This is a genomic window from Labrys okinawensis (assembly GCF_002982075.1).
In the GTDB taxonomy this organism is placed as follows: Bacteria; Pseudomonadota; Alphaproteobacteria; order Rhizobiales; family Labraceae; genus Labrys; species Labrys okinawensis_A.
The window spans coordinates 111605-312867 of record NZ_PUEJ01000008.1; the positions used below are offsets into that span (position 1 = coordinate 111605).

Here is a 201263-nt window from a genome sequence, read left to right on the forward strand (position 1 = left end):
TGTCATTATCGTTGGCGTCGAGCCTGACATTTCCTGTGCCTTGCTGTTCGAGCATCGTTAGTTTCTCAAGCACTCGATCCCAAGGGGGATTGCGAATGGAACGATGACCATATTGGTCGTCATCCAAATGCCAGCTAAGGCTTAGATGTTTGCGCAGTATTTCTGGCATCTTCAATCTCCGTCCGATGCGGTGAATTTTGGATCTCCGCTCTTCCAGTATAGTGTCTTGCCGCTAGTTTGTTCGTAGATCGTCCATTCCTTCAATCCGGCTTTCTCGGCGGCTGCGGGAAGGTGCTCACGGCAGGAGGGGCATAGATCGCGTCCTGACACGACCATCCTCAAGCTCCTGCCTTGTGTGCGGCCTTGGTCGTAAAGCTGCTGCAAAACATATAGCTCAGCATGCGCATCATACATTGTCTCATTCGGCCTTGTACCGTCGCGAGAGGGTGGTCTGTTCTCTCTTCGTACGGAGTCTGCAGCCAGTGAGTCTTTATTCTTATCGCCTCGATCAGGCCTGGATCCCGGATTGACGGAGTAGATCGGAGGGCCATCAGTCTGACCGATAGTAAATACGTCTGGCTGTGGCAGTGTTCTGTTGTTGTTTTTTTGATAATGGAGAGCTTTGGTTGCCCAATCTTCCTTAACGCCTGCTAGTTTCTCAAGAAAATCTTTGACCCAATCGGTTTCCGGTGTCACCCTTCGCGGTGGCGGTGACTGGCCGCCACCGCTGGCGCTAAAGCTTCCCCCTGAGCTGGGATTATCCGTCCGAGTTCGATAGGCGGCTTTGGCGACCTCCAAAGCAAGTGCCGAGTTACCTGTTCGTTTTAGCTCGGAGTCATAAGTGACCTCGTCATAGGGATTGTCCTTGGTCCAGACAGGGCGATGGATCGCTGGCTCTTTGGCTGGCGAGGCATTGGGGATGCCTGGTGTGCCGATTGGGATCGGATCCGATTGCGGCGCATCGGCCTCCCATAAAGGCTTGGGCGGCGTCCCCCACCATGCTCCGGGCATCGGGTCTTTTTGGCCGATTGCCTGCTGAACCCAGTTGGTCAACCGCCCACGCGGGCGTATGGCTGTGACCGTGACCGTGCCGTCTGCTTCTTTCTCCGGTGCAAAGGCGATGTCGTAGCTGAGGCCGTCCCAGCTGGTCGCCGTATAGTAGGGCTGCGGATCTCCCTGACGTTCGGCACGCATGAGCTGGAACCGGGCGTCCTGTATCGCGGAGTTCACATTGCCGATTTCGATGGAGAGGGAACGCTCCTTGAATTCCGCCGGAAGATCGGGAGCAAAATCCTTTTGGCCGTCCAGAAAGAGGCGCGTTATCGCGGGCGGTACAAGAACCTTGCCGAGCGGATCGACCGGGACGTAGTAGCTTTTGGGAATTGAGGTATCGGGATAATTTTCGGAGCCTTCCTCGGGTTGAGGCCAGATGCTGTTGCTGATCTCGCCGCCAATTATGCCCAGGAGCCCTGCTCCGAGCCCCTTTCCAATCTTGGATTTCCCTCCCGGGAGCGGAGCTGGCATTCGGCTTGCGCCATCGCTTTGAGTCGCACCAGGAAAGGCTGGATTGTTCTCGGTGTTCTGGAAGGCCAACTGCGTACCGGCGCCGGCCATGGGTGCCCGCATGAACATCCCCGGCGCCCAGCCATCCCCTTGCAGGCTGGCAAGATCCCGGTCGGTCTGGGCAATGGCGGCGGGGCGGTCGCCGCCATTGCTGCGCATGGCGTCTTCGATCATGCGGGTCCGAACGGTTTCGGCGCGGCTGGCCCGCTCGTCGCCGGTGAGGCTGGAGCCGAGGGCCTGGGCGGCGGCGGGGCCGAGATCAATGGCGGGGCCGGAGAGGGAGCGCATCGGGGCCGGGCCAGCGGGGGCGTTGGCTGCGGCGGCCGGGCTGGCGAAGGAGGCATCCGCCGGGTCGCCCGTCGTCTTGTCGCCGGCGTCGAGGCTACGGAGCGCGGCCGTGGCAAAGCGTTCTGCCAAAGGCGCGTCGCCCTTGGCATAGGCGATGGCGGCATATTCCAGCGCCGGCGGCAGGCCCGCCGATACCATCTGGCCGAAGATCGCTTGCTGCGCCCCGGGATCGGCGCCGGCGACGATCGCAGCACGCAAGGGCGCCAGCCGCTCGGCCATCGGCTTGCTGCGATCGCCGAAGGCGGCGAGCGCCTGGTCGACCATCGCCTTGGGTATGAGGCGGCGCTCTTCCACCGGCATGCCCAGCCTGTCCATGGCGGCATTGGTGGCCGACAGGGCCGCCTTCAACCGTTCGGGCGAATTGCCTGCCTCTTGCCAAAGCCGGTCGATCCGGGGATTGAGCGCCCTGACATAGGCATTGGGGTCCTTCGACCGGAAGGCGAGATTGAGGGCGATGGCCTGCCGGGCCCTGGCGTAGCGATCCCGTGCGCCATCCGGATCGGGGCCATCGCCCTGGGGGGTGAAGCGGGCGAGCCAGGCGCTCTGCTCGGCCGGCGTCATTGCCTTAATGGCATCGATATCGGCGCCGAGGCTGACGATGCGCTGGAAGTCGGCATAGCGCTGTGCGCCCGCCTGCGGGCCATAGGCCTTGGTGAAATCGGCGATGCCGGGCAGCGGGCCGTCATGGCGGCCGATGGTGGTCAGGTCCAGCGTGGCATCCCGTACGCCGGATTCGAGGGCGCCGCGCGACAGCGATTCGCCCTCCCTCCTGCGGGCGGCAGCCTGGTTGAGCAGCCGGTCCTGTTCCCGTGGCGGGATGTCGGCAAAGGCAGGATCGGCCGGGGCGTCGGCATAGCCGGGACCGGCGGAATAGATGGGCTGGCCGGCATCGGCGCCGAACATAGCGGTCTGGCGCCGATAGACCTCGGCGAGCGAGCGGGCGCCGCCGCTGTTGTGGTCGTAGAACACCCCCTTGTTGCTGGCGGCCGCCGCCGGGAACAGCTCGGCGGCCGATTGCTCCGGGTTTTCCCGCAAGGCCTGCAGGAATTTCACAGCGCCGGTAGCGCCGAGGAAATGCGCCATATAGGTGTTGGCGCCGGTGATCGGCAGCCCAGCCTTGGCAAGAGCGGCCTGGTTGTCGGCCGTCAGGGCCCGCATTGCCCTTTCCTGCTGGTCGGGATCGCCGCGGCCATCGGCGGAGAGCTCGAGGCCGGGATGTTTTTGCGCCAGCGCTGCCCAGGTTCCGGCGGTGAACTGATAGCGGCCCACGGCGACGGTCTGCCCGTCCGGGCCCCGGCTTGCCGCCTGGTCGTTGCCGCCGCTCTCGTGCTGGCGCACCAGACCGAAATAATCGAGGGCGCCGGGCGAGGCCGCGACCGGGGTCTCGCCGAAGGCGGGAAGCGGCAGGGTGCCCACCGGTTCGCCATAGAGCCTCTGCAGTGTCGGCCTGGCCCAGGCCGGGGCCTTGGCGAGCGTGGCCTCGATGTCGGGCGTGCCGTCCGGCTTCTTCAGGCCGCGATAGGCATCGGCCTCATCGAGCCCCCACACGGTGGGCGCCTGGCGGGTATCGACATGCAGGGACCTGCCGCCGGCATAAAGGCCGATGCCGCGGGCGCCGCTGGCGACGGCGGCCGCCAGGATGGCAGCCTTCTCAGCGTCCGACTTGCCGGCGATGTCGATGTCGAGCGCATTGCCGGCAAGATGCTGCGAGCCCCTGGCACCGCCCGCGGCGGCATTGGCGGCCTGGTCGCGCCGGCCGGACTTGACCTTGAGCTCGGGCACGACGCCGGCCGCCACCATGCCGTCGAGCAGGGCCTTCGTGGCGGGGCTGAGTCCGTCGATATCCGTCCCGGCGCCGCTGACCAGCCGGGTCTGGAATCGTCCCGTCGGTACCGGGCCGCGGCCGAAGGCGGCGGCGCCGGCTTCGGGATCCTCCCCATAGCGGGCATTCCAGGCCGTGGCGGCGAAGCCCTGCCGACCTGTTTTTGCGCCAGGGGCAGGCCGGAGCGATCGATCTGCTCGAAATAGCGGCGCTGCTCATCGGCGCGCGCGGCAGGATTGCGGGAGATGGCCTGTTCGGCCTCGGCACGCGAGCCCTCGATTTCCTGGGCCTCGTAGCCGGCGCGGTATTGCTGCTCGTAGATGGCCGCCTTCTCGGCGTCGAGCTCGCGCTGGGCGGAGAGCCTGGCGGCGAAGGCGGGGCGATTGCCCGGCGAAGTCTTCGCGATCAGCGCGCTGTCGCCTTTCTGTGTGGCTTGCAGATAGCGAGCGGCAAAGCCGCCGCCGCCCGGAGGCATGTTTCGGGTCGCCGCCTCGAATTCGGCCTGGCGTTCCCGGTTGCGCTGGGCGAAGCGCGCTTCGTCGTCGAAGGCGTTCTCGCGCGCGGCTTTGGCCTGGTAGGCCGCAAGACCCTCGCCAGCGGCGGTGAGGCCGCTGCCGAGGGCCTGCAGGCCCTGGCCGATCGCCTCGGCGCCGGTGCGCACCTGAGGCGTGGAGCCGGGGTTGAGGCCGATCTCGGCTCGATAGTCGGGAAAACGAGGCATGGCGGGATCCATCGGGGCAAAAGAAAAGCCCCGCCTGGAGGGGCGGGGCTGGGGATGAAGATGCGTGAAAAGAGCGTGGAGGCGCGTCGTTGGGGGCCTGTTCTCTTTCCAGGGGGCTTGCGGAAGCCTCTAGAAGCTGCTCAGAGCAGCACGTTTCCAGCTATTGGGAGCCACGCAGACATAAACATAGTTGGCATCGGCTTGCTGCGTACCCGCGGTGCAGGGAGCGCTCGATGAGGCTGGTGTAGCAAGCTGAGCGGTCAAGTGACCCGTAAAAGTTGCGTTGCCATCATCATCAAGTGTGAACGGCACCTTCTGGCCGGCGGTGTAAGCCAGCGCGCCTTTGCCAACCCAGGTCGAATAACGCAGCGTGTGTTGATTGATGGTCGATGCATCCGGGTTGTCTTTGAGACTCGCTCGACTTGTAAAATCAATCGTCTGATCAGGAGCTAAGCGAATGGCCGCTGCTTTGGAATCGAGCTTAAATCCCGAGGTGTCCAAAACGGCATTGCCAATTCTTGAATTGCCGCCAAACACGGTGGCGGCTTTTACATCTCCGTTGAAAAAGAAAGCATGGCTTACTTCGAGGTCGAAAGTGTTGCCAAATGACCAGATTACGTCGTTGTCTGGAATCTGCGGTGCAGCAAACATGCCGCCGGACTTGGAGTTACCGCCAGTATTATTCAAAGTATAAGTGCCAATTCCTCCGGTTGTACCGGAAGTCTGCGCCACTATCTTCAGAGGAATGGTAAAGCCAGGCGCGGAAATGTAGCTATCAGCCGCGAGAGAACCCGCCACGAGAGAAGTCACTTCGAGCTGGTCGCCTGTAATCTTTCCAACGAATCTTGCCGGTTCGGGCCAGTGTGGCTGCGTCACTCCCGTTGTGCCGCCTTTCGTGCAATACCAAGTGTAGGTATTGCCGTCCGCGGCCGTTATTTTCACGACGCTCGCGCCCTTCCTTGTATCTGGGCTCGAGGTTTCGTCAAGCGAATGGACGGGCTTGTTCGAAAACCAGCGCCAGTTCCCTTCATTGGTTGGATCTGCTGGATTCCACAGATCCATTGGCATGAAACTCAGATAAAATCCGACCCGGCCGCCGGCGACCCCAGCGTTATAATATTTGGAATCCCAAGGCATCCAGTCATATCCATTTGCCTTGATGTTCCCCTCTTCCATCCAGTTGGAAAAAGCTTGAGGCAACCGACCGGTGAAATCGTAGCTCTGGTTAACGAAACCCCAGGTCGAATTCTGGCCATAGCGGTTGGTTTCAAGCATGGCCGTCACATCGTACGCAGCAGACGGGTGTTGTCCGAAAGAGTCCAATTTGCCGTATATTGCGCTGGTGTTGCCCGTAGACGTCGGGCCTGTGACTGCAACGCTGTTGGACGCCGAATATTGCTGGTAATTTCCTGACCATGGGCCAAGAAAGTTTTTATCCATGTTCCAAAGAAAAAAACTCGCTGGGTAGTTGAATTTCTTCGTATTAATAAGACTTTTTGCTGCGTAAAAAGAGGCATTATTATAACTTAGCGTTAGGTCGCCATCTCCTACAGGGGGCGGGTAGGCGCCCGGCTGAGTTCCATTGAAAATCCAAGTTTCTATTTTATTCGGATCCGTTGCGATGATTGTGCCGTTCCATAGGCTGGTGTGAGGCACCTGGATAACGGAACCCGAGGGCAGGACATTGTCGTAGATATTTTGGACCGTGATCTGATCACTGGCGGAGCCGTCGAGTTTGGCGCCGAGCTTGGAGAGATTGACCATGTCCTCCGGCAAGTTTGCCCGCGGGACGCGAGCCGACCCGTCGAGGGGCGCTACGCCGTTTGCCGCGCCAACGGATGATTGTGGCACATATTGCGCGAGTGCGGGCGTGCTCAAAAGCGTCGTAAGTAGCAATATGAACCTTGCCGCGCTCGCGCGGCTGGCAGGATAAAGACAGCGGAGTTTTGGGTTATAGGTCATGCTTCAGGGCTCCTCTGAAAAGGTGAGCGTTGAGATGTCGGGGGATGCGTTCCAGGAAACACGGGGCTGGCCAAAAAAGGGGGGCGAGAGCGAGCGTGTTACGCAGGAAAGGAGGCGCTATCCCAGGGGAGGGGTGCGGAGGAAAAGGGGAGACGCGGCTCTCCTCACCTCTACCACTCAATAACTCAGCGGGTCGTAAGGCTGCGGTTCCGGGCGCATCAGGTCCAGGGCGGCCGGGTTCATTGTCGCAAACCTCAACATCATGATCAGGTACCGCGTGGCGCTCATCAGGTCGTCGCGCTCCTTCACCACCTTGCCGTCTTTGCGGTGATAGAGGCGGAACTCCTCCCACCACTCGTGGAGGTGGCGCGAGACCTTCAGGCGGCCGGTGCGCATGCGGTCGAGCAGCAGCATCAGCCCGGCCTCGACGCCGTTGGAGCCGTCCTCGAAGCGGGCGTGCTCGGGAAGCATCGCGAGGCCCTGGCGGCGATATTGCTCGGCGAGCTGTTCGCCCGAGCCCTTGTCGTGCTGCAACCCGTCATGCGGCCAGGCCCAGGGCAGCCAGTCGCCCCAGGCCCTGAGCGCCCCGGCATGCAGGAGCGGTGTCTGCTCGCGCGCCCGGAAGGCCCGGGTGAGATAGACCACGTCGGCGTCGCGGTCGTGATAGCCCATCACCGCGGCGAAGGGGTGGTCCCAGCCGAAATCCATGGCGCCGAGCGCCGGCCAGAACGGCTCGGGCCGGATCTGGTCGACGGCGATCATCGCCTCCTCCACCGGGAAGATGCGGCCCGAGCCGAGGATGGGAATGCCCTTGGCCCGGGCCTCGCGCTCGTGGACGGGATAGGCGGCGACGATGCGAGCCCGCATTTCGGGGGAATAATGGCCGGCATCGTCGATCGTCATGGTGGTGACGCTGCGGTCCCGGCTCGCCTCCGAGAGGAAGCGCCGCACCACCTCGGACATGCCGAGCAGCGGCGTGAAGGTCATCCAGGCGATGCCGCCGGTGGCGTTGGTGCGGGTGAGGCCCTCGGTATAGATGTCCTCGGGCGGCTCCTCGTCGAACCACAGCCAGTCGAGCGTCTCCCCCTGCCATTTCTCGCGGCCCTGCTCGTAGGATTTGAGCCCGATGGTGGAGGTGCCGCCGCTGACGTGGCGGACGCGGATGGAATCGATCAGCCCGGGCGTCGAGCGCGCCGAGACCAGGCCGACGATGTCGGCCCCGGGGATGGTGCCCGTGCCCACGGCCTCGGCGCGCCCCACCAGCATGCGCTGCACGGTGTCCCGCGTGGCGAGGCCGGTGACGCCGGCGGCCCAGGCAATCGTCGGCTTGTCGAAGCGCCGGCCCTGCCACCAGGGCGGATATTTTCCGGTGGCATGCATCGCCGCCTCGGCGCCGCCCGAATAGGTCTTGCCGAGCTGGTTGCCCGCCATGAACAGGCGTTCGCGATGCCCGGCGCCGGCCTGGTGGAAATCGGCCTGGCGCGGATAAGGCCGGTAGCGGGGCAGCCAGTCCGTGTCGAAGCGGCGCTTCTTCTCAGCGAGCAGCCTGAGCAGTTCCGATTTCAAGGCCGGCGCTCTGGCATTGGCGGAGGATTTCGCCGATGCGCCTGTCGAGTTCTTCATCGCTCAATCCGCGCTCGTCGAGGGGGGAGGCGACGTCCTTGGGCAGCAGGGCGTCGCATAGCTTGATGTAGGCGGTGGGGTTGTCGAGGCGCACGCGCTCGATCGCCCCGGCGCCGTGAGCGAGGAAATCGGCATGGAGGGCGGCGAGAAAGGCTTCGCCCAGGCCCGTGCTGGCCGATTTGGGCGCCGTGCCCGGCCTGCGCCGGGGGCTGCGTGGCCTTCCGGACGGGTTGCCATCAGCGTCGGTCATCGCCGCGGTCCCGGGCCGGTTCGGCCGTCCTGGCGATGAGCTGCCAATGCTCATAGCTCACGCGCTGGGGTCCCGGCCCGAACAGGGCTTCGGGCACCCCGGCGAGGAGATCGGCGAGGGCGGGATCCTCGGCCCGCTCGCGTTCCAGCCAGGCCTTGGCAAGGGCGAGTTCATGGTTCTCGGGCATCGATATACCTCCAATGAAAAACCCGCCGCGGCGGAGCCGGGCGGGCGGGGTGGGAATGGATGGGGCGTTTGCTCTATGAGTCCAGGTGTGGCAGATTTCGGCCTTGGCTATCGACGATTTCCCCGGCTGCACGGACGTCTCGTCCGTTCTTGGAAACGACGCCTTTGAAGGAAAGGCCGGCGTGGAGCAGATGGCTCTCGGAAAGGGCCACGAAGAAAACATTCGGCCTTTTAGACCGGACGCAATGTCTCAGGTTCACAATATGCCGGGAGACGATGTCTGTCAGTCGTATAACCGGCAAAAGACATTCGATCGGCGGTGCGGGTCGTTGAACTTGAAGTTGCAACGGTTCCTTGTCCAACTCCCAGTCCAGCCAACCCTCGCGATGCCCGAGTGTTCGTGAGCTAGGCTGGGCGGTCCATACTGGGTTCTGATTAATCTGCTATCGGCATGACCAAGTCGCGCGCTCGATTACAAAAAATTCCATTGCAATTGCGCAATCCTGTCAACTCTCAGGCAGTTTCAATTGCTTGCGCCATTCACCCAGCAGCACGTCGGACAAAAGCTCCGAGACGACTCCACTGGAAATGTCGCCGATATCCTCGCCATCGAGCGTGAACTCGATTTCGGCGGAATATCGGAAAGACTCATCGGTCAGGAAGTCGATGATGCTCTTGACATCATGGTAGCTTCTGATGTCGTCGTCCCTGTCGACGTTGCCTTTCAAGGTATCGAATATCTTTAGTTCCCCGCCAATAATAAAAGGACCTTCTTCTTCGCCTTCGTCGCCGTCTTCTCTCTGGAACAGGATTGGAGGATTGATGGCCCAGCTTCGGCTTTCCGTGAATGCCTCGAATTTTTCAGAAAAAGCCTCGACAAAATTCTCGAAGATCTCTCCAAAAACAAAAAACGAAAAGAAGCAAAATTTTGTTTTCTTGAAGGAAGGTTTCATATCACCTCCGTTGACATGAAGTGACCCGTGGGGAGTTCATAGACCGATAATAGATAAAATCGGATTGTGGAGATGTGATCGTTGCTTCGCCACCCTATGGATCATCTCTAGGAAAAACCTGATCTTCCGGGTCTAATTCCACACCGTCACGATAAACAGTGGCGATGCTATTTGGCCATGCATGCACCATTACGTATTTTCCTGCGTATTGAATTTCAAAGTTGTCACCAGGTTCGCCGCCGACACCCGTAATTGTTAAGTGTTCATCTGGCTCCAATGTAAAAAATTCAGCAAATGGTTCTAGTATGACGAGAAGATTGTGTTTTGCGCTATTAACGATGTGAAGATCTGTTTTGTATTCCATTTCATTAATCCTCCCAGTAATTTAAGATCGTCTGCATCAATTTCATTCTTGTGGGGGCGACGTAGTTGTTGTTGTTTCTCGAGAAATCATTCTGATATATATTAAACCAATATTCAATCATGGACTTTGTTGTACCTGCTGCTTTCATGCGTTCGATCTCGGAAGCGTTGATTTCAGACTTTCGCCTAAGTATTTCATCAGGGGAGCCTCTCCATTTCAGCACTTTATCCCCGAAATCAGTTCTGCTCATTCCTGGTGGGTGCGGGCGGTCCTTCAGTTTTGGAATCTGGGGGCTTGTGACACCTTTGCCCCGCTTGGTTGGCCTATCCTGGTCAGCTGAGAAATTTGATGTGCCTTCCTCGTTTCCAGGCGAAATACTGGGAAAGATGCCCCGCTTTCTTTGTTGGAAAGCTCCTTTGAGGCCTCATATGCAACTTCGCCTGAATGGCCTTCCCTGGTGAGGCGATCATAGTCGCGGCGATCATAAGGCTCGTCCGTAGAAGATGGCGGAGGTTGAAAGTCTGGGTTATTTAATGTTCTTGTTTTGTTCTTGTCAAGATTGCTGTTTGTGTCATTCACATTGAAGATTTCGGAGCCACCGTCGTGATTGCGATAATTATTGATTGCCGTCGCTAGGGCCTGCCGTCTGTTAAGTCCTGCCTTTCGGGCAGCATAGTAATCGCCGGGATCGAAAGGCTGATCCGGGCTTGAGGCGGGAAGCGGCTCGACGAGAGGCTCGGAGCCGTTTTCGCCGTCATCGCCGCCTGCGGGTGAGCTCAGGTCCGGAGGCTGCGCGGTGGCAGGGAATATGCCGAAGGTACCGAGAGAGGAGGCTCGCGGTTGCTCCGGCGGGGGCTTTCCAATTCTGGCCAGGGCTGGATCGCCCTCGGGGATGAACCAGCGCGTTTCCCAAGCAGCCTGACGTCCTTCCTGTCCTTCCGGAGTCGGTTTGGCTTGGGCCCCTTGCTGGACCGCCTGCATGGTGCGGGCAATGGAGTAGGCATAGGCCGGATTGCCGCCGGGGATGTGTACAGGCTGTCATAGACCGCCTGGTCATAAGGTGCCGCGGCGGTCTGGGGAGGGCGAGGTATCGGACCCGCCTGTCCGCCATCGAAGGATGGCCACACATCCGGTTCTCCGGACGTCGGCGTCCGGCGCGCCATGACGATCCGCGCTGGCTCACCTGGTTTGGCGCCCGGCGAGAGGATAAAAGTCTACTCAGGCAGTCCGCATCCGATGGAAGGCGCCAGTCGGAGTATCATCGGAGCACGTCGGCTATGGTACCGCTCATCTCACGGGTAGAGCCGTGGTGAGACGACGTTTAGAGTGTCGAAAAACTGCTTGAACACGTCATAGACCAAATCGTAGTCGGTAAAGATGATACGAGCATCCCAATCGGCGCCTTGCATTTCGTATTCGCTCCATGGGATATTTTCGTCGAACGATACACGGCGAAATGGTTCGCCATTCTCTCGATCATTGAAGACGATAAAGAAATGATCGTTCTGCGCATAGGCACTTAAGGATTTTCTATATTCCCGTTTTCCATTATCATATTTTAACGTTACCGAGCCGTCCTCATGATGTAAGGATTCCAATTTACTCAGTACTAAGTTCCAATCACAATTTGACTGACCACCTCCACCCTCTGGACGAGGAATGTCACGAATGAACCAACTAATATAGAAACCATTCTTGATCATTGGGAGTTTTCCTCTGCTTGCATAATTTCTTCCATATCGGGATGCCAATATTTGGTATGCCCTGTCGCCGTTTCATAGATGATCACACCTTTGAGCTTTGCAGCGCTTGCGGCCCTAGGGATGTCGCGCTCACACCATCCGCAAACATCGCGTCCGTTGACGACCAAGTAGAGAAGTTTACCTTCAGTTTGACCTGCCTCGTGAAGTTTCTGGATTACGACGATTTCTCCGTGACTGTTTTTCAGTGCCTCATTCGTCATCGGCCTGCCGCCGAATTTATCTCGTCTTGCCTTATCGAGCCGAACTTCATCCGCAGCAAGACTGTCTTGGTCAGCAGCATTGTAGTCGAAACGAGCCTTTTGACTCATGCTGAAGACTGGCGCACCGTCAGTGACGCCGGCGACTGTAACGTCAGGTTGTCTTTGTTGGATACCGGTTTCGATTTGCTGTTGGCGTTCTCTAACCGTCCAGTCGGCATAGCCCTGAATGATTGCTGCCCGGAGAAAACGGACCCAGGATGTTTCGTCATTGGCTGGCTTTGGCGCTTCTCCGTCGAGCGGATAGTCGGCTACCGTTGGCGCCGCCCCGCCCTGACTGGCATCCTTGATCCGTTTTTGCAAATCGGCTTTGGCAGCCTCCAAGGCATCAGCCGTATTCATTTTCGCGTCCCGATGGTAGCTGTAATCCGCCATGTCGATATGTTCGCCCGGACCAAGAACAGGTGGGGGATATGACGGGCTTTTCGGTGACTTGTTAGAAACAGTTGGGACGGGAAGGCCATCTGTGCCTTTATTTGGAGGTGCGGAGCGATAGGCATTCCTGGCCGCTTTGAGGGCTGCTCGGGGACTGCCGGTTAATATCAATTCGCTGTCATACTTCTTCTCATCATAAGGATCGCTTGGATCTTGAGGAGGGCGAGGTGGCACAGTCGGAGGTGAGGCGCCGCCCTTGTAGGTTTCGAACCCACTTCCCTTGTTGCGATAGTTACTGATCGCGGTGTCTAGAGCCTGTTGTCTAGTCAGACCCGCCTTACGGGCGGCATAGTAGTCGCTAGGGAAGAAGGGCTGATCCGGGGGCGAGGGCGGAAGCGGCTCGACGAGAGGCTCTGGGCCGTTTTCGCCATCTTCGCCGCCGGCAGGTGAGTTCAGGATCGGAGGCTGCGCGGGAGTGGGGAATATCCCGAAGGCGCCGAGAGGGGAATTTCGCTGTTGCTCCGACTGGGGGATCTTGGGTATTCTTTGCGAGCCAAGTGGTACCGTCCCTAGCTTCGGTTCCGTGGCCGGAGCGGGCTCTATCTCCGGCGCTGGCGTGCCGGACCACGGACCGGCTGGGGCACCTTCGTCGTGGACGAACCACCCGGAAAACCAGGCAGCTTCACGCTTGGATTTCCGCACTGCGACGACTGTTGCTTCGCTATCGGCGTTAGGCCCACGAGCGAAGGAGAAGTCGTAGTCACCGACCGTGTAGTACGGTCGGTAGCTGCCGTCGACCTGATCGGCAAACAGGTCTCTTCGTGCTGCAACGAGCGCGGTGTTGAAGTCGCCGAACTCTGCGGACTTCGCATGCGCATCCATCCCCACATCATCCCGGCGCGGAAGTGCCTCGACCTGGCGCTGTATGAAGCCCGTTATGGCGGGTCCGATGCGTGTCCCACCGAAGGGAGAAAGCGAATAACTCGATGGTACCGGCGAGTCGGGATAGGGTGCCGAGGCGTCTTGGGGCCGCTTGGCTTCATCGAACAGCAGCAAGCCCAAGGGATCTGCTCCGCGGCTACCCGGATTTCGTCGGAGCATTTCATTCGCTGACGGGGGCAGGGAACGCGGCTGCGTGGAGCGCTGACGATCTGGGTTTGCTGGGCGAGGCTGCGGAGGCAGTGTCTTGAGCGCGTTGTCATTCACTGGCTTGGCGGTTGTGGCGCCTGGCCTTTGGATGACCGCCTTGCCGGCATTGTCGACGGTGGCGCCGGGCGATGCGGGTATTGCAGGGGCGGTATTGACATTGGCCGGCTTGCCCGACCCCTCGGGGATCTCGAAGGGCGGATTGGCAGGCTTATTCGGGGTCGACCCCGTTACGCGGGCACCGCCATTGTCCTGAGCCATGCCGACGCCCGGCTGTACGTCGGTGACGGTCCTTGGCTGGGCAGCGGCATAGAGCGAGGGGCTGGCCCGGCGGATGGCCTGGCTGGCCCGGGCAACGGCGTCGTAGGGGTCGCCACCGTTCAGGGACAGGGTGTTCTGGACTATATTATCAAATAATTTGGCTGTGAGGGGATCGAGACCATTCCTGCCGGCTGCTTGCAGCCTCGCCAGTTCGCTGGCCATGGCGGGGCCGAGATCGATGGCGGTGTCGGTGCGCACCGGCTGCCAGGCGGCACGGGTGCCGGCAGCACCCGCTCCGCCGCGCAGGGCGAGCGGGCTCGTCGGCGCGGTGGAGGCGGCCGAGTCGGCGGGCTGGGCGAGCTTCGCGCCGGCGGCCGGCTGTGGGTGCCGGTTGCCGAAGGCGGTATTGGTGCCGAAGGCCGCGAGGAGCAGGCGAGCGGCGTTGTCGTCGTCGCCCCTGCCATAGGCGGCGAGCGCCGGCGCGGCGAGGCGCGGCAGGCCGAGTCGCATGGCCTGGGCGAACAAGCCGGCCTGCTGGGCGGGATCGTCGGGCGCGGTGATCAGGGCGCGGAAGGGAGCGATGCGTTCGGAGAGCGGCCTGGCGGTGTCGCCGAAGCGCATCAGCGCCTTGTCGATCATCGCCTTGGGCAGCACGGCGCGGCCCTGGGCGGGCAGGCCCAGCCCGTCCATGGCGGCGTTGGTGGCCGCCAGCGCTGCCTTCAGCCTGTCAGGCGAATTCTCCGCCTCGGTCCAGAGCTTGTCGATGGCGGGATAGACGGCCCTGACATAGGCGTTGGGGTTCTTGTTGCGCGCAGCCAGGTTGAGGGCGATGGCCTGCGCGGCTCGTGCATGGCGCTCCCGTCCCTCCACGAAATCGGGGCCGTTGCCGGTGAACTCGAACGCCTTGGGCCCGAGGCGGGCGAGCCAGGCTGTCTGCTCGGCCGGCGTCATCGTCTTGATGGCGTCGACATCAGCACCGAGCTTGACGATGCGCTGGAACTCGGCGTGGCGGCGAGGACCGTCCTCGCGGCCATAGGCCGCGACGAAGCGGGCCTCGTCCGGCAGGACGCCGTCATAGCGGCCTACGCTGGTCAGCGCCGTCTCGGCATCGCGTAGCGTCGGTTCGAGCGCGCCGCGGGCAAGGGCCTGGTTCTGGTCGCGCCGGAGGAAGGCATCGCCGATCAGCTGGTCGTGCTCCGCCTTGGGGATTGCGGCGAAGGCCGGGTCATTTCGGTCGAGGGCGGCGGCGCCACCCTCCGGATCATCGGCGAAGCGGGTGCGCCAGGCCGCCATGGCAAGGCCGCGCTCGGCATCCTGGCGGCGCTGGGCCTTCTGGGCCGGCGTCTGCCCGGAACTGTCGACCAGGCCGAAATAGGCTTGCCGGGCGGTCGCCAGCAGCGAGGGATCGCGGGCCACGTCCTGCTCATGGGCGGCAAAGGCGTTATCGAGTTCCCCGGCCTCGTAGCGCGCGCGCCCCTGCCGCTCGATCGCCGCCGCCTGACCGAGCAGGGCCTCGCGTTCGGCGGCCAATCTCGCGGCAAAGGCAGGGCGATTGGCCGGCGAAACAGCCGCCAGCAGCGCGCTGTCGCCCTTCTGCGTGCTCTGCATGATGCCGGCCGCAAAGCCGGTAGCGGCGGGGGGCATGGTGCGCGCGGCTTCGTCGAGCTCGGCCTGGCGTTGTTGCCGGCGCTGGTTGAACCGCTCCTCGTCGTCGAAGGCGTTTTGGCGATCGACCCTGGCCTGATAGGCGGCGGCCTCGGCAGGGACCTGGCTGGGAGCAGCAACGGGGAATTGCAGGCCCTGGCCACTCTCCGGGTCATAGTCTGGAAAACGGGGCATGGGGGTCCATCGGGCAAAAAAACCCCCGCCGAAGGCGGGGGTGGGGGATGGGACATGTTCAAGGATGGGGGGCGGGTTTCCGGCGAGGACCCGGAACCATTGCATTCGCCGGAAGCGGAATGGTCTCGCGACAGGCTCGCATGTGGCTGCGATCGGCGTGCCCGCAGGGAGTTGGTGTCGCACCTTCGAGCGTGGCGTAAGGACGCCGGGGGGCGGCGGCCCCGGGAAGGGGCCGACAGTCTCTGGCGTGTGGTCAGTGGGTCACAGTGTTGCAGGACCGGGCGGGTCGGCTCCGGTTGCGATGCTTGGAAGGCAGGCTGGAGCGCCGGCCAAGCCCGGCAATGAGAAGGGCTGGGCCGATTTGATGCGTGTTATCGACGAAGGAGTTCCTAGGGGATGGTCGCCAAGCTTCTTCGCCAAAGCGAGCGCAGAGCACAAAAAAACGCCCAGACCTTTCGGCCGGGCGCTTTTCCTCATAGTCTCAATTTGCCATATTGGCTGATTGGCGTCAACCCCATAGTCGGCAAAGAATATTCAATCCGCAGCGCAAATCACCGAGTTCGGCGTGCTGGTTCTGCAGGATGCAGGTCTTGAGAGCTCGGAGATAGCGCTTGCCGTCAGGCGCGTCGTTAAGGGCGGTGAACATGTCCTCATAGCGCCGGCGCGCCTGGGCAATCGCCTCGGCATCGCCAGCCTCCTCGCCATGACCGCCGCCGCCCAGCATCAGCATATCGAGCGAGCGCGGATTGAGCGAGGCAAAGCCCATGACCTTGGCGTAACGAACCACGGTGACGCCGAAGCGGCAGCCCGCCTCATATTGCCGGGCATTGATCTCTTGTTGCAGGCAGAGTCGTCCGAACACGGAACCGGCGAGCTGGCTGCGTGCGTCCCCGGGCCGGACGCCCACGCGAATACGGTTCCGGGTGGCCGTGGCGGTGATTTCGGCGACGCTCTCGCGCTGGAGCCGGCCCGACGGTTCGCGTTGACGGATCTTCAAGAAAGGAGAGGGGCGCATTCGGGGCGTCCTCCTGATGAGAGAAAGGATTGAGGGGAAAAGCAAAAAAGAGGCGAACATCGCGCATTGCGGCCGGTGAAGTTATTAAGCTGGCTTATAAATTTAATCACTCCTCAGTGCGGATGAGGTGTCACCCCAGCTGATCGCATTGAGGGGGGAGGGGTCCAGGACCACCCGGCAGTGGCGCTCGACCCCTGGATTGTCTTCCCCGCCGCTTTGCCCGCACCGGGAATGACGGCGTTGCAGATCACGGTTGCTTCAGCGCTCCAGAAAGCCGGCACACATCTCGGCGGGCGAGCCGATGGGAGAAAAGTCGAGGGCACGCCAGCTGTCGAGGGGCATCGCCGTCTCCGACCGCAGGGCGTAGCTTTCCCAGCGCTTGTCGAAGCCGTGTTCGCGCCGGATGTCGTAGAGATGCTGCAGTGCTGCCCGGCGATAGGCCTGCGCCTGGCGATCCTGCTCGCTCGTCTCCTCGCTCTCGCCTTGGGAAGGACCGAGCTGGGCCAGGAGGGCGACCACGGCACGATGATTGCGACCGAGGGCTCGGGCGATCTGACGCAGATTGGCCCCTTTGGCGCGCAGGGCACGCGCGGTTTCGAGCTGGTCCGCCGCGCAATAGTGCCGGGGCTTGCTATTCGGCATCGCCATGTGGATCTCCGATGAAAGGGATGGGGGAAAAGGGGAGCCGGAGGGCGGGCGCTCATCGCAGCCAGGCAGCGACCAGGCTGACTGTTGCGGCCAGGAGTCCGCCGGAGAGAGCGCACAGGGCGAGGGCAAGCAGCCGGCTGCCACCGTCGGGAGCTGCATCCGGCCGTGCGTCGGCTGCGATGTCGTGGTGGGCAATGCCCGGATCGTCCGGCTGCTGCATGAGGCGGCCTCCTTCTTCTGTCGTCGGGCCACGGTCCGCCACGGCGCCGCGGGACGCCTCCGGATTTCCGGGAGACGATGCGGGGCGCGCAAGGCGCTTGCCTAATCTGTTTTTTCGCACTGCCTGCCGGGAGATACCGCCTCCTCGAGGTCACTAGTCCTGAGCCGGTTGGGCGAGCGATGGCTATGACTCGAATGTACCCAATATGGGTACATAAGGCAAGAGGGATGTTCCCAAAAATAATGCTAGTCACACTGTAATTTTTGAGGCATTGTGCCCGTATGGGGAACAATCTCAAAACATTGCGCACCGCCAAAGGCCTGTCGCAGGAAGCGTTGGCCCGGGAAATGGGTACAACCCGGACCCAACTCGTGAAGCTGGAGCGGGGCGAGCGGCGCCTTTCGGACATATGGATCGTGCGGGCCGCCGCGGCGCTGAAAGTCGATCCCGGCGATCTGATGTCGAACCGCCTGCAACTCACCTCCTTCGATCCCGACGAGCACCAGCCCGACGGCTTCTTCGAGCCGGAGGCGCCCGAGCCGCTCGATCCCGATGCGCCGCCGCGCATTCCCAGCAATGGCATCGTCGAGGTCGACGCCCGCGCCGGCATGGGGGGCGGCGGGCAGGTGGCGCATGCCTATTACCGCGACGGCGACAAGATCGAGACGCGGGACGCGGTCAAGCCTGATGCGTGGGTGTTCCCGCCCTGGTTCCTGCGGGGAATCGGCGCCAAGCCGGGGGAGTTGCTGATCATCGAGGCCAAGGGCGATTCCATGCGCCCGACCATCGCACCGGGCACACCGCTGATCATCGATACCCGCCACCGCATCCCCTCGCCCGACGGCATCTATGCCATCCGCGACCGCTGGGGCGACATCCAGGCCAAGCGTATCGAAACCTCCAAGATCCTCGGCGACAACACCATCCGGGTGATCAGCGACAATGGTGGCCATGTCCAGATCGCCCGCAGCGAGGATGAACTGCAGATCGTCGGCAAGGTCGTCGCCGGCTGGCATTTTTTCTGATTTCGTCACAGCTTGGGTTGACAAGATGTACCCATATTGGGAACATTGTTCCCATGAGCCACGGGGCTTGCCCGTAATGGGAGATGTCAGCCATGTCCGACTATACCCTGGCTTTCGAGGAGCTTCATCTCGTGCAGATCGGCGGCCTGCTTGCCGGGCCTCTCGATGGCGCCGCTCACATCGGCTTCGGTCTCTCCCGCACCGCGATGCGCTTCGACAGCATAAAGCTCAACGTCTGGAATCCCAGGGAGCGCAAGGCATCCTTTACGACGCTGAGGGAGGGCGATCCCTGGTTTGACGAAATCTGCAACGCCCTCGTCATCGACGCCGTCTATGGGGCCCTGATCGCCGAGGCCGTGGAAGGGCATTGGCGCCAGAAGCCGAGTGCCTATGACCGCGCCCGTGATCGCCGGGAGGCGGCGTGAGGCCGGCGCAAGCGGAACCAATTTGGGGTGAGGCGATTTCCAATCGAACTATCTGTCGACTATTCCAGAAAATGCGCCAGGGTTGGGTCTCGATGTGAGCGGCGCAGCGGAAAGCCCTGGGTGGACGGGCTCATCGTCAAGACCGCCGGCTCCGGTGGATGGGGCAGCAACGGAGCGTTCATTCCGTTGTTCGATCGCATAGTACGGGTCGGCACCGACAGCCCGCCCGGCTATGGCTGGTATTCAGACCTTGCCACACGGATCGCCGAATTTCTCGGTTGGGAAGCGATGGAAGATGGCGAGAACCAACTGATTCACCCGAAGAGGGACTATCCGGCGTGAGTCTGCGTCTGCTGGCCCTGCAAAATACTATCGTCCTGGATCGCCGCCAGCGGCAGCATCCCCTAACTAGGCGCCCACGGCGTCGAGGCGCGCCTTGAGGTCGGCAACCTGCTCTTCCAGGGCGCGCACGCGCTCCTCGAGTTCTGCGATGGCCGATGTGGACGCTGCGGCGGGGCGCGGAGCAGGGGCAGCGAGCATGGAGACCTCGACATCGCCCGACAGCAGATGGGCGAAGCGGTCCTCGCGCTGGCCCGGCGCCCGCCCGATTTCCTTGACCAGCGGCGGGCGGGCACTGGCGAGCAGATCGAGCTCCTGCCTGATCTCGTCGGCCGAGCCGAAGCTTGCCATGCGATCGGTCCGGGTCTGCAACTCGTTCAGGGTCTGGGGGCCGCGCAGCAGCATCACCGCCAGCAGGGCCGATTGCTGCTTGGTCAGGTTGAAGCGCTGGCCGGCGAGATGTTCATAGCGCTCGACGCGCGAGCCGAAGGCGCGGCGCACCAGCCCCTGTTGTTCCAGCGTCGCGAGCGTGTGGCCGATCTCGCCCGGCTCCAGGGCCATGACCGGCTCGCGCGACGTCTTCTGATTGGCTGCGGCCTGCAGTGCGTTCAGCGTCAGCGGATAGGCGTCCGGCGTCAGCAACTGCTTTTCGATCAGGCAGCCGAAGACGCGGGCTTCCATGGCATTGAGAAAGGGCGGTTCCTGGGACATGCGAAGGCAGCCTGTTTGCGCAAGGGGGATCGGCTTCGAGTGCTAACCGCTCACCGATCATAACTCAACTGGCGAGCAGGCATTCCTTCTGCGGCTTGCGGGGGCGTGTGCTCTGATCCATACCGGAGGCACAAGTTGGCTGCCTCTTCGATGAGGGATGCCGGCAGAGGGAGGCGGCATGAACGGCAGGGGCTTGAGTAGCAAGACGGCGCTCATCACGGGCATGACGGGCCAGGACGGCTATTACCTCACCAGGCTGCTGCTGGAGAAAGGCTATCAGGTCCACGGCATCAAGCGGCCGTCCTCTTCCTTCAATACGGCGAGGCTCGATGCGATCTACCAGGACCCGCATGTCGAGGGACGGCGCCTGCATATCCATTATGCCGACATGCAGGATGGACAGAGCCTGGTACGGGTGGTCGATGCCGTGCGGCCCGACGAGATCTACAATCTGGCGGCACAGAGCCATGTGCGCGTCAGCTTCGACATGCCCGAATATACCGCCGACATCGATGCGGTTGGGCCTCTGCGCCTGCTGCAGGCGATCCGCACTCTCAAGCTGGAAGGGCGCTGCCGCTTCTATCAGGCCTCCACCTCCGAGCTTTATGGCGGCCGGAGCGATCAGCCGCAGGACGAGAGCTCGCCCTTCAATCCGCGCAGCCCCTATGCCATTGCCAAGCTCTATGCCCATTGGACCACGGTGAACCATCGCGAGGCCTATGGCCTGCACGCCTCGAACGGCATCCTGTTCAATCACGAAAGTCCGCTGCGTGGCGAGACCTTCGTCAGCCGCAAGATCACCCGGGCGGTGGCGGCGATCGAGGCCGGCCGGCAGGACAGGCTCTATCTCGGCAATCTTGAAGCCCGGCGCGACTGGGGCCATGCCCGCGACTATGTGGAGGGCATGTGGCGCATGCTGCAGCAGGACAAACCCGATGATTACGTGCTCGCGACGGGCCGAGCCCATTCGGTGCGCGATTTCGTCGAGCGGGCCTTCGCTCATGTCGGCCGCTCTCTCGATTGGATCGGCGCCGGCCTGGAGGAGAGGGGGGTCGACCGGGCCAGCGGGCGCGAACTCGTCAGCATCGATCCGCGTTATTTCCGCCCCACCGAAGTCGACCATCTCGTCGGCAATGCCGCCAAGGCGCGAAGCATGTTAGGGTGGCAACATCATACGAGTTTCGAGGCGCTGGTCACGGAGATGATGACCGCCGATCTCGAAGCCGAGCGCGGCAATAATAGGGCTGGATGAGACGGCCGAGAAAGCTATAGCGTTTTGCGATTAGACGGAGTCACCTAGAATCGCAAAGACGCGTCAGAACAATGAGTTAGAGCAAATTAGCCTCACGCTTGAACGCGCTTTGCTCTAGGGCGCCGCAGACCTATCTCTGCTCTCCTCGGCAAGGTACCAGGCATAGGTCTCGGCGAGGCCTTCCTCGAGTCCGATGCGAGGGCGCCAGCCAAGCGCGGCGATACGCGATGAATCCATCAGCTTGCGCGGCGTGCCGTCCGGCTTGCTGCGATCATGCCTGGTGCCACCAGCATAGCCGACGACGCGTTTCACCACTTCCAGCAGGTCCAGGATCGTGATGTCCTGTCCGGCTCCGATATTGATCGGCTTCTCGTCGGAATAGGTCTTGGCGAGGCGCACCAAAGCGTCGGCGCAGTCGTCGACATGCAGGAATTCGCGCCGGGGCGTGCCGCTGCCCCAGATCTCGATGGAGGGTGCCTCCTGCAGTTTGGCTTCGTGCACCCGCCGGATGAAGGCGGCCAGGACATGGCTCGACGCCAGATCGAAATTGTCGTGCGGGCCATAGAGATTGCAAGGCATGGCGGCAATGAAGTCGCAGCCATGCTGGCGCCGATAAGCCTGGGCCAGTTTGACTCCGGCGATCTTGGCGATCGCATACCACTCATTGGTCGGCTCGAGCGGGCCTGACAGGAGCTGGTCTTCATCGATCGGCTGGGCGGCTTCGCGGGGATAGATGCAGCTCGATCCGAGCATCACCAGTTTGCGGATCCCCGCTCGCGCGGCCGCATGCACGACATTGGTTTCGATGGCGAGGTTGTCGTAGAGGAAATCGGCAGGGAGGCTGGCATTGGCGAGGATGCCGCCGACCTTGGCTGCGGCGAGGAAGATCACCTCGGGTTGCGTCCGCTCGATCCAGGCCTCGGTCTCGGCCTGCCGCCTGAGGTCGAGCTCGGCCCGGCCGGCCGTCAGCAGGGTGCACCCCTCGTTTTGCAGCCGCCGCATCAGGGCGGCCCCGACCATGCCGCGATGGCCGGCGACCCAGACCCTTTTGCCTTCCAGCGACATCATGGAGATCACACCCCGTTTCGGTTTCGGCTGCCTCCTCTATAGCAGGACCCCAAAAACAAAAACCCGGCATAAGCCGGGTTCCCGTCGAAATCCGTTTGACCGGATCAGAACTTGTAGCTGACGCCGACCGTCGCGGTCGTCTGGGTCCAGCCGGCCTTGACGCTTGGATCAGTGACCACATAGCGCTTCTTCTGGAAGTCGGTGTAGCGCACTTCCACGCGCCCGATCCAGTTCTGGGTGAAGGCATATTCGGCGCCGGCGCCAATGGTCCAGCCCACATGTGTGTTGGTGTCGCTGGTACCATAGGCGTTGCCGAACAGCTGCCCCCGATCCGACAGCTTGCCTTGCGCAAACGCGACGCCGCCGGTGGCATAAAGCAGGATGTTGTCGAAGGCATAGCCGGCGCGCAGGCGAACCGAACCCTGCCATTCGCTCTTCATCTGCAGACGGCCAGTCCAGGAACCACCAGCATAGTTGTAGCGATGGCTGCCCTTGACGTCGGCGTAGTCGATATCGGCTTCGGCACCGACGACGAACTGATTGATCTGGTAATTGTAGCCGGCATGGGCACCGCCGACGAAGCCGTTCATGTCGAAATGATCGGCTGCGACACTGGTCGGCTGGATGGGGGGCAAAATCGGGCCATTCTCGGAAGAATGATTGTCGCTTTCACGACCCCAGCCATAACCGGCGTGCAGGCCGATATAGGGACCGGACCAGTCAAAGGGCGTGTAGGCTGGAGCAACTGGCTCAACGGCCTGGGGCGCCAGGTCGGCAGCGTTGACGGCACCCGCAAAGAGGGCCACGGCCACCACGGTCGGTGCGAAAACTGCCTTGAACATGATGCCCCCCGTTCTCGCCCGGTACCGAGTTTCGTCCGACACCGAAACATTCCTATGTACGAAGCTATGGGAGAGCCGTGATTCCAAGTCAAAGGAATTGCCCGGCGTGTCGGGTGTCCGCCACATTTTCGCCACGAGATGTGGCGGATGGGTTACAGTATTCCGGTACCGACAACCCAATGCTACCTCTCGCGGCCCAAAAGGGCTCGAAATAATGGTTCGAGACGCATTTCTGGTGGTGATTCGCGAGGAAAACAAAGGATCTCTGTCGGTGCAGCCTGATTGACAGCCCCCGATCTCCTACCTACAGCTGAACTATCGGTTTCCTGAATGGCGCACTGCTCAATTCCGAGCCTCCGGTGACGGACAATGTCGCATCGGAGGCTTTGTTTTATCCAGGACGTTGGACTTGTCATGATGCACGGCCGGGTGACCATATCGGCGGCGATGATCGTGAAGAACGAGGCCCGCTTCCTGCCGGGATGTCTGGATTCGCTGGCAGGCAGGGTCGATGAGATCGTCGTGGTCGATACCGGTTCGACCGACGGAACGATCGAAATCGCCGAGCAGGCGGGCGTGCACCTTCTGCACCAGGCCTGGCGAGGCGACTTCGCCGGCCCCCGCAATTTCGGCCTCGATCATGTTCGAACCGGCTGGGTGCTCTATATCGATGCCGATGAGCGCCTCGGCTTGCCGCGTGGCGGCCGCCTTGCGGACTATATCGACCCCGTGGCCGTCGCCGGTTTCGTCCGTTTCCGGCCCAAGACCAATTTCACCCGCTATCGCGAATGGCGCTTGTTCCGGGCCGATCGGCGTATCCGCTTCGCAGGCATGATCCACGAGACGGCGGTACCTGCCATCAAGGCGGTGGGCCGGCTGGAGGGCTGGCCGGTGGTGCAGACCGATGTCGAGATCGATCATCTGGGCTATGACGGCGACATCTCGCACAAACATCCGCGCAATCTGGCTTTGCTGGAGCAGGCCCTGCCGGGCGATCCGGACCGGCTGTTCTACTGGCATCATCTGGCCGAAACCTATGCCGGGCTCGGCCGGTGGGAAGAGGCGGAGAAGGCCGCCCGGCAAGGCCTCGAACGGACCGAGGGACAGGACGACGACAATCGCAGCGCGACCGCGAGCCTTCTTCATCAATTTCTGGTGCGGTCCGAACTGCGGCAGGGACGCGATCCCACCGGCCTGATCGCTTCGGCGCTGGCGCGCGAACCCGACGACTATGCCCTGCATTTCCTCAAGGGCCATGCTCTCCTTGCGATCGGCCAGGCGGAGGAGGCCCTCGAGGTCGCGCAACTCCTGCGGGGCATCGATCCGGACCGGCTACCCGACGGCTGGCTCGCCTTCGACCGGGCCCTGTTCGCGGACAAAGCTTGCGAATTGGCGGCGCTGGCCTGTCTCGATCTTGGCCGGCATACCGAGGCGGGCGGGTATTTCGCCGAAGCCTCGCGCCTCGCGCCCGGCGTGCTGGCCTATCGCGTCAAAGCTGCGGCCTTTGGCGGCATCGTGCCTGTGGACCAGTGAGGGCCATTTCGGATGGAACCGACCCGCAATCTCGTGCTGGTGCATAGCCAGGGCTGGCAAAGCGTCGCCGATTTCGAGGCCATCAAGGGCTTCGTCCAGGAGATGGCGCCGGACATCGAGGTGTTCATCGCTTCCAACGATGCCCCGTCTTCCTATACGCGCAAGAAGGCTGCGGCGCGGCCTGCCCTGATCTTCTCGCCGATACGGCTGCAGCGCTTCAAGCCGGACAGGGGCAGGATCTATCAGGGCCAGCCGATGTCGAAACTCGCCGAGGTGCAGCGGTTGGCGGCGGCCGGCGTGCCGGTACCGCCTTTCGAGGAGATCCGCCCCGACACGGTGCTCTCGCCCGAGACCTACGGTCCCCTGGTCGTGGTCAAGCCATCCTACCCCTTCGCATCCTGGGGCCAGGGGGTCGAACTCCAGCACAGGGGCAAGGTGCGCTACCGGCCACCGGAGGACTATCCGCCCGACCATCCCGGGCGGCAGGGACCGATGATCGCGCAGAAATTCATCGATTGCGGGCATGCCATGACTTGCCGCGTCCTGACCCTGTTCGGCGAGACCATCTTCACCTTCGGGCGTGAATCCACCAGGCCGCTGGCGCTCGACCTAGGCAGGGAGACCTATGACGTGGCCGATTTCATGCCGGCACCGCCGGACAATTTCGTCTACGCCACCCATGAGCCCGACATCCTCGCCCTGGCGGCGCAGGCCTACCGGGCCATGCCGGAAGTGGCGCTGCAGGCCTGCGACATCCTGCGGGCGCAGACCGGCGAGCTCTACATCATCGAGGTCAATCCGGGTGGAGGCACCTGGATGTTTTCCAGCAAGCTGGCCGATCGCTATCGCGAACGCCTCGGAGTCGAAGACCTGACGGCGGAATTCGATGCCTTTCGCACCTGTGCCCGCCTGCTGGTGGAACGCACCCGGGCCGAGGCGGAATAGGCAAAGTCATGCTCGATGGTGAAGGCGTTATGCCTCCCTTTCGCCGAGGGTGGACCGCACGCGCAGCCAATGCAGCAGCAGGGCCGCGCCGAGGAAGGCGGTTCCACCGAGATCGGCCCAGGCATCGGCAGCCAGCAGCAGGGCGCCGCCGATGGTGGCCAGGATGCGTTCGAACGCATTGGCATGGCGCAGGGCATAGCCGGTGGCGCCCATGGCGAGGCCGACAAGCGCGAGGCAGGAGGTGGCGGTGGTCAGCAGCACCTGCAGCCATTCAGCGAGATCGGCGGGCCAGCCGCCGCCGGGGGCGAGCATGAGCAGCCGCAGGCCGTCTGGCGTCAGGCAGAACATGAAGGGGACCAGAAAGGCCGGCAGCGTGTATTTCCAGGCCTGGATCATGGTGCGGAAGGGCGTGCCGCCGGTGATCGCTGCCGCGGCGAAGGGCGCCAGTGCCGTCGGCGGAGAGACGTCCGCCAGCACCGCGTAGTAGAACATGAACATATGGGCGGCCGGCTCCGGCACGCCGACGCCGGTCAGCGCCGGCACCAGCATCACGGCCGCAATGATGTAGCTCGCCGTCACCGGCACGGCAGTACCGAGGATCCACATGGCGATGGCGGCGAGGATGATCACCACCACCCGTTCGCCTCCGCCGAGCGTGACGATGATCGAGGAGATGGTCAGGCCAAGACCCGTGAGATTGACGACGGAGACGATGATGCCGGCGCAGGCGCAGATCGAGGCGATGCCGAGTACCGAGCGCGAACCGTCGATCAGGGCCTCGATCATGCGCGTGGCGGCAGGATCCGGTGCGCGCCCGGCGCGCAGGGCCAGCCAGGCTTCGAGGCCGGAGGCGAGCGTGGCCGCTGCCATGCCCCAGAAGACGCATACAGAGATGCGCCCGTCGAAGAGATTGACCAGGCCGAACCGAGCCGACAGGCCGGACACGCCGAAACCATAGGCGGCGAGGCCCGCGATCACGCCGATGGCGAAGGCGCGCGGTGTCACCAACCGGCTGTGCTCGCGGATCATCGACAGGCCGAAGGCGATGGCGATCGACCAGAACACCGCCAGGAAGGAGGTGAAGCCGAGGATGAGGAAGACGGCGATCGCGCCGAGCGAGAGGAAGTGATAGCCCTCGCTCACCGTCAACTGCCACAGCGAAGCGTCGGAGGTCTTCACCGGCGTGACCTTGAGGCGGCGGGCGTCGGCCTCCGTCATCAGCCAGCATGAGAGGTAATATAGTAAGGTCGGAATGATGGCGTAGATCAGGATGTCGAGATAGTCGACATTGAGATATTCGGCGATGATGAAGGCCGCAGCCCCGAGCGTCGGCGGCGACAGGGTGGCACCGATCCCGGCCGCCGAAAGCATGCCGCCGGCGACGTTGGGCGTATAGCCCGAGCGCCGCAGCATCGGCCAGGCGAGCGAGGCGATGGTCACCGTGGTGGCGACGCCCGAGCCCGACACCGTACCGAGCAGGAAGCCCGAGGTCACGACGGCGCGGCCGGGGGCGGAGGGCGAGGGCTTCTTGCCGAACAGGGCGAAGGCCCAGTCGATGAAGAATTTACCGGCGCCGCCTCGTTCCAGCACCGCACCATAGATGGTGAACAGGATGATGAAGGTCGCGGCCACGTCGAGCGGCGTCGAGAACAGGCCCTCCAGCGTCAGGGCGTTCTGGCCGATGATGCGCTGCAGGGAGAAACCGCGATGGTCGAAGGGCTCCGGGATATAGGGCCCGAAATAGCAGTAGATCAGGAAGAAGATGGCGATGGCCGGCAGGATCCAACCTACGGTGCGGCGGGTCGCTTCCAGGACCAGCAGGATCAGCGCCCCGCCGAGTACCAGTTCTTCCGGCGTCGGGCGGGTCGGGCGGGCCTTGTAGTCCTCGATGGTAAGGCACAGCACCAGCGCCGTGCCGATACAGAGCGCGACCAGGATCCAGTCGAGCACGCGGGTGTCGATCAGCAGCCGGCTGCGTGTCGCCAACGGCATCAGGGCGAAACACAGGCCGATCACGAGGAGCTGCAACGCCGCCGGCAGGCTGCGGGCGAAGATGCCGCTCTGCGTTGCCAAAGCGAGGCAGGCGAGAGCGCCGATGAGCCCGGCGAGCCATTCCTCGATCGAGGCGGGGCGCGGCGTGCGGTCACGCACCAGCGGAAAGAGAGCGAAGACCAGTGCCAGTACGATGGCCAGGAAGCTGACGCGGTAGATCGTGGTGTTGACGGCGAATTGCGTCCAGTAGAGCACATAGGCCGAGAGGCCGAAGAGCGAAAGGCCGGTCACCCGCCCGAGCCAGCCGGACAGATGCGCCGCCGGGCCGCCCTCATTGTCGGAGGAGAGCCGCTCGAATTCCTCTTCGGTCAGCTCGACCCTGGTTTCGGTTTCACGCATGGAGCCTGATTGACTTTGCTGGGGAATCTTTCCGGGATCGCAGGCTTCCAGCCCCCTTTGGAAACCGCCGCGTTCGCAAGTGAAAGAGCCGAAGGGATGCCGGCGATCCCAGGGACTACTTCAGCACGCCCTTGGCCTTGTAGTAAGCCTCCGCCGCCGGATGGAAGGGCACGGCCGTCTTGGTCGCGGCGGTGGCAAGCGAGAGCTTGCGGGCTTCGGGATGCACCTTGTGGACCTCGTCGAGATTGTTGAAGAGGCCGTCCAGCATGGTGGTGATCAGGCTGTCCTCGGCCTTGGCCGAGACGATCAGGACATTGGCGATGCCGAGGCCCGCGACATCGCCGCTCAAGCCGGCATAGGCATCCTTCTTGAGGAGGAAGGGGCGGTAGAGGCCGGGATATTTCTTCTCGACCACGGCGAGTTCCGCATCGGCCGGGATGAAGGAGATCGGCGGCTGGCCGGTGGTCGCGAGGTCGCGCACCGCCGAGGTCGGTACGCCGCCGATCCAGAAGAAGGCGGCGACCTTGCCGTCCTTCAGCGCGCCGACCGATTCGGCCACGCCGAGATTGTCGCGTGTCACGTCGGTCTTGGGATCGAGCCCGGCCGCGGCCAGGACGCGGTCCGCGATCGATTCGGTAGAAGAGCCGGCCGAGCCGATGGAAACGCGCTTGCCTTTGAGATCGGCGATGCGGTTGATGCCGGCATCCTTGCTCGCCACCACATGCAGGAAGGAATCGTAGAGCACGGCGAGCACCGCGACATCCTGCTTGCCGTCCTGCTCATAGGCACCCAGACCGTTGATCGCGTCATAGGTGGAATCGAGGGTGGAAAAACCAAGCTCCGCCTCGCCGGCATGCAGCAGCTTGGCATTATCGACCGAACCGCCGGTGACTTGGGCCGTTGCCTGCAGATTGGGGACTTTCTCGGAGAAGATTTTGGCGAGGCCGCCGCCATAGGGATAGAAAACCCCGCCAGTGCCGCCGGTGGCGACCACCATGCGAACACGCTTTTGGGCCCTTGCAGGCGCCGAGAGGGCCGTCAAAACAAGTCCGGCGCCGGCGGAAAGCAGGCCGCGACGGTTGAGGAGCATGGCGGACATGTGGTTCTCCCTGAATGATGTTCGTTATGGTTGAGGCAGATCATAGGGAGCAATCGCCGATCTGCAAGCATGCTCCGCCGGCCTGCCGAAACGCTACGGCAATCGGCGGGCATTTCATGGGAGGGATGGCAGGCCCGGCGGATCTTCCTCACGAAGGCCGGCCGCCCTCCCTGGCGATTGATTCGTGATTGCGCAGCACGAGCTGGCCGAGGCCGTGCTTGGCGGACAGGCGGCCGAGATTGGCCTGGCGGGCGGCGAGATTGACGGCGGCCGAGACGCTGTCGTCCCTGGCCGAGATGCGCACGGCATTACCCTGGGGGCCGGAGAATGGCACGCCGGCGGCGAACAGGCGCAGATACCAGTCCCAATCCCAGTAATAGGGCAGCTTGTCGTCGAACGGGCCGAGATTCTGGTGCAGGCTGCGCGGATAGATCACGCCTGACACCAACAGGCGGTTGTCGCGGCGGATGGCTTCGGCATCGGCATGGGCCTCGAAGGCGAGTTCGCTGCCGGCATCGGCACGCTGGCCCTCGGCAACGATGCGGCCGGAGGCATAGAGGAGGCCACGGCTGTCGGACTTGGCGAGCATACGCTCGAGATGGTCAGGTTCTGCCCACCAGTCGTCGTCATCGAGGAAGGCGATGCGCCGGCCTCGCGCTGCGGCCACGCCGAGATTGCGGGCCGGAACCTGGCCGCTGCCCCCGCTGAGCAGGGCCTGCAGGTGATCGAGGCCGAGGTCCTCCGCCAGCCGCGCCCCTCTGCCGTCGCCGTCATCCACCACGACGAGCTCGAAATCCCGGAAGGATTGAGCCTGTGCCGAGGCCAGCGCCCGCTGCAGGAGTTCAGGCCGGTCTTTGGTGGGGATGATGATGCTGAGTTCAGGCTGGGACATGTCGGTTTTGGTGCGAGGTGCCACCGGAGATCGAAAAGCCTTCCCCGACGCGCGGAGAAGGCGCCTCCTCAGCGGCTGGGCTTGCCCTTGATCAGATGCGGCAGCATGCCCTTGCGCTTGGCCTCGTAATAGTAGCCGCTGGAATAGAGCCGCACCGCCCGCTCCGGGCTGCCGCCCGAGACGCGCCAGGCATTGGCGAGATAGGCGGCGCCATAGGTGAGGTTGGTATCGGCGTCGAACAGGCCGGCGGCGCCGCCCTGATATCCCATGCCGCGGGCGGTATCGAGCCGCATCTGCATCAGGCCGAGATAGGGGCCGTTGCGCGCGCCGGGATTGAAGCCGCTTTCACGCTTGACCACCCGGCGCAACAGGCTCTCGGGCACGTTGTAGCGGGCGGCATGCTTGGTGATGAGGGAATCGACATCGCCGATGGGTTTGAGATTCAAAGGCTCGGCGGCGGCTTTCTGCACGGCTGCCGGTGCTGCCGTCGGGATGCTGGCAGTCTGGATCTCGGCTTCGGGCGCGGGGGGAACCGCCAGGCTGGCCCCCGCTATGTCGCGCGGGCGGGTGGGCGGCAGGGGGATGGCGGCAAGCGTGGTTTCGCCCGCTTTCACCGCTTCGGGAGCGGCGGCAACGGCCGCGGCCGTGGTGCCGGTACGCCTGGCGCGCTTTTCGAGCTTGGCCTTGGCCTTGAGGACCGGGCCGGGCGCTGCAACCGCCACGGCCTGCGAGGGGGCTTGTTGGACCTGTGTCTGCGCCTGTGCCAGACCGGGGAAGGTGAGGAAGCCGATTGTCACACAGCCGGCCAGCGCAAATTCAAGGTTTCTCAAGCGTCTCGTCTCCGCCATCCTCAAGGGCTCGTCCCTCCGTCGTCGACATCGAATTTCACGCCCTGCGCCAGCGGCAGGGTCCGGCCGTAATTGATGGCGCTGGTCTGGCGCCGCATATAGGCCTTCCAGGCATCCGAGCCGCTCTCGCGGCCGCCGCCGGTTTCCTTCTCGCCGCCAAAAGCGCCGCCGATCTCGGCGCCCGACGGGCCCATATTGACATTGGCAATGCCGCAATCGGAGCCCTGGGCGGAGACGAAGCGCTCGACCTCGCGCATGTCGGTGGCGAAGATCGAGGAAGACAGGCCCTGCGGCACACCGTTCTGCAGCGCCAGGGCCTCGTCGAACTCGCTATATTTCAGCACATAGAGAATCGGGGCGAAGGTTTCGTTAACGACGGGGCCGACCTGTTCCGGCATCTCGACCAGGGCCGGACGGGCGTAATAAGCCTCCTGCGGGCCGGCTTCCGTGACACGGGCGCCGCCATGCACGGTGCCGCCGGCCTTGCGGGCCTCCTCAAGCGCCTTCTGCATGCCGTCGAAGGCGGCCTTGTCGATCAGCGGACCGACCAGCGATTCGGTGGTGAGGGGATTGCCGACGCTGATGGAAGCGTAGACCTTCTTCAGCTTGCCGACGAGTTCGTCATAGACGCTGTCATGCACGATCAGGCGGCGCAGCGAGGTGCAGCGCTGGCCGGCCGTGCCCATGGCGGCGAAGGCGATGGCGCGCAAGGCAAGATCGAGATCGGCCGAGGGCGTGACGATCGAGGCATTGTTGCCGCCAAGCTCGAGGATCGAGCGGCCGAAACGGCGGGCGACGCGCTCGCCGACGATGCGGCCCATGGCGGTGGAGCCGGTGGCGGAGACGACCGGCACGCGCGGATCCTCCACCAGCGCCTCGCCGACCTCGCGGGCGCCGAGGATGAGGGTGAACAGGCCGTCGGGTACGCCGCCGAAGCGCTTGGCGGCGCGGCTGAAGATGGCTTCCACGGCCAGTGCCGTGAGCGGGGTCTTCTCGGAGGGCTTCCACACCACGCTGTCGCCGCAGACGAAGGCCAGCGCCGCGTTCCAGCTCCACACCGCGACGGGGAAGTTGAAGGCCGAGATCACGCCGACCACGCCGGCGGGATGCCATTGCTCCATCATGCGGTGGTCGCCGCGCTCGGTGGCGATGGTGAGGCCGTAGAGCTGGCGCGACAGGCCGGTGGCGAAGTCGCAGATGTCGATCATCTCCTGCACTTCGCCCAGGCCCTCGGAGGCGATCTTGCCGACTTCGAGGCTGACCAGGCGGCCGAGCTCGGTCTTGGCGGCGCGCAGTTCCTCGCCGAGCAGGCGCACCAGTTCGCCGCGCTGCGGTGCCGGCACCTTGCGCCAAGCTTCGAAAGCGGCCTGTGCCTTGCCGATGGCGGCCTTGGCTCCGGCTGGGCTGTCGTCCTTGACGGCGCCGATGGCCTCGCCGGTGAGAGGGGTGCGAACGGTGCGGGAGCCGCCGGTAAAGCGGCTGGCCGGAACCCCGAGAGCCTCGAGAAGCTGGCGGGTTTCGGCGGCAGGACTGGTCATGATGACTCGCTCAATTCAACGCGATGTGGCGACGCTCATACCTTTTTTGGTGGCCCTGGGGAACCCCCGGGGCGCCGCGCGGATTCTCAGCTTCTTTCCACGGCGGCGCAGAGCCTGGAAAAATCCGGTTTTTCGAGGTCGTTTTCGTGCTGGAGACGCTGCAGATAGGCGGCATCCCGAATGCCGTGGGCCATGCGGGAATCGATGGTGAGCGAATGGCGCGAGCCGCGCGCCGGGGAGGGCAGGGGTGAGGGGAACCCTCGCGTTTAACTTGACCTGCCCTTTCCCGACCCGGGAGAGGGGCTTGCCAGCCCGTCGAGGAAGGCCCTGATCCTGTCGCGGTCTTCCAGAGTCGGGTTGTAGACCAGCATGCTCAGATCGGGGCGGCCGTCGACGGCAAAGGCCGAATATTCCAGCGTGATCGGGCCGAGCACAGGGTGGCGCAGGCGCTTGACGCCGTCGCCATGGGCACGGACATCGTTGTCGCGCCACATGGCCTCGAATTCGGGGCTGAGCCGGCAGAGCTCCTCGATGAGGGGCTCCACTTCTGCCGCAGCTCCCGCGCGCGCCGTGTCGGCCCTGAACGTCGCCACCACGAAGCGGGCCACGCTCTCCCAGTCATATTGGGCGGCACGCACGCGCGGGTCGAGGAACATGAAGCGCAGGACGTTGCGCTGCTGCGGCGGCAGCGCGCCATAATCGGTCAGAATCGCGGCCGCCGCCTTGTTCCAGGCCACGATGTCCCAGGTCGCGGTCTTGACCAGGGCCAGGCTCGGGTGGAGAGCGTCGAGCACGCGTTGCAGCCGCGGCGTGACGTCCTCGCCCTTGCGGTAGCGCACTTCGGGCGGGCGTCCCAGGCCGAGCAGGAAGAGATGTTCGCGCTCGACCTCGGTCAGCAGGAGCGCACGGGCGATGCGGTCGAGCACATCGGCCGAGGGCGCGCCGCCGCGCCCCTGTTCGAGCCAGGTGTACCAGGTCGGGCTGATATTGGCCCGCTGGGCGACCTCTTCCCGGCGCAGGCCAGGCGTGCGGCGGCGCGCCGGACCGAAGCCGAAGGCGGCCGGGTCGAGCTTGGCGCGGCGATCCCTCAAATAGGTGCCGAGCCGGATCTCCTGCGTGGTCTGTCCGCTCATCCTGTTAGCCATTATAATACGATAAAGTCACTACTTTACCAGGATAATCCAAAGCCCGATGCTTGTCTCCTATCTTGCTGGGAGACTTGCTTATGCGCGTATTCGTGACCGGCGCGACCGGATTCATCGGCTCGGCCGTCGTAAAGGAGTTGATCGGGGCGGGCCATCAGGTGCTCGGCCTCGTCCGTTCCGAGGAGAAGGTAGCGGCCCTGACCGCGGCGGGTGCCGAAGCCCATCGCGGCTCGCTGGAGGATCTCGACAGCCTCAAGGCCGGCGCTGCCCGTTCGGACGGCGTCATCCACCTCGCCTTCAACCATGATTTCTCGACCTTCGCCGCCAATTGCGAGGATGACCGCCGCGTGATCGCGGCGCTCGGCTCCGCGCTCGCCGGCTCCGACAAACCCCTGATCGTGACTTCGGGCACGGCCATGGCCAGCACGGTGCCCGGCGAACTGGCCAGGGAGGATGGCCCGGTGATCAGTTCGAAAGTAAACCCCCGCGCGGCCTCCGAAGAGGCCGCCGCGGCAGTGGCCGCTGAGGGCGGAAACGTTTCGGTGGTGCGCCTTCCCCAGGTTCACGACACCGTCAGGCAGGGCCTCGTCACCTATGCGATCGCTTTGGCTCGCGAAAAGGGCGTGTCGGCCTATGTCGAGGAGGGCCGGAACCGCTGGGCGGCGGCCCCCATCCTCGATGTCGCCCGCCTCTACCGCCTCGTACTCGAGAAGGCCGAGCCGGGTTCGAAATATCATGCGGTGGCGGAAGAAGGCGTGACGCAGCGGGAAATCGCCGAAGTAATCGGCCGCGGCTTGAAAGTGCCGGTCAAATCCATCGCTACCGGCGAGGCCGGAGCTCATTTCGGCTGGCTCGGCCTGTTTGTCGGCCACGACATGCCGGCCTCCAGCGAGCAGACCCGCCGCAAGCTGGGGTGGCAGCCCGTCGGGCCTGGCCTGATCGCCGATCTCGAGGCGATGGATTACGGCGTATAAGGGGCAATTCCCCTCTCCCCTCCCGCCTCGGAGAGGGGAGCCTCATGCAAAGCTCATCGGGTCGATGTCGATATCGACCGCGAGCTGGCCCGTCACCTTCGGCCCGGCGGCGAGCCAGGCGCGGATATAGTCCTGCAGCGCGAAGTCGCGCGGGGCCTGCAGGATCAGGCGCATGCGGTGGCGCCCGCGGATCACCGCGATCGGCGCCTCGGCTGGGCCGAGCACGCGCAAAGCGGCATCGAAGGGCGCCAATTTGGCGAGTTGGCGGGCGAAGCCCTCCGCCTTGCCGCGGTCCTCATCGGAAATGGTCAGCGCGGCCATCCGGCCATAGGGCGGCAGGCCGGCCTTGGCGCGCACGGCGATCTCGCGCGCATAGAAGCTTTCCTTGTCGCCGGAGACCAACGCCTGCATCACCGGATGCGAGGGATCGTAGCTCTGCAGCAGGGCCCGCCCCGGTCGTTCGCCGCGCCCGGCCCGGCCGGTGACCTGGCCGAGGAGCTGGAAGGTGCGCTCGGCCGCGCGCGGGTCGCCGGTACCGAGGCCGAGATCGGCATCGACCACGCCCACCAGCGTCAGATGCGGGAAATTGTGCCCCTTGGCAACGAGCTGCGTGCCGATCACGAGATTGGCCTCGCCCCTGGCGACGCTGTCGAGTTCCTGGCGCAGGCGCTCGGCGCTGCCATGGATGTCGGAGGAGAGGATCACGGTGTGGGCGTCGGGAAAGAGGCCCGAGACCTCCTCCGCGATACGCTCCACCCCCGGGCCGCAAGGGGTGAGTGTGTCCTCGCCCTCGCAGCTCGGGCAATGCCGCGGCACCGGCGCGGTATGGCCGCAATGGTGGCAGACCAGGCTCTTGCGGAAACGGTGCTCAACCAGCCAGGCCGTGCAGTTGGGGCATTGGAAGCGGTGCCCGCATTTGCGGCAGAGGGTCAGCGGGGCATAGCCGCGCCGGTTGAGGAAGAGCAGGGCCTGTTCCCCGGCCGCGAGCGTTTCCCTGACGGCCGAGACCAGGCTAGGCGCGATGAACTTGCCGCGCTCGGGTCCGCCTTCGCGCATGTCGACCGTGGCGATGGCCGGCAGCGCCCGCCCGCCGAAGCGCTGGGGCAGGGTGATATGGCCGTAGCGACCACGATCGGCATTGACGCGGGACTCGATCGAGGGTGTGGCCGAAGCCAGCACCACCGGCGCATCGATCAGCCGGGCTCGCACCACCGCCATGTCGCGGGCATTGTAGCGCGGCCCGTCCTCCTGCTTGTAGGCGCTGTCATGTTCCTCGTCGACGATGATGAGGCGCAGGTCGACGAAAGGCAGGAACAGGGCCGAGCGTGCGCCGGCCACCACCGCAACCTCGCCCTTGGCGATGCCGTGCCAGAGCCTGGCCCGTTTGTTGGCCGATACGCCCGAATGCCATTCGGCCGGGCGCACGCCGAAGCGTTCAGCGAAGCGATCGAGGAACTGGTTGGTCAGCGCGATCTCGGGCAGCATGATCAGCGCCTGTCCACCCTGCCTGACGGCCTCGGCCACCGCCTCGAAATAGACCTCTGTCTTGCCCGAGCCGGTGACGCCTTCGAGCAGGGTCGCCGAGAAGCGCCGGGCCGCCACGGCCTGGCAGAGGCTGGCGGCGGCCAGCGCCTGGGCTTCGTTCAGGCTGGCGCTGCCGAAGGCGAGATCCGGGGTGCCGGCAACCGGCTCCGGCGGCAGGGCCAGGGGCTCGACCACGCCCGCATCGACCAGGCCGTCGACCACGCTCGGCGACACACCGGTGGCCTCGATCAACGCACGCTTTTCATGCACGAAGCCGTCGGACAGATGGTCGAGCACGCGCCGGCGTGCCGCCGTGAGCCGCTCGGGCTCGTGCTTGCCCAGGCGGTAGCCGAGCCTCTGCTTCTCCGGCGGCAATTCCGGTGCGCGCAGGGCCATGCGCATGATCATGCCGCGCGGCGTCAGCGTCCAATTCGCCACCCATTCGATGAAGCGGCGCATCTCGGCCCCGAGCGGGGGGATGTCGAGGCGTTCCTCGACATATTTCAGCCGGTTGGAGGAGGCGGGCAGCACGCCGTCGCCATCCCAGACCACGCCGACCACCTCGCGCGGGCCGAGGGTGACCCGCACCACATCGCCCGGCATCAGCGTATTGCCGAAGGGCACGCGGTAGCTGTAGGTGCGCTCCAGCGCCACCGGCAGCAGCACCTCGACGACTTCGCCCGGATTAGCCATGGGCCCCCGCGCTCCGGGAGGCCTGCCTCGATGGGATATGCGCCACGATCATCCCCGACAGGTCGGGGAGGGGGCTGAGTCTGTCAAGGGCGGCTCACGCCGACCAAGCCGCTTGCTCCCGCTAGTTCGTCTTGAACAGCAGGATCGCCTGCACGCCGTCGCCGGCGCTGGTATCGAAGCGGGCCGTGATGCCGCCGGGCAGATGGTAGAGATAGGCGAGGGTGTCGAGCCCTGTTCCCGGGAAGGGCTCCCCCACCGGTTCTCCCATCAGACGCTTGAGGGTGATCAGGCTATCGCCGATCCTGACTCCGCCGACCTTGCCTTCGAAAGGAGCGTCGAGGCGGATGGTCTCGACCTTTTTGTCGTCCGAGAGATAGAGGGCGAAGCCTTTGCCCGGATAGAGCGCCAGCCGTTCGCCGCCGGCGCTGGTGTAGGGCTGGGGCGGGCTGGTGGTGCCGAAGGCGCGCTGGGCTTCCTCCATGCTGGCATCCACGGTGACAGGCACGCCTTCGATGGCGGGAGGCGTGGCGGGGACTATCTGAGCCGCCGGTGCGGTGCCGAAGCGGCCCTCGTAAGCGGCGACCAGGAACGCCAGGATGTCCGCGTCGTGCGAATAAGCCTCGGAAAGTTTGGTGATGTAGAGGCGGGTATTGTTCGGCGTGCAGGGGGATGCCGGTTCGGACGCCAGGCTGCGCACTCTCTCGGCGATCTGGCTGCGGCCAGCCTCGCCGAGCATGCCGGGCAGGGCCGTTTCCGCCATTTGCCATTGCCCCCGGTAGCATGCCGTCGCATAGGCATTGTGCCGGCTGCGTGCCTCGGTCATGCGCAGCAAGGTGCTGACGATGTCGTCATGCAGGTGGCCCTGGTCCTGCGTCTTGGATCGTTCGGCGACGCTCTTCTTCACGTCGGGAGCCAGCCCGGCATAGTCAGGCGGCGGTGGGGCCGGGCGCCCGAAGACGGCGATCTCGATGTCCTTGAAGCTGTAGAAGCCGATGGAATAGCCGAGCTGGAACAGGGCCAGAGGAATGGCTGCAATCACCACCAGGGTGCGCGGCCACCAGCGCTGCGGCTGGCCGGGAGAGCCGTCGCGGCGCAGCATGGTGAAGGCGAGGCCCAGGGCGATGATCGCCATCCCGACGCCCAGCAGGTTCAGGTCGGATTCGAACACCACCTCGCCATTGACCTTACGCCTCTCGGAAGCGCCCAGGAAAAGCCAGAAGGGCAGCACGCCGAGAAGAATGGCGACCAGGGGGCGCTTCAGATTGCGCCAGAGATCTTGCGTAGGCTCGTTCACGAACAGGCTCCCTATCGTCACCGTGCCGACGGACGCGATTCGCGCGCAATCTGGGGCAGGCCCGGGGGAAAGGTCGAGTCTCCTGGGGAACAGCGCCGTCCGGGGATGGCAGGGCGCCTCCTCGCTTGCACCTTCCCCCCTGCTCGTCTAATCAGCCGGCATTCCAATCAAAGGTGACAGGTCATGGCGACGCAAAAGCTCCTCCTTCTTCCTGGCGACGGCATCGGTGTCGAGGTGATGGCGGAGGTCAAACGCCTGATCGCCTTCCTCAACAAGACCGGCCTCGCCTCCTTCGAGACGGAAGAGGATCTGGTCGGCGGCGCCGCCTATGACGCTCATGGCAAGGCGATCTCCGAGGACGCCATGAAGCGGGCCGATCAGGCCGACGCGGTGATGTTCGGCGCGGTCGGTGGTCCGAAATGGGCCGACGTCCCCTATGAGGCGCGTCCCGAGGCGGGCCTGCTGCGCCTGCGCAAGGATCTCGGCCTCTTCGCCAATCTGCGTCCCGCCGTATGCTATCCGGCGCTCGCCGAAGCTTCCTCGCTCAAGCGCGAACTGGTCGAAGGCCTCGACATCATGATCGTGCGCGAGCTCACCGGCGGCGTTTATTTTGGCGAGCCCAAGGAGATCGTCACGCTGGAAAACGGCGAGAAGCGCGCCGTCGACACGCAGGTCTACACCACCCATGAGATCGAGCGCATCGCGCGCGTCGCCTTCGACCTCGCCAAGGTGCGCCGCGGCCTGGTGCATTCCTCCGAAAAGCACAATGTCATGAAGTCCGGCGTGTTGTGGAAGCAGGTCGTCAGCGAAGTCCACAAGGCCGAATATGCCGACGTCAAGCTCGAGCACATCCTGGCCGACAATTGCGGCATGCAGCTGGTGCGCACGCCCAAGCAGTTCGACGTCATCGTCTGCGACAACCTGTTCGGCGACATGCTCTCCGACGTCGCCGCCATGCTGACCGGCTCGCTCGGCATGCTGCCTTCGGCCGCGCTCGGCGCCGAGGACGCCAAGACCGGCAAGCGCAAGGCGATGTATGAGCCGGTGCATGGCTCGGCCCCCGACATTGCCGGCAAGGGCCTTGCCAATCCGATCGCCACGCTCGCCTCCTTCGGCATGGCGCTGCGCTATTCCTTCGGGCTTTCGGAGGCCGCCGATCGCCTCGACGCCGCTATTTCCACGGTGCTCAGCGAGGGTCTGCGCACCAAGGATATCGCCAGCGCCGGCCAGAATGCCGTCTCGACCAGCGAGATGGGCGCGGCCGTGATCAAGGCAATGGGGTAAGGCGTCGTCCGGAAATAACTGAAGCGCCATCTTTGTCATGCCCGGACTGACCCGCCCATCCAGGAGCACCCCGCCTTCGACTTATGGGGTGGAGACTGGATTGCAGGGTCAGGCCCGGCAATGACAAACGTCGAGCCAATTCGGTTCGTTCGGTGATGGACGAACCCGGAGCAAAGCGCGTTCAGGCGTGAACGCTTGTTTGCTCTGGCTCCTTGGTTTGGCGCGTCTTTGCGTTTCTTGGCGATTCCGCCAAATGGCAAAACGCTTTAGCGTCGCCACAGGCCTTCGCGTTCGAGGTCGTCCATCGTCCGCGAAATGCCCTCGCACAGGATGGCGGCCATGTCGTCAATCTGGGCGCGGGTGATGGTCAGCGGCGGCGACATCACGCACATGTTGACGATCGGACGCACCAGCAGGCCGAGTTCCTGGCAATGGCCGTCGATGCGCTTGCCGATGGTCTCGTCGAGCGCACCGCTCTCCGCGCCGGCAGGTCCTGCGATACATTCGATGCCCGCCATCATGCCGACGCCCCGCACCTCGCCGACCAAGGGCAGGTCCGCGAGGCTGTGGAGCCGGGCCTGGAAATAGGGCACGACCTCGCGCACATGGTCGAGGACACCGCCTTCCAGGATATCGAGATTCTTCAGGGCGACCGCGCAACCGATGGGATGGCTGGTGTTGGTCAGGCCGTGGGCAAACATCGCCTCGGGGTGGTTGGAGCGCCTGAGGTCTTCGAGGAGGTGTTCGGAAATCACCACGCCGCCCAGCGGAAAATAGCCCGAAGTGACGCCCTTGGCGAAGGTGATCATGTCCGGATCGAGCCCGAACACCTCTCTCGAAGCGAAGACATGGCCGAGCCGGCCGAAGGCCGTCACCACCTCGTCGGAGATATAGAGGATGTCGTTGGCCCTGCAGATCTCGCGGATGCGCGGGAGATAGCCATCCGGCGGCACGATGACGCCGCCCGAGGCCTGGATGGGCTCAGCGACGAAGGCCCCGATCCGCCCGGCCCCGACCCGGGCGACGGTGTCGCGGAACTCGTCGACCAGGAAGTCGGCGAATTCGGCTACCGTTGTGCCGCGGGGGCGGCGGAACGGGTTCGGCGCCGAAAGCTTGACCACGAGATCGCCGGCGCTGTCCATCCAGTCATTGTCGCGCGGGCGGGCATTGAGCGAGGCGGACAGATAGGTCGAGCCGTGATAAGCGCTGCCGCGGCTGAGGATCAGTTTCTTGTCCGGCCGGCCGCGCACATTGTTGTAGAATTGCATGAAACGCAGCGCCGTCTCCACGGCCGAGGACCCCCCGGTGGTGAGGAAGACGTGGTTGAGGTCGCCCGGCGCATGGGCGGCGATCCGCTCGGCCAGCGCGACGGAGGGCGGGTTCGTGGTGTACCAGGGCGAGTTGTAGGACAGCGCCATCGCCTGTTCATGCATGACGTCGGCAAGTTCCCGCCGACGATGGCCGATATTGGTGCACCACATACCGGCGGGGCCGTCGATCAGACGCTTGCCCGCGGCATCGGTGATGTAGATGCCCTCGCCCTCGCCGATCAGCGGGCGGGCCTCGTCGCCCACGGTTTCCGCCACCGGCCAAGGCTGGATCAGATGACGCTTGGCGCGCTCTGCGACATTCTTCTCCACCGCCGCCATCATCACTGCCGTCGAGCCGATCGTCGTCATCGTCGTCACCTCGTCTTTTTCAGCCGCGACATGACCAAAGGCAGGTCCATCAACGGCCTTTTCGCCGAAAACCACTTCTCTAATTGCTATACGTTCGTTCAGTTAAAGGCAATATACTGAACGAACGTATAGCAAAAAACAGCATTGACAATCCTGCCGTTCTCGCCAAGCATGCCGCAAATACGCCGCGCTTGGATTGCGCGGCGAGACAGGATGGTCGCACTAGGATGAGTACTGCTACAGGGACAAGCCGCGCGCGGATCAACCGGGCCGAGCGCCGAAGCGAGTTGATCGACGCGACGATCGATTGCCTGGCCCGCTACGGCTATGAAGGCACCACGATCGGTGTCGTCGCCGAGACGGTCGGCATGTCCCGCGGCATCGTGAACTTCCATTTCGAGACCAAGGAACAACTGCTGCTGGAGACGTTGCGTTTCCTATCGGACGAATATCGCGATCATTGGCGTGCTGCGCTTGCGCAGGCCGGCCCATCGGCTCCGGAAAAGCTCTGGGCCATGGTCTTGGCTGATTTCGACCGCAGCATCTGCACGCCCCGCAAACTGGCGGCCTGGTGCGCTTTTCGCGGCGAGGCGAAGGCGCGCCCGACCTATCGCAGCATGTGCAACGCGACCGACCAGGAGAATCTGGACGTCGTCGCCGAGCTCTGTGCCGAACTGGTGCCCGCCGGCGTCGATGCTCGCAAGCTGGCACGCGCGATCGTATGCATGCTCGAAGGCCTGTGGCTGCATCTGTTGATCGCGCCCAAGAACCTGTCGCGGGAAGAAGCGCGCGATGTCGCGGCGTCGCATCTTGCCATCGTGCTGCCCGACCATTTCACGCCGTCGGGACCTGTTCCGACGGAGCGAGCATCCCGGGGCTGATCCGTGCCGGAAGCCCAACCGTCCTGAGCGAGCGGGAAGGAGGAAACGCTTATTGCCAGTGGGGAGACAAAAATACCCGAGAGCAGGCTGGGTGGCTTGCTCCAGGCAATAGCCTGATCGAATTCGTCACTCGGGCTGCTGGTGCGGAAGCGTCGAAGCGCGCTCGCTTAGCCTGTCCGGACTTCTGAGCCGCGCCGAGCAAGTTTTCTCGGCGCGAGCGGTCGCGCCCGCATTTGACGCAGCGAGATCGCCCGACATCCGTCACCGCAATCGTGGTCCTTCGTGCGGGACCGCACCCCATCCGTCCGCGTATGGCGCCGGCGGCAATGATGACGCACGTCCAGAGGAGATATCCATGCCGTTTCGCCCCATCCAGATACAAAAACAGCTTTCCCGCCGAAGTCGCTTCCGTCCGTTCCAATGTTTGGTAGTGGCCGGTGCGGCCCTGACGGCCATGCTGTCGTCCAGTCTTGCCATGGCAGGCGACAGAGTCGTCAACGTCTATAGCTGGGCCGATTACATTGATCCCGCTACCCTGGAATCCTTCACCAGGGAGACCGGCATCAAGGTCGTCTATGACACCATGGATTCCAACGAGGTGCTGGAGACCAAGCTCTATGCCGGCCATTCAGGCTATGACGTGGTCGATCCCACCGGTCCCAACCTGAAGCGCGAGATCGCGGCCGGCGTGTTCCAGCCGCTGGACAAGGTCAGGATCCCCAATCTCAAACATGGCTGGGACGAGGTGTTCCAGCGCCTGGCCTTCTACGATCCGGGCAACCGATACGCCGTAAACTATATGTGGGGCACCACCGGCATCGGCTACAATGTCGAGATGGCCAGGAAACGCCTGGGCGATATGCCGATCGACAGCTGGAGCATCGTGTTCAAGCCGGAGAACCTCGCCAAATTCGCCGATTGCGGCGTCAGCATCCTCGATACTCCCGACGAACTGATCCCACCCGCTCTGAAATATCTCGGCCTCGACCCCGATTCCAAGAATCCCGAGGACATTGCCAAGGCGGGGGATCTGCTCAAGGCCATCCGGCCCTATGTCCGCACCTTCAGTTCCTCGGGCTATCTCAGTGCGCTCTCCGCCGGTGATCTCTGCCTGGTCGTCGGTTGGGCCGGCGATGTCATTCAGGCGCGCAACCGCGCCATCGAGGCCCACGCCAAGTCGCCTGCCAGCACCCTGGTCGACATCCGCTATGTCGTGCCCAGGGAAGGCGCCCTGATCTGGGTCGACGGCTGGGCCATCCCCAGGGATGCCCAGCATGTCGAGGAAGCCCATGCCTTCATCGACTACATGATGCGCCCTGAGATTGCCGCGAGAAACACGGAGTTCATCTCCTACGCCACCGGCAACCTCGCCGCGCAAAAGTTCATCAAGCCCGAGATCCTCAAGGATCCCGCCATCTTCCCCGACGAGGCCACCATGGCACGCCTGTTCACCACCACTGCGCCGGACGCCAAGATCCAGAAGCTGTGGACGCGGACCTGGACCAACATCAAGACCAACGAATAGGGTCTCGGCCAGCAGGCACGGCAGGGCTTGCCGCGCCCGGGCCGGGCTCCGCTTATTTCGCCTTGCCGGCCGAAACGTCCATGATCAGCCGCGCCAGCAGATAGAGGCGCGGCACCACCGAATCGAGCTCGACATATTCGGCGTCGTTGGAATGGGCGCCGAAGCCGCGCAGGCCGAGGCCTTCCAGCACCGGTCCCCTGGCCTTCAGCCCTGCGAAGGCGGCGTCCGTGCCGCCGCCGCCGGCCTTGTCGATCACCGTCAGTTTCTGGCCGATCTCGCCATAGATGGTGCCGGCCCGGGCCGCCAAGGCGCGCCCGGCGTCGCTGGGCTGCAGGGGCGGGCGGCGGCGCTCGAACACCGCCTCGATCTTGCTGTCGGGCAGGAGCTTTTTGGCGATGCGTTCCTTCACCGTCTTCTCGATGCGATCGAAATCGGCCATGCGCTGCATGCGCACATCGGCCTGGGCGGTCGCTTCGGCCGGGATGACGTTGCGGTTGGTGCCGGCCTTGGCCACCGTCCAGTTCAGCTTGAGGCCGATCTTGGGATCGGAGAGGTCGCGCATCTGCAGGATCTGGTGCGCCAGTTCATAAAGCGCGTTGACGCCGCGCTCGGGTGCGGCCCCGGCATGGGAGGCTTTGCCCTCGACCTTGAGGGCGACGGCGCCGATGCCGGCCGTGGCGAGGGTGATCTTGTCCGTGCCCGTGCCCCCGCCTTCCAGGGAGAACACGGCGTCCTGCTCGGCGCCGATTTCGGTGAGGAGCGCGCGCGAACCGGGCGAAGAGATCTCCTCGTCGCCGTTGATCATCACCGTCAGCGTGCCGTAGTCCCTGAAATTCAATTCCTTCAGCAGCGCGACGGTGGTGAGGGCGAGGGCGACGCCATGCTTGTCATCGGCGATGCCGAGGCCATAGGCCTTGTCGCCGTCGATGCGGAAGGGCTGCTGGGCCAGCATGCCCTCGAGATAGACCGTGTCCATATGGGCGATCAGCAGGATTTTCTTGGTGCCCGTGCCGGTGAAGCGGGCAAGCACGACCTTGCCGAGCTTCTCGGGCGTATCCTGCATGCGGTAGACGTCCTTCGGCTCGATCTGCTGCACCTCTCCGCCCAGGGCCTTGAGGCGGTCCGCGATCAGCGCGGCGATCTCAGCCAGGCCATCGGGGTCCTTGCTGCCCGATTCGATGGAGACCAGCGCCTTCATGGTATCGATCAAGGACTGGCGCTGCGCTTCGGCCTGCTTGAGCACGGCCTCCTGTGGGGCGGCCAAGGCGGGGCTGGTCTCGGCGATGATGGCCAGGGCCGGCAGGGCGGCCATGACGACGGCAAGGGCAGCGGCGCGAGATCGCGAGCAACGGTGCATCTGGTTCCTCTCGGACTGCGATCACCCTCCAATGACCTGGGCAGATGATGCATAAATGCCGCGCATTATCAAAATAGTATGCGGGATGACGGTAAATAGCCTGCGCTAACGGCTCTGCTCGCTGTCCGACCTTTATTCCCGCTGCTACTCGCCTTACATTGGTGTTGCCGTCACGCGACTTGCATCGGCATGCGATACGGGGCGCGAGATGATCATACCGCTTTATGACGACAACCCGCACCGGCGTATCACCCGGGCTTACGTGAATTGGGGGCTGATCGCCACCAATGTGCTGGTGTTCGTGTTCTTCCAGTCGGGCTATGTGCCCGGTACCTTCGTGGCGGATACGGCTGGCTTCACTTATTCCTACGGCATGATTCCGGTGGTGCTGTTCCAGAAGATGCAGCTGCCCCCCGAATATATCAGGGTGCCGGAATGGCTGACGCCGATCACCTCCTCCTTCGTGCACGGCTCATGGATGCATCTGACCGGCAACATGCTGTTCCTGTGGGTGTTCGGCGACAATGTCGAGGATGACCTCGGACGCTGGCGCTATTTGTTCTTCTATCTGGCCTGCGCCGTGCTGGCTTCTTTCGCCTATGCCTTGACCGCGCAGGATTCCACCAGTCCGCTGATCGGAGCGTCCGGGGCGATCTCGGGGGTGGTGGCCGCCTATGTGCTGCTGCATCCCAAGGTGAAGATCTGGGTACTCCTGTTCTTCCGCATTCCGCTGAAGCTGCCGGCCTATTGGGCGATCGGGGCCTGGATCCTCTATCAGGCCTATTTCGCGCTCTACGCCTATTTCGTCACCTCGACCGACGACATCGCCTGGTTCGCCCATCTTGGCGGGCTGGTCGCCGGTGCCATCCTGGTGCTGCCGCTCAAGCGGGCCGACGCACCCTTGTTCGACAACGCGCCGCCCCAGGCGCAGAACGACTGGCGCGACACGTTCGATTGAGGGCCGGCGCAACCGATGCCGGCGAAGCCTTATCTCTCGTTATGTCGCGAGAGCCTTATGCGCCATCAGTTCGATGCGGCGGGCTCGGGTTTGCTGTGCCGGGGCTTGCCAGCATGTGGCTTGGCCGGTTGGGGCTGGGCCGCCGGTTCGGGCTGGATGGCAGCCGGACCGGGAACCGGGGCAGCCGAACGCGCGGTCCGTACATAGGCCCCCAGCAGCTTGGTGCCGTAGAATTTTTCGAGCACGGAACTGCTGGCAGCACTGACAAGCCGGCTTTCGACCAGGGAGCGGTCCTGCGCTGCCGCCTGCACCGCGCCTATCACTCCCTGCACCTGATAGGCATCCTGGACATAGAGCGGCACGGCCTTGGGCGGGGCAGTGGAGCCGACATCGCTTACCAGCATGGTGCCGCCCATGTGGTTTTGGTCGCCAATCAACAGCGACAGCGCCGGATTTTTAAGATGATAGGATTCGATCACGATAGCGACGCGCTTGGGCGCGCCGGTCTGCGGAAAGCGGCTTGCCTCGTTGACCACGGTGGCTTGAAGGCGGGTTTCCGCGCCGGGCGGCGCCGGGCTGCGGGAGGGCGACGCGGTAACGCTGACTTCCTTGATATAGGCTTGTCCCGGCTGGGGGAACATGCCCGCCGTTTCGCAGCTCGCAAGGGCGGCTGCCAGGAGGAGGGCGCCGGAGAATTTCACACTCGTCTTGAACATTCAGAACCTGCTTTCCGTTCAGGCGTTGGCTGGAGATCTTCATTCTTGTTCGTGCTCCATGCCTCGGCCGCGCAAAGCCGCGGCCAAAACGCTTGGCTGCGTCAGTAGCGCGCAGGTTTAGGGAGTAGCGAGCAAACCTATGTTGGAAATCAACCGAGAGACCATGCTTCGACAAGGCGATCTTTTTGCCGAAGGTGGTTTTCAACAGCTTGTTCTCACGAATTGTTCTGTATGATGAATTCTGTCCCGAAGCATTCCGGCAGTAAATTTCAAAAAGGTAGTAGCTGGGTACCAAGTTTTGTTTGCGAGCCTGCCTGTACAGTCGCTCATCGTGACCTCGTCATAGTTGACGCGAGGGTGGCGGGATGAGGCGAATGTCTCGGCCAGCTTGGCCAACCGGCGGCATGCCGCGCGGATGCCTTGGCTAGCCGGAGTCACGCAAATGTCGCGTTGACACAAAAAGCCGCGCCCTTTAGCTGACTTGCGTCATCTAGTTCAAGCGGCGGCGGTCTTGCCGCGACGTGACGTGTCGGTTCGCCGATAGCGCGGAAGGGGCAAGGCCATTATGCGGTCGTTTCATATCGCTCATCGTTCCGGTTCCCCGTCTGGAGAAGCCCCATGAAAGTGCTCGTGCCCGTCAAGCGGGTCGTCGATTACAATGTGAAGATCCGCGTCAAGGCCGATGGCACGGGTGTCGATCTCAACAATGTGAAGATGTCGATGAACCCGTTCGACGAGATCGGCGTGGAGGAAGCTCTGCGTCTGAAGGAGGCGGGCAAGGCGAGCGAGGTGGTCGTCGTGTCGATCGGACCGGCCCAGGCTGCCGAGACGCTGCGTTCAGGCCTTGCCATGGGCGCCGACCGCGGCATCCTGGTCAAGACCGACGCCACGGTCGAGCCGCTGGCGGTCGCCAAGTTGCTCAAGGCTGTGATCGGCAACGAGAATCCGGGCCTGGTCATCCTCGGCAAGCAGGCGATCGACGACGACATGAACGCCACCGGCCAGATGCTGGCGGCGCTGCTGGGCTGGCCGCAGGGTACCTTCGCTTCCAAGCTCGAAGTCGGCGGCGACAAGATCGATGTTGTCAGAGAAGTCGATGGCGGGTTGCAGACCGTCTCGCTCAACCTGCCGGCGATCATCACCACGGACCTGCGCCTCAACGAGCCGCGCTATGCTTCGCTGCCCAACATCATGAAGGCCAAGAAGAAGCCGATCGACGAGACCAGCCCCGAGGCGCTCGGCGTCGACATCGCGCCGCGCCTGACCGTGGTGAAGACGGTGGAGCCGCCGGCACGCCAGGCCGGCAAGAAGGTCGGCTCGGTGGCCGAGCTGGTCGACAAGCTCAAGAACGAAGCCGGCGTCATCTGAGCCGAGAAGGAAACCTCTATCATGACCACTCTTCTCATCGCTGAAATCGACGCCACCGGCATCAAGGACGTCACCAACCGTGCCCTCACCGCCGCCAAGGAACTCGGCGGGCCGGTACATGTGCTGGTGGCCGGCGCGAATGCCCAGGCCGCGGCCCAGGAAGCCGCCAAGCTCCAGGGCGTCGAGAAGGTGCTGGTGGCCGACGCCGCCTATGAGCACCGCCTGGCCGAGCCGACGGCCGCTTTGATCGTTTCGCTGGCCGGCGGCTACGACGCCATCGTGGCGCCTTCGACCGCCGCCTGGAAGAACGTGCTGCCGCGCGTTGCAGCCCTGCTCGACGTCATGCAGATCTCCGACATCGTCAAGGTCGTCTCGGCGGACACTTTCGAGCGGCCGATCTATGCCGGCAATGCCATCCAGACCGTGACCTCGGCCGACGCCAAGAAGGTGATCACCGTGCGCACCGCCTCCTTCGCCGCCACCGGCGAGGGCGGTTCGGCGCCGGTGGAGCCGGCGGCGGCCGCCGCCGATCCCGGCCTCTCCACCTTCAAGGGCGAGGAACTGGCCAAGTCGGACCGTCCGGAACTGGCCTCGGCCAAGATCATCATCTCGGGCGGCCGTGCCATGGCCAACCGCGAGAACTTCGCCACCTATATCGAGCCGGTGGCCGACAAGCTCGGCGCTGCCATGGGCGCCTCGCGCGCCGCGGTGGACGCGGGCTATGCTCCCAACGACTGGCAGGTCGGCCAGACCGGCAAGGTGGTCGCCCCCGACCTCTATATCGCCGTCGGCATCTCCGGCGCCATCCAGCATCTGGCCGGGATGAAGGACAGCAAGGTCATCGTCGCCATCAACAAGGACGAAGAGGCCCCGATCTTCCAGGTCGCCGACTATGGCCTGGTCGCCGATCTCTACACCGCCCTGCCGGAACTCAAGGACGAGCTTGCCAAGATCGGCAAGTAGGGAGAACGGGCGGCATCCGCCCGCTCGTGCTATTTGTTTCCAATGTGCCGGCCCTTACGGGCCGGCACATTGTCTTTGGAGTCATGCCCGAAGCGTATCCGAGATGACGGAAATCGTTGCTGTGGGTATGATGGGGCGATCACATGATGAAGTGTAGTGCGAAATGGCAGGCATGAAGCAGCCGGCGAGGCCAATCAACGCAACAGTATACTCTATACAGGCGTGACTTCTAATCTGTCCGAGCGGGTTTATCAACATAGGAAAGGCCTAATTAGAGGATTTACCTCGCGCTATGGCTGCACATTGCTTGTTTACTATGAGTTCTATGAGGAAATGGTCCCCGCAATCTTGAGAGAAAAACAGATCAAAGCAGGGTCTCGTCGTAAGAAATTGGAACTGATCGAGAGCCTGAATCCGACGTGGCGCGACCTCTACCTAGACTTCTAAGCCGTCCCGCAGCCTCGTCATTGCGAGCGCAGCGAAGCAATCCAGCAGCCGCACTCGATGCGTTCTCTGGGCACTGGATTGCTTCGCTGCGCTCGCAAGGACGTTTGTATGAAGTGGCCGTCGATCCCACCCTTACTTGTTCCCTCCGCTCTTGCCTTCCCTATCGGCTCGTGGCGAATTGCGTTTCCTGTGCCGCCGCTGGAAATCCGGTCCGTGTCGAAATTCCTTATCTTCGTCGCCGCCCTGGCTGCGACGCTCTATCTGGCGGCCTTCGCGGCTCTGGCCTTTGCCCAGCGCTCCTTCGTCTTCCAGCCAGGGGGCGAGCTACTCCCGCCAGCCATCGCCGGTGCCGAGGTCGTGAAGCTGCGCACCGAGGATGGCGAAACGCTGATCGCCTGGCATGTCGCGCCCGCGCCGGGGAAACCCCTTCTGCTCTATTTTCATGGCAATGGCGGCAATCTGACCTTGCAGACCGAGTTGCTGCGGGCCTTGGTCGCCGGCGGCAACGGCCTGATGGCGGTGGAATATCGCGGCTATCCCGGCTCCACCGGCTCGCCCTCCGAGCGGGGGCTGCTGCTCGATGCGGAAGCAGCCTATGCCAAGGCGCTGGCCCTCGGCGCCGCGCCCGAGCGGATCGTGGTGGTGGGCCAGTCGCTCGGGTCCGGCGTGGCGGTCGCCCTGGCGGCGCGCCACAAGGTGGGCGCGGTGGTGCTCGATTCACCCTTCACCTCGGCTCTCGCCGTGGCCTCCCGCCTCTATGGCCTGTTCCCGGTGCGCTGGGTGATGCTGGACCCCTTCCCCTCCGACGAGCGTATCGCCGCGGTGAAGGCGCCGCTGCTCGTCGTGCACGGCACCGCCGATGGCGTCATTCCCTTCGAGTTCGGCAAAGCCCTGTTCGAACAGGCCAACCAGCCCAAGACCTTCGTACCGATTGAAGGGGCCGGCCATCTCAGCCTCGGCTATGTCCTGCCCGAAGTACGGGCATGGATCGACGGCGTGATGGCGCGCTGATCGATTTCTTCAGCTGGAGAGAGCAGGCTACCCCTAGTGGCATCGGCGAGATGGGCCCAGGTCAAGGCTTCGAGGAACGTCCAGGACCATGCCGGGCCTGATCGGCCCGGCACCGCTCGGGAGAGCACCAGGATGATCAGGTGGTCGGCGCACGCTTCGGCAGCACGAGATCCCCGACGGTGTAGGTGTGGAACTCGCTCCTGGAAACCTCCACGCTTTCGGAGGGGGCCGCCAGGACGTAGAACGGGTCAGGCTTCCTCGGGGATGCGGGCGATGACCTTGATCTCGAAGTCGAAGCCAGCCAGCCAGTTCACGCCGATGGCCGTCCAGTTCGGATAGGGCGGCCGATCGAAGATCCGGTTCTTCACCGCCATGATGGTCTCGAACTGGTTTTCGGGATCGGTATGGAAGCTGGTTACATCGACGATGTCGTCGAAACCGCAGCCTGCCGCCTTCAGCGTTGCCTTCAGATTGTCGAAGGCCAGTTGCACCTGGCGCTCGAAGTCGGGCTCCGGCGAGCCGTCCGGACGGCTGCCGACCTGCCCTGAAACGAACAGGAGGTCCCCCGACCGGATCGCCGCCGAATAGCCATGCGCCTCGTAAAGCGCATGCCGGTCGGTCGGGAAAACTGCTTCACGCCGTGCCATGTCTTCAACCCTTTCTTGGTGATGCGGCGATGTGCGGATCTCGAGCGATACCGCGAGGGCTTCACATGCCCCCGTCGCATTTGATATACGTTTCGTATCTAAAATTATGGACATACGTGCCGTATGTCAATCCAGATACGATGCGTATGTGAAGGGGAGTTGCAATGGCTGCCAGACGCCGGGCCGAGACGATGGAGGAGAACCGCGCCAAGCTGATTGCCGCCGCGCGCAGGGCGTTTGCGCAAACCGGTTACGCCGCCGCCTCGATGGACGAGCTGACAGCCGATGCCGGGCTGACGCGGGGCGCGCTTTACCACAATTTCGGTGACAAGCGTGGGCTTCTGGCCGCCGTGGTCAACCAGATCGACGCCGAGATGGCGGAGCGTGCGCATCAGGCGGCCGCCCAGGCCCGGGACGAATGGGAAGGCCTCTTGATCGAGGGCGTGGCCTATATCGAAATGGCGCTCGATCCGGAGGTGCAACGCATCGTTCTGCTGGACGGGCCGGCGGTCCTCGGTGATCCCTCGCAATGGCCAAGCCAGGACAATTGCCTGCAGGTGACGAAACGAACGGTCGAACGCCTGATCGGGCAGGGCATCATGAAACCGCTGGATGCCGAGGCCGCGGCCCGGCTCTTGAGCGCGGCCGCGCTCAACGCCGCCCTGTGGATCGCCGCGAGCGAGGATCCGGAGAAGGTCTTGCCCAAGGCCGTGGAGGCTTTTCGCGCCTTGGCGACGGGCCTGCGCCAAGCTTAGACCTGTTCCCTCGTCCCGGAATGTCGCCGGATTTGTTACTCCCGTCCTCCCGGCTGCCAATGGCAGAGTTGCGGTCGCGGGCCGAGACGAAGCTCGGCCAAAGAGGAGGCTTGCAACCACGATTTCGGCCGGAAACGGGGCACGGCAGGAAGAGGCTGACGAGGTCTGTCCTCGCCCGCCATGCCGAGTTTCAGCGGAGCGAATTGTCTGATAGCGCTATGCAACCAGAATAAATTTGCAACCGCATGTCGGGTCGACGGCTGCTCGTGCGTCCTTGAGGTATCGCCGCGACAGGCCTGAGGCAGAACGCGCTCGGATGTGGAGCGTTTCCGGCTCCCAAAGCCTGTACCGTCACGTCGTTGCGTTTCTGTCCTCTCAGGCAGAGCGCGAGACGCGATGCAGCCCGCGGCACAGGAACGGGTGGACCATGATGGACAAGAATTCCTATCGCTGGGTGATCGTCGCCGCTGGCGGCTTGCTTGGATGCGTTGCCATCGGCGCGATGTTTTCGCTGCCGGTTTTCCTCAAACCCATGTCGGCGGCGACCGGCTGGTCGGTGACCGGCATTTCCACCGCCATGACCTTCGGCTTCCTGGCGATGGCGCTGGCCAGCATGGTCTGGGGCAATCTGTCCGATCGCTTTGGCCCGCGCCCGGTGGTGCTGGCCGGCGCTATCCTGCTCTCCGCCAGCCTGGCCCTGGCCAGCCAGGTCGGATCGCTGGTCGAGTTCCAGCTCGTCTTCGGTGTGCTGGTGGGCGTGGCGGTGGCGGCCATGTTCGCGCCGATGATGGCCTGCGTCACCGGCTGGTTCGATACCCAGCGCAGCCTTGCCGTCTCGCTGGTCTCGGCCGGCATGGGCATGGCGCCGATGACCATGGCGCCGCTTGCCGCCTGGCTGGTCACCGTCCATGATTGGCGGACGTCGATGCTGATCATCGCAGCCATCGCCGCCGTTACCATGATTCCGACCTCTCTGCTGCTGCGCCGGCCGCCCGCTTTGGAGCAGGGAAACGAAGCGGCACTGGCCGACGAGCCGCAATCGGAGATGACCACCCGTCAGGCGGTGCGCTCGCCGCAGTTCATCGTGCTGATGCTGGCCAATTTCTTCTGCTGCGCCACGCATTCGGGGCCGATCTTCCACACGGTGAGCTACGCCGTGACCTGCGGCATCCCGATGATCGCCGCCGTCACCATCTACAGCGTCGAGGGGCTGGCTGGCATGTTCGGGCGCATCGGCTTCGGTCTGATGGGCGATCGCTTCGGCGCTCAGCGCATGCTGGTGATCGGCCTGTTCGGACAATCTTTCGGCGTGTTGTTCTACGTCTTCGCCAGCCAGCTCGGCCAGTTCTATGCGGTGGCGGTGCTGGTGGGCTTCATCTATGCCGGCGTGATGCCACTCTACGCCGTGATCGTGCGCGAGAATTTCCCGCTCAAGATGATGGGCACCATCATCGGCGGCACTGCGATGGCCGGCAGCCTGGGCATGGCAATGGGACCGCTGCTGGGCGGCGTAATCTACGATCACTTCAACAGCTATCTGTGGCTCTATGTCGGCTCCTGGGGCATGGGCATTGCGGCCACGCTGATCGCCCTGACCTTCCGGCCTTTCGCCAGGTCGCGGGAGCAATTGGCACCGGCCGGGTGAGGGCTTCTACGCCGCGCGGGCGCCGAGGGTTTCTTGCGCCCTCGGCGCCCGGTACGAAAGGCGTCCTTGATTTGGGGCGGAGGAAGCGTACGAATCCGGTTGATGGAGAAAACCAGAATCGGAGGCCGTCTCCATGCCGTTACTCAGGAAGTGGAAGACACCCCTTCTCGTGACGGTGGCTGCGATCGCCTTTCTGGCGTCGTGGATCGTTCTCTCGCCCTACAGATCCGCCTGCACCACCGAGGTCGTGGAGGCGGAACAGGCCATGCGGGCTTCAGACCGGGAACTGAGGGCTGTCAGTGCGACCGACAAGGCCGCGATCTGCTTGGTCTATCGGCGGCGTGTCGAGACGCTGAAAACGGCGGCCCCCGTCATGCGGCGATGCGGGACGGCCCAACTGAATCCCGATGCCGACCGGTCGGCGAGGGTGACCGAACTCGGCTTCTATCAAGGGCTGGTGGCGCAGCAATGCAGCTGAGTTCCTCCGGCCTTCATGATCAAGGCCGGAGGGCTTTCGCTAGCCTCTTTGCAAGGCGAGGTGGACGCCCATGCCGACCAGGATCGCCCCGCCGATGCGGCGCATCAGCCGCTGCACGCCGGAGGAGCGCTTGAGCCGGCCGATGATCACGGCGGCCAGCATCACGACCGCGATGTCGACGAGGCCGAACAGGACATTGGCGACCGTGCCGAGGATGGCAAATTGCAGCCAGAGCGGAAAAGGAGCGGCGCCATCGACGAATTGCGGCAGGAAGGCAAGGAAGAACAGCGCTGTCTTTGGATTGAGCACCTCGACGGTGATGCTTTGCACGAAGGCCTGGCGGGCCGAGCGGCCGCTGCTGCCGATCGCCCCGGCATCGGCGCCCTGCCGCGCCCGGAACAGGCTGATGCCGAGCCAGATCAGGTAGAGGGCGCCAGCGAGCTTGACGCCGGCATAGACGATGGGCACCGCAAGGAACAGCACCGACAGGCCGGCGGCCGCGGCGGCGACATGGACATAGGCGCCCAGATGCAGGCCGAGCGCCGCCATCAGCCCGGCCTGGCGCCCGCCCGCCATGGTCCTGGCTGCGGCATAGAGCATGGAGGGGCCCGGCAGCACGGAAAACAGCGCCGTCGTGACGATGAAGGCGAGCAACACGTCATAGGGGGGCATGGTGGCGGCTTCCATCGGCTGCGGGATCGGAGTGGCGACCATAGCACCGGATTTTCAGCCTGTCGCAGACCGGGGCGCGGCGCCACGGCATGTTCCCGCCCCTTGCGCGAGCTGGTCGTCAGCGACCCAGCTGGGCCTCGATCGCGGCCTTGTCGATGATCGACCATACCGAGGCGATCTTCTCCGCCTTGAAGGCATAGAACACGTTCTCCGTGAACGCGACCTTGCGCCCATCGAGCTTCAGGCCGAGGAAGCCGGGTTTCGGCGTGCAGTCGAAGGCAAGGCGGGCCGCCACCCGGGGCGGTTCGCAAACGAGGAGGTCGATATGGAAGGCAAGATCGGGAATGTCCTCGAAATCCTTGACGAGCATGCCGCGGTAGCCTGACAGGCCCAGCCGCCGGCCATTATGTTCGACCCCTTCATCGACATAGCGCCCGAGCTCGTTCCAGTCCTGCCGGTTGAGGCAGGCGATATAGGCCCGGTAGAGGTCGGCGAGAGTTGTGGCTTCCATCGGCCTGGCTCCTCATCTCTTTCGGATGGCATCACGCCGGCAGCGTGAGGACGAGCGGCCCGGTGCGGGTCGCCACCACCGTATGCTCATACTGCACGGTCGGGGCGCGGGGCTCGCTGAACAGCGTCCAGGGGTCCTCGCCATCCGCCGCCCATTCGGCGCCCAGGGAAAGGAACGGCTCCACCGTGAACACCAGGCCCTCCTTCATCTTGCGGCGTTCCGAACGGTCCGGCCAGGTCGCGAGTTCCTTGGGCTCTTCATGCAGCGACCGGCCGACGCCGTGGCTGGCGAGGTTGCGCACCAGCGTATAGCGGTTCTTGCGGGCGAACTCGCCGATGGCATTGCCGATGTTGGCGAGTGGCAGGCCGGCGCCCACCTGGCGGATGCCCGTCCACATTGCCCGCTTGCCGTCCCTGAGGAGACGCTGCGTGGCCTTGGAGACCGGCTCCACGGCAAAGGACGCACCGGTATCGCCGAAAAAGCCGTCCTTCTCGGCGGAGACGTCGATATTGACGAGGTCGCCCGGCTCGATCCGGCGCTGGCCGGGGATGCCGTGCGCTATTTCCTCGTTGACGCTGATGCAGGTCGCGCCGGGAAAGCCGTAGCAAAGCTCGGGCGCAGAGCGGGCGCCCTCCTGTTCGAGGAGCCTGCGGCCGATCGCGTCGAGCTCGGCCGTGGTCATGCCCGGCTCGAGCGCCGCTCCCATCGCCGCCAGCGTATTGGCGACGATGCGGCCGACCTCCTTGAGCTTCAGCAATTCGTCTTCGTTCGAAACCGTCATGATATGCCGTGCGTTCTCAAAGAAATTGGAGAAAAGGAAAGGGGTCCGTCGTTCCGGCTCCCCGTATCGGAAGACAAGGAAGCGGCCGAAACCTCCTGGTTTCCTGTCTGGCCGCTCGCTTCGCGCGCATCGCCGCTTCGAGATCCTGCTGCCCTAAATAGGGCACGCCGAGCCTCTGCTGCAAGGCCTGGGGGCGTGGTCAAGCCGGCGGCGGAGCCATCTCCGCAAACAACCAGTCGCGAAAGGCCTTCACCTTGCGCTGGCGGATGGCGTCGGGCGGATAAACGACATAGAAGCTGGAGAGGGATTTGAGGGCGTGCTCAAAGGGGCGCACCAGGCGCCCGGCTCTGAGATCGGCTGCGACCAGCATGGTGCGGCCCAGCACCACTCCCTCACCTTGCGCGGCGGATTCGACGGCAAAGGAATAGGAGTCGAAGGTGAGCCCGCCATGCGGGTCCACGCCCCCGACCCCGGCGCTGGCAAGCCAGCCGGCCCAATTGATCGGAAAACCATCATGGATCAGGGTGTGATGCCTGAGATCCTCGGGCCGGCGCAGTGGATGCTCCCCCTCCAGCAGCCTGGGGCTGCAGACGGGAAACACCTCTTCGTCGGCGAGGAATTCGGAGACGAGGCCCGGATAGCTGCCGCTGCCATAGCGGATGGCGATGTCGATGCCGTCGCCCAGGAAGTTGGTCAGCCTGCCGGTGGTCGAAACCCGCACGTCGATGTCGCCATGTGCGCGATGGAAACGATAGAGGCGCGGCACCAGCCATCGCCCCGCAAACCCATCGGAGGTGCTGACGTTCAGGGTCGAGCCCGACTGGTGGGCCGTCGCCGCGGCGGTGGCGGCCCCCAATTGGTCGAGCATGTCGCGAACCGCCCGTGCATAGGGTTCGCCGACAGTGGTCAGGCGCACCGTGCGGCTCGTGCGTTCGAACAGGAGGACGCCGAGCTGGTCCTCCAGATTCTTGATCGCCCGGCTGACGGCGCCATGGGTGACGTTGAGCTCTTGCGCCGCCCTGGAGAAACTCAGATGCCGGGCGGCAGCCTCGAAACTCGGCAGGGCGTGAAGGGGAGGAAGTTTGCGGGGCATGATATCTGTGAGTCTTTATCACAGAAATATGCCGAATTTTGGTTTGTCTGTCGAGAATCTCCTGCTCACTATGGCCAGGATTTGTGATGAATCCTCACGAGGGCAGCATGGCGACCATCCACCCCTTTCTCTGGTTCAACCTGAATGCCAGGGAAGCCCGGGACTTCTATCTGTCGGTCTTCAAGAACGCCAAGGCGCTCGGCGAAACCGAATTTACCGACTGGGTCTCCGGAACGAACAGGACGGTTCCGCATGCCACCTTCGACTTCGAACTCGAAGGGCTGCGCCTGACGGCGCTGAATGCCGGCTCCATGCCTGCCTTCAATGAAAGGCTCTCTCTTTATATCGAGACCTCCGACCAGGCCGAGACCGACTATTACTACCAGGCGCTCACGGCCGATGGCGGCTCCGAAAAGCCCTGCGGCTGGCTGACGGACAAATATGGCGTCTATTGGCAGGTCATTCCGGAGGTCACGCTGCGGTTGATGGGCGACCCTGACCGCGAGAAGGCGGATCGGGTGCGGCAGGCCATGTACGGAATGACCAAGATCATCGTGGCCGATCTCGAAGCGGCCTATGCCGGCAACGCTTGAATCATCCCCATGATCGCAGACAGCAGGAAACCTCCCATGGTAGGGCTCGCGGGCCAGAAGATCATCGTCGTCGGCGGCAGTTCCGGCATCGGCCTCGGCGTCGCCAAGGCGTCACTCGAGAGCGGCGCGGAAGTGGTGATCGTCGGCCGCTCGCCCGACAAGCTGCGGGCCGCAGAGCAAAGCCTCGATGCCGGCCCGCAGGTGCGATCCGTCGTGGCCGACATGACCGAGGAGGCCGATCTTGCCCGGCTTTTCAGCGAAGCCGGCGCCTTCGATCACCTGGTGTCGACGGCTGGAACACCGCCGCCGGGGGATCCCATCGAACGCACCGACATGGCGATGGTCCGCCGCTTCGTCGACAACAAGCTGATCGGCGCCGTCATGCTGGCCAAGCATGCCGTGACCTCCCTGAGGCGCGGCGGTTCCATGACCTTCACCTCCGGCATCAACAAAGACCGGCCGCCGGTTCCCGGAGGTGCGGTCGTTTCGGCGATTGCCGGCTCCTTCAGCTTCTTCGCCCGCGCCCTGGCACTGGAACTGGCGCCGACGCGCGTGAACATCGTCTCGCCGGGCTGGGTGGATACGCCGATGTGGGACGAGATCGTCGGGGCGGCCAAATCGGATTTCTTCGCCGGCATGGCGGGCCGCCTGCCGGCGGGCAGGATCGCGGCGCCCGCGGATATCGCTCCCGCCTATCTCTACCTGATGTCGAGCGCCTTCACGACGGGCGAGACCATCCATATCGATGGCGGGCACGGCCTGATCTAGGGAAAATAGCGGTTTCATCGAGCCGCGTTTTTCCAGGCACCCCGTTTCGTGTTATTCTCCCATCGGTCGGGCCGCATGGGAACGCGTTCCTGCTCGCGAGCACAAGCTCCGAATGCGACCATTTCGACCGGCAGGCCTGCAGGAAAGCTGCGACTGCGGTCTTCCCACGCGCCGATTGCCTCGATAAGATCGAGCAAATGGCAGGGAACTGGAAATGACGGTGGATATCAGGACGGTCGGGATCGTGGGCGCCGGGCAAATGGGCAGCGGCATCGCGCATGTCGCCGCCCTGGCCGGGTTGAACGTGGTGCTCAACGACGTGTCGGAAGAGCGGGTCAACAATGGCCTGGCCACCGTCAACGGTAATCTCAAGCGTCAGGTTTCCAAGGGCGTCATCACCCAGGCCCAGAACGACGAAGCGCTCTCCCGCATCAAGGCCGAGCCCAATGTGGAAGGCCTGGGCGTCTGCGATCTGGTGATCGAGGCCGCAACCGAAAACGAGGCGGTCAAGGTCAAGATCTACGGCAATGTCTGTCCGCATCTGAAGCCGGAAGCGATCCTCGCCACCAACACCTCATCGATTTCGATCACTCGGCTGGCGGCGGCGACCGACCGGCCCGAGCGCTTCATCGGCATTCACTTCATGAATCCGGTGCCGGTGATGCAGCTTGTCGAGATCATCCGCGGCATTGCCACGGATGATGGCACCTTCGATTCCGCCAAGGCCTTCATCACCAAGCTCGACCGCCAGGTGGCGGTGGCCGAGGATTTCCCGGCCTTCATCGTCAACCGCATCCTGCTGCCGATGATCAACGAGGCGATCTATACGCTCTATGAGGGCGTCGGCACGGTCGAATCCATCGACATGGCGATGCGGCTCGGCGCCAATCATCCGATGGGCCCGCTGCAGCTCGCCGATTTCATCGGCCTCGATACCTGCCTGTCGATCATGCAGGTGCTGCATGAGGGCCTGGCCGATTCCAAATACCGGCCTTGCCCGTTGCTGGTGAAATATGTCGAGGCCGGCTGGCTCGGCCGCAAGGTCAAGCGTGGCTTCTACGATTATCGCGGCGAAAAGCCGGTGGCGACGCGCTGACCTCGGGCGCCATTTCCCCAATCTCAAAAGGCGCGGCTGTCCTTCCTCGCAAGGGGGAGAAGGCAACCGCGCCTTTTCTATGCCCTGGCTGCGCGGGAGGGAGAGCGCTCCTGATCGGCATATCTTCTGTTAACCCTGCTCGGCTATGAAGAAGCTCTGCCCTTTTGAGGCCAAAACTTCGGATTAGGTTCGGAGCACATAGTGCTGATGTGGTTAATCGGACACGCCGTCCGACAATCGTGCGGCAAGACTGTGGCGGCCATACCGTGCGGCCGGACCGTATGATAGAGGGCTGCCAATGATCCCTTTTTGTGCCGGACCTTACGTTTCGGCAACCAGCGTGGAAGTTCCTGCTATGAAGCAGTCTACCCCTCTTGTTCTGGCCGCCGTTTCCGTTTTGGCCCTGGTTCTGGCCTCGCCGACCCTGGCCCAGGACAGCACTGCGCCCACGGCCGACATTCCGGTTGCCGCGCCGGCGGCACCTGCTGCCCCGGCCGCTCCCGCCGCTGCTCCGGAAGCGCCACAGCCAGCCGCTCCCGCTCCGGCCCCGGCCGCGCAGGCCACGCCCGAACCGGCCGCTCCCGCTCCGGCGACCGCCGCGGCTCCCGATGCTTCAGCGCCTGCGGCTCCTGCGGCTCCGACGGCTCCCGCTGCAGATAATGCTGCCCCGGCGGCGCCTGCCGCCACGCCGGCCAAGCCCAAGGTCGTCAAGAAAGCGGTTCCGGCCGGGCCTTCCTATGCCGCCTCGACGCCGGTCAAGATCCCGGCCACGCCCTGGTCCTCGATGCCGACCTTCGATGCCGGCTCGCTCGACCGTCTCAACGGCTTGTCGCAATATTATGCCCAGATCGCCCGCAATGGCGGTTTCCCGGCCGCCCCGCCTGCCGGCCTGTCCCAGGGCGCTACGGGCAGCGCCGTGCTGGCGCTGCGCCAGCGCCTGGTGATGGAGAACGACCTGCCGGAATCCGAGCGCGACAACCCCAAATGGGATGCCAGGCTGACCACCGCCGTCAGCCGCTTCCAGCAGCGCTACGGCCTGCAGGCCACCGGCAAGATCGATGAGCGCACCCGCAGCCAGATGGCGGTCTCCGTGCAGCAGCGTCTCGTCCAGATCGGCCACAACATGGAGCGCGTCGGCGCCCGCTTCATCGATTTCAATCGCCGCTACGTGGTGGTGAACATCCCGAGCGCGCAGGTCGAAGCCATCGAGAATGGCGAGGTGGCTCGCCGCTATATCGCCGTGGTCGGCCGCCCGCAGAACCCGTCTCCCGAGGTCGACGCCACCATCAGCGCCATCAATTTCAACCCGACCTGGACGGTGCCGCAATCCATCATCAAGAAGGAAATCGGCCCGCATATGGTGCGCGATCCCTCCTATCTCTCGCGCCAGAGGATGTCGGTGATCGACGGCGCGGGCCGAACCGTCGATCCCAAGACCATCGACTGGTCGAGCGGCAAGGCCGCCAACTACACCATCCGCCAGGCCTATGGCGCCGGCAATTCGCTCGGCCAGCTGCGCATCCAGATGCCGAACTCGGATTCGGTCTACATGCATGACACGCCCTCCAAGCGGCTGTTCGGCTCGGTGGACCGCTTCTTCTCGCATGGCTGCGTGCGTGTGCAGGGCGTGAACGATCTTGCCGCCTGGCTGCTCGGCCCGGGCTGGGACGCCAAGCGCGTCGGCCAGGAAATCGCCACCGGTGCCCGCAAGGACCAGGCCATTCCGGACCGCGTGCCGGTGCACTGGGTCTACATGACCGCTTATGTCACACCCGACGGCACCGCCCATTTCCGCCCGGATATCTACAATCTCGACTTCGGCTCGGCCTCGCGCATCGCCGATGCGCAGGTGGTCAACCCCTACTGATCGGGCCGAATCTCCGGATCTATGAAAAGGCCCAGCCCGTCTTCCCCCTCGGGGGCGAAGACGGGCTGGGCCTTTTTTCTCGCCTATCTCAGTTCTTGTCTTCGACGGCCGCGCTTTCCGCATCCGTCTCGGAGCGGTCGAGCAGGGCGATCATTGCCTTGCGGGCGCCGTCGGCATCGCCGGCGAGGATCGGCTCGGCCACGGCCCGGTGCATCGGCACCGTATAGGGCAACAGCACGTTGCCGGCGCGCGAGACCTTGAACGACACCGCGAGCGAAGCCTCGATCGCCGGCTGGAAGGCGGCCAGCAGCACATTGTTGGTGGCGCGCACGATGGCGCGGTGGAAAGCGAGGTCCGCGTCGATGGAAAGCTGGATGTCCTCGGCATTGGCCATCGCCTCGAAGCTCTCGGCGATGGCCGCCCGCTGTTCCGGCGTGGCGCGCAGCGCGGCGAGGGCCGCCGCCTCGGGCTCGATCATGCGGCGCAGCTCGAACAGATCCTTGACGAAGCTCTTGGTGGCACCGCCCGAGGTCTGCCAGACCAGCACGTCGACGTCGAGCCGGTTCCAATTGGCATGGGGCTGCACGATGGTGCCGCGGCGCGGTGTGGAGGAAAGCAGGCCCTTGCCGGCGAGGAGCTTGATGGCTTCGCGCAGCGAGGCGCGGGAAACGTCGAGTTCGCGCGAGAGGTCGGCCTCCGTGGGCAGCGCCATGCCGACCGCCCATTCCCCGGCAACGATGCGCTGACCGATCAGCGCAGCCGCCTGACTGTGACGGGTTTGCGTTGCACCGGAGCGAGAGCGGCTTGCGCTACGTGCCATAGACGACCCCTTGTTTTCTTCGAAACAGACTTGGTCCGATCTGTCGGTATCATCGTCCGCCGAAACCCAGCGTTTCATGTTCCCCAATCTATTTGTTGCATTCCTCCTACCATACAGCCAAGCCCTAAGATTGCTCCTCTGAGCTTAGCCACAGGATAGAGTCGCAAAGAATAGAGGGGTTCGGATCTGGGCTGTGATCACGATCACCACGCGCAAACACTCCCTTGTGCCATGAAGTGACGTTGTGTCCGGCGGGGCGACACATATATGCTCGCCGCATTTGATTGATGTTTTGTCGTTAGGAGTCGACGTGCCTCGTTTCATTCCGGCCATTGCCGTTCTTGCCGCCCTGCTGGCATCGCCCGCGCGGGCCGACGACACCCTGGCCTCCCTCGATGCGGGCGGACTGGTGCTCACCAAGACCGACAAGATCGCGCTCGTCTCCGAAGACCTCTATCTCTCGATCAAGGCGGTGAAGATCAGCTACCGCTTCCGCAATCTTACCAATGCCGACTATGAGGCCCTGGTGGCCTTTCCCATGCCCGACATAACCGGCGACGGGCCGGGCGGCATCACCGACATTCCCGACCCCACCAGCGACAATTTCCTGAAATTCACCACCAAGGTAGACGGCAAGCCGGTGGAATCGCAGGTCGAGCAGCGCGCCTTCATGAAGGGCACGGACGGCAAGCCCGATGTCGAGATCACCGACAGGCTGAAAGCCCTCAAGATTCCGATGCTGCCGACCATCGAGGCGACGGAGAAGGCCATCAATGCCCTTGGCGAGGCCGATCGCAAGGCTCTGGCCGATGCCGACATCGTCTATCAGGACAGCTACAATGCCGACGACAAGGGTGAGCGCCAAGTCTATTACCCGCTCTGGACCCTGCGCTCGAAATTCTGGCGCAAACAGGTGTTCCCGGCCGGCAAGGACGTGATCGTCCAGCAGGACTATGTGCCCAGCCATGGCGGTGTCTCGTCTCTCGTATTCGGCTCGCCCGATCTCGATGCCAGGCAGCGCAAGTCCTACGAGAAGGATTTCTGCACCGATGCGGCCTTCACCAAGGCGGCCGCTGCCTTGTACAAGCGCGCTTCGGCCGATGAGGGCAAGACCTTCGTCAGCTACGAGCAATATCTGGCCTACATCATCACTTCCGGCGGCAACTGGGCCGGCCCGATCGGCGATTTCCGCCTGGTGGTCGACAAGGGCGATCCCAAGACGCTGGTATCCTTCTGCGGCGACGGCGTGAAGAAGATCGGCCCGACCACGTTCGAGATGGTGGTGAAGAACTACGTGCCCAAGGCCGACATCAAGGTGCTGCTGCTGGTGAGCGAGGAGAGAAAGTGAGGTGACCTGGTCGCTGCGGGCGCCAAGAAGGGCGCGTTGCTGACCTGATCCAGCCTCCTTTCTTCAATGGCGGCAAAGCAAATAGTGTGCATCGCAACCTTCCGGTTGGGTTCGGACAGCTGATTTCAGGCAGCTGCCTCACGCCTTGCCGCATCTCTGCGCTGCAATTGCTTAACCAGGTCGGCTGACTGGGAAACCCAGCCCAGCCGGGCCGCGATCACCTTCTGCGACGCGACATGAAATTCCTCGCCGAGGGCCTCGCCCATGCAGTCGGCAAGCAGCACGGCGGTGTAGTCCCTGAAACTTGCATCCCGAAGCGTGGATTCCACGCAGACACTCGTGGTCGTCCCCGCAAAGAACAGCGTGTCGATACCGAGTGCCCTCAATTGCTCGTCGAGATCGGTGGCATAGAAGCCGCTGAAGCGGTTCTTGTAGACCACGAGGTCGGCGGGTTCTGGCTTCAACTCGTCTACCACCCCGGTGTTCCAGGTGTTGCGAATATGGATCCTGCCCTTCGATCCGTCCGGAGCCAAAATCTCCTTGCCGATGTTGAGATCCTTGTTCAGCAGCCAATTCCTGCTGCGCGGGCCGCCGGCGTCGGACAAATCGGGCAGAAAACCATGGACCAGATAGACGACATGCATGCCGGCACGCCTGGCGCCGGCCAGCAGACGCGCGATGGGAGCGATGGTGTCGCGGGCAAGGCCGATATCATGGCCTGCCAGATCGAACATGCCGCCCTTGCTGCAGAAATCATTCTGCATGTCGACGACGATGACGGCACTTTTCGCCGGCTCGAAGCAAATCGCCGCCGGCGTGGCATCGAGGTGAATTGAGGAACTGGTTACGGACATGTGCGGATAGCCCTTCGATGTTTGCCCGCCACCTGGCGGATGATCCTGGGGGACATCTAGCGACGGCCTCCTGACGCGCGGAAGGCCGCTGGCTCGAACACGGTGTTCGCGCAGATGAGACAATCGTCGGGCCGTACGCGGATCGGAAAGAACGCTGCGATGCCGGCCGCTCCGCGCGCTGCTTCGTGTTTGCGCTTGTCGAACGGCGCTTGCCGCATTAGGCCGTGTTGACCGGCACGGTGGTCTTGCCAGCGCGCCTCCCGCCACGCTTCAGCTCTGTCCTGCCATGCCCGAACTCAGTTCCTTCCGTCGCATCGTCGTCAAGATCGGCTCCTCCCTGCTGGTCGACCAGGCCAAGGGGAAGTTGCGCCGCGAATGGCTGGCTTCCCTGGTGGCCGATCTCGCCCGGCACACCCGGCGCGGCGCCGAAGTGATCGTGGTTTCCTCCGGTGCCATCGCACTCGGCCGCACGCTCCTGCAACTGCCCAAGGGCCCGCTCGCGCTGGAATCGAGCCAGGCGGCAGCCGCGGTCGGCCAGGTTGGCCTGGCGCAAGCCTGGGCCGAAACCCTGAGCGCACAGGGGCTGACGGCGGCCCAGATCCTGGTCACGCTCGGCGATACCGAGGAGCGCAAGCGCTATCTCAATGCCCGCCGCACCATCGACAAACTCCTGGAAATGAACTGCGTGCCGGTGGTGAATGAGAACGACACCGTCGCCACCACTGAAATCCGTTATGGTGACAATGACAGGCTGGCAGCCCGCGTCGCCACCATGGCGGGGGCGGATTGCCTGGTGCTGCTCTCCGACATCGACGGCCTCTATACCGCTCCGCCGCATCTCGATCCCGCTGCTACCCTGATCCCGGTGGTGCAGCGCATCACCGCCGCGATCGAAGGCGTGGCCGGGGATGCCGGCTCCGAACTCTCGCGCGGAGGCATGCGCACCAAGGTGGAGGCGGCCAAGATCGCGGTGGGCGGCGGCACCACCATGGTGATCGCCTCGGGCAAGGTCGATTCGCCCCTGCTGCGCATCGAGGAAGGGGGCCCCTGCACCTGGTTCCTCACGCCGTCCAATCCGGTCACCGCCCGCAAGAAGTGGATCGTCGGCCATCTCGAACCGCGGGGCACGCTGCATGTGGATGCCGGCGCCGCCAAGGCGCTACGCGGGGGCGCCAGCCTGTTGCCGGCCGGGGTGAAGCGGGTGGAGGGCACTTTCTCGCAGGGGGACGCGGTGATCATCCGCGATCCCTCCGGCGCCGAGATCGGCCGCGGCCTGGTGGCCTACGACATCGGCGAGGCGGCGCAGATTGCCGGCAAGAAGAGCCGCAGCATCGAGGACATTCTCGGCTGGGCCGGCCCCAGCGAGATGATCCATCGCGACGACATGGCCCTGTTCAGCCGTTTCGAGGACCTCAGCACCGTGACGGTGGAGTAGGCGGTGATCTCGCACACTTTCCTAGGTGTCGGCGATTTCGACAGGGCCTTCCGTTTCTACGAGGCTGTGCTTGGGGAACTCGGGCTGGTCCTGCGCTTTCGCGAGGACGAACGGCCGTGGGCGGGTTGGATCAGGCCTGATGTTCCGCGCCCGATCTTCCTGATCGGGCGGCCCTTCGACGGCCAGGCGCCGGCGCCCGGCAATGGCCCGATGGTCGCTCTTTTGGCAGCCGATCGGCTCGCCGTGGGGCGGGCCTGGCAAGTGGCCCTTAACCATGGCGGCACGGATGAGGGTGCGCCCGGACTGCGGCCCGAGTATCATGCCAATTATTACGGCGCCTATTTCCGCGATCCCGATGGCAACAAGCTTTGCGTGTGCTGCCATGATGCGTTCGAGGCGAAATAGGCCCCCCACTCGCTCAAGGACTTCCGATGCTCCGCCTGTGCACGCTCTTTGCCCCGCTCGCCATGCTGGGCGCCTGCTCCACCACGCCGCCGAAGGTGGAGTCGGTGACGCGCGCCTTGGAGCGGCCCATCGTGGCTTGCCGCACCCAGCAGCATGTCGGCACTCTGCATGCCTCCGGTGAGCAATTCCAGCGCGAGTTCGACAACCACATGGCCGATGGGCGCTGCCGCCGCTTCACGGCCGGGCAGAAGGTGCGCGACCGCACCAAGACCAGTTTCGTCGATCCAGGCAACGGCGTACGCTATTATATCTATCAGGGCGGCTGAGGTCCCGGGGGAGGCGCGGACATCTTCCCCCTTGGAAGAAGTGGCCGACCGCCGCGCTTCAGACGCGACACTGGCCGGAAGCAGGGTGCAGGCGAGGATGCCGGCATTCCACTATCCCTTGTTCGCCACCGCCACGCCGAGCGCCGCGATGGCGAGGCCGGCGATCTGGATGGGGGTGAGGGCTTCGCCGAACATGCCCCAGGCCATCAGGGCGGAAACGCCCGGCACCAGATAGAGCAGGGCCGCGACCTGAGCCACCGCGCCGCGCTTGATCAGCACCATCAGTAGCAGGATGGCGCCGATCGACATGCCGAAGACAGACCAGGCAAGGCCCGTCCAGGCCGCGGCGGAGCTCCAGTCGAACTGGCCGCTCTCGGTGAGAAGGCCGCCGACGACGATAGGCACCATGGCGCCGGCATATTGCACGGCGGTGTTGGTGGCGAGGTCGGCACTGCGCCCGCGCCGTTTCTGCCAGATGGTGCCGAGCGTGATCGCCACCATGCCCGCCAGGCAGACCAGAAGAGGCACAAGCGGAATTCCGCCATCCCCGGTTGCGCCGAGTTTGGGAATGAGGGTCAGTCCGGCGCCCGCCGCACCGACGACGATGCCGAGCGCGCGCCGGCGCGAGACTTCCTCCCCGAGCAGCGGTCTGGACAACAGGCCGGTGAGCAGGGGCTGCAAGCCGGCGATGAGAGCCGATATGCCCGAGGGCAGGCCATGTGAGACGGCCCAGAACACACCGCCGAGATAGAGGCCGTGGATCAGCAGGCCGGCCACGAGTGCGTCCAGCCACGCCCTGCCGTTCTGGGGCCAGGAAGCGCCGCTCCACAGCGCATAGAGCCCGAGCAGCAGGCCCGCTGCAACGAAACGCAGGCCGAGAAAGGTCAGCGGCTCGGCATGGGGGGCCACCAGCCGCGCCGTGACGAAGCCCGTCGACCACAGGGGCACGAACAGGGCAGCCAGCACGGAGGAGGGCAGAGCGGGGCGGTGAATGGCGGAATCGGCGCTGGACATGGGTGCTCTGGAACGTTTCCCCGAAAAGCCGACAGACTTTTCGATCAAGAAAACGCATCAAACAATGAGTTGGGGCAAAGTGCGTTTCGGAGAAATCGCACCTCGCTCTAAAAACAAAAGCCGCCGTCCGGTTGCCCGAACGGCGGCTTTCAAACCTCAGAACCTCAGGCCGCCTTCTTCTTGGCCGGGAGCAGCTTGCGGTTGATCAGCACCTCGGCGATCTGGATGGCGTTGAGCGCCGCGCCCTTGCGCAGATTGTCCGAGACAACCCACATGTCCAGGCCGTTCTCCACCGTTATGTCCTCGCGGATGCGGGAGATGTAGGTGGCGTCCTCGCCGGAAGCCTCATAGGGCGTGATGTAGCCGCCGGGCTCGCGCTTGTCGATCACCAGGCAGCCCGGTGCCGAGCGCAGGATCTCGCGGGCCTCGTCGGCCGTTACCGGCTTCTCGAACTCGATGTTCACGGCTTCCGAATGGGAGATGAACACCGGCACGCGCACGCAGGTCGCGGTCAGCTTGATCTTGGGGTCGAGGATCTTCTTGGTCTCGGCCACCATCTTCCATTCTTCCTTCGTGTACCCGTCTTCCATGAAGACATCGATGTGCGGGATCACGTTGAAGGCGATGCGCTTGGAGAACTTCTTCGGCTCGACCGTGTCGTTGACATACACAGCCTTGGTCTGGGCGAAGAGCTCGTCGAGGCCTTCCTTGCCAGCGCCGGAGACCGACTGGTAGGTCGCGACGACGACGCGCTTGATGCCGAAGCGATCATGCAGCGGCTTCAGCGCCACCACGAGTTGGGCGGTGGAGCAGTTGGGGTTGGCGATGATGTTCTTCTTCGAGAAGCCCGCGACCGCATCGGCGTTCACTTCCGGAACGATCAGCGGCACGTCGGCGTCGTAGCGCCAGGCCGAGGAATTGTCGATGACGACGCAGCCCTGCGCGCCGATCTTCGGCGACCATTCCTTGGATACGTCACCGCCGGCCGACATCAGCGCGATGTCGGTGTCGGAGAAGTCATAAGTGGCCAAGTCCCGCGTTTTCAGCGTTTTGTCGCCATACGAAACTTCCGTGCCCAGGCTGCGGCGCGAAGCCAGCGCAACCACTTCATCGGCGGGGAACGCCCGCTCGGCCAGAATGTTCAGCATCTCGCGGCCCACATTGCCTGTGGCGCCCACGACGGCGACCTTGTAACCCACTGTCTTAAGTCCTTCTCCGTGAATTGTCGGATGTACAACCGGTTCCCATATGGGGACGGCGCGCTGGAATATCATTGTGCGCCGCCGCATGCAATTGAACGTTTAGTGTTCCGGTTTGGTGGTTCGCAGCAAGATTGCACCGAATATGGCCGAAAGGATGGAGCCGAGCAGCACGCCGATCTTGGTCTCGTCGAGCAAGTTCGGGGCATTTGCGTAGGCGAGGCCGCCGATGAACAGGCTCATGGTGAAGCCGATGCCGCAGAGCAGCGCCACGCCGTAGAGATGGCGCCAATTGGCATTGGCCGGCAGTTCGGCCCAATCGGCCTTGATGGCGAGGGCCGCGAAGGCGAAGACGCCGATCTGTTTGCCGACGAACAGACCGAGGGTCACCCCGAGGGTGACGGGATCGGCCAGCTTGTCGAGAGACATGCCGGCCAGCGACACACCGGCATTGGCAAATCCGAAGATCGGCACGATCAGATAGGTTACCCAGGGGTGCAGTCCATGCTCCAGCCTGTGCAGCGGCGTGTGGTCATGGTCGTGCCCGCCCCTGCGGCGCAGCGGAATGGTGAAGGCGAGCGCCACGCCGGCCAGGGTGGCATGGACGCCGGACAGATAGGTCAGCACCCACAACACGGCGCCGAGCCCCAGATAGGCCGGCAGGAAGGTGACGCCGCGGCGGTTCATGATGGAGAGCACCACCAGGACGACGAAGGCGCCGTTGAGCATCCAGATGTTCAGCGAGGCGGTGTAGAACAGGGCGATGATCACCACCGCGCCGAGATCGTCGATGATGGCGAGCGCGGTGAGGAAGACTTTGAGCGAGCCCGGCACGCGCGGGCCGAGCAGGGCCAGCACGCCGAGAGCAAAGGCGATGTCGGTGGCCGAGGGGATGGCCCAGCCCTGCCGCGTGCCCTCGGCCCGCCAGTTGATCGCCACGAAGATCAGGGCCGGCACCACCATGCCGCCGACCGCCGCGATGCCGGGCAAGGCCCGCCGCGGCCAGCTCGATAGTTGCCCGTCCAGCACCTCGCGCTTGATCTCCAGCCCCACCAGCAGGAAGAACAGGGCCATCAGCCCGTCATTGACCCAGTGCAGCAGGCTGAGGCCGCCGACATAGAGATGGAGGGTATGGAAATAGGCCTCGCCCAGCGGCGAATTGGCCACGATCAAGGCGAGCGCCGCCACCGCCATCAGGATGATGCCGCCGGCAGCCTCGGTCGCGAGGAAGTTCCTGAGGAAGGATCGGCGGCGGGTATGAGGCATGAATCGGGGTCCTTGCAGTTCGGGAAACCCGTCTCAGGCTGCGCATTTCCCAGGGATCGTCGCGGTGTTCGGGGAAACTAGAAAAAACGGCCCGGAATTGACAGCGTTTTCGGGCGATGGCCGTGCGAGTCCTGTGAGGCTCGGCGCCAAGCCTGGTGCTCGGCCGATCCGCAGGGAACAGCACCCCCGCCCCCGTCATTTTTGCAACAAAATCCAGCCATTTTGGCAGGGCCCAATTGCCGCAACGTAAAATTGCGGCCGCGAATGCCTTCACCGGCGCTCCGGCCTTGAAATGGGAATGCTCTGAAATGGATCTGACCAGACGTGCCGCCCTGCAACTGGCCGGAACGGCCTGTGCCGGCCTGGCGACCGGATGGAGCGGGATGGGAAAGGCCCTGGCGGCGAGCGATGCCTTCGGCCCGGAGACGGTGATCGCCAGGGCGCGCGAACTGGCGGGCAAGCCCTATGTCGGCCCCGGAGAGACCTTGCCGGAGAGCCTGAGCCAGCTCTCCTATGATGACTTTCGTCGCATCAATTTCCGTACAGACCGCACCTTGCTGCGCGACAATGGCTCGAATTTCGGCCTGCAGCTCTTCCATCGCGGCAGTATCTTCAAGCATCAGGCCCGGGTGAATCTGGTGACGGACGGCCAGGTCAAGCCGCTGTTCTATTCGCCCGATCTGTTCGATTTCGGCGATCGGGGCGCGCCGCATGGCCTGCCGACCTCGCTCGGCTTTGCCGGCATCCGCCTGCTCTATCCGCTCAACCACAGTGGCAAGATGGACGAACTCGCCGCCTTTCTCGGCGCCAGCTATTTCCGCTTCCTCGGCAAGGGCCAGCATTACGGCCTCTCCGCGCGCGGCCTTTCGCTCGGCTCGGGCGGCCCGGGTGAGGAGTTCCCGGATTTCGTCGAGTTCTGGGTGGAGACGCCGCAGCCGGGCAAGGGCAGCATCGCCGTGCACGCGTTGCTGGACGGGCCTTCGGTCACCGGTGCCTATCGCTTTATCTTCGAGCCGGGCGAGGGCGACGACGTCGAGGTCCAGGCCACGCTCTTCGCGCGCAAGGACCTCAAGGAGATGGGCCTGGCGCCGCTGACCTCGATGTTCCTCTATGGCGAGAACACGCTGAACCGTCCGCGTGACTTCCGCCCCGAAGTGCATGATTCCGACGGCCTTGCCATCCAGTCCGAGAACGGGGAATGGTTGTGGCGGCCGCTGCGAAACCCGACCCGCAACTCCGTCGCCAATTTCTTTTCCAAGGACATCAAGGGCTTCGGCCTGATTCAGCGCGACCGCGCCTTCGGCAGCTATCAGGATCTGGAGGCGCTCTACGACAAGCGCCCGGGCTATTGGGTGGAGATGAAGAGCCGGCTCGGCCAGGGACGCGTGGTGCTGGTGGAACTGCATTCGAACGCCGAGACCGACGACAACATCGTCGCCTCCTGGGTGCCGGACGTGCAGCCCAAGGCCGGCAGCGAGACGCAGATTTCCTATGTCATCCACGCGGTCTCGGGTCCGCAGCATCAGGGCGGCCAGGTCTACGCCACCTTCGAGACCCACAACGCAGCCGCCACCACGGCGGGCAAGCCGAGCGTCACCCGTTTCCTGATCGATTTCGTCGGCGACCGGCTGAAGGAGGTCGCCCTCGACGTCGGCAAGATCGAACTGGTGATCTGGGGCTCCGGCGGCACGGTGTCGGCGCCCTCGGTGGTGGCCAATCCCGCCATCAACGGGGTGAGGGCGAGCTTCGACGCCGAACCGCCTCCCGGCGAAGATATCGATTTGCGCGCCTTCCTGCGCCTGGGCTCGGAGACGCTGACCGAGACCTGGACCTATCGGCTCGATTCGGCGCAGCCGGTGTAGGAAATTGGAGCGCGGACATCACAGCGACATGCTTGTCTGTCGCTGTGATGTCCGCGCCCATGGGAAGCGTGCCAAATTTACGCCACATAAACCATCCCCGTAACTTCCGGCTCCGAAGCGGGAAGGGCAGGCTCCTATCCCGGGTGCGCGGACGTCCCGTCCGTCTCTTGGAAACGCGGCGGAAGCCTGGAAAACAACAGAAAACACCGTCACCCCCCCGGAAATTGGCGCTCCCCTGCCATAAACCGGCCCTTAACCCGCCTTGCCTAGCGTGAGCCTGGGCTATTGGTGTTGCGTTCCCGTCAGATTTCCGAAAGGACGTCTCGATCCGATCCGGATTGCCGCACCTTGCAACTTTGAGGTTACGGCAATGCGGACCATGCGACGCGGCTTTGCACAAAGCTACGCTCTTCCCGACGAACTGAAGAGCATGCTGACGCGCAGGCTGAACGAACTGCTCGGCATGGCGCTGATCGGAGCGACCGGCCTGGCCGCGATCGCGCTGGCGACCTGGTCGGTGCAGGATGCCAGCTACAACCATGTCGGCGGCGCCCTCCCGATCCGCAACTGGCTCGGCTTTTCCGGTGCCGTCACCGCCGATTTCCTCACCCAGATGTTCGGCATCGCCTCGATCGCGCTGCTGGCGCCGCTCGCCTTTCTCGGCTGGCGTCTGTTGGCGCACAAAGCCTTCGATTCCCAGCGCATGCGCCTGATCTGCCTTGTGGTCGGCGTGCTGCTGGCGGCCGGCTGCTTTTCGGGCCTGCCTGCCACCTCGAGCTGGCCGCTGCCCACGGGCCTGGGCGGCGCGAGCGGCGACTGGGTGTTCTATCTGTTCACGCCTTTGTTCTTCGCCGGCAAATCGGTGATCGGCCAGTTCGTGCTGACCCTGGTGCTCGGCTTTGCCGCCTTTTTCAGCCTGGCGATCGCCGCCGGCTTCTTCTTCCAGTATCGCGAGGAGGAGCGCCCGGCGCCGGAGATGCCGATGCGCATCCGCGGCCAGCCGCGCCGCGTCCGTGAGGAGGAAGACGAGGAGGACGAGCGTTCCGCCGTGCTCGGCGCCCTGATGCATTGGGGCCTGATGGCCAAGAGCGCGCTCTTCCGCAAGCGCGTCAAGGTCACGCCGAGCCGACAAGACTATCAGAGGATCGACCGCCAAAGGCTGGATCGCGACGGCCGCGAGCCGCCGATGCACACACCCGGCGGCATCTCGGACCTCTTCGCCCGCGTCAAGGCGGCCGCCCATCTCCTCGCCCGTCCGGTGGCTGCGCGGGCCGAACCCGAACCCCCTCGCCGCGAGCCGGCCTTCACGCCGCGCACCGCCCCGCGCGCCGATGCCCGGCGCCCGCATGAGGCCGTTTCGCTGGACGGCGAGGAATTGCCGGAAGCGATCGATCAATATTCCGGCAGCCAGCCGGCCTATGCGCCCTATGACGACGAGGATGAGCTGCCACCGATGCCGCCGCCGCGCCGGCCACTGATCAGTGCCGAAGAAGCCGCGCGCCGCGTCGAGCCCGCCATCACCACCACCCGGGTGGCCCAGCCGAGCGCGGCGGTGAAGCCGGGCAAACGGCTCCAGCGCGAGAGCGAGCCGGATTTTCCCTTCGAGCACCGCTACGAATTGCCGCCGCTTTCCCTCCTGGCCGAACCGCGCAAGCAGACCGGTGTCGGCGTCTCCCAGGAGGCGCTCGAACAGAATGCCCGCCTGCTAGAAGGTGTGCTGGAGGATTTCGGCGTGCGCGGCGAGATCATCAATGTCCGCCCCGGCCCGGTGGTGACCCTTTATGAGCTCGAGCCGGCCGCCGGCATCAAGGCTGCGCGCGTCATCGGCCTCGCCGACGACATCGCCCGCTCGATGTCGGCGCTGTCGGCCCGCGTCGCCGTGGTACCCGGACGCAACGTCATCGGCATCGAGCTGCCCAATTCCAAGCGCGAGATGGTGTATTTCCGCGAGCTTCTGGCTTCGGAGGATTTCGAGAAGTCGAAGTTCAAGCTGGCGCTCGCCTTGGGCAAGACCATCGGCGGCGAGCCGGTGATGGCCCAGCTCGAGAAGATGCCGCATCTGCTCGTCGCCGGCACCACCGGCTCAGGCAAGTCGGTCGCCATCAACACCATGATTCTGTCGCTGCTCTACCGGCTGAAGCCGGAGGAATGCCGCATGATCATGGTCGATCCGAAGATGCTCGAACTCTCCATCTATGACGGCATCCCCCACCTGCTGGCGCCCGTCGTCACCGACATGAAGAAGGTGGTGCTCGCGCTCAAATGGGCGGTGCGCGAGATGGAGGAGCGCTACAAGAAGATGGCCAAGCTCGGCGTGCGCAACATCGACGGCTACAACCAGCGTGCCGCCGAGGCCAAGGCCAAGGGCGAGACGGTGATGCGCACCGTGCAGACCGGCTTCGACAAGGAGACCGGCCAGGCCCTCTACGAGCAGGAGGAGATGGACCTTTCGCCGGTGCCCTACATCGTCATCATCGTCGACGAAATGGCCGACCTGATGATCCAGGAAGGCAAGAACGTCGAAGGGCCGATCCAGCGTCTGGCACAGATGGCGCGTGCCGCCGGCATCCACCTGATCATGGCGACGCAGCGTCCCTCGGTCGACGTCATCACCGGCACGATCAAGGCCAACTTCCCCACCCGCATCTCCTTCCAACTCACCACCAAGATCGACAGCCGCACCATCTTGGGCGAGCAGGGCGCCGAGCAACTGCTCGGCCAGGGCGACATGCTGCATATGGCCGGCGGCGGGCGCATCTCGCGCGTGCACGGCCCCTTCGTCTCCGACGAGGAGGTGGAGAAGGTAGTCACCCATCTCAAAGCCCAGGGCCGGCCCGATTATCTCGACGCCATCACGGCGGACGAGGACGAAGGCGGCGACGACGAAGCCGCCGACGGCGCCGTGTTCGACAAGACGGCGATGGGCTCGGAGGATGGCGGGGACCTCTACGACCAGGCCCTCAAGGTGGTGATGCGCGACAAGAAGTGCTCGACCTCCTACATCCAGCGCCGCCTGCAGATCGGCTACAACCGCGCCGCCTCTCTGGTGGAGCGCATGGAGAAGGAAGGCATCGTCGGCCCGGCCAACCATGCCGGCAAGCGCGAGATCCTGGTCTACAGCCGCGACGTCAGGAATGGCGAGGAGGAAAGCCAGGAGGACGAGGAATAAAGGCTTCGGCCCCGGTAGAGCGGACGTCCCGTCCGCTCTTGGAACCACGACGTTTGGGGTAAGAAAGAGGCGGACGAGACGTCCGCGCACCCGGGAAGTTGCTTGCCACCTACCGCTCGGTCGCCGCCCGCGCCGCCTTGAAGATGGCGGCCTGCTGCTGCAGGCAGGGCGAGCCGGGCGTGTGGCGCGAGGGCAGCATCCAGGAGCCGCCGACGGCGACGATGTTGCGCACCGCGCCATAGGCCGGCAGCAACGCTGTCTCGATGCCGCCGGTGGTGACGAAGCCGACGCCCTCGAAGATATTTGCGTAGTCGGCCAGCACCACGGGGCCGTTGGAGGCCTCGGAGGGATAATATTTCATCAGAGAATAGCCATATTCGCAGGCCTGCATCGTCTCCGAGGCCGTCTGTACGCCCGGGATATGCGGTAGGCCGCTGGCAGCCACCGAGGCCTGCAAGGCGGGCGTGAGGCCGGGGCTGACCGTGAAGTCCGCACCGGCGTCGAGGGCCAGGCGCACATGGCGCGCCAGCAGCATGGTGCCGGCCCCGAACAGGCAATGCGGATGGCGCGCCTTCGCGGCCTTCAATACCGCCGGGGCTTCGGGCGTGCGGAAGAGGATCTCGATCACCGGCGCACCTGCCGCCACCAGGCCGTCGATGTCGGCGAGGCCTTCATCCGCGTCCTTGATCGCCATCACCGGCAGGATCGGGGTTTCGGCGAGGCGGGCCCGCAATTCGGCAACACTTGTCATCTTTCCTCCAGACCTGTTCTTTCCAGACCCGACAGCACCGCCTCCACCTCGGCCCGGCCGGGCGTGCCCAGCCGCCCGCCGAAACTGCGGCATTTCAGGGCGGCAGCGACATTGGCGAAGGCGATGGCCCGCGGGATGGGCGCCCCCTCGGCGATGGCGAGGGTGAAGGCGCCATGGAAGACGTCGCCCGCCGCCAGCGTATCGACCGCCTCGACCGCAGGCGGGCGCAACTGCTCGACCCGATCCCTTTCGCGGTCGAGCCAGAAGCAGCCGTCCGGGCCGGCGGTGACGGCGAGAAAGCCGGCAAAACGCCCGGCCAGCGCACGCAGGGCTGGGCCGGGGTTCGATGCGCCGCTCAGCGCCAGCGCGGCCGGTTCGGAGAAGACGACGTGGCTGGCCAGCTCGGCAAGTTCGACCGTCACGCCGGCGGGGCCGGTATCGGCGTCGAGCACGGCGGGACGGCCGGCGGCGCGCGCCGCCTTGAGCACGGCGGCCGCGCCCTCGGGCCAGCGTATGTCGACCAGCGCGGCGTCGGCGCGGGCGACCAGTTCGAGCGGCAGCCAGGATGGGTCCTGGCCGAGCGCCGGATCATAATAGGGCACCACCAGCCTTTCGCCATGGCGGTCGACCAGCACGGTCGAGATCGGCGAGCGTGCGCCCCGGGCCCGGCGGATGAAGCGACAGTCGATGCCGGCCGCGGTCAGGTCCGCGACGATACGCTCGCCGATCGCGTCGTCGCCGACGCGCGAGAGCAGGGCGCTGCGGCCGCCCAGCCGGGCAATCGCGGCGGCGGCGCTGGCGGCCATGCCATGGGACACCTCGGTGACCCGGCTGGGCAGGACCTTGCCGGGGCCGCTCGGCAGGCTGTCGAGCTGGAAGATCGAATCGAAGGAAGAGGCGCCGCAGCACACCACATGCACGATCTTGCCGGCTGACTCGGGCACCGCTCTCTCCCTGCGCGATGAAAAAACGTCATCGGACGAAGGAGGCCGCAGCGCGGTATTCGAGCGGATGATCGCATTTGTCATAGCATTGCCAGGGTGGGCGGTGGAAGACCGCCGTCCGGCCGGCGGCCGCGACTTTTTCGACCGCATGCCACATCGGCCTCGACGCCGGCTGAGCGAAGGCATAGAACCGCCGGATGGCCAAGTTCTTCTATATTCTCGTGCCCTTCGCCATCCTGGCGGTCGCCATCGTGCTCGGCATGGGCCTGCACAACATGCTCAAGGGCGGCGATGGCTGGCGCTCCCAGCGCCTGATGCAGATGCGCGTCCTGCTGCAGGCAGTGGCGATCATCATCATCATGGCGGCGATCTATTTTGCCCATCGCTAGCGGAGCGCTGGGCAAACCGCCTCGTGTTTACGTTTGAGTTACATCCGCCCCCTAGGGTCCGCCCGTCCGGTACCTGTTGGGGATAACGTGGTGCCGGCACAAGGCCCGGCCGGATGCTCTCCTGGCCGGGCCACTTGTGGCAGTTGCCTTGTGCTTCCCGGTCCCTGGATTGCGTCGCTGCGCCTGCGATGACAATGATTTTTGAAACCCAAACGAGGTCGGGCAAGCGCAATGGTTCGTCTCAACAAGATCTACACCCGCACCGGTGATGATGGCTCCACCGGGCTCGGCACCGGCGAGCGCCGCTCCAAGGCCGATCTGAGGGTCGAGGCCTATGGCACGGTCGACGAGGCGAACGCCGTGATCGGCCTCGCCCGCCAGCACAGCGCCCGCGAGGACGCGGACGTCGATGCCATGCTCGCCCGCATTCAGAACGATCTGTTCGATCTCGGCGCGGATCTGTGCACGCCCGAGGGCGGCGAGAAGGAGATCACCTGGACGCCGCTGCGTATCGTGCAGGCTCAGGTCGACCGGCTGGAGCAGGAGATCGATGCCATGAATGCCGATCTCGCGCCGCTGAAAAGCTTCGTGCTGCCGGGCGGCACGCCCTGTGCCAGCTATCTGCACCTGGCTCGCACCGTCAGCCGCCGGGCTGAAAGGGTGATGGTGGCGCTGTCGCAATCGGCGGGCGAACTCGTCTCCGCCGAGGCGCTCGCCTATGTCAACCGCCTTTCCGATCATCTGTTCGTGGCCAGCCGCTACCTCAACCACAAGGCCAGCGGCGACGTGCTCTGGGTGCCGGGGGCGAACAGGTAGGCAGCGCCTTTCTCCCGCAAGGGGGAGAAGGCATTCGCCCGATCTGCCGTCATGTCTGCGCAATCATTGCGCGTAATTAATCCTGCCGCACCCCATTTCGGCCGGTTTGGCCATCTTTCATTTACCTTGATGAATCATGATCGAGGCCATGAAAAAGACAGTCCTGCCCGCCCTTGCGCTGCTCGCCCTCTCCGCCCTGCCGGCGACGGCCGCCTCCTTCCAACAGTGCCTTTCCGCCATCGGCGCGCGCGCCGGTGCGGCGGGTGTGTCGTCATCGGTGATCAGCCGGCAGCTCGGCGGCCTGCAGCCGGACATGACCGTGATCGACGCGATGAACAAGCAGCCCGAGTTCAAGACGCCGATCTGGGACTATATGGCCTCGCTGGTCGATGCGCAGCGCGTCGCCGACGGCAAGCAGATGCTGGCCCGATATGGCTCGGTGCTCTCCGGGGTGCAGCGGCGCTACGGCGTCGATCCGGCCGTGGTGGTGGCGGTGTGGGGCGTCGAATCCAACTATGGCGAGAGCAAGGGCACACGCCCGCTGGTGCAGTCGCTCGCCACGCTTTCCTGCTATGCCGGCCGGCGCCAGGCCTATTTCCAGGGTGAGCTCATCGCCACGCTGAAGATCATCCAGCGCGGCGACGTCAATCCCGATCATCTGGTCGGCTCCTGGGCCGGCGCCTTCGGCAACACCCAGTTCATGCCATCGACCTTCCTGCGCCTGGCCGTGGACGGTGATGGCGATGGCCGGCGCGACGTGGTCGATTCCGTGCCCGATGCGCTCGCCTCCACCGCCAACTACCTGGCCCGCTCCGGCTGGACCGCCGGCACACGCTGGGGCTATGAGGTGCGCCTGCCGCCCGGTTTCAAGGCGGGGCTGGCCGGCCGCACCAAGAAACGCCCGCTCGGCGCCTGGGCTGCGATGGGTGTGACCCGCATCGACGGCGCTCCGCTGCAGGGTGGCAATGCCCGGGCGGCGATCCTGCTGCCGGCGGGGCCGCAGGGGCCTGCCTTCGTGGTCTTCCGCAATTTCGATGCGATCTATTCCTACAACGCCGCTGAATCCTATGCCCTGGCGATCGCCCACCTGTCGGACCGCATCCGGGGTGGCAGTCCCTTCGCGACGCCCTGGCCGACCGACGATCCCGGCCTGTCGCGGGCGCAGCGCAAGGAGTTGCAGGCCCTGCTGGCCCGCAAGGGCTACGATGTCGGCACGCCCGACGGCTCGATCGGCAACAAGACCATCCAGGCCATCCGCGACGTGCAGCGCCGGCTCGGCCTGCCGGTCACCGGCCACCCTGGGTTGCAGGTCTTGACTGCCCTGAAGCGAGGGTGATCGTCAAAAAGCACTATTTTTCCGGGGGCTAGTTGGCATCAACCATTATGATGATTGCGTCAGCGGTATCACTTGGCCTAGAATGTCGGCGAAAAAAGTTGTAGAACCGCATCATGTCAGCGACCACAGTCATTCATTTCGATCGTTCCGCCAAGGCGGCCACGCCGGAAACTTCGCCTTCTCGCGAGATTTCCTCCCGCGACCACCAGCGCACGGGTTGCCCGTTCCATGACGTGCGTTCGATGCTGCGCGACGTCGGCCTGAGGCCCACCCGCCAGCGCCTGGCGCTGGGTTGGCTGCTGTTCCAGAAGGGCGATCGCCACATCACCGCCGAGATGCTGCACGACGAGGCTTCCAAGGCCCGGGTGCCCGTCTCCCTCGCCACGGTCTACAACACGCTGCACCAGTTCACCGAAGTCGGCCTGCTGCGCGAATTCGCCGTGGACGGGTCGAAGACCTATTTCGACACCAATGTGCACGAGCACCATCATTATTTCGTCGAAGGCGACAATGAGGTGCTCGACATTCCCGGCGAGGTCAACATGGCCGAGATGCCGCAGGTGCCAGCAGGCTATGAAGTTGCCCGCGTCGACGTGATCGTGCGCCTGCGCCGCAAGGACTGAGGCGTTCTCTATCGAGTTTGATGAAAACGGCGCGGCTTCACCGCGCCGTTTTCTTTTGCGTGCGCCTCGGGCATGCCCATGACGAGCCCGACTGTGGTCTATGGTCGAGGGATCGAACTGAGAGGTGCCGGCGGTGGGCGCATGAATCGCTATCCGATGTTCAACCCGCAGCTGCTGAACAGCTTCGTGTCGGTGTGCGACACCATGAGCTTCACCCGTGCGGCGGAACGCGTGTCCCTGTCGCAGTCCACGGTGAGCCAGCAGATCCGCCGGCTGGAGGAGATGCTCGGCAAGCCGCTGTTCGAACGTTCCTCGCATCAGGTGCAGCTCACCGAGGAAGGCGTGAAGCTATTGGGCTATGCCCGACGCATCATCGCCCTGAACGAGGAAGCGCATGACGCGCTGACCGGCCTGTGGCGTGACGGCGTGCTGCGGCTGGGCATGCCCGAGGATTATACCGTCCCGACCGCCGAATTGCTGGCCGTCTTCAGCAGGGAGCACCCCTATCTCCGGCTCGACGTCGCCAGCGGCCTGAGCGCGGACTTGCATAATGCCTATGCGCGGGAGGAGCTCGATCTCATCCTGGTCAAGCAGCGCCGCCGGCAACCGCCGCGTGCTGCCAGGCCCGAGCCCCTGCTCTGGCTCGACAGCCTTGCCTTTCCAGCCATCGAGCAGGCCCCGGTTCCGCTGGCGGTATTCCCGCCCAACGGGCTCTATCGCGAGGAGCTGTGCCAAGCGCTCGACGCCCTCGGCCGGCGTTGGCGTGTCGGCTACAGCAGCGCCAGCCTGGCCGCGCTCATGGCCGCTTCGGCTGCCGGTCTCGGCGTCACCCTGCTGCCCGCCGGCTGCCGGCTGCCCAGCCACCGCATATTGGGCGAAGCCGAAGGTCTGCAGCCGGTGACCGATTTCGAACTGGCGGTCTATTATCGCGAAGGTGCCGCCGATGCCGTCGCCACCCTGGCGGAGCGGCTGATCGCCTTCTGCGGGCTGGAAGCATAGGCCCGAAAATCCCCGGGTTCTTCTCGCATGAACGGCCTGGCCCCTCATTGGCTGTCCTTGCGCTGGCTTCGTCATTGCCGAATCGAATGATCAGCATTGGCAAATGTCGCTGCCATCGTCGCGGGCCCCCTCGTAAATTGGGAGCCAGACCATCCAGCGAGGGCAGGAAACCACCGTGGAAAACCACCAGCAGCATAGCCGCAGGGCTTTTCTCAGCCGAACCGGAACACTCACCACCGCCTGGGCCGCCATCGGCATGACCGGCGGCGGCGCCCTGGCTGCGACTACCGGCGCGAGCCATGCCGGTGAGGCCGGGGCCAGCGCGCTCACCGATCGCCATTATTATCTCGGCGGCGTGCGCCTCGAAGAAGGCTTCGAATATGATGGCGAGACGGTGATCGGCACCCGCACGGCGCTCTACACGCTGGAGATCAAGGACGGCAAGATCGTGGCCCTGCATGCGGCCAGTGCCGGGCTGGCCGACGGCCTGCCGCGCTACCAGGCCCATGGCCAGCTCCTGCTGCCGGCGATGCGCGACATGCACATCCACCTCGACAAGACCTTCTATGGCGGACCCTGGCAGGCCCCGCGGCCGCGCCAGGGCAAGACCATCATGGATATGATCGCGCTGGAGCAGAAATTGCTGCCTGAGCTGCTGCCGACCTCCCAGCAGCGCGCCGAGGGACTGATTGCCCTGCTGCAGTCCAAGGGCAGCACGGTGGCGCGCAGCCATTGCAACATCGATCCGGTCAGCGGCCTCAGGAGCCTGGAACATCTGCAGCGCGCGCTGGAAAACCACCGCAGCGATTTTACCTGCGAGATCGTTGCCTTTCCCCAGCACGGTCTGCTGCATTCCAAGGTCGACGGCCTGATGCGCGAAGCGATGGGCATGGGCGTACAGTATGTGGGCGGCCTCGACCCGACCAATGTCGACGGCGCCATGGAAAAATCGCTCGACGCCATGTTCCAGATCGCCCTCGACACCGGCAAGGGGGTCGACATCCATTTGCACGAGACCAGCCCGGCCGGCGTGGCGGCGATCAATTACATGGTCGACACGGTGGAGAAGAACCCGCCGCTCAAGGGCAAGCTCACCATCAGCCATGCCTTCGCGCTTACCACGCTCTCGCCGCAGGCGCTGTCCGAACTCGCCACACGCTTTGCCGCGCAGGGCATCACCATCGCTTCGACGGTGCCGATCGGCAGTCTGATGATGCCGCTGCCGCAGCTCGGCGAGAAGGGGGTCTTCGTGATGACCGGCACCGACAGCGTGATCGATCACTGGTCGCCCTTCGGCAGCGGCGATATGCTGGAGAAGGCCAATCTCTACGCGCAGCTCTACCGGGGCTCCGACGAATTCCATCTCTCGCGCTCGCTGTCGATCGCCACCGGCGGCGTGCTGCCGCTGGACGACAGCGGCAAGCGCGCCTGGCCGAAGGCCGGCGACGACGCGGCCTTCACGCTGGTTCCCGCCAGTTGCTCGGCCGAGGCGGTGGCCCGCATGCCAGCGCGCACGGCCACCTTCCACCAGGGCCGCATGGTCTATGGCAGCGTGGGGCAGGCCTGATGGAGGGCTGTGATGCTCGTCCTTGCCGCCCGGCGGCCTTTCTCGACATGGCGCAAGCGAGTTTCAGTGCGAGCGGCGCCTGAGCGCCGCTCCACGGGGAGCCGGTTCAATCGGCAATTTCGACCACCAGCTCGACCTCGACCGGCAGGCCGAGGGGCAGGCTGGCGACCCCGAGCACGACCCGGCCCGACAGCATTTCGGCACCGAAGACCTTGAGAAGAAGCTCGGAGGCGCCGTCGGCAACTTTTGGATGCTCCCGGAAATCGCCTTGCGTGGCAATATAGACGCCGAGCTTGGCGATGCCGGTCACCTTGTCGAGCGAACCGAGCTCCTGCCTGATGGCGGCGAGGGCGCTGCGGGCGGCCAGTTCGGCAGCCTGGTAGCCCTGCTCGGCAGTAAGTTCGCCGCCGAGGCGTCCGATGAATTGCGGCTTGCGGTCGATCACCGGCAGCATTCCGCTCAGGAAGAGCAGCCGGCCGATCCTGACGCCCTCGACATAGGCGCCGAACGGCGTGGGAGGCGGGGGAAGAGCGATGCCGAGTTCCTCCAGCCGCCGTTCCGCGCCGGCAGCCGCCGCTATATCCGGCCTTACCATTTGCCCAGATGTGCGCCGCCGTCGACGTGCAGCACCTCCCCGGTTATGCGCGGAGCCTCGGTCAGGAAGAGAACCGCCCCGACGATTTCCTCGACAGCGGAAATGCCGGGCATGGGCGACAAGGCCTTGATGAAATCCCTTGGGCTGTCTTTATGAAGCGGGGTGTCGACCACCCCAGGGGCGACCGTGTTCACGCGGATGCCCTCGCCCGCATATTCCATGGCGATGTTCTTGGACAACGCCTCGATGCCTCCCTTGGTCGCCATGGCGACCGAGGCGTTGACGCCGGCGATCGGATGATCGGCCAGGGGCGTGGTGATGCTGACGATGCTGCCGCCGCTCTTCTGCGTGAGCATCTGCCGGACAACCGCCTGGGTGAGGTGCAGGAAGCCTTCCACATTGGTGGCGGCGAGCCGGCGGTAATCCTCCAGCGTGTAGTCGACGAAGGGCTTGGTGAAGAAGATGCCGGCATTGTTGACCAGGGCATCGATCCGCCCGAAGCGGGCCAGTGCGGTTTCGACCACACGCTGAGCGGTGGCGGGGTCGGCGATATCGCCGTCGACGCGGGCCAGCCTCTCGGAAGCCCGGATTTCATCCGTTTCGGAAACCCGCCGCGATGTCGCGACGACGGCGTAGCCTTGGTCGAGGAAGGCGTTGGCGAGGCCTGCGCCGATACCCTGGGAAGCACCGGTGACGATGACGACCTTGTTTGTCATTTGAGTTCTCCACGAGTTGGTTTGCTCTCGTGGGAAGAATTTGCGCTGCCGCCAGTCTTTTGATTAGATGGAAATATATGGAATCAATTTTCCATCCATGCAAAAATCCCGGAATGGCCGATCTCAACGACATCGCCGTTTTCGCGAAGGTGGCGCAGTTCGAAAGCTTCAGCCGCGCCGCCCACGCGCTCGGCATGCCGGTCTCCACCGTCAGCCGCAAGGTGAGCGCGCTCGAGGAACAATTGGGCGTGACGCTGCTGCAGCGGACGACGCGCAAATTGACACTCACGAGCCAGGGGCGAGCCTATTACCAGCAATGCAGCGAGCCACTCGTCCAGCTCGAGGATGCCGAGCGGGTGCTCGTCCAGGCGCAGAGAAGGCCGGAGGGCCTGCTCCGGGTTTCCGTGCCGGTGATCATGGGGCAGGAGCCCTTTTACGACTTCATCTCGTCCTTCCTGAAGGCCTTTCCGCAGATCCAGGTCGATCTCGTCGTCACCAATGTCTTTCTCGACCTGATCGCCGAGAATGTCGACGTGGCCATCCGCTTCGGAGAACTGCAGGATTCCAGCATCATCGCCCAGCGCATCGGCAAGAGCGTGCGCTATGTCGTGGCGACGCCGGGCTATCTGGAGGGGCGTGACCGGCCGGCCAAGCCGGAAGATCTCGCCCGCCATCGCTGCGTGCTGATGAACGGGCGCAACAACGAAGCCGAATGGCATCTGGTCAATGGCCGCAGGGCCGTGAAAATCCAGGTTTCCGGGCCGATCGCCAGCCGCGATTTCCAGGCCGTGAGTGCCTTCACCTATAAGGGGCACGGTATCGGGCTCCTGCCCTCGACCTATTGCGACGAACGCATCGAGAGCGGCGAACTCGTGCGCCTCCTGCCGGATTGGTCTTCGCCCGAGATCTTCGTGCATGCCGTCTACCAGACGCGACGCTTCCTTCCAGCAAAGCTGCAGGCCTTCCTCGATGCCCTAAAGGCTTGGAAGAGCCCGCTTTGGATAAAGCTGCGGTGACGCCGGTTGCTGCAGCGCCCGATCGTCAGCGGCATCGACTTCAGAGTCTCAGCCAGTCGAGCGTGCCCAGGGAGATCAGAGTCGCGGCCAGGATGGCGCCGGCGTAGATCAGGCTGTGGCGCCAGCTCTGCAGCGGCGAGCGCTGGCGAAGCAAGGCGGGGCGGGCGAGGACGAAGGCAGCGATCAGCAGCGCCACCACCAGCCCGCCATGCTGGATGCCGGTGGCCAGGTCGTGCAGGATCACCATGCTGCAGATCAGCAAGGTCGGAAACCAGGCATGCCGGAACTCGGTGCGAAGCTTGGCGAGCAAGGGGGCAAATGGCTGCATGATGTCCTCAAGAGCAAAAGTTCGGCCGCGTTCTGAAAGCTGAGGTTGGCGGAGTAGATGCCGATTGCGGCGCGAGCGTGCCGTGTCGATGGTCACACGGCGGAAATCGCGAGGAATCGTGGTGTCAGGCCCGGGAATCCGGGATCAGCCTTAATAAAGCGTTAAAAATCGAGCCGATTTGGCCGTCCCTGCCGAACCCTGCCTTCGAGGCGCCAAATCCCGCATTCCCGGCATGGCTGCCGGCGCCAAATAGGCAGTAGCGGCCTGACTGGAATCCTTCTATAAACGCACCATCCCGCGCCGCACAAATCGCCTCGCGAGCGCGAATTCCGCTGACCTATCATAGGCTTGGGGACCTTCCTCGGCCTTTTTCAGGGAACCTGCCATGGCCTCTCTCGACAGCTTCAAAGCCCGCAAGACACTTCAGGTGGGCTCGAAGACCTATACCTACTATTCCTTGAAGGCAGCGGAAGCGAACGGTCTTCCCGGCATTTCCGCCTTGCCGGTCTCCATGAAGGTCCTGCTCGAGAACCTCCTGCGCTTCGAGGATGGCCGCAGCGTTTCCAAGGGCGATATCGAAGCCATCGCCGCCTTCCTCACCAATCGCGGCAAGGCCGAGCGCGAGATCGCCTTCCGGCCCGCCCGCGTGCTGATGCAGGACTTCACCGGCGTGCCGGCCGTGGTCGATCTCGCGGCCATGCGCGATGCCATGAAGGCCCTGGGCGGCGATCCCACCCGCATCAACCCGCTGGTGCCGGTGGACCTGGTCATCGACCACTCCGTCGTCGTCGATTATTTCGGCAACAACGACGCCTTCAAAAACAACGTCGCCCGCGAATATGAGCAGAACCAGGAGCGCTACCGCTTCCTGAAATGGGGCCAGTCGGCTTTCGACAATTTCCGCGTGGTGCCGCCGGGCACGGGCATCTGCCATCAGGTCAATCTCGAATATCTGGCGCAGGCGGTCTGGACCAAGGAAGAGGACGGCACCACCGTCGCCTACCCCGACACGCTGGTGGGCACCGATAGCCACACCACCATGGTCAACGGCCTGGGCGTGCTCGGCTGGGGTGTCGGCGGCATCGAGGCCGAAGCCTCCATGCTCGGCCAGCCCAACTCCATGCTGATCCCCGAAGTGATCGGCTTCCGTCTCACCGGCAAGCTGCCGGCCGGCGTCACCGCCACCGACCTCGTGCTCACCGTCACCCAGATGCTCCGCAAGAAGGGCGTCGTCGGCAAGTTCGTGGAGTTCTTCGGTCAGGGTCTCGACGCCATGACGCTGGAGGACAAGGCCACCATCGCCAATATGGCCCCGGAATATGGCGCGACCTGCGGCTTCTTCCCTGTCGATGCCGAGACGCTGCGCTATCTCGACAAGTCGGGCCGGGATGCCGACCGTATCGCCCTGGTCGAGGCCTATACCAAGGAACAGGGCATGTTCCGCACGGCCTCGAGCTTCGATCCCGTGTTCACCGACATCCTCGAGCTGGATCTGGCCACCGTGCTGCCCTCGCTCGCTGGTCCCAAGCGTCCGCAGGACCGCGTGCTGCTCTCCGACGCCAAGGCTGGCTTCCTCGCCGCCCTTGAAGGCGAATTCAAGAAGCCGGGCGAAGCCGGCAAGACCCAGGCCGTCGCCGGAACCGACTATGCCATCGGCCATGGCGCCGTGACCATCGCCGCCATCACCTCCTGCACCAACACCTCCAATCCCTCGGTGCTGGTCGCGGCCGGCCTGCTCGCCCGCAAGGCTGCGGCCAAGGGTCTGAAGTCCAAGCCCTGGGTCAAGACCTCGCTCGCGCCGGGATCGCAGGTGGTGGAGGCCTATCTCAGCCAGTCCGGTCTGCAGAAGGACCTCGATGCCCTCGGCTTCAACCTCGTTGGCTTCGGCTGCACCACCTGCATCGGCAATTCGGGTCCGTTGCCCGAGCCGATCTCCGAGGCCGTCAACAAGGGTGACATCGTCGCCGCCGCCGTGCTCTCGGGCAACCGCAACTTCGAAGGCCGGGTCAATCCGGACGTGAAGGCCAACTACCTGGCATCGCCCCCGCTGGTGGTCGCCTATGCCCTGGCCGGCTCGCTTCAGGTCGACCTCACGCTGGAGCCGCTCGGCACCGGCAGCGACGGCAAGCCTGTCTTCCTCTCCGATATCTGGCCCGATGGCGCCGAGATCCAGGCGGTGATCGACGAGTTCGTCACGCAGGCGATGTTCAAGTCCAAATATGCCGACGTCTTCAAGGGCGACGAGAACTGGCAGAAGATCTCCGCACCGGCTGGGCAGACCTATGCCTGGGACGAGCGCTCCACCTATGTGCAGAACCCGCCCTATTTCGAGGGCATGACCAAGACGCCCGTGCCGCCGACCGACGTGCACAAGGCCCGCGTCCTCGGCCTCTTCCTCGACTCGATCACCACCGACCACATTTCCCCGGCCGGTTCGATCAAGGCGGCGAGCCCGGCGGGCGAATATTTGCGCGACCATCAGGTCCGCCCGGTGGACTTCAACCAGTACGGCACCCGCCGCGGCAACCATCAGGTGATGATGCGCGGCACCTTCGCCAATATCCGCATCAAGAACCAGATGCTGCCGGGTATCGAAGGGGGCCTCTCGATCCACTATCCCGATGGCGTGGAAGCGCCGATCTATGACGTCGCCATGCGCTACAAGGCCGAGGGCGTGCCGCTGGTGGTATTCGCCGGCAAGGAATACGGCACCGGCTCCTCGCGTGACTGGGCCGCCAAGGGCACCAAGCTGCTCGGCGTGCGCGCCGTGATCGCGCAGAGCTTCGAGCGCATCCACCGCTCCAACCTGGTCGGCATGGGCGTGGTCCCCTTCACCTTCGCCGAAGGCACTTCCTGGCAGACGCTCGGCCTTAAGGGCGACGAGACCGTGACGATCGAGGGTATCGAGACGATCAAGCCGCGCGCCACCATCGAGGCCGAGATCACCTTCGCCGACGGCAAGACCGTCAGGGTGCCGCTTTTGTGCCGCATCGACACGCTGGATGAGCTCGACTACTTCAAGAATGGCGGCATCCTGCAGTTCGTGCTGCGGAACCTGGCGGCCTAATCCTGGTTTACCCTCCCCGCGCAACTCAAGAGAGTTGCGGACCAGGGGAGGGTATTGGCCGAGTGGTCCACGCTTCAAGGAGATCCCATGTTCCCAGACAGTCTCATAGCCGGTTACAAGTCCTTCCTCGGTGATCGTTTTTCCCGGGAACGGCAGCGCTATGAGTCGCTGGCGACCACAGGGCAGAGCCCCGAAGTCCTGGTGATCGGCTGCTGCGACTCGCGCGTCTCGCCCGAAGTGATCTTCGATGCAGGGCCGGGCGAGCTGTTCGTGGTGCGCAACGTCGCCAACATCGTGCCGCCCTACGAAGTAGGCGGCCAGTTCCACGGCACCAGCGCCGCGCTGGAATTCGCGGTCGAAGCGCTCAAGGTCAAGCATATCGTGATCATGGGCCATGCCAGCTGCGGCGGTATCCGCTCCTTCGCCGAGAAGCGGGCGCCGCTCTCCTCCGGTGATTTCATCGGCAAGTGGATGTCGATCATCGCACCGGCGCTCGACACGCTCGAGGACCCCGGTGAGACGCCGTCCGATGACTATGTGACCCGGCTCGGCTTGGCCGCGGTGGAGCAGAGCCTGGCCAATCTGATGACCTTCGGCAGCGTGCGCCGTCGCGTCGATGCCGGCGAGCTGCAGCTTCACGGCGCCTATTTCGGCATCGCTTCCGGCCACCTGCTGGTGCGCGACCCCAAGACCCGCCGCTTCGAGGCGGTAGTGAGCGATATCGGTACGCCGCCGTCCCTGTTGCGCTGCGACTGACCCCCAGCGGTCCCGCGAAGGGCGCCCTTATAACTTCCTTACGCGTCACGCCCAAAATATTATACAATATTTATTTGTATAATATGCGCCGTATTTCGTAAAATGCCATCGATGTCAGTCTCGTCGACCAATCGTCGGCGAGGCCTGACGACGCCTTTCTCCTCTTCGCCGGCGAATGCGCTCCAGTGCCGCCGCAAGAACGAGGCATTTTTAGAACTGCATCCATCATGTCGAAGTCAGTCTCGAGAAAACTGGACCTGGTATCCAGGGTAACCATTCACGTCTTCGCCGGCGAAGTCCTCTTCGCGGCTCTGCTGGCGGCTTCCGGATCGAAAGCCTTTGCGCCGACCTTTGCCGTGCTGCTCACCTTTCTTGCGGTGATACAGGTGATGGCCGCTCTCGGCGCATGCCGTCGCGCCCCATCCTCCTCGCTGACGGAATGGGACGGGGTCACCTGGCTGTTGCTGGTGGCGACGGGCGCCTTGCTGTTCGCGCGGTGATTTCGGCTCGATGAGACGTGCCTTCACAGCGGCGGCAGGCGCCGCTTCACCGGCTGTGACTTTACGATGGCGGTGTTCGTCTCGGCCTTGTCGATCAGGCGGTCGAGGATTTCGTCCAATTGCTCGATCGAGCGCAGATGCAGCCGGGCGACGAAGCAGTCGTCGCCCGTGACCTTGTCGCATTCGGAAAATTCCGGGATTTCCTCGATCAGCCTCTGCACCCGGGGCAACTGGCCGGGCAAAGGGCGGATGCGGACGATCGCCTGCAGCGTATAGCCGAGGGCCTGCGGATCCACGTCCACGGTGAAGGCGCGGATCACGCCGCGCTCCTCCAGGCGCTTGAGCCGCTCGGAGGTCGAGGGGGAGGACAGGCTCACCCGGCTCGCCAGTTCCTTCAGCGAGATGCGGGCATTCTCGACCAGGATGTCGACGATGCGCTTATCCATTTCATCAAGCATGATGCCAATTCGCAATTTGTCCTTCGTAATTTAGGATAATGCCATAGCTGGCCTAATCCGATCCATATAAATCCGCAAAGCGTCCGAATAGACTCCGATCTCCATTGAGAGGTGATGTCATGGACAAGCTCCGCGGAACGGCCGAGATGACGGCGGCCATGATCATATCGGGGACGATCGGCTGGTTCGTCATCCTGTCGGGCCAGCCGATCATCGACGTGGTGTTCTGGCGCTGCCTGTTCGGTGCCGGTACGCTCGCTTTGATCTGCCTGGGGCTCGGCCTTTTCAGGCGCGACGTCATTACGGGGCGGCAGATCGGGCTGGCCGTGATCGGCGGCGTCGCCATCGTGGCGAACTGGCTGATGCTGTTCGCCGCCTATCCGCGTGCCTCGATCTCGATCGCCACCGCGGTCTACAACACCCAGCCCTTCATGCTGGTGGGCTTCGGCGTGCTGTTCTTTGCGGAGAAGCTGACGGCCTCCAAACTGTTCTGGCTCGGCCTCGCCTTTGCCGGCATGCTCGGTATCGTGCAGGCCAAAAGCGGCGCTGACGGCACCGACTATCTGGCCGGCATTGGCCTGGCGCTCGGCGCCGCCTTCTTCTATGCCATCGCCGCTCTGGCCGCCAAGAAGCTCAAGGGGGTGCCGCCGCATCTGATCGCGCTGATTCAGGTGATCGTCGGCCTGGCGATGCTGGCCCCGCTCGCTGACCTGTCCCATCCGTCCACGGGCGTGCGGATTTGGTCGATGCAGACTTGGGCGATTTTGGGCACGCTCGGCATCGTCCATACCGGGCTGATGTATATCCTGCTCTATGGCGCCATCCAGAAACTGCCGACCAGCCTCACCGGCGCGCTCTCCTTCATCTATCCGGTGGTGGCGATCCTGGTCGACCTCATCGCCTTCGGCCATCGCCTGGACTGGCTGCAGATGGCCGGTGCCGGCGCCATCCTGGTCGCGGCCGCCGGCATGACGCTCGGCTGGTCGCCGTTGCGGCGGAACGAGGCGGCGGCACCGATTCCGCCAAATCCCAAAACGCTTTAGCTCCCAATCCTGAGCAGGAGGACGCCGAAAAGGGCGGCGGCGATGCCGAGCCATTGCAGCGGCGACAATCTTTCGCCGCGCAGCACCACGCCCAGGGCGGCGGTCACGGCACCGGACAGGGTGCTCAGCACGGTGACGAGAAGCCAGAGCGATGAAGGCGGCAGCCGGAATTCGGCCGGCTGCGCCGCCAGCAGGCCGGCGAGGCAGATCAGGTTGGTGGCATAGAGCAGCCACAGCGTCGCGGGGGTGCCGAGCCTGGGCAGGGCCAGGTGCCCCTGCAGCCAGAAGCCGACGCCGAAGAGCAGGGCCGCCGCCAGTGCCAGGCGCAGCGGAGCCCTCGAGCCTGCCGAAGCCCTGCCGTCATCCGGCGCATAAACCGTGCAGGGTACCCCGATGAAACAGAGCGCCAGCCCCGCCAGCGCCCATCGGTCCAGAATCTCGCCGGTCGCCAGCGACAGCAAGGTGGTGACCACGCCATAGGTGGCGGTGAGGGGTGCCACCAGGGCGGCCTTGCCGCGGGCCAGGGCCGACATCAGAGCAAGCATGGCCAGAAAATTGCTGAGAGCGGCGGCAAGGCCCCACAGCCAAGCCTCCGGCGGGGCCGACGCCATCTGGCTGCGGATGGCGGGTAGGAATGCGATCAGCAGCGACAGGCCGGCAAAACCGACGGCCTGGCTGAAGAACTGGGACCGGCGCACCCCGAGCGCCCGCGCCGCCGCGCCGCCGAGGAAATCCGTGCCGCCCCAGCACAGGGCTGCCGCCAGGCCGAGAAGAATCGCCATGTTCGCATCCGGCTGTCCGGCCAGGAGAGGGCGCGTACTTCCTTCAGGGCTCCGCCCCTCCTAGCCGCAGCCGGAGACTCCCATTGCCGGCCGAGGAACGCTGGCGGCATCCCTCAAACGAAACATCACTCCATGCCTTCGAGCTCGACGATCATGCTCTCGATCAGATTGAGCCCGATCTGCCAGAAGGCCGGGTCGCGCGCGTCGAGGCCGAAGGGTGCGAGCAGTTCGGAATGGTGCTTGGTGCCGCCGGCCGCCAGCATGGAGAGGTAGCGTTCGGCAAAACCCTCATGGGCCTTCTCATAGACGGCATAGAGCGAATTCACCAGGCAATCGCCGAAGGCGTAGGCATAGACGTAGAAGGGTGAATGGATGAAGTGCGGGATATAGGTCCAGAAGGTCTCGTATCCCGGCCCGATCTTGATGGCCGGTCCCAGGCTGTCCGTCTGCACCGACAGCCAGATTTCGCCGAGGCGGTCGGCGGTCAATTCGCCCTGGCGGCGTTCGACATGCACCTTGCGCTCGAAGGAATAGAAGGCGATCTGGCGCACGACCGTGTTGATCATGTCCTCCACCTTGGCGGCGAGCATGGCCTTCTTCTGCGCCGGGCTTGCAGCCTGGGCGAGCAAAGCGCGGAAGGTCAGCATCTCCCCGAACACCGAGGCGGTTTCGGCCAAGGTTAGAGGCGTCGGTGCCATCAGCGCGCCGTTATGGCCAGCCAGCACCTGGTGGACGCCGTGGCCGAGCTCGTGGGCCAGCGTCATCACGTCGCGCGTCTTGCCCTGGTAGTTGAGGAGGACATAGGGATGGGCCGAGGGCACGGTCGGGTGGGCGAAGGCACCCGGGGCCTTGCCGGGACGGACGGGCGCGTCGATCCAGTTCTCGTCGAAGAAGCGCTGGGCGATGCCGGCCATGCGCGGGGAGAATCCGGCATAGGCCTCCAGCACGGTGCTGCGCGCATCTTCCCACTTGATCGGCGTGCTCTCGACCTTGGGCAGCGGGGCGTTGCGATCCCAATGGTTGAGCTGGTCGAGCCCGAACCACCTGGCCTTGAGGCGATAATAGCGATGCGACAGCCGCGGATAGGCTTCCTGCACCGCCGAGACCAGGGCGTCCACCACCTCGCGCTCGACCCGGTTCGACAGATGGCGGGAATCGGCGACATCCTCGAAACCGCGCCAGCGGTCGGAGATCTCCTTGTCCTTGGCCAGCGTGTTGGTGATCAGGGTGAACAGCCTGAGATTGTCCTTGAAGGTGCGGGCGAGGGCATGCGCCGCTTTCTCGCGCTTGGCCGGGGAGGGGTCCTGGAGCAGGTTCAGGGTCGGCTCCAGCGTCAGTTCCTGGCTGTCCTCCACCCGGAAGCGCAGGCCCGAGATCGTCTCGTCGAACAGGCGGTTCCAGGCCCCACGCCCGGTCACCGACTTGTCGTGGAACAATTGTTCGACGCGGTCCTCGAGCTGGTAGGGCTTTTCGATGCGGATATCGTCGAGCCAGGGCTTCCAATGAGCGAGCGCCTCGTCCTTGACCGCCTCGGCCAAGGCAGCATCGTCGATACGGTTGAGCTCCAGCGTGAAGAACAGGAGGTGGGAGGACGCCGTGGTCAGCTTGTCCTGCACGTCGCCATAGAATTTGGCGCGGGCGGGATCGGTGGTGTCGCCGGCATAGACCAGGCCGGCGAAGGAGGCGATGCGCCCCAGCCTGTCCTCGATGCCTTCATAGGTCTTGATGATGGCTGCGAGACGGCGGGCGCCATCCGTGCCTGCCAGGATCTCGGCGAGCCTGCCCTTATGGGCCTCCTCGAAGGCAAGGCAGTCGGCCTGCCCCCGGTCGAGATCGGCGCTGATTTCCGGCGAATCGATGCCCGGATAGAGATCGGCGAGATTCCATTCCGGCAATCGGCCGAGTTCACCGCCCTTCCGGTCGGGCTTGGTCTGCGGCGAATCGGCTTTGGCCACCCCGGATGAGGTGGAGCCCGAGGATGCGGAAAAAGATTGGCCGGCCATGAAAACTCCTTGAGACCACCGATGCGCCTTTGCGGTTCCGGCGCTCGCCGCCAAATCGAAAGACGCTGTAGCCGGGCCAGCGATGCGGCCCCGTGATGGTCTCACATATCGCCGTTCGCGGCGGTGGTTTCAACCGTCTCAGCCGAATGTGACTTCGATGAAACGTCGTTAAGCAGTCCTTCACGCTTCTGCTCCTAGATGATCCGAAACGGCACACGGGGCGCTTCGCCCGGGTGAAATTATGAGGCCTCGCCGGAAGGCAGCCTCGCGCTGACGCAGTGATGTCAGGGTTTCCGCAGGGATCGCGATCCGATCGCTGCATCGGATGAAATGGGACGGGGGATTGATGGGCTCGACTGTTCTGATCGCCGACGATGATCCGGTGCAATGCCGGCTCCTCGAGGCCATGGTGAGGCGCTTTGGCTATCATGCCCGCCTCGTGGACAGCGGCGAAGCAGCGCTGCGCGAACTCGAAGGCGGCAAGATCGATCTCCTCGTTCTGGATCTGGTGATGCCTGATCTCGACGGCATGGGCGTGCTCGGTCGCATGCGGGCCCGCGGCCTGCAGGTTCCGGTGATCGTTCAGACGGCCCATGGTTCGATCGATGCCGTGATCTCTGCGATGAAGGCCGGAGCGGCCGATTTCGTGGTCAAGCCCGTCGGCGCCGAGCGCCTGCAGGCGTCGATCCGCAATGCCCTCAAGCACCGCGCGCTGGAACGCGAGGTCCGCGTGCTCGCCAAGCGCGCAGCGGGCCAGCTCGGCCTGAGGGACCTGGTCGCCCGCGGCCCGGAGATGGAGAGGGTGGTGCGTCTCGCCGAGAAAGCGGCCGGCTCGACCATTCCCGTGCTGATCGAGGGCGAAACGGGCACCGGCAAGCAGATGGTGGCGCACGCGATCCACGGCGGGGGCGAACGTCGCGGCCGACCCTTCGTGGCCGTCAATTGTGGCACCCTGCCGGAGGCCGAGGCCGAACGCATCCTGTTCGGCCAGGACAAGAACGCAGCCGGTGCCGTCGACAAGCAGGCCGGCAAGCTGGCGGAGGCCCACGGCGGCACGCTCTTCCTCGACAATGTTGGCGAATTGTCGCCCGTCTTGCAGGTCAAGCTGCTCGACGCGCTGCGCAGCGGCGAAATCGAGCCGCTGGGCGCGCGCCGGGCGGTGCGCACCGACTTCCGCCTGATCTCCTCGACCAGCCGCAATCTGATCGATCTCGTCAAGGCAGGGCAGTTCCGCGAGGATCTCTATTACCGCCTCCATGTCTTTCCGATCATGCTGCCGGCGCTGCGGATGAGACGCGAGGACGTCGCCGATCTCGCCTGGCATTTTCTCGCCCGCTTCGGGGCCGAGGAGGGCAAGGCCATACGCAGCATCAGTGCCGAGGCCCTGGCGCTGCTCACCGCCTATGACTGGCCCGGCAATGTGCGCCAGCTCGAAAATGCGATGTATCGCGCCGTGATCCTCGCCGAGGGCGACGAGATTGGCGTGCCTGATTTGCCGCAGATCGCTGCCCGCGTGGACGGGTTCGATGTGCGCATCCCCTCAGCGCCGCTGCTGCCGCCCAAGCCGGTTCACACCGGCCCGGCCATGATCACCGGGGCGCCGCTGCGCGAGATCATCACGGTGCGTGAACCCCACACCATGACCATGCTCGATGCGCGGGGGGACGTGCGCACGCTGGAATCGCTGGAAACGGACATGCTGAAATTCGCCATCCGCCATCACCGCGGGCAGATGACCGAGGTCGCGCGCAAGCTCGGCATCGGGCGATCCACGCTTTATCGCAAGCTCAAGGAACTTGGACTTGACGAAGCGTCGATCGGCGTGAGAGCCGGAGAGGTGGGCGAGTCTCACCAAGCGGCTTGAACGGCGGCGTGATCAATTGCACACCAGAATTTGTCTTGAATCTGGCATGGTACTTGTCACTATCGACACATTTGCAGGCGGCGTTGGGACATTGGGCGCCGGGGATTGAGGAATCTTATGAGTTACCGCGCTAATTTGTTGAGTTCGGTCGCTCTGGCTTTGAGCTTGAGCGCCATATTGCTCCCGGCCTATGCCCAAGACAACGGTACGCCAGCCAGCCCCGTGCCCGTAGCGCCGCCGGTTCCCGGCCTGAGTGCCGGCGAAAAGCAGAGTGCCTTCGCGCCGGCGACGCCGCAGACCGCGCCGGCCGCCGCCTCGCCGCAGGAGAGGGTAAGCGTGCAGCATGTCAAGCCGGACAATGCGCCGGCCTCGACCGCGACGCTTGCGCCTGCACCGGTAGGTCCCGTGCCGGTGCCGGCTCCCGTCGAAATGGCCCCCAAGCCTGCCGAGACGGCAGTGGCTCCGGATACGCCGTCCTCGATCTCCGCTACGGCTCCCAAGGATGAGGCGGCCCGGGCCGGTACCCAGTCCGTGGCAGCCGCCTCGCCCGCCGGACAGCCCGCTCCCGCCGCCGTGCCGACACCGGAAATCCCGGCCGCCGTGCCCAGCGAGACGCCGGCCCCCAAGGTCGAGCCCAAGGCTGAACCCAAGACCGAGCCCATGCCGCCGGCCGAGGCCAGTACACCCGCGCCATCGGTCGCTCCTGCCACGGTCACCATGAATCTTTCCGCCAGGCTTGCCGATTACGTCGCCAAGCGCGGCGCCGATGCGCAGGCCATCAGCGACTTCTACGCCCTGCGGGGCCTGACGCCACTGTGGATCGACAATGGTGCGCTCACGCCCGCGGCCAAGGCGTTGGTCGACCGCATGAACCACGCCGCCGAGGACGGCCTCGATGCTGCGGCCTTCCGGGTCCCCGGGATCGATAGCCTGAGCGGCGCCAGCGCCGATGTCCAGGCCGATACCGAGATCGCACTGAGTGCGGCCATCCTCAATTATGTCCGCCAGGCTTCCTCGGGCCGGGTCGATACCAGGCAGATCAGCCGCGACATCGCCAAGGCTCCCAACATGCCCGATCCTGTGGCGGCGCTCGCTTCGGTGGCGATCGCCTCCAATCCGGTCGCGGTGCTCGACGGCTACAATCCGTCCTCGCCGCAATATCTGGCGCTGAAGCAGAAGCTGGCCGACGTCAGGGCCGCCAATGCCGCCGCCGCCGAAGCCTCCCTGCCCGTGGTTCCCGCCGGTCCCACGCTGAAGGTGGGCATGACCGATACGCGGGTGGCGGTGCTGCGCACCCGCTTGGGGCTGACGGCCAGCGACGCCGACAGCGATGTCTATGACGAGGCGCTGCAGGCGGCGGTCCGCGACTTCCAGGCCGCTCGCAACCTCAAGGCCAGCGGCACGCTCGGACCGGCCACCGTGGTCGCCCTCAATGCGGCCTTGCGCCAGCCGCGCGTGAATGTGGAAAGCGAGATCATCGCCAATATGGAGCGCTGGCGCTGGCTTCCCCACGACATGGGGCTGACCAACGTCTTCGTGAACGTTCCCGAGTACAAGGTCTGGTTCACCAAGGACGGCGTGCTGAGCTACGAGGCGCGGGTGGTGGTCGGCAAGGCCAATACGCCGACGCCGATCTTCTCGGACATGATGAGCTTCGTGGTCGTCAATCCGTCCTGGAACGTGCCGCAGTCGATCATCAAGAAGGAATACATGCCCAAACTCGCCCAAGACCCCGGCTATCTCGAGCGCCGGGGCTACGAGGTGAGCTATGTCGGCGGCCAGATGCAGGTGCGCCAGCCGCCTGGCGAGCGCAACGCGCTCGGCTTCATCAAGTTCATGTTCCCGAACAATTTCTCGGTGTATCTGCACGACACGCCGCAGCGCAACCTGTTCTCGCGTGACGAACGGGCCTTCAGCCATGGCTGCGTGCGTGTGGATAACCCCTATAAATTTGCCGAGCTGGTGATGGGCAATGGCTGGACTGAGGACAGTGTCCGCGGCCTGCAGGGCGGGGACGAGCAGCGCATTGATTTGGAGAGGAAAATTCCGGTCCACATCGCTTATTTCACCGCCTATGTGGACGGTGACGGCGAATTGCAGCGCCTCAATGACATCTACGGATATGACCGGAAGGTGATTTCGGCGCTTGGCCTTCCCGGCTGAAATCTGTTATGCAACGATTTACCATGTTTGGTAAGGGTTGGCGTTTGCCAACCCGCGTTCGTCTTTTTGCCACGTTTCCCAAGCAAAAGGCCACTCCCAAGGCCGGTTTCAACGGCTAGAACTTAGGGGTCGAACGGTGCATCAACGGTGCTTTAACCAATCTCGGCAAGACTCCGGCAATCCGGACCTGGCGCCGAGCGTCCCATTTATGGAAATACGCTCTGCGCTGGTTCCCTCGCCTATTTGCCGAGAGTGCTAATCGTGCAGAACCCACTCAGCCTTTTGCCCCGGATCAAAGTTTCGCGTACCGGTCGCATTCTGGCCATTTCCCTCGCATCGACGGTGATGACGACGGTTCTGGTCGGGCCGACGCAGGACGCGATTGCCAATGGCGATACCCGCTCGCTCTATATGCGCCACCTGCATACGGGCGAGACCATCAACATCACCTACAAGCGCAACGGCTCTTACGACTCCGCTGCGCTGAAGAAGATCGACTGGTTCATGCGCGACTGGCGCCAGAACCAGGCCGTGCGCATGGATCCGCGGGCGCTCGACACGCTCTGGCTGGTCTATCGCCAGGTCGGCGCCTCCCAGCCGATCAACATCGTCTGCGGCTACCGCTCGCCCGGCACCAACGGCATGCTGCGCCGGCGTTCGCGCGGCGTCGCCAAGTTCAGCCAGCACACGCTTGGCAAGGCGATCGACTATTTCATCCCCGGCGTGCCGCTGTCGAAGCTGCGTGTCGCCGGTCTGCGCCTGCAGCGTGGCGGCGTGGGGTATTATCCTTCGTCTGGCTCGCCCTTCGTCCACATGGACTCCGGCGGCGTACGCATGTGGCCGCGCATGTCGCGTAGCGAACTCGCTTCCGTCTTCCCCGACGGCAAGACGGTGCTGCTGCCTTCGGACGGGCGTCCGATGCCCGGCTATCAGCTGGCGATGAACGAAATTCGCCGCAATGGCGGTTCGGCTGGCGGTGGCGCCGGCGAGGATGATGTTGCCGAAACCAGCGGCGGCGGCTTCTTCGCGGCCCTGTTCGGCTCGCGCAGCAACAGCACCACCACCACCAGCGCCCCGCCGGTCGAGGTGGCCCAGGCCTATGCGCCGACGACGCGCAGCAATGCTCGCATACCGGCCGCGCCGCCGCAGCCTGCTCCGGTGATGCAGCAGATGGCGATGGCCGATGAACTGGCGACGTCGCCCCGTCGCATGGCTCCCGTGCCGCTGCCGGAACGCCGTCCCAACGATATCGATGCCGTCCAGGCCGCCGATGCCGCGACGGCCCAGCTTGCCTCGGCCGACACCGGCCCCCGCATGATCTGGCAGACCGGGCCGAATGGCACGGGTGGCGAGACGGCTGCCAATGTGCCGCTGCCGCCGCTGCGTCCGGGTACGGCCGCCGAGGAGAGCCAGGCGGCTCCCGTGCAGCTCGCATCCCTGGATGCCCCGCCCTCGGTGCCGGCGACGCGGCCCGTGGTCGATCCCAAGCCGCCGATCTTCGCCGACCTTTCTCAGGGCAGCGAAGGCTTCATGAAGCGCAGCGCCAACCGCCAGTCGCAGCGCGCGCTCGGCTTTGCCGACACCGCGCCGGTGACCAATACCGCCCGCCCGCCGCGGCCGGCTTTGATCGCGACGCGCTTCGAGAAGCAGAATTTCGCTTCGCTGTCGGCACCGGTTTCCGCCGCCCGCAACAAGCAACAAGCGACCCTGGTCAAGCCGGATCTGCGCACCACGGCTTCGCTGATCGCGGCGCCGTCGAAGACGGTGGTGGTACGCTTCGGCGTGGCGGCTTATCAGGACCTGCGGGCCGACAAGTTCACCGGCGCCGCGGTGAAGCCTCTGCGCGTGGCCAGCTTCACGCCGATGCCGGATATCTTCACCGGCTCGATCGCCTCCAACTAAGCCAGAGCTTTTACCAGCGTACCGGTTCGCCCGGTGCGCTGGCCTCGATCGCCAGAGCATGAACGCCGCGGGCAAAGGCGGGCTTCAGGGCCTCGTTGACGAGGCGATGGCGCTCGACGCGGCTGCGTCCGCTGAAGTGCGGCGAGACGATTCTCACTCGGAAATGGCTCTCACCGCCTTCGCGATGACCGGCGTGGCCGGCATGAGCGGCCGATTCGTCCAGCACCACCAGGCGTTCGGGTGCAAGCGCGGCCTGGAGACTGGTTTCAATCAGATCTTGGATGGATGATGACACGTTCGCAGGTTTCCTATTGCCCTGACTTCGGCCCAATTCTCCGCGATAGAGAGGCCTCGTCTCGAATCACGTTATTCCTGCGCTAAAACAAGGCCGATGCAAGGCCGATGCAAGGCCGATGCAAGGCCGATGCATCTATCCGCGACCCGGCCAATCCTAGAGCAAAACGCGTTCATGACTGAGCGCTCATTTTCTCTAACTTCCTGTTTCAACGCGTCTTTGCGATGCTTGGTGACCTCCGTCAAATCGCAAAACGCTCTAGCGAGACCCTTTCGTGCCGACTGACCTGACCAATCCCGCCCCGCGCCGTTCCTCCCGCCGCATCTATCTGCCGACCATCCTCTTCGCCCTGGTCGCGATCGCCTGGTCGGGCTTCTGGTGGTATGCCTCCACCCGGCTCGAAGCCGAGTGGAACCGCTTTGTGAGCAAGCAGGCCGAGCTCGGACGCCAGATCAAATGCGGCGAGCAGACCATCGCCGGCTATCCGTTCCGCCTGGAAATGCATTGTGGCCAGGCGACGGTGGAGAGCCTCAGGGGAGGGCGTCCCTTCAGTGCTGCACTCGCCGAGGTGAATGCGGTGGCCCAGGTGTATCAGCCCAACAAGGTTCTGCTCCAGGCCAAGGGACCGGTGACACTGGTCGACAAGAGCGATGCCGGCGCGACCCTGACCGCCGATTGGAAGAGCGCCGAGGCGAGCATGTCGATCTGGACCTCCGGGCCCCAGAACGCCGCGGTGGTGATCAAGGGCCTCAGCGGCAACGTCAAGCGCGGCGACCAGGCGGTCAATCTGGTCGAGGAGGGCAATGTCGAGATCCATATCCGCCTCGCCGAGGGTACCAATGCCGCGCCGGGTGCCTATGATCTCGCCGCCGATGTCGATGCCAAGGCGGTCGCGCCGCTGGATGATTTCCTTGGCTCTCCCTCGCCGATGAAAGCCACCTTTCGCGGGCTGATCACCAAGATCGACCTCAGGCCCATGCCGATGCCGGAGCGCCTGCGCGACTGGGCTGCCGCCGGCGGAGCGCTGAGCATCAGCCAGGCCCAGGTCGAGCGCGGTCCGAGCATCGTCAAGGCAACCGGCACGATCGGGCTGGAAACCAGCGGCTTTCCCTCCGGCGAGCTGACGGTGGCCCTCGCCGGCGTGCCGGAGCTTGCCCAGACGCTCAAGCAATCGGGCCGCGTGCCGGACATGGTGGCGACGACCCTCACCGTCGGCCTGCCGGTCCTCGGCAAACCCAGCAATATCGATGGCAAGGCGGCGGTCGAAGTGCCGCTGACCATCGCAGACGGCAAGGTCCGCGCCGGCGCCTTCCTGCCCGGCCTCAAGCTGCCGCGCCTGTTCCTGCCGGAATAGAGGCGAAGGCGCGCCGCGACAACCGATCCCCCTCTTGGGTTGAACGACGGGCGCGCAGCTTTATGCTGCGCGCAACAAACCATTAGGGGGAATCACATGCTCCGCGCGCTTCTCGTCTGTCTCAGCCTGCTGTGCCTTGCCCCTTCAGCCATTGCCAAGGACATGGCGTCGGTTCGCGGGCTCGATGCCGTGCTGGCGTCCGGCGTGCTCCGGGTAGGATCCACCGGCGACTACCGTCCCTTCAGCTACAAGGATCCCGCCAGCGGCGAGTTCTCCGGCTTCGACATCGACCAGGCCAAGAGCCTTGCCGAGACACTCGGCGTGAAGCTCGAGATCGTGCCGACGACCTGGTCCAGCCTGTCGGCCGATTTCGAGGCCGGCAAGTTCGACGTCGCGATGGGCGGCGTGTCGGTGACTTTCGACCGGCAGAAGAAGGGCCTGTTCTCCAGCCCCTATATGCGCGAGGGCAAGACGCCGATCGCCCGCTGCGCCGACAAGGGCAAGTTCGAGACGCTTCAGGATATCGACAAGCCCGAGGTGACGGTCGTCGCCAATCCGGGCGGCACCAACGAGAAGTTCGCCCGCGCCAGCCTGAAGCAGGCCAAGATCGTGATCTTTCCCGACAACACCAAGATCTTCGACGAGGTGGCGGCCGGCCGGGCCGATCTGATGATGACGGATGCTTCCGAAACCCTCTATCAGGAAAAGCTGCACCCCGGCGTTCTATGCGCCGTGCATCCCGACAAGCCCTTCAATTTCGCGGAGAAGGCCTATTGGCTGCAGCGCGACATCGGCCTGAAGGACTTTGTCGACCAGTGGCTGCACCAGTCGATCGAGACGGGGGCCTATCAGAAGATCTACGACAAGTGGTTCAAGTAGCGCCGTGCCGGACAGTGTCTGACGTATGCCGGTAAAGGGGGGGGCTGTCATTCCCGGCGCCGCCGCAGGCGGCGCGAAGGGGATGGCAGGGCAGTCCTTCTGCGGCCGGGTATGAGCCGATAGGCCGGATCGAGTTACCGTGCCAGGATCGGCGCCAGGGCATCGAGCAGCGGGTCTGGAGAAAAGGCTTCTCCTCCCGCTTCCCAGGCATATTGGAACTCGGCGATCTCGACGCCGACGAAGGCCTGCTCGGCGATCACCTCGCAGCAGGCACGGAGATCGGCGAGCGACAGGCCGCCTTCGCAGGCGTAATCGGTCGGAACGACGCCCGGATTCAGCACGTCGCAATCCAGATGCACATAGACCGGGCGGCCGGCAATCGCCTTGCGCAATTCGGCGGCCAGGTCGCCCCGTGCCTCGACGAGCGGAATGCCGCGCCTGTCGATCAAATCCTGCTCGAAGGGGTCGAGATCGCGCTGGCCCACGAGAACGAGCTGGTCGAGGCTCAGGCCTGCTCCCAGGCCGGAGTTCCACAGTCCGGCAGGACCGGAAATGGCCAGACCGCCGAGAAAGCCCGACGTCGAGGCTTCCGGCGTGTTCAGATCGCCATGAGCGTCGAACCAGACGATGCAGGCATCCGGACGGTGCCTAGCGACGGCCGGCAACGTCGCCAGCGAGACCGCACAGCGGCTGGTGGCCGCAATGGAAACGGCCCCGCTCGCCAGCACCTCATCGAAGCGGGCCTGCAGCTGCCTGAGCGCCGGCAGGGCCACGTCCAATTCCTCGCGCCAGCCTGCATTCAGCGCAGGCTCCGGCGTGCCGACCACGAAAGGTGCGATGCCCGTCCGCCGTGCCAGCGCCTCGCCGATCGCCCGGGCGCCCGGCATGGCCAGATCGTTGTGATCGCCGGCCCGGCCTTGAAATACCGTATATGCAAACTGTCTGGTCACTAGCTGCCCTCCTGGGCGTTGCCGTCCGGGCTGTCCGGCTTTACCTCGTATTTCATCAGGATCGGCACCTGGGTGGCGGCGAAGATCAGGGTGATTGGCATGGTGCCGAAGACCTTGAAATTGGTCCAGAAATTATCCGAGAAGTTGCGCCAGACGATCTCGTTGAGCACCGCCAGGAACAGGAAGAACAGGCCCCAGTTCAAGGTGAGCTTGCGCCAGCCTTCGGGCTTGAGGTCGAAGGCAGCGTCGAGGACGATGCGGATCAGGGGCTTGCCGAAGGCGAGGCCTCCCAGCAGGATCAGGCCGAACAGCGTGTTGACGATGGTCGGCTTGAGCTTGATGAAGGTCTTGTCCTGCAGCCACAATGTCAGCACGCCGAAGACCAGCACGAAGATGCCGGAGACCAGCGGCATCACCGGGATATGGCGGGTGAGGACGTAGCCGGCGATGAGCGCGACCAGCGTGGCGGGTATGAAGATGGCCGTGGCGGTGAAGATGTTGCCGCTCGACCCCTCGAACAGGGCCGGCGCCATGAAGCGCTCGACCAGGGGCTTGAACAATTCCGGCTTGTAGTTGGCGATGAAGAACAGGACCAGCGGTCCCATTTCCAGCACCAGCTTGAGCAGAGGATTGACCTTCTGGCGCGGCTTGGCGGCGGCTTCAATGCTCATGGCTCACTCCATCCCGGCAATGGCGCGGGAGAAGTCCCGGGCGGAGAAGGGCTCGAGATCGTCGATGCCCTCGCCGACTCCGATATAATGTACCGGCAGGCCGAATTTGGCGGCCAGCGCCACCAGGATGCCGCCGCGCGCCGTACCATCGAGCTTGGTCATCACCAGGCCCGTGACGCCGGCCGTCTTGCCGAAGATCTCGGTCTGCGAGATGGCGTTCTGGCCGACGGTGGCGTCGAGCACCAGCAGCACCGCATGCGGTGCGCTCTCGTCGATCTTCCTGATCACGCGCACCACTTTGGCGAGCTCGTCCATCAGCTGCGCCTTGTTCTGCAGCCGCCCGGCGGTGTCGATCAGGAGCACGTCCGAGCCGTTTTCCTGCGCGGTCTTGAGTGCGTCGAAGGCCAGGCCCGCGGAATCGGCACCCTGCTCGCGGGCCACGATGGGCGAGTGGGTGCGCTCGGCCCAGACCTTGAGCTGCTCGATGGCGGCGGCGCGGAAGGTGTCGCCGGCCGCCAGCGTCACTTTGAGGCCGTCGGCGCTGAACTTGGCGGCGAGCTTGCCGATGGTGGTCGTCTTGCCCGAGCCGTTGACGCCCACCATCAGGAGCACGAAGGGCTTGCGGGAACGATCGATTTCCAGGGGTTTGGCCACCGGCGTAAGGATGGCCTCGACCTCGCTGGCCAGGACCTGGTGGACTTCCTCCGGCGAGATCTGGCGGTCGAAGCGTCCCTTGCCGATCGCGGCGGCGATGCGGGTGGAGACGTCGACGCCGAGATCGGCCTGGATCAGCACATCCTCCAGCTCCTCGAGCGTGGTGGCATCGAGCTTGCGCTTGAGCACGATGTCGGTGATGCCGCGGCTGATGGCACTGGAGGAACGCGACAGGCCGTCGCGCAGGCGGCGCCACCAGGATTTCTTCTCGGCGGGAGCAGGAGCCGGCAGCGGCTCGCTGGCCCGGGGCGCGAGGGTTGGCTCCGGTGGGGGAGGCGGCGGGGCGGGCGGCTCGGGTTCGGAGGGAACGATCAGCTCGGCCGCGGCCAGGGGCAAAGGCTCGGTCGGGGCCGCGAGCGGCGCCTGCGCTGGCTCCGCCGCCGCGCCGGATTCCTCGGCGGGGGCCGGCGCCGCCTGTTCGGCTGCTGGCTCGGGCCTGGTTTCGGTCTCGGGCGTCGGGGTGCCTCGCCCGAACAGCCGTGAAAAGAAGCCGGGCTTTTGCTTTTCGCTCTCAGTCATCGAAACGGTCTGGTTCCCAAAAGCGTTTGCGATCAGGCGGAATCGCCGAGAATCGCAAAGGCGCATCAAAACAAGAAGTTAGAGCAAAATGCGCTCGGTGGTGACGCGTTTTGCTCCTGGCGGCAAGCCTGCCACCGAAAAATGGTCGCATGTTGAAGGAACCTCTAGCCGACAATGCCCGATCACGATAGCGCTAAGCGATGATATCGCTCGATTTGACCACGCGGCTGATCCACCGCGACGCCCTCATCCTGATCCTCGACAAGCCCGCCGGCCTGCCCGTGCATGCCGGACCGAAGGGCGGGCCCAATCTCACGGCCATGCTGGAGCAGTTGCGCTTCGGCCTGCCCCGCAATCCTGAACTGGCGCATCGGCTCGACAAGGATACGTCCGGCTGCCTGGTGCTCGGGCGGCATGCCCGACCGCTGCGCACCCTCAACGACCTCTTTGCAAAGGGCGGTGTCGAGAAGACCTATTGGGCCGTGGTCGAGGGCGGCCCGGCTGGGGAAAGCGGCCTGATCGACATGCCGATCGCCCGCCGTTCGCCCGAGCGCGGCTGGTGGATGAAGCCCGCCGAGGACGGGCTGCCGGCCCAGACCGATTTCCGCGTGCTCGGCCGGACCGGGGATCATACCTGGCTGGAGCTGAAGCCGCGTACCGGCCGCACCCATCAGCTGCGCCTGCATTGCGCAGCTTCCGGCTTTCCGATCGTCGGCGATCCGATCTATGGCAGTGCGCCGCGCGAAGGCGGCCCGGTGCTGCATCTGCATGCCCGCGGCGTGAGCGTGCCGATCCTGCCCAAGAAGCCCGCCGTCACGGCCGAGGCATCGCCCCCGGACCATATGGGCGAGCATCTCGCGGCGCTCGGCTATCAGGGACCTGTCAGCCCGACGCCGCCGGAGCTGGTGCGGCCTGCGGCCGAGCCGGTCCGCCGCCGAGGGCTCAGGCCGAAATAAGCGCGACAAGCCCCTGCAGCGCAGGGGAGACGGCTGATCGCGCCGGCATTACCCGCTCGCCAACTCCGCCAGGATCCAGTCACGGAAGGCGCGGATCTTGGGCTGGTTGCGGCGCGTTTCGGGATAGACGAGATGGAAGGCTCGGTCGCTCGGCATCACCAGATCGAAAGGCTGGATCAGGCGCCCGGCGGCGAGATCGTCGTCATAGAGGGCGGTCGACAGGATGGCGGCGCCCTGTCCGGCCTTGGCTGCCGCGTTGATCACCGCCTGGCTGCTGAGATTGTAGACGAGCTTGGGCATCTCATAGTTGACGCCAGCTGCCTTGAACCATTCGCGCCACCAATAATCGCCGGGGTCGAGAAGAGGGATGCGCAGGAGATCGGCCGGCGTGTAATGCGGGCCGAGACGAGCGACGAGATCGCGGCTGAGCATTGGCGTGTAGTCCCCCGCGAGCAGGCGGTGGGCCTGCAGGCCGGGCCAGTCTCCGGTGCCGAAGAAGATGGCGAGATCGGTTTCCTCGCGGGTGAAGTCGATGGCACGGTCGGTCGCGTCGATGCGCACTGCCAGCGCGGGATGGGCGAGCTGGAAAGCGCCGATGTGGCGGGCGAGCCAGCTGGTGGCGAAACTCACCTTGGCGCAGACGGTGAGCACGCCTTCGATGCCGCCGCGCGCCGCCGCATAGGCCTCGGCCATCAGGGCGAAGGCGTCCGTAATCGCGGGCGCCAGACGCTGGCCGGCCGCGCTGAGTTCGATCTGGCGCGGCTTGCGCAGGAAGAGCGGGCCGCCGAAGCGCTCCTCGAGGAGCTTGATCTGATAGGAGACGGCAGCCTGGGTCATGCCGAGTTCGGCCGCGGCGCGGGTGAAGCTGAGATGCCGCGCCACGGCCTCGAAGACCCGGATGGCGGCCAGTGGCGGCAGCGCAGTGCTCACGATGCATCAGCTCTCTTTATGGGTACTGCTCGAGCTTCAATTCGTCAGTAGCCGAGATTCATGAAAAATCTGCGGATGAAACGGCCAGAATGGGGGCCGATCCGGAGATTTAGCCGTGATAATGGCGTGGATTGGACGTATAGGGCAAGCTTATTCATACAAGGCCGATATGGTGCATCGCGAACCGCAGCCGGCCAGTCGACCGGCTCTGCCGAAGGAGGCGCTGCGCGAACTCTCCGATCATCTGTTGCGCGACATCGGCGCTATCGACGGCCACTCGGTGAAGGATCGGCCCCAGCCGGCCGCCAGCGCCCGCGATCTGATCGACCGCTATCGATAGAGAAGGACGAGGAAGGAACGCAGGTTCCGGATCGTCTTATGACGCCATGGCCTCTTCGCCCCTGTTGCCGATGCCGGCGGTTCTGCCGACCTCCTCCAGGATCCAGTCGCGGAAGACGCGGATCTTCGGCAGGTTACGGCGGGCTTCGGGATAGACGAGATAGAAGGCATGTTCGCCGGCGACCTGATGGAAGGGCTGGATCAGCCGCCCTTCCGCCAGGTCCTGGGCCCAGAGGGCGCAGGAGAGGATGGCGACGCCCTGGCCGTCCAGCGCGGCGGTTCCCACAAAGGCCTGCGAGCCGATGCAGGGGATTTCCACGGGACCGCGATGGATGCTGCCGAAGCGATCCTGCCCGCGCGTGATCGCCGGCAAGGCCTGCGCTTCGCCGCGTGCAGGACCTCTGGGACGGCGGGCGACCTTGACGAGATCGAACCAGTCGTCCCACCAGATGTCGCCGGGATCGAGCAGGGGCAGGCGCAGGAGATCGGCAGGCTGCTTCACGCCGCCGATCGTGGCTGCGAGCTTCGGGCTGAGCATGGGCGAGTATTCGCCCGAAAGCAGGCGATGGCTGCACAGGCCCGGCCAGTTCCCGTCGCCATGGCGGATGGCGAGATCGATGTCGCTGCGCGCAAAGTCGACCGCCTGATTGGTGGCGTCGATCCGCACGGCCAGAGAAGGGTAGCGGATCTGGAAGGCACCGACATGACGGGCCAGCCAGGTCGTGGCGAAGGTGATTGAGGCCGTGACGGTGAGCACGCCCTCCGCATCGCCGCGGGCGGAGGCATAGGCCTGGGCAAGCAGGGAGAAGGCTTCGCTCACCGACGGCGCAAGGCGCTGGCCGGCTTCGGTCAGCTCGACCTGCTTCGGGCGGCGCAGGAACAGCGGGCCGCCGAAACGCTCTTCGAGCAGTTTGATCTGATAGGAGACGGCGGCCTGGGTCATGCCGAGTTCGTTGGCAGCACGCGTAAAACTCTGGTGCCGCGCCACGGCTTCGAACACCCGGATGGCCGTGAGGGGAGGGAGCGGAAGCGTCATTGCGATAAGCCTGCTTTATGGCTCCAAATCGAGCTTCAATTAGCCACATCCGGCGGGAAATGGGAATATCCCTGGCAAATATTACCAATTGTCGCTCAGGAGATTTGGCCATGACGGCCGTTCAATTCAATCACATAGGGCAGTCTTATTGCAGTCATGGGGATAGCGAACGCGTCGCGAAGCGGAGTGAGGCGTTCGTACGGCCCCGTTTCGCCGGCCTCTACGATCTTTCGTACCATCTGCTGCGGGATATCGGCATGCTCGATGGTTACGTTGCGCGGAGGGAGGGAAACCAGACCGCCTTCTCGGCACGGGACCTGATCGATCGGTACCGGTAAGCGCTGTGACGTCCGCGCTCCCAGGGACTATTCCGCGGCCGGCCTGACCCCGTAGCGGTTCTCGATATAGTCGATCACCATCTGCTTGAACTCGTCGGCGATGCCGGGGCCGCGCAGGGTGGCGGCCTTCTGGCCGTCGATGAACACCGGGGCGGTCGGCGTCTCGCCGGTGCCGGGGAGAGAGATGCCGATATCGGCATGCTTGCTTTCGCCGGGGCCGTTGACGATGCAGCCCATCACCGCGACCTTCAGCGTCTCCACGCCCGGATAGCGCGTCTTCCACTCCGGCATCGATTCGACGATGAAGCCCTGGATGCTCTGGGCCAGTTCCTGGAACACCGTCGAGGTGGTGCGGCCGCAGCCGGGGCAGGCGGCGACCAGCGGCACGAAAGTGCGGATGCCCATCACCTGCAGGATCTCCTGGGAGACCTTGACCTCCTGGGTGCGGTCACCGCCGGGTTCGGGCGTGAGCGAGACGCGGATGGTGTCGCCGATGCCGGCCTGCAGCAGCGGCGAGAGCGCGGCGGCCGAGGCGACGATGCCTTTCGAGCCCATGCCGGCCTCGGTGAGGCCAAGATGCAGGGCATAGTCGGAACGGCTGGCCATCTCATTATAGACGGCGATGAGGTCCTGCACGGCCGAGACCTTGGCCGAGATGATGATGCGGGATTTGGGTAGCCCCATTTCCACCGCGCGATCGGCCGAGAGCAGGGCTGATTGCACCAGCGCCTCCCACGTCACGGTGCGGGCATCGACGGGCGCCTCGCTCTTCGCGTTCTCGTCCATCAGATGGGTTAGCAGTTCCTGGTCGAGCGAGCCCCAGTTCGCGCCGATGCGCACCGGCTTGTCGTAGCGCATCGCCGTCTCGATGATGGCGCCGAACTGGCGGTCGCGCTTGTCCTTGAAGCCGACATTGCCGGGATTGATGCGGTATTTGTCGAGCGCCTGCGCACAGGCGGGATGGTCGGCCAGGAGCTTATGGCCGATATAGTGGAAATCCCCGATAATCGGCGTGGTCACGCCGATGCGCATCAGCCTTTCCTTGATGCGCGGCACCGCCGCGGCGGCTTCGTCGCGGTCGACCGTGATGCGCACCATTTCAGATCCGGCACGGGCCAGCGCCGCGACCTGCCGCACAGTGCCGTCGATATCGGCGGTGTCGGTATTGGTCATCGACTGCACCACGATGGGCGCGCCGCCGCCGACCTGCACGCCGCCGACATCGACGGGGACGGTAGGGCGACGGGACATCAGGCCAAAGCGCGCATAGGACGGGATCATCGGGCACCGCTGGTTTCGTTTGGGGATGACATGGACCTCACCGGCAGGCACGTCAAGGTTCCTTGGGTCGCAGGCATCTCGGGGACTGCGATCCCGGCCCTTGCGCTCCGCTCGAACCTTTCTACCATCGCATATTGCAAATGATGTGATGGGTTGATGATGATCGGCGCCGGTGCCAGGGCTCGCCTGTTCAAGTGGTTCGCGGCCAAGCGCATGGAACTGGCCCTGGCCATACGCGTCACGGTGGCGGCGGGCCTGACTTTCGTCGCGGTCAAGCTGGTGGATCTTTCCCAGTCGAGCTGGGCGGTGATCACCTCCATCATCGTCATGCAGGCAAGCCTCGGCGGCTCGGTCAAGGCGGCAATGGACCGAATGGCCGGCACGCTGCTCGGGGCTCTGTGGGGCGCCGTGGTGTCGGTGGTGCTGCCGCATCACGAGGGCAATGTCGCGCTCGGCCTGGCGGTGCTGGCCGCCGTGGCGCCGATGGCGGTGGCCTCGGCGCTCAGGCCGAGCTTCCGGGTGGCGCCGATCACCGCGCTGATCGTGCTGATTCCGGCCGGCGGCACGCTGCTGCCGCCTTATGCCTATGCGGCCGAGCGCGTGGCGGAGATCGCGCTCGGCATCGTGGTGGGCGTCGGGGTTGCTCTCTTCGTGCTGCCGGCGAGGGCGCAGGGCGCGCTTGCCGCTGCGGCCGCGCGCGTCGCCGATCTCAATGCCGAGCTTCTCCTCGCCCTGGCGGGCAGCCTTCTCGACGGCAAGGGCCGGCCGGAGCTTGCCGGCATCAACAAGCGCATCCGTGCCGGCCTGCGCCAGATCGATGCGGCGGTGGAGGAGACGGTGCGCGAGCGTAGCGCCCATCTCAGCGCCGCCATCGATCCCGAGCCGATGGCCCGTACGCTCTACCGTGTCCGGCACGACCTCGTCATCATCGCCCGGGTCTGCGTACGCGCCTTGCCGGAGCGGGTGGCGCCGACCCTGACCCAGCCGCTGGAGGCGATGCGGGATGCCACGGTCGCCTTGCTGCGCGGTATCGCCGAAGCCCTGCGGCGCGGCTATCTCGGGCCGGATGCCGCCAGCTTCGATGCCAGCCTTTCCGCCTATGTCGCCGCCATGGACAAGCTGCGCGGCGCCGGCGTGCTCAGGGATCTGCAGAGCGAGGAGGTCGGCCGCCTCTACGCCCTGCGCTTCGGCTTCGAGCAACTCGGCCAGGACCTCAAGGACCTCGTCGAGCGCAGCAGCGATCTGGCGAGGGAGTAGTGGTGCGGGTCCGGTGGGGCTGGCAAGCGGAGAGCCGGGCTAACGCTGGGCCTTGGCCCGGCAGTGGCGGCAGATGCCGGCGAGCTCGATGACCTGGCCGCGCGGCTGGAAGCCGATGGCGCTGGCGGCCGCGGTGAGTGCCTTGCCGACAGCCTCGGACTCGGCCTCGCCCACGGTGCCGCAGCTCTCGCAGATCAGGAACATCACCACGCTGCCGTCCTTGTGGTCGTGGGCGCAGGCGATGAAGGCGTTGCGGCTTTCGATACGATGGGCAAAGCCCTGTTCGAGCAGGAAGTCGAGGGCGCGGTAGATCGTGATCGGCGCTGGGCGCTTGCCCTCGCCATCCTCCAGCTTCTCGATCAGCTCATAGGCGCCGATCGGCTGATGGGTGGCGGCGAGCGCCTCCAGCACCTGTCGGCGAATCTGGGTCAGGCGGACGCCGCGCTCGGCCGAAAGGGTTTCCGCCCGCGCCAGGACGGTGGAACTGCAATGGCTGTGATCATGGCCGGGTTCGGCGAAGACCGGTTTTGGCTCGTGATCGTGGGCGTGGCGGTGGGCCATGAAAACCTCTCGCCGATATGTAGCAATCGCCGGCCGGTTTTGCCAGCTTCCGGGCAATGCAGTCATTCCCTGAGATTGCAGGCTCGGCATCGTCCTGCCGGCAAACGTGGCATTTCGGAGATGGTCGATCTGGAGATCGACCCACCAAATTTGCGCCAGACTCCGCAAAGCCAGTGCCTATGGGCTGAGATGCCGCGATTTCAGGAAGAGGCCTTGTTTCAGCCTATGGCCTGACCGTGCCCTGGCCCTTCACCCGGTATTTGAACGAGCAGAGCTGCTCGGCACCAACAGGGCCGCGGGCGTGCATGCGGCCCGTGGCGATGCCGATCTCGCCGCCGAAGCCGAATTCGCCGCCATCGGCGAACTGGGTGGAGGCGTTGTGCAGCACGATGGCCGAATCGACCTCGGCGAGGAAGCGCTGGGCCGCGGCCTCGTCGTCGGTGACGATGGCGTCGGTATGATGCGAGCCATAGCGCTCGATATGGGCGAGCGCCGCGTCGAGGCCGGATACGACCTTCACCGAGATGATGGCGTCGAGATATTCGGTGGCCCAGTCGGTATCGTCCGCCGGCTTCACATGGGGATCGACCGAGAGGGTGCGCGAATCGCCCCGGACCTCGCAGCCGGCTTCCAGCAGCGCCTTGACCAGCGGCTTGAGGAAGACGGGAGCCACGGCCTGGTCGACCAGCAGGGTTTCGGTGGCGCCGCACACGCCGGTGCGGCGCATCTTGGCGTTGAGCACCACGGCGACGGCCATGTCGAGCGAGGCGCCGGCATGGACATAGGTGTGGTTGACGCCTTCCAGATGGGCGAAGACCGGCACGCGGGCTTCTGCCTGTACGCGGGAGACGAGATTCCTGCCGCCGCGCGGCACCAGCACGTCGAGATTGCCGTCGAGCCCGGCCAGCATGGCACCGACGGCGGCGCGGTCTGCGGTCGGCACCATCTGGATTGCCGCCTCGGGCAAGCCGGCAGCCTGCAGGCCCGCCCGCAGGGCCTTGGCGATTTCGGCGCAGGTCCGGAAGCTTTCCGAGCCGCCGCGCAGGATCGAGGCATTGCCTGCCTTCAGGCAGAGAGCGCCGGCATCGGCCAGGACGTTGGGGCGGCTCTCGAAGATGACGCCGACAACGCCGAGCGGGGTCGAGACCCGCTCGAATTCCAGGCCGTTCGGACGCGTCCAGCTTGCCAAAACGCGGCCGACCGGATCGGGCTGGGCCGCGACTTCGCGGATGGCCGCGGCAATGCCGGCAACGCGCTTCTCGTCGAGGGTGAGACGGTCGACATAGGAGGCGATCTGGCCGCGCGCCACCGCATCGGCGACGTCCTGTGCATTGGCGGCGAGAATGGCGGCCTCATTGGCAAGGATGGCCTTGGCCATCGCCTCGAGCGCGGCATTCTTGGCTGGTGCCGGGGCGAGCGCCAGGATCCGTGCGGCCGACCGGGCCGCCTGTCCCACTTTGCGCATGACGGCAATGACGTTGCCGTCCTCCATTCCCCGGTTTTCGTCGGGCATGGCTCACCCTGTCGGTTTTTCAAAAGATCAGGCTGACGTGGTTAGGCCGGATCGACGGTGGTTGCAAGGGTTTGGGGGCATCCCGCACGCATTGCAGCACGAAGTGGTGCGATGCAGATGCGGGACCGTATGCCGGGTAAGACTCACTCATCTCGCGATCCCGGATCCGCGAAGCGTCACTGCGTGACGCATCTCGTCCGGGATGACATACTCCTCAATGCCCGCCGCCACCGCCGCCGCCCGCCATCTGAGGCTTCTTCAGCATGAAGATGGAGAGGCTGAGCAGGCCGAACAGCAGCGTCAGCAGCAAGAAGACATCGGAGAACGCCATCACCAGCGCCTCGCGCCGCATCAAGCCGACCAGCCTGGAGACGGTCATCTGGTCGGCAGCCGCCCCGAAAGCGACGAAGCCGGCCTTCATGTTCTCATAAGTCTGCAGGACATTGTCGCGGCTCCAGTTCACCGCCTCGCCCAGGCGCGACAGATGCAGGTCCTGGCGCTTGTTCAGGGCGGTGTTGATGATGGCAAGGCCCACCGCGCCGCCGAGATTGCGCATCAGGTTGAACAGGCCGGAGGCGTTCTTGATGCGGGCCGGCGGCAGGGTACCCAGCGCGATGTTGGAGATCGGCACCATGCAGATCATCAAGGAGACGCCGCGCAGGATCTGCGGCAGCAGGATCTCGTAGAAATCCCAGTCATGCGTGATGCCGGTCATGATCCAGGTGCCGGCGGCAAAGCCGATGAACCCGCCGGCGATCATCAGGCGCGGATCGACGAAGCGGGTGAGATTGCCCGCGATCGGCGCGGTGAAGAACATGCACAGGCCGGTGACGAACATGGTCTCGCCGATCATGCGCGAATCATAGCCGCGTACGCCGGCTAGATAGACCGGGAAGAGATAGGTCAGGCCGTAGAGGCCGACGCCCAGCACGAAGGAGAGCAGCGAGCCGGTGGCGAAGTTGCCGTCCTTGAAGGCGTAGAGATCGACGATGGGCTGCCTCGCCAGCAGCACGCGGGCGAAGAACACCACGGCACCGATGGCCGCGAGCACCGACATCACCAGGACGGGCGTCTCGGCGAACCAGTCATGCCCCGGTCCTTCCTCCAGCGCGTATTCGAGGCCGCCCAGGAACACCGCCATCGAGATCAGGCCCGTCCAGTCGAAATTGCTGAGCAGCGACAGGTCCGGCTCGTCGAAATCGACCATGGCGAAGGTCATCAGCGTGACGATGACGCCCGGCACCACATTGATGAAGAACAGCCAATGCCAGGAGATCGCGTCGGTGAGAATGCCGCCGACGGTGGGGCCGATGGTGGGGGCGAGTGTCGCCACCAGGCCGATCATCGGCGAGACGATGGCCTGCTTGGAGCGCGGGAAGATGGTGAAAGCGGCCGCGAACACGGTCGGGATCATGCCGCCGCCGATGAAGCCCTGCAGCGCGCGGTAGATGATCATCTCGTTGATGTTCGTCGCGGTGCCGCACATGAAGCTCATGAAGGTGAAGCCGGCGCAGGACACCGCGAAGGTCCAGCGGGTCGAGAAGGCGCGGGAGAGAAAACCCGAGAGCGGGATCATCACCACTTCGGCGACCAGATAGGCCGTCTGAACCCAGGGGATCTCGTCGCCGGAGGCGCCGAGGCCGGCCTGGATCTGCGGCAGGGAGGCGGATACGACCTGGATGTCCAGGATCGCCATGAACATGCCGAACACCATGGCCAGGAAGGCGACCAGCTTGCGCTTGTCGATCTTGTCCTCGGCGGGAACGGGCATGGCGGTTGCTGTTGCGGTGGCCATGGCGGCCTCCCTGGAAGCAGATAGCCTTCTCCCCTTGCGGGAGAAGGTGGCACGAAGTGCCGGATGAGGGGTCTCGCATCCTTGCCGGAGAGAGTGCGGCGCGACCCCTCATCCGGCCCGGCTTCTCCGGTCCACCTTCTCCCGCAAGGGGAGAAGGCTTCTTGTTGCCTTATCCCTTCGGGCCGGTGCGGCTGTCGACCGTCACCACCACCGACAGGCCGGGACGCAGCTTGCCGCTGAGCGCGATGTCGGCGGGAACCTCGATACGCACCGGCACGCGCTGCGTGATCTTGGTGAAATTGCCGGTGGCGTTCTCGGGCGGCAACAGGCTGAAGACCGAGCCGGAAGCCGGCGAGAACTTGCCGACGACCCCTTCGAAGGTATCGCCGTCCATGGAATCGACCGAGACTTCCACCTTCTGGCCGGGAACCAGCGGAGCGAGCTGCGTTTCCTTGAAGTTGGCGGCGACATAGATGCTCTTGAGCGGCACCAGGGCGATCAGGCGCGAACCGGGCGAGACGAACTGGCCAGGCTGGGCGGCGCGGTTGCCGACCACGCCATCGGTAGGCGCGCGCACCACGGTGGCGTCGAGGTCGTTCTGGGCCTTGGTGATGGCGACGTCGAGCTCCTTGGCGCCCTGTTCGGCCTCGGCCTTCTGGGCCTGCGTCACGGCGAGATTGGCCTTGGCCGCGATCACACTGGCCTCGGCGCTGTTCAGGCTCGCCTGCGCATTGGTGAGGGTGGCGTTGGCGCTGGCAAGACCGGCATTGGCCTTGTCACGGTCGGCGGTGGCCTGGTCGAGCGTAGCCTTGGAGCCGAAATCCCGGGCCGCCAGCGCGTCGGCGCGGTCGAAGGCGGCATTGGCACGCACGATTTCGGCCTTGGCCGAGGCGACGCCGGCCTGGGCCGACTCGATGCCCGCCTTGGCCGAGGCGACGCCGGCATTGGCGGTTTCGATCGCCGCCTGCTGGGCTAGGATCTGCTGGTCGATACGGGCAATGGTGGCGTTCTGGGTCGCGCGCTTGGCCTTGGCGGATTCGAGCGCGGTGCGATAATCGGTATCGTCGAGCTTGACGATGACGTCGCCGGCCTTGACGCTGTCGCCATTCTGCACCGGCACGCTGTCGACATAACCCGAGACCTTCACGCCCAGGGTGGACACGTCGGCCTGTACATAGGCGTCATCGGTCTCGACCATGAAGCGGCCATTGGTCCACCAGTCGTAGCCGTACCAGCCGCCGGCGGCGAGCGCGACGACCAGCAGGATCGGCAGGACGGTGCGGGCCTTGGATTTCTTCTTGCCGGCAGTGGCGGCAGGCTTGGACTGTACCGGAGCAGCCGGAGCCTCGGCCTTCGGGGGCTCGGCTTTCCCGGGCTCGGGCGCCGCAGGCGCGTCGGTCCGCTGGCGCTCCAAGGTCACGACATTGTCGGTGGCATCAACCGAGCCGGTGCCCCCCTGGCCACCCGACATGGCATTGTGATCGCGAGCTGCGTCCATTGTGGTCTCCCAACCGGAAGGTGAGACGCCCCTGGACAACTCGAAAAAGTTGCCTGCAAAACCAGACCGTGTTGATCTTGCCCCGAAGCATTCTACGATTTGGTTAGCTATACCGAGGATCGCAAATATGCATTAGAACAAAGGCTTAGAGTAAAATTCGCTTCCGTGGGAAACGCGTTTTGCTCCGGTCGACAAGATCAATACCGTCTGGCTGGGACTGTCAGGATCGAACCGAACGGTTCAGTCAGTTTTCGTTGACTATCATGTTGCGCTGCGATACGCAATAAAAATCGAACCGAACGGTTCAGTCATTTTTTGGAAGGATTCCAGCCATGCTCGCCGCGAGCCCGGCGCCTACGAAAGAGCCGGCTACCGATCCGCCGGCCGCCGACAATGCCAAATGCCGCCAGATCGTCGATGGCGCCCGTCGCGTCTTTCTGGCCCATGGCTTCGAGGGCGCCAGCATGAACGATATCGCCAAGGAGGCAGGCGTCTCCAAGGGCACTCTCTATGTCTATTTCGAGAATAAAGAGCGTCTGTTCGCGGCGATCGTCGAGGAGGAGCGCTCTTCCCATGTCGAGCGCATCTTCGAGTTCGACTACAACTCGCCCGACGTCGAAGGCACGCTGCTGGAGCTCTCCACCGCCATCACCGCCTTCATCTGCCAGCCGCGCATCATCTCGGCGATGCGAGCCGTGATGGGCATCACCGAGCGCATGCCCGACATCGGAGCGCATTTCTACAATTCGGGACCCGGCCATTCCCGCAAGCAACTGGCGAAATATCTCGATCTGCGCGTGGCCGCCGGCCAGCTCGAGATCGATGATACCGAGCTGGCCGCCGCCCAATTCCTTGAAATGTCGCACGGTCCCTTGCTGAAGCCGATGTTCTTCATGGCCAACAACACACCACCGACCAAAGCACGCATCCGGGAGGTGGCGCAGTCGGCCGTGCGGGTGTTCATGGCCGCCTATGGCGTGAAGAAGTAACGGGGCTGGCTGGGTTCCTGGCCGGACCCATGTCGAAAGAGGCTGGCCTCAGCCGCCGATGCGCACCCGCAGGAAATCGCCCTTGATGGCGATGCTCGGCTTGGCGCCGGGCCTGTTCGGCAGGGTGCTGTCGACCAGCGAGGCATGACCGCTCACGGCGTAGTTCACCGCCTCCGCGCCGGCGAAGGTGAGTTCGGCGTCGATGGCGTTGCCGCCGAGGTCAATGTCCTCGTCCTGCTCGATGCGGGCGTAGGAGAGGCGGGCGCGGATGGCATTGCCCTCGATCGAGACGTGGCGCGCATGCCCGTCCAGCGCGATGTCGCCGGCCCGGCTCTTGACGTCGAGCGAGGCGAAGCTGCCCGACAGGTGGCTCGATGTGGCGTCCTGCTCGATGGAGACGGCGACGTTCTCGGGCAGGGTGGCGGTGAGTTCGAGCCGGCAATCGGAATTCCCGAACCAGGTCCGGCTGCCGGTGTCGACCCGCAGCTGCGTGCCATCGAGCCGGATCGATCCGGCATTTTCGCAGCCACTCGAAGCCCAGCTCGAGCGCCAGAAGGCGAACCAGCCCTCGGGCCGGCTGCGGAGTTCGGCGCGATAGGGCCCGTCGCGACCGGCGCTCAGCCGGATCAAGCCGGCGGGGCCGGTGATGGTCACCGAAGTCACCGAGCCGGCATCGAGCTGGCCAAGGCTGGACCGAGCCCCGCCGGGGGCCATCCAGCTGGCGGCGATGACCAAGGCGGCAATGATCAGAAGCGTGCGCATGGCTGTCTTTCCTCGATGAATCATGGAAAGATCAGGCCGGAATTCGCCACATTCGGCGACCTCGATCGCGATCGGGGACGAATGCGAAAGTGATCGGGGCCAGAAATGGTGTAGATTCGTCCCGTCCCGGAAGCACCAAATGATCTTCGTGCCCTTGCCCTTCGTCAGCGCTCTGCTCTTTGCCATCCTCCTCGTGCAGATGGTGCGACAGGGCGATCGTCCCTGGCGCGACAATGCCTTCTTCCTGCTGCTGCTCGGCTTCATGGCGCTCTCGGTGCTGCTAGGCCTGCGCTGGGGCTACGGGATCAGGACCTTCATCCCGCTGCAGACCATGCTGGCCGCGCTGACGCCGGCCTTGGCCTGGCTTGCCTTTCGCGGTCTCACCGCCGAAGGTCCGGCGCTGCGCTGGGCCAAGGTCTGGCCCCATCTCGTGCCTGCCGGCCTGGTCGGATTGCTCTTTACGATCTCGTCCGTCTCGATCGACCTCGTGGTCATCCTGGCGTTCCTCGGCTACGGCCTTGCCCTGACCCGCTTGGCGCTGGCCGGCCCGGACGTGCTGATAGCGCCCCGACTGGACGGTGTGCTGCGGTCGTACCGCGCGCTGCAGATCACCGCCGTGGCCTGCCTTCTCTCCGGAGTGATGGATATCGTCATCAGCCTCGATATGCGTTGGATGGGAGGCTTCATGTCCGAGGCCATGGTGTCCGGCGGCAATGTCGTGGTGCTGCTGGTGCTGGGAGCGGCGGCCGCCTCCGCGGGAACGGCGGCGCCTGTGGAAGAGGACGAGCCATCGGCGGTCGAGCCGCCCACCCGGCCGGGCAGTGACGAAGACCGCACGGTGGCGCTGGCGCTCGACGTCCTGATGGCGGAACGCCAGCTCTACAAGGATGCCGATCTCAATCTTGCCCGGCTCGCCCGGCGGCTGAACCTGCCGGCGCGGCGCGTTTCCTCGGCCGTCAACCGCGTCCACGGCATGAGCGTGTCTCACTATGTCAACAAATACCGGATCGAGGAGGCCTGCCACCTGTTGGCGACCACCGATAGCTCCGTCATCCAGGTGATGATGGAGGCCGGCTTTCTCAGCAAGTCCAATTTCAACCGTGAATTCCTGCGCCTAACGGGGGTCAGCCCCATCGCCTGGCGGCGAGGGCAGCGCGCTACGCCGAGCGAAAGTGCCGAGGCCGGCAAGCAAAAGGCCCCGCCGTGGCGGGGCCCAAAAACACAATGCGACATGACGCAACGCCACTTGACGCAACTCGAACGCAACGCAACTCAGTAGCAGACCCGTACGCGGGCCCAGTGGCCGCCATAGTAATCTTCGACCCAGCGCTTCTGAATGGTGCAGCGGCGATACTCGCGATAATAGACGGGGCGGTAGTCGTCGTAGTAGCCGCCGCCATAATATCCGCCATTGTAGGACGAACCTACCAGCAGGCCGCCCAAAAGGCCGATGCCGGCGCCCGCGGCGAAGGCACCATGGCGGCCGTTGCGGGCCTCGGCGGTGCCGGTGGTGGCAATGGCGGTGCCGGCCAATGTAGCGGCAACCAGGGCTCCGGTCAGGATCTTCTTGAACATCGTCTCGTTCCCATCTCTCATCTTGCGCGGGTTGCGCTTGCTCTGATGGCATGACGATGCCACTGCGGCACCGGCGTTTCCGTGCGATTCGACACCTGCAACGCGGCGCGCCGTCTCTCCTGAACCGGGGTCACGCTCCTGTTTCCATTCGCCCTCACGATGACTTAACGTTCTGCGGTTGCGGGAGGGATATATGCGGTCCGAGTGGCGAGTTGGCGTCTGGTTGGCTCTGGGCTTGACCTTCACGGCGTATCCGGCATTCGCCGCGTCCTGTCCGGGGGAGCCGGCGGGCTGCGTGACGACGGGCGGAACAGCGCTTGGCCTGCCCTATCGGACGGCGTTCACCATCCTCCAGGACATGGACGCGAAAGACCGGAAGGCCCGGATCGAGCGTCTGGGCAAGGCTCTCGAGGCCAATCCCGCGGATGACATTGCCCGGCTCGAGCTGATCATGCTGGGCGGCGACGACCGCAAGCAGGACGCCATCGCCGCCTCCCTGGCCGATCTCCTCGCCAAGGCCGGCGAAGCGGGCGATCCGACGGTCGCGGCCCTGGCACGCCTGCTCAGCGTCCCCACCATCGATGCGGAAGGGGAGGAAGCCGACGCCAAGATCACGGCAGTGGTCGAGGCGGCGCGCGTCGATCTCCGCGCCATACGCAATGGTGCCACACGGGGCGGACAGACCGCCTTGACGGCGGATGACGCCGACCTGCTGGCTGGCCTGATTGCCCGCCGGGCGGTGCTCGATCTCGACGAAGCGATCGAGGATTATGATCGTGATGTCGGCACGGCCCAGGCAGCCATGCTGCAGGCGGCGATCGAAGCCTTCTCGGCCCGGCTCGAACGGGCCCCGCGCGACCCGGCGCGCTTCCCGCTCCTGGCCGAGGCGCTACGCGACAATTACTATGACAAGGGCAGGCATGATCGCCTCGTCGAGATCTGCCGCCGCTGGACCGGCATCGCGCCCGCTGATCCGACGGCGCGCAGGTTCCTGGTGAGCGCGCTGGCGGCGCGGGCCGACGAACGCAACACCGCCGACAGGACAGCTCTGGCCCTCGCCGACGCCGAGGCGCTCGCCGTCCTGGCCGAGCCGGCGCCGGGGTCGCTGCGCCTCGACGAGGTTCAGGTGGAGGCGCTCGTCGCCAGCTATCGCGTCAGGGCGACGGCGCAGGGCAAGGCCGAGCCTGTCCAGGCCGCCGCGACCCTCGCCGAGGGGCTGGAGCGGCTACGCGTGAAGACGCAGGACGATCCCGCCCTGAATAGTGGCGGCGAGCTGATCCTGACAGCCGTGACGCAGGCGGGCGAGCGCATCGACAAGCAGGATCCGGTTACGGCCGAAGCCATCGAAACGAAGCTGCTCTCCGTGCTAGCCGAACCCGGGCGCCGGGCGCAATTGCGCGACATGATCGCCGGCCGTTATCAGGCGAACGGCAAGATCGAGGCCGCGATGCAGCGCTATCGCCAATCCATGGCCGAATTGGCGGCCGTGCCGCTCGACGCAGAGCGGAGCTGGCGCTTTTTCGCTGCGGCGCGAAGCCTGTTCGATCTCGGCCGGCGGGATGCCCGCAGCTTCGATGCCGACGCGCATGCGCGCCTCTTGTTGGACTATGCCGCCGAGCCCCGCCTGCGGGCGCTCGACGGGCAGGACGGCAAGGAGAGGCCACACCTGCTCCTGCAGATCGCCGATGCCCTGCACACCCTGGCCAAACGCCTGGAGGAGGCCGGCATCGAAGCGCCCCGCATCGGCCTGCTGGAGCGCGAGGTCGCCCTGCGCGAGCCGCTGGTGCGCGATCCTGCTTTGCGGGCAGGCCGCCTGGAAGGCCTGGCAAATGCCTATCGCGACCTCTCCGACGCCTTCGATGCGGCGAATCGGGAGAAGGAGGCGCTCGACTACGCCCGCAAGCGCGCGGAGATACGGCGCGAGCAGAAGGAGAAGAATCCGGCCGGTTTCGACGAACTCAGCGACTATGTCTGGGCTCTGCGCGATCTTGGCGACGAGCAGCGCCATGTCGGTGACGACAAGGGCGCGCAGGCCAGCTACCAGGAGGGGGCGCAGGTCGGGGCGATGTTGCTCGAGCGCTTCCCCGACAAGGGGGGCTCCTATGAGGCGATGTCGGCAATCCAGGTCGCGATGGGCCATGCGGCCCGCACCACCATGATGAAGCTCATTCATTACAAGCGGGCGCAGGCGACCAATCTTGCCCATCTCGACAGGCTCGGCGACAAGAAGTTCGACCAGGACTTCCTTGCGGTGTCGAGCATCAATATCGGCGACACCTATCTGGAAGCTGGCAAATACCAGGCGGCGCTGACCCATCTCGGCCAGGCGCTCGAGGCGAGCGACAAGAGCCTCGCCGACGATCCCGAGAACAACAGCCTCCTGCGCCGCCGTGCCCGCATTCTCGACAAGATCGCCAGGGCAGAGCAGGGGCTGGGCCGCGCCGAGCCGGCCATCGCCACGCGGCGTCGCCAGATCGAGCTTCTGGAAAGGCTGGCGCGCCTGCGCGGTGGCGCGGTCGAAAATCAGGCGGACGCCTATGAGGCGCTGATTGACCTGCTCTCCCGAAGCGGCGACCACGCCGACGAGATCGCCGAGATCCGGCGCAAGGTCGCGGCGCTGTGAGAAGGCACGGCCGCCCTCCAGCTGGAATTTAGATTTTCAGTCGATTTTCTCGCGTGATTGCGAGCGAATTACGACTGTCGTGCTAACCGCTGATCGCCCCGATCTTGTCGAGAAGTTCGGTCGCCAGACCATTGTCGAGGCCTTCGTCCGTCTCCCAGACGACCTCGCAATGCCGACTGATCAGGAAGGTCTGCGGGATCGAACGCAAGGACAGCATGGTGACGAGCTCCCGCTTGTTGTCGAGACCGACCAGACCGTAGGGGTTGCCCGCCTTTTCCAGATAATGCAACGCCGCCTCGGCCCGATCCTGGACGGCAACACCGGCAATCCGAACGCCCTTGCTCTGGAGATCGACGAGGTAGCGGTGCTCCTCGCGGCAAGCCTGGCACCAGGAGGCCCAGAAGTTGAGGACGGTGACCTCGTCCTTCAGCGCCTCGAGCGTCGGCGCGGGAATGTCGGCGAGCCCCTCCAGAGGCTCTACCCGGAAGGGGCCGAGCACGGTGCGGTTCGAATCCAGCGGGGTTGCATCCCGGGCGAAGGCCGGCACCGCCACGCTGGCGGCGATATTCGCCAGGAATGCCCTGCGGCCGATCATGACGATTCTCCCATGCGGCACCGTGCTGACCATAGGATGCGCCATGGCTTTCGCAACTGGCCCGACGCGATTGCGAACAGCTTGAAATATCGGCGTATCCGGGCAAAGCGCATCTCGGCAGCAGATATAGCCACGCTCGCGGCATATGATATAATATCTCTCACGTCCCAGAGCCGCTGCGGTGCTTCTTGTCGGATGCCGGTGAAGCCAGAACGACCGTGAAGTCCTCCGAAGCCGAGAGGCAGGCGGCCTTCACCCGATTGTGGACGCGGCTCGAGACCTATGACCTCGATAAGCCTGACGATGTGATTCCCTTCTCGACGAAGCTCGCGGCCGAGTGCGGCTGGAGCTATGAGAAGGCGCGCCGGGTTGTTTTCGAATATAAGCGCTTCGTTGCCATTGCTCTTTCCAGCGGTCATGGCGCCTGTCCCTCGCGGGCGGTGGACGAAGCCTGGCACCTGCATCTGATCGATACGAGACGCTATTGGGGCGAGTTCTGCCGCGAGGTGCTGCAGCGCGAGTTTCACCACGAGCCGGGCCGCGGGGGCACCGCGGAGGATTTGCGTTTCGATCGCCTCTACCGGCAGACTCTAGACGACTACCGGCGCTTCTTCGGCGAGGAGCCGCCGACCGAGATCTGGCCGGACCCGGATGCGCCAGGTCCTGTGGATTTGACACCATCGGGCCGGCAAGCCTTGCTAGCGCGCCTGCAGGAGCTTCTGAAGCGTGCCGTCAAGCCTTTGGCTTTCCTGGCCTTGCTGCTGGCGGTGCCGGGCTGTGCCGCCATCTATGATTCTTCGAGTCCCGGTGCCCTGCAAGGACCAGCCTTCCTGATGCTCTATGTCGTGCTTCTGGCTGGCGCCTTCATGCTCAGCCGGGCTTTGCAGGACAGGGTGAACGGTCCGGCCATGCCCAAGGATGCCGGCGTTCTGCTCGGCCCCTATCATGTCGCCTATCTGGCCGGCGGAGCCAACCGGGTGCTCGAGACGGCGCTGATGCAGCTCTATCTTGACGGGACGATCGCCATGCAGTCGGACGAGGCGGTGCTGCTTCGGCCGGTTCCGCGGCAGGCCCCTGCCGTGGAGCGCCTGATCGGCGACAAGTTGGCCGAGGGGCCGCTGCGGATGGGAACTACCACCATCGAGATTGCGGTCGAACCGATCCGGCGGGATCTGCTTGCCGCCGGTCTGGTGCCGGGGCCGGACGAACTGGCCCGGACGCAGCAAATCCCCCTCCTACTGATCGGCCCGCTGCTGTTGCTGGCCCTCATTCGCTTTTTCTTCGGCATCGGCCATGGGCGCCCGATTGCCCTGCTGGCCTTCTGCCTGGTGGTGACGCCTGTCGTGATTGCGGTCGCGGCGATGAGGCAGCCGCCGCGCACGCGGGCCGGCGGAAAGCTGCTCCGGCAGGTCGAGCGGACCCTGCAAGCCAGAGGCAAGCCCGCCGCCGGCAGTCCGGGCTTGACCGAATGGGTTGCCCTGCACGGCCATGTCGGGCTGGCCGGCCTCGGCCTCTCGGCGTTTTCGCTGTTTCTCACCAGCCAGCCGGCCTTGGCCGCCAAGGCTGGCGGCGGCTCCTGCGGGGGAGGTGACGGTGACGGTGGTGGGGGCGGTTGCGGTGGTGGTGGCTGCGGTGGTGGCGGAGGCTGCGGCGGCTGAAGCGTCTTGCGGTTTGCCGCTATCACTTCGAAGCGCGAGACGTAGCGAAGCCCGGAGAAGAAAAAGCGCGGTTCGGAGAAACCGCACTTTGCACTCTAATTCCTTGTTTTGACGCGTTTTCTTAATCGAAAAGTCTATCAACTGTTCTGGAAAACGCTCTAGGAGGCGAAGCCGGATCGGCGCGCCCATCCCTCTCCTGGCCGGGACAGGGATGGGCAGGCACTTCAGTAATTCGCGTCCGGCATCGAGGCCTTCTTGCGTTCGATGAAATCGCGCAGGGCCTCGTCCTTGCCGGGGTCGATGGCGGGCGCCTCGTAATCGGCCAGCGTCTTCTTCCAGATCTTGTTGGCGCGCTGGGCGGCGTCCTGCTTGCCCTCGGCTTCCCACTGCTCCACCGAATTGTTGTCGGAGATGGTGGAGCGGTAGAAGGCGGTCTCGAAATTGGCCTGGGTGTGGGCGCAGCCGAGGAAGTGGCCGCCCGGCTCGACCTGGCGGAAGGCATCCATGGCCTGGCCGTTCTCGGACATGTCGACGCCCTTGGCCAGCACATGCATGGCGCCGAGCTGGTCGAAATCCATCACGAACTTCTCGTAGGAGGCGGAGAGACCGCCTTCGAGCCAGCCGGCCGAATGCAGCATGAAGTTCACGCCGCCGAACATCGCCGGGATCAGCGTGTTGGCGCTCTCATAGGCGGCCTGGGCGTCCGGGATCTTGGAGGCGCAGAGCGAGCCGCCGGAGCGGAAGGGCAGCTTCATGCGGCGGGCGAGCTGGCCGGCGCCGTAGATGGCGAGCGCCGCTTCCGGCGTGCCGAAGGTCGGTGCGCCCGACTGCATCGAGAGCGTGGAGACGAAGGTGCCGAAGATGGCGGGCGCGCCGGGACGCACCAGCTGCAGGAAGGAGACGCCGGCCAGCACCTCGGCCAGCACCTGGGTCAGCGTGCCGGCCACCGTCACCGGGCTCATGGCGCCGGAGAGGATGAAGGGCGTGATGATGCAGGCCTGGTTGTTCTGGGCGTAGACGTCGGCCGCGCCCAGCATGGTGTTGTCCCACACCATCGGCGAGTTGGCGTTGATCAGGCTGGTGCACACCGTGTTCTGCTGGATGAACTCCTCGCCGAACAGGATCTTGGCCATGTCGACCGTGTCCTGGGCGCGTTCGGGGGCCGTGACCGAGCCCATGAACGGCTTGTCCGAGAGGCGCATATGCGCATAGATCATCTCGAGATGGCGCTTGTTCACCGGCAGGTCGACCGGCTCGCACACCGTGCCGCCCGAATGGTGCACATAAGGATTGGCATAGGCCAGCTTCACGAAATTGCGGAAGTCCTCGATGGTGCCGTAGCGCCGGCCCTTGTCGAGGTCGTGCACGAAGGGCGAGCCGTAATTGGGCGCGAACACCGTGTTGTTGCCGCCGATGACGACATTGCGCTCGGGATTGCGGGCATGCTGGGTGTATTGCGAGGGGGCGGTCTGGATCAGCTTGCGGGCAAGGCCGCGCGGGAAGCGCACGCGCTCGCCCTTGATGTCGCAGCCGGCGGCCTTGAGCAGTTCGAGAGCGCGCGGATATTCGCGAAACTCGATGCCGACTTCCTCCAGCAGCGTCTCGGCATTGTACTCGATGATCTGCATCGCCTCTTCGGAGAGCACCTCCGTGAGGGGGATGTTGCGGCTGATATAGGGCACCGAGGTGCCGCCGCGCTGCACGCGGGCGGCCCGGCGGGCATCACGCCCGCGGCGCGAGGCGGACGGAGCTTCGGTATGCGTGGCGTTGTCGGCTGCGTCCGTCATGGCGTTCTCCCGAGAATTCTGGACCTCAGACTTGAATAGGGGAATGCGTCGCCCGCCTGCGGCTTAAGCGCGCCGCCGAATTGCCGGAAAGCGACGTGTGCGGCGGAGGCAGGATATTGCGGGCGGCTGCCGGAGGGCCGGCGACCGGCCGGGACAGGCCGAAAGGCCGTCGAAACCATATTGCCGTCGAACGCTCGAATCCAGCGGCGGCAATGCTATGTTGCCTTCCGTTCTTGAACGGTGGAAGGGGAGACGACAATGGAAGTTCTGCAGCGGTCCTGGCCCTGGTTCGTCATACTCGGCGTGATCGCGGTGATCGGCGGCATTCTGGCGCTGATCCATCCCGGCTTCGCCTCGCTGGTGGTGGTGGTCTGGGCCGCCTGGGCCTTCATCGTGCTCGGCGTGGGTCAATTGGTGCACGCCGCGGTGATCCGGGCGTGGGGCGGCTTCCTGATGACGGCGCTGATGGGCATTCTGGCGCTGCTGCTCGGAGCCTCCCTGCTGCTCAATCCCCTGGCCGGCGTGGTCTCGCTGACGGCTTTGCTGGGGGCGATGTTCCTGGTCTACGGCCTTGCCAAGGTGATCGTGGCCTTCAATATCCGCTCCTCCGCCAATTGGACCTGGTTGCTGCTGTCGGGCCTGATTTCCATTCTGCTGGCGGTGCTGATCTTCTCGGACTTCCAGCAATCGGCCTCCTCGCTGCTCGGCATTCTGCTCGGCGTCGAGCTCCTGTTCTATGGCTTCGCCTTGCTGATGACCGGCATGGCGCTGCGCAGCAGGGCGGGCGGGAGCCGCTGAGATTGCCGGGTGCGCCGTGACTGATCCGGTAACTCACGGCCTCGTCATTCTGCTGCATGGCGTTGCCGCCTTCGGTTATGATCTCGATCCGCTGGCGGGTGTGCTGCGGCGCTCCCTGCCTCATACCGCCGTGATCGCGCCGGATGCGCCCTTTGCCTATGAGCGGGGACCGGGCCGGCAATGGTACAGCCTGGAAGGCGTCACGCCGGAAAACCGGCTGGCGCGTATCGCCGCCGCGAGGCCGGCCTTCGATGCGTTGATCCGCTCCCTCGTTGACGCGCACGGACTGGCGGACCGGCTGGACCGGGTCGCTCTGGTCGGCTTCTCGCAGGGGGCGACCCTGGCCTTCGATGCCGTGGCCCGCGGACCCTGGCCCGTGGGAGCCCTGGTCTTGCTCTCAGGCCGCTTCGTCGCCCCCGAGCCGTTCACGCCCGCCCTGGCGACGCCGGTGCTGCTGGTGCATGGCAGCGCCGACGAAGCGGTGCCGTCCGAGGAAACCCGGCGGGCCCGCGCCATGCTGCAGGAGGCCGCCATGACGGTGGAAAGCCATATAGTGCGCGGCGTCGGCCACACCATTTCGCCGACGGGCATGAAACTGACACGCCGATTTCTGCGGGAAAGGCTATAGCGTTTTGCGATTAGACGGAGTCACCAAGAATCGCAAAGACGCGTCAGAACAATGAGTTAGAGCAAATTAGCGTTCACGCTTGAACGCGCTTTGCTCTAGAGCATTATGAAATTAGGTTCGATCATATCCTGCGTTAGCGAAGAAATTCGCGCATTCGCAGGGTTTGGTCTGCTGCAAGATGTGCTGGATGGCGTGCGTGAGCTCATCGAGAGAACGAGCGGCGGCTTGGCGCAGCCAGTGTTTGAGTTTGGCGAAGAACTGCTCGATTGGGTTCAAATCGGGGGAGTATTTGGGCAGAAATAGCAGCTTTGCTCCTGCCTCTCGGATGGCTTGGCGTACCTGCTTTCCCTTGTGGGAGCCAAGATTGTCCATGACGACGATGTCGCCCGGCTTCAAGGTTGGAACCAGTTGGGTTTCCACATAGGTGCGGAAACTCTCGCCGTTGATCGGACCATCCAGGACCCAGGGTGCTTCCACCCGATCATGGCGCAGAGCGGCAATGAAGGTCTGGGTCTTCCAATGGCCATGGGGAACGACGGCCTCGAGCCGCTCACCGCATTTGCTCCAGCCGCGGAGCGGGGCCATGTTGGTCTTGGTCCAAGTTTCGTCGATGAACACAAGCCGCTCGGGGGTGATCAGGGGACGGTATTTGATCCATTGCTGCCGGCGCCGGGCGACGTCGGGCCGGCTGCGCTCGCTGGCGACCAGCGTCCTTTTTTAAAACTCAGCTTCTGCTCGTGCAGGAAATTCCACACACTGTGATGGTCGACCTTGAGCCCGCGCTCGGCCAATTCCTTGATCAACTTGGCGATCGTGAAGGCACTTCCGTCTCGGCAGCGCCCAACCAGCCAGTCATGATGCTCACCGCTGATCGCGCGCGGCTTATGGCCCCCCATCTTCCCCGGCGCCACACTGCCGTTTGCCTTGTCCCGCTGCAGCCAAAGCACCGCCGTCGAAACCGCTATGCCAAAACGCAACGCCGCCTGGTTGCGCGAAAACCCTTCTTCCTTGACCGCTCGAACAACCCGCTCACGAAGGTCCATCGAATAAGGAACTGCCATTCGCTGCGGCCTCCTCCGCCGCAGCTATCTTGAATCACTTCTCAATCGATTTGGGAATCCAACGATTCAACCAAAAATCACCCTGCTCTAGGCGAGGCGGGCGGGGTGGTCGCCTGATGGCTGTCGGTCCACGGCGCCGATAAAACGGAGCTGAATGTCACAAACCCGGATCCTGGCTCGTCATGCCCTCGGTATCAACCGAGGAGACCGACCAATGACCGCCAAGCTCAATCCTCTTGCCGCCGCTCCTGCCCTGATGAAGGAGTGGCAGCGCCTTTCCTTCGTCATCGCCGCCAATATCGATCCGGGCCTGTGCGAACTCGTCGAGATCCGCGCCTCCCAGATCAATGGCTGCGCCAATTGCCTCAACATGCACACGGTGTTCGCCCGCGAAAACGGCGAAACCGAGCAGCGCCTCCATCTGCTGGCGGCCTGGCGCGACGCTCCCTGCTACACCGATCGCGAGCGGGCTGCGCTCGCATGGACCGAGGCTTTGACGCGGCTTAGCCAAGGGCACGCCCATGGAGCGGCCTATGAGGCCTTGGCCGCGCATTTCAGCGAGGAGGAGCGGGTCAAGCTCACCTTGCTGATCAATGTCATCAATGGCTGGAACCGCATCTCGGTCGGCTTCGGCGGCTGGGTCGATCCAGCCCTGGTGAAATCGGCCAAGGCTGCCGCCGCCTGAGAGTGCGGGCGGCAGTACGGACGCGGCAGGGACATCGCTTTGCCGCGTCTAAACCAAGATCGGCTTCGCATCATTTGCATGGGCCACGCCATGGCGATATTCACGAGCCCCCTAATGGCGGTGAATCCCATGGCGGCAATGACGGTCCGGAGGGCCGGCCTCCTGCGCTCGGCAAGGCCTCCAAGTCACGATCCGCGGCGTCTGCGGGCGTTGCCGACAGCAACCGCCCTATTGGCGATGGCCGGCGCATGCTGGGTCCAATCCGTCGCTGTTGGTCAACCGGTCCAGCGGACGATGATCTGCCGTGAAGCGACAATGCTTTTGAGTTCGTCCTTGACGGCAAGGGCGGTGCCAAACTGACGAAAACCACGGGCTCCCTCCTTCTCCTGTTTGCGGATTTGCGTGAGGAGGACTGGACGGTCAAAGTGGTTCGGGAAAGCGCTTCATTCGGGTTGCGAGTCGCCAATTCCCGCGGTGCGGTTCTTTCGATTCCCTTCATCGCAGCGAAGACGATCGGACGAATGAGCTGGAATCATCCCGAAGGCTCGAAGGTTGATCTCCTTTGCGACATCGGCGGCCTATGATGATCGGCCCGGCGCGGCGGTAGCGAGAGGTCCTCGGTCGATCGCGTTGGCTCCAATTGCAGGACCTTGCCCCGAATCCCCGGCCTTTCTACAAGAAGAGCCTTCTTCCTGCGGTTCCGGATATGCCAGATCTCTCTCTTTCGCGCGCAGGCGCCTTCCGTCACGGCGGTTTCGCGCGCTATTGGCTGGCGCGCTTCCTCGGCAGCTTCTCGGCCCAGATCATCGGGGTTTCCGTCGGCTGGCAGGTCTATGACCTCACGCGCGATCCCTTCGATCTCGGCATCGTCGGCCTGGTGCAGTTCCTGCCGGCCTTCCTTCTGGTGCTGGTCACCGGCGCGGTGGCGGACCGTTTCAACCGCGTCCGCATCATGGCGCTCTGCCTTGCGGGCGAGGCGCTGTGCGCCCTTGCTTTGATGCTGTTCGGCCTGTGGGGAAGCCAGACGGCCGTACCCATCTTCATCACCTTGGTGGCGTTCGGCACGCTCAGGGCCTTCTTCGGCCCGGCCCAGCAATCGCTGATGCCCAATCTGGTGCCGGCCGAGGATCTCGCCAGTGCCATCGCCTGGAGCACCTCGTCCTGGCAGATCGCCACGGTGATCGGCCCGGTCGCCGGTGGCCTGCTCTATGGCTTGTCGGCCAACACGGCCTATGGCACGGCGCTGGTGCTGCTCGGCTTCGCCACCTTTCTCACCATAACCATCGCACCGCCGCCGCAATTGAAAACGGCCAAGGAAAAGCCGAGCTTCGAGACGCTCGTGGCCGGCTTTCGCTACATCTGGCACGAGAAGATCGTGCTCGGCGCCATCTCGCTCGATCTCTTCGCCATGCTGCTCGGCGGCGCCACGGCTCTGCTGCCGGTCTACGCCCGCGACATTCTCGATGTCGGCCCCTGGGGGCTCGGCATGCTCCGGGCCGCGCCCGGCATCGGCGCCATCGTGGTGGCGGCGATCCTGCTGCGCCACCCGATCAAGGACCATGCCGGCGCGGTGATGTTCGCCTGCGTGGCGCTGGTCGGTGCCTGCATAGCTCTGTTCGGTGCTTCGACGGCGGTCTGGCTCTCCATCCTGGCGCTTGCGCTCTTCGGCGGGCTCGACATGGTGAGCGTCTATGTGCGCGAGACTCTGATCCAGCTCTGGACCCCGGATGCGGTGCGCGGCCGGGTGAACGCGGTCAACCAGGTCTTCGTCGGCGCATCCAACGAGCTCGGCGAGTTCCGTGCCGGCATCTCCGCCGGGCTGATCGGCGCGGTGCCGGCCGTGATCTTCGGCGGCATCGCCACCATCGCCGTGGCCGGCCTGTGGTGGTACTGGTTCCCCGAACTGCGCAAGGTGCGGCATCTGAGCGGGCGAGTGTAGCGGGGCATACCCAATCCTGCTTACAGCACCGCCTCGATCAGTCTCGGGCCCCGCTGGCCCATCGCGGCCTTGAAAGCATCCGCCAGGGCGGCATGGCTTTCCGCCCTGACAGCCTCCACGCCCATCCCCTCCGCAAGCTTCACCCAATCGAGATCGGGATTGCCGATATCGAACATCGACTGGCCGCGCGGGCCGACGCTGCCGAGGCCGACCCCCGCGACCTCGTCCATCAGCACCTTGTAGGCCCGGTTGGCATAAATCACCGTGGTGACGTCGAGCTTTTCGCGCGCCTGCGTCCACAGGGACTGCAGCGTGTACATGGCGCTGCCGTCGGCCTGCAGCGACACCACTTTGCGATCGGGGCAGGCGATGGCGGCGCCGGTGGCCACCGGCATGCCGTCGCCGATCGCTCCGCCCGAAAGCTGCAGGCTGTCATGCGGCGCGGCCGTCTCGTTCAGCGGGTAGAAGGGAAAGCCCGAGGAGATCGTCTCGTCGGAAATGATGGCGTTCTCCGGCAGGAAATGGCCGGCGATGCGCATGATGCCCTCCGCCGTGACGGGACCGTCGGCGGGAAGGGCGGGCGGTTCGTGCGGGGAGGCCCTGCCGGGTGCGCTTGCACCGATCGCCTCGGCCAGGGCCTCGAGGGCGCCGGTGCCATCCTCATGCGGAAAGGCGAGGACGAGCGGCCGGCAACCGGGCGGCGTCAACTCGCTCGGCTGCCCGGGATAGGCGAAGAAGGCGATCGGTGCCTGCGCCCCGACCAGGATCAGGGTCTGCGTGCCCTCCAGGAACTCGATCGCCGGTCCGGGGCGGTAGGGCAGCCTTTCCACGCGAATGCGCCCGGCGCCGCGCTCGACCCGGGGCACGAAGGTGTCGCAGATCAGCCGTGCCCCGGTCTTGGCCGCGATGCGGCCGGCTGCCGCGAGCGCGCGACCGCGCAGGGCCTCGCCGCGCAGCAGGAAGGCGACTGGGCCGCCGGCCCTGAGGGCTGCCACCGACTGCGCCACGGCGCTGTCGGAGACGGACGCAGGACCGAGGACGGGCAGCGGCGCGGCCGGCCTATCGGCGGCGAGCCAGGCGGTGTCGGCCGGCAGGATCAGGCTGGCGATCTGGCCGGGCGCGTTGCGGGCAGCCTGCACGGCGCGGGCGGCATCGGCGGCGACGCTGCGGGCGTTGCGCGAGGAATGCACCCAATGCGAGACCGGGCGGGCGAAAGCGGCGACATCCGAGGTCAGTGGTGCGTCGAAACCCTGATGCGCCGAAGCATGGTCGCCGATGATGTTGACCATCGGCACCGGCACCTTGCGGGCATTGTGGAGATTGGCGAGGCCATTGGCGAGGCCCGGGCCGAGATGCAGCAATGTTGCGGCCGGCTTGCCGGTCATCCGGGCATAGCCATCCGCCGCGCCGGTGACCACGCCCTCGAACAGGCCGAGCACCGGCCGCATGCCCTCGATGCGGTCGAGCGCACCGACGAAATGCATTTCCGAAGTGCCGGGATTGGCAAAGCAGACCTCGACGCCGCTATCGACCAGCGTGCGCACCAGGCTTTCGGCGCCATTCATGCTGTTGGTGGTGGGGAGGGGCTGATGCATCGCTGATAACCGCAGGTGAGGTGGGCCGAAACAGCTCACCCTTAGAGCAAAACGCGTTCAAACGTGAACGCTTATTTGCTCTAACTCTTTGTTTCGGCGTGTCTTTGCGATTCCTGGCGAAGTCATTGAATTGCAAGCCGCTTTGGGCCCAAACGGTGCGACACCTCAGGCATGATGGTGTCGCGCTTTTTTGACGCTCAGCCGCAGTCCTTGGCGATCAGCGGCGAGAAGGCCCAGCCTTGGATGCCCTTGCTGAAGCCGTCCTGTTGCAGGCGCGAATCGCCGCGCCACCAAGTGACTTCGACCCATTTGCCCTGCCGCCCCTGGCCATATTGCACTTCGTCCTCGGGCTTCATGCGGGCGATGAGGCGATGCTGCGGCCCCGGGCCGGCCCGCAGGGCGACGAAGCCATCCGGTGTCTTGCGCAGATGGCACAATTCCATGGCGGAGGCGGTGCCCGGCAGGAAGCAGGCGAGGCAGACGGCGAGCAGCGGCGGACGAAGGGATCGATTCATGATGGGGTCCAATGCGTGGGTGCCCGACAAAGCCACAGGCAGCGGGATACCGCCGTGACGGCGCGCACAGGGCGGGGCGCTTCCTTGTCCCGCGAGGGGAGAAGGCGATGGCTTGGCTACCGATTGCATATGTCACGGTCTGTTTTTCGGTGACGTCGTTTTCTGGCCATGTCCCGGCCCATATGCGACATCGTTCCGGCGTGTCTTCTATAGAGCTAGTCGGCAACGGGATGGCATCGGTGCCGCTTCCTGCGGTGATGGTCGCGCGGCCTTGCGAGAAGGTCGCACTGAGGCAGCAACCGTGGCGGCTTAGGCGCTAAGGTCTCCCGCAACGCATCCGGAGTCGCAGGCAAATGGCAGTGTTTCCAAAAAAGGCGAAGGTCGTCATCGTCGGGTTGGGCGGGATCGTCGGCGCGTCGATCGCCCATCATTTGATCGAGCGGGGCTGGGACGACATCGTCGGCATCGACAAGTCGGGCATCCCGACCGATATCGGCTCCACCGCCCATGCTTCCGACTTCTGCTATGCCACCAGCCACGACTTCCTGTCCTGCTGGACCACGCTCTATTCCATCGATTTCTACGAGAAGATGGGCCATTACGCCCGCGTCGGCGGCCTCGAAGTGGCGCGCGTGGGCGACGACGCCCGCATGGACGAGATCAAGCGCAAGGTCGCTTCCGGCAAGGCCTTCGGCACCCGCGCCCGCTTGATCGAGCCGGCCGAGATCAAGGAGAAGTTCCCGCTGATCGAGGAGCATCTGGTGCAGGGCGGCCTGTGGGACCCTGACGCCGGCCTCGTCATTCCGCGCTCGCAGACGGTGGCGGGCAAGCTCGTCGACCAGGCCGAAGCCGCCGGCAAGCTCCAGGCCTTCGCCAACACGCCTGCCACTTCGCTCGTCATCGAGAATGGCCGCATCAAGGGCGTGGTCACCAGCCGCGGCACCATCGAGGCCGATCATGTCGTGGTCTGCGCGGGCCTGTGGGGCCGCCTGATCGCCGAGATGGCCGGCGAAGACCTGCCGGTCATGCCGGTCGACCACCCGCTCACCTTTTTCGGCCCCTATAACGAATTCGCCGGCACCGGTAAGGAAATCGGCTGGCCGCTGCTGCGCGACCAGGGCAACTCGGCCTATATGCGCGACACCGGCGATCCGACCACCGCGGAAGGCGGCCAGATCGAATGGGGCTATTACGAAGAGACCAATCCGCGCCTGTGCCATCCGCGCGACCTTCTCGAAAAGCACGAGGCGCGCCTCTCGCCCTCGCAGCGCGACCTCGACATGGAGCAGATCATGGCGCCGCTCGAACGCGCCATGGAATTGACGCCGATCCTCGGTGAACTCGGCTTCAACGAAGGCCACTCCTTCAACGGCCTCCTGCAGGTCACCACCGATGGCGGCCCTTCCATGGGCGAAAGCCAGAAGGTGCGCGGCCTGTGGTATGCCGTGGCCATCTGGGTCAAGGACGGCCCCGGCATGGGCAAGCTGATCGCCGACTGGATGACCGACGGCCGCACGCCGATCGACCACAACAAGATCGACTATGCCCGCTTTTCCCCGCACATGCTGAAGGAAGACTTCATCGAGGGGCGCTGCGGCGAGGCGGCCCGCAAGATCTACAATCCGGCCGTGCATCCGCGCGAGCCCTACGACACCGGCCGCAACATCCGGCGCTCGCCCTTCTATGAGCGCGAGAAGGAGCTCGGCGGCTATTTCATGGAGCTCGGTGGCTGGGAGCGCGCCCACGGTTATGCCGCCAACGAGCATCTCCTCGAGAAATACGGCAACCGCGTGCCGGTGCGCGAGAACGAATGGGACAACCGCCATTTCTGGCGCGTCTCCAATGCCGAACAGCTCGCCATGAGCGAGGATTGCGGCATCATCAACCTCTCGCACTTCGCCATGATCGATGTCGAAGGCCCCGACCATGTCGCGCTGATGGAGTGGGTTTGCGCCGCCAAGATCGGCGGTGACGCCAATATCGGCAAGGGCATCTACACCCACTTCCTCGACGAGGACGGCATGGTGCGGGCCGACCTCACCGTGTTCCGCATGGCCGACCGCTGCCGCGTGGTCGACGGTGCCGATGCCGGCCCGCGCGACCTCAACTATCTGCGCCGCGTCGCTCAGGACAAGGGCTTCGACGTCACCATCACCGATACATCTGAGAAATACGTCACCATCGGCATCTGGGGCCCGAATGCCCGCGTCAATCTGAAGAAGGTGGTGGAAGACCCGGCCGGACTCGATCCGGAGAACTTCCCCTTCGCCGCCATCAAGCCGATCCGCATCGGCGGCAAGGACGTTTCCGCCTTCCGCATCTCCTATGTCGGCGAGCAGGGCTGGGAGCTGCATATGCGCTACGAGGATGGCCTCGCGGTCTGGGACGCGCTGCGCTCCACCGGGGTGATCGCCGTCGGCGTGGAGACCTACGCCAATTCCCGCCGCATGGAAAAGAGCCTGCGCCTGCAGAACGCCGAGCTCAACACCGAGTACAACCTGATCGAAACCGATCTCCAGCGCCCCAAGGTCAAGGAGGCCGATTTCTGCGGCAAGGCCAAGCATCTGGAGCATCGCGCCCGCCCGCATCAGCCGGCCATGCTGTGCACGCTGGTAATCACGGACAATGTCGACGCCAAGGGTGTCGCCCGCTATCCCGTCGGCATCCTGCCGGTGATGGACCCGGCGACCGGCGAGACGCTGGTCGACGAACTCGGCCGGCGTTCCTACACCTATTCGATCGCCTATGGGCCCACCATCGGCAAGAACATCGCGCTCGCCTATCTGCCGCATGCCTATGCTCAGGAAGGCCGCAAGCTCGAAGTCGAATATTTCGGCGAGACCTACCCGGTCGAGGTGGCAGGGGTCGGCTACAAGCCGCTCTACGACCCCGAGAACCTGAAGCCGCGAAGCTGAGGGAACCCATCCTCACCGAAAATGGCGCGATTTCCTTCTCCCCTTGCGGGTGTCGTCAACTCTCTTGAGTTGACGACACCCGCAAGGGGAGAAGGCTACAAGTGCCCCGCCGTCGGGCGCCATCCCGAGTTCTCCACGTCACAATTGCCCGCTCTTGTTGACGTTTGGGGCGGGCACGCGGAAGTAGGAGGTCTCATTCCCTGACCCTCGCCCGGCACGGGCGAGGGAGTCCGCCATGCCCAAGAAACCGATAGCAAAACCGATCGTCAAACCAACGGCCAAGAAGAAGATCGAGCGCTTTCCCGAGCCGCCCAGCATGCCGCCCGGGACCTCCGTCATCGCCATCGGCGACATCCACGGAAGGCTCGACCTGCTGGAGCCGCTGCTCGTGCGCATCGAGAGGCGTGCATCGCTGCTACCGGGCCTTCGGCATGTCGTGGTCAGCGTCGGCGACCTCATCGACCGCGGCCCCGATTCCGCCGGCGTGATCGAACGGCTGATGAACGGCGTGCGAGGCTGCGAACTCAACGTGCTGCTCGGCAATCACGAGGACGCCCTGCTGGGCTTTCTCGACGACAAGCCGATCGGCGATGCCTGGCGCAGCTTCTTCGGCGCCGACGCCTTCCTGCAGAGCTACGGCATCGCCAGCCGGCAGAACTACAAGGTGGAGAAGACACCGGACCGCCTGCGCCAGGACATGCTCGCGGCCATACCGCAGGCCCATCTCGATTTCCTGCGCGGCCTGCCCACCTCCTACAGCATCGGCGACTATTTCTTCGCCCATGCCGGCGTGCGTCCCGGCGTGCCGCTGGATGAGCAGGACGACCGTGATCTCGTCTGGATCCGCGAGGAATTCCTGCATTCCAAGCAGCGTTTCGAGAAGAAGATCGTCCACGGCCACACACCGGTCCGCAAGCCGGACTTCAACCGCAACCGCATCAATCTGGACACCAAGGCCTATGCCTCCGGCGTGCTGACGGCGGTGCGGTTCGAGGGCATCGAGGCCGCGGTGTTCTGAGCGGCTGGAAGGCCGCCCCTCTCTTCGAATGCAGTGTTTCCGAGAGCGGACGGGACGTCCGCGGTCCCAGGGGCAACGTTTCCCGCGCGACCTGGCAAGGCTTGCTCGGGAACTTCCGAGGCTGGGACCGCGGACGTCTCGTCCGCCTCTTGCCGCCCGGCCCACGACCCCCTTATTGTATTGCATGGAGGGAGCGCATCATGGGGCCATTCCATCTGCCCGCTATCCCCGACGACATCAGCGTCATCGCCTTCGGCGACGTGCATGGCTGCTACGACAAGCTGGAAATCCTGCTCGAAAAGATTGAAGAACGCCTGGCCGCTTTGCCGGAGCGGCGGCACATCGTTGTCTCCGTCGGCGATCTCGTCGATCGCGGCCCGGATTCGGCCCGGGTGGTCGAACGGCTGACCGCCGGCCTACCGGGCTGCGAACTCGTGGTGCTCAAGGGCAATCACGAGGCGATGATGCTCGAATTCATCCGCGGCGGCGAGGATGCCGAGGCCTGGCTGCACAATGGTGGCCTGCGCACGCTGGCGAGCTACGGCATCGATCTGGAGCGGACCCTGGCCGAAGGCCCGACGCTTCATGGCCTGCGCCGCGCCTTTCTCGACGCAATACCGGAACATCATCTCGCCTTCCTGGCGAAGATGCCGCTCAGCTATGCCTGCGGCGATTATTTCTTCGTGCATGCCGGTGTTCGCCCCGGCCGTCCCCCCGACCGCCAGAACGAGGAGGACCTCCTGTGGATCCGCAACGAGTTCCTCGACTGGGACGGCGATTTCGGCAAACGCATCGTGCATGGCCACACGCCGGTCGACATCGCGACCTTCAAGCCCAACCGCATCAATCTCGACACCGGCGCCTGTTTCGGCGGCCCCCTGACCGCCGTGCTGCTGGAGGGGACGGAGGCGACGATTTTTTGAATTGGGCTGCCTGAATCACTTCACTTGTTGAAACCTTTGGTCAAAAGCTGCGGCTTGCTTGCTCCGAGCGGTTGCAATTGCGACTGCTTTGAGCCAGACGCCCTTCTGTCCCTAGCCCGGAGAAACCGATCGTGCCGCCAGAGACCGGCAATCTCGTCACCGCCGACCTGATCGCCGTGCTGGTGGCGGTCTCCGCGGGGCGGCCGCGGGTGATGACGGTGCAGGACGGCCGGGGCCTGCCCTCGGGGCCCTTCGAGGCAGGCCATCGTTCGCTGCAGACCGGGTTGCGTGCCTGGGTGGAAGGCCAGACCGGCCATCCTCTCGGTTATGTCGAACAGCTCTATACCTTCGCCGACAAGGATCGCGGGGCGGGGGATATGCAGCGGGCGATCTCGATCTCCTATCTTGGCCTGACCCGGGAAAATGCGGGCCAAGGCGAAGAGACCGGCTGGCGCGACTGGTACGAGTATTTTCCCTGGGAGGATCATCGTGCCGGCCCGCCGGGCTTTTTCCAGGCCGGCATCGTCGCGCCGCTGAAAGCCTGGGCCGGGGCGGCCGACAGCGCGGCCCTGCGCGAGATGCGTTCCCAGCGTGTGCAGATCACTTTCGGGCTGGAAGGCTTTGCCTGGAACGAGGAACTTGTGCTGCAGCGCTACGAACTGCTCTATGAGGCCGGGCTGGTGCCGGAAGCCGCCGTGAGCAGTACGCCCCCCGTGCCGGGCAGGCCGATGCACGCCGACCATCGCCGCATCCTCGCCACTGGCATCGCCCGGCTCAGGGCCAAGATCAAATATCGCCCGGTGGTGTTCGAATTGCTGCCCGCCACTTTCACCCTGCTGCAGCTCCAGCGCAGCGTCGAGGCCCTGGCCGGGCGCCTGGTGCACAAGCAGAATTTCCGCCGCCTGATCGAGCAGCAGGAACTGGTCGAAGAGACCGGCGCCATGGCCGCCGAGACCATCGGGCGTCCGGCCAAGCTGTTCCGCTTCCGCCAGGCCGTGCGGGCCGAACGCGTGGCAGCCGGCACCAAGCTGCCGCTGGCGCGGGGGTAGCAGCTCGCTTCGCAAGTTTGGCGCGGTCTCCCTTCTCCCGCAGGGGGAGAAGGCTTATCGTGCCAGTCTCACTCTGCCTGGGCTTGGGTTTCAACTGATCCTTCTCTCGATCGCGCTGTGAGATCTTTATGCTCTAGCTGAACATAATTCGCTTGACATTGCTTATGCTCAGTTTAAGCATATGCCGGATATATGCTCAATAGGAGTATAAATAATGTCCCTCGATGCTGCCGTCCTCGCCCGTACCGCACCGCTCTATGAACGGGTCAGGCGCGTCATTCCGGCGATGGAATGGCCTGTCTTCGCCGACGATGTCGACGCCATCCTGTCGCTCAAGCGCGAGCGAAATGCCGTCATCCTGGCGCACAACTATCAGACGCCGGAGATCTTCCACTGCGTCGCCGATGTGGTGGGCGACAGCCTGGCACTCGCCCGCAAGGCGGTGGATACCAATGCGGATGTCATCGTGCTGGCGGGCGTGCATTTCATGGCCGAGACCGCCAAGCTGCTCAACCCGGACAAGACGGTGCTGATCCCGGATCTCGGTGCCGGCTGTTCGCTGGCCGATTCGATCACGCCCGAGGATGTGCGCCTGATGCGGGCGACCTATCCGGGCGTGCCCATCGTCACCTATGTCAACACCTCGGCGGCGGTGAAGGCCGAATCCGACGTCTGCTGCACCTCCGGCAATGCCAAGCGCATCGTCGAGAAGCTCGGCGTGCCCAAGGTGATCATGCTGCCCGACGAATATCTCGCCCGTAACATCGCCGCCGAGACCGATGTCGAGATCATCGCCTGGAAGGGCCATTGCGAGGTGCATGAGCGCTTCTCGCCGACCGAGGTGCGCCAGCTCCGGGAAGACCATCCCGGTGTGATCGTGCTCGCCCATCCCGAATGCCCGCCGGAGGTGGTGGCGGAAGCCGATTTCTCCGGCTCGACCGCGCTGATGTCCGACTATGTCGCCGAGCACAAGCCCGCCCGCGTGGTGCTGCTGACCGAGTGCTCGATGAGCGACAACGTCGCCGTGCAGCACCCCAGCGTCGATTTCATCCGCCCCTGCAATCTCTGCCCGCATATGAAGCGCATCACGCTCGCCAATATCCGTGAGGCGCTGGAGACTGGTCAGCACGAGGTCACCATCGATCCTGCTGTCGCGGTCGCCGCGCGCCGGGCTGTCGAGAGGATGCTCGCGCTATGAGCGATCATCCCTTGCTCTATCGCGACCGCCCGGTGGTGGTCGGGGCCGGCCTCGCCGGACTGATGACGGCGCTCTGTCTCGCGCCCGAGCCGGTGGTGCTGCTCTCCCGCGCGCCGCTCGGCGCGGAGACTTCGACCGCCTGGGCGCAGGGCGGCCTCGCCGCGAGCCTGGCGGCGGACGACACGCCCGCCATGCATCTCGCCGACACAGTGGAGGCTGGCGCCGGCCTGGTCGAGGCCGAGGCGGCCCGCCGCATCGTCACGGCGGCACCCGAGGCGGTGCGCCGGCTCGCTGCCCTCGGCGTGCGTTTCGACGAGGCGGATGGGGCTTTCCTGCTCGGCCTCGAAGCCGCCCATGGCCGCCGCCGCATCGTGCATGCCGATGGCGATGCCACCGGACGGGAGATCGTCCGGGCCCTTGCCGCCGCCGTGCGGGCCACACCCTCGATCACCGTGCTGGAGGGGGTCGAGGCGCGGCGCCTCATCGTCGAGGACGGCGCGATTGCCGGCATCGTCTGCGTCGGCCCGAAGGGCGAGACGATGACGATCCCCACCGCACGCGTGGTACTGGCGACCGGAGGCATTGGTGGCCTCTTCTGCGACAGCACAAATCCCCGGGCGAGCCAAGGGCAGGGCCTGGCCCTGGCTGCTCGCGCCGGCGCCATGCTCTCCAACCTCGAATTCGTGCAGTTCCATCCGACGGCGCTCGATACCGCGGCACGGCCGATGGGGCTGGTCAGCGAAGCCGTGCGGGGCGAGGGCGCCGTGCTGGTCGACGAGACCGGCGAACGCTTCCTTCGCCACCTGCCGGGCGCCGAACTCGCTCCGCGCGACGAGGTCGCCCGTGGCATCTGGCGGCATTTGGCCGAGGGCCACCGCGTCTATCTCGACGCCCGCCAGCAGCCCGGCGCGGGCTTCGCGCGCCGCTTTCCGGGGATAGACCGGCTGTGCCGGGAGGCGGGCTTCGATCCCACATCGCAGCCGCTGCCGGTGCGGCCGGCCCAGCACTACCACATGGGCGGCATAGCGGTGGACGGACAAGGCAGGAGTTCCGTCCCGGGGCTGTGGGCTTGCGGCGAGGTGGCCTGCACCGGGCTGCATGGCGCCAATCGCCTGGCCAGCAATTCACTGGCCGAGGCCGCGGTCTGCGCCGCCTGGGTAGCCGAGAGCGTAGGGAGTGCGCCGGGAACGAGCTCCCGATTTGGGCGAGCCGCGATTGCCGTGCCTGCCGCCGATCTCCGGGCCGGCGATCCTGCGCCGACGCGTCAGATTCTATCACGCGCGCTCGGCGTGATCAGGGTGCGTGCCGGGCTGGAGGCGGCGATCGCCGAGCTTCTGCCGCTGGCCGCCGGCACGCGGCCCGCCTCGAACCCGGCCCTGGTCGGCCTGATGCTGGCCGTCTCCGCCCTCGCCCGGCAGGAAAGCCGGGGGGCGCATTGGCGGGCCGACTTCCCCTCCAGCCTGCCGATGGCGGCACCATCATTCCTCTCGCTCGGCCAGGCGCTTGCCCTGGCCCGCGAGACCGTCGCTTCCCTTCCTTTCGCAGAAAGTGCCTGACATGCCGTTGTTGCCGCTCTCTCCGTTCCTGTTCGAGCCGATCGTCCGCGCCGCTCTGGTCGAGGATCTCGGCCGGGCCGGCGATCTCACCACCGATGCCATCGTGCCTCCCGATCTCAAGGCGACCACCGTGCTGGCGGCGCGGCAGGACGGCGTAGTCGCCGGCCTCGACATCGCCGCGACGGCCTTCCGCCTGCTCGACCCCCATGTCGGGATCACGGTGAAACGTGGCGATGGCGCCAGGGTCTCGCCGGGGACCGTCATCGCCACCGTCAGCGGTTCGGCCCGGGCCCTGCTGACGGGCGAACGCACGGCGTTGAATATTCTGTGCCATCTCAGCGGCATCGCCAGCGCCACGGCCTCGGTCGTGGAGGCGGTGAAAGGGCACAAGGCTACCGTCGTGTGCACCCGCAAGACCACGCCCGGGCTGCGCGCGCTGGAAAAATATGCGGTGCGGGCCGGCGGTGGCGGCAATCATCGCTTTGGGCTCGACGATGCCATCCTGATCAAGGATAACCATGTCGCCATTGCCGGGGGCATCCGCCCGGCACTGGAGCGGGCCAAGGCGGCGGCGGGCCATATGGTGAAGATCGAGCTGGAGGTCGACACGCTGGCCCAGCTTGAGGAGGCGCTGGCCGTCGGCGTCGATGCGGTGCTGCTCGACAATATGAGCCCTGCGCAATTGCGCGAAGCGGTGGCGATGGTGGGCGGAAGAGCGCTGACCGAGGCCTCTGGCCGGGTTACGGCGGCAACGGCGCCGGCGATCGCGGCCGCGGGTGTCGACCTCATCTCCGTCGGCTGGCTCACCCACAGCGCGCCGGTCCTCGATATCGGGCTGGACTGCCGGGCGGGATAGCAGGAGCCTTGCGACGCGTGGTGCGCCTGCCTATGCTGCCGCCATGCAGAATCCCATCGTACCCTTTTCCATCCCGCCGCGTGCGCCGGCGGGGACGACCATCATTGCCTTCGGTGACGTCCACGGCCACCTCGCGCTGATGGAAGAGATCCTGGCCAAGGCCCAAGCTCGCGCCCGGGCCAAGCCGGAGCGGCGCCACATCGTCATCAGCCTCGGCGACCTCGTCGACCGCGGACCGGACTCCCGTGGCGTCGTGGCCCGGCTGATGGGGGATCTGCCAGGCTGCGAGCTTCATGTGCTCCGGGGCAACCACGAAACCTTGCTGATGTCCTTCCTGGCAGGGGACCCCGATGCCGATGTCTGGCTCAAATGGGGCGGCATGGCGACGGTGGGCAGCTATGGCGTCGACATCAAGGGGGCCAACCCCCAATCGACGCGGGATGTCGAGCGTCTGAGGGAGGAGTTCCGCGTGAGGATGCTGCCCGACCATCTCGAATTCATGCGCACGCGGCCGCTGAGTCTCACTTTCGGCGATTATTTCTTCGTACATGCCGGCGCGCGGCCGGACGTGCCGCTGGCCGAGCAGAAGGAATACGACCTGATCTGGATCCGTGACGAGTTCCTGCCCTCTGGCCAGCTCTTCGAGAAGAAGATCGTGCATGGCCACACCGCGGTGGAGGAGCCGGATTTCCGCACCAACCGCATCAATCTCGACACGGGCGCCTGCTATGGCGGCAAGCTGACGGCGGCCATCTTCGAGGATGACCTGGCCGAGGTGTTCGTCTCCATCCCCGCCCCGCCGCGCACGCATTTTCCGTGAGAGGCGCCGTCACTGCGAGCGAAGCAATGACGATGATGGCGGCAGATGGGTCCCAGCCGGGAAAGCGGCCTGCTTTCCTCCTCAATGCGTGACGAGCCATTCCATCGGATGGTCTTCGCCGCGGGGCGCATAAAGCGGCGGCACAGGGTTTGGAATTTCCTGGAAGCGCGGCTTGACGCCGAGCAGCGGCCCGACCCGTTCCAGGATCTTGCCGGTGGTGACGCCGGCATTCCAGGCGGCGGATGAGTAGCCATAGGTCTCCGGCAGGCCCTTGGGTTCGTCATAGAGCACGAGCACCAGATATTTCGGCTTGTCGAAGGGAAACACCGCCATGAAGGTGGTGAAGTTGAGCGACTTCGAATAGCGCCCATTGATGACCTTTTCGGCCGTGCCGGTCTTGGCGCCGATGCCGAGGCCGGGAACATCGGCCTTCTTGCCGGAACCGTCGGTGGCGTTGAGGCGCATGATGTAGCGCATCACGTCGGAGGTGTGCTTCTTCAGGACCAGCTTGGAGCCGGCCAGGGCATCGCTCTCGCTGCGCGCCAGGAAAGTCGGCTTGATCAGATGGCCGCCATTCATCATCGCCCCGACCGCCATCATTGCCTGCAGCGGCGCCACGGCCATGCCGTGGCCGAAGGCGATGGTGATGGTGTTGATCTCGCTCCAGCGCCTGGGCAGGATCGGCATGGCGTTCTCGGGCAGTTCGGTAATCAGCCGCGTGGTCTGCCCCATCATCCTGAGAAAGGCCTTGTGGGCGTCGACGCCGAGGGCGAGGGCCATTCTGGCCGAGCCGATATTGGAGGAGAAGGTGAACACCTCCGGCAGGCTCAGCATGCGCCGGCGGGCATGGTCGTCATGGATGGTGAAGCGGCCATATTTGAGCGTGGTGCGGGCATCGAGCATGGAGGCGGTAGTGAACTTGCCCGATTCGATCGCCATGGCCGTGGTGAGGGCCTTGAAGGTCGAGCCCATCTCGAACACGCCGACATTGATGCGGTTGATCCGGTTGGGATCGAGGGCATCGGCCGGGTTGTTGGGATCGAAATCGGGCAACGACACCAGCGAGATCATCTCGCCGGTGTTGACGTCCATGATGGCGCCGGCGGCCGCCTTGGCCTGGTAGTGTTCCATGCCGGCGACGAGTTCCTCGCGCATCACGGCCTGGGCGCGCAGATCGATCGAAAGACGCACCGGCTTGAGGTCATGCGGATCGGATGCATAGCCGAGCGCCTGCAGTTCGGAGAGGCCGCGCTTTCTGTCGATATAGCGCTCGATGCCGGCGATGCCCTGGTTGTCGATGTTCACGGCTCCGAGCACATGGCTCACCGTCGGCCCGTTGGGGTAGATGCGCTTGTTCTCGTTGATGAAGCCGATACCGGGCAGGCCGAGCGCATAGATGCGGTTGCGCTGCTCGGGCGTGATCTCGCGCTTGAGCCAGATGAAGCCCTTGCCGGAGGCGAGCTTGGCCCTGAGGTCGCGTGCGTCGAATTCCGGCATCTGGGCGGTGAGCAGCTCGGTCGCCTCGTCGACGTCGATGATCTTCTTCGGCTCGGCATAGAGCGAGGGCACCTGCACGTCGGTTGCCAGGATGCGGCCATTGCGGTCGAGGATATCGGGGCGAGCCGCCGCCAATTGATCGGCCGCCGAGCGGCGCGCATCATATTGCTCGTCCGGCGCGGTGCCGAACTGCACCAGCCGGCCCAGGATCGCCATGTAGATGCAGACGAACCCCACCACGATCAGCAGGATGCGGCCCGCGCTCTTCTGCAGCTTGGTGGGCATTATGGGACGCCGCCTGGGTCTTTCGCCCGGCAGGGGCGGCTCGCTCGCCGCCGGGAAGTCCTGGGAGGGCGAGGTAGCGGCGACGGCCTGGTGACCCGCCTGCTCGTGATCTGCCTCGTCGGCGGAAGAGGTTTGCATCGCAGCTTTTCCCAGTGCCTCGCAAGCAGCCGCGACCTGCCGGGCCTGCACCCGGCGGTTCCTGCCGCGTCTCGATGTGTTGAACGACACAGGGCGCGTGGATCGCCCGCTATCCGAAAAGGAGTTGGTGTCTAAAAATGGTTCATTCTATTCATGGAACAGCAATAAAGCCGCGAAAAAGGCGGGTAAAGAGTATCAAACCATTAACAATTCGTACGGTTATCGAGGCCTTAACGGAAAGTGGCTGGCGGGCCCATCCAGCTCAGGCGGCCTGACCGGGCTGGCCTTCTTCGGAGTGCAGCAGGTCGCGGATCATGCCGCGGGCGATTTCCTCTTCGCCCATCAGGATCACGTCGGCTCCCAGTCCCCTGAGGTAGCCGACGGCCTCCTCGCTATGGGCCCGAGCGAGAATGCGGATGGCAGGATTGAGCTTGCGGGCCTGTTCAACCAGATGGCCGGCCTCGAAGGCGTCGGGGATGGCGACGACCAGCCATTTCGCGCCGGCCAGATTCTGCAGCTCGAGCGTCTCGTAATCGCCCGCCGGCCCGGAATAGACCTCGATGCCGTCGGCTTTCAGCTTCTCGACCTCGCTTTGCGATTCCTCGATCACCACCAGCGGCACGCCGGTCTGATGCAGAGCCTTGGCGACCCGGCTGCCGACACGGCCATGGCCGACCAGGATGGCGTGCTGGCTGAGCTTGGTCGGCTGGACGACTTCGATGTCGCCGTCTTCAGGCAAAGGCGCGGCTTCCGCCATGGGCGCACCCGGCTCGGCCTCGGGCTGAGGCGGTGCCTCGGGCTCGGCTTCCGGCCTGGTTTCCGATTTGGGCGCCACGGCCGGCTGGCGTTCGGGGCGCAACACGAAACGGTCCAGCGCCATGAACAGGATCGGATTGATCACGATGGAGATGAGGGCGCCCGCCACCACCAGGTCGCGCGCCGTGCCGGGGATGATGTCGAGCTCGACGCCCAGCACCGCCAGGATGAACGAGAATTCGCCGATCTGGGCCAGGCTCGCCGAAATGGTCAGGGCCACGCCCTTGGAATAGCCGAAGCCGCGCACGATCAGGAAGGCGGCGATCGACTTGCCGACCACGATGATCAGGAAGGTGACGAGCACGGCAAGCGGATGCTGGATCAGGATCGAGGGGTTGAACAGCATGCCGACCGAGACGAAGAACAGCACCGCGAAGGCGTCGCGCAGCGGTAGCGTCTCGTTGGCCGCCTGCTTGCTGAGCGGGGATTCGGCCAGCACCATGCCGGCGAAGAAGGCGCCCAGCGCAAAGGAGACGCCGAAGAGCGCGGCGGCGCCATAGGCAACCCCGAGCGAAATCGCCAGCACGGCCAGGCGAAAGAGCTCGCGCGAGCCGGTATGGGCGACGAAATGCAGGACCCAGGGGATGACCTTGCGCCCGACCACCAGCATCAGCGCCACGAAGGCGGCGACCTTGACGGCGGTGACCATCAGGGTGGCGCCGATCGAACTGAGGCCGAGATTGGCGGCAAGGCCCGAGGGCGCCACTTCGCCCGGCGCATGGCCGCCGAGAAGGCCGGCCAGCGGGGGAATCAGCACCAGGGTGATCACCATCACCAGGTCTTCAACGATCAGCCAGCCGACGGCGATCCGCCCGCGCTCGGTTTCGATCAGCTTGCGCTCCTGCATGGCGCGCAGCAGCACCACTGTACTGGCGACCGAAAGGGCGAGGCCGAAGACGAGGCCCGTGCCGAGGCCCCAACCCATGATCCAGGCAAAGCCCATGCCCAGCAGCGTCGCTACCGCGATCTGGCCCAGGGCGCCAGGTATGGCGATGGCACGGACGGAAAGCAGGTCCTTCAGCGAAAAATGCAGGCCGACGCCGAACATCAGCAGGATGACGCCGAGTTCGGCCAGCTCGTTGGCGAGCTTCTGGTCGGCCACGAAGCCGGGCGTGAAGGGGCCGATCACAACACCGCCGAGCAGATAGGCCACGATCGGCGAGAGCCGCAGACGCTGCGCGACGAGCGCGAAGATGAATGCCAGTCCCAAACCCGCCACGATCGTTGCTATCAACGGTGTCTCGTGCGGCATGGAACCTCCCTTCGCGGTCGTAACGAGCCTTCGACGTGCCTACAGCACCCCAGATCTGTCTGATGATTGCCTTGCGGCCGCTTCACCATAGGAGAGTTCGATAGTGAGCGCTCGTTAACAATCGGAAAGGTCACCATCAAACCACGGCGATAGCGTGGAACGAGAATGCCGCGACGCGCAAAGCATGCCCGGGTGAAGGATGCCGATCAAGGCTCCAGTTCGGTATCCCAATAGAGATAATCGAGCCAGCTTTCATGCAGATAGTTCGGCGGGAAATGCCGGCCGTTCTGGTGCAGGTCGCTGAGGGAGGGAGCGTAGGGCTTCTGGCTGGGATGCATGCCGGCTTCGGCGGGCATGGCGCCGCCCTTCTTCAGATTGCAGGGCGAGCAGGCGGCGACGACGTTTTCCCAGGTGGTCTGCCCGCCCCGGGAGCGGGGAATGACGTGGTCGAAGGTCAGATCCGAACGTGTGCCGCAATATTGGCAGGTGAAACAGTCGCGCAGGAAGACGTTGAAGCGGGTGAAGGCAGGGTTTCGACTGGGTTTGACGTAGGTCTTGAGACACACCACCGAAGGTAATCGGAACTCGAAGGTGGGACTTCGCACCACCTTGTCATATTCGGAGATGATGTTGACCCTGTCGAGGAAGACCGCCTTCACCGTATCCTGCCAGGACCATAGCGACAGCGGATAATAGGACAGCGGCCGGTAATCGGCGTTCAGCACGAGGGCAGGACAGGCCTCGGGCGAGACCGGCGGATGAAACACAGCAGGCGAAACATGCGCTGTCACGAAGCGCTCCCGTCACCATCAGTCCAGCCGAAAAGGCCGATTCGGCTGTTCGTCCAACACAATGTAGGATTAACGTGTCGGTCTTGTGAAGGGGGTAGGGTCCCCGGCCGGCCTCCTATACAGCCGCATCATCCCCGCAATTGGTGCGAGAGCCAGGCCAGCGTGCGGTCCGGTATGCCGAGTTCGTCGAGATGGTCGTGGGTGGCGAGCACGTAATCGGGATTGGCGCCCGACAGCCCGACGCCCCCGCGTATCACCTCCAGGAGCTGGCGATCCGGCAGCTTGCCGCAATATTGCAGGTGCTTGCGGTCCGCCCGATAGGCGAGGGCCCGCACATGACGCCCGTCCTCGAGCCGGGCCTCGTGCAGGATCTCGATATAGACGCTGGTGGCCTGTTCGCGCCGGCGCAGATAATCCACCGTCGCATCCCAGTTTTCGGGGGCGACGCGGAAGGCGACGCCCCGGCAGGAGCCGCCCCGGTCGAGGCCGAGCACCAGGCCGGGCCTTTCGGGTGTGCCGCGATGGACATGCGACCAGATGCACAAAGCCCGGTGCAGGCCGCGAATCAGCGCATTCTGCCGCTCCTCATAGGCAAAACCGGGATTCCACATCAGGGAACCATAGCCGAAAACCCAATGGGCTTCAGGGACGGGCAGGACGGGCTGGTTCACTCGGCGGCCAGGTGGAATGCATCGAGATAGTGGAAGGGCAGGCCAGCAAGCGTATCGCGCAGCACGGTGAGATCCCGCTTCAGGCGATCGAAGGCCGGAGCCAGGGAGAAGTCCTGCTCGTTCATGTAGATCGAGCGGTTGATCTCGATCTGGATGACATGGAAACCGGCGCCGGGATTGCCGTAATGCTCCGTGATGTAGCCGCCGGCATAGGGCTTGTTGCGCGCCACCGAATAGCCGAGGCTGCGCAGCGCCTCGTCGGCGCAATCCGTGATCAGATGCGAGCAGCTGGTGCCGTAGCGATCGCCCAGCACGATGTCGGCGCGGGGTCTATCCTCGCGCGCCAGGCCGCAGGAGGGCATGGAATGGCAATCCACCAATAGCGCCACGCCGAATTCGCGATGGATCTGGCCGAGCAGGCGACGCAGCGTACGATGATAGGGCTTGTAGAGTTCCTCGATCCGGCGCAGCGCCTCGTCCACCGGCAGGCGGCGGGCATAGATTTCCTGGTTCTCGCTGACCACCCGCGCCAGCGTGCCCAGTCCGCCGGCCACGCGCAGGGAGCGAGTATTGGCGTAGTTCGGCAGCCTGCCGTCGAACATGCGTGGGTCGAGCTCGTAGGGCTCGCGGTTGACGTCGAGAAAGGCACGGGGAAAGCGTGCGCTCATCACGGCAGAGCCGGTGGCGGCGACATCCGCGAGAAGGAGGTCGACGAAGGCATCCTCGGAGCGGCGCAGCGAAAGTGGATCGAGGCGGGAAGCCTCCAGGAAAGAGCGCGGATAGACCCGTCCGGAATGCGGCGAGTTGAACAGCAAGGGCGCCGAATAGGCTGCCGGCTCGACCACGTCGAAGGGAGGGCTGAGCTCGATTTCCATGCCGTCCACGGTCTCCAGCGGCGGGTTGCTTTCACCTGGGCGACACGCGTCCGAAGGGCGGTCAGGCCAGGCAATATCGACATATCCCGACAAAATCATGCGCGCGCAAGCATCACAAGCCCTCGCGCATGATTTTCTCCATCGCACCGGAAGCAACCCTGGGGCCTGTCATCAGTTAGGGGTTGGTGTTTGATGAGATTGAAAATGGTGGGATAGGAGGTGACGGCCTTGCCAGGACGTTTCGTCTTGACGAGCCAAGCGACAGTGCAGACGGCCATTTAGAGCTTATCGCCCCCGGCGGTGGGATGCTTTTGGCCGATGAACACGTCGCTCGCGGCAGCAAGCCGGAAGGCTTGCGTTCTCGAACTCCCGCGCATTTGCGAAGCAAGGGCGGACCTCTTCAGACAGGCCCTGGCAACATCACGAATTCGGGATTAACTCTATTGCAATGTAAACGGGGCGTTTACCCTGACGACGGTTTATACAGTTGGAACATGCTCCGGCCCTGCCGGGGATTCGGGACGCCATCATGAACAAGATTCTCCTCGCCGAAGACGACAATGATATGCGCCGCTTTCTGGTGCGCGCCCTGCAGAATGCCGGACATGAGGTGATGTCCTACGACAACGGCCTGTCGGCCTATCACCGGCTGCGGGAAGAACCGTTCGAATTGCTGCTGACCGATATCGTCATGCCGGAGATGGACGGAATCGAGCTGGCCCGCCGGGCTACCGAGCTCGATCCCGACATCAAGGTGATGTTCATCACCGGCTTTGCCGCCGTGGCGCTCAACCCGGATTCGCAGGCGCCGCGCGACGCCAAGGTGCTTTCCAAGCCCTTCCATCTCAAGGATCTGGTCAACGAAGTCGACAAGCTTTTGAAGGCCGCCTGAACTTTCCTCAAAATAGCGGGACGAATGGCTTGCATGGCCTGATTCAACCTGCTATCAGGCCGGCCTCCGCAAGCGATGGGCGCGTAGCTCAGCGGGAGAGCACTACGTTGACATCGTAGGGGTCACAGGTTCAATCCCTGTCGCGCCCACCATCGCTACCCAGAACGAGTTGAAGAGCCAAGGCATCGCAAAGGCGGTGCCTTTCTTGTTTTCTGGCGTTGGCGGATGCAGTCGGTCCACACCCTCTCGGCCGCCGGTCCTTACTAAGGGCTATTCGGCCGCGGGGGCCGCTTCGTCGATTACCTCCGGCCTCCCATCCGGCCCGCGTCCAGTCCTAGCGACGCCGAGGCGGCAGTTGTAGTTGAGCGTCGCTATTTGCCGACGCAGAAGAAGGCGTCGCGATTCTGGCGACCGACACTTTGGCTGTGCCCGTCTTGAGCATGCCCACCGCCTTGGCGGCTCCGTAGGAAAGATCGATCATGCGGCCACGCTTATGAGGGCCTCGGTCGGTGACACGCACGACAACGCTCTTGTGGTTCTCGAGGTTGGTCACGCGAAGCTTCGTCCCGAAAGGAAGGGAACGATGGGCAGCGGTCAGTTCTGCTGGATTGAAGCGCTCTCCGTTTGCGGTACGAGACCCCTTCAATTCCTTACCGTAAAAGGACGCTGTCCCTAAGGTTTCTGCGTGTCCGGAAACCATAGCCATGAAGATAATTATCATGGAGAAGGTGAAAATGCCGCTTATGATACGCATACCCATTCAGCAATTTCCTTCTGTAATTGATGATTAATTACGTTAGGAATCGAATGGTTTCGATTTTATTACCCGTAGGTTGCGGACAAGCTGCCGTGGTGGTGCTGCCACTGCTCGAGGACTGAGAGGCCGTTACCCTAAGCCAAAATCAGTACGGAACCAGGAAGGGGCACAAGCGTTTGTGAATTCGTGGTCTGCAATCAAAGGAGCAACCGAGTGAGCAGCGCAACGGACAAGGTGAAGGGTATCGCCAACCAGGTGGCCGGTTCGGTGAAGGAAGGCGTCGGCAAGGCCGTGGGCAACCGCGAGATGGAAGCAGAAGGGGCGATTCAAAAAGCCAAGGGAGAGGTTCAGGAGGCCAAGGGCAAGGTCAAGGACGCGGTGAAATCCGCGATCGACAAGGCCTAGAATCTCGACATTCCGCTAAAGGCAAAGGTGAATCGATGGATCGTCCCGAGGTTGGTTGGATCGCTGCGATAATCATTGGCGGCCTGGCCGGTTGGCTGGCTGAGATGTTCATGAAGAGCAATACCGGCGTTCTCATGAACATTATTCTCGGCATCGTAGGCGCGGCCCTCGCCAGTTTTCTGCTGGGGTTAATAGGCGTCGGCTTCGGTGGGTGGCTGGGCTACCTCATCGCGGGCTTTATCGGCGCGTGCATCCTTATTGCGCTCGCCCGAATGTTGAGCGGTTCTCGCGTCTGAGTTCGAGCCAGAGGGGGCGATGTCCCGTCTGGGCTCCTGGCGCTGCGCGATGCGGCATTTCCTTTCGCTATTTTGCCTGGGCGTACCGCCGCTGGCGCCGCTCTTGGCGTGCGGCGCCAGCCACCATAGGTCTCGCGGATAATCAGCTGCAGGGTCCACTCAGGGCAAGGGCGGCGCACCGGCCTCGCGCAGTTTCACCAGCGTCCACAGCGCCTGGTTCAGCGGCGCCTCCAAGCCGCGCGCGGCGGCCCGGCGCAGGATGGCGCCGTTCAGATCGTCGATCTCCGTGCGTCGCCCCCTGGCCAGATCCTGGGCGGTCGACGAATATTGCTCGGCCATGCTGGTGCCCAGGCCGAAGACGGTGTCCTCCAGCGTGGGGGCCAGGGTGATGTCATAGGCGCCGGCCACGGCGCGGCACTCGGCGAGAATCCCCTTCAAGAGCACATCCACGCCTTCGCGGCCGACCAGCCGGCCATAAGGCAGGGCGGCGAGGGCGGAGACGGCATTGAGCGCGCAATTGACCGCCAGCTTGGTCCACAGCGTGCCGACGACATCCGGTGCGACACGGGCGGCGATGCCGGCCGCGGCGAACAGGTCCGCGAATTCCGCGCTGCGTTCGGAGGGGCCGATCACCATCCTGCCGCCGCCCTTGTGGCGGACATAGCCGGCGGCCGGCGCTTCCAGAGCGGCATAGACGGCCACGGCCACGGCGGGCCTGTCGAGGATATGGGCGAGCCTGTCGGCATTGTCGATGCCGTTCTGCAGGCTCCAGACCGAGCAATCGGCGCCGATATGGGGCGCGATGGCCGCAGCCGCCGCCTCGGTGTCGAAGGATTTCACGCAGAACAGCACCAGGTCTGCTCCGGCCACGGCCTCGGGCCTCGTATCGGCCTCAATCGGCACATGCTGCCTCTCGCCGCCGCGCTCGAGCAACAGGCCGCCATCCCTCACGGCTTCCACCAAAGCCGGGCGGCCGATCAGGGTGACGCTATGGCCGGCCTGGGCGAGCAGGGCGCCGAAGAAACAGCCAACGGCACCGGCTCCCATCACCGCAATCTTCATGATGCCGTTCTCCCGGCAAACTGAAGCAAGGCCGCCAGGATCCGCGACTCGGGATGCGATTGCTGGCGCAAGGCTCGTGACGACAGCTTTGCATCGGCACGCGGGCTGAGGGGAAAGAGGGGCATGCTTGTGATCTTGCCGGTAGGCAACGCCTCTATCATGTCGATCGCGGCTGGCGGGCTGCCGAAGGCCGGATCGCCGTCAAGGATAGACGGGTTCTCACGATCGGCAAGGCCGGCGACGGGTTGGGCGCGATGCGACAGTATCTTCGGGGCTTCGACCTTGTGGATGTGGCTGGATGAACGTCATGGCGTGGCACGGGCCAAGGCCAGGGCTTCCCGGGCGAGCGTATCGACGTCGACGCTGGCGCTGGCCTGGCCGGCCAGAAGAGCCGGCAGGTCGAACCAGCGGGCTTCCAGGGCATCGTCGGCTGCAACGGCCTCGCCGGATTGCCAATGGCAGAGCACGCCGACCAGCACATAATGGTGACCGCCTTCATGGGCCGGACGAGGATCGATGGAATCGAGCGCGGCGAAGGCCTTTACGGCGCGGGCGCGGACGCCGGTCTCTTCCTCGAGTTCGCGCAGAGCCGCCTGCAGCACGCCTTCGCCCGGCTCGATCTTGCCGCCCGGAAAGCCCCACAAGCCCTGGTCCGGGGGATTGGCACGGCGAACCAGCAGGAATTCCTCGCCGCGCAGCACGGCGGCGACAGGGCGGGGCAGATTGTCACTTTCGGCCGGCTCCGAGCCCATTGTCTGTTTCTCCGGGACTTCTGCAGGTGGAGGGCCCAGCTATAGGCGCCTTCCGCTTCGAGCGACAGCCTGCAAGGCGAGACCTCCACCAGTTCAGAGCGGGGACGGGTGGCAGCCGCGCTCCCCAGGCTTGCCTGCCGCCGGCAGCCCTGCGAAAAGCCCGTGGCGTCCGCAGGAAAAGGCATGGGATCATGAAGCTCGGCATCGAAGGAAAATCCGCCATCGTCTGCGCCTCCAGCCGAGGGCTCGGCAAGGCTTGTGCGTTGGCTCTGGCGCGCGAGGGCGTGAATGTGGTGATCAATGGCGTCACGCCGGCCACGCTGGAGCGCACCGCGGCCGAGATCCGCGCCGCGACGGGTGCGACGGTTACGCCCGTGATTGCCGATGTCGCCAGGGAGGAAGGGCGCCGCAAGCTGCTTGAAGGCTGCCCGCAGCCCGACATTCTGGTCAACAATGCGGGTGGCCCACCGCCCGGAGACTTCCGCCGGTTCGGCCGGGAGGAATGGCTGGCCGCGCTCGATGCCAACATGCTGGCGCCGATCGAGTTGATCAAGGCGACGCTGGACGGCATGATGGCCCGTCGCTTCGGGCGCATCGTCAACATCACTTCGGTGACGGTGAAGGCGCCGATTTCCTATCTCGGCCTGTCGAATGGCGCCCGTACCGGCCTGACGGGCTTCGTGGCGGGTCTCGCCCGTGACATTGCCCGCCATAATGTGACGATCAACAACATCCTGCCGGGCTCCTTCGGCACCGACAGGCTGCGGGACAATGCCGCGGCCTCCGCCAGGCCGGGGCAGACGGCGGAAGAGGTGCTCGCCGAGTGGCGGGAGGGCGAGATTTCCGGGCGGTTCGGCGATCCGGAGGAACTCGGTGCGGTCTGTGCCTTTCTGGCCGGAGCGCAGGCCGGCTATATCACGCGCCAGAATATCCTCATGGACGGCGGCAGCTTTCCCGGCACCTTCTGAACGCCCTCAAAAAGAGCACCAACAAAAAGGGCCAGCCGCAAGGCTGGCCTCGATTGGGTCGGCCGGCTGAAATTCCGGCTCAGAGCTTGGCCAGCATCTGGCAAAGCTTGATCAGCTGGGCATCGTACTCATCGCTGGCCCCGAGGATCAGCTTGCAGCGCTTCTTGAGGGCGATGCGCTGGGCGCTGCTCATCGAGGCGAACTGGCTGGAGACATTGCCGATAGTCACGCCAGTGCCAGGCACCCCCGGAGCGCCCGGGGTTCCGGGCGTGCCGGGAGTCGTGCCTGGGACGTTGACGCCGACACCGACATTGACGCCCGTCGTGTTGTTGAGCGAGGCCGTGACATCTGCATCGGCGAGCGAGGAGTTGACGCCGACATTGGCGTTGACGCCGCTATTGGGCGTTGCCGATGCGCTGACTTTGGCGGTGGCGGCGTTGCCGACACTGGCCGTGGTGTTTGAATTCAGGCCGCTGCTGTTGAGGCTGGTGTTGCTATTGGCATTGACCGGGCCCACCTTCGCGCTGACGCCGACATTGACACCGCCGACGGCACCACCGACCGCACCCACGGCACTGCCGAGGCCGCCGGCAGTGTTGCCGAAATCACCGCTCATGGCGACCTGCGGAGCGATAAGAAGCAAAGTAGTCGCCAGTCCAGCGAACATTGCAACCTTGCGCCAATCCTTCCGATATTGCTGAGACATATCGACCTCCACCTGGGAAACTCGAACATTCAGCCGGAACTCCGGGGAAGTGGCTCTTTTTGCTGCTCTGTCAACCTGCGGAAGCCGAATGTTGCCAACAAAGTATGCCAAAAAACAGTAAATCTCAATGGAATTCCATAAAGTGTAAATCGATTTTTTTAGGAGGATTACGTTGTTTCATTTTTTGTACGGAGAGTATTTTTAAATATACTTGAATCTTACGATGGGTAATATGTTTGATTGCGGGGGCTTAAGTGTGTTTTTCTTTTTCGCTGCTCCCCTTTCTGTGCGATGTGGGTGAGTGTTGCCATGGATGAAATGCGGCCGCAATGCGGTGCTTCTGGGGTAAAATTGGGTGGCGCGATTTTGCGGCTGCGATGATGCTTAAGTACTAGATCGCGCCGGCGAAGTATGACTTTCATCCTTAATAGGTATTGTTATTTAAGGTATTATGATACCTGAATTTTTCCAGAAAAAAGCCGCCCCAGTGGTGAAGGGCGGCTTTCGCGTTGTCGGCCTGCTCAGAACGGCGAGTCGGGGTAGTAGAATTCCTTGGCGTTGTCCTTGGTCACCAGCGTGGCATCGAGAATATAGGAGCCGCGCACGGGCAGCTTGTCGAAGAGGCCGGCTGCGGTGAGGTCCATCGCCACGGCCACCATCGCCGGCGGATAGAGCACGTCGGCCGGGATGGTGGCGTCGCCATCCATGACCTTCTTGACCATGTCTTTCATACCGGCGCCGCCGAGCACGAACTTGATGTCGGTGCGGCCGGCCTGTTTGATCGCTTCCAGCACGCCGACGGCCATGTCGTCGTCCTGACACCAGACCGCATCGATCTTGGGGTGCTTGGTCAGGAAGTCCTGCATGACCTTGAACGCGTCGTCGCGACTCCAATTGCCGAACTGGCTGTCGATCACCTTGACCTCGGAGCCCTTCAGGCCTTCGTTGAAGGCACTGACGCGCTGCTCGTCGATGACGATGGGCAGGCCGCGGATCACCACGATGTCACCCTTGCCGCCGAGCTTCTCCTTGACGAAGGCGGCGGAGACGGTGCCCAGGCCCGGATTGTTGCCGGCGACATAGAGATCCTGGATCGGGTCGCGCAAGGCGCGGTCCACCACGGTGATGAACACGCCCTTGCCCTTCACCTGGCGGATCGGGTCCGTCAACTCGTCCGAATTATGCGGCAGCACGACGAGGGCATTGATGCCCTGCGTTGTCAGGTCCTCCAGCGCGTTGGCCTGAGACGCTCCGTCGGGCGAGGTCTTCACGATGACCTTGAGGCCGGGATAGCGCGCCTCGAGGGCCTTGGCTTCCTGTTGGGCGTGATAGACCACGCCGCCCGTCCAGCCATGATCGGCGGCCGGTATGGAGACGGCGATGGTCTTGGTGTCGGCGGCGAAGGCCGCCGCCCCGGCGATGGTGAAGAGACCGGCCGCCATCAGGCCGGTCAGCAATTTGCGCATGATATCCTCCCTAGCGCTTTTCGTTCCGTCGGGGCGGGTTGGTCCCGCCCTTGCATATCGACCAAAGCGTTTTGCCATTTGGCGGTCTCGCCAAGAATCGCAAAGACGCTTCGAGTTAGAGCAAGCCAGCGTTCCGGCTAGACGCGCTTTGCTCCAGGTGGGCTCAATTCCTCCGGGCCAGCGAGCGCTGCACCAGCATGGCGATGATGATGATGGCGCCCTGCACGGCGCCGACCAGATATTCGGAGACGAAGTTCGACAGCACCATGATGTTGGAGATCACCTCCAGGATCAGCGCGCCGCAGATGGTGCCCCAGATGCGCCCGACGCCGCCGCGCAGCGCCGTGCCGCCGACCACGACCGCCGTGATCGCCTGCAATTCCCAGCCGAGGCCGGTGGTGGAGGTGGTTGAGCCGAGCCTTGGCACATAGACCAGCACGGCGATGGCGACGCACAGGCCCTGGATGATGTAGGTAAGCATGCGCACGCGCCCGACCGAGATGCCGGAATAGCGGGCGACGTCCTCATTGGAGCCGACCGCCATGACATGCCGCCCGAAGGTGGTGCGGTAGAGCAGGAACGCGCCGATGACGGCCACCGCGATGATCACCCAGACCGGGAAGGGCAGGCCGAGAATGGTGCCGAAATAGACGGGGCGATAGTCGGCGCGCAGTTCCATCGACTTCATGGCGATCGAGCCGCCGTCGGCAAGCCAGATCAGGAGCGAGCGGAAGATCGCCATGGTGCCGAGCGTGACGATGAAGGGCTCGAGCCGCCCGGCGGTGACGCCCAGGCCGTTGGCGGCACCGCACAGGCCCCCCAGCAGCAACGCCAGGACCATGCCGGTGGCGAGAAGCATGTAGCCGTCGCCGATCATGGCCTTGTTGAGGAAGAGGATCATCACCCCCGAGACCAGCGCCGCCATCGAGCCGACGGAGAGGTCGAGGCCGCCGGCGGTGATCACGAAAGTGGCGCCCACCGCGATGGTGGCGATGAAGGCGCTGCGCGCCAGGACATTGGTGAGGTTGTCGAGGTCAATGAAGCGGGCATTGACGAAATAGCCGAGCACCATCAGCACGGCGAGGGCCGCGAAGGGGGCGATCGCGCGCAGATCGAAATCCTGGAAGCGGCTTGCGGCCTTGGTGGGGGCGAGCTCTCCGCTCATATCTGTGCTCTCGCTTCTTCTCTGGAAACGCCGGTGGCATGCACTACGATTTCGGCCTCTGTCATGGCGTCGCCGCTGACCTCGCCGGCGATTTGCCCGCCGCGCATCACCAGGATGCGGTGGCATACGCCGATCAGTTCCTGCATCTCGGAGGAGATCACGATCACGCCCTTGCCCCTGGCGGCGAGGGCGGCGATGAAACGGTAGATCTGCTCCTTGGTGCCGATATCGATGCCGCGGGTGGGCTCATCGATGACGACGATCCTCGGCTCCAGCAGCATCATCTTGGCGAGCAGCAACTTCTGCTGGTTGCCGCCGGAAAGCTGGCCGGCCAGCAGGGTTTTGGAGCGAGCCCGGATATCGAAATCCTGGAAGGCCTGATTGAGGGCGCTCCATTCGCGTGCCTTGTCGATGAAGGCGCCCGAGGCGAAGCGATCGAGTGCGGCCAGGGTGAGGTTGGTGCGCAGGTCCTGCGCCAGCAGTAGGCCCTTGCCCTTGCGATCCTCGGAGAGATAGACGATGCCCGCCTCCATGGCCTGGCGGGGCTCGCGAAAATGCACGGGCCGGCCATCGAGCCGGACGCTGCCGCTGCCGGAGCGCAGGCCCAGCAGCCCTTCGAACAGTTCGGTTCGTCCCGCCCCGACCAGGCCGGCAAAGCCGAGGATCTCGCCGGCCTCGAGGCCAAAACTGACATCGGTGGCAAAGCCGGGCACATTGAAATGCTCGACTGCGAGCAGGGGTTCTTCGGCGACTGCCGCGCTTGCCTCCGCCGAAGCCTTGGCCGGATAGAGATTGGCCATGTCGCGCCCCACCATCAATTGCGCCATGTCGATGGGCTGGAGCTCGGCGGCGGGCCGGGTGGCGATCCATTTGCCGTCACGCAAGACGGTGACGCGGTCGGCGATGGCCTTCACCTCGTTGAGGCGATGCGAGATGTAGAGAACCGCCGTGCCCTTGGCGCGGATGGCGGTGATGACCTTCAGGAGCGCTTCCGTTTCCACCGGCGTGAGGGATGCGGTGGGTTCGTCGAAGATCACCACGCGGTGCGGCACCGCCAGGGCGCGCGCGATCTGAACCAGTTGGCGCTGGGCGATGGAGAGGCGCTCGACGACCCGGGTCGGTGCGATTTCCGCCCCGAGCTCACGAACCGCCCGCGCGGCCTCCTGGTTCATGGCCCGGTCGTCGACCATGGGGCCGCGGCGGATCTCGCGGCCAAGGAAGATGTTCTGCGCGACGGTCAGGTGAGGGGCGAGCAGGATTTCCTGATGGACCAGCACGATGCCTCGATGCTCGGCGTCGACGGGACCGGAAAAATGCACCGGCTCGCCATCGATGGCGAGCGTGCCACGGCTCGGCTGGAGATGGCCGGCCAGGATCTTCATCAGGGTGGACTTGCCGGCACCGTTTTCGCCGATGATGGCATGGACCTCGCCTGCCTTGAGGTCGAGCGCGATGTTGCTCAGCACCTCGATGGCGCCGAAACTCTTGGACAGGCCGCTGGCAGCCAGGACCGGCACGGTCTGGTTCTGCGCGGCAGCCCCGTTCGCTTGCCCTTCAGACAAATCCGGTTCCTGGTTTTCGTTTCCCGCCCGCTCTCTTCGCCATATGCAGGGGCGAATGAGTTACGTACCTCGCAATTGTCAGATTACCGGGACGGCGGGTTCTGTCAATCTCGCTTTCCGGATTGGGGCAGCATGGACCTCCCGGCAATGTCATCGCCGGCCGGAAAATCGCTCGCGATAGGATTGCGGCGTCGTTGCCAGGTGCCGGGCGAAGCTGCGCCGCATGGTCTCTTCGCAGCCAAAGCCGCAGCAGGCGGCGATCTGCTTGAGGGGCTGGGCGGTGTCGGCGAGCAGCGTGCGCGCCTGTTCGACCCGCAGCCTTTCGACGGCGCGGGCCGGCGGCAGGCCGGTGGCTTCCCGGTAGCGGCGCTGGAAGCTGCGCTCGCTCATGCCGGCCCGTGCGGCGAGGGCGGGAACCGACAAATCGTCGGCGAGGTTCTCCCGCATCCAGCCATGCAGCGATTCGAAACGGGATGCGCCATGCTGGAGCGCCAGGGCGGCGCTGTATTGCGACTGCCCGCCCGGCCGCTTGAGAAAGACCACCAACTCGCGCGCTACTGCCAGCGCCATCGCGCGGCCAAGGTCGCGTTCCACCAAAGCGAGAGCGAGGTCGATGCCGGCGGTGACGCCGGCGGAGGTCCATAACTTGCCATCCTCGATGAAGATCGGATCGCTCTCCACCCGTGCTGCCGGAAAGCGCTCGGCCAGCAGAGCGCAGGAATCCCAATGGGTCACGGCGCGCCTGCCGTCGAGCAGGCCCGCGGCACCGGCCAGAAAAGCGCCGGTGCAGACAGCCGCGACCCTTCGGACCGCCGTCGCTCTGGCCGTAACCCAGGCAACGAGTTCGGCATCCTCGATCGCCTGGTGCACGGCGCGCCCGCCGGCGATCACCAGCGTATCGCAGGCTTCGCTCGCGTCCGGCAGGGGCTCGGCCTGCAAGGTCAGCCCGGCCCAAGCCGCGACCTGGGTCTGCCGGGCGACGATCCGCAGGCGATAGGCCGCGGGCAGCCCATCATCCTCCCGGAGGCGGTTGGCCGAGGCGAATACCTGCATGGGGCCGGCGATATCGAGCAGTTGAAACCCGGGAAAAGCCAGCAGATCGACCGGGCGGCACGCCCGGCCAGCCGAGGAGGCGCCGATCGGATTTGGCGCAAAATGTGGGTCAAACGACATTTGCGCCAGAAGCTGCCGCGCTAGAATGGGTCTGTCAACATCAAGGTTTAGAACGGAGCAGCCCGAATGATCCTGCAAATCGGCTTTCTCGTCTTCCCCAAGGTGCAACTGCTCGACCTGGCCGGGCCCTTCGATGCCTTTGCCGCCATGCCGGGCGTTGTCCAGCATCTGATCTGGAAGGATCTCGATCCCGTGACGGCGACCTGCGGCTGGCCCGTGCAGCCCACGACGACGCTGCGGGACTGCCCCGTCCTCGACGTGCTGTGCGTGCCGGGCGGTGCCGGCGTCAATCCGCTGATGGAGGATGAGGTCGTCCTCGACTTCCTGCGGCGCCAGGCCTGGAGCGCACGCTTTGTCACTTCCGTATGCACCGGCGCGCTCGTGCTGGGGGCGGCGGGGCTCCTGGACGGAAAGCGGGCGACGACGCATTGGGGTTCGCATCATCTGCTCGAACCACTCGGTGCCGTGCCGGTGGCCGAACGCATCGTCGCGGACGGCCGGCTGATCACCGGTGGCGGCGTCACCGCAGGCATCGATTTCGCGCTCGACATCATCGCCAGGCTGCGGGGCCGCGAGGAGGCCGAAGCCGTGCAGCTCAAGCTCGAATATGCGCCGGCGCCTCCCTTCGATGCCGGCTCGCCCGTCACGGCGCCGGCCGCTGCGATCGAGGCGGCGCGGGCCTCCGCCGCCAGTTATGTCGAGGAACGCGAGCGCATCGTCGCCCGGCTGCTTGCCGCGAAGGCCGCGTGAGCCCGCCCGCCATGGGCATGTCCCGCATTCGGTTGGAGAGCAGGGCTGAGACGGCCTCGCAAAAAATCCAGAAAGGCTCTTGCGTAATCTATCTTTCGATATATCTTAAGAGTCATCTTAAAGATAGAACGAAAGGTATATCGCATGTTTGGACGACATCATGAGGGCCGCGGGCGCGGCGAATTCTGGGGACGGGACGGCTTCCGCGGCTGGGGCCGTGGGGAACAGCAGGAGTGCGCGCCCGGCCGCGGCGGACGCTGGGGGCGCGGCGGCTTCGAGGGCGACGGCCCCGGAGACTTCTTCGGACGGGGCTTCGGCGGCCGTGGCCGCGTCTTCGGCCACGGCGATTTGCGCCTGGTCATCCTGGCCCTGATCGCCGAGAAGCCGCGCCATGGCTATGAGCTGATCCGCGCCATCGAGGAGAAATTCGGCGGGGCCTACGCACCGAGCCCCGGTGCGGTCTATCCCACGCTGACCCTCCTGGAAGAGCAGGATCATATCCGCGGCGAAGCGTCGGAAGGCACCAAGAAGCTCTACACCATCACGCCCGAAGGCGAGGCCTTCCTTGCCGAGAACCGCGACGCGGTCGATGGCGTGATGGCGCGCATGGATCTGGCCGCCAGCGCTTTCTCCGCCCGCTCCACGCCGGAGATGGTGCGCGAAGCCCTGCATACGTTCCGGCACGCGCTGCAGATGCATCGCGGTCCGTGGACGCAGGCCGAGGCCGAGCGGATCCGCGCCATCATCGAAAAGGCCGCCCGCGACATCGTCGGCGGTCAGAGCTGAAAGAGCAGCCGGCCGCAGCCTTCATCCCGGGACTTGGCAGCATCGCAAGGCTGTTGGTTTTAATACTGGGATAAAGCTGGAACTTCCCCGATGATCCAGGACGCATAGAAACAGGGTGCCGTTGCGGCGCCCTGTTTGCCGTTGCGGGTGATTTTTTCAATTTTTTGTCTCGAAGATGCCGATGCCGTCGGCTCCTGTCGGTCGTGAGTATTTGATGAACGCCGCCACCATGGATGGCTTGCCCATTCCCCAACGCTTCCTGGCCTTCCTGACCATCGCCATGGCGCTGACCATGGCGGTGCTCGATAGTGCCATCGTCAATGTCGCTCTGCCCTCGATCGCGGGCGAACTCGCGGTCTCGCCGGCGGAATCGATCTGGGTCGTCACCGCCTATCAGCTTGCGGTCACCATCTCGCTGCTGCCCCTGTCCTCGCTCGGTGATATCATCGGCTACAAGCGCGTCTATTGGGCGGGGCTGGCCGTGTTCACCGCGGCGTCCTTCGCCTGTGCCCAGGCCTCGTCGCTTCCGGTGCTGGCGCTGGCGCGCGCGGTGCAGGGGCTCGGCGGCGCCGGCATCATGAGCGTCAACATCGCCCTGGTGCGCTATATCTTCCCCAAGGCCTCCCTCGGCTCGGGCGTCGGCTACACGGCCCTGGTGGTGGCGGTGTCCTCGGCGGCCGGGCCCAGCGTCGCCTCCGCAATTCTGACCGTCGCAAACTGGCAATGGCTGTTCCTGGTCAACGTGCCCATCGGCCTCGTCGCACTCTTCGTCGCGGCCCGGGCCTTGCCGCAGACGCCGGCATCCGGCCATCGCTTCGACTGGATCAGCGCCGTCCTGAATGCTTTCACCTTCGGCCTGCTGATCGCCGGCCTCGACGGTCTCGGCGATGTCGGCACGATGCCGATAGCGCTCGCGATGATCGGCGGGGCAGCGGTGGCAGCCCTTGTCCTGGTCAGGCGTTCGGTAAAGCAGCCGGTGCCGCTGCTGCCGGTCGACCTTTTGCGGCGGCCGGTATTCTCGCTGTCGATGGCGACCTCGATCTGCTCCTTCGCCTCGCAGAGCATGGCCTATGTGGCGCTGCCCTTCTTCCTGCAACGCACGCTCGGCCACTCCGAGGCGGCGACGGGATTCCTGATGACCCCCTGGCCGCTGATGACGGCGTTGATCGCGCCCATTTCAGGCCGGCTTTCCGATCGGATCTCGCCCGAGAAGCTCGGCATTGCCGGGCTCTGCCTGCTCGCAGCGGGGCTGGCGGCGGTCGCCAGCATGGGCGAGCGGCCCGACAGCTTCGATATCGTCTGGCGGCTTGCCCTGTGCGGCTTCGGCTTCGGCCTGTTCCAGTCGCCCAACAACCGCATCATCATCGCCAGCGCGCCGCGCGAACGCAGCGGCGGGGCCAGCGGCCTGCAATCGACCGGCCGGCTGCTCGGCCAGTCACTGGGGGCGGCGGTCGCGGCGGTCATCTTCAGCCTTGTCGCGCAGGGACAGACGGAACTGATCGCCTGGATCGGCGCGGGTCTTGCGCTGATCGGGGCGGTGTCGAGCGGGTTGCGCAAGACGGGCTGAAAACGATCGCAGGCCGGAGGCCGAATCAGCTCGCCTCGGCGCCGCCATGCGAAGGCCGCACCACCACCCGCACGCCCACCGGGGTGTTGTGGTAGAGGGCCATGATGTCCTGGTTGAGCAGGCGGATGCAGCCGGAAGACATCGATTTGCCGATCGAGGTCGGGTCGTTGGTTCCGTGCAGGCGGTAGAGCGTATCGCGGTCGCCCTGGTAGAGATACATGGCGCGGGCCCCGAGCGGGTTTTCGACGCCGCCGGGCATGCCGCCCGCGAATTTGGCTGCCAGCGGGTCGCGCTTGACCATTTTGGGCGGCGGCGTCCAGCGCGGCCATTCCGCCTTGCGCCGGATGGTGGCCTTGCCGCTCCAGCCAAAACCTTCGCGGCCGACGCCGACGCCATAGCGGGTGGCGGTGCCGTCGTCATGGATATGGTAGAGAAAACGATTGTCGGGATCGACGATGATGCTGCCGGGCTCCTCGCCGGCGGGTGCGGCCACGACGCGCCGCAGATATTTGGGATCGATCGCCTTCAGATTGATGGGCGGGTAATCGTGGCCGTTCTCCGTGCCGCCGGCATAGATCTCTCGATAATTGAAGCCGCTATCGTTGGATCTGTTGAAGAGCGAGCTGACGGTGGCTCGTGAAGAAGCGCAGCCGGCGAGCAGCACGGGAGCGCCCAGAACAAATACGCGACGAGATAAATCGGGCATCACAACCTTTTCCGATGGGCCAGCAAGACCGGAGCCGCGCAGATTGCAGGCGTTCCGACATTCCGTTACGTAGGCCTACTATCTCGGCATGCGTTTGTGCAAGCCAATACTGACTTGGGACACAGGCAAGGTTACCCGCATGCGGCGCGCCCGAACCGTGGAGAACGCCGGAAAACGGACAGGGCGGTTGCCCGGGCGCGACGCCTTGCCCGAGCGGTTTGCCGCAGGGTCCGGCTGTCGGAAAATTTCGCCCCAACCCATCCGCGATCGCAGCCGATGTTTTCGCCGGTTGTCGCAGTTTGAATATACGATGTCCCCAGTGCGACAGCAAAAGGCGCGCCGGTCAGGCTACCTCGCATTAAGAAGCGTTCTATAGTAATCCGTGCTTCACCCAGTGCAGGAACAGCAAGTCATGTCCGACGGCGATCTCGATCTCAACTCACTCCCCGATGACGAGCTCGTCGAGCAGATGCATGACGACCTTTATGACGGCCTTGCCGACGAGATCGTCGAAGGCGTCGAGATCCTGCTCAAGCGTGGCTGGACGCCTTATGACGTGCTCACCAAGGCCCTGGTCGAGGGCATGCGCATCGTCGGCGTCGACTTCCGCGACGGCATCCTGTTCGTGCCGGAAGTGCTGATGTCCGCCAACTCGATGAAGGCCGGCATGAACGTGCTGCGCCCGCTATTGGCCGAAACCGGCGCGCCCAAGGTCGGCAAGATGGTGATCGGCACCGTCAAGGGCGACATTCACGACATCGGCAAGAACCTCGTCACCATGATGATGGAGGGCGCCGGCTTCGAAGTGATCGATCTCGGCATCAACAACCCGGTCGAGAACTATCTCGAAGCGCTGGAGAAGCACCAGCCCGAGATTCTCGGCATGTCGGCTTTGCTCACCACCACCATGCCCTATATGAAGGTGGTGATCGACACGATGAAGGAGAAGGGTATCCGCTCCGACTACATCGTGCTGGTCGGCGGCGCGCCTCTGAACGAAGCCTTCTCGGAAGCCGTGGGCGCCGATGCCTATTGCCGCGATGCTGCCATCGCGGTGGAAACGGCCAAGTCGCTGATCGGCAAGCGGCAGGGCATGGCGGGCGCCTAGGGAGGTCGATCTCCGATCGACCATGTCAGTCGGAGACTGACACTCCCGATACCACGCGGAGAGGTCGATGCCCGAAAGAACCATGCAAACGACCAAGCCCCGCTCGACGCTGGTGATCGCCTGCGGGGCGCTGGCGCGCGAATTCCTGGCGGTGAAGACCGCCAATGGCTGGGACCATGTGGATGTCACCTGCCTGCCGGCGATCTGGCACAATTATCCGCAGAAGATCCCGGACGGCATCCGCCGCAAGATACGCGCCAATCGTGCCAGATATGATGAGATCCTGGTGCTCTACGGCGATTGCGGCACCGGCGGCCTGCTCGATGAGGTCCTCAAGGAGGAGGGTGTCGAGCGTATCGATGGGCCGCATTGCTACTCCTTCTTCGCCGGTGCCGAGGTGTTCGACCGCATGCAGGAGGAGGAGATCGGTACCTTCTACCTCACCGATTTCCTGGTGCGTCATTTCGACCGCTTCGTGATCAAGGGCCTGAAGCTCGACGTCCATCCGCAATTGCTGCCGATGTATTTCGGCCATTACAAGCGGGTGATGTTCCTGGTGCAGGTCCCTGACAAGGCGCTGGAGAAGAAAGCCGCCGCTGCCGCCGCCCGTCTCGGTCTGCCTTTGGAAATTCATCATACGGGGCTTGCGGGCATCGAGCCCTTCCTGAAGCCTCGTGACGCGGCGGCTTGACGAGAAGGACTGCGCAGAAAGCCTGCCATGCTGTTTTATGGGTAGGCCTGATCCGGCTTTTGCTGTATGCCAGCCCGCAATTTCCGTGTTTTCGCTGGGTATGACGCCGTGAGCAGCTCTTCGTCTTCCTCCTTCTTCGCCGGCCTGCGCTGGTCCTACGTCCTGGCGCACGCCGTGATCGTCGCCGCCGCCAACTGGGGCGTGCAATATGTCGTGCCGGGCACTTCCGATTTCCTGACCTGGGGCGCCTTCATCTTCCCGGTCGCCTTCTTCATCACGGATTTGTGCAATCGGCGTCATGGCGTGGAGATGACGCGCAAGGTTGTGATGGCCTCCTTCGTGATCGCCGTGATCGTCTCCTTCGTGGCTGCGGATCCGCGCATCGCCATCGCCAGCGGCGTCGCCTTCATCTCCGGCCAGATGGTGGATGCGCAGGTCTTCAACCGCTTCCGCCAGCATGCCTGGTGGGTGCCGCCCTCCATCTCCAACATCCTGGCTTCGACGGTCGACAGCGTGCTGTTCTGGGTGATCGCCTTCGTCGGCACGGATGTGCCCTGGGTCAGCCTCGGCATTGCCGACTATGCCATCAAGATCGCCATGGTTTTCGTGGTGATGCCCATCTATGGCTACCTCGTCTTCCGCGACAGGCTGGCCACCAAGACGGTGTAGTTTTGGAGCGCGGGCATCTCAGCGACGTTAAGGAATGTCGCGATGTCCGCAGTTAGAATAGAGACCTACAAGAAAAAGGGCGCTGCCTGATCTGGCCGCGCCCTTTTTGCAGGTTCTATGCTTCAAGAGCGGACATCTCGGCGACATTCCTTAACGTCGCTGAGATGCCCGCGCTCCAAATCTTACGGGCAGCCCTTGGTGATGGCGTCGAGGGCCTGCGGCAGCCCGTCGAGCGAGTAGCGGTCGGTGGTCTTGTTGCCGCGCTTGGAAGCGCCGGTGAAGACCGCCTCGCGGCTCTTGCGCATGGTGTTGACCACGGTGCCTTCCTCGGCGGCGTTCTTCACCCAGGCATTGCTGCCCTTGGTGTAGAGCGTATAGGAGGAGCGGCCGACCTTCAGCGTGGCGTCGCCGCCATCCTTCATGCCGAAGCCGGTGATCATGCTCAGTTCGTTCTTCACGCCCTCGCCGGGGCGGCGCGTGATGAAGAGCGTGGCCGGATCCCGTTTCAGCCGAGCGGGCTTGCGGTCCTTCGGGCTGGTGATGGCAAAGCAGGACTTGCCCTTCGCCGTACCGTTCTGGAAGGCCTGCCAATCGCCGAACTGGCCGAGCGGCGTCGGTTGGGCGCTGGCGGCGGCAGCCGGGGCCGGTGCTTCGGCCTTGGGTTTGCGAGGTGCTGCCAAAGCCGAACCGGTGAATGCGACGACGGCGGTGGCGATGAGCGCGATGCGAAGGGTTGAGGACATCATGCTGGCTCGATCGATCCCGAATAAGAGGGCAGAAAGCGGTGGCGCCCGATCATCGTGAATCGGAGCGCCTCGCGCAACTGCGACGAAAGACAGGGATTCCGGCGAAAGTTCGACCGGAACGGCTCGCAGCCTACGCGGACGCGGTGAGTAAATGGTTAAATGGTGCCGAAAGAACCATGGCGTGCAATCCTGGCTCCTCTCAACCGGCCGCGCTCCGGCCGGCCACCAGCCAGTAGACCGTGCCGGCGACGATGCCGATGGCGAGGAGGCCGAGCAGGGCACGGTAGAGCAGCACGATGGCGAGGATGTTCAGGCTCATCACCATCGGCGCCACGGCAAAGGCGAGCGCCATGCCGATGGCATAGAACATCCAGCTTGTCTTGCCCATGGTTTCGCCGATCACCGCCACCAGCGCGATCGGGGCGAGCCAGATGGCCAAAGCGGCGGTTGCGGCCTGCCGGATCATCGCACCGATGTCTTCCACGGGGGTGCCTTCGATTACCGTTGCCAGAGCCTTCAGCCCCAATAATTCGGCGGTGCCGGTGAGTTCCTGGCCGAAATCGTGATTGGCGAGACCCATCACGCCGACCACCAGCGCCGCGATGGCAGCCAGAACGGCGGCGAAGGCCACCAGGACGAGGCGGTCGACGAAGCCGATGACACTGCGGGGGCTGTTGGGGACTGGCGGAGACATGCTGCCCTTCTGGGACCGCCGGCATCCTGCCGGCTCTTGCCTATCGGCGAGTGGTGCAAATGCCTGCTTGTAGACGGGGGAGGCGCCGACAGATGCCGGCGATCTCGGGAATTATTCTTCCGCCCCGTGGGCGTAGAAGGCCTCCACCGCCAGTTTCTTCATGGCGTCGGCCTCGATGGCAAGGCGCTCGCGGGCCCGCATCTTCTGGCTCTCGCTCTTGAGCTGGCCGCAGGCTGCGAGAATGTCGCGCCCGCGCGGCGTGCGGATGGGCGAGGCGTAACCGGCGTTGAAGACGATGTCGGAAAAGGCTTCGATCGTCTCCCAGTCCGAGCATTCATAGAAGGTGCCGGGCCAGGGATTGAAGGGGATCAGGTTGATCTTGGCTGGAATGCCCTTGAGCAGTTTCACCAGGGCGCGCGCCTCGGCCGGGCTGTCATTGACGCCCTTGAGCATGACATATTCGAAGGTGATGCGGCGGGCGTTGGAGAGGCCGGCATAGTTGCGGCAGGCATCCAGGAGCTCGGCGATCGGATATTTCTTGTTCAGCGGCACCAGCTCGTTGCGCAGATCGTCATTGGTGGCATGCAGCGAGATGGCGAGCGCCGGATTGACGTCGTCGCCGAGCGGGCCGAGCATCGGCACCACGCCGGAGGTCGACAGGGTGATGCGCCGGCGCGACAGGCACAGGCCGTCCTGGTCCGACATCACCTTCAGGGCGGTGGTGACGTTGTCGTAATTGTAGAGCGGCTCGCCCATGCCCATCATCACGACATTGGAGACGAAGCGCCCGCCGTCGCGCGGCACGATCGCGCCTTCCGGCGCCTCCTGGCCCGGCCAGTCGCCGAGCCGGTCGCGCGCGACCAGGAGCTGGGCCACGATCTCGGCTGCGGTGAGGTTGCGCACCAGCTTCTGCGTACCGGTATGGCAGAAGGAGCAGTTGAGCGTGCAGCCGACCTGGGAGGAGACGCACAGCGTGCCGCGGCTCTCGTCGGGGATGTAGACGGTCTCGATCTCGGCGCCCTTGTCGGCGGGACCGGTGGAGGGCATGCGCATCAGCCATTTGCGCGTGCCGTCGGCCGAGATCTGCTCGGCGATGATCTCCGGGCGATCGAGCGTATAGGACTGCTCCAGCAGGGCGCGCAGATGCTTGGACACGTTGGTCATGGCATCGAAACGGCTGGCGCCGCGCACATAGAGCCAGTGCGAAAGCTGGTTGACGCGCATCTTCACCTCGCCGGCGGGCACGCCCACGGCGGTGAGGGCCTGCGTCAAGGCGGCGCGATCCATCCCAGCGAGGGAGGGCTTGGCGGAGGGGGCTTGTGGAGCGGCAACGGTATCGGCCATTCCCATGGGAATGGCCCGAGGGCTCGCTGCCTGTTCGAGCGAAGGGGCCGACATGCAAAATTCCTGATGTTGGCCGGGGCTATAGCACAGCCAGCCCGAAAGGGCGACCGGCAAAGATGCATGGTGGGCGCGCGCTGGCCTCATCCGGACGCGGCACGCAAAACGGCGCGGATCTTCCGATCCGCGCCGTCTTGTCGGGAACCGTTCGGGCTCAGGCCGCGGCCTTCACCTCGGTCGAGACGGAAGCGATGGTCTTGAGCACCTGGGAGGCGATCTCATAGGGATCGGCCTGGGAGTTGGGACGGCGGTCTTCCAGATAGCCCTTGTAGTCGTTGCGCACGAAGGAGTGCGGCACGCGGATCGAAGCACCGCGGTCGGCCACGCCCCAGGAGAACGTGTCGATCGAGGCGGTCTCGTGCTTGCCGGTGAGGCGCAGATGATTGTCCGGACCATAGACGGCGATATGCGCGTCCTTGTTGGCGGCGAACGCGGCCATCAAAGCCTCGAAATAGGCCTTGCCGCCGACTTCGCGCATATGGGTGGTCGAGAAGTTGCAATGCATGCCCGAGCCGTTCCAGTCGGTGTCGCCGAGCGGCTTGCAATGCCATTCGATGTCGATCGAGTATTTCTCGGTCAGGCGGAGCAGGAAGTAGCGGGCGAGCCACATCTCGTCGGCGGCGGCGCGGGAGCCCTTGCCGAAGATCTGGAATTCCCACTGGCCCTTGGCGACCTCGGCATTGATGCCTTCATGGTTGAGGCCGGCGGCCAGGCAGATGTCGAGATGCTTCTCGACGATCTCGCGGGCGATGTTGCCGACATTCTTGTAGCCGACGCCGGTGTAATAGGGACCCTGCGGCGCCGGGAAGCCATGCTCGGGGAAGCCGAGCGGGCGGCCGTCCTTGTAGAAGAAATACTCCTGCTCGAAGCCGAACCAGGCGCCGTCATCGTCGAGAATGGTGGCGCGGGTGTTGGAGGCGTGCGGGGTGACGCCGTCGGGCATCATCACTTCGCAGAGCACGACGGCACCGTTCAGGCGCTCCGGATCGGGGACGACGCGGATCGGCTTGAGGACGCAGTCGGAGTTGGATCCTTCGGCCTGCTTGGTCGAGGAACCGTCGAAGCCCCAGAGCGGCAGTTGCTCGAGCGTGGGGAAGGCGTCGAATTCGCGGACCATGGTCTTGCCGCGCAGATTGGCGGTCGGCCGGTAGCCATCGAGCCAGACATACTCGAGCTTGTACTTCGTCATTCTCAGGATACTCGCTGGTTGGTAGACGGGGACGGCAGCCGGCTCGCACCGGATTGCCGCAGGTTGCGGTGCAATAAGCAGGAAGCGTGCCAGCCGGCGGGGTGCGGCGCTTTTGTCGCAGATGAGGGGGCGCCGACGGCGCAAATGCGATGCGGCTTTTGTCTTTCCGTCCGCTCCGCGGAAGAAAGGGTCGTTTTTGGATCATCAGTGAGGGCGCCGTCGCCGCCCGGAGCTGCCGCCTTCCTGCGCAGTGCCGCAGAGAAGCTCCAGATGCACATAGTTTAGGCAAACACTGCCTGCAAAGCAGGCAAATCATAGGAAGTCGAGGAGGGCTGTGCTAAAACTCGATCCTGGTTTGGTCGCACCCCCCGGGGCGCGCCAGGCAAGGGAGACGAGCATGACTGCGAGTACCCGGCAGGAGACCGCCAAGATCTATCTCTTCCCCGCGCGGCCACGCATGGGGTCCAGCCTCGGGCGCGACGAGACCCGGCTTTCTTCGCGCGGCACCCAGCCTTTGCCGCCCATCGATATCGACGGCGCCTGGTATCACCAGGCCGCCATTCGCGATGCGGGCGATCCGCGCAAGCGCTGACGGTCCAAGCGGAAGAAGGCCCTGGTCCATCGCCGCCGAATCCATGTCGTGGCAGGGCCGGATGGCATCCGGCCTCCATTTCCCGCTTCTTCGCGAAAGCTTTTCACCGCGCAGCCCCTTGCTTCACCTTCCCGCCATGCCGATACTCGCGCCGACTCGAAGCGTGCTTTCGTGATTTTGGCGCAATCGCACGCACAAAGATGCTCTGGCCGATCCGTCGGATCGGCCTGGAAACAATGAGCTAGAGCCAATGAGCGTTTTCGTCTAAACGCGCTTTGTTCTAGGCAACCGTGGAGGCTGGGCGCGCTGCGCACCGGCCCGCAACAGGGAGACCAGCATGGCAGACGCCAAGATGATGTCACAGATGACCGGCAAGGATGGCTTCATCGCCGCCCTCGATCAGAGCGGCGGTTCCACCCCCGGCGCCCTGCGTCTCTATGGCATCGCCGATTCCAGCTATAGCGGCGACGAAGAGATGTTCCGCCTGATGCACGAAATGCGCGTGCGCATCATGACGGCTCCCGCCTTCTCCGGCGACAAGGTGATCGGTGCCATCCTGTTCGAGAAGACCATGGACGGCGATGCCAAGGGCAAGCCGGTGCCCACCTATCTGTGGGAAGACCGTGGCGTGGTGCCGTTCCTCAAGGTCGACAAGGGCCTGGCGGCGGAAGAAAACGGCGCCCAGGTGATGAAGCCGATGCCCGAACTCGACGCCCTGCTTTCGCGCGCGGTGAAGAAGGGCATCTTCGGCACCAAGATGCGGTCGGTGATCGCCAACGCCGACAAGACCGGCGTCGCCGCGGTGGTGAAGCAGCAATTCGAGGTGGGTAAGCAGATCCTCGGCCATGGCCTCGTGCCGATCATCGAGCCGGAAGTCTCGATCAAGAGCCCGACCAAGCAGGAAGCCGAAGCCATCCTGCGCGATGAGATCGCCCGGGAACTTGATGCCTTGCCGGCGGGCCAGCAGGTGATGCTCAAGCTCACCATCCCCACCGTGGCCGATTTCTACAAGCCGCTGGTCGACCACAAGGCGGTTGCCCGTGTGGTGGCGCTGTCGGGTGGCTACACCCGCGCCGATGCCTGCGAGAAGCTCAGCCACAACCATGGCATGATCGCCTCCTTCTCGCGCGCCCTGACGGAGGATCTGCGCGTCTCGATGAGCGATGCCGAGTTCGACGCCAGCCTCGCCAAGACCATCGGCGAAATCTACACGGCGAGCGTGGTCAAGGCCTGATCCCTAACGAGGCGCTTGGAAATCGCCGGCCGCGAGCGGGGTGGAATACCCGGTTCGCGGCCGGCTTCGTTTGAGGCTCTGCTTCTCGCAATCAAGGAGTTCGAGGCGTGACGATCGGCATTGCTGCCTTCGGGGCCGAAGCGGGCCGGGCGGTCTGGTCAGCCTGGGCCGAGGCGGAAAGGTTCGGCAAGGGTGACCTGCATGGCTTTGCGGTGTTTTATGCCCTCGCGCCGGACGGCGAGCCGCTCGGCCTGGAGTGTCAGCGCGGCGGTCTCGGGACCATTCGCGCCCAATGGTCCACCCGGCCGGATCTCGCCTGGATGATGGCCTCGCCGCTGGCGGCCGTGATCACCAGCGGGCCGGACCGTCCCGAGCCGCTCAGCCAGTTTCTCCTGGCCAGCCGGAAAGGCTTGGTCACCGGCCACCGGCTGCCGAATAGGGCCGGCGTATCGGGCCTTCCTGTCAACGTCGAGGCGCTGGCGCTGATCGAGGCGGGCATTGATCCCGCCACGGCCGTGCAGCGCGTGATGGACGCCAATCCGCGCGTCGACGCCGGCCTGATCGCCGTGACGGCAGGGGATATCGCGCTCGCAGACAGCGAGCGGGTGCGCGAGCGGGACGATCGCGGCGAGGCCCTGATCCTCGCCCCGGACAGGCGCTATGGCCTGGCCCTGCTGCACAATTCGATCGAGCCCGTGAAAGGGCTCGCCGAAGCCGCCGCGCGGCAGGGTGCGGCGGTATTGGCCGGGCACGAATCATAGCGGCGGGCTATAGCGGAATGAGAGGCCGGCATACCGGCCCGCATCCGCCCAGGGACCACGCCGAGGAGTCCGCCATGACTGCCACCTGCGATCTGATCTTCCGGCAGGCGAGTATCTTCGACGGCACCGGCGCCGAGCCACATCAGGCCGATCTTGCCGTCACCGGCGAGCGCATCGTCGCCGTCGGCGAGCACCTGCCGCACAAGGCGAGGACCGAGATCGACGCCGCAGAGCTTGCCCTCGCGCCCGGCTTCATCGACGTGCACACCCATGACGACCGGGCAGTGATCGCCACCGACATGGCGGCCAAGCTCAGCCAGGGTGTGACCACGGTGGTGGTGGGCAATTGCGGCATCAGCCTCGCTCCGCTGCGGGCGAAGGGCGAGGTGGTGCCGCCGCTCGACCTGATCGCCAAAAGCGAACACGAATTGTTCGAGCGTTTCGCCGATTACTTCGAGGCGGTGGAGACGGCGGGAACCACGGTGAACGTCACCTGCCTCGTCGGCCATACCACACTCCGGCTCGCCACCATGGATCGGCTTGACCGCCCGGCCACCAGGGCCGAATGCGCCCGCATGCGCGACCTGCTCGACCAGGCGCTGGCGGATGGAGCCATCGGCCTGTCCACCGGGCTCTACTATCAGCCTGCCAATGCCGCCTCGACCGCCGAGGTGATCGCCGTCGCCGAGCCGCTGGCCCGATATTCGGCCCTCTACACCACCCATCTGCGCGACGAGGCCGATCACTTGCTGGAGGCGATGGAGGAGGCCTTCACCATCGGGCGCGAGGCCGATGCCCCCGTGGTGCTCTCCCACCACAAGGCGACCGACCCGCAGAACCATGGCCGCACCCGGCAGTCCCTGCCGATCATCGAAAAGCGCGCGCGCGAGCAGCCCGTCACGCTCGACGTCTATCCCTATGCGGCCTCCTCCACCGTGCTGGAGGCCAAGCGTGCCAGCCAGGTCGAGCGCATCCTGATCACCTGGTCGAAGGCGCGGCCCGATCTTGCCGGCAAGACGCTCGACGTCATCGCCCGCGAGCTCGGCGTCTCCAGGGAGGAGGCGGTGGCGACGCTGCAGCCGGCCGGCGCCGTCTATTTCACCATGGACGAAGAGGATGTGCGGCGCGTGCTGCAGTTCCCGCTCACCATGGTGGGCTCGGACGGGCTGCCGCACGATATGCGCCCGCATCCCCGGCTCTGGGGCACCTTTCCCCGGGTGCTGGGCCACTATGCGCGCGATATCGGCCTGTTCGGCATGGAGGAGGCGGTGCGCCGCATGACGGCGCTGCCCGCCGCCCGCTTCGGCCTTGCCCAGCGCGGCGTCATCCGGCAAGGCGCCTTCGCCGACCTCGTGCTGTTCGATCCGAAGACCATCCTGGACAAGGCGACGTTCGACGATCCCACGCAGCTCTCGGCCGGTATCCGCTCGGTCTATGTCAATGGGAGCCTGGCCTGGGGCGAGGGCAAGGTCGCCGGCCCGCGCGCCGGCAAGGTGCTGCGCAACCGCGATCTGGCGGCGAAGAATTTCACCGCCGCGTTTGCGTGAGAGATAACCAGGCCGAGTGAGGCGCGACAAGCCTTCTCCCCTTGCGGGAGAAGGTGGCATTGCGCAGCAATGACGGATGAGGGGTGCTGGCGCATACTTGGCAGAGGAAGCGTGTCTCCCCTCATCCGCCCCTTCGGGGCACCTTCTCCCGCGAGGGGAGAAGGCTACTACCCCTCACTTGGGCGGCATGCCGATATCGTATTTGAAATATTTGCCGGCGATCTGCTTGAATTCGCCGCTGGCATACACGGCCTTGATGCCGGCATCGAGCTTGGCTTTCAGCTCGGTATCCTCCTTGCGCAGGCCGCCGCCGATGCCGCCCTCGAACAGGGGATCCTTGGGGAAGTTCTTGCCGTCGCAGCACGCCCCATCCTTGCCTTCCAGGAAAGGGTCGACGGAATCGGCGTCGCCCAGCACCAGGTCGATGCGCCCTGCCGCCAGGTCCGCCATGGCCGCATCGAGCGTGGCGTAGTTGCGGATCTCGGCCTCCGGGTAGGCCTTCTGTACATATTGGGCATGGATGGTGCTGGTCTGCACGCCGACCGCCTTGCCCTTGAGGCCGCCGGGCACGAATTCGAACTTGTCTTCCTTGTTGCCGATGAACTCAACGGGCGTGTTGTAGATCGGGATGGTGAAGGCGATCTGCTTCTGCCGTTCGGGCGTGATCGACATGCCGGCCCAGATCACGTCGATCTTCTTGGCGAGGAGGGCGGGCATGATGCCGTCCCAGGCGGTGGCCACCACCACGCAGTCGAGCTTGGCCTCCTTGCACACGGCCTTGGCATAGTCGGGCAGGAAGCCCTGCCAGTTGCCCTGGCCGTCCAGCGAGAAGAAAGGCGGGATCGGCTCGGCCGAGACACTGATCTTGACGGGATCGGCATGGGCCGCCGCCAGACCGGCCAGGAGCGCGATCCCCGCCAGCAAACTCATATGGAAATTCTTCATGGACCCGATGTCCTCCCTCGGCTCCCGCCCGTTCGGCGCTTGTTACGATTGGCCCGGGAGAAGGGTTCCCGGGGCGCGGGCAGCAGAGCGTATTCGTCAGACAAGGTCAATCGGCATGCGTGCCGACAATTGCCGGGGAGGAAAATGTAACCGGGACACCATACGCCGCCACGATCCTGATTTTCCATGCTATTTTCCGGCTGACGCTTGGTAATGTCACGGTTTTTCGGTGCCGAACCGCGCCGCCTATTTCCAACATCACGAAAGGGGCAAGTCTTGCGGCTGACGTTCAATCAAACTCTGGATGAGGCTTTCAGGACTGTTTCGAGGGCACCACTTCCACCCGGGTTGAGTACCCTCGCCAAGGGTGGAGCGACCGGCGTGAGGCAGACCTATTACGATCTTTACCTCGTCGACACGCGCCAGGGCCCCTTCGCCATCTGCTTCATGAAGCTGAATTTCACCTTCGTGCAGAAGAGCCGCAATGCACAGATCGACCGGGAAATCGAGGAGGCCGGCGCACGCTCCAATCTGCCCTGGACGCAAGCGGAGGCACATGATTTCATCCGGATCTGGCAGGCGCAGGTTCAGTCCGTCTGGAACAAGAGAAGCGTGACGATCAGCCCCTGGAAAGGCCCCGTCGGCCTGCAGTTCCATTTCCAGACGAACACGCCGTCCGGCTATCACTGGACCATCGAAGTCGCCAAGCTGGCGAAAGGCAAGGTCATTGCCGGTGCGACCGAATACGATACGCGCAGCGTCTACATCAACAACAACGAGCTCATTCCCGAGGAGCATCCGCGCCAAGGCCAGAAGCAGCGGGGATCGGTGCACGAATTCGCGCATATGCTCGACCTCAGGGACGATTATTTCAAGCAGGAAGAAGCCGCTCGCAGTGCGAGCTATCGGCGCGGCGGCACGAAGCACGCCAAGGACTATCCCTCGGTCACCAACCGGGGCGAGACCGTGCTCCCCCGCCACCTCGAAAAGATCAAGGCCTGGATCGACGCAGAATTGAGGCGCTGGGCTTCCTACGAAACCAAGGCGGCGTCCTGAACGGATAGGTCGCCTTCCAGTCTCATTCCTTCCCCGCCGGCTTGCGCCACACCCGCTCGAAGGGCAGGCGCCAGGCATTGGGGGCGATGAGCTGGTGGATGGATTTCGGGCCCCAGCCTCCCTGGTCGTAGAGGCGCACGGGCGGCGGGTTCTCCAGCAGGGGCTGGGAGACTTCCCAAAGCCGTTCGATGCCCTCGGCCGTGGTGAACAGCGTATGGTCGCCGCGCATGGCGTCGAGGATCAGGCGCTCATAGGCCTCCAGCACGTCGCCGATCAGGCCGGTTTCGCTGAGCGCGAACTGCAGCGAGAGCTTGTCGAGCCGGAAGCCCGGGCCGGGGCGCTTGCCGTAGAAGGAGAGCGAGACCTTGGAGGCGTCGGCGAGGTCGAAGGTGAGATGGTCGGGGCCCTGCGCGCCCACGCCCGAGCCCGCCGGGAACATGCTCTTGGGCGGTTCGCGGAAGGCGATCGAGATGATGCGCTGGCCCTCGGCCAGGCGCTTGCCGGTGCGCAGATAGAAGGGCACGCCGGCCCAGCGCCAATTGTCGATGGCGCATTTGAGCGCGATGAAGGTCTCGGTGTCGCTTTCGGGGTCGACGCCCGGCTCCTCGCGGTAGCCGATATATTGCCCACGCACGACCTCGCGCGGATCGAGCGGCACCATGGAGCGGAACACCTTGTTCTTCTCCTCCGAGATCGGCTGCGGCTCCAGCGCGGTCGGCGGCTCCATCGCCATGAAGGCGAGGATCTGGAACAGATGCGTCACCACCATGTCCCTGTAGGCGCCGGTGGATTCGTAGAAGGCGGCGCGGGTGCCCAGGCCCAGCGTCTCCGGCACGTCGATCTGGACATGGTCGATGAAATTGCGGTTCCAGATCGGCTCGAACAGGCCGTTGGCGAAACGGAAGGCCAGGATGTTTTGGGCCGGTTCCTTGCCGAGGAAGTGGTCGATGCGGAAGATCTGGCTCTCGTGGAAGACCTCGTGCAGGCGGGCGTTGAGCGCGACGGCGCTGGCCAGATCCGTGCCGAAGGGCTTTTCCATGATGATGCGGCAGCGGTCGACGAGGCCCGCCTCCGACAGCATCTGCACGGCCGAGAGTGCGGCGTTGGGCGGCACGGACAGATAATGCACGCGCCGGGCCTCGGGGCCGAGTTCGGCCTCGGCCCGCGCCACCGCCTCCTTCACCGGCCCGGCCCCGGCGCTGATCGGCACATAATCGAGGCTGGCGGCGAAGGCTTCCCAATCGGCCTGGCTGACCTTGCGGGTGGAGAATTTGTCGAGGGCATCGCGCGCAATGGCGCGGAAGCCGTCGGCGTCGATCTCGTCGAGCGAAACGCCGATGATGCGGCACCCGGGAATGAAGCCGGCACTGGCGAGATGGAACAAGCCGGGAATGAGCTTGCGGCGGGAGAGGTCGCCCGTGGCGCCCACCAGCACCACCACCTGCGGTTTGCCCGGGCCGACGCGCAAGGAATTCTTGATCAAGGCTCTCGTTCCCATTGGTTTTGCATTGCGCCGGCGCGCCACGCCGCGGGCCGACACAGGCCCGTCCTTGCCTGATGCCGCCATCGCCGAGCCCCACACCGGTTCGAGGCGGGCATTGGGGCATAGACGGGAGGGATGATCAAGGGCGGGCAGAAAAAATGGGCGGCGCAAAATTAATAGCCTTTAATGGTCAGTGCCATACAGCCGCCGCACTCTTGCACAGATTGGAATATATCTAATCTGGAGATCGAGAGATGCCTTCCGCGACCTATCGCCCCGTTCAGAAAGTGCTGCATTGGACGATCTTTCTGCTGGTGCTCGCCTGCTACGGCCTCACCTATAGTGGCCTTTTGTTCGCCAAGGGGGATCCCGGCCGGGCCCTGGCCTGGTGGAGCCACATCTCGCTGGGCCTCCTGCTGGCGACCTTGATTGCCGCCAGGCTCGTCGCTCGCCTGACGCTCGGCACCCCGCCATTGCCCTCCACGATGTCGGGCATGGAAATCGCGGCGGCGAAGGGAGCCCATTTCCTCCTCTATGCTCTGATGATCGGGATCGTCGGCCTGGGCATCGCCCTTGCCTGGCTGCGCGGCGATGCCCTGACCTTCTTCGGTCTGTTCACCATACCCGCCCCCATGGTGCCCGATCGTGATCTCGCTCATTGGGTTCAAGAGGTGCATGAGCTGTGCGCCGACGCGATCCTGGTGATGGCCGGTCTCCACGCCGCCGCGGCGCTCTGGCATCATTATGTCCGGGGCGACGATGTCCTGACACGCATGCTTCCGGTCCGCTCGGCACGGTAAATCCGGGCGGCGACACAACTCTCTTGGTCTCTTCCTTGATCTGGCTCAGACTCTTGTTTCAAAACCCCTTGTAGCTTTGTTCCGGCTCCCCCACATCATTCTCAGCGAATGCCTGCGGGGTTCGTAAATCTGTATGGCGCCTGGACGATGCTACGGGTCCCTGGGCGTGCTGGAAGGGATATGACATGAATTTTGAACGCTATACCGAACGGGCCAGGGGCTTCGTGCAGTCGGCGCAGTCGCTTGCCTTGCGCGAGGGGCATCAGCAGTTCGCTCCGGAACATCTCCTGAAGGTCCTGCTCGACGATCCCGAGGGATTGGCGGCCGGTTTGATCGACCGTTCCGGCGGCAATTCGCGCCAGGCGCTGAATGCCGTTGAGGCTGCCCTGAAAAAGCTGCCCAAGGTGCAGGGGACGGGCGCCGGCCAGGTCTATCTGACGCCGGGCCTCGCCCGCGTGTTCGAGGCGGCCGAGAAGGCGGCCGACAAGGCTTCCGACAGCTTCGTCACGGTCGAGCGGCTGTTGCTGGCGCTCGCTGTCGAGAAGGACACCGAGGCCGGTAAGGCGCTTGCGACTGCTGGCGTGACGCCGCAGAACCTCAACAAGGCGATCGAGGCCCTGCGCAAGGGACGCACCGCGGACAGCGCCACCGCCGAGAACGCCTATGACGCCCTGAAGAAATATGCCCGCGACCTCACCATCGATGCGCGCGAGGGCAAGCTCGACCCGGTGATCGGCCGCGACGAGGAGATCCGCCGCACCATCCAGGTGTTGTCGCGGCGCACCAAGAACAATCCGGTGCTGATCGGCGAGCCCGGCGTCGGCAAGACGGCGATCGTCGAAGGCCTGGCGCTGCGCATCGTCAATGGCGACGTGCCCGAGAGCCTCAAGGACAAGGCCCTGCTGGCGCTCGACATGGGCGCGCTGATCGCCGGCGCCAAATATCGCGGCGAGTTCGAGGAGCGCCTGAAGGCCGTCCTGAACGAGGTGACCTCGGCGGAGGGCGAGATCATCCTGTTCATCGACGAGATGCACACGCTGGTCGGCGCTGGCAAGGGGGAGGGGGCGATGGACGCTTCCAACCTCTTGAAGCCCGCTTTGGCGCGCGGCGAACTGCACTGTGTCGGCGCCACCACGCTCGACGAATATCGCAAGCATGTCGAGAAGGATCCGGCCCTGGCGCGGCGCTTCCAACCCGTCTTCGTCGAGGAGCCCACGGTGGAGGATACCATCTCCATCCTGCGCGGCCTGAAGGAGAAGTATGAGCAGCACCACAAGGTGCGCATCACCGACAGTGCCATCGTGGCGGCGGCGACGCTCTCCAATCGCTACATCACCGACCGCTTCCTGCCCGACAAGGCGATCGACCTCGTCGACGAGGCCGGCTCGCGGCTGCGCATGCAGGTGGATTCCAAGCCCGAGGAACTCGATGAGCTCGACAGGCGCATCGTCCAGCTCAAGATCGAGCAGGAAGCCCTCAAGCGCGAGAACGACGACGCCTCCAAGGACCGGCTGGCCAAGCTCGAAAAGGAACTGGCCGATCTGGAAGAGCGTTCGTCCGAACTCACCCAGCGCTGGAAGTCGGAGAAGGACAAGCTCGGCCGTGCTGCCGATCTCAAGGGCCAGCTCGACAAGGCCAAGAACGAACTGGCCGAGGCTCAGCGCCGCGGCGAGTATCAGCGTGCGGGCGAATTGACCTATGGCATCATTCCCAAGCTCGAAAAGGAGCTGGCGGAAGTCGAGGCGTCCGAGGACAAGAGGGCCAGCATGGTCGAGGAGGCCGTGACGGCCGATCATGTCGCACAGGTGGTCTCGCGCTGGACGGGCGTGCCCGTCGATAAGATGCTGGAGGGCGAGAAGGACAAGCTCCTGCGCATGGAGGACGTGCTGGCAACCCGCGTTGTCGGCCAGGGCGAGGCGGTTCAGGCGGTTTCGACCGCGGTCCGGCGTGCCCGCGCCGGCCTGCAGGACCCCAACCGTCCGATCGGTTCCTTCATCTTCCTGGGCCCCACGGGCGTGGGCAAGACGGAGCTGACCAAGGCCCTGGCGAGCTTCCTGTTCGACGACGACACCGCGATGATCCGTCTCGACATGTCCGAATATATGGAGAAGCATTCGGTGAGCCGGCTCATCGGGGCGCCTCCGGGCTATGTCGGCTATGACGAGGGCGGCGCCCTCACCGAAGCCGTGCGGCGCCGGCCCTACCAGGTCGTGCTGTTCGACGAGATCGAGAAGGCGCATCCCGATGTCTTCAACGTCCTCCTGCAGGTGCTTGACGATGGGCGTCTGACGGACGGGCAGGGGCGTACGGTCGACTTCCGCAACACCCTGATCATCATGACCTCCAATCTGGGCGCCGAATATCTGGTCAACCAGAAGGAGGGCGAGGATTCGGACAAGGTGCGTGAGGAGGTGATGGCGGTGGTGCGCAGCCACTTCCGGCCCGAGTTCCTCAACCGTGTCGACGAGATCATCCTGTTCCACCGCCTAAAGAAGGCGCAGATGGGCGCGATCGTCGATATCCAGATGGCCCGGCTGCAGAAGCTGCTCGACGAGCGCAAGATCACGCTGCATCTCGACGATGCCGCCAGGACCTATCTCGCCGACAAGGGCTACGACCCGGCCTATGGCGCGCGCCCGCTCAAGCGCACGATCCAGCGCCTGGTGCAGGATCCGCTGGCCGAGATGATCCTCTCCGGCAAGGTGAAAGATGGCTCGACCATCGAGATATCGGCCACCGGTTCGGGCCTGATCATCGGCGGCCAGGCGGTGAATGCCAGGGCGGCGTAAGGATTGCTTCGAGCAGAAACGAGAAAGCGGGCCTTCGGGCCCGCTTTTGCATGAGAAGGGCAGCAGGCCGAAACTGCCGTCAGACGGCCCCGTCCTGCGTGCCTAGCCTGAAAAAATGGAACCGGATTGTCGGGTCCGTGCGTTGTGAAACGTCCTTGGAGCGTAGCGCCATAAACGGCAACCCAGGAGGATCGCATGACCGCGAACACGAGCAGGCTGACGCCCGCCGCCGAACTGGCCGCCCTCAACAAAGCCCGCATCCCCAATGAAAGCGAGGACTATCGCCGCGCCCGGACCGCATTGCTCGCGGAGGAAATCGAACTTCGCCGCCATATCGAACGCGTGGCCGAAATGCGCCGCGCGCTGCCGCCGGGCGCGCCCGTGACGAAGGATTATGCCTTTGAGGGGGAGAACGGACCCGTGCGTTTCGCAGACCTGTTCGGGCGGCACGAAACCTTGATCGTCTACAACTTCATGTTCGGTCCGGAGCGCAAGCGCCCATGCCCGATGTGCACCGCCTTCCTCGGCGCGCTGGCGGCGAACGCCCAGGACATCCAGCAGCGGGCGGCGCTGGCGGTGATCGCCCGCGCTCCGATCGAGAGGCTCCTCGATTTCAAGCGCGAGCGCGGCTGGCGGAACCTGCCGCTCTATTGCGATACCACCGCCGAATTCGGCCGCGATTTCGGAACGTGGCGCCCGGATGGAGATTATCCGGGATACAACGTCTTTACCCGGCGGGACGGTTCGATCCGCCATTTCTGGGGCGGCGAAATGGGAGGCGAGACGGCCGATCCGGGCCAGGATCCGCGCGGTGCCCCCGACTTCACGCCGCTTTGGAACGTGCTCGACACCACGCCCGAGGGCCGGGATCCGCATTGGTATCCGAAGCTGGACTATGATTGACCGTTCGAGACCGTGGCCGTGAGGGCGATGACATTCACCCGTGCCGGCCCGGCCACGACGGGCCGGCGCATGCGGTGTCAGCGCTCGATGGTCTTGTTCCAGCGATTGTTCCACTCGGGCCGCTTGGCGTTGATGGCGTCCCAATCGAGCGTGATGACGGTCTTCATATAGCCGTTGAAGGCATCGAGCTTGGACTGGGCGACAGGGGTGGAGGCCTTGGTATTGGGGTTGGACGGGATGATGTTGCCGGCGTTCAGGGCCTTTGCCTGCGCGGCCGCCGACATCAGATAGGCGGCCAGCTTCTGCGACAGCGCCGGCTCCGAATTCTTGGCGGTGACGCATTGGGCGATCATCAGCAGCACCGAGCCTTCCTTGGGCTGGACATATTCGACCGGCAGGCCCTTGTCCTTCAGATTGCCGATCGCCGTCGGCGTCAGCGGGAAGATCGCGGCCTCGCCCGTCTGAACCATTTCCGACAATTTGGCCGAGCTGGGGATGAACTCCAGGACGTTGGGGGCGATGGCCTGTTTGACCTTGGCGAAGCCCGGCTCGACATTGCTCTCATTGCCGCCTTCGATGCGGTTCACCATCAGCAGGGCATGCAGGCCATAGGTCGAGGTGGCGGCGGACTGGAAGACGAGCTTGTCCTTGAATTTCGGGTCGGCCAGGTCGAGCCAGGAGGTCGGTGCCGGCCAGCCATTCTCGTCGAAGATCTTCTTGTTGTAGCCGATGCCGGTCATGCCCATGTCGACGCCGGCCGCCATGTCTCCCTTTATGCGGGCGCTAGGCGCGATTTCATTCAGCTCGGGCGAGGGCTGCAGTTTTTCGCACAGGCCCGAGGAGATCGCACGCATCATCACGCCGTCATCCAGGAAGATGAGGTGCATCTGCGGATTGTCCTTGGAGGCCGTCGCCTTGGCCAGGATATCGGTGGACGTGCCGGGCACGACGACGATCTTCACCCCGTTGGCCTTTTCGAAATCCGGAAAGACGGCTTCGGTGAAGGTCTTCTCGTAGGGGCCGCCATTCATGCCGACATACAGTGTCTTGTCCTGCGCCAGTGCAGCGGACGAAGCACCGATGGTCAGGGCAAGCGATGCGGCTGTTCCCGCCAGAAATCTCAAATTCATTCCAGTCCCTCTCGTGACGTGCAGGCCCAGATCGGTTTTCTGTTGCCGGCCTGGCGCGGACCTGCATCCCGCGTGGGCCGCCTTTTCGGAAGGCTGTTTACCCTTTGCCGATCAGCACCCTGTCGAGCCCGAAGGCGCGGTCGAGGATCAGCATGGCGCAGGCCGTCAGGGCGATCATCAAGGCCGAGACGGCCGCCATCATCGGGTCGATCGACTCCGTCGCGTACATGTACATGCGCACCGGCAGCGTAACGGTCGACGGGGAGGTGACGAAGATCGACATCGTCAATTCGTCGAAGCTGTTGATGAAGGCGAGCAGCCAGCCACCGGTGATGCCCGGCAGGATCAGCGGGGCCGTGACGCGGCGGAAAACCGTCCACTGCGAGGCGCCGAGCGTTCTTGCCGCCTGTTCGGCACTGCGGTCGAAGCCGGTCAGCGCCGACAGCACCAGCCGCAATACATAGGGCGTGACGATGATGGCATGGCTCAGCACCAGCCAGGCGAAACTGCCTTGCACGCCGAGCAGGGCAAACAGGCGCAGCAGGGCGACGCCGAGTACCAGGCTTGGAATGATCAGCGGCGACAGGAACAGCACATTGAGCGCATCGCGTCCAGGGAACGCGAAGCGGTCGATGGCCAGGCCCGCCGGCACCGAGAACACCACCGCGATGGTGGCCGAGAGCGTGGCGACCCAGATGCTGTTCCAGAACGAGGCGACGAAGTCGGGATGGGCGAACACGGCCTTGAACCAGCGCAGGGAGAAGCTCGTGGTCGGCAGGGTCAGGGTGTTCTCGGGGGTGAAGGCAACGATGCAGATCACCACCAGCGGTGCGAGGACGAAAGCCACGACGAGCGTATGGAAAATGAGGGCGAGGAGGCCGTTCTTCTGCATCGATCTACCCCAGAGCCCTTTTTGCCCGCGACTCGACGATGCGGTTGTAGGTCACCATGATTGCGAGATTGGCGACCAGCACGACGATGGCGATGGTGGCTCCCAGCGGCCAGTTCAGCTCCTGGAGATATTCGTCATAGACCAGGGTGGCCGCCATCTTGAGGCGGCGCCCGCCGAGAAGGCCGGGGATGGCGAAGGCGCTTGCCGACAGGCCGAAGACGATCAGGCTGCCGGAGAGGATGCCGATCGTCGCCTGTGGCATGACGATACGGCGGAAGCTGGTGAAGCGCGAGGCGCCGAGGGTGCGGGCCGCCGCCTCCACCATGGGATCGAGTTTCTGCAGCGCCGTCCAGACGGGGATCACCATGAAGGGCAGCATGACATGGACCAGCGCGATGACGATCGCCGTTTCCGTATAGAGCAGCCGTATCGGCCCCAGCCCCAGCAGTTGCAAGGCGGCGTTCACCAGGCCTGTCGGGCCGAGCAGCATACTCCAGCCAAAGGCCCGCACCACGACCGAGACCAGCAGCGGCCCGAGGATGACGAGAAGGAAGATGGAGCGCCAGGGTTCGCGCATGCGCGAAAGGATATAGGCCTCCGGCATGCCGATCAGCGCGCAGATCGCCGTCGTTATCGCGGCGATCTTCAGCGTTCGCCAGAAGATCCCGAGGTAATAAGGATCGGTGATCACCTTCAGATAATTGTCGAGGGTGAGGGAGTCCCCGATGCCGGTCGAATAGTCGTAGACGCGGAAGGAAAGCATGACCGTGAGGATCAGCGGCACGATCACCATCACGGTGAACAGCAGCAGGTTCGGGCCCGCGAGCAGCCAGGGCAGGGCTCCCTTGCGGCTGGTCATGGCGCGGCTCCGGGCGGGGGCGTTTCCTGCCTGGCGCTGGCGGCGTCCCAGCGCAGCGACACCGTGTCATGGGGACCCGCCGGCTCCTGTCCGTCGTTGGGAACGGAGACGGTCAGAGGCCCGGCCGGGGTGTCGACGTTGAAGAGCCAGTAGCTGCCGAGGAAGAAGCGCGAGGCGATGCGCCCGTCCACAACGCCTTCTCCCGGTTTGCCCAGCAGAATGCGTTCGGGACGAATTGTCAGGGTGATCGCCGCCCCGTCCCGGGCAGAGCCGGCCTGCGCCGGCAGTTCGGTTCCACCCGCCAGCGCAACGCCGAGGCCGCCGTCGGCGCGCCAGATCGCCTCGAGCCGGTTCATCTTCCCCACGAAGCCCGAAATGAACGGCGTCGCCGGGCGCTCATAGAGGCGGTAGGGGGGATCGACCTGCGTCATGCGGCCGGCCTCCATCACGACCACGCGGTCGCTGATCGAAAGGGCTTCGGCCTGGTCGTGGGTCACCATGATGGTCGTGGTTCCCACGCTCTGCTGGATGCGCCGCAACTCGAACTGCATCTCCTCCCGCAGCTTGGCGTCGAGATTGGACAGCGGTTCGTCCAGCAGCAGCACCGGCGGGCGGATGACCAGGGCACGCGCGATGGCGACGCGCTGGCGCTGGCCGCCCGACATCTGGCGCGGATAGCGGTCTGCAAGCCTGCCGAGTTGGACGAGATCGAGGGCCTCGGCGACGCGCTTGTCGCGCTCCCCCCGCGATATACCCCGCATTTCCAGCCCGAACGCCACGTTCTGGGCGGTCGTCATATGCGGAAAGAGAGCATAATTCTGGAACACGATACCAAGGCCGCGCTTCTCGGGCGCAAGGCCCGTGATGTCCCGGCCGTCCAGCACGATGCGTCCGCTCGTGGGTTCCACCAGCCCGGAGATCATCTGCAGCGTGGTGGTCTTGCCGCAGCCCGAGGGGCCGAGAAGCGAGATGAATTCACCCTTCTGGATCTCGAGGCTGACGTCGCTCACCACGGTCAGGGTGCCGTATCGCTTGGTCAGCGATGCCAAAGCCAGGAAACTCATCTCACCTCGCCCAGGATGGTGGCAGCCTTCGTATCGGTTGAATTGGCCAGATGGAAGCCCAGGGGGACTAGGCAGTCAACTTGAAATTCCATAGAATAGAATTCCAGTTTCTATAATTCCATTACACGGAATTTAGGTCAAAAAATTTATTGTAATATTCCATAGAGGATCGTTGTCGATCATGGCCCCAACTGACGACGGACCGGCTTCTGCCATACGAAAGGCCCTGGAACTCCTGCGCGTCGTTTCCAAGGCCGGTCCCGAGGGGCTGCGTCTCAAGGATATCGGCGAAGCCGCAGGCTGCGGGCAGTCGACGGCGCATCGCCTGCTCAAGGACCTGGTTGCCGAGGGCTTCGTCGAGCAGATCCCCGAGGGTAAGCGCTACCGGCCTTCGCTGGAGTTCTTCGTTCTGGCCGCGCAGGCGGGGGAAACCGATGGCTTGCGCAAACTGACCAGCCCGGTGCTGCTTCGATTGTCGGCCCGGCTCGGCGATACGGTCTTCCTGCTGGTGCGTACGGGGTTCGACGCCGTTTGCCTCGACCGGGTGGAAGGGCCGTTCCCCATCCGCTCCTTCACCGGCGATATCGGCGGAAAGGTACCGCTCGGCCTGGGGCAGGGCAGTCTCGCGCTGCTTGCCCATCTGCCCGAGCCTGAACAGGAGGCGGTCATCCGCTTCAACATGCCGCGACTGCTTGACCGCGGCTTCATGGATGAAGCCTCGCTGCGGCAGGAGATCGTTCGGGCCCGCGAGCAGGGCTGGGTCAACCTGAATTCGGGCCTGATCCCCGGCATGGCCGGCGTGGGTGTCCCGGTTTTCGACGCGCGCGGCCGCGCGGTGGCGGCGCTCAGCGTCGGCACCCTGGCCGATCGGCTGAAGGACAGCAGGCTGCCCAGTGTCGTCAAGATCATGAAGGCCGAAGCGGATGAACTCAGCCAGCAAATCAACCCCTTCGACGCCACCCTGCGCCATCCCTGGCGGAGCCTGGCTCATGCAAGGCCGCCCAAGGCTGAATGAGGCAGGTGCCGTCCATGCCTTGCTGACGATCTGAGATGCCGACCGACTGGAGAGCGCGATGGCGCGTTTGACCTATCCGAACTATCCCGCCCGTTGTGGGTGGAATGTCATGCTGCCGCCGCGCCAGGCCAGGCCTGCGCTGGAGGGGCCGATGTCGGTGCCTTATGCGGTGATCGGTGCGGGCTATACGGGCATCGCCGCGGCGTGGCGGCTGGCCGAGCTCGCTCCCGGCGCCGAGATCGCGCTGCTGGAGGCGAGCGTGGTAGGAGAGGGGTCCTCGGCCCGCAATTCCGGTTTTCTCGGCCGGCGTGTCATGCCCAAGGAGCCCGGCGACAGGGCGGCAGAGCGGGCACGAATCCAATCGCGCTTCCAGGCCGAAGGCTTCGATTGGCTGGAGGAGCGTATCCGGACTTGCGGTATCGACTGCAATCTCACGCGGGCGGGTTATATCCGGGCGGCCGCGACCGAACAGGGGCAAGCGGTCGTGCGGGCGGCTCTGGAGGTGGCCCGGAGCAATGCCCTCGGGCACGAGCTTCTGTCGCGAGCCGACCTCGAGCGCCGGATCGGCACGGCCTATTACGGCATGGGCCTTTATCTGGAGGATAGTTACCTGCTCCAGCCCGCCGCGCTGGTCCGCGGCTTGGCGGACGCGCTGCCTTCGCAAGTGATCCTTTACGAGAATACCCCGGTGCTGAGCCTGCGCAGGGATGGCAAATGGCGGATCGAGACACCCGGCGGCATCGTGCTTGCCGACACCATCGTGCTCGCCACCAATGGCTTCATCACCAGGTTTGGCTATCTGAAATCGCGTCTGGTGACGATCTACACCTATGCCGCCGTCACCGAGGCGTTGCCCGATGCGGATCGGCAGTGGGCCGGCGAGGATACCGACTGGGGCGTGCTCCCGTCGCACCGGCTGGGCACGACGCTGCGCCGTGTCGGTGCCGACAGACTGATGGTGCGCAGTCTTTATGCCTATGAGGGCGAACTCGAAACCACTCAGGTTACAAGGGCCTTGCGGCAACGCTTCGAGCGGCGCTGGCCTGCCCTCAGCCACGTGCCGTTCGACTATGTCTGGGGCGGCACGACGGCCCTGACGATGAATGGTTCGCCCTGGTGGGGCCGGATCGACGAGAACGCCTATGCCTCGGGCGGCTGCAATGGCGGCGGCATCGTCAAGGGCGTGCTGCTGGGCAAATATCTGGCCCAGCTCATTGCCGGCCAGGGCGATCCGGGCGAACTCATAGGCTCACTCGGCCTTGCCAATTGGATCGCCCCCGAGCCCTTCCGCACCGTCGGCTTCCATGTCGCCTCCGCCTATGGGCAGCGCAAGGCCGGCATGGAAATGTAGGCGCGGTACCGCAAGTCGGCCTGCCCTCAGTCCTTCGAATCCTGCGTGCCTCTGCGGATGCTTTCGAGATTGATCCACAGCGCGATCAGCGTGCAGACCGCGCCCGAGAGCAGATACACGCCCGAGGACGCCAGGCCGAACCAAGCGGCCAGCGCCAGGGCGACGAAGGGGGCAAAGCCCGCGCCGAACAGCCAAGCCAGATCCGAGGTCAGGGCCGCGCCGGTATAGCGATAGTGGATCGGGAAGTTCATGTTCACCGCGCCTGAAGCCTGGCCGAAGGTCAGACCGAGGAGGATGAAGCCGCCGATCATGTAGATGAGTTCGCCCGTCTGGCCACCATTGAGCAATTGCGGCGCATAGCCCGAATAGATGGCGATCGCCATGGCGCAGACCGCGATCAGATTGCGCCGGCCGAAGCGGTCTGCAATCGGGCCCGAGGCGACGATGGCGGCGAGACCGAACAGGGCGCTGAAGATCTCGATGATCAGGAACTGCACCACGCTCTCATTGGTCTCCAACACCACCCAGGCGAGCGGGAACACCGTGACCATGTGGAACAGGGCGAAGCTCGCCAGCGGCGCGAAGGAGCCGATGATGATCGTGCGCCCCTGGGCCGCGACCGTCTCCGCGATCGGCTTGGGCTGCAATTCCTGGCTCTGGAACATCTCGGCATATTCGGGCGTGGCGACGATGCGCAGCCGCGAGAACAGCGCCACCACATTGATGGCGAAGGCCACGAAGAAGGGATAGCGCCAGCCCCAGTCGATGAAATCCGCCGGGCCGAGGGTGGTGTAGAAGAAGGCGAACAGGCCGCTGGCGACGATCAGCCCGAGCGGGGCGCCGAGCTGCGGGATCATGGCCCACCAGCCGCGCTGGCCCTCCGGGGCATTCAGGCTGAGCAAGGCCGGCAGGCCGTCCCAGCTGCCGCCGAGCGCGATGCCCTGGCCGATGCGCAGCAGCGCCAGCAGGACGCCGGCCCAGGCGCCGATGGTGCCGTGATTGGGAAGGAAGGCGATCGCCGCGGTGGAGCCGCCAAGCAGGAAGAGCGCGATGGTCAACTTGACCTCGCGGCCGTAATGCCGGTCGAACAGGGTGAACAGCGCCGAGCCGAAGGGACGCGCGAGGAAGGCGAGGGCGAAGATCGCGAAGGAGTAGAGCATGCCCGTCAGCGCATCGAGATGCGGGAAGGCGAGCTTGGGAAACACCAGCACCGAGGCAATGGCATAGACGAAGAAGTCGAAATATTCCGACGTCCGGCCGATGATCACGCCGATGGCGATCTCGCTCGGCGTGATGGTGTGACGCTTGGCGCCGTGCTGGCCCCCGGCCGGATGCATGGAAGTCGTGGTGCTCATCGTCCCTCGGCTTTCTCCAAAGACCCTAGCCCGCTCGACGGAAGCCGTGCAGTATGAAGGTCCCTTGCGTACCTATTGCCGTCTTCACGATGATATTGTCATTGGACAAAATGTCCAATGGGCAGCCTGAAACCGGAGGCGTATCGGCACGACATGCGAATGCTATCCCGAATGCCGTCCTTTAGCTCCGTCCGCTTGCGCAAGCTCGCCCGCCTGGCCATGGCCCTGCCCCTGGCGGGCCTGCTGGCGGGGTGCAATGCCGTGGTACTCAGCCCCTCCGGCGACATCGCTGCCCAGCAGCGCGACCTCCTGGTGTTCTCCACCGTGCTGATGCTGGTGATCATCCTCCCGGTGATGGCGCTGACGGTGCTGTTCGCCTGGCGCTATCGCCAGTCCAACAAGACGGCGCGCTACGAGCCGGATTGGGACCATTCGACTCAGCTCGAGCTGGTGATCTGGGCGGCGCCGCTGCTGATCATCATCATCCTCGGGGCGATCACCTGGACGGGAACGCATCTGCTCGATCCCTATCGCCCGCTCGAACGCGTGGCGGCGGGCCGGCCGGTCACCAAGGATGTCAAGCCTCTGGAGGTCCAGGTCGTCGCGCTCGACTGGAAATGGCTATTCATCTACCCCGAATATAATGTGGCCAGCGTCAACGAGATGGCGGCGCCCGTCGACCGGCCGATCAATTTCAAGATCACCGCCTCGGCCGTGATGAACTCCTTCTATGTGCCGGCGCTGGCGGGCATGATCTATGCCATGCCGGGGATGGAGACCAAGCTGCATGCGGTGATCAACAAGCCCGGTGATTACGAGGGCATCTCCTCCAACTACAGTGGCGCCGGCTTCTCGGGCATGCGTTTCCGCTTTCACGGCCTCGATCAGGCCGGTTTCGACCAGTGGATCGCCAAGGCGAAGGCCGGCGACGCCGGCGCGCTCGACCGGCCGGCCTATCTCGCTCTGGAGAAGCCGAGCCAGAACGTGCCCGTGCGCTACTATACTTCGGTGGCGCCGGACCTCTACCGCGCCATCCTGAATCTGTGCGTCGATCCCAACAAGCCCGACCAGATGTGCATGGACAAGATGATGGCGATCGATGCCAAAGGCGGTCTGGGCAAGGAGGGCATCAACAATGTCCGCCCGCTGCTCTACGACAAATATGCCCGTCGCGGCGCGGTGCTCGGCCCGGAACCCTATTACGTTTCCGATTATTGCGAGGTGCCGCGGCCCGGCGCGCTCGATGCCTGGAAGAGCGGCGTTTCGGCGCTGAGCCCCAAGCCCGCCGGCCTCACCGGGGTCAGCCTGGCGATCCCGCCGGCCTCCCTCCAGCCGCCGCAGCTTTCCGCTGCGCAGCCCGGCTAAGTGCAACCTCATTCACGAGCGGTTTTTGCCATGTCTTCTGAAACGGTTGCGGTGAGCCCGATTTTCGGTCGGTTTACGCTTGAAGCCATCCCCTATCACGAACCGATCCTGGTCGCGACCTTCGTGGCGGTCGCCATCGGCGGCATCGGCCTCCTCGGCGCGCTCACCTATTTCCGCGTCTGGGGCTATCTGTGGCGCGAATGGTTCACCAGTGTCGACCATAAGCGCATCGGCGTGATGTATATCGTGCTGGCGCTGGTCATGCTGCTGCGCGGCTTTGCCGATGCGATCATGATGCGCCTGCAGCAGGCGATCGCCTTCGGCGGGTCCGAGGGCTATCTGCCGCCCCATCACTACGACCAGATCTTCACGGCGCACGGCGTCATCATGATCTTCTTCGTGGCGATGCCCTTCGTCACCGGCTTCATGAATTTCGTGGTGCCGCTGCAGATCGGCGCGCGCGACGTCTCCTTCCCCTTCCTCAACAATTTCTCGTTCTGGATGACGGCGGCCGGCGCGGCCATCGTGATGATGTCGCTGTTCGTCGGGGAATTCGCCAAGACGGGTTGGCTCGCCTATCCGCCGCTCTCGGGCATCGCCTATAGTCCGGATGTCGGGGTCGACTATTACATATGGGGCCTGCAGGTCGCGGGCGTGGGCACGCTGTTATCGGGCGTCAACCTGATCGCCACCATCGTCAAGCTGCGTGCGCCTGGCATGACGATGATGCGCATGCCCGTCTTCACCTGGACGGCGCTGTGCACCAACGTGCTGATCGTCGCCGCCTTCCCGGTGCTGACGGCCGTGCTGGCCCTGCTGTCGCTCGACCGCTATGTCGGCACCAACTTCTTCACCAACGACCTCGGCGGCAATCCGATGATGTATGTGAACCTCATCTGGATCTGGGGCCATCCGGAGGTCTACATCCTCATCCTGCCGGCCTTCGGCATCTTCTCGGAAGTGACGGCCGCCTTCTGCGGCAAGCGCCTGTTCGGCTACACCTCGATGGTCTACGCCACGGTGGTGATCACCATCCTGTCCTACCTGGTCTGGCTGCATCACTTCTTCACCATGGGCTCGGGCGCCAGCGTCAACTCCTTCTTCGGCATCACCACCATGGTGATCTCGATCCCGACCGGCGCGAAGATCTTCAACTGGCTCTTCACCATGTATCGCGGCCGCATCCGCTTCGAGCTGCCGATGATGTGGACGGTCGCCTTCATGCTCACCTTCGTGATCGGCGGCATGACGGGCGTGCTCCTGGCCGTGCCGCCGGCCGATTTCGTGCTGCATAATTCGCTGTTCCTGATCGCCCATTTCCACAATGTGATCATCGGCGGCGTGTTGTTCGGCATGTTCGCCGGCGTCAACTACTGGTTCCCCAAGGTCTTCGGCTTCCGGCTCGATCCGTTCTGGGGCAAGATCTCGTTCTGGTGCTGGGTGGTCGGCTTCTGGGTCGCCTTCATGCCGCTCTATGTCCTCGGCCTGATGGGCGTGACCCGCCGCGTCAGCCATTTCGAGGATCCGTCGCTGCAGATCTGGTTCGTGATCGCCGCCTGCGGCGCCGCGATCATCGCCGTCGGCATCGCCGCCATGCTGATGCAATTCTTCGTCAGCTTCCGCAAGCGCGAAGAACTCAAGGACGTCACGGGCGATCCCTGGGACGCCCGCACGCTGGAATGGTCGACCTCCTCGCCGCCGCCGGCCTACAATTTCGCCTTCACCCCGGTGGTGCATGATCTCGACGCCTGGGCGGACATGAAGCGCCGCGGCTACAAGCGCCCGCTGGAAGGCTACAAGCCCATCCACATGCCCAAGAATACCGGGGCGGGCATCGTCCTGGCCGGGCTGAGCGCTGTCTGCGCCGTCGCGCTGATTTGGTATGTCTGGTGGCTCGCCATCGCCAGCTTCGTCGCTTTGCTGGCCGCGGTCATCATCCATACCTTCAACTACAACCGCGACTTCCACATCCCCGCCGAGGAGGTGGCCACCGCCGAGAATGCCCGCACCCGCCTGCTGGCGGCGGCAGGAGAACGCTGATGTCGCAGACCATCCTGATGCCGCAGACCGAGAGCGAAGACAGCCGGGCGCCGGTCTTCCATCTGCCGGAAGAACCGCATCATCCGGAAGGGTCGAGCACCATGCTCGGCTTCTGGATCTATCTGATGAGCGACTGCCTCATCTTTGCGATCCTGTTCGCCACCTATGGGGTGCTCGGCGGCAATTACGCCGCCGGTCCCGCCCCGAAGGATCTGTTCGATCTCAATCTGGTGGCATTGAACACGTCGATGCTGCTGCTCTCCTCCATCACCTATGGCTTTGCCATGATCTCGATGCAGGAGAACAAGGTCGGCTCGACCCAGGCCTGGCTCCTGGTCACCGCTTTGTTCGGCATGGCCTTCGTCGGCATCGAACTCTACGAGTTCTCGCACATGATCCATGAGGGGGCGACGCCGCAGCGCAGCGGCTTCCTCTCCGCCTTCTACACGCTGGTCTCCACGCACGGCCTGCATGTTTCCACCGGCATCCTCTGGCTGTTCACCCTGATGGCGCAGGTCGCCCGCTACGGCCTGACCTCGGCGAACCGCCGCCGTCTCATGTGCCTGAGCCTGTTCTGGCACTTCCTGGACGTCATCTGGATCGGCGTCTTCACCTATGTCTATCTGATGGGGATGCTGCGATGAGCGCCCACACCCACCAAGACTCCCATCACGACGAGCACGGCTCCTCGCATGGTTCGCGCAAGAGCTATCTGATCGGCTTCGGCCTTTCGGTGGTGCTGACCTTCATCCCGTTCTGGCTGGTGATGACGGGCGCACTCGAATCCAAGGTCGCGACCTCGCTGATCGTGATCTCGCTGGCGGTGATCCAGATCGTCGTGCACATGGTCTATTTCCTGCACATGGACGCCAAGTCCGAGGGCGGCTGGAACCTGATGGCCCTGATCTTCACCATCGTGCTGGTGGTGATCACGCTGACGGGTTCGCTGTGGGTGATGTATCACCTCGTCAACAACATGATGCCGATCTCGGCACATGACATGCGCAACATGCCGTGAGCCCGATACGATGACCGCGCCGGGTGGCCGGCCGGACCGGCTACCACGTTTGCGGCGTGGTTTCACCGTCATGGTGGTGGCGCTCATCGTCGCCTTTGCGGGTTTTTGTGCTCTTGGTGTGTGGCAGGTCCAGCGTCTCGGCTGGAAGCTCGACCTGATCGCCCGCATCGACGCCCGTATCCATGCCGAGCCCGCGCCGCCGCCCGGCCCGGAAGCATGGCCCGCCATCGCCGCCGACAAGGACGCCTACCGCCGTATCCGGCTGGCGGGCGAATTCCTCGACCGCCCGCCCGTCTTCGTGCAGGCGACCACGGCCCGCGGGGCCGGCTACTGGACATTGTCACCCCTGAAGACCGGGCAGGGCTTCACGGTGCTGGTCAATCGCGGCTTCGTGCTGCCGGAAGAACGCGCCAAGGTCGGCAATGCCGCCGGGCCGGCCGCGGTGACCGGGCTGCTGCGGCTCAGCGAACCCAAGGGCGCCTTCCTGCGCAGCAACGATGCCGGAGCCGATCGCTGGTATTCGCGCGATGTGGCTGAAATCGCCGCTGCCCGCGGCCTCGGCGCCGTCGCTCCCTATTTCATCGACGCCGAGCGCAGGCAGCCCGGCGAAATTCCGACCGGCGGCATGACGGTGGTCGATCTGCCGAACAACCATCTGATCTACGCGCTGACATGGTTCGCCCTCGCTCTCATGACGCTTGGCGGTCTGGTCTATACCGTGCGCGAGAGAAGAGCGGGATAATTCCTCATTTCAGGCGCCGTTTCTCCAGCTTGCGCGCCAGGGTGCGCCGGTGCATGCCGAGGCGGCGCGCGGTTTCGGATATGTTGAATTCCGTCTCCACCAGCGTCTCGTGAATGCGCTCCCATTCGAGATTCTTGATCGAGGTCGGGGTCTGCGTGGTCGGCACGCTGGTGTCACCGTCGCTGCGCTGGAAGGCCGCCTCGATGTCGTCGGTGTTGGAGGGCTTGGCCAAATAGTGGCAGGCCCCCAGCTTGATCGCCTCGACGGCGGTGGCGATCGAGGCAAAGCCCGTCAGCACCACGATCTTCATGGCGGCGTCGTGGCCATGCAGCGCCTTCACGCATTCGAGCCCCGAGCCGCCCGCAAGCTTGAGGTCGACAACGGCAAAGCCCGGCGCGTGATTGTCGACCAAAGCCTGCATCGGCTCGAGGCCTGCGGCGACCTCGACGGCATAACCGCGCCGCTCGAAGGATTTGCGCAAGGTCCGGGCGAAGGTCGCGTCGTCCTCGACGATGATGAGGCGGCGTTCAGCCGGGGAGGGAGGCATCGGTTACTCCTTCGGGCGACAGCGTCGCCATCGGCAGGGTCAATTCGACCAGCGCGCCGCCGTTCAGCAGATTCTTGGCCGTAACGGTGCCGCCCAGCTTGCGGGCGACATTGACGACCAGGAAAAGGCCGAGCCCGCTGCCCGGCCGATTCTTGCTGGAATTATAGGGTTTGCCGAGCTGATCCAGTATGTCCTTGCCGAAACCCGGCCCTGCGTCGGTGACAGAGAGCGTGAGCCGGTCCCCGCGCCGCTCCAGGGCGATGCCCACCCAATTGGGCGAGGCTTCGAGTGCATTGTCGAAGAGGTTGAACACCACCTGCTTGAGGGCATCGTCCGAAACGATGGAGACATCGGTGCCGAAAGTGTTGTTGTAATCGAGGCGTGCGGGGGATCGGCTGGCTCGCCATTCCTCCACGAGCTCGTCGAAGAAGTTGATCACGCTCGTCCGCCGCGTACCTTCGCCGCGTACTTCGCCCGATGACATCAGGATACCGGTGACGATCGTCTTGCAGCGGTCGAGCTGGCCGCGCATTTCGGCGAGTTCGGCCGCGATCTCCTCGTCCTGACTGAACATCTCCATGCGTTGCCAGTCGCTCAGAATCACCGAGAGCGTCGCCAGCGGCGTGCCGAGCTCATGGGCGGCGCCGGAGGCGAGCAACCCCATGCGGACGATGTGATCCTCCTCGGCCGACTGCTGGCGAAGGCTGGCCAGATGCGCGTCGCGGGCACGCAGGTTGCGGTTGATGCGGGTGACGAAGAACACCAGCAGGATTGCCGCCAGCACGAAGCAGATGAAGGTGCCCTGGACATGCAGGTCGGCGAGATCCGCGCTGTTCTGTGGCGGTATCGGCAAGGGGCGGTTGAAGGTCGCCAGGCCGACGAAGCAGGCGCTGGTGGCTGCCAGTAGCGTCCAGGTCGACCAGGCCTCCAGCAGGACACCGCCGATGATGACCTGCAGGAGGTAGAGATAGATGAAGGGGTTGGAGGCGCCGCCGCTGAGATAGAGCTGCACGGTGAGCGCGGCGACATCGAGCATGAGCTCGAGAAAGAGCTCGGTATTGCCCACCAGGCCCTGGCTGCGCAGCCGGACCAGGCCGACGACGTTGAGCGCCACCAGGAAGCCGATCACCACGGCCATCTCGAACAGCGGCAGGGGGATGCCGAGGACGAGGTCGACGAACAGGATGGTGATCACCTGCCCGATCACGGCGAGCCAGCGCAGCTGGATCAGCAAGGCAAGGTTTTTCTGGTCGGTGGTGTCCCGTATGGCGGTCATGACGATTTACTAGAGCGTTTTCCAGAAGAGTTGATAGATTTTTCGCTTAAGAAAACGCGCCAAAACAGGGCGTTGGAGAAAAATGACGAGTCGAAGAAAAGTCATTTTCTCTAACCTGTCTCGCCTTCGGGTGGCAGCGGCGTCGGCGAAATAACGCGGCTGGCAATCCCGGGCACTTGCCGACGCCTACTCGGCCTCAGCTCTTGTTGGTGCCGGTTGCGATTTCGGCGACGGGAGCCTTGCTCATCAGGGCGTTGATGCGGTCGCGCTCGGCCTTGAAGGAGGCGAGTAGATCGCCATTGAGCTCGCGCCCCTGGGGCAGCTTGATGCGCATCGGATCGACGAAGCTGCCGTTGATCTTCACTTCGTAGTGGATGTGCGGGCCGGTCGCCAGACCCGACTGGCCGAGATAGCCGATGACCTGGCCCATCTTGACCTTGGCGCCGACGCCCGTGCCCGAGGCGAAGCTGTTCATGTGCGAGTAGGTCGACAGATAGCCGTTGGCGTGCTGGATCTCGATGTGGCGGCCATAACCGTTGGTCCAGCCGGACTTGACGATGGTGCCGTTGCCGGTGGCCAGGATCGGCGTGCCGACGCGGTCGGCCCAGTCAACGCCGGTGTGCATCTTGTAATAGCCGAGGATCGGGTGGCGGCGCATGCCGAAGGTGGAGCGCATCTCGCCGCCATTGATCGGCTTGCGGGTCAGGAATTTGCGCGCCGACTTGCCGTCCTCGTCGTAATAGTCGACCTGGCCGTCGTCGGGACTGGCGAAATGATAGTAGCGCTTGAGCTCGCCATTCACGGTCAACGCGGTATAGAGGATGTCGCCGACCGGGTTGCCGGCATCGTCCTGCTCGTAGAAAAGCTCGAAGTTGTCGCCCGGCCGGGTATGGCGGGTGAGATCGACATCATAGGCATAGACGCGCAGCAGGCGCTCGATCATTTCCTTGGGTACCTGCTGCTTCAGGGCCGTCTCATAGATGGAATAATAGAGGCGAATGCCGGTGCCGCTGTCGCCTTCGTCCTCGTCGTCACCACCCTGATTGTCCTGGGCGTTGGCGGCAATGTCGGTCGAGTTGGGATCCTGCACGGAAACATAGCCGCCGGTGTCGGCGAGTACCACAGTGCCAAGATGCTTGTCGGCATTGTAGACCGACAGGCGTACAGGCCGGGAATGGGCGTCCTCTTCCCCTCCCGGGGCGACCAGGACCCTCAGGCGCAGCCCGCCATGCAGCTTGCCGGCATCACCGAGCGCCTTGGCGATGTCCTGGACCTCCTGCGGGGTTGCGCCCAGGCGTCCCAAAATGGCGGCGAGCGTGTCCTTGTCCTCCACCGTGATGGTCTGCTCGCGGGACGAGACCTCGGGCGCCGTCTTGGTGATATTGGTGAAGTTCTCGGGCACGATGGTGATCTTCAGCGCCGAGTCCGGATCGGTCTGCACGTCGGTCTCGCGCAATGCCGTCAGGTCCGCGCTCTCGGCGCGGTCATCGTCGGCAGCGAGCGCCACGAATTGAGGGGGGATGATCGCTGCCGAGGGATCGCCGCCCTGGCTCTGCGCCCGCACCAGAGCGAGTACCTGCTCGTCGGGCAGTTGGGGGCCGGAGGTCGGCTGGAAGTTCACGCCCACCAGGTCGCGGCTGGCCACGGTTACCTCGCCGTCGTCGGGCGCCTGTTCGACATGGGCAGTGGCCGGCGCCAGGGCCGCATCCGGATCGGCGGAAAGAGCCTGGGGATTATAGGGCGGCACCTGGGAGGCGAGCGGCCCGGAAGCGATCTGCAGGCTGGCGAGCACGCGGGCGAAGGGCTTGACCTTGATGACGTCCTTGTCGCCCACTTTGGTGGTGGTAGAGACGCGGATGACCTGATGCGCCTCCATCGTATCGGTCTGGATCAGGATGCGATCGGTCTTCTGCGTGGAGGTCTGGGCCTCGCTCTCGCGCACGACGGCGGGGGCGATCTGCGGGGCATGGCCCACGCTGTATTCGCCGTCCAGCGCGGCGTAGACGGCTCCGCCCATGAGGCCGGCACCGCACAGGCCGGTGAGGACCGTTCCCGTCAGCCAGCGGATCGAGACTTTGCGCCGGTCGGGCGCGCGCCCGCCATCCGCCGAAAGCGGCGCCTGCGTTCCGGGATCCACGATCCCGTACCGATCCTGCCGCCTGTCTCTATAGGTCGTCCGTGGTGACAAATTCGATCGTTCCGCCAGAAATACGCTGAACCCAAAACGCCGAGGCGTGAGGCGGGGCGCAAGGTTGGTAGGAAGTTGCCCTTTCCTCGGGGGCGGACCGTGCCCTAGCCGGGCGCGCCGGTCAATTCCAGATCCATCTTAACCCCTGATCAATTGGGCCGATTTGGGGCGGTGCAGGACAATTCTGCGAATTCCGGGCGCAATTTCCAGTCGGAGGGCGGCTCGATCGGGGGAAAAGACAGGGCCGAGGGCGGGGCATCATAGCTCGCGCGCGAAAGCGACGCCTGGCCGAAAGCGAGGCAGGAACCGCTGTGTGTAGAAGGCAAGCGGGCTCCCGACCGGAGGAGATGGCGGTCGGGGCTTGAAATATCCGCCCCGAATATCCACGTATCGGCAATGAGTTAGCGAAGGTTGCCCGGGAGCTCTCCACAGGCTCTCAAAAAAAGCGTCACGCAACCGTCAAAAAAATGAAATCGGCTGTTGACGGGCGGAAAGAGCCCCTCTATACAGCAGCCATCGACGGACGGCGCTGCCGCGAATGAGCGGCGGGGCTGATTTGTTGCCTCTTCTGCTTAAGATCGCAAGGTTCTGAACCTGGTGAAAGCTGGGGCGATGAGGCGTCTGGAAGATTGAACGGGTTCAGCTCGTTCCGGCTATTTGACAATTGCATCGGAAGAAAGAGAAGCGTAGGCGACGATGTCCTTGCGGATGCTGATTGAGAGATCGGCGTCGAAAGAGACAACGGTGTCCTATGTATCAAGAGCCACCAGGCTTGATCA

Annotated in this window: 181 protein-coding genes and 1 tRNA gene (1 of these 182 cut by a window edge); 89 read left to right on the forward strand and 93 right to left on the reverse strand. The window is 64.6% G+C overall.

Annotated elements, in window-relative coordinates:
* The 15 genes from C5L14_RS30050 to C5L14_RS30435 form a co-directional block, all read right to left on the reverse strand.
* Positions 1-169, reverse strand: the beginning of a protein-coding gene (locus C5L14_RS30050; RefSeq protein ID WP_146126986.1) for a DUF6911 family protein. Its footprint begins 269 nt before the window's first position; 169 of the gene's 438 nt are visible here — the first part of the coding sequence; its start codon is at positions 167-169; its stop codon lies off the left edge, out of view.
* A 2-nt stretch (positions 170-171) separates the two neighbouring features.
* Entirely contained in the window at positions 172-3693 is a 3522-nt protein-coding gene (locus C5L14_RS30855) for a cytidine deaminase-like fold-containing protein (RefSeq protein ID WP_181161276.1), read from the reverse strand.
* Between the two features lie 890 nt (positions 3694-4583).
* On the reverse strand, positions 4584-6416 hold the full coding sequence (locus C5L14_RS30055) for a hypothetical protein (RefSeq protein WP_146126987.1): 1833 nt from the start codon (positions 6414-6416) through the stop codon (positions 4584-4586).
* A gap of 177 nt (positions 6417-6593) precedes the next feature.
* Positions 6594-8039 (reverse strand): terminase large subunit domain-containing protein, encoded by a 1446-nt coding sequence (locus C5L14_RS21145; protein WP_105864057.1) that lies wholly within the window; start codon positions 8037-8039, stop codon positions 6594-6596.
* Positions 7951-8289 (reverse strand): hypothetical protein, encoded by a 339-nt coding sequence (locus C5L14_RS21150; RefSeq protein WP_105864058.1) that lies wholly within the window; start codon positions 8287-8289, stop codon positions 7951-7953. The genes C5L14_RS21145 and C5L14_RS21150 overlap by 89 nt, the downstream gene beginning before the upstream one ends.
* On the reverse strand, positions 8276-8476 hold the full coding sequence (locus tag C5L14_RS21155; protein ID WP_105864059.1) for a hypothetical protein: 201 nt from the start codon (positions 8474-8476) through the stop codon (positions 8276-8278). The genes C5L14_RS21150 and C5L14_RS21155 overlap by 14 nt, the downstream gene beginning before the upstream one ends.
* A 505-nt stretch (positions 8477-8981) precedes the next feature.
* On the reverse strand, positions 8982-9428 hold the full coding sequence (locus C5L14_RS21165) for a hypothetical protein (RefSeq protein ID WP_105864061.1): 447 nt from the start codon (positions 9426-9428) through the stop codon (positions 8982-8984).
* 94 nt (positions 9429-9522) lie between these two features.
* The gene (locus tag C5L14_RS30060) at positions 9523-9792 is read right to left on the reverse strand and encodes a hypothetical protein (RefSeq protein WP_146126988.1); all 270 of its coding nucleotides are present in this window, start codon (positions 9790-9792) and stop codon (positions 9523-9525) included.
* A gap of 4 nt (positions 9793-9796) precedes the next feature.
* A complete protein-coding gene (locus C5L14_RS30985; RefSeq protein ID WP_428832643.1) occupies positions 9797-10042 on the reverse strand; it encodes a DUF4951 domain-containing protein in 246 nt (81 codons plus the stop codon).
* A gap of 23 nt (positions 10043-10065) precedes the next feature.
* Positions 10066-10773, reverse strand: coding sequence for a hypothetical protein (locus tag C5L14_RS30065; RefSeq protein WP_146126989.1), 708 nt, complete (start codon positions 10771-10773; stop codon positions 10066-10068).
* Between the two features lie 311 nt (positions 10774-11084).
* Entirely contained in the window at positions 11085-11495 is a 411-nt protein-coding gene (locus tag C5L14_RS30070) for a DUF6911 family protein (protein WP_146126990.1), read from the reverse strand.
* The gene (locus C5L14_RS21170) at positions 11492-15433 is read right to left on the reverse strand and encodes a cytidine deaminase-like fold-containing protein (RefSeq protein WP_105864062.1); all 3942 of its coding nucleotides are present in this window, start codon (positions 15431-15433) and stop codon (positions 11492-11494) included. The genes C5L14_RS30070 and C5L14_RS21170 overlap by 4 nt, the downstream gene beginning before the upstream one ends.
* Before the next feature lie 508 nt (positions 15434-15941).
* Entirely contained in the window at positions 15942-16448 is a 507-nt protein-coding gene (locus C5L14_RS21175; RefSeq protein WP_105864063.1) for a hypothetical protein, read from the reverse strand.
* Between the two features lie 258 nt (positions 16449-16706).
* Positions 16707-17096, reverse strand: coding sequence for a hypothetical protein (locus C5L14_RS21180; RefSeq protein ID WP_105864064.1), 390 nt, complete (start codon positions 17094-17096; stop codon positions 16707-16709).
* 52 nt (positions 17097-17148) lie between these two features.
* The gene (locus C5L14_RS30435; RefSeq protein ID WP_181161277.1) at positions 17149-17316 is read right to left on the reverse strand and encodes a hypothetical protein; all 168 of its coding nucleotides are present in this window, start codon (positions 17314-17316) and stop codon (positions 17149-17151) included.
* Between the two features lie 281 nt (positions 17317-17597).
* On the opposite strand from C5L14_RS30435, the gene C5L14_RS21185 reads away from it, so the two are divergent.
* The 3 genes from C5L14_RS21185 to C5L14_RS21195 all read left to right on the forward strand — a co-directional run bounded on the left by C5L14_RS21185 (position 17598) and on the right by C5L14_RS21195 (position 19108).
* Positions 17598-18341, forward strand: coding sequence for an XRE family transcriptional regulator (locus tag C5L14_RS21185; protein WP_105864065.1), 744 nt, complete (start codon positions 17598-17600; stop codon positions 18339-18341).
* Between the two features lie 92 nt (positions 18342-18433).
* Positions 18434-18766 carry a hypothetical protein gene (locus C5L14_RS21190; RefSeq protein WP_105864066.1) on the forward strand — a complete coding sequence of 111 codons (333 nt, stop codon included), beginning with the start codon at positions 18434-18436 and terminating at the stop codon, positions 18764-18766.
* A 120-nt stretch (positions 18767-18886) separates the two neighbouring features.
* Complete coding sequence (locus tag C5L14_RS21195) at positions 18887-19108, forward strand: hypothetical protein (protein ID WP_105864067.1); 222 nt, start codon at positions 18887-18889, stop codon at positions 19106-19108.
* Positions 19109-19174: 66 nt separating this feature from the next.
* Here C5L14_RS21195 and C5L14_RS21200 read toward each other — a convergent pair whose 3' ends face one another.
* Positions 19175-19816 (reverse strand): YceH family protein, encoded by a 642-nt coding sequence (locus tag C5L14_RS21200; RefSeq protein WP_105864068.1) that lies wholly within the window; start codon positions 19814-19816, stop codon positions 19175-19177.
* Between the two features lie 193 nt (positions 19817-20009).
* On the opposite strand from C5L14_RS21200, the gene gmd reads away from it, so the two are divergent.
* Positions 20010-21068 (forward strand): GDP-mannose 4,6-dehydratase, encoded by a 1059-nt coding sequence (gene gmd, locus C5L14_RS21205; RefSeq protein WP_105864218.1) that lies wholly within the window; start codon positions 20010-20012, stop codon positions 21066-21068.
* A 114-nt stretch (positions 21069-21182) separates the two neighbouring features.
* Here gmd and C5L14_RS21210 read toward each other — a convergent pair whose 3' ends face one another.
* A complete protein-coding gene (locus C5L14_RS21210) occupies positions 21183-22136 on the reverse strand; it encodes a GDP-L-fucose synthase family protein (protein WP_105864069.1) in 954 nt (317 codons plus the stop codon).
* A 104-nt stretch (positions 22137-22240) separates the two neighbouring features.
* Positions 22241-22978, reverse strand: a complete 738-nt coding sequence (locus C5L14_RS21215; protein ID WP_105864070.1) for an outer membrane protein — start codon at positions 22976-22978, stop codon at positions 22241-22243.
* A 414-nt stretch (positions 22979-23392) separates the two neighbouring features.
* On the opposite strand from C5L14_RS21215, the gene C5L14_RS21220 reads away from it, so the two are divergent.
* Complete coding sequence (locus tag C5L14_RS21220; protein WP_181161278.1) at positions 23393-24511, forward strand: glycosyltransferase; 1119 nt, start codon at positions 23393-23395, stop codon at positions 24509-24511.
* 12 nt (positions 24512-24523) lie between these two features.
* Complete coding sequence (locus C5L14_RS21225) at positions 24524-25456, forward strand: hypothetical protein (RefSeq protein ID WP_105864072.1); 933 nt, start codon at positions 24524-24526, stop codon at positions 25454-25456.
* A 27-nt stretch (positions 25457-25483) separates the two neighbouring features.
* Here the strand turns inward: C5L14_RS21225 and C5L14_RS21230 are convergent, their stop codons facing one another.
* The 6 genes from C5L14_RS21230 to C5L14_RS21255 form a co-directional block, all read right to left on the reverse strand.
* Complete coding sequence (locus tag C5L14_RS21230) at positions 25484-27847, reverse strand: TRAP transporter permease (RefSeq protein WP_105864073.1); 2364 nt, start codon at positions 27845-27847, stop codon at positions 25484-25486.
* Between the two features lie 115 nt (positions 27848-27962).
* The gene (locus C5L14_RS21235) at positions 27963-28946 is read right to left on the reverse strand and encodes a TAXI family TRAP transporter solute-binding subunit (protein WP_105864074.1); all 984 of its coding nucleotides are present in this window, start codon (positions 28944-28946) and stop codon (positions 27963-27965) included.
* Positions 28947-29094: 148 nt separating this feature from the next.
* Complete coding sequence (locus tag C5L14_RS21240; protein WP_105864075.1) at positions 29095-29838, reverse strand: glycosyltransferase family 2 protein; 744 nt, start codon at positions 29836-29838, stop codon at positions 29095-29097.
* Between the two features lie 68 nt (positions 29839-29906).
* Entirely contained in the window at positions 29907-30668 is a 762-nt protein-coding gene (locus C5L14_RS21245; RefSeq protein ID WP_245443476.1) for a lytic transglycosylase domain-containing protein, read from the reverse strand.
* 20 nt (positions 30669-30688) lie between these two features.
* Positions 30689-32224, reverse strand: a complete 1536-nt coding sequence (gene amaB, locus C5L14_RS21250; protein WP_105864077.1) for an L-piperidine-6-carboxylate dehydrogenase — start codon at positions 32222-32224, stop codon at positions 30689-30691.
* Positions 32225-32490: 266 nt separating this feature from the next.
* Complete coding sequence (locus C5L14_RS21255) at positions 32491-33357, reverse strand: helix-turn-helix transcriptional regulator (RefSeq protein ID WP_105864078.1); 867 nt, start codon at positions 33355-33357, stop codon at positions 32491-32493.
* A gap of 92 nt (positions 33358-33449) precedes the next feature.
* Between C5L14_RS21255 and C5L14_RS21260 the strand changes: the two genes are divergently transcribed.
* Positions 33450-34343 (forward strand): SDR family oxidoreductase, encoded by an 894-nt coding sequence (locus C5L14_RS21260; RefSeq protein ID WP_105864079.1) that lies wholly within the window; start codon positions 33450-33452, stop codon positions 34341-34343.
* A gap of 42 nt (positions 34344-34385) precedes the next feature.
* On the opposite strand, the gene C5L14_RS21265 is transcribed toward C5L14_RS21260, so the two are convergent.
* Both C5L14_RS21265 and C5L14_RS21270 read right to left on the reverse strand, forming a co-directional pair.
* Complete coding sequence (locus C5L14_RS21265) at positions 34386-36560, reverse strand: primosomal protein N' (RefSeq protein ID WP_105864080.1); 2175 nt, start codon at positions 36558-36560, stop codon at positions 34386-34388.
* A 121-nt stretch (positions 36561-36681) separates the two neighbouring features.
* Positions 36682-37854 (reverse strand): hypothetical protein, encoded by a 1173-nt coding sequence (locus C5L14_RS21270; RefSeq protein WP_105864081.1) that lies wholly within the window; start codon positions 37852-37854, stop codon positions 36682-36684.
* A 183-nt stretch (positions 37855-38037) separates the two neighbouring features.
* On the opposite strand from C5L14_RS21270, the gene leuB reads away from it, so the two are divergent.
* Positions 38038-39138 (forward strand): 3-isopropylmalate dehydrogenase, encoded by a 1101-nt coding sequence (gene leuB / locus C5L14_RS21275; protein WP_105864082.1) that lies wholly within the window; start codon positions 38038-38040, stop codon positions 39136-39138.
* A gap of 266 nt (positions 39139-39404) precedes the next feature.
* Here leuB and C5L14_RS21280 read toward each other — a convergent pair whose 3' ends face one another.
* A complete protein-coding gene (locus C5L14_RS21280; RefSeq protein WP_105864219.1) occupies positions 39405-40817 on the reverse strand; it encodes an aminotransferase in 1413 nt (470 codons plus the stop codon).
* 227 nt (positions 40818-41044) lie between these two features.
* Here C5L14_RS21280 and C5L14_RS21285 point away from each other — a divergent pair, with 227 nt between their 5' ends.
* Positions 41045-41698, forward strand: coding sequence for a TetR/AcrR family transcriptional regulator (locus C5L14_RS21285; RefSeq protein ID WP_105864083.1), 654 nt, complete (start codon positions 41045-41047; stop codon positions 41696-41698).
* Positions 41699-42173: 475 nt separating this feature from the next.
* Positions 42174-43223, forward strand: a complete 1050-nt coding sequence (locus C5L14_RS21290; RefSeq protein WP_245443478.1) for a polyamine ABC transporter substrate-binding protein — start codon at positions 42174-42176, stop codon at positions 43221-43223.
* Positions 43224-43275: 52 nt separating this feature from the next.
* Here the strand turns inward: C5L14_RS21290 and C5L14_RS21295 are convergent, their stop codons facing one another.
* Positions 43276-44580 carry a M20/M25/M40 family metallo-hydrolase gene (locus C5L14_RS21295; RefSeq protein ID WP_105864085.1) on the reverse strand — a complete coding sequence of 435 codons (1305 nt, stop codon included), beginning with the start codon at positions 44578-44580 and terminating at the stop codon, positions 43276-43278.
* 208 nt (positions 44581-44788) lie between these two features.
* Between C5L14_RS21295 and C5L14_RS21300 the strand changes: the two genes are divergently transcribed.
* Positions 44789-45538, forward strand: a complete 750-nt coding sequence (locus tag C5L14_RS21300; protein WP_105864086.1) for a rhomboid family intramembrane serine protease — start codon at positions 44789-44791, stop codon at positions 45536-45538.
* Between the two features lie 65 nt (positions 45539-45603).
* Here the strand turns inward: C5L14_RS21300 and C5L14_RS21305 are convergent, their stop codons facing one another.
* Positions 45604-46254, reverse strand: coding sequence for a hypothetical protein (locus tag C5L14_RS21305; protein ID WP_105864087.1), 651 nt, complete (start codon positions 46252-46254; stop codon positions 45604-45606).
* A 618-nt stretch (positions 46255-46872) separates the two neighbouring features.
* On the opposite strand from C5L14_RS21305, the gene C5L14_RS21310 reads away from it, so the two are divergent.
* The 4 genes from C5L14_RS21310 to C5L14_RS21325 all read left to right on the forward strand — a co-directional run bounded on the left by C5L14_RS21310 (position 46873) and on the right by C5L14_RS21325 (position 50043).
* On the forward strand, positions 46873-47622 hold the full coding sequence (locus tag C5L14_RS21310; protein WP_105864088.1) for an electron transfer flavoprotein subunit beta/FixA family protein: 750 nt from the start codon (positions 46873-46875) through the stop codon (positions 47620-47622).
* A gap of 21 nt (positions 47623-47643) precedes the next feature.
* Entirely contained in the window at positions 47644-48585 is a 942-nt protein-coding gene (locus C5L14_RS21315; RefSeq protein ID WP_105864089.1) for an electron transfer flavoprotein subunit alpha/FixB family protein, read from the forward strand.
* A gap of 156 nt (positions 48586-48741) precedes the next feature.
* Positions 48742-49032 carry a GIY-YIG nuclease family protein gene (locus C5L14_RS21320; RefSeq protein WP_105864090.1) on the forward strand — a complete coding sequence of 97 codons (291 nt, stop codon included), beginning with the start codon at positions 48742-48744 and terminating at the stop codon, positions 49030-49032.
* 213 nt (positions 49033-49245) lie between these two features.
* On the forward strand, positions 49246-50043 hold the full coding sequence (locus C5L14_RS21325) for an alpha/beta hydrolase (RefSeq protein WP_245443480.1): 798 nt from the start codon (positions 49246-49248) through the stop codon (positions 50041-50043).
* A gap of 248 nt (positions 50044-50291) precedes the next feature.
* Here C5L14_RS21325 and C5L14_RS21330 read toward each other — a convergent pair whose 3' ends face one another.
* Positions 50292-50690 (reverse strand): RidA family protein, encoded by a 399-nt coding sequence (locus C5L14_RS21330; RefSeq protein ID WP_105864092.1) that lies wholly within the window; start codon positions 50688-50690, stop codon positions 50292-50294.
* 164 nt (positions 50691-50854) lie between these two features.
* Between C5L14_RS21330 and C5L14_RS21335 the strand changes: the two genes are divergently transcribed.
* The 3 genes from C5L14_RS21335 to C5L14_RS21345 all read left to right on the forward strand — a co-directional run bounded on the left by C5L14_RS21335 (position 50855) and on the right by C5L14_RS21345 (position 53568).
* The gene (locus tag C5L14_RS21335) at positions 50855-51445 is read left to right on the forward strand and encodes a TetR/AcrR family transcriptional regulator (RefSeq protein WP_105864093.1); all 591 of its coding nucleotides are present in this window, start codon (positions 50855-50857) and stop codon (positions 51443-51445) included.
* Positions 51446-51872: 427 nt separating this feature from the next.
* Complete coding sequence (locus C5L14_RS21340) at positions 51873-53090, forward strand: MFS transporter (protein WP_181161280.1); 1218 nt, start codon at positions 51873-51875, stop codon at positions 53088-53090.
* Positions 53091-53223: 133 nt separating this feature from the next.
* The gene (locus C5L14_RS21345) at positions 53224-53568 is read left to right on the forward strand and encodes a hypothetical protein (RefSeq protein WP_105864094.1); all 345 of its coding nucleotides are present in this window, start codon (positions 53224-53226) and stop codon (positions 53566-53568) included.
* Between the two features lie 39 nt (positions 53569-53607).
* On the opposite strand, the gene C5L14_RS21350 is transcribed toward C5L14_RS21345, so the two are convergent.
* From C5L14_RS21350 to gcvA, 4 genes are all read right to left on the reverse strand, one after another.
* Complete coding sequence (locus C5L14_RS21350; protein ID WP_105864221.1) at positions 53608-54240, reverse strand: LysE family translocator; 633 nt, start codon at positions 54238-54240, stop codon at positions 53608-53610.
* A gap of 118 nt (positions 54241-54358) precedes the next feature.
* On the reverse strand, positions 54359-54751 hold the full coding sequence (locus C5L14_RS21355) for an ester cyclase (protein WP_105864095.1): 393 nt from the start codon (positions 54749-54751) through the stop codon (positions 54359-54361).
* Between the two features lie 31 nt (positions 54752-54782).
* On the reverse strand, positions 54783-55532 hold the full coding sequence (gene map / locus C5L14_RS21360) for a type I methionyl aminopeptidase (RefSeq protein WP_105864096.1): 750 nt from the start codon (positions 55530-55532) through the stop codon (positions 54783-54785).
* Positions 55533-55731: 199 nt separating this feature from the next.
* Positions 55732-56625, reverse strand: coding sequence for a transcriptional regulator GcvA (gene gcvA, locus C5L14_RS21365; RefSeq protein WP_105864097.1), 894 nt, complete (start codon positions 56623-56625; stop codon positions 55732-55734).
* An 86-nt stretch (positions 56626-56711) separates the two neighbouring features.
* Here gcvA and C5L14_RS21370 point away from each other — a divergent pair, with 86 nt between their 5' ends.
* The 4 genes from C5L14_RS21370 to C5L14_RS21390 all read left to right on the forward strand — a co-directional run bounded on the left by C5L14_RS21370 (position 56712) and on the right by C5L14_RS21390 (position 60949).
* A complete protein-coding gene (locus tag C5L14_RS21370) occupies positions 56712-57218 on the forward strand; it encodes a VOC family protein (RefSeq protein ID WP_245197221.1) in 507 nt (168 codons plus the stop codon).
* 36 nt (positions 57219-57254) lie between these two features.
* Positions 57255-57986 carry an SDR family oxidoreductase gene (locus tag C5L14_RS21375; protein ID WP_105864098.1) on the forward strand — a complete coding sequence of 244 codons (732 nt, stop codon included), beginning with the start codon at positions 57255-57257 and terminating at the stop codon, positions 57984-57986.
* Positions 57987-58200: 214 nt separating this feature from the next.
* The gene (locus C5L14_RS21380) at positions 58201-59082 is read left to right on the forward strand and encodes a 3-hydroxybutyryl-CoA dehydrogenase (protein ID WP_105864099.1); all 882 of its coding nucleotides are present in this window, start codon (positions 58201-58203) and stop codon (positions 59080-59082) included.
* A gap of 355 nt (positions 59083-59437) precedes the next feature.
* Positions 59438-60949 carry a L,D-transpeptidase family protein gene (locus tag C5L14_RS21390; RefSeq protein WP_210203276.1) on the forward strand — a complete coding sequence of 504 codons (1512 nt, stop codon included), beginning with the start codon at positions 59438-59440 and terminating at the stop codon, positions 60947-60949.
* 88 nt (positions 60950-61037) lie between these two features.
* Here the strand turns inward: C5L14_RS21390 and C5L14_RS21395 are convergent, their stop codons facing one another.
* Positions 61038-61769 (reverse strand): FadR/GntR family transcriptional regulator, encoded by a 732-nt coding sequence (locus C5L14_RS21395; protein ID WP_181161281.1) that lies wholly within the window; start codon positions 61767-61769, stop codon positions 61038-61040.
* Positions 61770-62079: 310 nt separating this feature from the next.
* Between C5L14_RS21395 and C5L14_RS21400 the strand changes: the two genes are divergently transcribed.
* Positions 62080-63117 (forward strand): DUF4424 domain-containing protein, encoded by a 1038-nt coding sequence (locus C5L14_RS21400; protein WP_245443481.1) that lies wholly within the window; start codon positions 62080-62082, stop codon positions 63115-63117.
* A gap of 125 nt (positions 63118-63242) precedes the next feature.
* Here the strand turns inward: C5L14_RS21400 and C5L14_RS21405 are convergent, their stop codons facing one another.
* Positions 63243-63971 (reverse strand): cysteine hydrolase family protein, encoded by a 729-nt coding sequence (locus C5L14_RS21405; protein ID WP_105864103.1) that lies wholly within the window; start codon positions 63969-63971, stop codon positions 63243-63245.
* 286 nt (positions 63972-64257) lie between these two features.
* On the opposite strand from C5L14_RS21405, the gene proB reads away from it, so the two are divergent.
* Genes proB through C5L14_RS21420 form a run of 3 tightly spaced genes read left to right on the forward strand, consistent with a single transcriptional unit; the run spans position 64258 to position 66137 of the window.
* Complete coding sequence (proB, locus tag C5L14_RS21410) at positions 64258-65406, forward strand: glutamate 5-kinase (protein ID WP_105864104.1); 1149 nt, start codon at positions 64258-64260, stop codon at positions 65404-65406.
* 3 nt (positions 65407-65409) lie between these two features.
* Positions 65410-65811: a VOC family protein gene (locus C5L14_RS21415; RefSeq protein ID WP_105864105.1), complete on the forward strand. Its 402-nt coding sequence runs from the start codon at positions 65410-65412 to the stop codon at positions 65809-65811.
* Positions 65812-65837: 26 nt separating this feature from the next.
* The gene (locus tag C5L14_RS21420; protein ID WP_105864106.1) at positions 65838-66137 is read left to right on the forward strand and encodes a hypothetical protein; all 300 of its coding nucleotides are present in this window, start codon (positions 65838-65840) and stop codon (positions 66135-66137) included.
* A gap of 111 nt (positions 66138-66248) precedes the next feature.
* Here the strand turns inward: C5L14_RS21420 and C5L14_RS21425 are convergent, their stop codons facing one another.
* From C5L14_RS21425 to nhaA, 3 genes are all read right to left on the reverse strand, one after another.
* Positions 66249-67151, reverse strand: a complete 903-nt coding sequence (locus C5L14_RS21425) for a DMT family transporter (protein WP_105864107.1) — start codon at positions 67149-67151, stop codon at positions 66249-66251.
* 164 nt (positions 67152-67315) lie between these two features.
* Positions 67316-68350, reverse strand: coding sequence for an aspartate-semialdehyde dehydrogenase (locus C5L14_RS21430; RefSeq protein ID WP_105864108.1), 1035 nt, complete (start codon positions 68348-68350; stop codon positions 67316-67318).
* 102 nt (positions 68351-68452) lie between these two features.
* Complete coding sequence (gene nhaA, locus C5L14_RS21435; RefSeq protein WP_105864109.1) at positions 68453-69616, reverse strand: Na+/H+ antiporter NhaA; 1164 nt, start codon at positions 69614-69616, stop codon at positions 68453-68455.
* A gap of 308 nt (positions 69617-69924) precedes the next feature.
* Here nhaA and C5L14_RS21440 point away from each other — a divergent pair, with 308 nt between their 5' ends.
* Entirely contained in the window at positions 69925-71478 is a 1554-nt protein-coding gene (locus tag C5L14_RS21440; protein WP_105864110.1) for a glucan biosynthesis protein, read from the forward strand.
* Between the two features lie 370 nt (positions 71479-71848).
* Positions 71849-74647, forward strand: coding sequence for a DNA translocase FtsK (locus tag C5L14_RS21445; RefSeq protein ID WP_245443482.1), 2799 nt, complete (start codon positions 71849-71851; stop codon positions 74645-74647).
* Between the two features lie 109 nt (positions 74648-74756).
* Here C5L14_RS21445 and eda read toward each other — a convergent pair whose 3' ends face one another.
* Both eda and C5L14_RS21455 read right to left on the reverse strand, forming a co-directional pair.
* Positions 74757-75398: a bifunctional 4-hydroxy-2-oxoglutarate aldolase/2-dehydro-3-deoxy-phosphogluconate aldolase gene (gene eda, locus C5L14_RS21450; RefSeq protein ID WP_181161282.1), complete on the reverse strand. Its 642-nt coding sequence runs from the start codon at positions 75396-75398 to the stop codon at positions 74757-74759.
* Positions 75395-76342 (reverse strand): PfkB family carbohydrate kinase, encoded by a 948-nt coding sequence (locus C5L14_RS21455; RefSeq protein ID WP_245443484.1) that lies wholly within the window; start codon positions 76340-76342, stop codon positions 75395-75397. The genes eda and C5L14_RS21455 overlap by 4 nt, the downstream gene beginning before the upstream one ends.
* Positions 76343-76539: 197 nt before the next feature.
* Between C5L14_RS21455 and C5L14_RS21460 the strand changes: the two genes are divergently transcribed.
* The 6 genes from C5L14_RS21460 (at position 76540) to C5L14_RS21485 (ending at position 82072) form a co-directional block, all read left to right on the forward strand.
* Positions 76540-76731 carry a twin transmembrane helix small protein gene (locus tag C5L14_RS21460; protein WP_105864113.1) on the forward strand — a complete coding sequence of 64 codons (192 nt, stop codon included), beginning with the start codon at positions 76540-76542 and terminating at the stop codon, positions 76729-76731.
* Between the two features lie 231 nt (positions 76732-76962).
* Positions 76963-77547: a cob(I)yrinic acid a,c-diamide adenosyltransferase gene (locus C5L14_RS21465; protein WP_105864114.1), complete on the forward strand. Its 585-nt coding sequence runs from the start codon at positions 76963-76965 to the stop codon at positions 77545-77547.
* Positions 77548-77695: 148 nt separating this feature from the next.
* The gene (locus tag C5L14_RS21470) at positions 77696-78883 is read left to right on the forward strand and encodes a lytic murein transglycosylase (RefSeq protein WP_105864224.1); all 1188 of its coding nucleotides are present in this window, start codon (positions 77696-77698) and stop codon (positions 78881-78883) included.
* 113 nt (positions 78884-78996) lie between these two features.
* Positions 78997-79506: an iron response transcriptional regulator IrrA gene (gene irrA, locus C5L14_RS21475; RefSeq protein WP_105864115.1), complete on the forward strand. Its 510-nt coding sequence runs from the start codon at positions 78997-78999 to the stop codon at positions 79504-79506.
* Between the two features lie 78 nt (positions 79507-79584).
* Positions 79585-80505 (forward strand): LysR family transcriptional regulator, encoded by a 921-nt coding sequence (locus C5L14_RS21480; protein WP_245443485.1) that lies wholly within the window; start codon positions 79585-79587, stop codon positions 80503-80505.
* 175 nt (positions 80506-80680) lie between these two features.
* A complete protein-coding gene (locus C5L14_RS21485) occupies positions 80681-82072 on the forward strand; it encodes an amidohydrolase family protein (RefSeq protein ID WP_105864117.1) in 1392 nt (463 codons plus the stop codon).
* A gap of 106 nt (positions 82073-82178) precedes the next feature.
* On the opposite strand, the gene C5L14_RS21490 is transcribed toward C5L14_RS21485, so the two are convergent.
* Positions 82179-82667 (reverse strand): RidA family protein, encoded by a 489-nt coding sequence (locus C5L14_RS21490; protein WP_105864118.1) that lies wholly within the window; start codon positions 82665-82667, stop codon positions 82179-82181.
* Entirely contained in the window at positions 82661-83383 is a 723-nt protein-coding gene (locus C5L14_RS21495) for an SDR family NAD(P)-dependent oxidoreductase (RefSeq protein WP_105864119.1), read from the reverse strand. The genes C5L14_RS21490 and C5L14_RS21495 overlap by 7 nt, the downstream gene beginning before the upstream one ends.
* A 113-nt stretch (positions 83384-83496) precedes the next feature.
* Here C5L14_RS21495 and C5L14_RS21500 point away from each other — a divergent pair, with 113 nt between their 5' ends.
* Complete coding sequence (locus tag C5L14_RS21500; RefSeq protein ID WP_105864120.1) at positions 83497-84399, forward strand: LysR family transcriptional regulator; 903 nt, start codon at positions 83497-83499, stop codon at positions 84397-84399.
* A gap of 40 nt (positions 84400-84439) precedes the next feature.
* Here C5L14_RS21500 and C5L14_RS21505 read toward each other — a convergent pair whose 3' ends face one another.
* Positions 84440-84727 (reverse strand): hypothetical protein, encoded by a 288-nt coding sequence (locus C5L14_RS21505; RefSeq protein WP_105864121.1) that lies wholly within the window; start codon positions 84725-84727, stop codon positions 84440-84442.
* A gap of 385 nt (positions 84728-85112) precedes the next feature.
* On the opposite strand from C5L14_RS21505, the gene acnA reads away from it, so the two are divergent.
* From acnA to C5L14_RS21520, 3 genes are all read left to right on the forward strand, one after another.
* Positions 85113-87794 carry an aconitate hydratase AcnA gene (gene acnA, locus C5L14_RS21510; protein ID WP_105864122.1) on the forward strand — a complete coding sequence of 894 codons (2682 nt, stop codon included), beginning with the start codon at positions 85113-85115 and terminating at the stop codon, positions 87792-87794.
* Between the two features lie 87 nt (positions 87795-87881).
* Positions 87882-88550 carry a carbonic anhydrase gene (locus C5L14_RS21515; RefSeq protein WP_105864123.1) on the forward strand — a complete coding sequence of 223 codons (669 nt, stop codon included), beginning with the start codon at positions 87882-87884 and terminating at the stop codon, positions 88548-88550.
* A 227-nt stretch (positions 88551-88777) separates the two neighbouring features.
* On the forward strand, positions 88778-89050 hold the full coding sequence (locus C5L14_RS21520) for a hypothetical protein (RefSeq protein ID WP_105864124.1): 273 nt from the start codon (positions 88778-88780) through the stop codon (positions 89048-89050).
* Positions 89051-89073: 23 nt separating this feature from the next.
* Here the strand turns inward: C5L14_RS21520 and C5L14_RS21525 are convergent, their stop codons facing one another.
* Positions 89074-89508, reverse strand: coding sequence for an Lrp/AsnC family transcriptional regulator (locus C5L14_RS21525; protein WP_105864125.1), 435 nt, complete (start codon positions 89506-89508; stop codon positions 89074-89076).
* Positions 89509-89627: 119 nt separating this feature from the next.
* Between C5L14_RS21525 and C5L14_RS21530 the strand changes: the two genes are divergently transcribed.
* Complete coding sequence (locus tag C5L14_RS21530; RefSeq protein ID WP_105864126.1) at positions 89628-90551, forward strand: DMT family transporter; 924 nt, start codon at positions 89628-89630, stop codon at positions 90549-90551.
* Here the strand turns inward: C5L14_RS21530 and C5L14_RS21535 are convergent.
* Both C5L14_RS21535 and C5L14_RS21540 read right to left on the reverse strand, forming a co-directional pair.
* On the reverse strand, positions 90548-91333 hold the full coding sequence (locus C5L14_RS21535; RefSeq protein ID WP_105864127.1) for a DMT family transporter: 786 nt from the start codon (positions 91331-91333) through the stop codon (positions 90548-90550). The genes C5L14_RS21530 and C5L14_RS21535 overlap by 4 nt on opposite strands.
* Positions 91334-91458: 125 nt before the next feature.
* Entirely contained in the window at positions 91459-93336 is a 1878-nt protein-coding gene (locus C5L14_RS21540) for a M3 family oligoendopeptidase (protein WP_105864128.1), read from the reverse strand.
* Positions 93337-93682: 346 nt separating this feature from the next.
* Here C5L14_RS21540 and C5L14_RS21545 point away from each other — a divergent pair, with 346 nt between their 5' ends.
* The 3 genes from C5L14_RS21545 (at position 93683) to C5L14_RS21555 (ending at position 99265) form a co-directional block, all read left to right on the forward strand.
* Positions 93683-95200 carry a sigma-54-dependent transcriptional regulator gene (locus C5L14_RS21545; protein ID WP_105864129.1) on the forward strand — a complete coding sequence of 506 codons (1518 nt, stop codon included), beginning with the start codon at positions 93683-93685 and terminating at the stop codon, positions 95198-95200.
* Between the two features lie 165 nt (positions 95201-95365).
* Positions 95366-97363, forward strand: a complete 1998-nt coding sequence (locus C5L14_RS21550) for a L,D-transpeptidase family protein (protein ID WP_146126991.1) — start codon at positions 95366-95368, stop codon at positions 97361-97363.
* 345 nt (positions 97364-97708) lie between these two features.
* Complete coding sequence (locus C5L14_RS21555; protein WP_146126992.1) at positions 97709-99265, forward strand: DUF882 domain-containing protein; 1557 nt, start codon at positions 97709-97711, stop codon at positions 99263-99265.
* Between the two features lie 10 nt (positions 99266-99275).
* On the opposite strand, the gene C5L14_RS21560 is transcribed toward C5L14_RS21555, so the two are convergent.
* Positions 99276-99560: a BolA family protein gene (locus C5L14_RS21560; RefSeq protein WP_245443487.1), complete on the reverse strand. Its 285-nt coding sequence runs from the start codon at positions 99558-99560 to the stop codon at positions 99276-99278.
* Positions 99561-99834: 274 nt separating this feature from the next.
* Here C5L14_RS21560 and C5L14_RS21565 point away from each other — a divergent pair, with 274 nt between their 5' ends.
* Positions 99835-100914, forward strand: coding sequence for a DUF2125 domain-containing protein (locus tag C5L14_RS21565; RefSeq protein ID WP_105864132.1), 1080 nt, complete (start codon positions 99835-99837; stop codon positions 100912-100914).
* 96 nt (positions 100915-101010) lie between these two features.
* A complete protein-coding gene (locus C5L14_RS21570; RefSeq protein WP_105864133.1) occupies positions 101011-101793 on the forward strand; it encodes a transporter substrate-binding domain-containing protein in 783 nt (260 codons plus the stop codon).
* Between the two features lie 134 nt (positions 101794-101927).
* On the opposite strand, the gene C5L14_RS21575 is transcribed toward C5L14_RS21570, so the two are convergent.
* Genes C5L14_RS21575 through ftsY form a run of 3 tightly spaced genes read right to left on the reverse strand, consistent with a single transcriptional unit; the run spans position 101928 to position 104647 of the window.
* Positions 101928-102743 carry an arginase family protein gene (locus C5L14_RS21575; RefSeq protein ID WP_245443488.1) on the reverse strand — a complete coding sequence of 272 codons (816 nt, stop codon included), beginning with the start codon at positions 102741-102743 and terminating at the stop codon, positions 101928-101930.
* Entirely contained in the window at positions 102743-103414 is a 672-nt protein-coding gene (locus C5L14_RS21580; RefSeq protein ID WP_105864134.1) for a septation protein A, read from the reverse strand. Before C5L14_RS21580 ends, C5L14_RS21575 begins: the two co-directional genes overlap by 1 nt.
* A gap of 3 nt (positions 103415-103417) precedes the next feature.
* Positions 103418-104647, reverse strand: coding sequence for a signal recognition particle-docking protein FtsY (gene ftsY, locus C5L14_RS21585; protein WP_105864135.1), 1230 nt, complete (start codon positions 104645-104647; stop codon positions 103418-103420).
* Positions 104648-104847: 200 nt separating this feature from the next.
* On the opposite strand from ftsY, the gene C5L14_RS21590 reads away from it, so the two are divergent.
* A complete protein-coding gene (locus tag C5L14_RS21590; RefSeq protein ID WP_105864136.1) occupies positions 104848-105603 on the forward strand; it encodes an RluA family pseudouridine synthase in 756 nt (251 codons plus the stop codon).
* A gap of 48 nt (positions 105604-105651) precedes the next feature.
* On the opposite strand, the gene C5L14_RS21595 is transcribed toward C5L14_RS21590, so the two are convergent.
* On the reverse strand, positions 105652-106533 hold the full coding sequence (locus C5L14_RS21595; RefSeq protein WP_105864137.1) for a LysR substrate-binding domain-containing protein: 882 nt from the start codon (positions 106531-106533) through the stop codon (positions 105652-105654).
* Between the two features lie 169 nt (positions 106534-106702).
* Between C5L14_RS21595 and C5L14_RS30440 the strand changes: the two genes are divergently transcribed.
* A complete protein-coding gene (locus C5L14_RS30440) occupies positions 106703-106873 on the forward strand; it encodes a hypothetical protein (RefSeq protein WP_181161283.1) in 171 nt (56 codons plus the stop codon).
* A 36-nt stretch (positions 106874-106909) separates the two neighbouring features.
* Here the strand turns inward: C5L14_RS30440 and C5L14_RS21600 are convergent, their stop codons facing one another.
* A complete protein-coding gene (locus C5L14_RS21600) occupies positions 106910-107908 on the reverse strand; it encodes a LysR substrate-binding domain-containing protein (RefSeq protein ID WP_105864138.1) in 999 nt (332 codons plus the stop codon).
* 365 nt (positions 107909-108273) lie between these two features.
* Positions 108274-109527 (reverse strand): flavodoxin-dependent (E)-4-hydroxy-3-methylbut-2-enyl-diphosphate synthase, encoded by a 1254-nt coding sequence (gene ispG / locus C5L14_RS21610; RefSeq protein WP_105864140.1) that lies wholly within the window; start codon positions 109525-109527, stop codon positions 108274-108276.
* 156 nt (positions 109528-109683) lie between these two features.
* Between ispG and C5L14_RS21615 the strand changes: the two genes are divergently transcribed.
* Entirely contained in the window at positions 109684-110784 is a 1101-nt protein-coding gene (locus tag C5L14_RS21615; protein ID WP_105864141.1) for an FUSC family protein, read from the forward strand.
* Between the two features lie 39 nt (positions 110785-110823).
* On the opposite strand, the gene C5L14_RS21620 is transcribed toward C5L14_RS21615, so the two are convergent.
* The 4 genes from C5L14_RS21620 to C5L14_RS21635 all read right to left on the reverse strand — a co-directional run bounded on the left by C5L14_RS21620 (position 110824) and on the right by C5L14_RS21635 (position 116151).
* Positions 110824-111345 (reverse strand): transcriptional repressor, encoded by a 522-nt coding sequence (locus tag C5L14_RS21620; protein ID WP_105864142.1) that lies wholly within the window; start codon positions 111343-111345, stop codon positions 110824-110826.
* A gap of 223 nt (positions 111346-111568) precedes the next feature.
* Entirely contained in the window at positions 111569-112858 is a 1290-nt protein-coding gene (locus C5L14_RS21625) for a glutamate-5-semialdehyde dehydrogenase (RefSeq protein ID WP_245443490.1), read from the reverse strand.
* A 214-nt stretch (positions 112859-113072) separates the two neighbouring features.
* Positions 113073-114653 (reverse strand): DHA2 family efflux MFS transporter permease subunit, encoded by a 1581-nt coding sequence (locus C5L14_RS21630; RefSeq protein ID WP_105864143.1) that lies wholly within the window; start codon positions 114651-114653, stop codon positions 113073-113075.
* A gap of 169 nt (positions 114654-114822) precedes the next feature.
* Positions 114823-116151, reverse strand: a complete 1329-nt coding sequence (locus C5L14_RS21635; RefSeq protein WP_245443492.1) for an HlyD family secretion protein — start codon at positions 116149-116151, stop codon at positions 114823-114825.
* 332 nt (positions 116152-116483) lie between these two features.
* On the opposite strand from C5L14_RS21635, the gene C5L14_RS21640 reads away from it, so the two are divergent.
* On the forward strand, positions 116484-117140 hold the full coding sequence (locus tag C5L14_RS21640; protein WP_105864144.1) for a TetR/AcrR family transcriptional regulator: 657 nt from the start codon (positions 116484-116486) through the stop codon (positions 117138-117140).
* Between the two features lie 48 nt (positions 117141-117188).
* Here C5L14_RS21640 and C5L14_RS21645 read toward each other — a convergent pair whose 3' ends face one another.
* Positions 117189-117902 carry a hypothetical protein gene (locus tag C5L14_RS21645; RefSeq protein ID WP_105864145.1) on the reverse strand — a complete coding sequence of 238 codons (714 nt, stop codon included), beginning with the start codon at positions 117900-117902 and terminating at the stop codon, positions 117189-117191.
* Between the two features lie 139 nt (positions 117903-118041).
* Between C5L14_RS21645 and C5L14_RS21650 the strand changes: the two genes are divergently transcribed.
* On the forward strand, positions 118042-119181 hold the full coding sequence (locus C5L14_RS21650; RefSeq protein WP_105864146.1) for a helix-turn-helix domain-containing protein: 1140 nt from the start codon (positions 118042-118044) through the stop codon (positions 119179-119181).
* On the opposite strand, the gene C5L14_RS21655 is transcribed toward C5L14_RS21650, so the two are convergent.
* The gene (locus C5L14_RS21655; RefSeq protein WP_105864147.1) at positions 119175-119477 is read right to left on the reverse strand and encodes a hypothetical protein; all 303 of its coding nucleotides are present in this window, start codon (positions 119475-119477) and stop codon (positions 119175-119177) included. The two genes, C5L14_RS21650 and C5L14_RS21655, sit on opposite strands and share 7 nt — an antisense overlap.
* 295 nt (positions 119478-119772) lie before the next feature.
* On the opposite strand from C5L14_RS21655, the gene C5L14_RS21660 reads away from it, so the two are divergent.
* A complete protein-coding gene (locus C5L14_RS21660; protein ID WP_146126993.1) occupies positions 119773-122100 on the forward strand; it encodes a hypothetical protein in 2328 nt (775 codons plus the stop codon).
* A gap of 82 nt (positions 122101-122182) precedes the next feature.
* Here the strand turns inward: C5L14_RS21660 and C5L14_RS21665 are convergent, their stop codons facing one another.
* Positions 122183-122695 carry a redoxin family protein gene (locus C5L14_RS21665; RefSeq protein WP_181161284.1) on the reverse strand — a complete coding sequence of 171 codons (513 nt, stop codon included), beginning with the start codon at positions 122693-122695 and terminating at the stop codon, positions 122183-122185.
* Positions 122696-122913: 218 nt separating this feature from the next.
* On the opposite strand from C5L14_RS21665, the gene C5L14_RS21670 reads away from it, so the two are divergent.
* Positions 122914-124353 (forward strand): TIGR04222 domain-containing membrane protein, encoded by a 1440-nt coding sequence (locus C5L14_RS21670; RefSeq protein ID WP_105864150.1) that lies wholly within the window; start codon positions 122914-122916, stop codon positions 124351-124353.
* 224 nt (positions 124354-124577) lie between these two features.
* Here the strand turns inward: C5L14_RS21670 and C5L14_RS21675 are convergent, their stop codons facing one another.
* Positions 124578-126140, reverse strand: a complete 1563-nt coding sequence (locus tag C5L14_RS21675) for a trimethylamine methyltransferase family protein (RefSeq protein WP_105864151.1) — start codon at positions 126138-126140, stop codon at positions 124578-124580.
* A 258-nt stretch (positions 126141-126398) separates the two neighbouring features.
* Here C5L14_RS21675 and C5L14_RS21680 point away from each other — a divergent pair, with 258 nt between their 5' ends.
* Complete coding sequence (locus C5L14_RS21680; RefSeq protein WP_105864152.1) at positions 126399-126938, forward strand: HdeD family acid-resistance protein; 540 nt, start codon at positions 126399-126401, stop codon at positions 126936-126938.
* A 16-nt stretch (positions 126939-126954) separates the two neighbouring features.
* Positions 126955-127566 (forward strand): alpha/beta hydrolase, encoded by a 612-nt coding sequence (locus tag C5L14_RS21685; RefSeq protein ID WP_105864153.1) that lies wholly within the window; start codon positions 126955-126957, stop codon positions 127564-127566.
* A gap of 111 nt (positions 127567-127677) precedes the next feature.
* Here the strand turns inward: C5L14_RS21685 and C5L14_RS21690 are convergent.
* A protein-coding gene (locus tag C5L14_RS21690) for an IS630 family transposase (RefSeq protein ID WP_105862481.1) occupies positions 127678-128627 on the reverse strand; the annotation gives its coding sequence in 2 pieces (ribosomal slippage) (positions 127678-128277 and positions 128280-128627; 948 coding nt in all).
* Between the two features lie 214 nt (positions 128628-128841).
* On the opposite strand from C5L14_RS21690, the gene C5L14_RS21695 reads away from it, so the two are divergent.
* Positions 128842-129312 carry a carboxymuconolactone decarboxylase family protein gene (locus C5L14_RS21695; protein ID WP_105864154.1) on the forward strand — a complete coding sequence of 157 codons (471 nt, stop codon included), beginning with the start codon at positions 128842-128844 and terminating at the stop codon, positions 129310-129312.
* A 706-nt stretch (positions 129313-130018) separates the two neighbouring features.
* Complete coding sequence (locus C5L14_RS21700) at positions 130019-131251, forward strand: MFS transporter (protein WP_105864229.1); 1233 nt, start codon at positions 130019-130021, stop codon at positions 131249-131251.
* 20 nt (positions 131252-131271) lie between these two features.
* Here the strand turns inward: C5L14_RS21700 and C5L14_RS21705 are convergent, their stop codons facing one another.
* Positions 131272-132846, reverse strand: a complete 1575-nt coding sequence (locus C5L14_RS21705; RefSeq protein ID WP_245443493.1) for an acetolactate synthase large subunit — start codon at positions 132844-132846, stop codon at positions 131272-131274.
* Between the two features lie 197 nt (positions 132847-133043).
* Positions 133044-133361, reverse strand: a complete 318-nt coding sequence (locus tag C5L14_RS21710; protein ID WP_105864155.1) for an SH3 domain-containing protein — start codon at positions 133359-133361, stop codon at positions 133044-133046.
* Between the two features lie 353 nt (positions 133362-133714).
* On the opposite strand from C5L14_RS21710, the gene C5L14_RS21715 reads away from it, so the two are divergent.
* The 8 genes from C5L14_RS21715 to C5L14_RS21750 all read left to right on the forward strand — a co-directional run bounded on the left by C5L14_RS21715 (position 133715) and on the right by C5L14_RS21750 (position 143696).
* Positions 133715-136276 carry a GcvT family protein gene (locus C5L14_RS21715; protein WP_105864156.1) on the forward strand — a complete coding sequence of 854 codons (2562 nt, stop codon included), beginning with the start codon at positions 133715-133717 and terminating at the stop codon, positions 136274-136276.
* Between the two features lie 235 nt (positions 136277-136511).
* Positions 136512-137294: a metallophosphoesterase family protein gene (locus C5L14_RS21720; RefSeq protein WP_105864157.1), complete on the forward strand. Its 783-nt coding sequence runs from the start codon at positions 136512-136514 to the stop codon at positions 137292-137294.
* A 200-nt stretch (positions 137295-137494) separates the two neighbouring features.
* Positions 137495-138217, forward strand: coding sequence for a metallophosphoesterase family protein (locus tag C5L14_RS21725; protein ID WP_105864158.1), 723 nt, complete (start codon positions 137495-137497; stop codon positions 138215-138217).
* 131 nt (positions 138218-138348) lie between these two features.
* The gene (locus C5L14_RS21730) at positions 138349-139266 is read left to right on the forward strand and encodes an NUDIX hydrolase (protein ID WP_245443494.1); all 918 of its coding nucleotides are present in this window, start codon (positions 138349-138351) and stop codon (positions 139264-139266) included.
* 214 nt (positions 139267-139480) lie between these two features.
* Positions 139481-140464: a quinolinate synthase NadA gene (nadA, locus tag C5L14_RS21735; RefSeq protein WP_105864160.1), complete on the forward strand. Its 984-nt coding sequence runs from the start codon at positions 139481-139483 to the stop codon at positions 140462-140464.
* Entirely contained in the window at positions 140461-142020 is a 1560-nt protein-coding gene (locus tag C5L14_RS21740) for an L-aspartate oxidase (RefSeq protein ID WP_105864161.1), read from the forward strand. The genes nadA and C5L14_RS21740 overlap by 4 nt, the downstream gene beginning before the upstream one ends.
* A gap of 1 nt (position 142021) precedes the next feature.
* On the forward strand, positions 142022-142876 hold the full coding sequence (gene nadC, locus C5L14_RS21745; protein ID WP_105864162.1) for a carboxylating nicotinate-nucleotide diphosphorylase: 855 nt from the start codon (positions 142022-142024) through the stop codon (positions 142874-142876).
* Positions 142877-142919: 43 nt separating this feature from the next.
* Positions 142920-143696, forward strand: a complete 777-nt coding sequence (locus tag C5L14_RS21750; RefSeq protein ID WP_105864163.1) for a metallophosphoesterase family protein — start codon at positions 142920-142922, stop codon at positions 143694-143696.
* Positions 143697-143777: 81 nt separating this feature from the next.
* Here C5L14_RS21750 and C5L14_RS21755 read toward each other — a convergent pair whose 3' ends face one another.
* The 5 genes from C5L14_RS21755 to C5L14_RS21775 form a co-directional block, all read right to left on the reverse strand.
* Positions 143778-145616, reverse strand: a complete 1839-nt coding sequence (locus C5L14_RS21755; protein WP_181161285.1) for a peptidoglycan D,D-transpeptidase FtsI family protein — start codon at positions 145614-145616, stop codon at positions 143778-143780.
* Between the two features lie 262 nt (positions 145617-145878).
* Entirely contained in the window at positions 145879-147684 is a 1806-nt protein-coding gene (locus C5L14_RS21760; protein ID WP_105864164.1) for a cation:proton antiporter, read from the reverse strand.
* Positions 147685-147890: 206 nt separating this feature from the next.
* On the reverse strand, positions 147891-148451 hold the full coding sequence (locus C5L14_RS21765) for an HNH endonuclease (protein WP_105864165.1): 561 nt from the start codon (positions 148449-148451) through the stop codon (positions 147891-147893).
* A 152-nt stretch (positions 148452-148603) separates the two neighbouring features.
* The gene (locus C5L14_RS21770; RefSeq protein ID WP_281062580.1) at positions 148604-149146 is read right to left on the reverse strand and encodes a gamma-glutamylcyclotransferase; all 543 of its coding nucleotides are present in this window, start codon (positions 149144-149146) and stop codon (positions 148604-148606) included.
* Positions 149143-150030 (reverse strand): N-formylglutamate amidohydrolase, encoded by an 888-nt coding sequence (locus C5L14_RS21775; RefSeq protein WP_245443495.1) that lies wholly within the window; start codon positions 150028-150030, stop codon positions 149143-149145. The genes C5L14_RS21770 and C5L14_RS21775 overlap by 4 nt, the downstream gene beginning before the upstream one ends.
* A 517-nt stretch (positions 150031-150547) precedes the next feature.
* On the opposite strand from C5L14_RS21775, the gene cpdR reads away from it, so the two are divergent.
* Together cpdR and C5L14_RS21785 are read left to right on the forward strand one after the other, a co-directional pair.
* The gene (cpdR, locus tag C5L14_RS21780; protein WP_105864233.1) at positions 150548-150913 is read left to right on the forward strand and encodes a cell cycle two-component system response regulator CpdR; all 366 of its coding nucleotides are present in this window, start codon (positions 150548-150550) and stop codon (positions 150911-150913) included.
* Between the two features lie 77 nt (positions 150914-150990).
* A tRNA-Val gene (locus C5L14_RS21785) sits at positions 150991-151065 on the forward strand.
* Positions 151066-151247: 182 nt separating this feature from the next.
* Here the strand turns inward: C5L14_RS21785 and C5L14_RS21790 are convergent.
* On the reverse strand, positions 151248-151634 hold the full coding sequence (locus C5L14_RS21790; RefSeq protein WP_245197460.1) for a septal ring lytic transglycosylase RlpA family protein: 387 nt from the start codon (positions 151632-151634) through the stop codon (positions 151248-151250).
* Between the two features lie 249 nt (positions 151635-151883).
* Here C5L14_RS21790 and C5L14_RS21795 point away from each other — a divergent pair, with 249 nt between their 5' ends.
* Both C5L14_RS21795 and C5L14_RS21800 read left to right on the forward strand, forming a co-directional pair.
* Complete coding sequence (locus tag C5L14_RS21795; RefSeq protein ID WP_105864167.1) at positions 151884-152075, forward strand: CsbD family protein; 192 nt, start codon at positions 151884-151886, stop codon at positions 152073-152075.
* Between the two features lie 35 nt (positions 152076-152110).
* Positions 152111-152371 carry a GlsB/YeaQ/YmgE family stress response membrane protein gene (locus tag C5L14_RS21800; RefSeq protein WP_105864168.1) on the forward strand — a complete coding sequence of 87 codons (261 nt, stop codon included), beginning with the start codon at positions 152111-152113 and terminating at the stop codon, positions 152369-152371.
* A gap of 159 nt (positions 152372-152530) precedes the next feature.
* Here C5L14_RS21800 and C5L14_RS21805 read toward each other — a convergent pair whose 3' ends face one another.
* Together C5L14_RS21805 and C5L14_RS21810 are read right to left on the reverse strand one after the other, a co-directional pair.
* Positions 152531-153433: a ketopantoate reductase family protein gene (locus C5L14_RS21805; protein ID WP_105864169.1), complete on the reverse strand. Its 903-nt coding sequence runs from the start codon at positions 153431-153433 to the stop codon at positions 152531-152533.
* A 305-nt stretch (positions 153434-153738) separates the two neighbouring features.
* Positions 153739-154185 (reverse strand): NUDIX hydrolase, encoded by a 447-nt coding sequence (locus C5L14_RS21810; protein WP_105864170.1) that lies wholly within the window; start codon positions 154183-154185, stop codon positions 153739-153741.
* Positions 154186-154376: 191 nt separating this feature from the next.
* Here C5L14_RS21810 and C5L14_RS21815 point away from each other — a divergent pair, with 191 nt between their 5' ends.
* Positions 154377-155153, forward strand: a complete 777-nt coding sequence (locus tag C5L14_RS21815) for an SDR family oxidoreductase (RefSeq protein ID WP_105864171.1) — start codon at positions 154377-154379, stop codon at positions 155151-155153.
* Between the two features lie 79 nt (positions 155154-155232).
* On the opposite strand, the gene C5L14_RS21820 is transcribed toward C5L14_RS21815, so the two are convergent.
* The 5 genes from C5L14_RS21820 to C5L14_RS21840 form a co-directional block, all read right to left on the reverse strand.
* The gene (locus C5L14_RS21820; protein ID WP_146126994.1) at positions 155233-155769 is read right to left on the reverse strand and encodes a hypothetical protein; all 537 of its coding nucleotides are present in this window, start codon (positions 155767-155769) and stop codon (positions 155233-155235) included.
* A 611-nt stretch (positions 155770-156380) separates the two neighbouring features.
* The gene (locus tag C5L14_RS21825; protein ID WP_105864173.1) at positions 156381-157325 is read right to left on the reverse strand and encodes an ABC transporter substrate-binding protein; all 945 of its coding nucleotides are present in this window, start codon (positions 157323-157325) and stop codon (positions 156381-156383) included.
* 163 nt (positions 157326-157488) lie between these two features.
* A complete protein-coding gene (locus tag C5L14_RS21830; RefSeq protein WP_105864174.1) occupies positions 157489-158490 on the reverse strand; it encodes an ABC transporter permease in 1002 nt (333 codons plus the stop codon).
* On the reverse strand, positions 158487-160007 hold the full coding sequence (locus C5L14_RS21835; RefSeq protein ID WP_105864235.1) for a sugar ABC transporter ATP-binding protein: 1521 nt from the start codon (positions 160005-160007) through the stop codon (positions 158487-158489). The genes C5L14_RS21830 and C5L14_RS21835 overlap by 4 nt, the downstream gene beginning before the upstream one ends.
* Before the next feature lie 195 nt (positions 160008-160202).
* Positions 160203-161225, reverse strand: coding sequence for a GlxA family transcriptional regulator (locus C5L14_RS21840; protein WP_105864175.1), 1023 nt, complete (start codon positions 161223-161225; stop codon positions 160203-160205).
* Positions 161226-161291: 66 nt separating this feature from the next.
* Here C5L14_RS21840 and C5L14_RS21845 point away from each other — a divergent pair, with 66 nt between their 5' ends.
* The 3 genes from C5L14_RS21845 to C5L14_RS21855 all read left to right on the forward strand — a co-directional run bounded on the left by C5L14_RS21845 (position 161292) and on the right by C5L14_RS21855 (position 164328).
* On the forward strand, positions 161292-161975 hold the full coding sequence (locus C5L14_RS21845; protein ID WP_105864176.1) for a DJ-1/PfpI family protein: 684 nt from the start codon (positions 161292-161294) through the stop codon (positions 161973-161975).
* Between the two features lie 144 nt (positions 161976-162119).
* A complete protein-coding gene (locus C5L14_RS21850; protein WP_105864177.1) occupies positions 162120-162761 on the forward strand; it encodes a PadR family transcriptional regulator in 642 nt (213 codons plus the stop codon).
* A gap of 214 nt (positions 162762-162975) precedes the next feature.
* Positions 162976-164328 carry an MFS transporter gene (locus C5L14_RS21855; RefSeq protein ID WP_105864178.1) on the forward strand — a complete coding sequence of 451 codons (1353 nt, stop codon included), beginning with the start codon at positions 162976-162978 and terminating at the stop codon, positions 164326-164328.
* Positions 164329-164353: 25 nt separating this feature from the next.
* On the opposite strand, the gene C5L14_RS21860 is transcribed toward C5L14_RS21855, so the two are convergent.
* The gene (locus C5L14_RS21860; RefSeq protein WP_105864179.1) at positions 164354-165034 is read right to left on the reverse strand and encodes a L,D-transpeptidase; all 681 of its coding nucleotides are present in this window, start codon (positions 165032-165034) and stop codon (positions 164354-164356) included.
* A gap of 412 nt (positions 165035-165446) precedes the next feature.
* Between C5L14_RS21860 and C5L14_RS21865 the strand changes: the two genes are divergently transcribed.
* The 3 genes from C5L14_RS21865 (at position 165447) to C5L14_RS21875 (ending at position 167502) form a co-directional block, all read left to right on the forward strand.
* Positions 165447-166142, forward strand: a complete 696-nt coding sequence (locus tag C5L14_RS21865) for a corrinoid protein (RefSeq protein WP_105864180.1) — start codon at positions 165447-165449, stop codon at positions 166140-166142.
* Positions 166143-166209: 67 nt separating this feature from the next.
* The gene (locus tag C5L14_RS21870; protein WP_209434221.1) at positions 166210-166833 is read left to right on the forward strand and encodes a DUF1638 domain-containing protein; all 624 of its coding nucleotides are present in this window, start codon (positions 166210-166212) and stop codon (positions 166831-166833) included.
* Between the two features lie 108 nt (positions 166834-166941).
* Complete coding sequence (locus C5L14_RS21875) at positions 166942-167502, forward strand: queuosine precursor transporter (RefSeq protein ID WP_181161286.1); 561 nt, start codon at positions 166942-166944, stop codon at positions 167500-167502.
* A 182-nt stretch (positions 167503-167684) separates the two neighbouring features.
* Here C5L14_RS21875 and C5L14_RS21880 read toward each other — a convergent pair whose 3' ends face one another.
* The 4 genes from C5L14_RS21880 to C5L14_RS21895 form a co-directional block, all read right to left on the reverse strand.
* A complete protein-coding gene (locus C5L14_RS21880; protein WP_105864182.1) occupies positions 167685-168248 on the reverse strand; it encodes an invasion associated locus B family protein in 564 nt (187 codons plus the stop codon).
* 199 nt (positions 168249-168447) lie between these two features.
* Positions 168448-168942: a hypothetical protein gene (locus C5L14_RS21885; RefSeq protein ID WP_105864183.1), complete on the reverse strand. Its 495-nt coding sequence runs from the start codon at positions 168940-168942 to the stop codon at positions 168448-168450.
* A gap of 111 nt (positions 168943-169053) precedes the next feature.
* The gene (gene rlmN / locus C5L14_RS21890) at positions 169054-170340 is read right to left on the reverse strand and encodes a 23S rRNA (adenine(2503)-C(2))-methyltransferase RlmN (RefSeq protein WP_105864184.1); all 1287 of its coding nucleotides are present in this window, start codon (positions 170338-170340) and stop codon (positions 169054-169056) included.
* Between the two features lie 157 nt (positions 170341-170497).
* Positions 170498-171532: a glutamine synthetase beta-grasp domain-containing protein gene (locus tag C5L14_RS21895; protein WP_105864185.1), complete on the reverse strand. Its 1035-nt coding sequence runs from the start codon at positions 171530-171532 to the stop codon at positions 170498-170500.
* Positions 171533-171929: 397 nt separating this feature from the next.
* On the opposite strand from C5L14_RS21895, the gene C5L14_RS21900 reads away from it, so the two are divergent.
* From C5L14_RS21900 to C5L14_RS21915, 4 genes are all read left to right on the forward strand, one after another.
* Entirely contained in the window at positions 171930-172124 is a 195-nt protein-coding gene (locus tag C5L14_RS21900; RefSeq protein WP_105864186.1) for a DUF2735 domain-containing protein, read from the forward strand.
* Positions 172125-172461: 337 nt separating this feature from the next.
* Positions 172462-173358 (forward strand): fructose bisphosphate aldolase, encoded by an 897-nt coding sequence (locus tag C5L14_RS21905; RefSeq protein WP_105864187.1) that lies wholly within the window; start codon positions 172462-172464, stop codon positions 173356-173358.
* Positions 173359-173465: 107 nt separating this feature from the next.
* The gene (locus C5L14_RS21910) at positions 173466-174119 is read left to right on the forward strand and encodes a DUF6963 family protein (RefSeq protein WP_105864188.1); all 654 of its coding nucleotides are present in this window, start codon (positions 173466-173468) and stop codon (positions 174117-174119) included.
* Between the two features lie 74 nt (positions 174120-174193).
* Complete coding sequence (locus C5L14_RS21915; protein ID WP_105864189.1) at positions 174194-175666, forward strand: N-acyl-D-amino-acid deacylase family protein; 1473 nt, start codon at positions 174194-174196, stop codon at positions 175664-175666.
* A 174-nt stretch (positions 175667-175840) separates the two neighbouring features.
* Here C5L14_RS21915 and C5L14_RS21920 read toward each other — a convergent pair whose 3' ends face one another.
* Positions 175841-176611 (reverse strand): transporter substrate-binding domain-containing protein, encoded by a 771-nt coding sequence (locus tag C5L14_RS21920; protein WP_105864190.1) that lies wholly within the window; start codon positions 176609-176611, stop codon positions 175841-175843.
* A gap of 381 nt (positions 176612-176992) precedes the next feature.
* Between C5L14_RS21920 and C5L14_RS21925 the strand changes: the two genes are divergently transcribed.
* Complete coding sequence (locus C5L14_RS21925) at positions 176993-177667, forward strand: hypothetical protein (protein WP_105864191.1); 675 nt, start codon at positions 176993-176995, stop codon at positions 177665-177667.
* A gap of 22 nt (positions 177668-177689) precedes the next feature.
* Here C5L14_RS21925 and zwf read toward each other — a convergent pair whose 3' ends face one another.
* Complete coding sequence (zwf, locus tag C5L14_RS21930) at positions 177690-179150, reverse strand: glucose-6-phosphate dehydrogenase (RefSeq protein ID WP_245197455.1); 1461 nt, start codon at positions 179148-179150, stop codon at positions 177690-177692.
* 254 nt (positions 179151-179404) lie between these two features.
* Between zwf and C5L14_RS21935 the strand changes: the two genes are divergently transcribed.
* The 3 genes from C5L14_RS21935 (at position 179405) to C5L14_RS21945 (ending at position 183642) form a co-directional block, all read left to right on the forward strand.
* On the forward strand, positions 179405-179950 hold the full coding sequence (locus C5L14_RS21935) for a cytochrome b (protein WP_105864193.1): 546 nt from the start codon (positions 179405-179407) through the stop codon (positions 179948-179950).
* Positions 179951-180135: 185 nt separating this feature from the next.
* Entirely contained in the window at positions 180136-182739 is a 2604-nt protein-coding gene (clpB, locus tag C5L14_RS21940) for an ATP-dependent chaperone ClpB (protein ID WP_105864194.1), read from the forward strand.
* A gap of 195 nt (positions 182740-182934) precedes the next feature.
* Positions 182935-183642: a DUF899 family protein gene (locus C5L14_RS21945; protein ID WP_105864195.1), complete on the forward strand. Its 708-nt coding sequence runs from the start codon at positions 182935-182937 to the stop codon at positions 183640-183642.
* Between the two features lie 77 nt (positions 183643-183719).
* On the opposite strand, the gene C5L14_RS21950 is transcribed toward C5L14_RS21945, so the two are convergent.
* The 4 genes from C5L14_RS21950 to C5L14_RS21965 all read right to left on the reverse strand — a co-directional run bounded on the left by C5L14_RS21950 (position 183720) and on the right by C5L14_RS21965 (position 187587).
* On the reverse strand, positions 183720-184772 hold the full coding sequence (locus C5L14_RS21950) for an ABC transporter substrate-binding protein (RefSeq protein WP_105864196.1): 1053 nt from the start codon (positions 184770-184772) through the stop codon (positions 183720-183722).
* 97 nt (positions 184773-184869) lie between these two features.
* Positions 184870-185664: an ABC transporter permease gene (locus C5L14_RS21955; protein WP_105864197.1), complete on the reverse strand. Its 795-nt coding sequence runs from the start codon at positions 185662-185664 to the stop codon at positions 184870-184872.
* A 4-nt stretch (positions 185665-185668) separates the two neighbouring features.
* Positions 185669-186523, reverse strand: coding sequence for an ABC transporter permease (locus C5L14_RS21960; RefSeq protein ID WP_105864198.1), 855 nt, complete (start codon positions 186521-186523; stop codon positions 185669-185671).
* The gene (locus C5L14_RS21965) at positions 186520-187587 is read right to left on the reverse strand and encodes an ABC transporter ATP-binding protein (RefSeq protein WP_105864199.1); all 1068 of its coding nucleotides are present in this window, start codon (positions 187585-187587) and stop codon (positions 186520-186522) included. The genes C5L14_RS21960 and C5L14_RS21965 overlap by 4 nt, the downstream gene beginning before the upstream one ends.
* A 181-nt stretch (positions 187588-187768) precedes the next feature.
* On the opposite strand from C5L14_RS21965, the gene C5L14_RS21970 reads away from it, so the two are divergent.
* Positions 187769-188602, forward strand: a complete 834-nt coding sequence (locus C5L14_RS21970) for an IclR family transcriptional regulator (protein WP_105864200.1) — start codon at positions 187769-187771, stop codon at positions 188600-188602.
* Positions 188603-188660: 58 nt separating this feature from the next.
* Complete coding sequence (locus C5L14_RS21975; RefSeq protein ID WP_105864201.1) at positions 188661-189953, forward strand: NAD(P)/FAD-dependent oxidoreductase; 1293 nt, start codon at positions 188661-188663, stop codon at positions 189951-189953.
* A gap of 26 nt (positions 189954-189979) precedes the next feature.
* Here C5L14_RS21975 and C5L14_RS21980 read toward each other — a convergent pair whose 3' ends face one another.
* The gene (locus C5L14_RS21980; RefSeq protein ID WP_105864202.1) at positions 189980-191308 is read right to left on the reverse strand and encodes an MFS transporter; all 1329 of its coding nucleotides are present in this window, start codon (positions 191306-191308) and stop codon (positions 189980-189982) included.
* Positions 191309-191479: 171 nt separating this feature from the next.
* On the opposite strand from C5L14_RS21980, the gene cyoA reads away from it, so the two are divergent.
* The 5 genes from cyoA to C5L14_RS22005 are packed head-to-tail and all read left to right on the forward strand — an operon-like array spanning position 191480 to position 196473.
* On the forward strand, positions 191480-192673 hold the full coding sequence (gene cyoA / locus C5L14_RS21985; RefSeq protein WP_105864203.1) for a ubiquinol oxidase subunit II: 1194 nt from the start codon (positions 191480-191482) through the stop codon (positions 192671-192673).
* 30 nt (positions 192674-192703) lie between these two features.
* Positions 192704-194713, forward strand: coding sequence for a cytochrome o ubiquinol oxidase subunit I (gene cyoB / locus C5L14_RS21990; RefSeq protein ID WP_105864204.1), 2010 nt, complete (start codon positions 192704-192706; stop codon positions 194711-194713).
* Positions 194714-194730: 17 nt separating this feature from the next.
* Positions 194731-195357: a cytochrome o ubiquinol oxidase subunit III gene (gene cyoC / locus C5L14_RS21995; protein ID WP_428832646.1), complete on the forward strand. Its 627-nt coding sequence runs from the start codon at positions 194731-194733 to the stop codon at positions 195355-195357.
* A complete protein-coding gene (gene cyoD, locus C5L14_RS22000) occupies positions 195354-195731 on the forward strand; it encodes a cytochrome o ubiquinol oxidase subunit IV (protein ID WP_105864206.1) in 378 nt (125 codons plus the stop codon). Before cyoC ends, cyoD begins: the two co-directional genes overlap by 4 nt.
* A 10-nt stretch (positions 195732-195741) precedes the next feature.
* A complete protein-coding gene (locus C5L14_RS22005) occupies positions 195742-196473 on the forward strand; it encodes an SURF1 family protein (protein WP_105864207.1) in 732 nt (243 codons plus the stop codon).
* Positions 196474-196477: 4 nt separating this feature from the next.
* On the opposite strand, the gene C5L14_RS22010 is transcribed toward C5L14_RS22005, so the two are convergent.
* From C5L14_RS22010 to C5L14_RS22020, 3 genes are all read right to left on the reverse strand, one after another.
* Positions 196478-197020, reverse strand: a complete 543-nt coding sequence (locus C5L14_RS22010) for a response regulator transcription factor (RefSeq protein ID WP_105864208.1) — start codon at positions 197018-197020, stop codon at positions 196478-196480.
* Positions 197001-198296, reverse strand: a complete 1296-nt coding sequence (locus C5L14_RS22015; protein ID WP_105864209.1) for an ATP-binding protein — start codon at positions 198294-198296, stop codon at positions 197001-197003. Before C5L14_RS22015 ends, C5L14_RS22010 begins: the two co-directional genes overlap by 20 nt.
* Positions 198297-198492: 196 nt before the next feature.
* Positions 198493-200433, reverse strand: coding sequence for a M23 family metallopeptidase (locus C5L14_RS22020; RefSeq protein ID WP_105864210.1), 1941 nt, complete (start codon positions 200431-200433; stop codon positions 198493-198495).
* Positions 200434-201263 lie beyond the last annotated feature (830 nt).

Coding starts and splice junctions, on each gene's coding strand:
- C5L14_RS30055 (WP_146126987.1), bottom strand. CDS start 6,416: ATGACCTATAACCCAAAACTCCGCTGTCTTTATCCTGCCAGCCGCGCG.
- C5L14_RS21145 (WP_105864057.1), bottom strand. CDS start 8,039: ATGAAGAACTCGACAGGCGCATCGGCGAAATCCTCCGCCAATGCCAGA.
- C5L14_RS21150 (WP_105864058.1), bottom strand. CDS start 8,289: ATGACCGACGCTGATGGCAACCCGTCCGGAAGGCCACGCAGCCCCCGG.
- C5L14_RS21155 (WP_105864059.1), bottom strand. CDS start 8,476: ATGCCCGAGAACCATGAACTCGCCCTTGCCAAGGCCTGGCTGGAACGC.
- C5L14_RS21165 (WP_105864061.1), bottom strand. CDS start 9,428: ATGAAACCTTCCTTCAAGAAAACAAAATTTTGCTTCTTTTCGTTTTTT.
- C5L14_RS30060 (WP_146126988.1), bottom strand. CDS start 9,792: ATGGAATACAAAACAGATCTTCACATCGTTAATAGCGCAAAACACAAT.
- C5L14_RS30985 (WP_428832643.1), bottom strand. CDS start 10,042: ATGAGCAGAACTGATTTCGGGGATAAAGTGCTGAAATGGAGAGGCTCC.
- C5L14_RS30065 (WP_146126989.1), bottom strand. CDS start 10,773: ATGCAGGCGGTCCAGCAAGGGGCCCAAGCCAAACCGACTCCGGAAGGA.
- C5L14_RS30070 (WP_146126990.1), bottom strand. CDS start 11,495: ATGATCAAGAATGGTTTCTATATTAGTTGGTTCATTCGTGACATTCCT.
- C5L14_RS21170 (WP_105864062.1), bottom strand. CDS start 15,433: ATGCCCCGTTTTCCAGACTATGACCCGGAGAGTGGCCAGGGCCTGCAA.
- C5L14_RS21175 (WP_105864063.1), bottom strand. CDS start 16,448: ATGCGCCCCTCTCCTTTCTTGAAGATCCGTCAACGCGAACCGTCGGGC.
- C5L14_RS21180 (WP_105864064.1), bottom strand. CDS start 17,096: ATGGCGATGCCGAATAGCAAGCCCCGGCACTATTGCGCGGCGGACCAG.
- C5L14_RS30435 (WP_181161277.1), bottom strand. CDS start 17,316: ATGCAGCAGCCGGACGATCCGGGCATTGCCCACCACGACATCGCAGCC.
- C5L14_RS21185 (WP_105864065.1), top strand. CDS start 17,598: ATGGGGAACAATCTCAAAACATTGCGCACCGCCAAAGGCCTGTCGCAG.
- C5L14_RS21190 (WP_105864066.1), top strand. CDS start 18,434: ATGTCCGACTATACCCTGGCTTTCGAGGAGCTTCATCTCGTGCAGATC.
- C5L14_RS21200 (WP_105864068.1), bottom strand. CDS start 19,816: ATGTCCCAGGAACCGCCCTTTCTCAATGCCATGGAAGCCCGCGTCTTC.
- C5L14_RS21210 (WP_105864069.1), bottom strand. CDS start 22,136: ATGATGTCGCTGGAAGGCAAAAGGGTCTGGGTCGCCGGCCATCGCGGC.
- C5L14_RS21215 (WP_105864070.1), bottom strand. CDS start 22,978: ATGTTCAAGGCAGTTTTCGCACCGACCGTGGTGGCCGTGGCCCTCTTT.
- C5L14_RS21220 (WP_181161278.1), top strand. CDS start 23,393: ATGATGCACGGCCGGGTGACCATATCGGCGGCGATGATCGTGAAGAAC.
- C5L14_RS21225 (WP_105864072.1), top strand. CDS start 24,524: ATGGAACCGACCCGCAATCTCGTGCTGGTGCATAGCCAGGGCTGGCAA.
- C5L14_RS21230 (WP_105864073.1), bottom strand. CDS start 27,847: ATGCGTGAAACCGAAACCAGGGTCGAGCTGACCGAAGAGGAATTCGAG.
- C5L14_RS21235 (WP_105864074.1), bottom strand. CDS start 28,946: ATGTCCGCCATGCTCCTCAACCGTCGCGGCCTGCTTTCCGCCGGCGCC.
- C5L14_RS21240 (WP_105864075.1), bottom strand. CDS start 29,838: ATGTCCCAGCCTGAACTCAGCATCATCATCCCCACCAAAGACCGGCCT.
- amaB (WP_105864077.1), bottom strand. CDS start 32,224: ATGACCAGTCCTGCCGCCGAAACCCGCCAGCTTCTCGAGGCTCTCGGG.
- C5L14_RS21255 (WP_105864078.1), bottom strand. CDS start 33,357: ATGAGCGGACAGACCACGCAGGAGATCCGGCTCGGCACCTATTTGAGG.
- C5L14_RS21260 (WP_105864079.1), top strand. CDS start 33,450: ATGCGCGTATTCGTGACCGGCGCGACCGGATTCATCGGCTCGGCCGTC.
- C5L14_RS21265 (WP_105864080.1), bottom strand. CDS start 36,560: ATGGCTAATCCGGGCGAAGTCGTCGAGGTGCTGCTGCCGGTGGCGCTG.
- leuB (WP_105864082.1), top strand. CDS start 38,038: ATGGCGACGCAAAAGCTCCTCCTTCTTCCTGGCGACGGCATCGGTGTC.
- C5L14_RS21280 (WP_105864219.1), bottom strand. CDS start 40,817: ATGACGACGATCGGCTCGACGGCAGTGATGATGGCGGCGGTGGAGAAG.
- C5L14_RS21285 (WP_105864083.1), top strand. CDS start 41,045: ATGAGTACTGCTACAGGGACAAGCCGCGCGCGGATCAACCGGGCCGAG.
- C5L14_RS21290 (WP_245443478.1), top strand. CDS start 42,174: ATGGCAGGCGACAGAGTCGTCAACGTCTATAGCTGGGCCGATTACATT.
- C5L14_RS21295 (WP_105864085.1), bottom strand. CDS start 44,580: ATGCACCGTTGCTCGCGATCTCGCGCCGCTGCCCTTGCCGTCGTCATG.
- C5L14_RS21300 (WP_105864086.1), top strand. CDS start 44,789: ATGATCATACCGCTTTATGACGACAACCCGCACCGGCGTATCACCCGG.
- C5L14_RS21305 (WP_105864087.1), bottom strand. CDS start 46,254: ATGTTCAAGACGAGTGTGAAATTCTCCGGCGCCCTCCTCCTGGCAGCC.
- C5L14_RS21310 (WP_105864088.1), top strand. CDS start 46,873: ATGAAAGTGCTCGTGCCCGTCAAGCGGGTCGTCGATTACAATGTGAAG.
- C5L14_RS21315 (WP_105864089.1), top strand. CDS start 47,644: ATGACCACTCTTCTCATCGCTGAAATCGACGCCACCGGCATCAAGGAC.
- C5L14_RS21330 (WP_105864092.1), bottom strand. CDS start 50,690: ATGGCACGGCGTGAAGCAGTTTTCCCGACCGACCGGCATGCGCTTTAC.
- C5L14_RS21335 (WP_105864093.1), top strand. CDS start 50,855: ATGGCTGCCAGACGCCGGGCCGAGACGATGGAGGAGAACCGCGCCAAG.
- C5L14_RS21340 (WP_181161280.1), top strand. CDS start 51,873: ATGATGGACAAGAATTCCTATCGCTGGGTGATCGTCGCCGCTGGCGGC.
- C5L14_RS21345 (WP_105864094.1), top strand. CDS start 53,224: ATGCCGTTACTCAGGAAGTGGAAGACACCCCTTCTCGTGACGGTGGCT.
- C5L14_RS21350 (WP_105864221.1), bottom strand. CDS start 54,240: ATGCCCCCCTATGACGTGTTGCTCGCCTTCATCGTCACGACGGCGCTG.
- C5L14_RS21355 (WP_105864095.1), bottom strand. CDS start 54,751: ATGGAAGCCACAACTCTCGCCGACCTCTACCGGGCCTATATCGCCTGC.
- map (WP_105864096.1), bottom strand. CDS start 55,532: ATGACGGTTTCGAACGAAGACGAATTGCTGAAGCTCAAGGAGGTCGGC.
- gcvA (WP_105864097.1), bottom strand. CDS start 56,625: ATGCCCCGCAAACTTCCTCCCCTTCACGCCCTGCCGAGTTTCGAGGCT.
- C5L14_RS21370 (WP_245197221.1), top strand. CDS start 56,712: ATGAATCCTCACGAGGGCAGCATGGCGACCATCCACCCCTTTCTCTGG.
- C5L14_RS21375 (WP_105864098.1), top strand. CDS start 57,255: ATGGTAGGGCTCGCGGGCCAGAAGATCATCGTCGTCGGCGGCAGTTCC.
- C5L14_RS21380 (WP_105864099.1), top strand. CDS start 58,201: ATGACGGTGGATATCAGGACGGTCGGGATCGTGGGCGCCGGGCAAATG.
- C5L14_RS21390 (WP_210203276.1), top strand. CDS start 59,438: ATGAAGCAGTCTACCCCTCTTGTTCTGGCCGCCGTTTCCGTTTTGGCC.
- C5L14_RS21395 (WP_181161281.1), bottom strand. CDS start 61,769: ATGGCACGTAGCGCAAGCCGCTCTCGCTCCGGTGCAACGCAAACCCGT.
- C5L14_RS21405 (WP_105864103.1), bottom strand. CDS start 63,971: ATGTCCGTAACCAGTTCCTCAATTCACCTCGATGCCACGCCGGCGGCG.
- proB (WP_105864104.1), top strand. CDS start 64,258: ATGCCCGAACTCAGTTCCTTCCGTCGCATCGTCGTCAAGATCGGCTCC.
- C5L14_RS21420 (WP_105864106.1), top strand. CDS start 65,838: ATGCTCCGCCTGTGCACGCTCTTTGCCCCGCTCGCCATGCTGGGCGCC.
- C5L14_RS21425 (WP_105864107.1), bottom strand. CDS start 67,151: ATGTCCAGCGCCGATTCCGCCATTCACCGCCCCGCTCTGCCCTCCTCC.
- nhaA (WP_105864109.1), bottom strand. CDS start 69,616: ATGCCTCATACCCGCCGCCGATCCTTCCTCAGGAACTTCCTCGCGACC.
- C5L14_RS21440 (WP_105864110.1), top strand. CDS start 69,925: ATGGATCTGACCAGACGTGCCGCCCTGCAACTGGCCGGAACGGCCTGT.
- C5L14_RS21445 (WP_245443482.1), top strand. CDS start 71,849: ATGCGGACCATGCGACGCGGCTTTGCACAAAGCTACGCTCTTCCCGAC.
- eda (WP_181161282.1), bottom strand. CDS start 75,398: ATGACAAGTGTTGCCGAATTGCGGGCCCGCCTCGCCGAAACCCCGATC.
- C5L14_RS21460 (WP_105864113.1), top strand. CDS start 76,540: ATGGCCAAGTTCTTCTATATTCTCGTGCCCTTCGCCATCCTGGCGGTC.
- C5L14_RS21465 (WP_105864114.1), top strand. CDS start 76,963: ATGGTTCGTCTCAACAAGATCTACACCCGCACCGGTGATGATGGCTCC.
- C5L14_RS21470 (WP_105864224.1), top strand. CDS start 77,696: ATGAAAAAGACAGTCCTGCCCGCCCTTGCGCTGCTCGCCCTCTCCGCC.
- irrA (WP_105864115.1), top strand. CDS start 78,997: ATGTCAGCGACCACAGTCATTCATTTCGATCGTTCCGCCAAGGCGGCC.
- C5L14_RS21480 (WP_245443485.1), top strand. CDS start 79,585: ATGACGAGCCCGACTGTGGTCTATGGTCGAGGGATCGAACTGAGAGGT.
- C5L14_RS21490 (WP_105864118.1), bottom strand. CDS start 82,667: ATGGTAAGGCCGGATATAGCGGCGGCTGCCGGCGCGGAACGGCGGCTG.
- C5L14_RS21495 (WP_105864119.1), bottom strand. CDS start 83,383: ATGACAAACAAGGTCGTCATCGTCACCGGTGCTTCCCAGGGTATCGGC.
- C5L14_RS21500 (WP_105864120.1), top strand. CDS start 83,497: ATGGCCGATCTCAACGACATCGCCGTTTTCGCGAAGGTGGCGCAGTTC.
- C5L14_RS21505 (WP_105864121.1), bottom strand. CDS start 84,727: ATGCAGCCATTTGCCCCCTTGCTCGCCAAGCTTCGCACCGAGTTCCGG.
- acnA (WP_105864122.1), top strand. CDS start 85,113: ATGGCCTCTCTCGACAGCTTCAAAGCCCGCAAGACACTTCAGGTGGGC.
- C5L14_RS21515 (WP_105864123.1), top strand. CDS start 87,882: ATGTTCCCAGACAGTCTCATAGCCGGTTACAAGTCCTTCCTCGGTGAT.
- C5L14_RS21520 (WP_105864124.1), top strand. CDS start 88,778: ATGTCGAAGTCAGTCTCGAGAAAACTGGACCTGGTATCCAGGGTAACC.
- C5L14_RS21525 (WP_105864125.1), bottom strand. CDS start 89,508: ATGCTTGATGAAATGGATAAGCGCATCGTCGACATCCTGGTCGAGAAT.
- C5L14_RS21530 (WP_105864126.1), top strand. CDS start 89,628: ATGGACAAGCTCCGCGGAACGGCCGAGATGACGGCGGCCATGATCATA.
- C5L14_RS21535 (WP_105864127.1), bottom strand. CDS start 91,333: ATGGCGATTCTTCTCGGCCTGGCGGCAGCCCTGTGCTGGGGCGGCACG.
- C5L14_RS21540 (WP_105864128.1), bottom strand. CDS start 93,336: ATGGCCGGCCAATCTTTTTCCGCATCCTCGGGCTCCACCTCATCCGGG.
- C5L14_RS21545 (WP_105864129.1), top strand. CDS start 93,683: ATGGGCTCGACTGTTCTGATCGCCGACGATGATCCGGTGCAATGCCGG.
- C5L14_RS21555 (WP_146126992.1), top strand. CDS start 97,709: ATGACGACGGTTCTGGTCGGGCCGACGCAGGACGCGATTGCCAATGGC.
- C5L14_RS21570 (WP_105864133.1), top strand. CDS start 101,011: ATGCTCCGCGCGCTTCTCGTCTGTCTCAGCCTGCTGTGCCTTGCCCCT.
- C5L14_RS21580 (WP_105864134.1), bottom strand. CDS start 103,414: ATGAGCATTGAAGCCGCCGCCAAGCCGCGCCAGAAGGTCAATCCTCTG.
- ftsY (WP_105864135.1), bottom strand. CDS start 104,647: ATGACTGAGAGCGAAAAGCAAAAGCCCGGCTTCTTTTCACGGCTGTTC.
- C5L14_RS21590 (WP_105864136.1), top strand. CDS start 104,848: ATGATATCGCTCGATTTGACCACGCGGCTGATCCACCGCGACGCCCTC.
- C5L14_RS30440 (WP_181161283.1), top strand. CDS start 106,703: ATGGTGCATCGCGAACCGCAGCCGGCCAGTCGACCGGCTCTGCCGAAG.
- C5L14_RS21600 (WP_105864138.1), bottom strand. CDS start 107,908: ATGACGCTTCCGCTCCCTCCCCTCACGGCCATCCGGGTGTTCGAAGCC.
- ispG (WP_105864140.1), bottom strand. CDS start 109,527: ATGATCCCGTCCTATGCGCGCTTTGGCCTGATGTCCCGTCGCCCTACC.
- C5L14_RS21615 (WP_105864141.1), top strand. CDS start 109,684: ATGATGATCGGCGCCGGTGCCAGGGCTCGCCTGTTCAAGTGGTTCGCG.
- C5L14_RS21620 (WP_105864142.1), bottom strand. CDS start 111,345: ATGGCCCACCGCCACGCCCACGATCACGAGCCAAAACCGGTCTTCGCC.
- C5L14_RS21625 (WP_245443490.1), bottom strand. CDS start 112,858: ATGCCCGACGAAAACCGGGGAATGGAGGACGGCAACGTCATTGCCGTC.
- C5L14_RS21630 (WP_105864143.1), bottom strand. CDS start 114,653: ATGGCCACCGCAACAGCAACCGCCATGCCCGTTCCCGCCGAGGACAAG.
- C5L14_RS21635 (WP_245443492.1), bottom strand. CDS start 116,151: ATGGACGCAGCTCGCGATCACAATGCCATGTCGGGTGGCCAGGGGGGC.
- C5L14_RS21640 (WP_105864144.1), top strand. CDS start 116,484: ATGCTCGCCGCGAGCCCGGCGCCTACGAAAGAGCCGGCTACCGATCCG.
- C5L14_RS21645 (WP_105864145.1), bottom strand. CDS start 117,902: ATGCGCACGCTTCTGATCATTGCCGCCTTGGTCATCGCCGCCAGCTGG.
- C5L14_RS21650 (WP_105864146.1), top strand. CDS start 118,042: ATGATCTTCGTGCCCTTGCCCTTCGTCAGCGCTCTGCTCTTTGCCATC.
- C5L14_RS21655 (WP_105864147.1), bottom strand. CDS start 119,477: ATGTTCAAGAAGATCCTGACCGGAGCCCTGGTTGCCGCTACATTGGCC.
- C5L14_RS21665 (WP_181161284.1), bottom strand. CDS start 122,695: ATGATCGGCCGCAGGGCATTCCTGGCGAATATCGCCGCCAGCGTGGCG.
- C5L14_RS21675 (WP_105864151.1), bottom strand. CDS start 126,140: ATGACGGACGCAGCCGACAACGCCACGCATACCGAAGCTCCGTCCGCC.
- C5L14_RS21680 (WP_105864152.1), top strand. CDS start 126,399: ATGGAAGTTCTGCAGCGGTCCTGGCCCTGGTTCGTCATACTCGGCGTG.
- C5L14_RS21695 (WP_105864154.1), top strand. CDS start 128,842: ATGACCGCCAAGCTCAATCCTCTTGCCGCCGCTCCTGCCCTGATGAAG.
- C5L14_RS21700 (WP_105864229.1), top strand. CDS start 130,019: ATGCCAGATCTCTCTCTTTCGCGCGCAGGCGCCTTCCGTCACGGCGGT.
- C5L14_RS21705 (WP_245443493.1), bottom strand. CDS start 132,846: ATGCATCAGCCCCTCCCCACCACCAACAGCATGAATGGCGCCGAAAGC.
- C5L14_RS21710 (WP_105864155.1), bottom strand. CDS start 133,361: ATGAATCGATCCCTTCGTCCGCCGCTGCTCGCCGTCTGCCTCGCCTGC.
- C5L14_RS21715 (WP_105864156.1), top strand. CDS start 133,715: ATGGCAGTGTTTCCAAAAAAGGCGAAGGTCGTCATCGTCGGGTTGGGC.
- C5L14_RS21720 (WP_105864157.1), top strand. CDS start 136,512: ATGCCCAAGAAACCGATAGCAAAACCGATCGTCAAACCAACGGCCAAG.
- C5L14_RS21725 (WP_105864158.1), top strand. CDS start 137,495: ATGGGGCCATTCCATCTGCCCGCTATCCCCGACGACATCAGCGTCATC.
- nadA (WP_105864160.1), top strand. CDS start 139,481: ATGTCCCTCGATGCTGCCGTCCTCGCCCGTACCGCACCGCTCTATGAA.
- C5L14_RS21740 (WP_105864161.1), top strand. CDS start 140,461: ATGAGCGATCATCCCTTGCTCTATCGCGACCGCCCGGTGGTGGTCGGG.
- nadC (WP_105864162.1), top strand. CDS start 142,022: ATGCCGTTGTTGCCGCTCTCTCCGTTCCTGTTCGAGCCGATCGTCCGC.
- C5L14_RS21750 (WP_105864163.1), top strand. CDS start 142,920: ATGCAGAATCCCATCGTACCCTTTTCCATCCCGCCGCGTGCGCCGGCG.
- C5L14_RS21755 (WP_181161285.1), bottom strand. CDS start 145,616: ATGCAAACCTCTTCCGCCGACGAGGCAGATCACGAGCAGGCGGGTCAC.
- C5L14_RS21760 (WP_105864164.1), bottom strand. CDS start 147,684: ATGCCGCACGAGACACCGTTGATAGCAACGATCGTGGCGGGTTTGGGA.
- C5L14_RS21790 (WP_245197460.1), bottom strand. CDS start 151,634: ATGATAATTATCTTCATGGCTATGGTTTCCGGACACGCAGAAACCTTA.
- C5L14_RS21800 (WP_105864168.1), top strand. CDS start 152,111: ATGGATCGTCCCGAGGTTGGTTGGATCGCTGCGATAATCATTGGCGGC.
- C5L14_RS21805 (WP_105864169.1), bottom strand. CDS start 153,433: ATGAAGATTGCGGTGATGGGAGCCGGTGCCGTTGGCTGTTTCTTCGGC.
- C5L14_RS21810 (WP_105864170.1), bottom strand. CDS start 154,185: ATGGGCTCGGAGCCGGCCGAAAGTGACAATCTGCCCCGCCCTGTCGCC.
- C5L14_RS21815 (WP_105864171.1), top strand. CDS start 154,377: ATGAAGCTCGGCATCGAAGGAAAATCCGCCATCGTCTGCGCCTCCAGC.
- C5L14_RS21820 (WP_146126994.1), bottom strand. CDS start 155,769: ATGAGCGGTGATTTCGGCAACACTGCCGGCGGCCTCGGCAGTGCCGTG.
- C5L14_RS21825 (WP_105864173.1), bottom strand. CDS start 157,325: ATGCGCAAATTGCTGACCGGCCTGATGGCGGCCGGTCTCTTCACCATC.
- C5L14_RS21830 (WP_105864174.1), bottom strand. CDS start 158,490: ATGAGCGGAGAGCTCGCCCCCACCAAGGCCGCAAGCCGCTTCCAGGAT.
- C5L14_RS21840 (WP_105864175.1), bottom strand. CDS start 161,225: ATGTCGTTTGACCCACATTTTGCGCCAAATCCGATCGGCGCCTCCTCG.
- C5L14_RS21845 (WP_105864176.1), top strand. CDS start 161,292: ATGATCCTGCAAATCGGCTTTCTCGTCTTCCCCAAGGTGCAACTGCTC.
- C5L14_RS21850 (WP_105864177.1), top strand. CDS start 162,120: ATGTTTGGACGACATCATGAGGGCCGCGGGCGCGGCGAATTCTGGGGA.
- C5L14_RS21855 (WP_105864178.1), top strand. CDS start 162,976: ATGAACGCCGCCACCATGGATGGCTTGCCCATTCCCCAACGCTTCCTG.
- C5L14_RS21860 (WP_105864179.1), bottom strand. CDS start 165,034: ATGCCCGATTTATCTCGTCGCGTATTTGTTCTGGGCGCTCCCGTGCTG.
- C5L14_RS21865 (WP_105864180.1), top strand. CDS start 165,447: ATGTCCGACGGCGATCTCGATCTCAACTCACTCCCCGATGACGAGCTC.
- C5L14_RS21870 (WP_209434221.1), top strand. CDS start 166,210: ATGCCCGAAAGAACCATGCAAACGACCAAGCCCCGCTCGACGCTGGTG.
- C5L14_RS21880 (WP_105864182.1), bottom strand. CDS start 168,248: ATGATGTCCTCAACCCTTCGCATCGCGCTCATCGCCACCGCCGTCGTC.
- C5L14_RS21885 (WP_105864183.1), bottom strand. CDS start 168,942: ATGTCTCCGCCAGTCCCCAACAGCCCCCGCAGTGTCATCGGCTTCGTC.
- rlmN (WP_105864184.1), bottom strand. CDS start 170,340: ATGTCGGCCCCTTCGCTCGAACAGGCAGCGAGCCCTCGGGCCATTCCC.
- C5L14_RS21895 (WP_105864185.1), bottom strand. CDS start 171,532: ATGACGAAGTACAAGCTCGAGTATGTCTGGCTCGATGGCTACCGGCCG.
- C5L14_RS21900 (WP_105864186.1), top strand. CDS start 171,930: ATGACTGCGAGTACCCGGCAGGAGACCGCCAAGATCTATCTCTTCCCC.
- C5L14_RS21905 (WP_105864187.1), top strand. CDS start 172,462: ATGGCAGACGCCAAGATGATGTCACAGATGACCGGCAAGGATGGCTTC.
- C5L14_RS21915 (WP_105864189.1), top strand. CDS start 174,194: ATGACTGCCACCTGCGATCTGATCTTCCGGCAGGCGAGTATCTTCGAC.
- C5L14_RS21920 (WP_105864190.1), bottom strand. CDS start 176,611: ATGAAGAATTTCCATATGAGTTTGCTGGCGGGGATCGCGCTCCTGGCC.
- C5L14_RS21935 (WP_105864193.1), top strand. CDS start 179,405: ATGCCTTCCGCGACCTATCGCCCCGTTCAGAAAGTGCTGCATTGGACG.
- clpB (WP_105864194.1), top strand. CDS start 180,136: ATGAATTTTGAACGCTATACCGAACGGGCCAGGGGCTTCGTGCAGTCG.
- C5L14_RS21945 (WP_105864195.1), top strand. CDS start 182,935: ATGACCGCGAACACGAGCAGGCTGACGCCCGCCGCCGAACTGGCCGCC.
- C5L14_RS21950 (WP_105864196.1), bottom strand. CDS start 184,772: ATGAATTTGAGATTTCTGGCGGGAACAGCCGCATCGCTTGCCCTGACC.
- C5L14_RS21955 (WP_105864197.1), bottom strand. CDS start 185,664: ATGCAGAAGAACGGCCTCCTCGCCCTCATTTTCCATACGCTCGTCGTG.
- C5L14_RS21960 (WP_105864198.1), bottom strand. CDS start 186,523: ATGACCAGCCGCAAGGGAGCCCTGCCCTGGCTGCTCGCGGGCCCGAAC.
- C5L14_RS21965 (WP_105864199.1), bottom strand. CDS start 187,587: ATGAGTTTCCTGGCTTTGGCATCGCTGACCAAGCGATACGGCACCCTG.
- C5L14_RS21970 (WP_105864200.1), top strand. CDS start 187,769: ATGGCCCCAACTGACGACGGACCGGCTTCTGCCATACGAAAGGCCCTG.
- C5L14_RS21975 (WP_105864201.1), top strand. CDS start 188,661: ATGGCGCGTTTGACCTATCCGAACTATCCCGCCCGTTGTGGGTGGAAT.
- C5L14_RS21980 (WP_105864202.1), bottom strand. CDS start 191,308: ATGAGCACCACGACTTCCATGCATCCGGCCGGGGGCCAGCACGGCGCC.
- cyoA (WP_105864203.1), top strand. CDS start 191,480: ATGCCGTCCTTTAGCTCCGTCCGCTTGCGCAAGCTCGCCCGCCTGGCC.
- cyoB (WP_105864204.1), top strand. CDS start 192,704: ATGTCTTCTGAAACGGTTGCGGTGAGCCCGATTTTCGGTCGGTTTACG.
- cyoC (WP_428832646.1), top strand. CDS start 194,731: ATGCCGCAGACCGAGAGCGAAGACAGCCGGGCGCCGGTCTTCCATCTG.
- cyoD (WP_105864206.1), top strand. CDS start 195,354: ATGAGCGCCCACACCCACCAAGACTCCCATCACGACGAGCACGGCTCC.
- C5L14_RS22005 (WP_105864207.1), top strand. CDS start 195,742: ATGACCGCGCCGGGTGGCCGGCCGGACCGGCTACCACGTTTGCGGCGT.
- C5L14_RS22010 (WP_105864208.1), bottom strand. CDS start 197,020: ATGCCTCCCTCCCCGGCTGAACGCCGCCTCATCATCGTCGAGGACGAC.
- C5L14_RS22015 (WP_105864209.1), bottom strand. CDS start 198,296: ATGACCGCCATACGGGACACCACCGACCAGAAAAACCTTGCCTTGCTG.